The following is a 226,410-nucleotide window of genomic DNA, read 5'->3' as shown; positions in this document are numbered from 1 at the left end:
TTCCTTGCGGTAACGCTGATTCCGCTTGCACAGGTTTTTGCGCTGGAGTTCACCTCGCCGCTCTGGGTGCTGCTGCTGTCACCGTTGCTGCTGGGCGAGCGGCTGACGAAGCCCCGCGTATTGGCCGCCGCGCTAGGCTTTGTCGGCATTTTGATCGTGGCCCGCCCCAGCCCGGAGACGTTGAGCCTTGGCGTTTTTGCGGCAGCGGCCTCAGCCATCTTCTTTGCGCTAACCATCCTCTTCACCAAAAGGCTGACCCGGCACGAGCCCATCAGCTCCATCCTGCTCTGGCTCACGCTGCTGCAACTCGGCATGGGGCTGGTTATATCGGGGTGGGACGGGCAGATCACTCTCCCAAATGCCGCAACGGCACTTTGGCTGCTGATTATCGGCTGCGCCGGGCTTGCGGCGCATTTCTGCATGACCAAGGCGCTCTCCATTGCCCCGGCCACCGTTGTGGTGCCGATTGATTTCGCCCGACTACCCACCATCGCCGTGGCCGGAATGTTGATTTACGGTGAAGCGCTTAACCTCTGGGTACTGATCGGGGCTGCGGTGATTTTCTGCGCAAACTACATCAATATTCTGGATGCCGCCGGACGTTTCCGCGCGCCCCGCCGACACGGTCATTCTGCCTGATTTTCTTGCCGTTGATTGCCTTTGCGTCAACATTGACCGAAAAAAACCCCCTTGCTAGCTTTCCTCAATGTAAAACCAGGCGCCCAAGTCTGGACAGGGAGGAACAATGAAACGCTATCTTGCAACGTCAGCAGCGCTGGCGCTGGCTTCCGGCGCAGCTATGGCAGGCGGTCTTGACCGCACCGGCCAGCCCGTTGGGATCATCTTTGAAAAAGGGAACTACGCAGAGCTCTCGTTCTCGCACACCAACCCGGATGTAACCGGCACGGACGTGCGGACGCTCAACCCTGCCGGAACCCCGAGCGGCAATGTCGCACTGAGCTTCAACCAGATTTCCGGTGGCATCAAATACGACCTGAACGACCGCGTATCGTTCTCGATGATTTTTGACCAGCCGTGGGGGTCGGACGTCAGGTATCCGAGCGCAGATGCCAACCCGATCACACCCGGCTCTTTCCTGCTTGGCGGAACCACAGCGATTGCCGATTCAGAAGCAATCACCGGGATCGTTCGCTACAAGTTCAACGAGAATTTCAGCGTGCACGGTGGTATTCGTTACCAGCAGATCAAGGGCGACATCACCCTGAAAGGGCTTGCCTACAACAGCCCCTTGACACCCGGCAATGATCTCGACGGTTATAACGTCAGAGTAGCGCGTGATGGCGCGGTTGGCTGGCTGGTTGGTGGTGCCTATGAGCGTCCCGACATCGCCCTGCGCCTGGCTGTGACTTATCAATCTGAGATCGAGCATACCTTCGCCACCACCGAAAGTCTGCCGGATGTCCCGGGCACGACCTTCAACGGATCGACGACAACCAAGACTCCTCAGTCGCTTAACGTTGATTTCCAGACCGGTATTGCTAAGGACACGCTCCTGCTGGCCGGTATTCGCTGGGCCGAGCATAGTGTCGTCAAACTACGCCCCAGCACTGCCAATGTCGATCTGATCGACCTGTCTGACTCGGTGTCCTACACGCTGGGTGTCGCGCGCCGGTTCAACGAAAATCTAGTCGGCTCGATCAGCCTCGGCTATGAAGCCGAAGACAGCGACAATCTGGTGTCGCCGCTGGCCCCGACCAATGGCTACAAGAGCATCTCAGTCGGGCTGCAATACACCAAGGATCAGTTCAAGATCTCGGGCGGCGTGCGCTATACCGACCTTGGCGATGCCTTTGCTGAGACCGGAACGCCGGATGTCGCCCGCGCCTCCTTCAGCGGCAACAAGGCGGTCAGCGTTGGCGTGAAGTTCGGCTACTACTTCTGATCCTGGCGTAGACCTGCGTGCGCCACAGGCAGCGCTGGAACAAAGACAGGTACAGGACCAGTTCTCCCCCGCATCCTATGGTGCGGGGGTTTTGCGTGGTCCATCGCCAGCCGCCGCGCCCAGGTCCTCCAGCGCTGCCGATTGACCCGCAGGCCCGGGGCGATTAGCAAGGCAAGGAACCAGAAGGGACCGGATTTCACATGCTCTATTCGTCTGCCGAAGATTGGCGCAATGCGGCGCATAAGCGGGTTTTGTTCTTTGGCATGTCCGGACTGGGCAAAACCTATATCAGCAATATTCTGCGCGGCGCGGGCAGCTGGTTCCACTACTCGATCGATTATCGGATCGGCACCCGATACATGGGCGAATATATCGCCGACAACGCCAAGGCAGAGGCGATGAAAGTGCCGTTTCTACGCGATCTGCTGCTGTCGGATTCGATCTATATCGGCTCCAATATCAGCTTTGAAAACCTGACACCCGTTGCCTCCTATCTGGGCAAGCCCGGCAATCCGGCCAAGGGCGGGCTGGCAATGGCGGAATATACCCGCCGCCAGGACCAGTTTCGCACCGCGGAACTGAACGCGCTGCGCGATACCGGTTATTTCATCGACCGGGCCGAGCGGCTCTATGACTATCCGAATTTCATCTGCGACACCGGCGGCAGCATCTGCGAATGGGTCGATGCCAATGATCCAAGCGATCCGCTGCTGAGCGAGCTTGCTAAACACACGCTGATGGTCTGGATCAAGGGGGACGACGCCCATACCCAGGAGCTGATCCGCCGGTTTGATCGCGCCCCCAAGCCCATGGCCTATGAACCGGCTTTCCTCGCCCGCGTCTGGCAAGAGTATCTAAAGGAAAACCACCTATCTGAAAACGAGGTGGACCCTGACAGCTTCATCCGCTGGACCTATGCCCAGGCGCTGGCCCATCGCCAGCCCCGCTATGCCGCCATGGCTAAGAACTGGGGCGTGACGGTCACGGCGGATCAGATTTCGGGCATCCGCAACGAGGCCGATTTCACAGATGTGATTGCGGGCGCTCTTGAGGCGCGCGGCTAGGCCTTCTACATCACAGCGCCAAGACTCCGTCCAGAACGGGCGGAGCATAGACCAAAGGACACGACATGCCGATCAAGATCCCTTCTGACCTGCCCGCCTATGACGTTCTCACGAACGAAGGCGTGATGGTCATGTCGCCGGATCAGGCGGCCCGTCAGGATATCCGTCCGCTGCGCATCGGCCTGCTCAACCTGATGCCGAAGAAGATCCAGACCGAGAACCAGTTTGCCCGGCTTATCGGCGCCACACCTTTGCAGATCGAGCTGTCCCTGATCCGCATGACCGAACATCAGACCCGCAACACCGCCGCAGAGCATATGGCGGAGTTCTACCGGCCGTTCCAGGAGATCAAGGACGAGCGTTTTGACGGTCTGATCATCACCGGCGCGCCGATCGAACATCTCGAGTTCGAGGATGTCACCTATTGGGATGAGCTGTGTGAGGTCTTTGACTGGACCCAGACCAATGTGCATTCCACCTTTGGTGTCTGCTGGGGCGGCATGGCGATGATCAACTATTTCCATGGAGTGAAGAAACACCTCTTGGATCACAAGGTCTTTGGCTGTTTCCGGCATCAGAACCTTGATCCCGCATCCCCTTATCTGCGGGGGTTTTCCGATGACTGTGTCATTCCCGTGTCGCGCTGGACCGAAATCCGCCAATCCGAAATTGATGCCCGACCCGGCCTGCGCAGCCTGCTGGGCAGCCCCGATGCCGGCCCCTGCCTCATCGAGGATCCCAGCCACCGTGCGCTCTATATCTTCAACCATTTCGAATACGACAGCGATACGCTGAAGCAGGAATATGATCGCGATATCGCCAGCGGCACGCCGATCAATATTCCGATGAACTACTACCCGGACGACGATCCCAGCCGCAAACCGCAGAACCGCTGGCGCAGCCACGCGCATCTTCTTTATGGCAACTGGATCAATGACATCTACCAGTCCACCCCGTTTGATATGGCGCAGATTGGGCGTTAAGCGCGTGCTGACAGCCGGTCTGATTCTGGCGCTTGCGGCTGGCGGAACGCTGTGGCGGGCCAAGGCTCGCGAGGCGGACGCCATCGCCGACTATCCGCCGCTCGGCAGCTTTGTCACGGTTGATGGCCAGCAGCTGCACCTGCTTGATCTGGGGCAGCCGACACCCCGGCCCGACGGGCTGCCTGCGGATGCGGCAGCGCCGGATCTGGTGTTGATCCACGGCGCCAGCGGGCACATCCGCGATATGACCTTCCGGCTGGCCCCGGCCCTCAGCAGCCGCTTCCGGGTGATCATCGTGGATCGCCCCGGGCTGGGCTATAGCGATTCCACCGGTGGCGCGCAGGCGTCCCTCAGCAAGCAGGCCGCCATCATTCGCCAAGCGGTTGCCGCTCTGGGTGCGGAGCATCCCATCGTGCTGGGCCAGAGCTATGGCGGCGGTGTCGCCCTCGCCTGGGCGCTGGATGCGCCCGACAGCCTCTCGGCGCTGGTCACGGTCGGCGCGGTCTCCCATCCTTGGCGGACGCCGCTCAGCACCTTTTACAAGGTCACTTCCTCGCCGCTGGGCCAACGGCTGGCGGTGCCGCTGCTGACCGCCTATGTGCCCGAAAGCACCATTCGCGACACCCTGACCGAGGTCTTTGCGCCGCAGGCCGTGCCAGCGGGGTATTTCGAACATTTCGGCCCGGGGCTGACCCTGCGCCGCTCCGCGCTGCGGGCCAATGCGCGGCAGCGCGCTGACCTTCTGGCCGAAATCAGAGCGATGGCCCCCCGCTACGGCGATCTCAGCCTGCCCATTGAGGCGGTTCATGGCAGCGCCGACACCACGGTGGGGCTGGATCTGCACGCGCGCCAGCTGGAGCGCGATGTCCCCTCGCTGAACCTCACGGTGCTGGATGGCGTCGGCCATATGCCACATCAGGTGGCCACCGATGCAGTTGTGGCGGCAGTAGACCGGGCGGCGGCGCGGGCAGCTACGGCACGGAATTTGCGTTAAAACGATTCACATTTCGCCGCAAAGCCCCATATAAGGGACAGAAGACAGAAGGAATTTTCTATGCCCCTGCCCTTTGACGGCGCAATCAGCGCGTTCTACGAGACCAAGGCCCCAGAGGAAATCCGCGCCGCGATCAAAGCTTCGCAGAAGGATGACCTGCTGGATCCGGGCTTTCCCTATGACACGCGGATGAGCCGCAAGCGCTATGAGAAAGAGATGGCGCGGCTTCAGATCGAACTGGTCAAGATGCAGTCCTGGGTGCGTGAGACCGGGGCACGTGTCGCCATTCTCTTTGAAGGGCGCGACGCCGCTGGCAAGGGCGGCACCATCAAACGGTTTCGCGAAAACCTGAACCCGCGCGGAGCGCGGATCGTGGCGCTGTCAAAACCCAGCGAGCGGGAACAGACCCAGTGGTATTTCCAGCGCTATATCACCCATCTGCCCGCCGCAGGTGAGATCGTCTTCTTTGATCGCAGCTGGTACAATCGCGGCGTGGTCGAGCCGGTCTTCGGCTTTTGCACCGACGGTCAGCGCGAACGGTTCTTTGATCAGGTCAACGGCTTTGAGGAGGCGCTGGTCGAGGACGGGATTCAGCTGTTCAAGATCTGGCTCAACGTCGGACGCGCCGAACAGCTGCGGCGGTTCCTCTCGCGCGAGACCGATCCGCTGAAGCAGTGGAAACTCAGCCCGATCGACGTCAAAGGGCTGAGCCTCTGGCAGGAATACTCCACCGCCATTACGGATACGCTGACACGTAGTCACACCGAGCACGCCCCCTGGACCATCGTGCGCTCCGACGACAAGCGCCGGGCCCGGCTGGCCGCCATTCGCCGGGTGCTGCACGCCGTCGATTACACCAACAAGGACGCCAAAGCGCTTGGCGATCTGGATGATTCCATCAGTGGCGGACCGGATCTCTGGGATGCCTAAGCGGGGGTATCACCACGGCAACCTGCGCCAGGCGCTGGTCGAAGCCGCATTGAAGCTGATCGAGGCCAAGGGCCCCACCGGCTTTACCCTGTCGGAGGCGGCCAAACAGGCCGGCGTCACCCCGGCCGCGGTCTATCGTCACTTCAACGGGCGCGAGGATCTGATCGCCGAGGCAGGCCGTCAGGGCTATGTGATGTTTGCCGATCTGATGCAGCACGCCTATGACAAATATCAACCTTCGGCCCTGGCAGCGTTTGAAGCGACGGGCCGGGCCTATCTCGCCTTTGCGCGCAAACATCCAGGCCATTACATCGCGATGTTCGAAAGCGGGATCTCCGTCAACCGTACGCCTGAGCTGGCCGAGGCCGCCAACCGCGCCCGCGCCATTCTGGAACGCGCCGCCGCAGATCTGAGCAAACATATCCCGGCCGAAAAACGCCCGCCCGCCTCGATGTTCTCGGCGCATGTTCTGGCGATGAGCCATGGCGTGGTGGAGCTCTATGCCCGGAACTCTCCCGGTGCGGCCTCCCCCTTCCCGCCCGAGGATCTGCTGGAGAGCGGCATCGGCATCTACCTGCGCGGGCTGGGCCTGATCGAACCGGACAGCTAAGACTGACCGCCGCGCAGGCTCAGGCAGCATTCGGACAATCCACACAAAGAAAAGGCCGCAGATTGCTCTGCGGCCTTTTCCAAATCCATGTGATCCAGCGATTAACGCTTGGAGAACTGGAACGAACGACGCGCTTTGCGGCGGCCGAATTTCTTACGCTCGACAACACGGCTGTCGCGGGTCAGGAAGCCTGCGGCTTTCAACGCGCCACGCAGCGACGGATTGTACAGCTGCAGTGCTTTGGAGATGCCGTGCTTGACCGCGCCGGCCTGACCGGAGAGGCCACCGCCCTTGACGGTTGCGTAGACGTCGAATTCGCCTTCGACACCGGCAACCTGGAACGGCTGGCGCAGGATCATCTGCAGCACGGGGCGTGCAAAATATGCGTTCAGCTCTTTACCGTTGACGGAGACCTTGCCGGAACCCGGCTTGATCCAGACGCGGGCAACCGCGTCTTTCCGCTTACCGGTGGCATAGGCACGGCCCAGCTCGTCGCGAACGGGTTCGCGCACGATGGTTTCTTCGGCTACGGTTTCTACGCCTGCAACGGCGCCGAGCTCTTCGAGAGTGTTGATCTGATCAGCCATCGGTCTCAGCTCCGGGTGTTTTTCTTGTTCATGGATTTGACATCCAGAACCTCGGGGGACTGGGCTTCATGCGGGTGCTCGGCACTTGCATAGATGCGCAGGTTGGTCATCTGCTGACGCGACAGACGGTTGCCGGGCAGCATCCGCTTGACGGCCTGATAGACAACGCGCTCGGGGTGGGCACCGTCCAGGATTTCCTGTTTGGTGCGGGATTTGATACCACCGGGGTGGCCGGTGTGCCAGTAGAAGTGCTCTTCGCGCTTCTTGCCGGTCATCTGGATCTTGTCAGCGTTGATCACGATGACATTGTCGCCCATATCCATGTGAGGAGTGAAGGACGGCTTGTGCTTACCACGCAGGCGCATGGCGACGATCGAGGCAAGACGGCCCAGCACCACGCCTTCGGCGTCGATGATGATCCACTTCTTCTCGATGTCTGCCGGTGTAGCAGAGAAGGTTTTCATAGCAGGTCAATCCTGTTTGACGTGAAGGGCACCCCCAAAACGGCGCGCCCGAATTCGATGGACGGGGTTTACGGCAGGCCTGCGCATAGGTCAACACCCTGAAATCAGATTAAAATGTTTAAAAACAGCATCTTACAAAATAGGTATTATAATACCCCATATTTGAACACCCTCGGATACGCTCCTGCCCCGATCCAGACCGCATCTGTCGTCGCGGAACAGGTCGGGGCGCCTTTTCAGCCGGTGTTTCACACGCTAAAGCTGCACCGGAAAGACAAATTATAGGATCCTACTACATGTTTCGAAAACTTGCTCTGGTTGGCGCCCTGCCGCTGGCCCTTGGTGCCTGCATGCAAAACGCCGAAGTCACCGCTCCCCCGGTGACGGTCGCGCTCAAGAATCAAGGCTCAACAGCGCCGCGCGTTCAGGGCTACAAAGAGCTGACCTTCCGCACGCATGTCGTGCTGGACAAGGAAAAGATGAAGGCGACAGGCGGTCAGCCCAGCAGCGCCAACATGCGCGAAGTTGTAGGCGCCCGGTGCACCGTCGAAAGCGCCGAATTCAAGGCGACATTCATCACCCCGGCTCTCGTCAATGTTCCGGTGCTCAAACGCCGTCCGACCCCGGCCTATGTGCAATGCGACGCGGGCCAACAGTCCGGCCAGACCACGCTTAAACCTGAGCTGAACGGCACAGTGGTTGGCGGGGCCTCGGCAGCAGGTCTTCTGGCCGCTGCCATCACCGCTGGCATCGCTGCTGGTCGCGACAACTGGTCTTTTATCGGGAACCACACCTCGGGCGTGTCGATCCTGGTCGAATAAGCACCCCGGTCGATCACCGCTTACATATAAGGGGGGCCTGAGTGTTCAGGTCCCCTTTTCCTTTGCCAAACAGCCCGCCCCGAGCCGGGCAACGGTTCAGACGCTGATCTGCTCCGGTGGGTTGTCGAGCAGTGCGCGCAGCCGCAGCATTGCCTCCTCAAACCGTTTGGGCGTGACGTGGCCGTTCACCGCGATCCGCACCGCATTGGGCGCGCGGCCGTCGCGCAGGGCGAATTCATCGGCCGAGCGGATCTGAACCCCCTGCGCCTCTGCCGCGCGGGTGAACGCGGCCGAACGCCAGCCCGATGGCAGCCTTAACCACAGGAAGGACACGCTGTCCGACCAGACAAGTTCAAAACTGCCCAGAGCGTTGACGGCAATGCGGACGTATTTGGCCATCTCCTTGCGGACATCGCGCACCAGCTGCGGCGTGCGGGGGTCGGACAGCAGGATACGGGTCAGCTCCGCCAGTGGCTGTGCGATTCCGAAATAACTGTATTCCGCCGTACGCCGCAGATCGGCGCCACGCCCCTTGGGGGCGAGTGCAAACCCCACGCGCAGCGCCGGTGTTATCGTTTTGGAAAATGAGGTGACATGCCAACCCAGCTCAGGAGCAAGCACGCGGTAGCTTGGCGCACGCGCCTCCCCCATCCGGTAGCAGTCATCTTCTATGATCTGAACCTCGTGGCGCCGGGCGATCTCGACAATCTCCTTGCGACGCTCCAGCGGCGTATAAAGCCCGGTCGGATTATGCACCTCCGGACTGGTGCATAGAACGGTGGCGCCCGTCTTGCGAATGGCGAGTTCCAGTGAATCCGGCAGGATGCCCTTGTCATCCATCGCCACCCCCACAACCCGGGCGCGCGCCAGCTCTGCGGCGCGCCGAAACCCAGCATATGAGAGATCTTCGACCAGAATCGTCGGCTGCGGCCCCTCAAGCACGGTTTGCAGCACCGTCAGGATGCCGTTCTGCCCGCCGTGGGTCAGCACGACGTCATTCTGATGCACATTGCCCAGCAGCTCATCCGAGAGCCAATCGGCAACCACCTCGCGTACCGGTTCATAGGCATCGCGTGTGGGGTAGTTCAGGAATTGCAGCGGATCGCCCTGGGACACTTTCGCCATCGCCTCGCGCAATGCCGCAACCTGACCAACATCCGCGAGGCGGGGACTGAACAGGCTGACGTGGCCGGGATTACTGGCCTCCAGCAGATGCAGCTGGCGCGACCAGACATCATCCAGCACCTTGGTTTCCGGTTCCGCCACAAAAGTCCCGCGCCCGACCTCCGCCTGCAACAGCCCGTCATCGGTCAGGAGCGAATAGGCCCGCGCCACCGTGCCGGGGGTGATCTTCAGCTGATAGGCCAGCTCCCGCACCGGCGGCAGCTTTGTACCGATACAAAGTGTGCCATCTTCAACCGCCGCCCGGATGGTATCAGCCACCCGTTGATATTTCGGCCCGGATCGCCCGGAAAGATCAGCCGGCAGCTCGTTTGGCCAAATTGTACCCATTACAATCCTTTCTTGGACAAGATGTCGCGCAAATTGTACCCATTGATTGTGATATAAACACAGGATTGTATCAATACAATAGGAAACTGCCATGACACAGAACGCAACACCCTCTTCGCCCGACATGATCTATCTTTCCAGCCGCCCCACCCTGCCGGTGCTGGCTGAGATCGCGGTCTCCTTTGCGGTTCTGGTCACCAAATGGACCGTGCGTCAGCGCACGCGACAGGCATTGCGTCAACTGCCGCCGGAACTGCTCAAAGATGTTGGGCTGACCCGCGAGGACGCCGAGTATCAAGGGACTCTTCCGTTCTGGCGCCCATGATCCCCGGGCAACGGAACCACCTGATGACCGGGGCTTGCCCCGGTCTTTTTTATGGCACGATGGTGTTCATTTTACAAAAAACCCCTTGATCGAATCCCGCCCCCACAATAGATGCCCCCTCACTTTCGGTACCGATCCCAACCCCGGACTCTTATCCGGGGGGGCGCTAAGGGCCGGCTGGATTGTCATCTACTGGAACGAAGGGGAGTGTCATGACGGACGCCAACCTCTTCCAACTGGGGATCGGTCTGGAGACAGGCGCCCAAGAGGAAGATACCGCCCGCAGTGCAACCACTGCGATCGTAAACTCACTTGTGGATTCGGATCGCGAAGACCATTTCATCCGTCGGGATGGAAAGGTATTTGCCGGAACCCATCTCATTATCGAGGTCATGAACGGCAGCGGTCTGGATTGCGAAACCCGCATTCAGAACGCCTTCCGCAAGTGTGTCGAAGTCTGTGGCGCAACGCTGCTGCACATCCATACGCATAAATTCTCGCCGCAAGGCGTCTCCGGCGTGGCCGTTCTGGCCGAAAGCCATATCTCCGTCCACACCTGGCCCGAGATCGGCTATGGCGCCTTTGACGTCTTCATGTGCGGCGATGCCGAGCCCTGGAAAGCGGTTGATGTGCTGAAAGAAGCCTTCGACACACCGACGGTTGCGGTGCGCGAACTGCTGCGCGGCGAGGAGTTCCTGGCAAAGGGCATCCTGACCAAGGAAGTGGCGGCATGAGTGATCACACCTGGATCACCGAAGGCCTACACGCCCATTACGCCCAGCGTTTGCGCGTCGATGAGATGCTCTATGACAGCAATACCGAGCACCAGCGTCTGAAGGTGTTTCAGAACGGCCAGTTTGGCCGCATTCTGACGCTGGACGACGTGGTGCAGACCACCGAAGGCGACAATTTCATCTACCACGAAATGCTGACCCATGTGCCGATCCTGGCGCATGGCAATGCAAAGCGCGTGCTGATCATCGGCGGCGGCGACGGCGGTATGGCGCGCGAAGCGCTGCGCCACCCATCGGTCGAGCATGTCACCATGGTTGAAATCGACGGCGGTGTGGTGGAATTCTCCAAAGAATACCTGCCGATGCTGAGCGATGGCGCCTTTGATGATGCCCGCCTCAATCTGGTGATCAACGATGGTGCGCTCTTCATGAAAGAGAACACCGAGAAATTCGATGTGATCATCGTCGATTCCACCGATCCGATCGGCCCCGGCGAGGTACTGTTCACCGATACTTTCTATGGCCACGCAGCCCGTTCGCTGACTGAGGATGGCATCATCGTGACGCAGAATGGCGTGCCCTTCATGCAGGGCGATGAGCTGACCGGCACCCTGCGGGCGTTTCAGGCGCTGTTTGCCGATGCCTCCTGCTATCTGGCCACCGTGCCGACCTATGCGGGTGGCCCGATGGCGTTTGGCTGGGGCAGCCATTCGGACAAGGCGCGCAGCGTGAGCCTTGCGGATCTGGAGGCACGTTTTGCCGCCGCGGGGATCGACACCGGCTATTACAACCCGGAGGTTCACAAGGCCGCATTCGCCTTGCCGAACTATGTGAAAAAGCTGTTCCCGTAAGGGGCAGGCATCAGGGGGCTTCGGCCCCCTTTTTCGTTGCTCTCCTGGCAAAAAATCACGTCGCACGGACACCGGACCTTCGGGCCGTGGCGGCCTGCCCGTCGCCTTGCGCTCCAAATCCCCCTTGGCGTGACTGCCGCTTCTTGCTAGGCGCGGCGGGAGCGAAACAAAATCTGGCAGGCCCCATGCAGCGCGACCCTATCCTAGTTGTTGACCGCGACACCGGAGACACCTTTGAAGAGGTCGTTCTGGGTGAAAAATGGATCCGCTGGGCCTATCAGAACGCCAGCGCAAAACCGGTGGAAAAACTGTTGTTCCGCTCCGCCCTGATCAGCCGCCTGATGGGAGCATGGTTTGATTCGTCCCTCTCCAGAGGGAAGATCCAGACCGTGGTCGACGATCTTGCCATCGACATGAGCGAGGCAACGGAACCGACGGAAAACTATGCAACTTTCAACGCCTTCTTTGCCCGCCACCTGAGGCCGGAGGCACGTCCCTACAGCGACGATCCCAGCGAAATCGTCAGCCCCGCCGATGGTCGGGTGCTGGTCTTTCCCGAGCTGGCGGAGGATGTCTTTGTCCCCGTAAAGGGGCATCCGATGTCGGTGCGGACCATGCTGCCCGGTATTTCTGACCGCTTTGTTGGTGGCGCGTTGGCCATCGTGCGGCTCTGTCCTGCGGATTATCACCGCTACCACTTCCCGGCCGCCGGTCGCATCACCGCCGCGCAGGATATTCCGGGCGCGCTGCATTCGGTGAACCCCATCGCGCTTGGCGCAGGTCCGGATGTCTTTGGCGAGAACAAACGCAGCTGGACCCTGATCGACACAGACACCATTGGCAGCTACGCCTTTGTCGAGGTCGGCGCCTTTGGCGTTGGCTCCATCGTCAACACCCGCACCTCGGGCGCGGTGCAGAAGATGGACGAAAAGGGCTATTTCAAATTCGGAGGCTCCACCGTTGTGGTGGTGTTCGAACCGGGCCGCGTGCAGTTCAGTGACGATCTGGTCACCAATAGCGCCAGGGGCCGCGAAACCCTGGTGAAAGTTGGCCAGCCGCTGGCCACCGCGCTCTGACGCCTATCGCTCTGGCGGGATGGCATAGGTCATGGTGGAGCGGGCCACCGGACGCGGATCCCCTTCGGAGAATAACAGCACATCGCCGACCGCCAGCTGGCGTCCCAGTTTCAGCAGCTTGCCTTCGGCAATCAGGGGCGTGCCGCCTGCCGGTTTGCGCATGAAGTCGAACGAGGCATTGGTGGTCACCGCCAGCGCCTTGCGCCCCAGCCGCGACAGCACCAGCGCATAGATGGTGACATCGGCCAGACCAAACATCGACGGTCCTGAAACGGTCCCACCGGGGCGCAGGTGACGCTCATCCACCAGAAGCCGCATTGTGATCCCGTCCTCATCCAGCCGGTCAATCACAAAATCATTGGCCACCTCTGCAAACACCTCATGCAGATAAGCTCCCAACCCTGCGGCATCAAACGCCAAGCCCATGCTGTCTCTCTCCCTCACTGTTGCCGGTTCCCTGCGAGCCGATGTCGCATGGGGTGGCGGCGCAATACCGGTTCCCCCCTAAGTGCAACATGTTCTAACGTTGGCCTTAATCCGGGGAGGGACACAAGATGACAATTTTGGAACGTCACGACAGCAACGGCATCGCCACGCTCCATCTCAACGCGCCCGAGCGGCTGAATGCGCTGTCGGACGGGATGCTGGCCGCACTTCAGGGGCAGATCGACAGCCTGCGCGACGACGACGAAACCCGCGTCGTCATCCTCGCCGGACGGGGCAAGGCGTTTTGCGCGGGCCATGATCTGCGTGAAATGACAGCCGGGCGGCAGGCCGAGGATGGCGGACAGGCCTATTTCGCCGATCTCTTTGCCCGCTGCACCGAGGTGATGCTGGGCCTGCAACAGATCCCGCAGCCGGTAATCGCACAAGTCCACGGTATTGCCACCGCAGCCGGCTGCCAGCTGGTGGCCTCCTGCGATATGGCCGTCGCCGCCGAGGGCACACGCTTTGGCGTCAATGGCGTCAATATCGGCCTGTTCTGCTCCACTCCCATGGTGGCGCTGACCCGGAATATCTCGCGCAAACATGCCTTTGAAATGCTGACCACCGGCGATTTCATTGACGCCACCCGCGCCGAGGAACTGGGGCTGATCAACCGCATCGCCGCAGCTGAGGATCTGACCGAGACCACAAATGCCCTCGCCCAAACCGTGGCAAGCAAACTCGGCGCCGCCGTCAAGATCGGCAAACGCGCGTTTTACGACCAGCTTCAGCTGCCCACGGCCGATGCCTATGCCCACACCGGCGCCGTCATGGTCGAAAACCTGATGCTGCGGGATACCGTCGAAGGCATTGATGCCTTTCTGGAAAAACGCGACCCGGACTGGAAAAATCGCTGATCTGCTCAAAAAATCTAAAAGACATCGAAAATTTTAGCCTTTGTTTACGATTGGTGATTTATTGTTTCCATGTCAGGTCTTTCAAACAAGGCAAGATCATGGCAAAGATTGGGCAGGGTTGGTGAGACATGGTCACGAACCCCAGCACAATTAGGGTCGCTGATGCGGACCGTCCCTCCACCGGGTCTCTCCCCCGGCCAGACAGTTCCCCAGCGACCCCAATACCCCTCCCGCTCAGACCAGTCGACATTTCCACTGCTTGCGACAGGCTCGCTCGGCCCAAAAAGCACCAGTTTTTCGTGCCGATCTGCACAAGCCGCACCGCGCAATATTGCGTGACGGCCCCAGCTGCCCTATGTGGCGGGCATGACAAAAACATTGCATATCGTGGGCGGCGGCATGGCCGGCTCAGAGGCCGCATGGCAGGCCGCACATATGGGCGTAGAGGTGGTGATCCACGAAATGCGCCCAAAGGTGGAAACCTTTGCCCATCAGACCGGCAATCTGGGCGAGATGGTCTGCTCCAACTCTTTCCGCTCAGACGATGACGAGCAGAACGCCGTGGGCCTCCTGCATTGGGAGATGCGCGCAGCCAACGGGCTGATCATGTCCACCGCCGAACAACACCGCCTGCCCGCCGGTGGCGCATTGGCGGTGGACCGCGAGCCTTTTGCCGAAACCGTGACGGCCCGGCTGAAAGCGCTGCCGAATGTCGCCGTTTCTTATGAGGAAATCACCGAGCTGCCCGCCGATGGCCACTGGATCTTTGCCACCGGCCCGCTGACTTCGCCTGAACTCGGCAAGGCCATTCAACGTGAGACCGGCGCCGAGGCGCTGGCCTTCTTCGACGCCATCGCCCCGATCATCTACGCCGACAGCATCGACATGTCGCAGGCCTGGATGCAGTCGCGCTACGACAAGGGTGAGACCGAAGAAGAGCGCACCGCCTACCTCAACTGTCCGATGGACAAGGATCAGTATGAAGCGTTCATCGACGCGCTGCTGGCCGCCGACAAGACCGAATTCCACGAGGGTGAGACCGCAGGCTATTTCGATGGCTGCCTGCCGATCGAGGTGATGGCCGAACGCGGCCGTGAAACCCTGCGCCATGGCCCGATGAAACCGGTGGGGCTGACCAACCCGCACCAGCCGGAGGTCAAGGCGCACGCGGTGGTCCAGCTGCGGCGCGACAATGCGCTTGGAACGCTGTTCAACATCGTCGGCTTCCAGACCAAGATGAAATACGGCGCCCAGACAGAGGTGCTGCGGATGATTCCGGGGCTGGAAAACGCCAGCTTTGCCCGCCTCGGCGGCATCCATCGCAACACATTCCTGAACTCCCCCACCCTGCTCGACGCGCAGATGCGGCTGAAATCAAAACCGCATCTGCGGTTTGCCGGCCAGATCACCGGGGTCGAAGGCTATGTGGAAAGCGCCGCCATGGGCCTGCTGGCCGGCCGTATGGCCGCTGCCGAAATCCTTGGTCAGGGGCTACCAGATGTGCCGCAGGACAGCGCCATGGGCGCCCTGATCCATCACATCACCGGCGGCGCCGAGGCCAAGACCTTCCAGCCGATGAATGTGAACTTCGGCCTGTTCCGCCCGATCGATGGTCTCAAAGGCGGCCGCCGTGGCCGCAAGGACCGCTACAAGGCCTATACCGACCGGGCCAAAGCCGCGTGGCAGGACTGGCTTGGCAACTTTTCCTAGACGCTTCGGGCGGCGAAGGCATAAACTGTCGTCATGAGCAAAAAGTTCCTCGACAAATCCTATGACTTGGAAACACAGGAAGCGACCCTGGCGCATTACGACCAATGGGCCGCTTCCTACGATGCCGAAATCGCCGAGAACGGTTACGCGACGCCGGGACGGATTGCCCTGGCGCTGGCGAAATTCCAATCGGACATGAGCGAACCCGTTCTGGATTTTGGCTGCGGCACCGGCCTGTCAGGTCTGGCACTGCGCCTCCAGGGGTTTGAAACCGTCGACGGGATGGAGCCCTCCGCCCGGATGCTGGAGCAGGCCCGTGCCAAAGACGCCTACCGCCAACTGACGCAGATCGACGCCGCCGACCGCCAGCCGATCCCCAAGGGCGCCTATCGTCTGATCACCGGCTGCGGCGTTCTGGGCACCGGTGCCGCTCCGCCTGCGGTCTTCGACAGCATCCTGCACGCCCTGCCGCGCGGCGGCCTCTTTGCCTTTTCCTACAATGATCACGCACTGGAGGATCCCGCCTATACCGGCAAGCTCAACGAATGGCTGGATTGTTCGGCGGCACGGCTGCTGTTTCGGGAACACGGTGACCACCTGCCCGGAATCAACCTGAAGTCCACCGTTTATGTGATTGAGAAAGCGTGACATTCGCAACCCGATTTGCGCCATCCCCAACTGGACCGCTGCACCTCGGCCACGCCTATTCGGCGCTTCTGGCACATGATATGGCGCGGGCAGCGGAGGGCATTTTCCTGCTGCGCATCGAAGATATCGACCAATCCCGCTCCCGGCCCAGCTGGGAGGCGCAGATCTATGACGACCTGCATTGGCTCGGCCTCCGCTGGCCGCAACCGGTGATGCGCCAGTCCGAACGGCTGCCACGCTATCGCGCCGCGCTGGATCAGCTTGCGGCAATGGGGCTCACCTATCCCTGCCGCTGCAACCGCGCCGATATCGAGGCCGCCGCAGGCGCGCCGCAAGAAGGCGTACCGCAATTCGGCCCCGACGGGCGCATCTATCCGGGCAGCTGCCGCAGCCGCGCAATGGCCGACGCCGCACCGCAGGACGTGATACGGCTCAACATGGCAAAAGCGCTGGATGCGGCCAGCCTGCGCAGCTTCTCGGAAACCGGCCTATCCCATCAGGGCCGGCACCGGCTGAACCCCGATCAGCTGCTTACCGCGGTCGGCGATATTATCCTCGTCCGCCGCGGCATGGGCAGCGCCTACCACCTCTCCGTAGTGGTCGATGATGCCGATCAGCAGATCAACCATGTCGTGCGTGGAGAGGATCTGTTCGAGGCTACGCAGATCCACGTGCTGCTCCAGGCACTGCTCGGCCTGCCGACACCCATCTACCACCACCACGGGCTGATCCGCGACGATCAGGGCAAGCGACTTGCCAAGCGCGACGATGCCCGTGCCCTCGCCAAATACCGCGCCGAAGGCGTCAGCCCGTCGCAGATCCGCGCCATGGTCGGCTGCGCTGCGGTGCCCGAACAGACATCTTCTGGCTAGAAATATCCCCGCCGGAGGCACGGCCCGCACCGGGCCGTCCCCTCAGCCGGTTGCTGTCAGACCATCGGCGCCATCAGCTCGACCTCATCGCCATCGCGAAGGGCCGTATAAAAACAGCTGCGCCGGTTGGTGTGGCAGGCAGGCCCGGTCTGACGCACCACCGCCAGCAGGCAATCGCGATCGCAATCCACGCGCAGATCGACCAGTTCCTGCACATGTCCCGAGCTTTCGCCCTTGACCCAGAATGCCTGCCGCGACCGCGACCAATAGGTGACCCGGCCACTGTCCAGCGTCTGTCTCACCGCATCGGCATTCATCCAGGCCATCATCAGGACCTCGCCGCTGCCCTCCTGCTGCGCGATGCAGGGGATCAACCCGGCCTCATTGTACTTTAGGCTAAGAGGATCAAACGACATGGCAAAAACCTTTTGCATCTGGAGACTGGCTCCCTATGTATTGGGAACAGCACGTAAGGGAAAGCCCGAGGTATCCGATGTCCGGCGAGACTGATCTGATAAAACTCTACTCCGCACGGATCCTGGCCCTGGCCGCCGATATCCCGCATCTGGATCGTCTCGACGCCCCGGATGTTACGGTTAAAAAACGCTCGCCACTGTGCGGCTCGACCGTGACCGTCGATCTTCGGATCGAGGATGGCGCGATTGTCGGATTTGGTCAGGACGTCAAAGCCTGTGCGCTTGGCCAGGCCTCGGCGGCGGTTGTCGGCGAGGTCATCCTGGGTCGCACCCTGCCCGAGGTTGAGCGTGCCCGCCAGCAGCTGAAGGCCATGCTGACCGAAGATGGCCCGGTTCCGGACGCGCCGTTTGACGGGTTCGAAGTCCTGATCCCCGCCCGCGAGTTCAAGAACCGCCACGCCTCGATCATGCTGGCGCTCGATGCCACCTATGAGGCTATGCAGACCCATCAGGAACAGAGCTGCGCCTGATGGTCGCCTGCCGATCCAGCGTTACAAGTTCAACATGTTGGATCAGTCGCGCACGCCAACAAGGCAGATCCGCAGTCATGATCCAAGGCCGCCATCTCAGCCGCCGATTGATATGCCTGCCTCACCAGCGCCCGTGACGACAGCCAGAACAACCCTTCCAAACGGGCCACATGAAAAAACCGCCGCACACCTGACAGGTGGCGGCGGCAGTATGCTCTCTCATGCGGGACCCGAACGGGGCCTGTTGACCTGAGGCAGGTCGGCCAGACCGGCAGGCAAACCGGGCAGGCTTGGGACAGGCGGCCCCGTCCGGCATAAAGAGTGCGATCAGGAAATCTCAAAAACTCAAGGCTGGTCGCCCGGCGTCATCACAGCAGACCCGGCAGGTGCAACCCCGCGACCAGCATCACAACCAGTGCCGCCGCGCCAATGGCGTCTTGCAACAGTGTCGATTGGGCATTCTGAACAGTCGTCTTGATTTGGGTCATCATGGTGCATCCTCCTGTCTGTCTTGCGCTCGCTCTCTGGCGTGTTGTTGCCTATTTGTTCTCATATTCAAACGCGGCTGTAAAGAACTTTATGAGAACATTTGCGAACACATGAGAACACGGCGCAAAAACACAAAGCAGCGTCTCGATCATAAGGGCCGCCGCTGATGAAGGTTTCAGCTCAGGAAGACGTGCTAACCGACAGAAATCAAACGGATCGCCTGATCCTGTTTCATCAGCCACAGAAGAACCCGCGCCGCCTGTCCGCGCGGGCTGGACAGATCGGGATCGCTGGCCAGCAGGGCCCGCGCGTCGCTTTGTGCAACAGCCATCAACCCGGCCTGACGGTCCAGATCGGCGATGCGGAATCGCGGCAGCCCCGATTGTGCGGTGCCGATGACATCGCCCGCACCGCGCATCTCAAGATCGGTTTCGGCAATGCGAAAGCCATCCTCGGTCTCGCGCAGGATCTCCAACCGTTTCTGGCCGCCCTTGCTGAGCGGCGCCTGATAGAGCAGGAGACAGGTCGAAGCCGCATCCCCGCGCCCGACACGGCCGCGCAGCTGGTGCAGCTGTGCAAGGCCGAATATCTCGGCCCGCTCGATCACCATGATCGACGCATTGGGCACATTGACTCCGACCTCGATCACCGTTGTGGCCACCAGAACCTTGGTCTCTCCAGCCTGAAAGGCAGCCATCGCCGCGTCTTTCTCCGCCGGGGGCATCTGTCCGTGAACCAGCCCGACCACGCCCTCGCCCAGCGTCGCCCGCAGATGTTTGAACCGCTCCTCGGCGGCGGTCAGATCCATCACCTCGGATTCCTCAACCAGCGGACAGACCCAGTAGCATTGCCGCCCGGCTTCGATGGCGCCGCGCAGATGGCTGACCACCTCCTGCATCCGCTCGGTGCTGATAACCGCAGTCTTGACCGGTTTGCGACCGGGCGGTTTTTCATCCAGTACCGAAACTTCCATATCGCCATATTGCGTCAGCGCCAGCGACCGCGGAATCGGTGTTGCGGTCATCACCAGCACATCCGCGCCTTTGCCCTTTTCCGCCAGCTCCATGCGCTGACGCACGCCAAACCGATGCTGTTCGTCGACAATCGCCAGCCGCAGATCCCGAAACACCACATCCGGCTGAAACACCGCATGGGTGCCGACCAGAATATGAATGTCCCCCCGCGCCAGCGCCGCGCATTTTGCAGCCCGCTCCCGGCCCTTGTCGCGGCCTGTCAGGAGTTCCAGAACAACGCCTGCGGTTTCCGCCAGCGGGCGCAGCGCCTCCAGATGCTGACGGGCCAGAATTTCGGTCGGCGCCATCATGACACCCTGCCCGCCTGCTTCAACTGCGACCAGCAAAGCCATGAAAGCAACAAGAGTTTTGCCAGCGCCGACATCGCCCTGCAACAGACGGTTCATCCGCGCGCCAGCCGCCATATCGGCGGTGATCTCCGCAATTGCGCGGGCCTGCGCATTGGTCGGCCGATAGGGCAAGGCCGCAAGCACCCGCGATTGCAACGCCCCGCTGGCTAGGCTGCTGCGCCCCGGCAACGTCCGATCCCGCAGCCGCGCCAGCGCCAGTGTCAGCTGATGGGCAAACAGCTCATCATAGGCAAGACGTGTCCGACCGGGTGCCTCCGCCGCCAGCGCATCCGGCCCATCGGGGTTATGCGCAGCGCGCAGCGCCTGCTGCCAGCTTGGCCAGGATTCCTTGGTGATCTGCGAGGGATCTGCCCATTCGGCCAGCTCCGGCAAGCGCGATAGCGCGCTTTGCGCCGCCTTGAACATGGTTTTCTGCGACACACCATGGGTCAGGTGATAGACCGGCTCAAAATCGGGGATCTCGGCAGCCTCTGCCAGCGGCAGCATATGGTCAGGGTGCACCATCTGCGCCATGCCATCAAACAGTTCCAGTTTGCCCGACACCACCCGGCGCGCCCCCTCCGGCAGCTGGGCCTCCAGATAGCGGCTGCGACCGTGGAAAAATACCAGCTGGAATTCCTCCTCGGCGTCGCTCACCTGGATCCGGTAGGCGCCCCCCTTGTTCCGCGCCGGCCGATGCGCGCCGATGGTCACCGCAACCGTTGCAACCGTGGGAAAATCAAGCCCGCGAATACTGTCGCGCCGCCGTCGATCCACCACCGAATAAGGCAGCGAAAACAACATGTCACGCGGCGTTTCTATATCAATCTGCGCAAAATGCTGCGCCGTCTTCGGGCCGATACCCTGAAGCGTTTCCAACCCGGCAAACAGCGGGAAGAGGATCTCTGGTCTGCCGCTCATGCGCCCGCAATCAGTTCCAGCCAGCCGTCTTCGTCGAGGATCCGCACGCCAAGATCGCGAGCCTTCTGCTCCTTTGACCCCGCACCGGGACCTGCGACCAGAATATCCGTCTTTTTCGACACCGAGCCGGCCACCTTCGCCCCCAGGGCTTCGGCGCGTGCCTTAGCTTCGGCGCGGGTCATTTTCTCCAGCGTTCCGGTAAAGACCACCGTCAGGCCGGTGACCGGGCTGTCGTTCTTAGGGGCTTCGGGCGGAATGATCGTCAGATGGCCGCGCAAGGCGTCGAAGGCCGCCCGCTCATCGCTATTGGCAAAAGCATCGGAAAGCGACAGACCCAGCGTTGCGCCAATGCCGTCGATCCCGATCAGATCCTCCCATGCCGCGGCGGCCTCCGCAGGCACGTTCAGCGCCGCAATGGCCCGGTCTCGCGCTTCCTTGATGCGGGCGCGACGGCCCTGCTGGGCTGCTGCAACCCGCTCGGCCTCCTCGGCCCCATCCGCTGCGCGCTGCGCCAGGGCGGCCGGGCGGGCCAGATCAACAGCCGCCGCCATCGCGTCCCAATCCGCATAATGCAGCGCCAGATCGCGCGCGCCGACCTCGCCCACGTGGCGAATGCCAAGACCAAAGATCAGCCGGGCCAGCGCGATGTTGCGCTTCTCGTCAATCGCGGCGAAGAGGTTGGCGGCAGAGGTCTCGCCCCAGCCATCGCGGTTTTTCAACTTGGCCAGATTCTGCACATCCCGCGCCTGAAGGGTAAAGATATCGGCCGGCGTTTTGATCGCCAGACCCGCGTCACTGTAAAAGGCTTCGATCTGCTTGGCGCCCAGACCTTCGATATCGAAAGCCTTGCGCGAGACAAAATGCTTCAGCTTCTCAACCGCTTGTGCCGGACAGATCAAGCCGCCGGTACAGCGTCGCACCGCGTCGCCTTCCTCACGCACGGCCGGGCTGCCACATTCCGGGCAAACGGTCGGAAAGGCGAAGGCAACCGCGCTCTCGGGACGTTTGGACAGATCCACATCGGCAATCTTCGGGATCACATCCCCGGCGCGGTAGACCTGAACCCAGTCGGCGACCCGGATATCCTTGCCGTCGCGGATCTCTTCGCCCTTGGAATCCAGCCCGGCGATATAATCCTCATTGTGCAGCGTCGCATTGGAGACAACAACGCCGCCCACCGTCACCGGCTGCAACCGCGCCACCGGGCTGAGTGCGCCGGTCCGTCCAACCTGAATGTCGATGCCCTCCAGCCGCGTCCAGGCCAGTTCAGCCGGAAATTTATGCGCAATCGCCCATCGCGGGGTGGTTGAGCGGAAGCCGAGACGGTCCTGCAAGGCCAGCGCATCCACTTTGTAAACCACGCCGTCGATATCGTAGCCAAGCGTCGCCCGCTGTTCCTCGATCAGGCGATAATGCGCAATCAGCTCGGTTGTGCCCTTGCAATATTTGGTCAGCGGGTTGGTCTGAAAGCCCATGCCCTTCAGGCGTTCAAGCGCTGAAAACTGCGTATCGGCGAGCGGCTCCGACAGCTCGCCCCAGCTGTAGGCAAAAAAGCGCAGCGGCCGCGACCGGGTGATTTCAGCGTTCAGCTGCCGCAGGGATCCCGCCGCCGCATTGCGCGGATTGGCGAAGGTTTTGCCACCCTGTGCGGCGTGCCGATCATTCAGCGCCGTAAAATCCGCATGGCTCATGTAGACCTCGCCGCGCACCTCAAGCACAGCCGGAGCATCGTCGATCCGCTGCGGAATATCGGCAATGGTCAGGGCGTTTTCGGTGACATTCTCCCCCACCGCCCCGTCGCCACGGGTGGCCGCATGGATCAGCCTGCCCGCTTCATAGCGCAGCGACAGCGACAGCCCGTCGATCTTCGGCTCCGCCGTATAGGCCAGCGGGTCCTCGGCGCCGAGGCCGAGATATTTGCGCAGACCTTTGTCGAAATCGCGCACGTCCTCGTCGTCAAAGGCGTTGCCCAGCGACATCATCCGCTGTGCATGGGTGATCTTGCCAAAGCCGGAGGCTATTGGCGCACCAACCGTCTCCAGCTCGGTTGCGATCTCAGCCAGATCGGGAAATTGCTCCGCCAGCGCGCGGTAGCGGCGTTTCTTAGCGTCATATTCCGCATCGCTGATCTCGGGATCGTCGGCCTGATGATAGGCAAGATCGGCGGCGCGCAACTGCTCCTGCAACGCCATAAATTCGCGGCGCGCCTGATCCTTGGTCAAACCGTTCAAATCGCTGTTGCCTGACTGTGTCACGTCTGTCGCCTCGCTTTATCTTAGCTAGGTGATAGGACGGTGACGCCATCGCGTCCAGCCACAGCGCAGGTGGCAGACGTGAAAAATCCCGCCGTAGCGGGATCGTTCGGGAACCGGGTGAGATGAAGGTCGCCCCGGATCAGGCGCCAACAGCCATCCGGTGACCACCAGTCAGCTGATCGTCCTGCGGATCGCGCAGCACATAGCCGCGGCCCCAGACTGTTTCGATGTAGTTATCGCCACCTGTCGCCGTGCTCAACTTCTTGCGCAGCTTGCAGATAAAGACGTCGATAATCTTCAGCTCGGGCTCATCCATGCCGCCATAGAGATGGTTCAGGAACATCTCCTTGGTCAATGTGGTGCCCTTGCGCAGGCTCAGCAGCTCCAGCATCTGGTATTCCTTGCCGGTGAGATGCACGGCCTTGCCTGCAACTTCCACCGTCTTGGCATCCAGATTGACCGAAATCTTGCCGGTGTTGATAATCGACTGCGAATGCCCCTTGGAGCGGCGGATGATGGCGTGAATACGGGCCACCAGTTCCTCGCGATGGAAGGGTTTGGTCAGATAATCATCGGCGCCAAAGCCAAAGCCCTTGATCTTGTTTTCGGTGTCATCTGCACCGGACAGGATCAGAATGGGCGTCTCGATACGGGCCATGCGCAGCTGCCGCAGCACCTCGTGGCCGTTCATATCGGGTAGGTTAAGATCCAGCAGGATCAGATCGTAATCATAGAGTTTAGCAAGATCGATCCCCTCTTCGCCGAGATCGGTCGAATAAACGTTGAGGTTGGCATGAGTCAGCATCAACTCAATGCTCTTCGCCGTTGTTGGATCATCCTCAACAAGAAGAATGCGCATATTATTTTCTCCGCCTGTACACTGTTTCCCTCAGGTCGAATTAACCTTGGTGGAAAAAAGTTAATGGCCCGTTACCATGATGGTTAATTTGCGCGTTCACCTCAAGTCTGAATGATTTTTTTGCGTCAGGATTTACGATAGTCTTTGAGACGGGTGGCTTTCAGGGCGTCCTCGCCAAAGTCCGCAACAGCGGAAACCCAGCTGCGAAACTCCTCTTCGGAGAGGCTGTATCTGCGCAATGCCTCGCTTTGCGGGATCAAGCCGTAGAGGACTCCGCGCACAACCGCCGCCTTGCGTGAGGCCACCCAGCGCCGCGTGGTCTTTGGCGGCAGATCCGCGCGCGTCATCACCGTGCCATCCGGCAGGGTCACAGCGCGCGGGCCATCGACTTTCTTCAAGAACATCTTTTCTTCCTTCGTGTGGAGCATAGAAATTGGTCCGTCCCCACATTTCGCGCAAACGCCTTAAGGAGGGGTGAACCTGCCCCCTTGAGGATCATTAGGATTTTCCTATATTCTGCGGTGTCTTTCCCACATATCCGAGGAGTCGCCTGATGGCGCAGGATGCCAATCCCCAACTGAATTCGCTTGGCTTTGCCAAACCACCGTCGGAGACGCGGGTGGTTGTCGCCATGTCGGGTGGCGTCGACAGCTCTGTTGTTGCTGCACATTTGGCCGATGAAGGCTATGATGTTGTGGGCGTGACGCTACAGCTCTACGACCATGGTGCGGCGCTTGCAAAGAAAGGCGCCTGCTGTGCGGGGATCGATATCCATGATGCGCGCCGAGTCGCCGAAGAGCGCGGCTTTCCGCATTACGTGCTGGATTATGAGAACATTTTTAAGGATGCGGTGATCGATGAGTTCGCCGACAGCTATCTGGCTGGCGCAACCCCGGTACCCTGTATCCGCTGCAACGAACGGGTCAAGTTCAAGGATCTGCTGGAAACCGCCCGCGATCTGGAAGCCGACTGCATGGCCACCGGCCACTATATCCAGCGCAAGGATGGGCCAAACGGGCCCGAGCTGCATTCGGCCGAGGATGCCAACCGCGACCAGAGCTATTTCCTGTTCTCCACCACCCCCGAGCAGCTGGACTATCTGCGATTCCCGCTGGGACATCTGCCGTCAAAGGACGCCACCCGCGAGATGGCGGCACAATATGGTCTGGCGGTGGCCGATAAACCCGACAGCCAAGACATCTGCTTTGTTCCCAATGGTGATTATGCCAGCGTGATCGAGAAACTGCGCCCCGGCGCGGCGGAGCCGGGGGACATCGTTCATGCCGATGGCCGGGTGCTCGGCCGTCACAACGGTGTCATCCACTACACCATCGGCCAGCGTCGCGGCCTCGGCATCGGCGGGCTGAGCGAACCGCTTTATGTGGTGAAACTGGATGTGGACAAGAAACAGGTCGTCGTTGGGCCCAAGGACTTGCTGGCCACCCGCACCATCCCGGTGCGGGAAATCAACTGGCTCGGCGATGAGCCTTTCACCAGCCGCGACGAATGGCATCTGAAGGTCAAGGTCCGCTCGACCCGGCCCCCGCGCGATGCGGTGATCCGTCCGATCTCGGAGACCGAAGCCGAGGTCGAACTGCTGACCCCGGAAGAGGGTATTTCCCCCGGACAGGCCTGCGTGTTCTATGCTGAGGAGGGCAGCCGTATCTTTGGCGGCGGCTGGATCTGGCGCGGCTACTGACACGGCCAGTAACACGGTGCGTCTGTCAGGGAAGGCGCAGCCTCCGCGCGGGACCCGGCTTGTCCTTGACAGACCCTCCCCAAATCCAAAATCGAGATAGCGCCTGAGGGCAGACCTGCCCTTAGGCGCATCTCAGCATAACAAAATCCATCACCACACCACGCCCAACGGCACATGCTCAGTCACCCGCATTGCGGCGCGCACCGCGCGGGTGCATAGCGCCCGCGCTACGAGAGGCCACCTGCCGGAGGCTCTGCATCCGGCAGGCTTCAGGAGACGGCGGAGGTCTGCGCAGACAAACGATCCAACACTGCGCGGGCCGCGCGCAGACCGGGGTCTTCGCCCCCCTCGCCCAGCCGCTCCATCGTGATCGCCATGGCAGAGGATTGCGCGGTAGGCGCCGCCTTGACCTTGATCAGCGCCTTGGCGATAGCCTCCGGCGTACACTCAGGGCCGAGGCATTCCGGCACCACGCGTGTATCGCTGACCAGATTGACCAGCGTGACGGTGTCAATCAACGCCATGCGCCGCATGATATGCCAGGTGAGCCACTGGAATTTATAGGCAATCACCATTGGGGTGCGCGCCGCCGCCAGCTCCAGCGAGACCGTACCAGAAGCCGCAAGCGCCAGATCCGCCGCCGCAAAAGCCGCGCGTTTATGCGCCTTGGCCACTTCACCGTCCAGCGTATTGGGGTCGATCACCACCGCGGTATCCGACCATTCCGCAAGATGGCTGCGCACCAGATCGGCAACCGGAGCTGCGGCCGGCACCACGATCCGATACTCCGGGTGGCTGTCCTGAAACTGTTTCAGGGCTGCACCGAATACCGGCGCCAGACGTATCACCTCAGAGCGCCGCGATCCCGGCAGCGCCAGAATGCAGGGCGCCTCCTCCAGCTGGTACTGGCTGCGAAAGGCGGCAATCTCCTCCGCCGTGGCCTGTGGCTCCCCCACAACGGGGTGGCCAACGAAATCACACTCCATGCCAGCCGCTTCCATATAGGGCGGCTCAAACGGCAGCAGCGCCAGCACATGATCGATGACCTTGGCCATCTTCTCCGCCCGCTTGGGGCGCCAGGCCCAGACCGATGGCGCCACATAATGTACCGTGCGAATACTGCTGGCTTCTTTCACCAATGCGGCGACCCGTAGGGAGAAATCCGGGCTGTCGATGGTGATCATCACATCCGGCTTCATGTCCAGAACCGCCTCTGCGGTTTCGCGAATGCGGCGCTTCAGCTGGCGGTATTTCGGCAGCACCTCGGCCAGCCCCATGACCGACAGTTCCGACATATCGAAGCGCGACTTTAGGCCTTGTTCAGCCATCAGCGCGCCGCCAACCCCCTCAAAGATGATATCCGGGCAGAGCTGCCGCAGACCTGCCATCAGCGCACCGCCAAGGCGGTCCCCAGAAGGCTCGCCTGCGAGGATGAACACCCGTAGGCTCATGCGCTGCGCAGCCAGAGAAACAGCCCGAGCCGATTGCAGGTGGCCACCACCTCATCCTGATCGAGCACGATAACACCGCCTGCCTCCAGCACGATCCCCGACAGCCCAGCCTTGGCCGCCAGCTCAACCGTCTGCACGCCAATCGTGGGCAGATCCGCGCGGCGGTCCTGTCCGGGTTTGGGCGCCTTGAACAGCAGACCTCCGGTGCCGTCAGGCCGGTTCTGCAACGCCGTCAGCATCCAGTCGGTGCCAAAGAGGTTCTCGACCGCAATCGCCTGTCCGCGCCGCACCGCGCAGGACTGGCCGACATCGGCGCGGCACATGGCCTCGACAACCTCTGCGCCGCGTTCTGCATCGCGCCGGTCCAATTCGCCGGGCTGCACCTCGGTCGGGATGCCCTCGGCCATCACCAGATCCGGTGCTACCTCATGGGCGGCGCGCACGCACATGCCCGCCTGCTCAAAAAGGCCGATGATGGCGCGCAATGCCCCGTCGTCACCTGCGGCAATCGCCCCCTGCAGAATCGGAACCAGCGGCATGGTCTCGGCATCAATCTGCGATGGATCAATGGCCGGGCGGCGCACAGCGCCCGCCAGGCAGATCTCGCGCACGCCGCTGGCCGACAGGCGCGCGATAAAGCTGCCGAGCTGTTCCAGGCGAAAGGTCAGCTCCGGCTCAATGTGATCGGGCTCGGAGCCGCGCATGGCACAGACCAGCGGCCGGTCGGACAGGCGCGCGGCCAGTTCGGCAGGCAGTGCGCCCTGCCCTGCAATCAATGCCAGCATGGTCTCAGCCTCCCGGCGTCAGGAAAGAGCGGTCACTCTCGCCGGTAATGAAATCAACGATTTCCTGCACGTATTCGCTGTCGCTCTCTGCGCCAAGACGGCGCGCGCGCTCCTGAAACGTGCCCTCGCCCTGGGCCAGCATCTGAAAGGCCGCGCGCAGCGCGGTGATATCCGCACGCTGCACGCCCCGGCGTTTCAGGCCGACAAGGTTCAGCCCGTCCAGCTCACCGCGCGGCGCCTGCACCAGCCCGTAGGGAATCACATCATTGGTCACCATGGTGACCGCGCCGACAATGGCGCCGTGACCGATGCGCACCCATTGGTGAATGCCGGACAGGCCGCCGATGATGACGTCATCTTCCAGCACGCAGTGGCCCGCAACCGCAGCGGAATTCACCACGATCACACGATCTCCGATCTGCGCATCATGGGCGATGTGGCAACCGGCCATGAACAAGCCGTCATCACCGATCCGCGTGATCCCGCCGCCGCCTTCGGTGCCGGCATTCACCGTCACATGCTCTCGGATGCGGTTGCGCTTGCCGATCACGGTCTTGCAGCGCTCGCCCTTGAACTTCAGATCCTGCGGAATCTCGCCCAGCACGGCAAAGGAGAACACCGTGGTATCCTCTCCGATCTCGGTATCTCCGGTGACGACCACATGGGATTTCAGCTCAACCCGGTCGCCGAGCACGACCTCAGGGCCAATCAGGCAGAACGGTCCAATGACGCAATCGGCGCCAATCTTCGCCCCTTCTTCGACCACCGCGCTGGGATGGATCCGGGTCATCTGTGTCAATCCTTCTGCACGTCGATCATGGCCGAGAACTCGGCCTCCGCCGCAGTCTCACCATTGACGGTTGCAACACCCTTGAACTTGAAGATCTTGCCACCGGGCTTGCCCCTTGTGGTCTCCACCCGCATCTCCAGCACATCGCCGGGGATCACCTTGCGGCGGAATTTGCATTTGTCGATGTTCATGAAATAGATCAGCAGCTCGGTGTCGATCATATCCATGCCTACGCCCAGCATCACGCCCGCAGTCTGTGCCATCGCCTCGACGATGGTGACGCCCGGCATAATCGGCGTGCCCGGGAAATGGCCCTGGAAATGCGGTTCGTTCATGGTGACGTTCTTGATCCCGCAGGCCGAGGAATAGCCGTCGATCTCGACCACCTTGTCGACCAGCAGAAACGGGTAGCGATGCGGCAGGATCCGCTGGATCAGGTGAATGTCGGCGCTTTTCAGCTCGGTTGTCATTGCGGTTTCCCCGTTTTCTGAATGTTAGGTATGTCCTAGCAACTGCCCACAGCTTCGGCAAGCGGCAGACCCGGCGATGGCTGCACGGTCGGCGCCCTGCCTCCGCCTGAGGCAATCGCCAGCCGGGCGCGGTAAGCCTATTCGCCGGTGGCCTCGGGCAGGCTCTCACGCCCGTCGCCGAGCACTTCGTTCACCCGCGCGATCGCCAGATCGGTGACATCCGCGGCATCTGCGCTCAGAAACACGCTGGCGTGTTCCAGAATGGCTCCAGCCCCGGCTTCCAACATGATCTGTTGCAGCACAGGCAGCGAAGCGGTGAAGAAATCACGCCGTGCATCTTCGCCGATCTGATTGATATCGCGCAGTTTCTGATCCTGTTGACGACGGGTTTCCTGCACCTTTTTGTCAAAAGCATCGGCCAGCGCGCGAAACGCCGCAGGATCCATGCTGCTGCGACGCTCGGTCAGCTCAAGTTCCTCTGCACGCAGCTCCGCCTCGATCCGGCGGTTTTCGGCCGTCAGGACCGCACCCTCGGCATCCAGTTCCTGGGAAACACGCTGACCAAAGGCGCTCTCGGCATAGAGCCGCTCGGACTGGATGGTCAGCAGCCCGGTCTGCGGTGCGCCCAGCTGCAATGTCTCGCCAAAGGCAAAGCCCGCCCCCGGTAATGCCGTCTCCTGCGCCATCGCAGGCAGCACCAGCAGCGGCAGCATCGCAAGCCCGCGCACAAAAGGCGCCAGCATCTCAGCCAGCGCCCCCGTGTGCCGTGTGTCCACAGCTCGTGTCATTGCGATCAGAACCGCGCCTGCAACGTCAAATCAAAGCTCTGCTCTTGGTCGAAGTCTTCTTTCTTCAGCGCCTTGGAGAAATTGAACCGCAAAGGACCAAATCCGGTTGTCCACAACAGCGAGAAGCCGACCACATGACGGTACGACCCGCCGCGCCCGACAATATTGCCGCCCGCCGCGCCGGTATCGGCATTGTTCAGACCCCAGAGGTTGCCCACATCATAGAACAGACCGCCTCGCAGGCCGATCTCTTCCGGCAGGCCCAGCGGGAATTCCGCATCAAAGCGGGCCGCCGCGTAATAGTTGCCGCCGAGGAAGTCGTTATAGGTCCCGCCTGCGCCATTGGGCGACTGGTCCCGTGGACCGATACCACCCGGTTCAAAACCACGCAGGATATTGGGCGACAGGACAAACCGATCAATGGAGCGGCTGAAGCCATCCCCCTGCCAGGCAAAGGCGCCTGCCTCGATCGTTGCCCGCAATGTCACCTCTTCGTTGAAGACACGACGCTGGGCGATGATCTTTGCGGTGGTGCGCAGATATTCGGAATCCCCGCCAAGCCCGGCATAATCGGCCCCAACCTGGAACAGATAGCCCGAATTCGGATCCAGTCCGTTCAGGCGGCTGTCAACAGTATAGGTAAAGCCGATGGAACTGGCGTTGATCGCACCCTGGTTGATCTCGCTTCGAACCACAGGACCGGCCAGCGGGATCCCGGCGGAATCATCACCACGGGTGATCATCTCATCCTCATCCCAGGTGTACCGGATCTGAAGGCTGCTGTTTTCCGAGGTTTGGAAGGTCAGCGCGGGCGAGAAGAACGCACGTTTGGTGTCGTAAAGCGCAAAGCTGGAATCCGTCTCAGACAGACCCAGATCCAGATCAAGACGCAGGTCGCGCCCCAGAAGATAGGGCTCGGTGAAGCCAAGCGTGTATTCCTCGGCGTCCTGAGCGGTCGAGATGTTGAACGACAGGCGCTGCCCCCGACCAAGGAAGTTGTTCTCCGACAGGCCGATGCTGAGACCGAAGCCGTCGTTGACCGAGTAGGCACCACCAAGGCTCAGTGCACCCGTCGGCTTTTCCTCGACGTCCACATCGACAACCACCTCACCGGCGCTGCTGCCTTCGCGCACGTCCACCTCGGCGGTTTCAAAGAACCCCAGCGCACGGATGCGTTCAGCGCTTTCGCGGATTTCGCGCGGATTGAACGGGTCGCCCTCGACGGTGCGGAACTGCTGACGGATCACCCGGTCCAGCGTGGTTGTGTTGCCTTCGATGTCGATCCGCTCAACGAACACGCGCGGGCCACGGGTCAGCACAAAATCCACGTCCAGCGTCAGCTCGCGATCATTGCGGCTGATCCGCGGCTCGGCCCGCAGGAAATCAATCCCCTTGCGGATCGCATATGTTTCCAGGCGCCGGATGGCATTTTCCACCACGCTCGGCGAATAGGTTACCCCGGGGCGGACCCTCAGAACCTTGCGGAACTCATCGGCGTCAGCTTCCGACATCTCGCTGGTGACCGAGATTTCGCCAAACTCGAACTTCTGGCCCTCGCTGATATCCACCACCAGGAAGGCGGCGTCGCGTTCTTCGGTTACCTCGGCATTGGTGCTGTTGATACGCACGTCAACATAGCCGCGCGACAGGTAGAAATCGCGCAGCACCTGCTTGTCGAATTCCAGACGGTCCTCGATCAGCGTATCGGCGCGGATGAAGGTGCGCAGCAGACCGGCCTGTTTGGTCTCCAGCACGCGGCGCAGACGACGATCGGAATAGACGCGGTTGCCGATGAAGGACACGCGCTCGACCTCGATGGTGTCACCTTCGGAGATTTCGAACACCAGATCGACACGGTTGTCGCTGCGCCGGATGATGCGCGGTGTCACGGTTGTGGCCAGACGTCCCTGTGCACCATAGGCTTCGGCCAGATTGGAGGCATCACGCTCGGCGACCGTGGGGTTGAATACCCGGCGCGGCGCCGATTCGATCAGCTCGGCCATGGCATCGTCCTTGATGCGGCGATTGCCTTCAAAGCTGATCTTGTTGATGGTCGGAAATTCGGTGACCTTGATCACCAGCGTATTGCCCTGCGGAACAATCTCGACGCTTTCGAATACGCCGCTGTCCAGAATGCGCTGATAGGCATCGTTGAGCTGCCCGGCGCTCACCGATTTGCCCCGCTCAATGCCGGTATAGGCCACAATTGTTGAGGTCTGGATGCGTTGATTGCCCTCGACCTGAACGTTTGTGAAACTATAGCTCTGCGCCACCGCGAACTCTGGCGTCAGGACAAATCCCAAGGCAACAGCCAGCGCTACAGCAGATGCGTTTCTATACAAAATATGGGCACCTAATTTGCGCCCCCCACAGGATCTACCTGTGTGCTTCCCCCGAACCATCAGTCAAAACCCGATTTTTTTACAGCTTAATCCGTGCGTATCGGGTTTATCAGCGCTTGTCAAAAACAACAAAAAGGCGCGCGGGATGACCCCACGCGCCAGATTGCTTGCAACAGGTTGAAAACTCAGAGACTGCCGATCCAGGCCCCGGCCACCAGCGCTCCCAAAATCGTCGCCACAGACATGGCGCGGTCCCAGTTCAGGCGCATAAAAAGACCCAATCCCGTATTGGTAATATGCAGGCTGCTCATGGCGTCCACTCTCCCGTTTATCTAAAAAAAGATCCCACATCCGCCACAACCGCGCCGCGATCTGCGGCACCGCTGCCCACCGGCGGCTTACCAAAGGATTAACAGGGGAATGTGGCGACAGTTTGGCGCGCCCTGCTGCTGCGGGATCTGCCGACCAGCCGGATCGTGGCCGGTCGGCAAGAAAGCGCCTAGCAGAAGATATCGTTGAAAAGCGCAAACATCATCAGGCTGAGGATGGCGGAGATACCAACCGCCATCAGTACCCGCATCACCGCATCATTCGGCGGCTTACCGGTCACCGCCTCATAGGCGTAGAACATCAGATGCCCGCCATCCAGCGCCGGGATCGGGAACAGGTTCAGCAGGCCAACGGCAGTGGAGAGCACGGCGATAAACCGAATGAAGCTGGCCGCCCCCTGGCTTGCCATCGCACCAGAGGTCTCGGCAATGCCAATCGGACCCGACAGGTTGCAGGTGCTGATCGCACCGGTGATCATATGTTTCAGCCCGGAAAGCGACATTTCGACCACGCCCCAGACCTGCGCCGCGCCACCGCCAAGCGCCTCTCCAAGGCCCAGGCTCTCGGTCGCAGGCTCAAACGCCAGACCACCGACAATGCCCATACGCCAGCGGGTGGCAAAGCCGCCATCCGCCTGCGGCTCATCCACACGGCGGGGCGCCAGAGCCATCTCGAACTCTTCGCCAGCGCGCCAGACCTTCAGCAGCAACACCTTGCCCTCGGCGCTTTCAACCGCACGTTTCAGCTGGTCAAAGGCAAAGATCGGCGCGCCATCCACGGCGGTGATCACATCGCCCGGCTGCAGGTCGATGTCAGACGCGGCACTGCGCGGTGCCACGCCACGCACATGCGGCGGCCAGGGATACGGTCCTTCGACCTCGGTCTGCTGGCCGTCGCGCAGCACGGTATAGGTTAGCGGCTGCTGTTCCGGCACCGCATCGCGGAAGGCCGCAAAGGCAGTGTTATCCTCCAGCGAGGGAACATCGACACCGTTGATCTGCAACAGCGCGTCACCTTCGCGCAGGCCGGTTTGCAGCCCCGGCAGCGGCACCAGCCGCTCCACCGTCAGCGGATCGCGCATGGTGCCCTGCACCATGAAAACACCGGCAAAAATCAGCGCGGACATGATGAAGTTGAACACCGGCCCCGCCGCGACGGTGGCCGCCCGCGCCCAAAGCGGCGCGCCGTGCATCGTGCGCCGCAGCGCCACCGGATCAGCCGCCGCATCCGCCATTGCCGCGCTATCCTTGCCCGAGGCCGCATCCGCATCACCAAGGAACTTCACGTAGCCACCAAACGGCAGCAGCGCCACCTGCCAGCGGGTGCCGCGCTTGTCCACCCGCGAAAACAGCACCGGACCGAATCCCAGCGAGAAGACCTCGGCATGGATCCCGGACCAGCGCCCGACGATGTAATGGCCATATTCATGCACAGCCACGATCACCGACAGGGCCACCACAAAGCTGGCAATCACATAGAGATACCCGCCAAACTGCGGAAGAAAGGAGACGAGATCCAAGGGCTTACCTTACATATTTCAAAATTTCATTGTCGGCGTCCATACGGGCGAGATGGTCGGTCCGGCGCACCGTATCAAGTGTCATTGCCTCATCTAGCCCGCGATCTGCACTGTCAAATTGATCCAGCACCCGCGCCACCACTTCGGCCATGTCCAGAAAGCCGATGCGCCCGGCGATGAAATGATCCAGCGCCCGTTCCTTGGCGGCATTGAACACCGCCCCCATCAGCCCGCCCCGCGCCATCACATCATAGGCCAGCCGCAATGCCGGATAGCGCGCGGGATCAGGCGCCCGAAACGTCAGCTGCGCCAGCCGCGCCAGATCCAGCCGCTCCACAGGCAGCTCGCGCCGTTCGGGCCAATGCAGCGCATAACCAATGGCATGGCGCATATCCGGCGCGCCGAGATGCGCCATCAGCGCACCGTCGCGAAAACCGACCAGCGCGTGAACGATGGATTCAGGATGCACCACCACTTCGATCTGGTCTGGATCGACGCGAAAAAACTCACGGGTCTCAATGACTTCCAGCGCCTTGTTGAACATGGACGCACTGTCGATAGTGATCCGCTGGCCCATGTCCCAATTGGGATGCGAGGAGGCCTGTGCCACCGTGGCGGTCTTCAGCTGCTCCAGCGGCCAGTCGCGAAACGCCCCGCCAGAGGCGGTGATCACCACACGTTCCACCGCCGCGATGTCTTCACCGACCAGCCCCTGAAACACCGCCGAATGTTCGCTGTCCACGGGCAGGAGCCGCGCATTATGGCTGCGGGCGGTCTCCAGCAGCAGCGCTCCGGCGCAAACCAGCGATTCCTTATTCGCCAGCGACAGAGTCGCGCCCTGCTTCAGCGCCTCGAGCCCCGGAGCAAGGCCAGCCGCGCCGACAATCGCCGACATGACCCAATCCGCAGGTCGCGACGCCGCCTCGACCAGCGCCGCCTGCCCGGCGGCCGCCACGATGCCCGAACCGTCCAGGGCGGCCCGCAGCTCCGGCAGCTTGTCATCATAGGCGGTCACGGCGATATCGGCACGCAGCGCTCTGGCATCCTGTGCCAGCTGGGCAATATTGGCGCCACCGGTCAGCGCCACCACATTGTAGTCACCGGGGGCCCGCCGGATCAGGTCAATCGTATTCTGACCAATGGACCCGGTGGCCCCGAAAATCGAGATCTTGCGCATCAGATCGTCCCGCCGGGCAAACCCCACAGGCTGAGTACCAGCAGCACCATGGCCGCCGCGCCCAGCATACCGTCAAAGCGGTCGAACAGCCCGCCGTGGCCCGGGATCAGGCCGCTGGAATCCTTCACAGCCATCTTCCGTTTCAGCGCGCTTTCGGCAACGTCACCGGCCTGGCTGGCCATGGAGACTAGCACCGACAACAGCACGACGCCAAAGCCAAGCCCGCCCTGCACCGCAAAGACCGCACCAACAGCTGCGGCCGCGATCCAGCCCGCAGAGGTGCCGGACCAGGTTTTCTTCGGGCTCACACGCGGCCAGAATTTCGGCCCGCCAAAGGTCTTACCCGCGAAATAGCCCGCAATATCCGTGGCCACCACAACCGAGATCAGCCAGATCATCCAATCCAGCCCCAGCGCGCTGCGCATCCAGATGAACGCATAGGCCGCGAACAGCACCCAAAGCGCGAAACCGATGTAAATGCCCCGGCGGATGTCGATGGCCAGCGCGCCCAGCAGCGCCGGTATCAGCAGCAGGCCAAGCGCCCAGCCGCCGCCCATCAGCGCTGCGGCCAGCACCGCCCCCATCGACAGAACGCCGAGCGGCAGCGCCAGCCCCTGACGATCAGGCACCACCATGCGCAGCAATTCCCAGATCATGCCACCACAGGCCGCCGCGATCAGCAGGTCAAACACCACGCCCCCGCGCCACACGGCCCAGCCACCCACGACGATCATTACGATGGCGGAGATCACCCGCGGCATCAGATCGGCCCAACGTCCCGCGGCGCTCATGTCTTCACCGCGCCAAACCGGCGATCCCGCTGCCCGTAGCTGCGGCACAGCCGGTCCATCTCGTCGGCGGTGAAATCCGGCCACAGCGTGTCGATGAACTCATATTCCGCATAGGCCGACTGCCACAGCAGAAAGTTGGAGATCCGCGCTTCACCGCTGGTGCGGATGACCAGATCTGGATCGGGCAACACATGGGTATCGAGATAACGTGGCAGGGTTTCCTCATCCACATCCGCAGGGTTCAGGCGCCCCGCTGCCACATCCTCGGCCAGCCGTTTGGTGGCCCGCGCCACCTCGTCACGGCTGCCATAATTCAGCGCGATGGTCAGGTGGGTACCGTCATTGCAGGCGGTCTCCTGCTCCAGCTGGTCCATCAGCGCGACCAGCTTTTTGTCCAGCCGCACCCGGTCCCCGATGAAACGGACCCGGACATTGCGCTGCGACAGCGCTTTCATCTCCTTGGAGATATAGCGGCGGAACAGGCTCATGAGGCCTGCGACCTCCACCTGTGTGCGCTTCCAGTTCTCGGTCGAAAAGGCAAAGATGGTGAGGTATTTCACCCCCAGCGCGGGGCAGCATTCCACCACCTCGCGCACCCGTTTGGCGCCCGCGTGGTGACCGAACAGACGCGGACGGCCCCGCGCCTGTGCCCAGCGGCCATTGCCATCCATGATGATGGCAACATGTTTCGGGCCGCGTTCCGGTGCGAGGTCGCTCTCATCCGGCGCCAGGACGGTGTCTGTGCTCTGTGACATAAGCAGGTGTCAGACCTGCATAATTTCGGCTTGTTTGGTTTCCAGAGCCGCGTCGACAACCTTAATCATCTTGTCGGTCAGCTCCTGAACTTCGCCTTCCCAGAGCTTCTGGTCGTCCTCGGACATGCCGTCGGCCTTGGCTTTCTTGATCTGGTCCATCCCATCGCGGCGCACGTTGCGGATCGATACGCGGGCGTGTTCGGCGTACTGGCCGGCAACCTTGGTCAGCTCGCGGCGGCGCTCCTCGTTCAGCTCCGGGATCGGCAGCATGATGATGGTGCCGTTAAGCTGCGGGTTGATGCCCAGGCCGGATTCGCGGATCGCCTTCTCCACCTTGCCGACCAGCGCCTTGTCCCAGACGTTGATGGTGACCATGCGCGGCTCCGGCACGTTGACGGTGCCAACCTGGTTGATCGGCGTCATCGAGCCATAGGCGTCCACCATCACGGGCTCCAGCATCGAGGCGGAGGCACGACCGGTCCGCAGCGACGCGAATTCGGTTCTGAGATTGGCCATGGCACCATCCATGCGGCGCTGTAGATCATCGGTATCGAGAATAAAATCGTCAGACATTCTGCTCTCCCCTGACTTGAGGCGGTGTTTGCATTGCTCATAAGACATTGGTGCGGCGTTGTATAGCGATCTTGCCGCAGATTTGAAGCGGCCACAGGCAGGGTTCTGCCCTTCTCCAGGACGGCCCGGCACCGCAGCCGGTCAGCCGCCGCCGCACAAGACCCGCCGCCAGCGCCGCGCGCCACATGAAAAAACCGCGCGCCGGATCTCGATCCGGGCGCGCGGTTCATTGTGCATGTGGCAAGGGCAAGTGCGCCCCGCCCACCCCGACGCGGTTAGCCGTGAACCTTCGTGTAGGTCCCCTTGCCCGCCAGAATTCCCCGGAAGCCGCCCGGCTCATCCAGCGGGAACACCATCAGCGGCAGGTTGTTGTCGCGCGCCAGCGCAATGGCCGAGGCATCCATCACCTTCAACCGCTTGGCCAGAACCTCGTCGTAGCTGATGGTGTCATAACGCACCGCGTCGTCATGCTGCGCGGGATCCTTGTCATAGACACCATCGACGCCATTCTTACCCATAAAGATCGCCTCGCAGGCCATCTCATTGGCGCGCAGCGTGGCCGCGGTATCGGTGGTGAAATAGGGGTTGCCGGTGCCTGCGGCAAAAATGCAGACCCGTTTCTTTTCAAGGTGACGCACGGCGCGGCGGCGAATGTAGGGCTCGGCCACCTCATCCATGCGAATGGCCGAGATCACCCGGGTAAAGACACCCAGACCTTCCAGCGCCGACTGCATCGCCAGCGCATTCATCACCGTGGCCAGCATCCCCATATAGTCGGCCGTTGTCCGCTCCATCCCCTGGGCCGAGCCGGACAACCCGCGGAAGATATTGCCGCCGCCGATCACCATGCAGATCTCCACGCCCATGTCTCGCACGGATTTCACCTCCTGCGCGATGCGCTGGACGGTCGGCGGATGCAGGCCAAACCCCTGGTCCCCCATCAGCGCCTCGCCTGAGATTTTCAGCATCACACGTTTATAGGTTGCCGCCGGCGTGGCCTCCGGCTGATCGTTTGTAAGGGGCATGTTGCGCTCCGGAATATGACGGGGTTAATTTGCGCGCAAAATGAAGCAAATCGGCGGCAGGATCAATGCGGCCTGAGATGTTTTTCGGCGCCCCACCGCAGCAAAGCTCCGCGCGCCGCAGAACATCCAAAGAACAGGACGCCCGCATGACCACCGCAACCCAGCTGCCAGACATCCCGCCCCACCAGCCGGTGCTGATCGCCGGGCCAACCGCCTCCGGCAAATCGGCGCTGGCGCTTCAGATCGCCGAAGCTCAGGGCGGCGTGATCGTCAATGCCGATGCCAGTCAGGTCTATGACTGCTGGCGGGTGATCACCGCCCGCCCCTCCCCCGAGGAAGAGGCACAGGCCCCGCATCTGCTCTATGGCCACCAGCCTTATGACGCCGACTATTCCGTCGGGCATTGGCTGCGCGAGGTGCTGCCGCTGCTGGACCACGGCCCCCGTCCGATCATCGTCGGTGGCACCGGGCTTTATTTCAGCGCCCTCACGCAGGGCCTTGCGGAGATCCCTGCCACCCCGGCCGAGGTCCGGGCGCAGGCCGATCTGCTGTCGCTTGAGGATATGCGCGCGGCGCTGGATGCCGCGACGGCTGAGCGGATCGACCTTCTCAATCGCGCCCGGGTGCAGCGCGCCTATGAGGTGCTGACTGCGACCGGTCGTGGCCTGGCCGACTGGCAGGCCGAAACACCGCCGCCGCCGCTGCCACTGGATCGCTGCACCGCGATTGTTTTTGACACCGACAAGGACTGGCTCGAAGCGCGCATCCGCCGCCGCTTTGATGCGATGATGGAGGCCGGTGCGATGGAGGAGATTGCCGCCATGCAGGATCGCTATGATCCCGCGCTGCCCTCCTGCCGCGCAATTGGCGTGCCGGAGCTGATGGCGCATTACCTGGGCGCGATGACCGAGGCGGAGGCGCGGGAGCGGGCCTCGGTTGCGACCCGGCAGTTTGCCAAACGTCAGCGCACTTGGTTCCGCGCGCGAATGAAGCAGTGGACGCCCTACCGTCCGGCCTGAGGGCCGTCCGAACAGCCTCGAAAACACCGTCTGAACGCCGCCTTGGTACTGCCCGGCACCCCGGCTTGCGTCCGGTCGATAGCGCTTCCGCTGGCCAGAATGACATCGGCGGCACGGTGCGCGGAACAGATGTGGACAAAATGTCCAGATGACCGCGCGTCATACGCACATTGTTGCCCAAACCCCATGCAGAGACCTGCAATTCTATTAAATCCTTAAGCATTTTTCGGCAAAAACTTGCCAGAATCAATTTTTCATGTCCATTTGCGCCAACCGAAAATACGAGCATCACATATCAACCAGCCTATGCCTTTTGACCCCACCCATATCGGCGAGATCACAGTCGCACCGCTGTCGCAGCTGACTCCCGATGGGCCTTGGCAGGTCGAATTGGCACATGACCGCCCCGAAAATCTGCTGATCTGGATCACCCGTGGCCAGGGGCGGGTCTTTCTGAACGGGCAGCAGCGTGGCTTTGGCCCCAACAGCGCAATCTTTGTTCCGGCCGGGACCCTGTGGTCGCTGGAACTGGGGCGACAGTGCATCGGCCAGGTCATGAATGTGCCCACCTCGACCCCGATGGATTTCCCCGATGCCGCCGACACGCTGCGCATCCCCGATGCTCAGGATCAGGCGGTGATCAACAGCATGTTCCAGGCCATGCAGGCCGAACAGCAGGATCGCCCCGCGCTGTGGTATCGCGCGATGCAGGCCCATGGCACGCTGATCGCAATCCACATCCGCCGCCTGATGGCGGAACGCAGCAGCACCAGCGGCAAACCCACCGCTGCCCAGCGGCTGGCTCAGGGTTATTGCGGGCGCATTGTCGAATGCTATGCCCAACATGCCAGCATGGCCGATCATGCCGCCGCGCTGAATGTGACGCCAACACATCTGACCCGCGTCTGCAAATCCGAAACCGGCAAGACGGCGGGCGCTCTGCTGACCGAGCGCCAGCTGCACGCGGCGCGCAGCCTGCTGATCAACTCTGAATTGCCGATGCGCGATATCGCCTCGACCCTCGGTTTTGGCAGCGCCGCCTATTTCACCCGCTTCATCACCCAGCACACCGGTGAAACCCCAAGCCGTCTGCGCAAACAGGCGCGCGAAAAGCTGAAACGCGCCGCCTGAGATATCGGGCCGACACCAGATCTCCCCCGCACCGTGTCCACCGAGGGCGCAGCGACGCCGCGCCTGCGCGCCTGCCCCACCTCGCGCCGAATTCCCCAGCCCCTGGACCGCGCTAAACGTCCACGAGTCACCCCGGCCACAGACGCGCGGCCTACCGGCTAACTGTGCACATATGCCCAGTACTAAAACTTTCGGACTGGCCTCCCTTGGGGAAAAACACAAAACCGACACCAACAATGTCGCAAAAGTCATGTGAAACGTCGACTTCTTACATTGACCTCACCCGCGATCTGGGGCCGAATGATCAGACGGGGAAACAATCTTTGAACACAGCACCTCAAACGGCGCCAGCCAGCTCAGATGGCCCGCCGTTCCAAAAGCGAAAACTTGCGGTGCAACAGGGAGAGCCACATGACAAAAGACACCATCACCGGGACCGATATCCACCCGGCGGCAAAGATGTATGCGACAGAAACCCTTGCTGGGAAGATGGATCGACGCGAATTCATGGTCCGCGCCACCGCGCTTGGCGTCAGTTCGGCTGCGGCATACGGCCTCCTTGGGCTTGACGCCCCTGTTCAGGCCGCAGGTCATGAACAGACCGGCGGCACCCTGCGCATGCAGATGGAAGTGCGCGCCCTGAAGGATCCGCGCACCTATGACTGGGCGCAGATCGCAACCTTTACCTCCGGCTGGCTGGAATTCCTGGTTGAATACAACAGCGATGGCTCCTTTGAGCCGCTGCTGCTGGAAAGCTGGGACGTCAACGAAAACGCGACCGAGTTCACCCTGCATGTCCGCAAAGGGGTGAAGTGGAACAATGGCGACGATTTCACCGCAGAGGACGTGGCCCGCAACATCACCGGCTGGTGCGACAAGAGCGTCGAGGGCAACTCGATGGCAGGCCGTATGGCGTCGCTGATCGACGCGGAGACCGGCCAAGCCGCCGAAGGCGCCATCACCGTTGTCGACAGCCATACCGTGCTGCTGAAAACCAACACCCCGGACATCACCATCATTCCGGGGATGGCTGATTATCCCGCGCAGATCACCCATGCCAGCCATACCGGCGACACCATGCTGGAGAACCCCATCGGCACCGGCTACATGCTGCCTGAGTCGATGGAAGTCGGCGTGAAAGGCGTCCTCGTACGCAACGAAGACCACGAATGGTGGGGCACCGCAGCGGGCAAAGGCGGCTATCTGGACCGGATCGAATTCATTGATTACGGCACCGATCCGGCGTCGTTCCTGGCGGCCTATGAGGCCGAAGAAATTGATATGAACTGGGAATCCGTGGGGGAATACGTCGATATCTTTGACGGCATCGGCCTGAACCGCTCGGAAATCGCCTCCGGCTTCACCATCGTGATCCGCCCCAACCAGCTGGCCGAGGTCAACGGCACCAAGCCTTATGCCGACAAGCGCGTGCGCCAGGCGATTGCCATGGCGGTGGACAACACCGTCTGCCTTGAACTGGGCATGTCCGGCTATGGCATTCCGGCAGACAACTGCCATGTCGGCCCGATGCACCCCGAACATGACCCGACTGTGACGCGGCTGCCGTTTGACCCGGCCAAGGCCAAGGCGCTGATGGAAGAGGCAGGCATGCTCGATTATGAGCACGAGCTGCACTCCATCGACGACGACTGGCGCCGCAACACGACCGACGCGGTCGCAGCCCAGCTGCGTGACGCGGGCTTCAAGGTCAAACGGACCATTCTGCCCGGCTCGACCTTCTGGAACGACTGGGCGAAATACCCGTTCAGCTCCACCAACTGGAACCACCGCCCGCTCGGCACCCAGGTTCTGGGACTGGCTTACCGCTCCGGCGAAGCCTGGAACGAAGCCGGTTTTGCGAATGAAGAGTTCGACAGCCTGCTGGCCGAAGCCAACGCACTTGCAGATGTCGATAAACGGCGCGAAGTCATGGCCAAGCTACAGGCCATCATGATTGACGAAGGCGTTACCATCCAGCCCTTCTGGCGGACCGCCATCCGCCACCACACCGACAATGTGGTCGGCGTCGACAAGCACATCGCCGATCTGCCCCAGATCTACAAATGGGCTTTCAAGGCCTGATCTGACACAGCGGGCCGCGCCGCACGGCGCGGCCCAAAGCTTCTGGCCGCAAGAAAACGCTCAAAAGCCTGGCAGGCCGCCGACTGCGGCCTGACCATTGGCCTAACTCAAGGCGTACAGCCACCAACGGGAGCATTCCATGGGACTGTTCATCCTCAGGCGCGTCGGGATCATGATCCTGACCGCGCTCTGCCTGACCTTCATCGTCTTCACGCTGACCAATCTCTACCCGAACCTTGAAAAACTCGCCAAGACCCAAGGCAACTTCCGCATGTCGGACGAGGCGGTCGCCAGCTGGCTGGAAAAGGGAGGGTATCTGCAACCGATGCCGGTGAAATACGGCCAATGGCTGGGAGTGCTGCCGGGCTGGACCACGGTGACAGATGAGGGGACCACAGGGCGCTGCATCACCGGGGTTCAACCCGCCGAAGAGGCCGCAGCTGCCCCACGTTTCTGCGGCATTCTTCAGGGCGACTGGGGCCATTCGAGCGTTTTCAAGGATGATGTCAGTTCCATCATTGCAACGCGCCTTGGCAATACCGGTTTTCTGATGATGTGGGTGCTGATCCTGATGGTGCCCTCGGCGCTCTTGATCGGGATCCTGGCCGGGATGCGCGAAGGCTCCGTCACGGACCGCACACTGTCAACCGCCTCGATCCTGACCACGGCAACCCCGGAATATGTCTCCGGTGTGATCTTCATGGCGGTCTTCACCTCCTCTGCCGTTGGCTTGAAATGGTTCAAGGGCACCGCAAATTCGGCGATGGTCGACGCCAATTTCGAAAACTTCTTCCTGCCGGTACTGACCATCGCCCTTTATGGCATCGGCTACATCGCCCGGATGACCCGCGCCTCCATGACCGAGGTGATGACCGCACAGTATATCCGTACCGCCCGGCTCAAGGGCGTCAGTTTTCCAAAAATCGTCATGCGTCACGCGCTGCGGAATGCGCTGATCGCCCCCTTCACGGTGATCATGCTGCAGTTTCCCTGGCTGCTGAACGGCGTGGTGATTGTCGAGACCCTGTTCAACTACAAGGGCTTCGGCTGGGCGCTGGTCGAGGCGGCTGGCAATAATGACATCGAACTGCTCTTGGGGATTTCGGTGGTCTCTGTCGTTGTCGTGCTGCTCACGCAGCTGATTTCCGACATTGGCTATGTCTATCTCAATCCCCGTATCCGGATTTCCTGAAGGAGGAACGCAGCATGGACCCTCTCAGCTGGACCGGAAGTCTTGCCTTTCTGAACCCGGTGCTGATCCTTGCCCTGGTGGCACTGGCGCTCTGCATCATTGCCTGGCTGGTGCTCAGCATCGTCACGGTCAGCCCGACAACAATGATCAACGCCCATGGCAGCGCCGGTCTCGCGACCACACCCGATGTGCTGGCCGGCAGGGCGGTGCGCCTCAGCTTTCTTGCGGTGATCGGACTGATCCTGATCTATATCCTCTTCGGCGTGCTGTTTGGCGCCAGCGGCGGCATCGTCGGTGCCATGGCGCGGCTGCTGCTGCCGGTCTGGATCGCGCTGGTGGTGCTGTTTGCGGTGTCGATGACCTTCAAGCGGCGGCTCGGTCTTTATGGCAAGCTGTTCGACAGCCCAATCGGTATGATCGGCTTTGCGCTGGTGATGTTCTGGGTCTTTACCGGTGTGCTGGGCGCGATGGATCTGATCTCACCGCACGACCCGCTGACCCAGGTCAGTGGCCTCAAGAACAAGCTGCCCGGCACCCCCCTGCCCGGCGCCGAGGCCGACAGTGGCATTGCGGCCTGGTATCTGCTTGGCGGTGACAACCTGGCGCGCGACGTCTTCAGCCGCCTGATAGACGGCGCCTGGGTGGTGGTGCAGATCGCGCCGCTGGCCACGGTGTTTGCCTTTATGGTGGGGATCACGCTGGGGCTGCCTGCGGGCTATTACGGCGGCCTGTGGGACACGGTGCTGTCCTTCCTCGCCAACCTGATCCTGGCCTTCCCGGTGATCCTGCTGTTCTACCTGCTGGTCACCCCGGAGATCATCGCAACCGGGCTGCCGCAATATATCGCCGTGGTGCTCTTTGCCTTTCCGCTGATCTTTGTCGGGGTGCTGATCCACTCGCGCTTCCGCACCCGGCCGCAGCACAGCGCGCTCTGGCTGGCCGTCGTGCTGATCCCGGGCCTGCTGGGCTATCTGTCGCTGATCAATGAGGCGGGATCCAAGATTACCTTCTGGCCGCTCGATCTCTTTGACGTGCCGGGCGGTATTCTGGTGGTCTTTGTCTCGGTTGTCTTTGTCAATTCGCCCACCGTGTTCCGCATCGTGCGCGGGCTCACCATGGACATCAAGACCCGCGACTATGTCGCCGCCGCCCAGACCCGGGGGGAACGGCCCTGGTACATCATGCTGTGGGAAATCCTGCCCAATGCGCGCGGGCCGCTGATCGTCGATTTCTGCCTGCGCATCGGTTATACCACCATCCTCCTCGGCACGCTGGGCTTTTTCGGACTGGGCCTGCCACCGGAAAGCCCTGACTGGGGCAGCACCATCAACGACGGGCGCAAGCTGCTGTCGGTCTACCTGCACCCGCCGCTGCCGCCGGCCCTGGCGCTGCTGAGCCTGGTTCTGGGGCTGAACCTCCTGGCCGATGGCCTGCGCGAAGAAAGCCTGCGCGATTGATCCGAACCGGTCGGACCGGGGGCCAGCCCCCGGACCCCCGGGATATTTTGGGGCCAGAAGAAGGGCAGACCACCCTTCCAGCTCCAACAGGGAGATAAGACGATGAACAAACTGGCAGATTATGACGGCCCGATCCTCGAAATCGACAAGCTGTCGATCTCCTTTTTCACCCGGTTGCGCGAAATTCCGGCGGTGATGGATTTCTCCGTCACCGTGCAGCCCGGCGAGGCGGTGGGGCTGGTCGGGGAATCGGGCTGCGGCAAATCCACAGTGGCGCTTGGCGTGATGCAGGATCTGGGCAAGAACGGCCGCATCACCGGCGGCTCCATCAAGTTCAAGGGCCGCGATCTGAGCGAGATGAGCGCCGAAGAGCTGCGCGATGTGCGCGGCAATGAGATCGCGATGATCTATCAGGAGCCGATGGCCTCGCTCAATCCGGCGATGAAGATCGGCAAGCAGCTGATGGAAGTGCCGATGATCCACGAGGGCGTCAGCAAGGAAGAGGCCTATCGGCGCGCGCTGGAGGTGGTGAGCGATGTCCGCCTGCCCGACCCTGAGCGGATGCTGAATTCCTTTCCGCATCAGCTGTCGGGCGGCCAGCAGCAGCGTATCGTGATCGCCATGGCCTTGATGTCGAAACCGGCGCTGCTGATCCTTGATGAGCCGACCACCGCGCTCGACGTGACGGTGGAGGCCGCCGTGGTCGAGCTGGTAAAGGATCTGGGCAAGAAATACGGCACTTCAATGCTGTTCATCAGCCACAACCTCGGGCTGGTGCTGGAAACCTGCGACCGGCTCTGTGTGATGTATTCCGGCGAGGCGGTGGAGCGCGGCTCCATCCATGATGTGTTCGACGAGATGCAGCATCCCTATACCCAGGCGCTGTTCCGCTCGATCCCGCTGCCCGGCGCGGATAAGAATGCCCGCCCCCTGGTGGCGATCCCCGGCAATTTCCCGCTGCCCCACGAACGCCCGCCCGGCTGCAACTTCGGCCCGCGCTGCGACTATTTCGTGGCCGGGCGCTGTGATGCCCAGGATATTCCGATGGCAGCCGTCCATGGCAACGACCGCCACCATACCCGCTGTCTGCGCCATGATGAAATCGACTGGAACGCCCCGATTGCCGCCGCTGTGCAAAAGGAAAAACCCGAGGTCGGCAAGGTGGTCCTGAAAATCGACAATCTGCGCAAATATTACGAGGTCTCGGCCAATGCGCTGTTTGACAGCGGCGCGCGCAAGGTGGTGAAGGCCAACGAAACCCTGAGCTTCGAGGCCCGGGAGAGTGAGACCCTGGCCATCGTCGGCGAGAGCGGCTGCGGCAAATCCACCTTTGCCAAGGTGCTGATGGGGCTGGAGACCGCGACCGATGGCGCCATCGAACTGGATGGCAAGAATATCGAAGCCACCCCGATCGAACAGCGCGACACCCGCACGGTGTCCGATGTGCAGATGGTGTTTCAGAACCCGTTCGACACGCTGAACCCCTCGATGACCGTGGGCCGTCAGATCATGCGGGCGCTGGAAATCTTTGGCATCGGCGACAGCACGGCGGCGCGCCGGGAGCGGATGCTGGAGCTGCTGGATCTGGTCAAGCTGCCGCGGGCCTTTGCCGACCGGATGCCGCGCCAGCTGTCAGGCGGGCAGAAACAGCGCGTCGGCATTGCCCGCGCCTTTGCCGGTGGCGCCCGCATCGTGGTGGCGGATGAGCCGGTCTCGGCGCTGGATGTCTCGGTGCAGGCGGCGGTCACCGATCTTCTGATGGAAATCCAGCGCAAGGAGAAGACAACGCTCCTGTTCATCTCCCACGACCTCAGCATTGTGCGCTATCTCAGCGACCGGGTGATGGTGATGTATCTCGGCCATGTGGTGGAACTGGGCACCACCGATCAGGTCTTTGCCCCGCCCTATCACCCCTATACAGAGGCGCTGCTGAGCGCCGTGCCGATCGCCGATACCTCGGTTGAGAAACGCCATATCGTGCTGGAAGGCGATATTCCCTCGGCGATGAACCCGCCGCCCGGCTGCCCGTTTCAGACCCGCTGCCGCTGGAAGTCGAAGGTGGCCGATGGGCTCTGCGAACGCGAGGTTCCGCCGGTCCGAACCCTTGCGGGGGGCCATCAGGTGAAATGCCATCTCGACGATGCCGAACTGGCCCAGATGGAACCGGTGATCAAAATCGCCGCCGAGTGATCGGCGGTCAGGGCGCCTGCGAAACGATCAGCCCAGCAGCAGCATCACGATGATCAGCAGGTTCATCGAGGCAAACTGCATCAGTCGCGGCATATCGTGGCGGCGCAGCACCGCATAGGCGGCCAGCGCAATAGAGGCCGCCGCCCCGGCGAGAGAGGCGCCGCCGATCAGCAGCCCGATCTGGCCGGTATTGGGTCCCCAGGGCGCGCCGGGCGTATAGATCCCCTTGAGGCCGACACCGATCAGGATGCCCAGAATGGCGCCCGCCAGCGTGAACTCCACGCCACGGATCGCCAGCGGCGCGCGGTCGGCAATCACACTGTCAACGATCTGCGGCGACGGGCCGGACTGGGGCTGCCATTGCATCTGGTTCAGGCGTTCGTCGAAGCGTTTGAAAGACACCGGGATATTCCTCTTCTGAAGCTTCCGATTAGTTGCCAAGAGATTAAGGCAACTTTCTGGCAGCCAGACGGAGTTAACGCGGCATTAAGGAAGATTATCAGCGTATTAATGCCGATCCCCCGGACAATCGGCAAGCTGCTGCCGAAACTGCGTAGAATTTCAGATTTGAAGCTCAGATTTCAAACAGACAAAACACGCAGACCCCCGGTCAATTGCGCGCGCCCCCAGCGCGCAGGCTCGGCGTGGTCCGGCTGCTGCGCTACGGTCACTCTGGCGCAATCCCCTGCCGGAGAGGCTTAGCTGCCCCAGATCTTCTTCACGTAGTTCTGGGTCTCGCGGTAGGGCGGCACACCGCCATGTTTGCGCACCGCTTCGGGGCCTGCGTTATAGGCCGCCAGCGCCAGCCGCCAGGATCCGAACTTGCGGTATTGCCGGGCGAGATAGCGCGCGCCACCTTCCAGGTTCTGCCTGGGATCGGTGGCGTCCACCCCAAGCGCCTTGGCGGTGGCGGGCATCAGCTGTGCCAGCCCCAGCGCGCCCTTGTGGGATTTTGCCGTCGGGTTCCAGCCGCTTTCCTGCTGCACCAGTCGCAGAAACAGATCCTCCGGCACGCCGTGTTTCTGCGCCGCGGCCCGCGCAATGTTCAGATACTGGCCCCGATATTTGCCACTATACGGCAGGCTGCCGTGTTTGGAGGGCGTATGGATGGTGGGCGGTTGCAGGCGGATCGAATTCTTGTACTGCCCGGCAGCGCGCTCATCCAGAACCCGCGCGTGCGAGGCAAACAGCTTGCGCTGGCTCTTTGTGCTGAACATATCTGCCGTTGCCATCTGGCCCGATACAACACCGGCCAGCGTGACCCCCACCAACAGCCTACGCATAAAACGCCCTGCCCTGTCCCTGATTTTCCGTATCCTGGATTGCGCGAAACTATATCCGGATTGACTAAAAAGAAAAGAACCTTCGCGTTTCCTGCGGCTGCGGCCGGTGATGCGGGCGCCTCTCGCGCAAAATATGAGGATGACCTCAGATATCGCCGCCAGCCGACTTTCATGTGGCGACCCGGAGCGGTAGTGTGGCCGCCAACCCGGCGCGACCAGATTCGGACCGGACAGATTTCATACCCCGACGGGGCCCGCCGAAACCGCTGAGCTGGAGGGGTAGACCTCCCGGCTTTTGCTGATTTTCGCGACTCCGAACGACCAGACCAAGAGGACAGACCCATGGCAGGCTCAGTCAACAAAGTAATCCTGATCGGCAACCTCGGCCGTGATCCCGAAGTGCGCAGTTTCCAGAACGGCGGCAAGGTCTGCAACCTGCGGATCGCAACCTCCGAGACCTGGAAAGACCGCAACACCGGCGAGCGTCGCGAAAAAACCGAATGGCATTCGGTCGCGATCTTCTCCGAAGGTCTGGTGCGCGTGGCAGAACAATATCTGCGCAAAGGCTCCAAGGTCTATATCGAGGGCCAGCTGCAGACCCGCAAATGGCAGGACCAGAGCGGCCAGGACCGCTACTCGACAGAGGTGGTCTTGCAGGGCATCGGCGGCACGCTGACCATGCTTGATGGCCGCAACGAAGGCGGCCAGGGTGGTGGCAGCGGCTATGGTGGCGGTCAGGGCGGCGGCAGCTATGGCGGCGGCGGTGGCTACGACAGCGGCCCCAGCGGCGGCGGTCAGGGCGGCGGCTTCGGCGGCGGCAACCAGGGCGGCGCATCGCATAATATCGACGATGACGAGATCCCGTTCTAAGGGCGAATCACAGTCACGAACCGGCGCCAGAAGCCCGGTCGAATGGTGTTTTTCCTGCGCAGACCTCCATCGGTCTGCGCATTTTTTTTGCAAAACCCTTAGTTCCCATAGCGATAGCGGCGGCGATTGATCCCAGCCAATGACCAGCAAAACAAGGCGATTTTGAATTCATCTTTTATCTAAAATCTCTATCGGGCGATAAAATACATATTCTATTAGCACCTCGAACCTACGGTTTTGCGGACCGATAACGTTAAGCCGGAGCGTAGAGTATGATCAGCCGACTGTTGCAGCGTATGTCCATCCGGGCAAAGATTATGACCCTCATCGGGTTGCCTCTCCTTATTATTATCGGGATATCCGGCGCGGTGCTGTACACGCTGAACAAACGGGCGAGTTTCGACACCACTCTGACCCGGGACATCATGCTGACCGCGAGCGAGCTGGTTCATAATCTACAGCTGGAGCGCGGCATGTCTGCGGAGTTCCTCTCCACCGAGGCGACCGCGCTCCCTGCCCGGCTGGAAACCCAGCGCCAGACATCGCAGGAGTTGCGCGAGCATATGCTGGAGGTGATCGAAACCGCCGATCTGTCACAGTTGCACGACAACACGCGTGTCTTCGTCAGTCTCGCCCATGACGAGCTGGAAGCCCTGGATGACATGCGCCTCAAGATCGCGGATCGGGCCATCAGCGCGCCGGAAGCGGTCGAATTCTACAGCAAACTGAACCTCCACCTGCTGGAAACCGCCCTTGCCTTTGAGGTGCTGGTCCACGACACCGAACTGGCCGAGCGTGCGATGGCCTTTACCTATTTTCAGATGGCCAAAGACGCCTATGGCATCCAGCGTGCGGTCGGTGCCCAGGGCTTCGCCAATGGCTGGACCGAAAACCTGCAATCACGGATGCTCATTTCCTATATGCAGTCAAAAGAACGCATGCGCGTTTTCCATGAGCTGTCCGACAGCGAAAGCGTCGAGCTTTTTGACGGGCAGGCCGCAGGCGAAACCTATCAGACCTTTGCGAATATCCGGTCGGATGTGCTCGCCGGTCGCACCCCTCAGGACCTGACCGCCGAGGAGTGGTTCGAGATCGCCACCAATGCGATTGAGATTGTCAAAGAGGTCGAAACCGAGATCCGCGATCAGCTGATGGCCGATTTCGAGGCTTTCGACAGGTTCAACAACAATGCCTTCTACCAGACGCTGGCTGGCCTCTCCTTTGTGATCGTGGCGATAAGCCTTGGCGCGCTGGTGATGGCCCGCGATATCGCAGGCGGGGTGCGGATGGTAACCACCGCGCTGGAGCGCATCAGCTCCGGTGAGCTGGAGATCGACATCTCCGGCAAATCGCGCAAGGACGAGATCGGCAATATCGCGCGACAGGCCGAAATCCTGCGCGGTCACGCCCTCGAAAAACGCGCGGCCGATGATCATCTGGACCGCGCGATGGCCGAACAGAAACTGGTCTCCGACGCCATCGCCGAAGCGCTGAGCCAACTCAGCAACAAGGTTCTGGTCTACCGTCTGAAAGACCATTTCCCCGAAGATTTCAAAAGCCTGCGCATGGATTTCAACGAACTGGCCGCCTCGCTACAGGATGCCATGAGCACCGTCCGCAGCGCCGCCCTGTCGGTTGGCGACGACAGCCAGACCATTGCCGCCAATATGGATGATCTGTCCCGGCGCACCGAATCGCAGGCCGCCGCGCTCGAACGCTCCACCCATGCCATGAACGAGATCACCACCAGCGTTGGCGAATCCGCCAGCAACGCCAAGGAGGCCGAGACCATTGCCGGCACCACTCAGGACAAGGTCAACGATTGCGAAGAGATCGTTCAGAAAACGGTGACCGCGATGGAGGAGATCCGCGCCTCCTCCGACGAGATTTCCCAGATCACCAAGGTGATTGAGGATATCGCCTTCCAGACCAATCTGCTGGCGCTCAATGCCGGGGTCGAGGCGGCGCGCGCCGGTGAGGCCGGTCGCGGATTCGCGGTGGTCGCCAGCGAGGTGCAGCGGCTGGCACAGCGCTGCTCCGATGCGGTGTCGCAGATCGACGAAATCACCGCCCGCAGCTCGGCGCAGGTCAATACCGGATCCAGCCTCGTCGGCTCTGCCGGCAGCGCCATGTCCGAGGTCAGCACCCAGGTGAGCGCGATTTCCGAACTGATCGTCTCGATTGCAAAGGGGCTGGAGACCCAGTCGACCCAGCTGAGCGAGGTGAACCACGCCGTCGGCGAGATGGAACAGATGACGCAGACCAATGCCGCCATGACCGAGGAGACCACCGCCTCGGCCACGCAGCTGTTCCAGCAGGCACGCGAGCTGAACACGATGATCGGCGCCTTTCAGCTGGAAGGCACAGCAGCCCCCGCCTCAGCGCAGGAGGAGCACAGCGACGCAGAGATGGCGGCGCAGATGGCCGCCGCCGCCGAGCATGACGCCGCAGATATCGAAGCTGGCGTTGACGACGACGACGAATCCTGGGTCGCCTGATCCTCAGGCCAGCCAGGCCAGATCCTCATCCGGCATATGACACAGCCCCCGCCATGGCAGGGGCTGTCGTCAGTTGAACGGCGTGCCGAGCAGCGCGCCGTCACGTCGGGATCAGGTCTGGGCCAGCGCCGCCGCTCAGGCCGTCACCGCTGCGCCAGCGCCTCGCGCAGCACCTCCAGCACCGCCTCCGGCGGCACGTCCCCGGTGACAAAAGCATGGCCGATGCCGCGCGCCAGAATGAACCGCAGCTGGCCATCGACCACCTTCTTGTCCTGCCCCATCAGCGCCAGCAGCGCCTCGGCATCCGGCAGGTCGCCGGGGATATCGGCGAGGTCGGTCTTCATCCCCATCGCCTTCAGATGCGCCCGCACCCGGCTGGGGTCTTCCTGGCTGCACAGGCCCAACCGCGCCGACAGCTCAAACGCCAGCGCGCAGCCGATCGCCACCCCTTCGCCATGCAGCAGCCGGTCACCATATCCGGTGGCCGCCTCCAGCGCATGACAGAAGGTATGGCCAAGATTAAGCAGCGCGCGGTCGCCCTGTTCGGTCTCGTCACGCACCACGATATCGGCCTTCATCTGCACCGAGCGGGTCACCGCCTCCACCCGTGCCGCGCGCGCACCGGCCGCCAATGTCGGCCCCTGCGCCTCCAGCCAGTCGAAAAACGCCGCATCCCCCAGCAGCCCGTATTTGACCACCTCGCCATAGCCGGCCAGAAAATCGCGCGGCGTCAGCGTGCTCAGCAGCGCGGTATCCGCCAGCACCAGCGAGGGCTGATGAAAGGCCCCGATCAGGTTCTTGCCCTGCGGCGCATTGATGCCGGTCTTGCCGCCGACGGAGCTGTCGACCTGCGCCAGCAGCGACGTCGGGATCTGCACAAACCGCACCCCGCGGCGCAACACAGCCGCCGCAAACCCGGCCAGATCGCCGATGACGCCGCCGCCAAAGGCGATGACGATGTCATTGCGCTCGACCTTCTGCTCCAGCAGCCATTCCACAGCGCGGCTGAACTGCGGCCAGCCCTTGGTGCTTTCTCCGGGGGGCAGCGCCAGCGCCGCCATCTCGATGCCCGCTTCCGCTAGCCCGGCCTGCAAGGCCTCCAGATGATGCGCAGCCACCGTCTCATCGGTCAGCACCGCCACTTTCGGACGGCGCAGCAATGGTTTCAGCCGCGCGCCCACATCCGCAAGAAGATCCGGCCCGATCACCACGTCATAGGCCCGCTCGCCCAGGTCGACATGCACAACCCGTTCCAAGCTGAACTGCACCATCATATCCACTCCAGCACGTCCGGGCGGGCGCGCAGCGCCTCGATCACCCGGTTCACCATTTCATCTATCGACGCCTGCCCGTCCGACACCACGGTCAGATCCGCCTGCGCATAATAAGGCACCCGTTCATGATAGAGCGCCGACAGCGTCGCATGGGGATCCTTGGTGCGCAGCAGGGGCCGCGTGTCGCGGTGTTTGACCCGGTTCCACAGCACCTCAAGATCCGCATTCAGCCAGATCGCGACCCCGCGTTCGGAGATGATCCTGCGGTTTTCCTCGGCCAGGAACGCACCACCGCCGGTGGACAGCACGCCACGCTCCTCATCCAGAAGACGCCGGATGACCTGGCGCTCCTTCTGCCGAAAGAACGGCTCGCCATCGCGGGCAAAGATTTCGGGAATGGTGCGGTTGGCCGCGGCCTCGATTTCGTGATCGCTGTCCAGAAACGGGGCCTTCAGACGGGCAGCAAGGGCCCGGCCCACGGCCGTCTTCCCTGCCCCCATCATCCCCACCATGACGATGGTCTTCTTCAGCGCTCCGGGCACCCGGCGGTCACCCGCGCCACTGAGTGTTTGCTCTTTTTCGCTCATTCTTCAGTGAATGACGTGATATTGCTAAAAAGGCCATATATAACTTGCACAAAAGCCAAAGAAGCAGTCAGCGGGACACCCATGGGGCGATTGATCAAATACCTACTTTATTTAGTTATACTGGCAGCGATCGGATTGGTGATCTATGCCTATGTCGGGCCGTGGTTCGGGGCGGATTTCGACGCCCCCACCTCCGAGGTCCGCAAACCGGTGGTTCTGAATGCCGACTAGAAAACGGCGCGGTGAGTCGGCCCCTGTGCTCTCTCCCTCGGGCAGAGAATGCGAGGCCGCCCCCGCCCTGATCACCCAGCGACTGGCGCAGATCGCGTCCCTGACCCGCCCCCTGACGCTGAGCCTCGGGGTGGCGGTCGGCGTTGGCCTTGCCGCTTCGGCCCCGGCACAATCGCCCGCGACCACGCGCCCCCCCGCACCCGCTGCCACGCCCCCATCAACCACGCCCCCCGCGGCCAAGACGCCGCGACCGGGCAGCCGGGCCGCAAAACCGGATGATCCGCTCGCCGCCATCGACTGGCTGGCCACGCCGGCGCCGGATGCAGGGCTGCCCGGCACCGTTCTGCTGGAACCACCCGTCGCCGGGTCTGCCCGACGCCCCGAGGTCACCGTGACGCCGCTCGCCAGCCTTGTTGCGCCCGTCGGCCTTGTCAAACCCGCCTCCACCGGACTGCCTGTCGACCTGTGGCGCGGCAGCAGCGCCGAGGAGCTGGCCACCCTGCTGGCCGCCGTGCCTGTGCGCAACTCCCCGGCGATGCAGTCGCTGATGTTCACCCTGCTGCTGTCGGAAACCCGCCCGCCTGCCGAGGGCGGCGAGACGCTGCTGCTGGCGCGGCTGGACCGGCTGATGGATCTTGGCGCCCCGGACCCGGCGCAGGCCCTGGCCGAACAGGCAGGCCCCACCCGCAGCACCGCCCGGTTCAAGCGCTGGTTCGACGCCACCCTGCTGACCGGTGACGAGCAGACCGCCTGCCGTGCCCTGCAGGAACAGCCGCATCTGGCGCCCGATTACGCCGCCCGCATCTTCTGCGCCGCCCGGCTCGGCGACTGGCCGACCGCCGCGCTGCTGCTGGAGGCCGCCCATGCGCTTGAACTGGTCGACAGCCGCCAGCTCGACCTTCTGGACCGCTTCCTCAACCCCGATGTGTTCGAGGATGCCGCCCCCCTGCGAGCGCCCAAATCGCCGGATCCGCTGACCTTCCGCCTGTATGAAACCATCGGAGAACGCCGCCCGACCGCCAATCTGCCCCGCGCGTTTGCAGCGGCAGATCTGCGCGATATCGCCGGCTGGAAGGCGCAGCTGGAAGCGGCTGAACGGCTGACCCGCATCGGCGCGCTGAACCCCAATCATCTGCTGGGGCTCTATTCCGAACGCGCCCCCGCGGCGTCCGGCGGCATCTGGGACCGGGTTGCGGCGCTGCAACGCTTTGAAACCGCACTCGAAACCGGCAGCGCCGAGGCCGTCAGCAAGACCCTGCCAAAGGTCTGGCAGGCCATGCGCACCGCTGAGATCGAAACCGCCTTTGCCGATCTTTTTGCCGACCGGCTGGCGCGGATCCCGCTGGAGGGCAGCGCCGCACAGCTGGCCTGGCGCATCCGCCTGCTGGCCCCGACCTATGAAACCGCCTCCCACAGCCTGCCGGATCTGAAGGGCCACGCCGCATTTGTCGCGGCGGTGGCGCAGGGCGTGCCGACGGCCGAGCTGGCACATAGCGGTCTTGAGCAGGCGATCGCCGCCGCCTTTGCCCCCGAAAGTGCTGCCCCCCGCAAGCTTCAGCGCCTGCTGGACAATGGCCAGCTCGGCGAATCGATCCTGCGCGCGATGCAGCTCTTTGCCCAGGGCGCCGAGGGCAATCTCGGCGATCTCACCGATGCGCTGGCAACCTTCCGCGCCGTCGGACTCGAGGATACCGCCCGCCGCGCCGCCTTGCAGCTGCTGCTGCTGAACCGCCGCTAGGCCCGCCGCCATGGCCCCTCCCCGATGAGCAGCCCCGCCCATGCCCCGCAGGATGATCTGCAATGGATCTCCACCTTTCTGGATGCGCAGGCCGCCGATCTCGGTGCGGCGCGCAACACCTTGCTGGCCTATGGCCGCGATCTGAAGGATGTCGCCAGCTGGCTTGCCCATAAAAACCTCGGTTTTGGCAGGGCCTCCCGCGATGATATCGAAGCCTATCTGATCTCCTGCGACGCCGAAGGGCTGGCCCGCGCCACCCGCGCCCGCCGCCTCTCCGCGATCAAGCAGATCTACCGCTTTGCCTTTGACGAAGGCTGGCGCAGCGACAATCCCGCGATCCAGATCAAGGGGCCGGGACGCCAGAAGGCCCTGCCCAAGACCCTTGAGGTGATCGAGGTCGACCGGTTGCTCTATGCCGCCCGCCAGTCTGGCCGCAGCACCGCCGACCGGCTGCGCAACACCTGCCTGATGGAGCTGCTCTATGCCACCGGCATGCGGGTGAGCGAGCTGGTTGGCCTGCCGGTGGCGGCTGCGCGGGGCGATCCGCGCATGTTGCTGGTGCTGGGCAAGGGCGGCAAGGAACGCATGGTGCCGCTGTCGCCGCCGGCCCGCGATGCGCTGGCGGCCTGGCTTACCGCGCGCGACACCGCTGAGGAGGCCGCCGTTGCCAAAGGGGCCGCCCCCTCGCGTTTCCTGTTCCCGTCGCGTGGCAAATCCGGCCATCTGACCCGGCATCGGTTCTATCTGCTGATCAAGGAATTTGCCGTCGTCGGGGGCATCGCGCCCGAAGCGGTGTCGCCCCATACCCTCCGCCACGCCTTTGCCACGCATCTTCTGACCAATGGCGCCGATCTGCGGGCGATCCAGGCACTGCTTGGCCATGCCGATATTGCCACCACCGAGATCTACACCCATGTGCTGGACGCCCGGCTGAGCGAGCTGGTGCTGGACCATCACCCGCTGGCCCGCCCTGCCGGGGCTGCCGATCACCCCGCCCCACCGGGTAAAACCGACCTGTCGGGAACAGAATAGCTCCCGCACGGCGCGAGCGCGCCACCTCCCCCCTTGCGACAGAGCGGTCGGCACCCCATAACCATGGGGATCACAACATTTCTTTCGGGACTCTGATGGACAGCACCACGACCTTTGTCGATTCCACCTTCTGGACCACCGCCGGCGCAATTGTCTTTCTGCTGGTTCTGTCGGGGTTTTTCTCTGGCTCCGAGACCGCATTGACAGCCTCTTCGCGGGGCAAGCTGCGTTCGCAGGCCGACAAGGGCTCCAACGGCGCCAAACGTGCACTGGCGATCACCGAAGACAGCGAACGGCTGATCGGCTCGATCCTCTTGGGCAACAACCTGGTGAATATCCTCGCCACCTCGCTGGCCACCGCGCTGTTCACCCGCGCCTTGGGCGAAAGCGGTGTCGCGCTGGCCACCCTGGTCATGACCCTTCTGGTGCTGATCTTTGCCGAGGTCCTGCCCAAGACCTACGCCATCTCCAATGCCGAGAAAGCCGCCGCCGCCGTTGCCCCTCCGATTGGCATATTGGTCACGCTGCTGGCCCCCGTGGTGGGGGCCGTCCGCCTTCTGGTGCGCGGTGTGCTGCGCCTGTTTGGCGTACGCATCGACCCCAACAGCCACATCATGGCCGTCCGCGAGGAAATCGCCGGCGCCCTGCACCTTGGCCACTCCGAAGGCGTGGTCGAAAAGGAAGACCGCGACCGGATCCTTGGCGCCCTTGATCTCTCCGACCGGTTTGTCGAGGAAATCATGCTGCACCGCTCCAATATCGAGATGATCGACGCCAGCCTTGAGCCACAGAAGATCCTCGAACAATGTCTGACCTCGCCGCACACCCGCCTGCCGGTGTTCAAGGACGAGCCGGAGAACATCATAGGCGTGCTCCATGCCAAGGATCTTCTGCGGGAGATGTACGCCCAGATCGGCGGCCCCGACGGCGATGCCGCCTCGCTGCGCAACTTCAATATCACCAGCGTGACCAAACCGCCCTATTTCGTCCCGGAAACCACCACACTGGATGAACAGATGCGCCAGTTCCTGCGCGCACGCACCCATTTTGCGCTGGTGGTCGATGAATACGGCACCCTGCAGGGCCTGATCACCCTGGAAGACATCCTTGAGGAAATCGTCGGCGAGATCACCGATGAATTCGACCCGGATGAGGAAACCGTGGTGAAGAAAACCAGCGACGGCAACTATCTGGTCGATGGCGCCACCACCATTCGCGATCTCAACCGCGCAACCGATTGGTCGCTGCCCGATGACGAGGCCAACACCATCGCCGGTCTGGTCATTCACGAGGCGCAGACAATCCCCGTCGTGGGGCAGGTCTTTTCCTTCCATAATTTCCGCTTTGAGGTCACCGCCCGCGACGGCAACCGCGTGACGGAGCTGAAAATCCGCCCGCTGCAATAACGCAACCGCGCCCCCGCATCATCAGGCCGCCGCCCCACCGGGTGGCGGCTTTTTTTGATGCAGCGCCCCACGGCTGACGCCCGGTTCGTCCTTGCAGCGCTCAATCCCGACGGCTGATGTCGCGTTTTTGCTGGACTACTAAACACATCTGTCCAGAATAACCGCAAACAGCCAGTGGGGGATGCAAGATGAAGACGACAACACGGGTAGCGGTGATCGGTGGCGGCGTTGTGGGGTGCTCGGTGCTCTATCACCTGACCAAGCTCGGCTGGTCCGATGTCCTGCTGCTGGAACGCTCGGAGCTGACCTCAGGCTCCACCTGGCACGCGGCGGGCGGCTTCCATACGCTGAACGGCGACACCAACATGGCGGCGCTGCAGGGCTACACCATCAAGCTCTACAAGGAGCTGGAGGAGATCACCGGCATGTCCTGCGGGTTGCACCATGTCGGCGGCGTCACCCTCGCGGACAACCAGGAACGCTTCGACATGCTGAAGGCGGAGCGCGCCAAGCACCGGTTCATGGGGCTGGAAACCGAGATCATCTCTCCCGAGGAGATCAAGAAAATCGCCCCGGTCACCAATATCGACGGCATCATCGGCGGTTTGTATGACCCGCTCGATGGCCACCTCGACCCCTCCGGCACCACCCACGCCTATGCCCGCGCCGCGCGCATGGGCGGCGCCACGATTGAAACCCACTGCAAGGTGATCGAGACCAGCCAGCGCCCCGATGGCAGCTGGGATGTGGTCACAGACAAGGGCACAGTGCACGCCGAACATATCGTCAACGCCGGCGGCCTCTGGGCGCGCGAGGTGGGCGCCATGGCCGGCATCTACATGCCCCTGCACCCGATGGAGCATCAATATATCGTCACCGACGAGGTGCCGGAGATCGCCGAAATCATCAACGCAGGGGGCGAGCATCCGCATGTGATGGACCCGGCCGGCGAAAGCTACCTCCGTCAGGAAGGCCGCGGCCTCTGCATCGGCTTCTATGAACAGCCCTGCAAACCCTGGGCCGTCGATGGCACGCCATGGGACTTCGGCCACGAACTGCTGCCCGATGATTTCGACAAGATCGAGGACAGCATCGCCTTCGCCTACAAACGCTTCCCGGCGCTCGAACGCGCAGGCGTCAAATCGGTGATCCACGGCCCCTTCACCTTTGCCCCCGACGGTAACCCGCTGGTCGGCCCGGTGCCGGGGATGCGCAACTACTGGTCCGCCTGCGCCGTCATGGCCGGCTTTAGCCAGGGCGGCGGCGTCGGGTTGATGCTGGCGCAATGGATGGTTGAAGGCGAATGCGAGCGCGATACCTTTGCAATGGACTGCGCCCGCTTCGGCGGCTGGATCACTCCGGGCTATACTCGGCCCAAAGTTATTGAAAACTATCAGAAACGCTTCTCCATCGCCTACCCGAACGAGGAGCTGCCCGCGGCCCGCCCGTTCCGCAGCACCCCGATGTATGACATCTTCGATGGCATGGGCGCGGTCTGGGGCGCGCAATACGGGCTGGAGGTGCCGAACTACTTCGCCACAGGCGACGAGCCGCGCTATGAAACCCCCTCCTTCCGCCGCTCCAACGCGTTCGCGGCCACCGCACGCGAAGTCAAAGCGGTGCGCGAAAACCTCGGCATCAACGAGGTCCACAACTTCGGCAAATACCTGGTCAAAGGCGCCGGCGCCCGCGCCTGGCTCGACCGCATCATGGCCGGCCGGGTGCCACAGCCGGGCCGCCTGTCGCTGACCCCGATGCTGTCGCCCAAGGGTCGCCTGATCGGTGATTTCACCATCTCCTGCCTGTCCGAGGACGAGTTCCAGCTCACCGCCTCTTACGGCGCGCAGGCCTATCATATGCGCTGGTTCCTGCAGAACCTGGACGCGGGCGTTCAGCTGGAAAACATCTCCGACACCCGCACAGGCTTCCAGATCGCAGGCCCCCGCGCGCGCGCGGTCCTGCAAGCCTGCACAAGGCAAGACATCTCGGACATGCGCTTCATGGATGTGCGCCGCCTGAACTTGGGCATGGCCGACTGCATCGTGCAGCGGGTCAGCTATACCGGGGATCTGGGCTATGAAATCTACTGCGACCTGCCCAGCCAGCGCGCCCTGTGGGACGCGCTGTGGACTGCAGGCCAGCCCCACGGCATGAAGCCCTTCGGCATGCGGGCGATGATGTCGCTGCGCCTGGACAAGTTCTTCGGCTCCTGGCTGCGCGAATTCTCTCCCGATTACACGGCGGCGGAAACCGGCTTGGACCGCTTTATCTCCTTCAAGAAACCCGTTGATTTCATTGGCCGCGCCGCGGCTGAGGCCGGACGCGACACACCGCCAGCCCGCCGGCTCTGCGCCTTTGAGGTGGAGGCTGACGACGCAGATGTGACCGCCTATGAGCCGATCTGGCTGGACGGCGCAGTTGTGGGCTTCTGCACCTCCGGCGGCTACTCCCACCACGCGCAGAAATCCATCGCACTCGGCTTTGTCCCCACCGACCGCGCTGAAGAGGGTCTGGCGGTCGAGATCGAGATCCTGGGCAAGATGCACAAGGCCCGACTGATCACCAGGCCGCTGTTTGATGCCGACGGCGCCCGGATGCGCGGCTGACAGCAGCAGGCGGGTCAATATTTCTGACCCGTCTCCCCCACTGTTGCCATGTCGGCGCGCGCCGGGCCGCCGCTTTCGCGCAACAGATGGGTCCTGCCCCGGCCCCAATGTTTCGCACGCGAAACATTATGTCAGCCTCACTGACCTGCCCTGTCACTTTTTCTGGACCCCTCTCCTCTTCTGGCCCTAAATATCCCCGCCGGAGGCTTCCGACAGCGCGGCACCACGCCAGGGAGGCGACAGATATGACCGCCATCGCCATTCTGATCCTCGCTGCCGGCAGCGCCTCGCGGATGCGCGGGCGTGACAAACTGCTGGAGGAGATCGACGGAACACCGCTTCTGGCCCGGATCTGCGGGGCGGCCCTTGGCACCGGGCAGGACACCTATGTCACCTTGCCAGCCGCACCCCACCCAAGAGCCCAGCTGCTCAGCCGCGCCTGCCCCGCTGCAACAGCGCTCTTTGTGCCGGACGCGCAGGAGGGCATGGCCGCCTCCATTCGCTCAGGCATCGCAGGTCTGACCAAGAGCTACGAGACGGTGATGATCCTGCCTGCCGATATGCCGGAGTTGACGCAAGCCGATCTGGCTCAGGTCGCGGGCAGCGCTATGGCGCTGCCAGACCGGATCCTGCGCGCGACCGGGACAGCAACCGGTGCAGCCACAGGCCCAATCACCGGGGCGCAGGAGCGGTTTGGACATCCGGTGGTCTTTCCCCGCCGGTATTTCGCCGCGCTCGGCCAGCTCAGCGGCGATCAGGGCGCCCGCGCGGTTCTAAAGGCTGCACAGGATCAGGGAGAGACCATTCACCCGGTGCCGCTGCCCGAGGCCCATGCGCTCACCGATCTGGACACACCCGAGGCGTGGACGGCCTGGCGCCGCGCGCGCACGACATTCAAAAGCGATTAGGCCACAGGGCTACACAGGGCTAGTGGATGAACCACTGCGCCCCCGCCTTGCACCCCGGCCGTCGGCGCGACTGCTGCGCAGCGGGCGCACCGGGCACCGGCGGCCGTGTCTGCAACTCGGGAAACAGCATCAGCACCTCATCGCGCTGGGCGCGATCCAACCCGCGCTGGGACTGGTCGGCAGGCTGAAAACACTCGATCCACGCCCCGTCGGCACAGACCACCTGATGGTCCTCACAGACAAAATGCAGATAGTCGATGCTGGTGGTCTCTACCGCATCGACCCCGGACAATCCGGTCAGATGTTTGGCCGCGACCAGTATCTCGCGATTCTCGAAATAAAACGCAGTCTTGTCATTGCCGATCAGCACCCGATGGCTCGGGCTGAGCAGCAGATCCCGCTCCGGCATCCCGTTGCCAAGCGACCCTGCCGCGATCAGCACCGGTTGCAGATGTGCCGCCGCCTGCAGGGCGCTGCGATCCAGCCTCCGCCGCCCGATCCAGCGAATGGGCTGCAGACCATTGTCACGGGTCACCACACGGTCCCCGACGCTCAGATCCTCGACAGCGCAGCTCCCCTGAGGGGTCGCAACAGTTGTTCCGGGCGTAAAGCAAGGCACGTCATGATCTCCGTCCCAAAGCCCGACCACCCCGGTCGCACAGCCGTGCAACCGGTCCCTAGCCTGCCTTGGTATTGCAAAGGGGCGCCACACCTCGGGGTACAGCTTTGAAGAGAGCGCCACTCATCCTGTGGCAGCATGGGATTACCCTACGCGGGCAAATCTGCCTAAAAAAGAACAAAATCTTAATCAGCGTGCATCCGCCGGCCCGGCCGACCGATGATCCCCTCCCCAGAGGCCGGGGATTGTTTCCGGTCTGACCGCCGCCACCGCGCGATCCCGCAGGATCTGCCGTCACCGCCGCGAAACAACCGCCGTTTGTCGCCATCCTGCAAACAATGGCAGATCATCAGAGCGCACAGCCGCCCTCTGTCAGATCCATCACGCGAACCGCTGGGCGCAGGGGTTGTCCCACGGCGCGCAACAATGGGGAGAATTTTAGACAACTTGTCGCCACCACGGGCTGATTTACGATTCGCCCGGCCCGTGACGCCGCCTGAGGCGCCGACCAGCGCTCAGATCATGTCGCTGACCCGCTGGCGAAAGGTTGCATAGGCTGCGTCAAAACCATCGCGCAGGGCAGCATCGGGGGTGACCGTGCGCGCGATCTGCGGCGCGGTCAGAACCTCGGCGGGATCCTCACCTGTCACCGCCAGCCGGGCCAGTCGCGCCGCACCAAGCGCGGCGCCGAACTCACCCCCCTGCGGGAGATGCAGCGGCAGGTCCAGCACCGTGGCCAGCAGCTTGACCCAATAGGGTGATCTGCTGCCGCCGCCGATGACCAGACAGCTGTCCAGCTCAGCGCCGGTGCTGCGCAGCGCCGCCAGACAGTCGCGCAGCCCGTAGCAGACACCCTCCATCACCGCACGGGCCATATCCTCGGGCGTGGTCGCGACCGACAGCCCCTGAAACCCACCGCGCAGGCTTGCCGAGTTATGCGGCGTGCGCTCACCGGAGAGATAGGGAAGGAATGTCACCTCGCCGGGGGGGCGCAGCTGATCGCCAAGACCTGCTGTCAGATCCGCAGGGCTGCGTCCGGTGATCCGGCCCAGCCAGTTCAGGCAATCGGTGGCCGAGAGCATCACCCCCATCTGATACCAGCGCTCCGGGATCGCGTGACAGAAGGTATGCACCGCCGTTGCCGGATCCGGGTGGAACCCGTCTCGCGCGGTCAGCACCACACCGGAGGTGCCAAGCGAGACAAACCCCTGCCCCGGTGCCATCACCCCGGTGCCACAGGCCGCAGCGGCATTGTCGCCTGCGCCACCGGCCACGGTCACGTCTTTGCCAAATCCCCAGCGCGCGGCCAGTTCGGGACGCAGGGTACCACCAGGCTCGCAGCCCTCGACCAGATCCGGCATTTGATCGCGCCGCATGCGACCCGCGCGCAGCAGGGGCTCCGACCAGTCCCGCGCGCCCACATCCAGCCAGGAGGTGCCTGCGCTGTCGGACATGTCAGCCACATGGCGCCCGGTCAGATGCAGGTTCAGATAGGCCGCAGGCAGCAGGACCTTGGCCGTATTGGCAAAAATCTCCGGCTCGTGGCGCTGCACCCACAAAAGTTTCGGCGCGGTGAACCCCGGAAAGACGATATTGCCGCTCAGATCGCGGACCTGCGCCGTTGCGTCCAGCTCAGCCGCCTCAGCGGCGGAACGGGTGTCGTTCCACAGGATGCAGGGCCGCAGCACCTGATCTGCGCCGTCCAGCAGCACCGCACCGTGCATATGCCCTGCCACTGCAATGCCGCATATCTGACCATAGCCGGGGGTATCCCGCAGCTGGTCCATCGCGCGATCCAGCGCCGTGATCCAGTCGCCGGGATCCTGTTCCGACCAGCCGGGATGGGGGGTCTGCACGCAGTACTGCGCCTCAGCCGAGGCGACGGGCCTGCCCGCCGCATCGGTCATCAGCGCGCGTAGCCCCGATGTGCCAAGATCAATGCCAAGATACATATCTGTGCCCTCTCCCCATTACGCCGTGGTCCTGCCGCCTCAGACGAAGCGGTTGACCACCGCCTCCAGCTGTTCCTGACGGCCAGAGACCGGCTGCGGATCAAGCGCCCTGGCCTCGGCCTGATCGGCGATGGCCTCCAGCGTTGCGCCCTCGGCCAGATAGGCCTGCGCCTCGGCAGTGGTCCAACCGGCGTAACGGTCGCGGCGCTTGGCCTCGAGGCTATCACTTTCCAGCAAGGCAGCGGCGGCGCGTAGCCCCCGCGCGCAGACGTCCATGGCCCCCACATGGGCCGCGATCAGATCCTCGGCATCCAGCGACTGACGGCGCAGCTTGGCATCGAAATTGGTGCCGCCGCTGGTAAAGCCACCGCCGCGCAGAATTTCATAATAGGCCAGCGCCACCTCCGGCACGTTGTTGGGGAACTGATCGGTGTCCCAGCCGGACTGGTAGTCGTTGCGGTTCATGTCGATGGAGCCAAAGATCCCCAGCGCATTGGCCATGGCGATCTCATGTTCAAAGCTGTGACCGGCGAGGATGGCGTGACCCTGTTCAATGTTCACCTTCACCTCATCCTCAAGACCAAAGCGTTTGAGGAAGCCGTAAACGGTGGCCACGTCGTAGTCATATTGGTGTTTGGTCGGCTCCTGCGGCTTTGGCTCGATCAGGATCGCGCCTTTGAAGCCGATCTTGTGTTTGTAATCGACCACCATCGACAGGAAGCGGCCCATCTGCTCCAGCTCACGCGACAGATCGGTGTTGAGCAGGGTTTCATAGCCCTCGCGTCCGCCCCAAAGGACATAGTTCTCGCCGTTCAGACGATGGGTCAGATCCATGCAGGCGCGCACGGTGGAGGCGCAATAGGCAAAGACATCCGGGTCGGGATTGGTGCTGGCGCCGGCCATGTAGCGGCGGTTGGAGAACATATTGGCCGTCCCCCACAGAAGTTTCGGACCGCCATCTGCCATTTTCTGTTCCAGCACATCGCCCACCTGGTTCAGGCGTTTGTGGCTTTCGGCGAGGCTTGCGCCTTCTGGCCGGATATCGTGGTCGTGGAAACAGTAGTACGGCACGCCGAGGATGCGGAACATGTCAAAGGCGGCCTCCGCCTTCATGCGCGCCAGATCCATGGTATCGGCGGGGAACCACGGCCGATCAAAGGTCTGCCCGCCAAAGGGGTCGTTCCCCTCCCAAACAAAGTTGTGCCAGTAGCAGACGGCAAAGCGCAGGTGATCCTCCATCCGTTTGCCCATGATCATTTCATCGGGGTTGTAGTGGCGATAGGCCAGCCCGTCGCCATCTGGATTGTAGGTGATTGCTGCGATGTCGTCGAAATAGCCAGCCATGGTCAGGCCCTCTCTTCTGGCCCGACCGCAGGCTGCGGGGGCATGTTGTGTTTGAAATGGACGGCGGGAATGATCTGCGCGGTCAGCGGGTCGAACGGCAGCCCGTCGCTGAGCGCGACAAGGGCCGCTAGGGCGGCGGTGATTTCCTGCGCCGGTTTCTGGTCGATCACCGCATCAATAAGGCCCTGCGCCACGGCATCGCGGGTCGCGGCGCAGAGTTCGTGGCTGATCACCACCGGAGGGTGCGGCCGTGCCGTCGCCGACAGGGCCGCGACCAGCCCCGGAATGCCGGCACCCAGATTGTAGACCCCGGTAATGTCGGGGTTTGCATCAAGCGCGCGGCGCAGCGCCTGTTCCAGCACATCGGGGTCGTCGCCGGTCTCCAGCGGTGGCAGCACCGGCAGACCGGGCGAGACCACATCGCAGAACCCGGCGTAGCGGTCGGCATGATCGCGGGCGCTGAGACTGCCGGTGATGGGAAGGATCCGGCCCCGCCCTTCGGAGGCCGCTCCGCGATGGGCCAACACCATCAGGTCGCCTGCGGTGCGACCTGCAGTCCGGTTGTCGATCCCCACATAGGCATCCCGCGTGGTTTCCGGGCTGTCGGCGACCAGTGTGACCACGGCAACACCCCTGGCCCGCAGGCTGGTCAGCGCGGCCTCAACCTGCGGATCCTCCACCGCCACAAGGCAGAGACCGTCGTAATCCTCGGCGGCGCAGTTTTCGATCGCCCGCACCAGCGCCGCCGCATCGAAGGCAGGCACATGGGTGATGGTGATCTGCTGGCGCGCCTGCGCGCGGCGGGTCTGTTCGCTTTGGACATGCTCATGCAGCCGGGCAAAGAAGCCCTCGCCCGCCATCGGCAGCAGAAAGGCAAACCGGTAGCGGCGACGGCGTGACAGATTGGCGGCGGTGATATCGCGCTGATAGCCCAGCTCGGCAATGGCGGCGCGCACCCGGTCCTGCGATTTTTTCGCCACCCCGCCGCGATTGTTCAGCACCCGGTCCGCCGTGGCGTAGCTGACCCCGGCCGCAGCAGCGACATCATGTAGGGTTGGTTTTCCCATCCTTGCAGCCCATCTGTTTCCGGCAGTTTTGACAGACGTATATCATTTTCTGATAGACGTCTATCATTTTGTCGATCAAGCCGCGGTCGCCACGATCTGACAGGAGGCTGATGGATCACGGGGGGCAAGGTCTGAAACGCAAAAAGCCACCACATGCTGTGGCGGCTGTCATAAAACCATCTTGGTCTAGATGTTATGGCGGAGAGACAGGGATTCGAACCCTGGAGACGGTTCCCCGCCTACACACTTTCCAGGCGTGCGCCTTCGACCACTCGGCCACCTCTCCGTTGGGCGGACTATTGACGGATCACGGAAGCAATTGCAAGAGCGAAAACAGCAAAAAATTCACTCTTGCAGAAACTTATTTGCAGCCCGCGCTCAAGCCCCCAGATGCAGGTAGACACGGCGGTTCTGCTTGCCCTTTTTTTCAACCTTTCCAAGGCGGATAGGACCAATTTCAGCGGTGCTGCGCACATGGGTGCCGCCGCAGGGTTGCAGGTCGATCTGCTCCTGCGTCGTACCGATCCGCACCAGCCGAATGCGGCCATTGCCACGGGGCGGCGCCACCGACATGGTTTTCACCAGATCGGGGTTTGCATCCAGCTCCTCTTCGGTGATCCAGCGTTCGCTGACCTCCAGATCGCGGCTGATGAGGGCGTTAAGCGCATCCTCCAGCGCCTGTTTGTCCTCCGGCGCCTCGGGCATGTCAAAATCAAGCCGCCCCTTGTCGGCGCCGATGGAACCGCCGGAGACCGGCAGGGGAATCACCACCGAGAGGAGGTGCAGCGCGGTATGGATGCGCATATGGCCAAGGCGGCGGTCCCAGTCGAGGGTCTGCGTCACCTCCTGCCCGACGCTGGGCAGCGGCTGGTCAGGTTCCGGCAGCAGGACAATGGCGCCCGCCTCCCCCTTTACCGTATTGGTGATGGTCAGGCGGTGCGCCCCTGCCCCATCGGACCAGCTGAGATGACCGGTATCGCCCGGTTGCCCGCCCCCGGTTGCGTAAAAGACGGACTGGTTCAGCACCAGCCCGCCTTCGTTTGTGTGGTCAATGATCTGCGCCGGGGCCTGTTGTGCATAGGCATCCGTCAGGAACAATTGGTCGGTCATCGATCGCCGTCTCCGTCTTCATCGCCGCTGTCGGCTGCATCGTCCCGGTTGGAGAGGTCCTCCAGATCCGGGGTTTCGGGGCGTTTGCTGGCGGGCGCCGCTGCCGCAGCCGGTGATGGCCGGGCCGCGCTGTCCTGAACAGATCCGGGGCCAGAGTCGGGCGCAGCTTCAGGCGCCGCGGCCGCCGCCGCCGCCCCGGCCAGCGCCTCGGGGTTGCGGATCCAGATATCGCGCTGGGCGAAGGGGATCTCGATCCCGGCCTCGTCGAAGCGGCGGGCGATGTCGTAGTTCATGTCGGATTTCACCGACAGGACCCAGTTCACATCGCGCAGGATCGCGCGGATCTCAAAGTTGAGACTGTCCGCCCCAAAGCCCTGAAACACCACCGATGGCGGCGGGTTCATCAACACCATCGGATGTGCCTTGGCGACCTCGATCAGGATGGCCTCGACCTTGCGCGGGTCGGTGCCGTAGCTGACCCCGACAGGCACGATCACCCGGCCCACGGTATTGCCGCGGGTGTAATTGGTGACGGTGCCGGTGATCAGATCCGAGTTCGGAACAATCACATCGGTGCGGTCGAAGGTCTCGATCCGGGTGGAGCGCACGGAGATATCGCGCACATAGCCCATCAGGCCGCCAACCTCGATCCAGTCGCCCTTGGACACCGGGCGCTCGACCAGAAGGATGATGCCGGAGACAAAGTTCGACACGATGGTTTGCAGACCAAAGCCGATGCCCACAGAGAGCGCACCGGCGACAATGGCGAGCGAGGACAGATCCAGACCAGCCATCGAAATCGCCACCAGAGCGGCCAGGAAAATCCCGACATAGCCCATGCCGGAGACGATGGCATTCTGGCCGCCGACATCAATGCGGGTCTTGGGCAGCAGCGCGTTGCGCAGGCTGCCCTGCACCAGCCGGGTCAGACCGTAGCCGACGGCAAAGATGGTCACAAAGGTCAGAAAGGCGGTGGGCGAAATACGGGTGTCGCCAATCTGGAAGCCCTCGAGGAAGTTCGACCACAGCTCCGTCAGATCCGCAACCCGCGCGCCCCAGATCAGCGCCAGCATCGGCAGCGCCACCAGCGCCAGTGCAAAGCCGATCAGCGCCGTGAAGAGCGAGTCGCGGGCGGCGCTACCCTTGCCGGTGACAAAGCCGTAGAGATCGGCAAAGAACCGTTGCAGGACAAACAAGCCCGCCAGCATCGCCAGCGTCAGCATGGCCGGGTAGATCACCGCCTCGGCCGCGTTGAGATAGCCCACCGCAGCCAGCAGCGGCCCGGCAAAGCCGAGAAGGTAGATCGCCCGGCGCACCACCGCGATGATGCGATTGGCCCCGGCGGCGATGGCGCCTTCCTCGGGCTCCTCCTCGCTCTGTGCCTGACGCTGCTTGGCCCCGATGCGGTGCAGACGCAGCAGGATCAGCGCAGCACAGCTGATCAGCGGAAAGGCATAGACCGCGGAACTGCTGTCCGGGATGTTCTGGATCCGCTCGATGGTGGCAAAAACATCCTGCAGCACCAGGATCACCGCCATCATGTCGATCAGAAAGCGGGTCTCGGCCTGATTGCCCTCCTGTACGGGCAGCAGATCATTCTCGATCTGATTGGTATAGAGCTGCTCGCCCAGCCAGTGGAACGACAGCATGATAAAGGCCCAGGCCGGCACGGATTCGAGGAAGATGCTGCCGCGCACCCCAAGAATGCCCGAAAGATCGACCGCTGCGACCAGAAAGATGACACCGATCAGCGGCAGCAGCACCTGTAGCAGCGAGACGACAAAGGTCCAGACGCCGGTGCCCCGCGCGCCGTAGCGCCGCAGGTAATCACCCGCCAGATGCGCCCATGGGCGCCCGCGCAGGATCAGCAGCATACCGATCAGCACCAGCACAAGAATGCCCACCAGATCGCCGCTGATGCGTTCGCTGGTGGTGTCATTGCGCAGCTGCGACAGGGTTTCATTGCCCACGGCGCGGCTGGCGTGGACCAGATCCCGCAGCGCGCCGGGCCAATGTTCGGGGTTGAGCGGCGAGGTGCCGCGTTCAAACAGTCGTTTGGTCAGCCGTTCGCGGACGATCTTGTCGATCTCGTTGATCAGGCCGTCGGCGCGGCTGTAGGCCTCTTCGGCGACGATGCGCGGCACCCGCAGCTCATTGAGCTGCTGGGTCAGCGCGTCGCGCAGCTGGGCGATGTCTTCGGGCTCTTCCTCGCCCTCGCCCGGTGGGGCGCCAAGCGCGTCCAGCTGGCCCTGAAGGGTCTGGATACGCTCGCCGTTTTCCCCACGCTTGGTCTGGAAGGTCTGCCGGAATTCGGCCAGCTCGCTGCGCAGCTGTTCCAAGGCGATATTGGAGGCGCGGCTGGCATCAATGACGTTTTCGGCCCGGTTCGCGGTGCGCAGCCAATCCTCGTAATAGGATTTCGAACGCGCATCGAGCTGGGCCAGAGCGGGAAAGGCCAGGCTGATCAGAAGAACCAGCCCGGCCAGACATTTCACAAAACCACGCATGAGGGCGATCATACGTCCTCGAACACGCCGGGGATAGAGGCCGGGGTGTGAGTCATCCAATCCGGCACCGGCAGGTTCTTTTCACGCAGGAAGTCGGGGTTGAACAGTTTCGACTGGTAGCGCGTCCCATAGTCACAGAGCACGGTGACGATGGTCTTGCCCGGTCCCATGTCCTTGGCCATGCGCACGGCACCGGCGATATTGATCGCCGAGGAGCCGCCCAGCACCAGACCCTCTTCGTGCAGGAGGTCGAAGACATAGGGCAGCGCGTCGCGGTCCTCGATCTGGTAGCAGAAATCCGGTTTGAACCCTTCAAGGTTCTTGGTGATGCGCACCTGGCCGATGCCTTCTGCGATGGAGCCGCCTTCGGTCACGATTTCACCGGTGGTGTAGTAGGAATAAAGCGCCGCGCCCATCGGATCGGCAAGGCCGATTTTCACGCCCTTGGGCTGGAGCACATCGGCCACACCTGCCAGCGTGCCGCCAGAACCGACCGCGCAGACAAAGCCGTCCACCTTGCCGTCGGTCTGCTCCCAGATCTCGGGTGCGGTGGTTTCGATATGGGCCTGCCGGTTGGCGACATTGTCGAACTGATTGGCCCAGATCGCGCCATTGGGTTCGGTCTTGGCCAGTTCCTTGGCCAGACGTTCCGAATAGCGGACAAAGTTGTTGGGATTGCGATAAGGCGCTGCGGGGACCTGCACCAGCTGGGCGCCGGCCAGTCGCAACATGTCCTTTTTCTCTTCGGACTGGGTTTCGGGGATCACGATCACCGTTTTGAAGCCCATCGACGCGCCAACCAGCGCCAGGCCGATCCCGGTGTTACCGGCAGTGCCCTCAACGATGGTGCCGCCCGGCTTCAGATCACCGCGCGCGATGGCGTCCTTGATGATATAAAGTGCGGCGCGGTCCTTGACCGACTGGCCGGGGTTCATGAACTCGGCCTTTCCCAGAATCTCACATCCGGTTTCATCGCTGACGCGGTTCAGGCGGATCAGAGGCGTGTGGCCGATCGCGTCGGCCAGATCATGTGCAATGCGCATGGTATCCCTTTCGATCATTCCAGTTGAGGTGTAGCCAAGGCATTGGACAACCACAAGCCGAGATAGCGGCGCGCCGCGCGGTTGGCGGGGTCAGCCCTGCCGCAAGCGCTCACGATGGCGTGACAGCCAGAGGGCGGCGGTGACCAGTGGCATGTCCTGATAGGTCTGGTCATCTACGCCCTGTATCAGCGCCTCATAGGGCAGGATCTGGCTGCGGATATCTTCGCCCTCGCTCTCCAGTCCGCCGCCGCCGGCGATCTCATCAAAGTCGCAGAGACCCACAAAAATATGCAGAAATTCGCCTGAGGCGCCGCTGGAGGGGTAGACCTGGGCGACGGTTTCCAGCTGGTCGATGGTCAGCCCCGCCTCCTCCATCGCCTCGCGGCGGGCGGCCTGTTCGGGGGTTTCGCCGGGGTCGATCAGCCCGGCCACCGGCTCCCACATCCAGGGGCGCTGGTTGCCGGCGATATAGGTGGCGGCGCGGAACTGTTCGATCAGCAAAACCGCGTCGCGGCGGCGATCATAGGGCAGCACCACCGCCGCCTGCCCCACCAGCGCGACGCCCCGGTTGATCACCGGGCTGAGGCTGCCGTCATAGCGGCGGAATTGCAGGTCCATCTCCTCCATCGCGAAGAAGTTGAGATAGGCGCGTTTATGCTGGTGGACGACGACATCGCGGGTCAGATCGTGATCGGGATCGCCGGGGCGGTTCTGCGCCGCGAGCCAGGCGGCGGCGCGGATGCGGATCGGGCGGAATCGCTCGGCCACCTCGGCGGCGGTCAGGCGACCGCGATAGGCCATGACCTCCTCTGCCGCGCGCAGCGACAAGGCGCCCCATTTCTGCTGCCAGTCGCCCAGATCCCAGGCCGCCCCGGTCTGCCACAGGCCCGGCTCCGGGAAATAGACCTCCGCCGGGGCGCTACCGCCTGCGTCCAGCGCGACCGTGACAGGGCGCAGCGTATAGTCGAACCCGCCTTCGTAGAAATTCAGCGCCGCCATATCGTCCGGGGTCAGACCGCGCAGCAGCAGCCCAGGTGCGCGGTGGCCAACGCGGGCCTCTATCGCCGGGAAAGGCTGATCCACCACCGCAAAGGCACCGTGATCGGGCAGATGTGCAGGGGTGACATCCAGCGCGGCACCGGACCGCCCCAACACCAGTTCAAGCAGCGGCATATGGCGCAGCGTGCCATAGACAAAAAGATCAACCACGGTCTGTATCCTGTTGGAATTCTGTTATCTCAGCGCCAGCGTCTTGCGGCATTCTCGGTCACCAGACCGCTGAAGATGCCGCCGATCACCAGCGCCAGCAACACATGTGGCACCGCCATCACGAAAAAGAAATCCAAACCGATGACAAAAATCGCCGAAAGCGCCTCAAACGGGCCGTCGTAACGGTTGCGCATGGCGAGGCGAAACATTTCCCAGGCGCCTTGCAGGAACAGCCCCCAGAGCACCAGCAGCGCCACACCGGTAACGCCGTTGTTGATCGCATTGACCACGCCGCGGCCGACATGGCGGCCGACCCAGACCCAGCCGATCAGCGCGCCAAGCGCGGCGTTGAGCGGCACGAAATAGCCGAAATCGGTGCCCTCGGGCATCAGTGGCATGATCAGGAAAGAGGCGGCAATAGCGACAAGCGCCATGCTGACGGCGGCGATAAGGCGGGCGGCTGTGGGCATGATCCGGGCTTTCGTTCAGCGGTGAGCCAGCGTGATCTGGGTCACGTCGCAGGTTTCCGCCTTGAACGCGGCGGCGCAGGAGGTGAGATAGAAACTCCACATCTTTTTGAACCGATCATCAAATCCCATGGCCGCAATCTCGTCCCAGCGACTGTTAAAGGTGGTGTGCCAACGCCGCAGCGTCTGATCGTAGCTATCACCGAATTCGAGCGATTTCATGACCTTTAACCCGGCATTTTCAACCTGCTGGCGCAAGATCCCCGGCGCAGGGAGCATCCCGCCGGGAAAGATGTGTTTCTGGATGAAATCAACGCCGCGTTTGTAGACCGTCCAGCGCCGGTCGGCGACGGTGATGATCTGCAAGGTGGCCTGACCGCCGGGGCGCAGCCGGTCGTGGATCATCCTGAAATAGGCGGGCCAGTATTTTTCGCCCACCGCCTCGAACATCTCGATAGAGGCAATGCCATCGAAGGTGCCTTCGCAGTCGCGGTAATCCTGCATCCTGAGCTCGACCCGGTCGGAAAGCCCCGCCTTTTCAATGCGCTCGCGGGCGTATTTCAACTGTTCGGCACTGATGGTGAGGCCCGTGACCCGCAGGCCGCGTTCGCGGGCTGCATATTCGGCAAACCCGCCCCAGCCGCAGCCGACCTCCAGCACGTGATCGCCGGGCTGCACGCCCATCTGGTCGACCATGGAGGCATATTTGGCGGTCTGCGCTGCCTCCAAGCTTTCCTGCCCGGTTTTGAACAGGGCGCTGGAATAGGTCATCGTGTCATCAAGCCACAGCCCGTAGAAGGCGTTGCCGAGGTCATAGTGATAGGAGATATTCGCCTTGGCCTGCGCGCGGTGATTGCGTTGCAGCCAGAAGCGGAACTGCTCATAGGCGCGGATCAGCCCGCGTCCCGGAAAGCCATCATAGACGGTTTCAGACCCCAGATGTACCAGATCCATGAAGGCCTGAAGATCGGATGTGCTCCACCAGCCATCAAGATAGGCATCGGAGAACCCCAGATCCCCCTCGCGGATCAGCCGGGCGAAACAATCGGGGTTGTGAATGCGCAGATCGGCCACCGGACCGGGGCGGTCGCCAGTGACACGGAACACCCGGCCGTCCGGCAGATGGATGTCCAGCTGCCCCACCTCCAGCGCCTGCAACTGGTCAAAGATCGCCGCGAAATAGCGCGGCAGATTGGCCTGTCCTTCGGTCTGTGTGAGCGCCATTCTCTCCTCCCCTAGACGGGTCCGGTGGGTTCACGGCCCCTGTCCAGAGAAAAGGCTAGGCCAAATCAGGCGCTTCTGGCAAGGGATCTGTCAGTCCTCGGGCAGCTCGCGCTGGCCGTAGACCTCAAGCGCGCGGGCGCGACCCTCTTTAAGATCAACGAAGGGGCTGGCGCGTCTGTCCTGCGGCGACAGCTCCCAGGACAGGGGTGTCGCGCGGTAGAAATCCAGCGCCGTCTGCGTCGGGCTGTCCTGACCTTCGGCGATCCACGCGGATTGGTAGCTGCCCTTGGGGTCGAATTTCTCCAGCTGGCCGTCGGGGTTGAATATCCGAAAAAACGGCGAGGCATCGGGGCCGGAGCCGGCCACCCACTGCCAGCCCATGGCGTTGGAGGCCGGATCCCAGTCCACCAGACACTCCTCGAACCATTTCTGACCGATGCGCCAGTGGGTGAGCATATGTTTGGTCAGGAAACTGGCCACGATCATCCGGGCGCGATTGTGCATCTTGCCGGTCACATAGAGTTCGCGCATGGCGGCATCGACGAAATTGTAACCGGTCTGACCACGCCGCCAGGCCTCGACCCGGTCGTCGTCCTGCTCGGACCAGCGGAAGCTCTCCCATTCGGGGCGCCAGTTGCGGGTCAGGATATGCGGAGTGTGGAACATCAGGTGGTAGGCGAATTCGCGCCAGACGATTTCCTTGAGAAAATGCTCAGCGCCGGATTTGCCTGCGCGACGTGCCTCCAGCCCGTGATGCCACATGCGGCGCGGGCTGATTTCTCCCCAGGCGAGGTTTTCAGACAGGCCGGATGTGGCATCCACCGCGGGAAAGTCTCGGTCCTGTTTGTAGTCGGCCACGCGGGAGTCGAGGAATTCCGCCAGCCGCTCCTGCGCGGCATCTTCCCCGACCCGGCAATATTGCGCCACGATGTCAGCGCCGCGCCGCATATCAGCGGCGAGTTTCCAGCTGTCCAGATCATCAGAGGCGGGCCATTGCTCCGGCGCGGGTATTCGGGATGGGGCGGCGATCAGATCCGCGACATCGCGGTCGCGCACGGATTTCCAGTAGGGCGAATAGACCCGGTACATGCCGCCGGTCTTGGTCTCGACGGTCCAGGGTTCAAACAGCAGATGACCACCAAAAGACTGCGCCGCAACGCCCTGCCCATTCAGCTGTTCCTTGATGGTGGTGTCGCGGGCGATGGCGTCGGGATCATAGGCGCGGCTCCAGTGCACCGCCCCTGCCCCGGTCTCCGCGATCACCTGCGCCAGCACCTCGGCTGCCGGACCACGCCGCAGGATCAGGCGGCTGCCGCGCTGCTCCAGCACCTTGGCCAGATGGGCAAGCCCCAGCCCCAGCCGGAACTTTGGCGCAGCGCCCAGATGTTCATCCAGCGTGTCAAAGACAAAGAGCGGGATCACCGGGGTGCCCCGGGCGACGGCCGCCTCAAGGGCGGGGTTGTCGGCGAGCCGCAGGTCTCGGCGCAGCCACCAGATCACCGGCGCCTGTCGCGGGGTATGGTCAGTCATGAAAGATCAAGGTCCCTGTATCGCTGCGGTTTTCACAACACGCGATCTAGGGCCTCGATCAACTGTGTCATCTCTTTTTTCGAGGTGTAATGCGTAAAACTGAGCCGCAGCACGCCGTCACCGGTGGAGACACCCATCGCGTTCAGGGCACGCAGGGCGTAGAAATCACCGCCCCCCGCCATGATGCCATGTTCGGCCAGTTCACCGGCTACGGCTTCGGCGGGGCGATCCAGCGCCAGTGCCACAGTGGGCGCGCGTCTGTCGGCATCAGAGGGGCCGATCAGGCGCAGATCATTGCGGTCCTTCACCATATCGAGCAGCGGTTGCAGCAGCTCCACTTCATGGGCGCGCATCAGATCGTGGACAAAGGCCCCCTGTGCCGCGCCTTCGGTCAACGGGCCGCCGTGATGATGGGCCAGCGCGGCGATGTAGTCGGCCATGCCCGCGCAGGCGGCGACCTGAGCGTGGTCCGGCCCCGCCGGAGTGAAGCGTTTGTAGAGCGTGTCACCGTTGAAGAAATGTCCCTGATTGGGCAGCAGCTCCCCCAGGGCGCGGCGGATCACCATCAGCCCCTGATGCGGCCCGTAGGTCTTATAGGCGGAGAACAGATAGATATCCGGCCCCAGCTCGCCGACATTGGGCAGGCCATGGGGCGCGTAAGAGACACCATCGACGCAGACAAAGGCGCCAGCCGCATGGGCCAGAGCGGTGATTTCGGTGACCGGGTTCAGCTCCCCGACCACGTTGGAACAATGCGGAAAACAGACCAGCCGGACGTTTTCGTCCAGAAGATTTTCCAGATCTGCGGGGTTCAGATGGCCGGTTTGCGGGTCGATCTGCCATTCGCGCACCTCGATCCCGGCATCCGCAAGGCGCCGCCACGGGCCGCTGTTGGCCTCGTGATCCTGATTGGTGACGATGATCGCCTCCCCCGGAGACAGGAACTGGCGAAAGGCCTGCGCCAGCACATAGGTATTCTGGGTGGTCGAGGGGCCAAAGCTCAGCTCATCCCGTGCCACCCCGAGGATGCCGGAAAGCCGGTGCCGCGCCTCGTCCATCTCGTCGCCCGCCAGCGTCGAGGCCTCATAGGGGGCATAGGGCTGCACTTTGCGCTCGGTATAAAAGCGGGTGAGCCGGTTGATCACCTGCTGACAGGTATAAGAGCCACCGGCGTTCTCGAAAAAGGCCTGACCTTGCAGGTTGGGCGCTGCAAAGGCCGGAAACTGGCTGCGGACAAAGTCGATATCAAGGGCCATGGTCTCTCCTCTTTCTGTCTCAGAAGAAGTGACGGCGATGATGCGCAAGGTCAAGCGCGGAGAGACTGCGGCCACCGCTGACCTGATGTCATTTTCTGTCAACAGTGGCGGGTAGCTAGGGGATACATCAACACGAAAGGATGCAGATGATGGCCTATACGCCCAAGGATTTTCTGGTCTGGGGAGAGATCCCCGTCACCAACATGGACGGCGCGCGCAAGTTCTACGAGCATGTGACCGGCGCCGCGCTGGAACTGGTCAGCGATGGCCCCAACCCGATGCTGCTGTTTCGCCCCAAGGACCCGGCAACCGGGGTCGCGCTGAGCATCTATCCCGGCACCCCGGCCCCAGATGGTGTTGGCCCGACCCTGCATCTGGCCGCCGAAGGTGCGCTGGCCGATGTGATGACGCGGGTGACCGACGCCGGTGGGCAGGTGGTGTCAGAGGCGGTGCCGCTGCCCGACGGGCAGTTCTTCTACGCCAAAGACCCCGACGGCAATTCGGTCGGCTTCTATGAGGCCAAGAGCTGAACGGCAAACGCCCCGGAGTTCTCCGGGGCGTTTCTGGGCGTTGCTGGTCCGGGATCAGCGCGCCTCGGTTTGCAATCCGCGCAGGATCGCCCAGCACATCAGCAGCAGCACGATGGTGAACGGCAAGCCGGTGGAGATCACCATCGCCTGCAGGGCCACAAGACCACCGCCGAGCAGCAGCACGATCGCAACCGCACCTTCGAACACGCACCAGAAGACCCGTTGCGGCAGCGGCGCGTCGACCTTGCCGCCTGCGGTGATGGTGTCGATCACCAGCGAGCCGGAATCCGAAGAGGTGACGAAGAACACGATCACCAGAAGGATGCCGACAAAGGAGGTGATCGAGGCCAGCGGCAGCTGATCCAGCATCTTGAATAGCTTCAGCTCAAGTGCGGCATCCTGCGCGCCGGTATAGCCATCAGCCACCACCTGATGAATGGCGGTGCCGCCAAAGACGCTCATCCACAGGACGCAGACCAGGCTGGGGATCAGCAGAACGCAGATGATGAACTCGCGCACGGTGCGGCCCCGGCTGACGCGGGCGATGAACATGCCGACAAACGGAGACCAGCTGATCCACCACGCCCAGTAAAAGGCGGTCCAGCCCTGGCTGTAGTTGGCATCCTCGCGGCCGAAAGGCATGGAGAGCGCCGGCAGATACTGCACATAGGCCACCAGACTGTCGAAGAAGCCGGTGATGATCAGCAGCGTTGGCCCGACCAGAAGCACGAAGATCAACAGCAGGAAGGCCAGCCCCATGTTGATTTCGCTCAGCACTTTCACACCGCCATCAAGACCGCGCACAACCGAGATCAGCGCAACCGCGGTGATGGCGGAGATCAGCAGCACCTCGGTGGTTGAGCCAACCGGCACACCGAACAGCTCGTTCAGGCCCGCATTGGCCTGTGTCGCGCCAAAGCCCAGCGAGGTTGCAAGGCCAAAGAGCGTGGCGAAAACCGCCAGAATGTCGATGATATGGCCGGTCCAGCCCCAGACCCGCTCGCCGAAGATCGGGTAGAAGGCCGAGCGGATGGTGAGTGGCAGCCCCTTGTTGAAGGAGAACAGCGCCAGCGACAGGGCAACAATCGCGTAGATCGCCCAAGGGTGCAGGCCCCAGTGATAGATCGTCGCCGCCATGCCCAGACGCACGGCTTCGGTGCTGTCCCCGGCTGCGCCGCCCAGCGGCGCCCAGTCGGTGCGGGCGCCATTTTCACCCATGCTCACGCCACCAAAGGCGGTGGAGTAATGGCTCATCGGTTCGCTGACGCCGTAGAACATCAGGCCGATGCCCATGCCGGCCGCAAACAGCATCGCAAACCAGCCGATGTAGGTATAATCGGGTGCCGCGTCGGCCCCGCCAAGGCGCACCTTGCCCCAGGGCGAGACGATCAGGAAGAAACAGAACAGCACGAAGATATTGCCCGCGCTGAGGAAGAACCAGTCGAACGAGCTGGTCACGGCGGGGCGCAGCCAGCCAAAGAAGGTTGCCGCCTGTTCCGGCAGAACCAGCGCGTAGAACACAAACAGCATGATGCTGATGCCGGAGACCATGAAAACCGGGTTATGGATGTCAAATCCAATCGGTCCCACGGATCCTTCCAGATTGTCCTGTCCGATTTCATATTCGGTGTCGATGACGGCGGCCTCACCGTCGGGGGCGGGTATGCCCTGATTGGCCGTTTCGTCTGTCATGGGTGTCCCTGTTCTGTCTTATGTGAACGTCCAGTGTCTCAACCGTCGCGCGCTGCGCAGGTTCCCGCCGATCGCGAAAAAAATGCAGCCCCCGCACGGGTGCCTCTCCATGACCGGCGCCCGTTGAGCAGGCGGTCGGGCGCGATCATCACAGCGCTCATGCCGACAACGATCGCCGATAGATCCGCGTCAGCCCAGTCACGCGCTGCGGTCAGGCAGCGGCTGGCGTGGCCATGGACAGATCACCAGCCTAGCAGAAAACCATGCAAATGTCGCGTCTTGTGGGGCGATCTGCGTGACAGCGGTGCAATCGCTGCGCGACATGCGCCCGGTTGCCGTGTCTATGACGCGGGGATTGACCAGCTGGCCCCACGGACGCGCAAAGAACGCGCAGGCTGGCTGCGCGTTCTGACAGGTTTCCCTGTGATCATTGCCCGATCAAACTCTGATCTGTCGACCTTCAGGCGAGCGGCCCCGTCAGCAGAGGCCGTGTCAGCCGTTCACATCAACGACAACGCGGCCCTTCACCTGCCCTTTCAGGATATCGGCGCCCAGCTGTGGCAGGTCGGACAGGGTGGCCGGCTGCACCATCGCCTCCAGCTTATCCATCGGCAAGTCGGTGGCGATGCGCTGCCAGGCCCGCAGGCGGTTGTCATAAGGCTGCATCACGCTGTCGATGCCCAGAAGGTTGACGCCGCGCAACAGAAACGGGATCACCGTGGCGGGCAGACCGGCCCCGCCTGCAAGGCCAACCGCCGCCACCGAGGCCCCATATTTCATCTGGCCCAGAACCCGCGCCAGCATCGCACCACCGACCGCATCAATGCAGCCCGCCCAGTTCTCGCTTTCGAGCGGGCGCTTTACCGTCTCGTTCAGCTCTTCGCGCGGCACGATCTGGGTGGCGCCAAGGGCGGTGAGATAGTCGGATGTCTCAGGGCGCCCGGTCACCGCCGCAACCTCATAGCCGAGGTTGGAGAGGATCGCGGTTGCCACCGACCCCACGCCACCCGCAGCGCCGGTCACCAGCACCGGGCCGTGGCCGGGTGTCAGCCCGTGATCCTCAAGCGCCATGACGGCCAGCATTGCGGTAAAACCCGCTGTGCCAACAGCCATGGCCTGGCGCGTGTCGATCCCATCCGGCAAGGGCACCAGCCAATCGGCGCGCACGCGGGCCTTTTGCGCATAACCGCCCCAATGGGCTTCGCCGACGCGCCAGCCGGTCAGCACAACCTTGTCGCCGGGTTTGTAACGCTCATCGCTGGAGGTCTCGACCGTGCCTGCAAAATCAATGCCCGGCACATGCGGATATTTGCGCACCAGTCCGCCGCCCGGACCAAGGCAGAGGCCATCCTTGTAGTTCACGGTTGAGTAGTCCACTGCCACGGTCACCTCTGCATCCGGCAGCTGCTCGAGGCTGAGCGTTTGCACGGCGGCGGATGTCTCGCCGCTGTCTTCGTCCTTGATCACAACCAATGCGTTGAACATGATGGGTCCTCCTCTGAATTCAACCTGACGCGCCAGGAGCGCGGACCCGCCGTGCAGCCGAAACGGCGATGGCGGGCGACTCAACTCTTGCCAATCAAATGTCAGACTTTTAAATGTCTGACAAATGATTTCTGCCGAGACGCGCGCCACGCCACAGGTCATCACAGAGATCATCACACAGGCCAAGACACTGGCCATCACACAGGGCACCGACATGAAGCTGAACCCCCGTAGCGCCGCGGATCTGTCGGCGCAGATTGCCGAAGCCATCCGCGATGCGATCATCAGCGGCGCCCTGCCTGTGGACCAGCGCCTGCCCTCGGAGGCCGAACTGGCCGAGCAGTTTCAGGTGTCCCGGCCAACAGTCCGCGAAGCCCTGAAGCGGCTGGCCGCGCAGGCGCTGATCCGCACCCAGCGCGGCGCCACCGGCGGCGCCTTTGTCAACCGGCTGAGTTTTGAGGATGCCTACGCCCAGCAGGTGACCACATCGACGCTGCTGCTGAGCATGAATGCTGTCAGCTTCGACACTGCCTGCGAGGCGCGCTATGCGCTGGAACGGGCCTGCGCGCCGCTGGCGGCGGCACGGCGGACGGCGGATCAGCTGGCGACCATGCGCGCCGAGATCTTTCGTCAGGGCCAGCCCGGGCTGACGGATGAGGCGTTCTGCGCCTCGGATGTGGCCTTTCACCGGGCGCTGGTCGATGCGGCGGGCAATCCGGTGTTGTCCTACCAGCTGGCCGGAGCGGTCGAGGCGATGCAGCCGCTGATGAATATGATCACCTTTACCGCGCGCGACCGCGCCCGGATGGTGGCGCTGCATGGCGCCATTGCCGATGCGCTGGAGGGGCGCGACGAGGCCGCCGCCACTGCCGGGCTGACCGCATTGGAGGACGAGACCCGCACGCTGGCCGCTGCGGTCTTTGCCCGGCGGGCTGCCGAAGCGACCAGGGGCGACCATGGCTAAACCACCGCCCCGGCGTCGTGGTGCAGCCGCTCCCGCCGGGACGTATTTTATGTGTCATTTCCCCTTTAACTCCGTATCGGCACGGCCTATATTCAGGGTGTTCCTTCGGGAACTATGGACATAAACGCGCTCGTAATAAGCGGATCGGACCCGGGGGCGGTACCCGGCGACTCCACCAAACATCCTTCATTTGGGGATCATGGGGTCGAAACAGGATCGACGAACGTCTAAAGGGGTTAGCTTTGTCTCGGCTGTCTGCCACCGTTATCGGCGAAACTTGTACAATTGCAAATGACAATCGTGCTCCGGCAATGGCAGTAGCAGCGTAAGCTGTTAATGTCGCCGAAACTAAGTCCTTGCGCCTAGCCGCGTAAGGCGGGGTTCGCAGGTACCTGGCAACAGAAACCTGCACTTCCTCCTCGCCTACTCCAGACTTCGATCTTGGCCTCGGCCCTACCGCAATATCTGTTTCTCACAATGCAGGCATCTCGGTACCACAGGCGCCCCCTGACGCCACATCCGGGGCCACGCCGAAGGTCGATACACCAGCGCAGATGCGGGAGGCACCAGAGGCGATCAAACTCGACTGCGGGCAGCGCCAACCGGAGCGAATGCCCATTGAATTGTTGTTAACACTTGTGCTTCAGTCTCATGTCTGACGACGGTCCAGTCCCGCGTGAGGCGTTGTTTCGACCAATGCTGCAACCCTGAATAAGGCTGCCTGCGCAACCCCGATGCTTCAACCGGTGTCAGTTTCTGACCCTTAGGGAACAAATGAAAAACAGTGAACGGCTCTTTCGATGGTTTTACGATGTCTGGGTCGGTCTGGACCTCGACCAGATTGAGCCGATGTTTCATCCTGAGCTTGAGGTAAACGGCCCTCTGCATGGCGCAATCGCAATTGCCGCGGACTACCGCGAAATTGTCGGCACGCTGCACAATCTCATGGAGGATCTTGACCTGACCCTGACCCATGCGCTGGATGACGGCGACTATTGCGCGATCCGGGTCCACGTACGGTGCTATGGCCGCAGTTCGGATGACAAACTGGACTACTACGGCCAGCTGATTGTGCGGATGCAGGATGGTCAGATCCGGGAATTCCTGTCCAACTTCGACTATATGACCATGTTCGAGCAGCTCGGCCAGCTGCCACAGGACTGTCTGCCGATCTGCATGACCGGTGAGCGGCTGACCTGGATGGATGACACCTGACCAGGCAGCCGCAGGCGGCACTGTGAAGTTTCTGTAACCTCTCCGGTTTTCGGCCTCTCCACGGTCCGCGGCCACTGGCACTGGTCGCGCAGAATGCTACAAGGTCAGCGTCCAGCCAATGGTGCGCCTATGACCGACATGTCCGCAGACCCCGAGATCAGCCCAGCCCCCCCCCAGATCGCGATGGCGAATCTGATCCGGGTGTTTGGCCGCATTGGGCTGCTGTCCTTTGGCGGGCCTGCGGCGCAGATTGCATTGATGCACAAGGAGCTGGTCGAGGATCGCCCCTGGCTGAGCGAGGCCGGATTTCTGCGTGCGCTGTCGTTCTGCATGATGTTGCCGGGACCGGAAGCGATGCAGCTGGCCACCTACGCCGGCTGGCGGCTGCGTGGTGGCATCGGCGGGCTGATTGCAGGGCTGTTGTTTGTCCTGCCGGGCGCGCTGGTGATCGCCGCCCTTGTCTTTCTATACGTGAACTTTGGCACCCAACCTGTTGTTCAGGCGGCTTTCCTCGGCATCAAGGCAGCGGTGGTCGCGATTGTCCTTCAGGCGCTGCAACGGCTCGGAAAGAAGGCGCTGCATGGTGTCACCGATTATGGGCTGGCGGCTTTTGGCTTTGTTGCGCTGTTCCTGTTCGGGCTGCCGTTTCCGCTGGTGGTTCTGGCGGCTGCACTGATCGGCGCGCTGGGGGCCCGGCCCGCGCCCCCCTCTCCCGCCGGGCCGATCGGTCACGGGCCCGAGGCCGCAACGCCGTTCTGGTCGACACTGCTGATCTGGGGCGGGCTCTGGCTGCTGCCGCTGGCTGCATTGAGCCTGTTCGGCCCGCAGCTGCTGGCGGATATCGGCTGGTTTTTTGCCAAGCTGGCGGTTGTCACCTTTGGCGGAGCCTATGCGGTTCTGGCCTATATGTCGCAGACGGTGGTCGGACAGTACCAGTGGATCGATACCGGCCAGATGATTGATGCGCTGGGGCTGGCGGAAACCACACCGGGGCCGCTGATTCTGGTGACGCAATTTGTGGCGATGCTGGCCGGTGCGCTGGCCTCCGGGGCATGGATGGCGATTGCGGCCGGGCTGGTCGCGCTTTGGGCGACCTTTCTGCCCTGTTTTCTGTGGATCTTTCTCGCGGCTCCACATGTGGAGCGGATTGCCAGCCATCCCCGGCTGGGCGCTGCGCTGCGCGCAATCACCGCGGCCGTGGTCGGCGTCATCCTGAACCTGTCGGTCTGGTTTCTGCTGCATGTGCTGTTTCGCGAAATTGCGGTTCTGGAGCTTCCCGCGCTCACCCTGATGATGCCGGTCATGGCCAGCCTGAATGTCAGCGCTGCGCTTTTGGTGCTGGCCGCACCGGTGGTGGCGCTGGCCTGCGGTGGTCGGCTGGCGCTGATACTGCCGGTGATGGGCGGACTTGGCATCCTTCTGGCGCAGGTCATCTGAGCAACGCAATCCCAGCGCAAATGTCGGGCATTCCCCTGCTAGTGTCAGAAATTATTTACGAATCCCTAACAAGCGGGCCTTTAGTTTCCGGTAGAAATCCGTATTCTGAAACCAATAGAGACTTAAGGGTATCGGAATGTCCCGCGAAATTGACTATGGAAATCTGATGCATTCGGCCATGCGTGGTCTGATCCGATCTGTACTGGATGGGGTGGCTGAACACGGGCTGCCCGGAAATCATCATTTTTTCATCACCTTCGACACCTCGCACCCCGATGCGGAGCTGGCAGATTGGCTGTCGGATCGCTACCCTGGCGAGATGACCGTGGTCATGCAGCACTGGTTCGACAATCTGGAGGTCGGCGAGGACGGCTTTGCCATCACGCTGAATTTCGGCGATGCGCCGGAGCCGCTCTATATCCCCTATGACGCCATCAAGACCTTTGTCGATCCCTCGGTTGAGTTCGGCCTGCGGTTTGAGACGCCAGAGGATGACGACGACGTCGAAGAGATGATTGCCGAACTGGACGACGGCATCGAGATCGAGGTCGACGAAGACCCGGACGCGAAGAAGGCCGCCGACGTAGTATCGTTGGACAGTTTCCGCAAGTAACACGCGGTTCCACGCGCCCATTCATTCACATCTGACCGCTAAGGTTCGTGAACCGGTGCTTGCATCGGTGCGCTCCTGTGGAGCCACTGAATGGGCCTCGATAGACGGTGTCCCGTGCGGTGCAGCCCTGACACGCCCCGTAGCCGCGCCTGTTTGACGCCGCCCGTGACGCCTTAGCTTTGCGCCGCAAGAGACTGTTAATAAAATATTTCCCCGGATCTGTCGCGACGGTCAGTGACGTTCGAGGAAAGTTTTCAGCTCCTTGCGCGGCAACCCGTTGCGATGGGAGGAATAGACCAGATCCAGCCCGCCCTCTGCCAATGTCCGGTCATATTGCTGCATCTCGTAGTCGCCATTGGGGCCGATGAACATCGAGAAAACCGTCAGCGTATCGCCCACGATGCGGCCCCAGACATAGGGTTCGCCCTTCATCGGATCGAGCTGCACGGTATGGCCAAACACATTGCGTTTCATCGCGGCGGCAAAGATATCGTCCCGCTCGGTCGGCTGGAACTCGACACTATAGGACTTGGTCTTGCGCCGCCCATCCTTCTTCAGCGAGGTGGTTGTCCATTGTACATAGAAGCCTTCATCGCTTTTGGCGATCGGGCCGATCTGCACGGTGGCATCACGGTGTTCCTCGCTGCCGTCAGCGTTGGGCACCACCAGAGAGCCCTGATAGCGGCCAAAGAATGGCCGCACATCAGCGGCCAGCGCCTGCCCGGCAAAAATCACGATCAGCGCAAGTGTCAGAAACCCGGCCTGAAGACGCATCTGCAGCCGTGATACACACCGCGTCGCCGCCTCGGGCGTGCAGTGGCGCCTGCCCTGTGAGATGGCCAAAGATGGCTGCAATGGTCGGTGTCTGAGCACAGGCGGATCCTTCGGTTTGGGCTGACGTCGGATTGTCTGAGCCTAATCTAGCGGTCTTCTGCCCCGGTGCAATGGCTCATCCCGCATTGGCCTCTATACCTCGGGTGCGGAATGGCTATGCTGCGCGAAACTGCGCAATTGCCTCGTGGTCCGGCACGGGGTAGACGGCATACCAACGCATACATTTAGTCATCATCAGACGGAGAGAGACTTATGTCCGATACCCGCACCGAAACCGACAGCTTCGGTCCGCTTGAGGTCCCTGCAGACAAGTACTGGGGCGCTCAGACCCAGCGCTCGATCATGAACTTCCCTATTGGCTGGGAAAAACAGCCCGTCGCCATCGTGCGCGCGCTGGGGGTGATCAAACAGGCCTGCGCCATGGCCAACAAGGCATCGGGCGCGCTGGATGCGACGCTGGCGGATGCCATCATCCAGGCTGCGGGCGAAGTGATCGAGGGCAAGTTCGATGACAACTTCCCGCTGGTGGTCTGGCAGACCGGGTCCGGCACCCAGTCCAACATGAACTCCAACGAGGTGATCGCCAACCGCGCCATCGAGATCCTCGGCGGCACCATCGGCTCCAAGGATCCGGTGCATCCGAATGATCACTGCAACATGGGCCAGTCCTCAAACGACACCTTCCCCACCGCGATGCATATCGCCACCGCGATGATGGTGCGCGACGTGCTGGTGCCGGGGCTGACGAAACTGGCCGAAGGGCTGGAAGCCAAATCCGAGGCCTTCAAGGATATCATCAAGATTGGCCGCACCCATACGCAGGATGCCACCCCGCTGACGCTGGGCCAGGAATTCGGCGGCTACGCCCATCAGATCCGTCAGGGTCTGGCCCGGGTCGAGGCGGCGATGCCCGGCATCTACGAGCTGGCACAGGGCGGCACCGCCGTTGGCACCGGACTGAACACGCAAAAAGGCTGGGGCGAGACGGTCGCTGCCAACATGGCCGAGATCACCGGCCTGCCGTTTGTCACCGCGCCGAACAAGTTCGAGGCACTGGCCGCCCATGACGCCATGGTGTTCCTGTCCGGCGCGCTCGCGACCATTGCGGGCAGCTGCTACAAGATCGCCAACGACATCCGCTTCCTCGGCTCCGGCCCGCGCTCTGGTCTGGGCGAGCTGATCCTGCCGGAGAATGAGCCGGGATCGTCGATCATGCCGGGTAAGGTGAACCCGACCCAAGCAGAGGCGCTGACCCAAGTTGCCGCCCACGTGATGGGCAATGATGCCGCGATCAAATTCGCAGGCTCGCAGGGCCATTTCGAGCTGAACGTCTACAACCCGATGATGTCCTATAACCTCCTGCAGTCGATCCAGCTCCTGGGCGATGCGGCGGACAGCTTCACCGAGCGGATGCTGAACGGCATCGAGGCCAATGAGCCGCGCATCGACAAGCTGATGAAGGAATCGCTGATGCTGGTCACCGCGCTGGCGCCGACGATTGGCTATGACAATGCTACCAAGGTTGCCAAGACCGCGCATAAGAACGGCACCACGCTGAAGGAAGAGGCCATTGCGCTTGGCTTCGTGGATGAGGCGACATTTGACGCGGTGGTGCGGCCTGAGCAGATGATCGGTCCCAAGGGCTGATGGTGAAACCGGTCAATCTGAACCGGTATCGCAAAGACAAGGCGCGGGCCGAGAAAAAGGCCCGCGCTGACCGAAACGCCGTGACCTATGGCCGGACCAAAGCCGAGAAGGATCTCGACAAGGCGCGCAATGCGCAGGAGATCGACCGGCTGGACAAGCACCGGCGCGACGATGACTAACCGGCCCAGAAAACACTCTCTGACCCTGCGGGGCCACCGCACCTCGGTCTCGCTCGAAGATGAATTCTGGCAGGCCTTCCGCGAGATTGCAGCCGAAGACGGGCGCGCCATCAATGATCTGGCCGCCGAGATCGACGAAACGCGCGGCGTGGATTGCGGTCTGGCCTCGGCCATCCGCCTGCATGTCTTGCGACGCTTAAGGTCACGTTAATCAGGGCTTGGGATCGTATCGCCATACCGATGCCCGCCCCGCCTACCACCGACAGCTGACTGTTGCGGCTGTTCCAATCTCAGGCCACTGCCCGAGGTGGCGTGATCCGCCGCCAGAATCGCGACATCGAACGGCTGCTGGGTTGGGAGCGTTTTCGGCGCGAGCTGAAACGCAGGGGCGTTCATGCCGTTGGAAACGTAAGTCAGGTGATCCTCTTTTGCCATCAGGACGCATTGCGCATCACTCAGTGACGCAAATATCTTAGACGAAATGTGCCAATAAAATTCGAATTTTCTTGGCTAGCGCGGTGTCAGCTGCAGCCAGATCCCGTTCTTTGACCGAACCGTCAGATGGGCCACCGGGATCGGCTCTTTGCCTGATACCGGCGCCACCCGAAACCTTCGCAGGATCATCGACAGGATCAGCGGCCCCTCGACCATGGCAAACCCCGCGCCGGTACAGACGCGCGGTCCGGCCGAAAAGGGGATATAGGCCTCGCGCTGACAGGTCTTGCCATTCTCGGTCTGCCACCGCCCCGGATCAAACCCGTCCGGGTTCTCCCAGAGCCGCGTATGGCGGTGCAGGTGCCAGGGGCTGAGCACGACCTGAGCGCCCTTTGGCAGGGTGCGGCCACGAAATTGCTGCGGACAGGTCGTCTCGCGCACCATCATCGGCACCGGCGGGTAAAGCCGCAGCGCCTCGCGGAATACATCACGGCTGACCCTGAGCTTGCCCACTTCCGCGAAACTGTCGAGTGACAGATCCTGAGCCTCCGCCGCGATCCTGTCCTGCCAGTCGGGCGCAAGGGCCACCAGATAGAGTGCCCAGGCCAGGGCGGAGGCACTGGTTTCATGCCCGGCCAGAAAGAAAATCGCGACCTGATCGACCATCTCCTGGGTTGAGAACAGATCTCCGGTTTCGGGATCCGCCGTGGTCATGATCTTGGTGGCCAGATCATCCGGGGCGCCGCCTGCCGCGATGGTCGCCATCCGCTGTTGGGTGAGATCGGTGATCAGAGCCCGGATCCGCGCGGCGTTGCGGCGTGTGGCAAGGCGGTGAAACCGCGGCATCCAGCGCGGCAGCGGCACCAAGGCGGCAATATTGAGGATCGGCTGCGCCTGCTGATAGGCCCGAAAGCGATGAAAGACCTCCTGCGCCATATGATGCTCTATCGGGATCGAAAACAGCGTGCGAAAGATCACATCGGCCGCCGCGTGAGAGGTCACGGATTCGATTTCGACCGGGTGGCCGGGGGTTTCGCGCTGTTGATCGGCGAGCCGCGCCACTGCGGCCTCGGCGGCGTCATGGATAGCCGGATAGATCTGGCGCAGGCGGCCACCTTCAAAGGCCGGGTCAATGATCCGGCGCTGGCGCTTCCAGACCTCGCCATTGGTCAGAAACACCGAATTCCCGAGCAGCGGGCGCAGCCCCTCGCTGATGCGGCTGGATTTCGGGAAGCTCTCCGGGCGCTGTTTCAGCACCGTATCAACCAGATCCGGCTGATTGACCAGATAAGAGCGAAAGAAGGGTGTGCGAAACTCTGCCATCCAGGCGCGGTAGAGTTTGGCGGGCTGTGCCGATAGAAGATCGGCGCGAAACAGCCGCAGATAGCGCCAGAGCGAGACCTTGTCGGCGCGCGCGGGCGGCTTGGGCGGGGTTACCGTTGATCCTGCGGAACCGGGCGCCGAGCCGGGTGTGGCTGTGGTTGGATCTGACGTTTTGCCTTTGCCCGCCATCAGTCCCCCAACGAGGTATATTTGGACGCGGTGACATCAATCCGGGACCGCGAGGGGTTGCGGTTGCGATAGCGGCTTTCGAGCGTCCTTGGCCCTGCCGTGATCTGAAAATAATCGTAATCCCCCGGCTGGTCGAAGGCGCAGAGGTATTGAAAATGCAGCCGGAAAAACCGCCACCGCAGCGCGGCCCATCGTTCCGGGCTGAGGGTCTGGGTAAAGGCCGCCGAGATCACCAGCGGCCAACGTTTTGTCGCGGGAGCAACGCCGCTCACGGCAACGGGATCACAAAGCGCAAAGGCACAGCCATCTCCCGGCGCCGTGACATCCACCCAGCACAGATCCCCGCGCCCGGACAGGTCGTGCAGATCACGGCGCAGCCGATGTGCCTCGGGCAGGAAGGAGACCATCGGGACCACCTGGCCGAGGCTCAGAAAGCCGAGGGTGGCATGACGTCCGGCCAGCCCGCTGCGCTGCACATCGGCCAGTACGCTGACCCCGATATAGGCGCCGGAGGAATGACCGACGACCAGCACCTCGTCATAGCTGGGGTCACTCAGGGCGACGGCAACCTCCCCGGCGAATTGTGCAATACGCTGTCCCAGTTCGGGCGCATAGGCGCCGCGCAGCGCGGCGGAATGGGCGTAATCATGCATCAGGTAATAGGCAAACAGCCGACCGTCCTGACGCCGGAACCAGCGCATCAGCGCCGCCGCCGCAATCAGCCCCAGCGCCCAGAACACCACCGCTGCCGCCGCAGCAGCCCAGCCCGCGGAGAGACCAAGCCAGGCAACAGCGCCCTGCCCGAGCCGGGCGATGGTCACGGCAAGCAGACAGGCAAGCACCAGCTGAAGCAGCAGCATACCCACAGGATAAAGCGCCGCGATCACCGGGCCTTTGCGCAGCCACATGAGCCGCCGCAAGGTGCCGGTGGAGATATAGATCCAGGCGGTGCGCAGCATCTGCCAATAGGTCTGCGCAATCGACGGCGCCATGCTGCCCTGAACAATGTCCGACCAGATCAGCACATCAACATCGGTGTGGACCTTGCAGCCCTCGATCTGTGCGGTGACCTGCCAGCCGAACCCGGGTGTTGCGGCAGCTGCCTGCGGTCTCTCAGATCGGGGCGAGAGCGACAACTGGTAGCCGGAAATCTCCGCCTGCCGTGCGCCCTCCGTCCGGTAGAGCTCGCGGTAGCGGCGCGGTGGCATCGGATCATAGCCGGGGATGTAGAACAGCTTGCGGCGGCGCACGGGCGGATCTTGCCCGTCGCACGGGGAGGCGCCACTCTTTTGCGCACCGGGCTTGCCAACGGCGGATGTCTTGGTTGTTTGCTCTTGCACGGACTGCGCGACCCGATTTGCCTGTTTGTCGTCGCGCCAGCTTAGCGGTGCCTTGCAAAAAGAGTAAGCCCCGCCGGACCTCTGTCAGACGGGGCGATCTCGGGCGGGGATGCCGTGGCAACGGCGCAAAGGGACCGCCAGCCCGGACGGCAGGTCAGCCGAGGGTGGCCAGCGCCGGGAAGGTCTCAAGCAGCCAGAAAGAGAACTCAGAGAAAAGGCCGGTGACCAGCATGAACCCGACAACAATCAGCAGCAGGCCCATGAACTTCTCGATCACCCCCATGTAGGGTTTGATCCGGTTCATCAGGACCATCGACCGGGTCAGGAAGATCGCCGCCAGCAGGAACGGCACGCCAAGACCAAGCGCGTAGATCCCGAGCAGCAGCGTACCGCGCGCCACCGATGCCTCGGTCGCCGCCAGCGAAAGAATGGCACCGAGCTGCGGGCCGATACAGGGCGTCCAGCCAAAGGCAAAGGCGAGCCCGAGAATATAGGCCCCCACGGCCGAGCCACCGGATTGATCGGTTTCCATCCGCGCCTCGCGGTCAAGGATCGGAATGCGGAAAACCGACAGGAAATGCAGGCCGAAAATGATTACGACAACGCCTGAGATCTGCGCAAAGAGTTCCTGATTCTGCAGCACAAAGGCACCAAAAGCCGAGGCCGTGAACCCAAGCAGCAGAAACACCGTCGACAGCCCCATGACAAAGAACAGCGCCGCGACGATGGCCTTGCGCCGGGCTTGGGTCGTGCCCTGAATCTCGCCAATGGAAACGCCGCTCATATAGGCCAGATAGGGCGGCACGATGGGCAGCACACAGGGCGACAGAAAGCTGATCAATCCAGCCGTCAGCGCCACCAGCATGGCAGGGATCAGCCCTGCGTCGATGATTTCAATACCAAACATGCCCAATCCTTAGACCAGCCTCTTGCAAAGGTCACGGGGGGCGCCGGTCACAACCTTGTGGACAGGATGAAACAACCGGATTATCTGCAAGGTATGACCGACACCAAAGAGACTCTGGACGCAATCGGGCTGCTGTGCCCCCTGCCCGTACTGAAGGCACGCAAACGCCTGAAACCATTGGCCTCTGGCATGGTTCTGGAGGTTCATGCCGACGATCCGGCAGCGGTGGTGGATATCCCGCATTTCTGTCATGAGGCGGGCCATGAGCTGTTGGAAATCCGCGACAATCCGAAACATCAGACCTATCTGATCCGCAAAGGCGGCTGAGCCTATCAGCCCGTGAAACCCTCTGTTCGGGGTACGGACATGGACAGGCTGTGCGCCTGGGCGGGCTGGTGATCGCCAGCGCCTAGGGGAGCGGGTTTTCCGCCCCCTCTGGCAGGGCCTCGGTGTCCTGGCTGAAGATATTGATCCAGACCGCATCGACGCGCTGCCAGATTGAACTGACATACATTGTGGCGGCCTCTGCATCCCCGCCGGTCTGGTCCGGGCGGGCATAGGTGGCACGATAGGCGAGCAACGCGCAATCGGGTGCCAACGACATGACGCGCGCCTGCTCAAGTCTGAACCATGCCACTGTGGGTCCGTTGGCCAGTTGTTCGCAATGATCGTCGCGCCCGGCAAAGCCGCTGGGGTAGACGCCCAGAAACTGCGGATGCAGCGCGGCGCGGTCCGCGGCAACATCACCCCGCTGCAACGCCGTCCAGACGGCGGTTTCCGCCGCCAGCAGCTGATCCAATAACGGATCCATCACGGGGGGCTCGCTCTGCATGGAGGTGCTCCTGATGTCTTGAGGCCTGACATGAAAAAGGCGGGCTAAACGCCCGCCTTTCTTTGGTTTTGCTGATCAGCTGCCAACCGACCACCAGCCGCGCCGCTTGGGCTTGGGCGGGCTGACTGGCTCCGCCTCTGCGCCTGCCAGCGCAGGTTCGGCCTGGTCCTCAGGCGCCGCTTCGCTAGGCGCTTCGGCAGCGGTCTCCGTCGGCGCCTCGACGTGATCTGCGGCCACATCCTGCGCGGTCGCTTCATCGGTCTCGATCGGGTCGGCCGTTGCCGGTTCGGCTGGAACCTCCTGCGCGGCGGTCGGCTCAACCTCCGCAGCGTCTGGCTGTTCGGGTGTGGAGACGGTGTCTGCCGCTTGGGTTTCTTCCACCGGAGCCGCCCCGTTGAGAGCTACTGCTGGTGTGGGTGCCACCTCCTCCTCGGTCGGGGCCTCCACAGACGCCTCCTCTGCCGTCACCTGCTCATCCGAAGGCTCCGGGGCGGGATCCGCCTCCTCTGCGCCGGCTTCGTCCGGTGTCTCACCATCGGCTGCCACGGTCTCATCGGTCTTCTTCTTCCGGCTGCGCGAACGGGTGCGGGTGCGGGTGCGTTTCTTCACCTCGCCCTCACCCTCCTCGGGTGCGGCGTCCTTGCCTTCGGCGGCATCAGCTTTGTCGTCGCCGTCGTCTGCGTCGCCATCTGCCGAGTCTGCGGCCTTCTGGTCATCGGATTTCGCATCCGCCTGAGCGTCGCCGTTGGTCTCATCGCCCTCACCGCCGGAGGACTTCCGCCGCCGCCGGCGACGACGCTTGCGCTTGGGTTTGTTGTCCCCATCGCCCTCGTCGCCAGAGGCTTGGGTCTCTGCGACATCCGCGTCATTGGAATCGGTCTCGACCTCATCATCGGCCTCCTCGGCCGCCTCGTCGGCGTCGACCTGATCCATGATCGAGGTATCAACGGATACCACCGGCGTCGTGACAACAGGAACCACACGCGAGGCGGTCTTGAACTTCTCGAGCGAGAAATCCGGGCTGACCAGATGCGGGTCACCCTCGATCCGCACGGACAGGCCGTAACGGGTTTCGATCTGGGCGATATGCTCGCGTTTCTGGTTCATCAGATAGTTGGCAATGCTGACCGGGCAGCGCACCAGCACCTCGCGGGAACGACGGCGGGTGCCCTCTTCCTCGATCTGGCGCAGGATCGACAGCGCCAGCGAGTCATCCGACCGGATCAGACCGGTGCCGTGACAATGCGGACACGGCGCGGTGGTCGCCTCGATCATGCCGGGACGCAGACGCTGACGCGACATTTCCATCAGGCCAAAGCCGGAGATCCGGCCCACCTGAATACGGGCGCGGTCGGTCTTCAGCTTGTCCTTCATGCGCTTTTCGACGGCGGCGTTGTTCTTGCGCTCGTCCATGTCGATAAAGTCGATGACGATCAGACCGGCAAGGTCACGCAGACGCAACTGGCGCGCCACCTCTTCGGCGGCCTCCAGGTTGGTCTTGAGCGCGGTTTCCTCGATCGAGCCTTCCTTGGTGGCGCGACCGGAGTTCACGTCGATTGCCACCAGCGCCTCGGTCACGCCGATCACGATGTAACCGCCGGATTTCAGCTGAACGGTCGGATTGAACATCGCGCCGAGGTAGCTTTCGACCTGGAACCGGGCAAAGAGCGGCAGCTGATCCTGATAGTTTTTCACGTTCTTGGCGTGGGACGGCATGATCATTTTCATGAAGTCCTTGGCGATGCGGTAGCCGCGTTCGCCCTCAACCAGAACCTCGTCGATCTCGCGGCTGTAGAGGTCGCGGATCGAGCGTTTGATCAGATCGCCCTCTTCGTAGATCTTAGCCGGTGCGATGGATTTCAGCGTCAGTTCGCGGATCTGCTCCCACAGGCGCTGGAGGTATTCATAGTCACGCTTGATCTCGGATTTCGTGCGTTTGGCACCGGCGGTGCGCACGATCAGCCCCGCGCCGCTCGGCACGTCCAGTTCAACCGCGATATCTTTCAGCTTTTTGCGGTCGGCGGCATTGGTGATCTTGCGCGAGATACCACCACCGCGCGCGGTGTTGGGCATCAGCACGCAGTAGCGGCCAGCCAGCGACAGATAGGTGGTGAGTGCTGCGCCTTTGTTGCCGCGCTCTTCTTTCACGACCTGAACCAGCAGGACCTGACGGACCTTGATGACTTCCTGGATCTTGTAGCGACGCGGGCGCGGTTTGCGCACCGGACGAATGTCTTCGCTGTCGTCTTCCTCGGCAACGGATTCGATATTCTCATCCTTGGCCGTCGCATCGGCAGCGGTCTCGGCATCGTCGCCGTCGTCATCGGCAGCCGCATCAGAAGCGTCTTCTGCCTCTGCCGCAAGATCGTCAGCGGAGCTGTCGTCCTGTGCTTCCGGCTCTGGCGAAGCTTCCTTCACCGCTTCTTCGACAACCACCTCTGCGGCGGCGGTCTCATTGCCGTCTGAGGCCTCGGGCACATCCGCCAGCTTGGTGTCAGCTGCGGCCATTTCATCGGTCAGGTCGATGGTTTCCATACCCGCGATGTCGGCGCCGCCTTCGCTGGCCTCCGGGCTGACATCCTTCGTCTCGACGACATCGGCGGATTTCACCTCGGCAGCCCGTGTGCGACCACGACGCGACCGCGGCTGGCGCTTGGCAGGCCTTGCCTCTTCCTCGTCATCACGGGCGCGCTGTGCCTCGGCATAGGCGCGCTCTTCCTCCATCAGGGCCTCACGGTCGGCGACGGGGATCTGGTAATAGTCGGGATGAATTTCCGAAAAAGCAAGGAATCCATGGCGGTTGCCGCCATAGTCCACAAAAGCTGCCTGCAGCGAAGGTTCGACGCGGGTTACTTTTGCGAGGTAGATATTGCCAGCGAGCTGACGTTTGTTTTCGGATTCAAAGTCAAATTCCTCAACCTTGTTTCCATCGACCACCACAACGCGGGTCTCTTCCGCGTGGGTGGCATCAATAAGCATCTTCTTTGCCATGAGTCCTTGGTGCACCTGCCGCGCACGCGCGCATCTGGCCCGTTTCCGGGCGGACGTGAACGATTGGGGTGGTGTCTTGTCTGGGCGATGTCTTGAGGCGCGCGATTGGCCCATGCAGTACAGCGGTTAGCCCCGGAACATCTGTCCGGCCCTCCTGCCTGTCTGCTGTTCTCTCTCGCGCGCGTCATCGCGTTTCTTCTCCGACAGGTGGGAATATCCGCGCCCTGCCCTGATTATATCCCTGCTGGGAAACCCCAGTCAGGTGCTAAACTGCCCCGAAATACTGCGGGGCCAATCGGTCTGACTTTGCTTTCTCGGATCTTGCCGGACAAAAACAAAGGCAGCGAATCTCATCAAGAGGGGCAGGATCACTCTAGTCCCGTCCCCATTTAGGCAGCATAAGACCTGTGGATAGGTAATGACAATGGTCATTCGTCACACCTGCAATCTAAATGCTATCCTCTTGGTTCCTAGGCTGAAAATCATGAATATTCCGTTACCGGAACGACAAGGACCGCCCCCAGGAGGGAGGCGGCCCAATCTTGGTTAACGCGCGGTTTGGCGGTCAGGACAGATAGTCGGAGCGTTGCAGCCCGTATTTGGCCATCTTTTCGTTGAGCGTCCGGCGCGGCAGGCACAGCTCATCCATGACGCTGGCGATGGACCCTTTGTGGCGCCGCATGGTGTTGTCGATCAGCATCCGTTCGAAGGCTTCGACATATTCCTTCAGCGGCTTGCCTTCGGTGGTCATCACCGGTTGCATGTCCTCGTGGTCCGACATCAACAGCGATGCAATGGTCCCCGAGCCACGGCGCGACTGAAGCACCGCGCGTTCGGCGATATTGATCAGCTGGCGCACATTGCCCGGCCAGGGCGCCTGCAACAGCTGCGCGGCCTCCTGGGCGCTCACCTGAGGTGCGTCACAGCCGTATTCTTCGGAAAACTGTTCGGACAGGCGGGTGAACAGCGTCAGGATATCCTCGCCGCGCTGGCGCAGTGGCGGCACGGTGATCCGAAGCGCGGCAAGCCGGTAGAACAGATCCGGGCGCAGCGCGTCTTCGCAGGTCTTGCCGGCTTCCTGCAGGTTGGAGATCGCCACGATGCGCGTCTCCCCCGGAATGCCCTGCTCATTGATGACGCTAAGCAGCTTGGCCTGTAGCGTTTCGCTCAGGGCTTCGACATCTTCCAGCACCAGGGTGCCGCCACGGGCCTCCTCAATGGCGGGGAGCGAGCTGTCTTCGGGCTGCATCGGACCGAACAGGCGTTTGGACAGCGCCTCCTCTTCCAGCGCGGCGCAGGAGACCAGCACGAATTTCTTGCCCGCCCGGCTGCCGACCGCGTGCAGCGCGTGGGCCACCAGCGTCTTGCCGGTGCCGGTTTCGCCGTCGATCAGCACATGGCCATCCGCCTGCCCCAGATCCAGGATATCCTCGCGCAGGCGCTCCATCACCGGGCTGGAGCCGATGAGTTTCTTCATGATGGTGCTGCCGTCGGAGAGCTCGCGCCGCAGCACCCGGTTGTCGAGCGTCAGGCGGCGGGCCCCGGTGGCGCGCTTGGCCAGTTCCGACATGCGATCCGGGTTAAAGGGTTTTTCGAGAAAGTCGAATGCGCCAACCCGCATCGCCTCAACCGCCATTGGCACATCACCGTGACCGGTGATCATGATGACCGGCAAGGCAGAGTCGCTGCCCATCAGTTTCTTCAGGAACTGCATCCCGTCCATGCCCGGCATCTTGATATCCGAGATGACAATCCCGGGATAATCCGGCCCCAGCACCTTTAGCGCGTCCTCGGCGCTGGCAAAGGTCTCGGTGTCATAGCCAGACAGCGCCAGCCATTGGCTGATCGACTGTCGCATATCCTGTTCATCATCGACGATCGCGATTTTCATGGCCTGTGCCATTCGCGTGCCCTCCATCCAGTGATACCGCGCTATTCCGCGGCCTCGATACCGTCCACAAGGATCGGCAGTTGCATTTCAAATACGGCGCCACCGCTCTGCCCGTTGCGGGCGGTCAGCCGACCGCCTAGGTCGTTCACGATACCCGAGGAGATGGCAAGCCCCAACCCAACCCCGTCCCCCGGCTGCTTGGTGGTGTAGAAGGGTTCAAACAGGCTGCCGAAATCCTTGATCCCCATCCCGTTGTCGCGCACCGACAGAGTGGCTGTCTCGCCCGCCGCCAGCAGGATTTCGACCTCAGGGTCTTCGACTGACTTTGTAGCATCTAGTGCGTTTCGCAACAGGTTCACCATCACCTGCTCAATCCGCATCCGATCGCCCATCACATAGACCGGTTCCTCGGGCAGGATACGGGCGATCTTGACGTGCCGCTGACGCAGCTGCGGCTCCATCATCGACAGCGAGGAGGCAAGCGCATCGCCCATATTTACGGGGCTGAACGTATCACCGCCCTTGCGCGCGTAGGACTTCAGCTGGCGGGTGATCGCGCCCATCCGTTCAATCAGATCGTCGATCCTGCCAAAGGAGGCCAGCGCCTCCTCGGGGCGGTTGCGATTGAGCAGCAGCCGCGCCCCCGCCAGATAGGTTTTCATCGCCGCCAGCGGCTGGTTCAGCTCGTGGCTGACGGCCGCCGACATCTCACCCAGAGCGGCCAGTTTCGAGCTCTGCGCGAGGCTCTGTTCGGCGACTGCGAGGGTCTCCTGCATGCGTTCGCGTTCGGCAATTTCCCGCTGTAGCCGTGCGTTCAATACGCGAAGCTCTGCCGACTCGCGCTGGAACAGCGCCATGCGCAGCGCGGTGCGACGGCTCAGCGCATAGAAAGCCAGCGCCAGCAGAATGGCGAATCCCATGATCTCAAGCGCCAAAACCGTGTTCACCCGCTCGCGGATCGACGCGTAGGTGGTGAAAGAGGTCAGCCGCCAGCCCTGAAACGGGATCCGGGATTCCAGCCGCATCACCGCTTCGCCCTGGAGATAGGCATCGGCGGGCAGCGCGGTCCAATCCGTGGTGGCCCTGATCGCCCGCTGAATGGCCCCCTCAGGGGTCTGCAATTGCAGCGCATCCGCCTCCGACAGGCCGCGCCAGCGCGACTCCGTTGCCAGAATGATGGTGCCGGTGCTGTCGGACACCATCACAGCATCCGAAATCCCTGCCCATGCGCGCTCGAACTTCTGCAGATCGACCTCCACCACGATCACCCCGAGGATGCCGGAGGTGTCGACGATGCGGCGCGAATAGGTGAAACGATAGCTGCCGACCTCGCTGCGGATCGCCGAGAACACGGTGGTTTTGGAGCGCAGCGCGTCGACGAAATAACCCGCATTGCGGTGAGTTTGGCCCAACCGGTTACGATCGGTGGCGGCCACGGTGCGCCCGTCCTGCGCCATCAGCATGATGGAGGCGGCGCCGATTTCCTCGACAAAGGAGATCAGCCGCTGGGTCGAGAGCGAAAAATCATTCGATTGCAGCGCCGAGATCAGTGCCTGATCCCGCGCCAGCAGCTGCGGCACGATGGCGTGGCGCCCCAGCTCGCTCACCAGGTTGCCAGAGTAGAGCGCAAGACGCAGCTCAGCCCGGTTGCGGGTGCTTTCGGTGAAGCGATCGGTCAGCGCACGATTGGTGACCCAGACGGTCACCGCAGCGACGGCCATAAGCAAGAGCAAAGCAAGACGCACCCGCCACGAGGTCGTGCGGGAGCGCGGTTTTCCAGAGGATAGGGTTGCGTCACGCGCGGCAGTCATAGGCAAAACCTAACGCAAGCCGCCGCGCATTCACAAGTCACGCCGCAGTGACTAGCCCGGCCAATGCGCGGAACACTGCCGCCCCGTCGGTGCCCCCGTGGCCTGCATCCGCAGCCCGCTCCGGGTGAGGCATCATGCCCAGAACCCGGCGGTTTTCCGACAGGATACCGGCAATATCGGCAACCGAGCCATTGGGATTGTCGACATAGCGGAAGGCGACGCGGTCCTGATCCTGAAGCGCGGCGATGGTGTCGGCATCAGCATAGTAGTTGCCGTCGTGATGCGCGATCGGCACGCCGATCACATCACCTGCCGCATAGCCTTCGGTAAAGACGCTGTCGGCTGTCGCCACCTGCAAATCGACGGTGCGGCAGATGTATTTCAGACCGGCATTGCGCAACAGAGCGCCCGGCAGCACGCCGGTTTCGGTCAGAATTTGGAAGCCGTTGCACACGCCGATGGCATAGCCACCGCGATTGGCATGATCGACAACCGCTTGGCAGATCGGTGACTGGGCGGCAATGGCGCCGCAGCGCAGATAGTCGCCATAGGAAAACCCGCCCGGCACGCCAACGATGTCGACACCCTCGGGCAGCGCGCTGTCCTTGTGCCAGACCATGGAGACGTCACAGCCCGCCTGTTCAAACGCCACCGCCAGATCGCGGTCGCAGTTGGACCCGGGGAAGACAACAACAGCCGCCTTCATCCCTGCATCTCGATGCTGTAGGATTCGATCACGGTGTTGGCCAGCAGCTTTTCGCACATCGCGGTCACATCCGCCTCGGTGGCATCATCCGCCAGATCGAGGTCGATCACCTTGCCCTGACGCACGCCGCCCACCTTCTCAAAGCCCATGGCGCCAAGCGCGTGGCGCACGGCCTCGCCCTGCGGATCCAGAACCCCGTTTTTCAGCATTACATGCACGCGTGCCTTCATCGCATTTTCCCTCAGGTTTCGATGGCAAAGCCCGGATTAGGGGCCTCTAAGTTAGATAGTCAAAATCCCGCCCTTTGGTCAGGGCGGGATCCATGGATCAGGTCAGTTTACCAGCGTCGGCTTGCCGCTCGCCGGCGGGTTGTTCGGCATCACGCCCAGACGCCGGGCCACCTCGGTATAGGCGTCGGTCAGATTGCCAAGGTCGCGGCGGAACACATCCTTGTCCAGCTTCTGACCGGTTTTCATGTCCCACAGACGGCAGCTGTCGGGGCTGATTTCATCGGCGACGACCAGACGCTGGAAATCGCCGTCATAGATCCGGCCGATTTCGATCTTGAAATCCACCAGCTTGATCCCGACCGCCAGCATGACACCGGACAGGAAGTCGTTCACCCGTAGCGCGAGGCTGAGGATATCATCCATATCCTGCTGGCTGGCCCAGCCGAAGGCGGCGATATGCTCCTCGGTGACCAGAGGATCCCCCAGCGCGTCGTCCTTGTAGCAGTATTCCACAATCGGGCGCGGCAGCTGGGTGCCCTCGTCAATGCCCAGGCGTTTGGAGATCGACCCGGCCGCATAGTTGCGCACGATCACTTCCAGGGGAATGATCTCGCAGCTGCGCACCAGCTGTTCACGCATATTGAGCCGCTTCAGGAAATGGGTCGGCACGCCGATCTGCCCCAGACCTTGCATGAAGAACTCGCTCAACAGGTTGTTGAGCACGCCCTTGCCTTCGATGACATCCCGCTTTTCCGCGTTGAAAGCGGTGGCGTCGTCCTTGAAGTACTGAACGATGGTGCCCGGTTCGGGACCTTCATAAAGTGTCTTCGCCTTGCCTTCGTAGATCTTCTTGCGACGTGCCATGCGGAGCCTTTCGGGAAAAAAGCGGGAATCTCATGCCCGGGAACTGTCGCCCTCATACGGCAAGGGGGGCCGTGCCGCAAGCTTGGTCCCTGCCCGCCCGCAATCACGATTGGGGAGACGGGCTTTTCGTCCCTGCGGGCTTGCTGTGCTATGATGGCCCGGCGTGGTCGGGGAGCCACGCGGATTCTGGGATCAATTGCCCCGCCCGCCTCTTGTTGGCGCCGCGCGCCATCCACATATCACAATGATCTACGACACTTATCGCCCTGAGGGAGGATCCATGACCACTTTCGACGACCGCGAACACGCCTTTGAAGCGAAATACGCCCATGACGAGGAAATGCAGTTCAAGGCGCAGGCCCGCTGCAACAAGATGCTCGGGCTGTGGGCCGCTGGGCTGCTGGGCAAAACCGGCGCTGATGCCGAGGCCTATGCGCATGAGGTGATCAAATCCGATTTCGAGGAACCGGGGTTTGAAGATGTGCTGCGCAAGGTCAGTGCTGACCTGGAAGGTCGGGCCACCGCGGATGAGGTACGCCAGAAGCGGGCCGCCCTGCTGCCGGAGGCCAAGGACCAGGTCCTGAACGACAGCGCATGATTTTACGCGCATTTCACGCAGGACCGGCAGCGATGGGACTGGCATTAACCGGGTGACAATCCATCAGGTGTAGCGTGTCGGATGGCGACCTGCCATTTGACACAAGGATGCTGATGCCCAGCCTACTGTCCCCTGCCGCCCGCATCTTTGCGCGGACTGCCGCACGCGGTCTGCGCCTGATGCTGCCTGTCGCCGTGATGATCGGCTGTCTGGCATTGCTGCAGGCCCATGTGGCGCTGCCCGATCTGGCGGAACTGCGCGGGATATTGCGCTCTCTTGCGCCGTGGCAATGGGGCGCTGCGCTGATGGCCACCGCGGTAAGCTTCTGGGCTCTGGGCCGCTATGACAGCGTTGCGCACAGGCACCTCGGGACCGGGCTGGATGGCCCGCAGGCGCGGCGCGCCGGTATGATAGCCATCGCGGTGTCGCAAACCCTTGGGTTTGGTCTGGTCACCGGCGCCTTTGCCCGCTGGCGCATGCTGACGGGGCTGCGCCCGATCCGTGCAGCCCAGCTGACCGGAATGGTCGCCATCACCTTCCTGATTGCACTGGCGGGTATCTGTGGCGGTGCCCTGATCCTGAGCCCGCCCCCGGTGTCCAGCCCATGGCTGGGATCGGCTATTCTCCTTGCAACTTTCGCCATGACCGCTGCCATGGTGGCGGTGCCGGTGGTGCGGATCGGCCGGATGACCCTGCGCTGGCCCTCGCTGATGGCGATTTCCGCGCTTGGGTTCTGGGCCATGATCGACGTGGTGGCAGCTGGCACAGCGCTGTGGCTGCTGCTGCCTGCCTCTGTCGAGCTGTCTCTTGCTGCAATGTTGCCCGCCTATTTTCTGGCGCTTGGCGTTGCGATCCTTTCCTCGGCGCCCGGCGGCGCCGGCGCATTCGAACTGGCGCTTTGCGCGATGTTGCCCGCAGATATCACCCCCGAAGTTATCGCGGCTATCCTCGGGTTCCGTCTGGTCTACTACCTGCTGCCGGCGATCATTAGCGGGATCTGCCTCGGGTGGCCTGCGCTGGCCGAACTGCCACGACGATTGGCAAGCAATGCGCCCGACGCTGAGCTCTCTGGTCCCCAAGACATGCAGGCCCTCAGCGGCAGTCGGATGCGCCCAGCCGCACAGCTGCCGCAGATCCGTCCTGTCGCCGAAACCGCCGTGATCCAGCAGAATGGCGGACATCTGCATGCTTTTGGCTTCAATCAGGTGGCGCTGCTGGACAGCCCGCAGGCCTCAATTGCGCTCTTTGGTGCGGTGAGCGGTCATCTAAGCGAACTTCTTCCCGGCCTTCACCACCATGCCAAACACCGCAATGCCGTTGCCTGCCTCTATAAGTGCACGGCCCGCGAGGCGGTTGAGTGTCGCCGTGCCAGCTGGCGGGTGCTTCGGATTGCGCAGGAGGCGGTGCTTCACCCCGCGACCTTCACAGAAACAGGCTCAAGCCGGCGCCAGCTGCGACGCAAACTCCGGCAGGCCGAAAAGGCGGGCGTCTGCGCCCTGCCCGCAGCCGCCGAGCTGCCGATTGAACAGATGAAAGCCATAGATGCCGCCTGGCAGTCCACCCATGGACAAGCCAAGGGCACGACGATGGGACGGTTTCAGGCAGAATATCTGGCACAGCAGCAGGTGTTTATCGCCTGGCATGACAAGCGCATGGTCGGCTTTGTCAGCTTTCACGCCATCGCACATGAATGGTGCCTCGATCTGGTGCGCCTGCTGCCCGATGCCCCCGATGGCACCGGCCACGCGCTGATCCGCGCGGCGCTTGCTGCGGCGGCGGAGAGCGGCGTTTCGCGACTGTCACTCGCCGCGGTGCCCGATCATCGCTTTGCCAAGCGCCTGGATCCCGGCTTGCGCCGCTTCAAGACCAGCTTTGCCCCGACGTGGGAAGATCGCTATGTGGCCGCGCCCTCATACCTGCACATGCTCATCGCCCTTGGCGAACTGCTGCGGCTGGTCCATCATCCTGCGCCGCTGCCACATTGGCCCAGATCGACCGAAACCGATGGCAGCGACGACACCGCACCGCGCGATGGCGACCGTGGACCGGATGGCGAGCGGCTGAACGGCAGCGTTGCCGACACAAACGCCCGGACCGAAGAGAGCCTGTGGCGCAAATTCGAGCGCCGCGCAGCAGCTGCCCGCGCGGCCCGAAAACAGGCCTCGGGCAGATGGTCCAGCGCGGCAGATCGCGATGATCCGCCGCCCGATGGTGATCGTCTTCATAATGAAGATGAAGAAAATGAAATTGCCCTCACCCGCCGCGCATGACAGACCGGGCCATTGACACAAGCCGACCCCAGGTGCCGATAGCGGCGAGCCGCGGCCCAACCACCGACATCACCCCACAGGAACATCCCATGACAAATACTTTCACAACCCTGCTGGAAACCAAGGACGCCCTGCTTGCCGATGGGGCCACTGGTACCAATCTGTTCAATATGGGACTGCAATCCGGTGACGCGCCTGAACTGTGGAATGTGGACGAACCCAAGAAGATCACCGCGCTTTATCAGGGATCGGTCGATGCAGGCAGCGACCTGTTTCTGACCAACACCTTTGGCGGCACCGCAGCCCGGCTGAAGCTGCACGACGCGCAGCGCCGTGTGCGGGAGCTGAACATTGTCGGCGCAGAGCTGGGTCGCAATGTCGCCGATCGCTCCGAGCGCAAGATCGCGGTGGCCGGATCCGTTGGCCCGACCGGCGAAATCATGCAGCCGGTGGGCGAATTGAGCCACGCGCTGGCCGTCGAGATGTTCCATGAACAGGCCGAGGCCCTGAAGGAAGGCGGCGTTGATGTTCTGTGGCTGGAGACGATCTCCGCGCCCGAGGAATTTCGCGCTGCTGCGGAGGCGTTCAAACTCGCCGATATGCCCTGGTGCGGCACCATGAGCTTTGACACCGCAGGGCGCACCATGATGGGCGTGACCTCATCCGACATGGCGGAGCTGGTCGAGGAGTTTGATCCGGCACCGCTGGCGTTTGGCGCCAACTGCGGCACCGGTGCCTCGGATATTCTGCGCACCGTGCTTGGCTTTGCTGCGCAGGGCACCAGCCGCCCGATCATTTCCAAGGGCAACGCGGGCATTCCCAAATATGTCGATGGTCACATCCATTATGACGGCACGCCAGCCCTGATGGGCGAATATGCCGCCATGGCGCGCGATTGCGGCGCCAAGATCATTGGCGGCTGCTGTGGCACCATGCCCGATCATCTGCGCGCCATGCGCGAGGCGCTGGATACCCGCCCTCGCGGCGAGCAGCCGACGCTGGAGCAGATTGTCCAGATCCTCGGGCCGTTCAGCTCAGACAGCGATGGCACCGGCGAGGATAACGGACCCGAACGGCGCAGCCGTCGCGGCCGCCGGCGCGGGTAACACCCGCCCGACCGGCATTGCGTTTTCAGCCCGAAGCGGTCTCAGGATGGCTTCGGGCGATCACCTTCGCGGCCCTGCGACGACTTTTAGAATAGCGCCAGCTGATCCCCGGCCTGTGCCGGTTTTGCAAAGAGATCGCAGCGCAGCTGAGGCGCGCGCTGCGCAAGGCCCAGCCGTTTGCACGCGGCATTGAACCGGTTGGCGATCACCGCCGCATAAGGCCCCTCGCCACGCATACGATGCCCCCAGCGCGGGTCATAGTCCCGCCCTCCGTGCATTTCGCGCAGCCGTGCCATGACTTTTTCGGCGCGCAGCGGCACATGCTCCGCCAGCCATTCCTGCCAGAGCTCCGACACGTCACGCGGCAGCCGCAGCATGATCCAGCTTGCCGCATCGGCGCCGGCATCGGCCCCGGCGGCCAGCAGCGCCTCCAGCTCATGGTCGGTCAGCCCCGGCACGACGGGCGAGGTCATGATCCGCACCGGGACACCCGTCTCAGACAGGCGCCGGATGGTCGCGAGGCGACGGGCGGGCGTCGGCGCGCGCGGCTCCATGCGGCGCGACAGCTCCGCATCCAATGTGGTGACGGAGATGCCAACCCGCACAAGGCCACGCCCGGCCATGGCCGACAGAATATCAAGATCCCGCTCAATCAGGGTCCCCTTGGTGACGATGGCGACCGGATGGGAGAACTGATCCAGCACCTCCAGACAGGCGCGGGTCAGCCCGAGATCACGCTCACACGGCTGGTAGGGATCGGTATTGGTCCCGATGGCAATCGGCGCCACCTTGTAGCGCGGCTGTGACAGTTCGCGGCGCAACACCTCGGCGGCATTGGGTCGCGCGATCAGCCGGGTTTCGAAATCCAATCCCGGCGACAGCCCCAGATAGGCATGGCTGGGACGGGCAAAGCAATAGATGCAGCCATGTTCACAGCCGCGGTAGGTGTTGATCGAGCGATCAAACGGCAGATCGGGCGATTTATTATAGGAAATCAACGAGCGCGCCACCTCATGCCGGATATCGGTTTCGATCCTCGGCGCGCCGCTATCATCGCCGTCATCACGCGAATCCTGCAGCCCTCCCCAACCGTCATCAATGGCATCTCGCGCCAAATCAAACCGCCCTGCCGCATTGCTGAGGCTGGCGCGGGCTTTGCGACGTTGTGGCGGTGGTGGCAAGATCTCGGTCATTGGGGCATCTTGCCGCAAAATTGAGAACAAATAAAGAACAAACGCAAGAAACCGAAGATTTCCATGCGAAATCTTCATTATTATTCCGCCATTTTTGCGCCTATACGTCGGTTCGGACCAAGGCAACGTCGCAAACAATGCAGTCTCTTGGGGTCAATCTGGACCAATACGAGTTAAACGAGGCCAAACCGGGGTCACCCCGCCCAGTCAAGGAATACACCCATGTCGGAAGACGCAGATGACATCATCCTGGCAGATCTCAATGACGAGGAACTCGTCCAGCAGATGTTCGATGACCTCTATGACGGCCTCAAGGAAGAGATCGAAGAGAGTGTCAACATTCTGCTCGAGCGCGGTTGGGCACCCTACCGGATCCTGACCGAGGCGCTGGTAGGTGGCATGACCATCGTGGGCGCCGACTTCCGCGACGGCATCCTGTTTGTGCCCGAGGTGCTGCTGGCGGCCAACGCGATGAAGGGCGGCATGGCCATCCTGAAGCCGCTGCTGGCGGAAACCGGCGCGCCGCGCATGGGCTCCATGGTGATCGGCACCGTGAAGGGCGACATTCACGACATCGGCAAGAACCTCGTCTCCATGATGATGGAAGGTGCCGGTTTCGAGGTGGTGGACATCGGCATCAACAACCCGGTCGAGAACTATCTGGAAGCTCTGGAAGAGCACAAGCCGGACATCCTCGGCATGTCGGCCCTGCTGACCACCACGATGCCCTATATGAAGGTCGTGATCGACACGATGATCGAACAGGGCAAACGCGACGATTACATCGTTCTGGTTGGCGGCGCGCCGCTGAACGAAGAATTCGGCAAGGCAATTGGCGCAGATGGCTATTGCCGTGACGCGGCTGTGGCTGTGGAAATGGCGAAGGACTTCGTTGCGCGCAAGCACAACCAGATGAGCGCCTGATTTGGCACGCAAAGGACGCGCCGCCCGCCTGACTGAGCGGGCGGCGTTCCAACCGCCCACCGGGCGGTCGCTTGAGGAAACCTCCCTCACCGAGCGGGGTCTGGCCGCACCTTTGAGAAAAACGGGCCGTGTCCTGTTGATTGCCTGCGGTGCGCTGGCCCGGGAAATTCTGGCTATCAAAGACGCCAACGGGCTTGATCACATTGATCTCACCTGCCTGCCGGCCAAGCTGCACCTTTACCCTGAACAGATTGTTGATGCGGTGGACGGGGCCGTCGCCAAACATTCCCGCGTCTATGACAGCATCTATGTCGTCTATGCCGATTGCGGTACGGGCGGCGCGCTGGAGCGCAAATGCGCCGAGCTCGGTGTCGAGATGATTGCCGGCCCGCATTGCTATTCGTTCTTCGAAGGCAACGACCAATTTGCCGCCCATGGCGAGGCCGGAGAGATCACCGCCTTTTACCTGACGGATTTTCTGGTGAAGCAATTCGACGCCTTTGTCTGGCGGCCGATGGGATTGGATAAGCACCCGGAACTGCGGGACATGGTGTTCGGCAACTACACCAAGCTGGTTTACCAGTCGCAGATCGATGATCCGGCACTGCTTGAGAAAGCTGAACTTTGCGCCAAGCGCATGGGGCTGGCGTTTGAACATCGCCACACCGGTTATGGGGATCTGAAAACCGCGGTGCTGGCCTGGAGCGATAAGACGGCGCGCGATTAGACCGCGCGCCGCAGGTTTATCGGAATGGGTGGCTGCCCTGACCTGCTCAGGCGTCTTCCAGCGCGCTCAACTGCGCGGTTGTTTCGGCCTCGTAGGCCGCGATGGCCTGACCGTCCTGCGCGGCGCTGACCCGCTCCACCCAGGCCTTGATCACGGCGCTGTCGGGCATCAGATGCGGCGCCCACTGAAATGGCGACGCCAACAGGATATCGGCGAGGCAGAGCGTATCGCCCAGCAGGAAGTCACCTTCGGCCAGGGCTGTTTCCAGCGCCGTGCAGACTTCAGCCAAACCGCGATATGCCCCGTTGATGGCCGGATGATCCAAGCCTGAGAAGGCCGCCACCAGAACCGGATCCAGCACGCCGCCGGCGTAGGTCATCCAGCTGAGATAGCGGCCACGATCCGGCGCGCCGATCTTGGGGCTGAGCGGCTGGCCGTACAGCTCATCCAGATACATCATGATGGCAGCGCTCTCGCGGACCCCCTGCCCCTCATCGGTGACCAGATAGGGGACTTTCCCCTCGGGATGAGGATTGCGTGGATCACGGCGACCGGTACCATCAAAGCGTTCTACGCTGACGGGAACGACCTCAACCGCATCCAGTTTGCCGATGAGCATAAGCTGCGCAACGACACGAGAGGAGCGGCTGTTGGGGCAATGATAAAGCGTCGGCATTTCAATGACTTTCCATTTGTTATGTTGCTGATGGTAGTGATATGCGACTACCCTCCTGCCAAATTCTGTCAGGATGCTTGCGGATAGATGGACCCATGCCTAAAACAGATCGCCTTTTTCGTCTGCTGCATCTGATCCGGGGGTTGCGCCCGCCGGTCACGGCGGCCCGGCTTGCCGCCGCGATGGAGGTGTCGGAGCGTACGATCTACCGTGACATCGACAGCCTGCGCGCGGCAGGGGCGCGGATCGAGGGAGAGGCGGGGCTGGGTTATACGATGACCGAAGATCCGGCGCTGCCGCCGCAGACCTTTTCCCAGATCGAGCTGGAAGCGCTGACCCTTGGGCTGTCGGATGTGAATCAGCGCGGCGACCCCGATCTGGCGAAGGCAGCGACAGATGCGCTGGTCAAGATCCTCGCCACATTGCCCGAACGCCAGCAGCGGCAGGCCATGCATGCGGTCAATCTGGTCCATCGCTATTATGCACCGGCCAAACCCACCATTGACATGACCCTCCTGCGCGAAGCGATGTGGGCGGAGGAGGCGCTGGATATCGGTTATCGCGACCTGAAAGACGCCCGGACCACGCGGCGGATCTATCCGCTGGCGCTATCCTATCACGACCGCAGCGTGATGCTGCTGGCCTGGTGCTGCAAACGCGAGGATTTCCGCAGTTTCCATGTGACCCGGATTGATGGTTACAGCAAGACCGGAGAAAGCTTTCGCCCCCGGCGTGTCACCCTGCTGCGTGCGTTCATTGACCCCCTTCATTCGCGGGATCGCGGTGGCGAAGGCGCGGCCCGATGACGGGCGATGATCACCCGGGACCGGCCCGCTGGATCAGACGGCCGCCGCTGCCGTTTCGCGAATGCGCTGGACCATGGCAGTCAGCCCATTTGAACGCTGCGCCGACAGATGATCATTGAGACCCAGCCGCGCCAGTTCGGCCCGCGCGTCGACCGCCAGCACCTCCTCAAGGGAGAGGCCGTTATACAGCGCACGCAACACCGCGATCAGCCCGCGCACGATCATCGCGTCGCTTTCACCATCGAAGTGGAACACACCGTTTTCGATGGTGGGATGCAGCCAGACCTGACTGGCGCAGCCGTCAACCTTGGTTGCGGGCACCTTCAGCGCGTCTTCCAGCGGATCCATCGCCTTGCCCTGTTCGATGACATGGCGGTAGCGATCTTCCCAATCGTCGAGAAACTCGAAATCTTCGACAATCTCTTCAAAGGCGGCACTGGCCATGGGGGTGTTCCTCGTCTGGTTTTGCGGCCCGGTGTCCTGCGCTGATCGACGCAACCACCGGCACCGCTGGACCTAAGGCGCAAACAATGGCTTTTCAACTGCTTTTCAAGTGGCTTGCAATCGGGTAACCACATGCGAGGACATATCGAACGGGTGAACCATCATGCAACGATCTCTCGCACTCCTCCTGATTGGAGCCGTGGCGCTATCTGGCTGTGGGTTTCGCGATTCGCGGGTGAACCCGTTGAACTGGTTTGGCGGCTCCGATGAGGTCGAGGTGCAGGAGACCAGCGGTGAGCCGGTCAATCCGCTGATCCCGGTGAAGACCCGCGTCAGCGTCTTTGCCCGCCCCGATGCGGTGGACAACAGCGTGCTGGTGCAAAGCGTCAGCGAGATGCGGGTGGAACGCACGCCAACCGGCGCAATCGTCTATGCTACCGGCATTGCCGCGCGGCAGGGCGCCTATGGGGTCGAGCTGCGCCTGGACGAGGCCGATCGCGACGTGCGCACCCGTGACGACACGCTGGATTTCACATTCCGCGCCACCTACCCCGAGTATCGGACGGCTGTCGGCAGCGACCGCACCCGGACCTTGCGGGCTGCTTTCAGCCTCAGCAAGCAGGAGCTTGCCAGCGTACGCAGCATCCGGGTTGTCGCCGCACAGAACGCACGCGAAAGCCGCCGCTGAGGTTCACGCCCAACATAGGCTGAATATGCAAAAGGCGCCTGCAACGGGCGCCTTTATTGTTTTATGTCCCGGTGCCCCGGCGACGTGATCGGGCAGCGATCAGAGGGTTACAACCTTCACGTACTGCCCCTTTGCAGCCAGCGCGATCTCGCCGTTGCAGAGACGCAGCGCATCGGCGCCAAACACCTCGTGACGCCAGCCATTAAGCGCGGGAACATCGCGCTGACCGGCCGCGATGGCGTCCAGATCGGAGCTGGGGGCAATCAACTTGGCCGCAACACCGGAGGCCTCGGTCTTGGCCTTCAGGAGCACCCGCAGCAGATCGGCGAGCGCCGGATTCACCTGCATTTTCTCACGGCTGCGATCCGGTTGCGGCTGTGATCCCGCCGGGCAGTTCACACCCTTGGTAACCGCCTGAAGGATGCCTTCGGCGATTGCGCCCTTGCGGGCCTCGCGCAGCAGCAACCGCGAATTGCCGAGGTCTGAGCTGTTCTTCGGCTTGGTCGAGGCCAGCTCCACCAAGGCGTCATCCTTGAACACACGGTTGCGCGGGACATTGTTGGTCTTGGCGTAGCTCTCGCGAAAAGCCGCCAGCTCGCGCACGATTGCAAGGAATTTGCCGGAGTTGGTGCGGGTTTTCACGCGCCGCCACGCCTCTTGCGGGTCGACATCATAGGTCGCCGGATCGGTGAGCACCTGCAGCTCTTCAGCCACCCAATGGGCGCGTTCGGTGCGCTGCAGCTCGGCCGCGAGATGTTCGTAGATCTGGCGCAGATGGGTCACATCCGCCAGCGCATAGGTTTTCTGCGCCTCGCTCAGCGGGCGACGCGACCAGTCGGTAAACCGCGAGGTCTTGTCGACCCCCTGTTTGGCGATCTTGCGCACCAGTGTCTCATAGCCCACCTGCTCGCCAAAGCCGCAGACCATCGCCGCGACCTGCGTGTCAAACAGCGGCTTGGGAAAGACCTGCGCGTCAACCCAGAAGATTTCCAGATCCTGCCGCGCGGCATGGAACACCTTGACCACATTCTCGTTGCGAAACAACGCATAGAGCGGTTCCAGAGAAATCCCGTCAGCCAGCGGATCAACCAGAACGGCATCAGTCTCTCCGTCACCGGAGAAGGCCAGCTGAATCAGGCAGAGCTTGGAATAATATGTCCGTTCACGCAGAAACTCGGTATCCACCGTGACATATGCGTGCTGCGCTGCAGCTTCGCAGAAGGCCTGCAGTTCTTCGGTAGAGGTCAGAGTTTTCATCAATTACGGCTTTTTCTTTATCTGAATTATTGGGCCGTGATACGCGCTTGTCCCGGTCAATGCAAACATGTGCAGAGGGGGCCAGAGGATTTCAGCCCCGCCGTGATGTAGCAGGCGCACAGTCGCTGAAAATGTTCAATTTACGTGATGAAAGGGCAATTAAACATTCATTTTCGGAATACCTAACGGATGGCTAGGTTGGTCATATAGCCAAAAAGGAGCATGACCGATGACCGCCCTGACCCCCTGTGAAACCAGCCCCCTTGCCCTCGCCTGCCCCGGGTTGTCCGCCGCCAGCCTGGCAGCAGTGGCGCTTGTCCTGGTGCTTGGCCTGCCCGCCCTGATGGCCCGGTCACCACAGGGGGCGACGCCGGACTGGCATGGCAACAGCGCGACACTGCCTATGCCAGAACCGAGCAATTAGACCGGGAAGATAGTCGTCGGGGCAGATCGTCAGGGCAGATAGACTGGCGTGCGATCTCCGGCGGCATAGCGACGCAACACGGCCGGATAGAGCTGATGCTCCTGCACCAGAACTTTTGCGGCCAGGCTCTCCGGCGTGTCGTCAGCCGCGACATCGACCCGCGCCTGCCCCAGGATCGGCCCGTCGTCGAGCACGGCCGTCACCTCATGTACGGTGCAGCCATGCTGGCGGTCGCCCGCCGCGAGCGCCCGTGCATGGGTGTTGAGACCGGTGTATTTCGGCAGCAGCGAGGGGTGAATATTCAGCATCCGCCCCTGAAACTGCGATACAAAACCATCAGTCAGAACGCGCATGAACCCCGCCAGACAGACGATATCCGCGCCGGAGGCAAGGATCGGCTTGACCAGTTCCGCCTCAAATGCGGCGCGATCCTTGCCATAGGGTTTGTGGTCCACCACCGCAGTTGGAATGCCTGCGGCGGCAGCCTTCGTCAGGCCACCGGCACTGGCGATGTTGGACAAGACCAGACAGGGCCGCGCCGGATGATCGCCGGTCATGCTTTCGACCAGCGACACCATGTTGGAGCCGCCGCCCGAAATCAGGATCGCGACCTTCTTGTGGCTCACAGCAGCTTGCCCGAATAGCGCATACCGGCGCCTGCTGTGACGGTGCCCAGACGCGAGACGGTCTCGCCCTCGGTTTCCAGCACCTTCACCAGTTCATCCGCGCGGTCGACAGAGACAGACAGGATCATGCCAATGCCGCAGTTGAAGGTCTTCAGCATCTCTGCCTCGGCAATACCGCCAGTCTCGGCCATCCATTTGAACACGGGCGGCAAGTCCCAGGCATTCAGGTCGATGTCAGCGCCCAGATCCTCGGGCAGGACACGCGGCAGGTTTTCGGTCAGACCACCGCCGGTGATATGAGCCAGCGCATGAACGCCGCCCGCCCGCACGGCAGCCAGGCATTGTTTTACATAGAGACGGGTCGGCGTCAGCAGCGCCGCACCCAGCGTGCCCTCGCCGAAGGGGCAGTCCGCGTCCCAGCCGAGGCCGGAGACGTCAACCAGCTTGCGCACCAGCGAGTAACCGTTGGAGTGCACGCCGTCAGAGGCCAGCCCCAGGAGCACGTCGCCTTCTTTCACGTCGGCAGGCAGCGCACTGCCGCGTTCCATTGCGCCCACCGCAAAGCCCGCTAGGTCGAAATCCCCTGCGGGGTACATGCCCGGCATTTCGGCCGTCTCACCGCCGATCAGCGCACAGCCAGAGCGCACGCAGCCCTCGGCGATGCCTTCGATAATGCGGGCCGCCACGTCGGTTTCCAGCTTGCCGGTTGCGAAATAGTCGAGGAAGAACAGCGGCTCAGCACCCTGGCAGACCAGATCGTTGACGCACATCGCCACCAGGTCGATGCCAACGCCATCCACCACACCGGTGTCGATGGCAATCCGCAGTTTGGTGCCGACACCATCGGTGGCGCCAACCAGAATGGGGTCGCTGTAGCCTGCGTCCTTCAGATCGAACAGCGCGCCAAAGCCGCCAAGGCCGCTCATCACGCCAGAACGGTTGGTCCGTTTCGCGGCGGGCTTGATGCGGTCCACCAAAGCGTTGCCTGCATCAATATCCACCCCCGCGTCCGCGTAGGTCAAACCGTTCTTGCCGCTGGTCATCTCAGTGCTCCTTCAAAGACGTTGGGCAGCCTTTAGCGCAAGGCGCATCAGAAGGGAACTAGGGAATCCGCTGCGCCATCCCGGACGGCGCAGCAGGCTGTTGTTCAAGACGGGACAGCTGTCTCAGATGCCAAACTGCCAAGGCGCTGCCTGATAGGCAAAGGCGTCCCCCTGCCGCAGCACCCGGCCCAGCGCCGGGAAGTCGAGATGCGCGCCAGTGACCAGCAGGTTGTCCGCCGCCGCCCGGTCCATCATCCGCCGCCGTGTCTGAGCGGTCTGGGCCGGATCGGTGTCAAAGGCGATGGTCCACTCCGGCAGCGCGAACTGCAGCGCGGCGCTGTGGATCAGGTCACCCCAGAACAGCAACCCCTCGCCGCCCGCATCCAGCATGAAGCCGGTATGGCCCGGCGTATGGCCCGGCAGTTCCAGCGCGGTGAAGCCAGGCGCGGCCTCGCCCTCGCCCTGTAGGAGGCGCAGGCGGTCCGCATAGGGGGCAACCGTGCGGCGCGCCATTTCAAAGAAACCGCGGTTGCTTTGCGGTACGCCCGCCATGATGGCATCGTCATGCCAGAAATCCCATTCCCGCTGCGCCACGACCAGCTCAGCACTGGCAAAGGCCGCAGCACCGTCGGGCGTGATCAGCCCGCCGGAATGATCCGGGTGGATATGGGTCAAGAGTACAGTATCAATACTCTCCGGCGCGACGCCCGCTGCGGCCAGTCCGGCACCCAGCGCCCCCAGCCCCGGCCCCATCAGCTGCGCGGTGCCGGTGTCGATCAACAGCTTCTTCCCGCCCCGCTCCACCAGGTAGCCGTTGACAGGGATCTGCAACGCATCGTTCTGAAGACGGTGCAGGCCCTGTGCCAGGACGGTTTCGGCCTTGGCAGCATCGTAGCCGTTGAAGAGCTGCGTCCCCAGCGGCAAGTGGCCATCCAGCAATACCGTGATTCTGGCATCCCCAAGTGTGAATGCGTGGATAACCGGGCTCGCCGTTACAGCCCCTTCTGCCGCCCAAGCCCAGCTGCCGCCCGCGAACCCGGTTGCCATTGCCGCGGGGGCCGCTACCAGCCCGCCCAGAAATGCCCTGCGATTGATTGTCATAAGAAACTCCAATATCTGTTTCAGGAAATATTCCCGTGCACCGGACTTAAGGCCGTAATTTCACGGCTTGCAGCCCGGCAGCACCGATAACTGTTATTAGCAACTCTTATAGCCCCCCCATGGACAAACTGACGCTGCTGGAAACCTTCACCATCGCCCTGGACGAAGGCAGCCTGAACCGCACTGCCCAGCGCCGCGGCATTACCCAGTCTGCAGTTAGTCAGCAGATCAAGCAACTAGAGGCGCTGATGGGCCAGCAATTGCTGCACCGCACCGCCAAGGGCATTCACGCCACCCGCGCAGGCGATCTGGTGTTCAGCCATGCGCAGGCCCTGCTGTCCGGCTACAACCGCATGACAGCCGAAGTGGACGCCCTGGAAGGCAGCGTCTCCGGCACCTTCCGCATCAGCGTGAACTCCTTTCTGGGGCGCAGTGTGATCGGGCCGATGCTTTTGGATCTGAACCGCGAACACCCGGACCTGAATATCGTGATGCGGCTGGAGGACCGGCTGGTCCATGTGGTGCGCGAAGGCTACGACCTTGCGATCCGCACCGGGAGGCTAGGCGACACAGACGGTTTTGGACGCAAGATCTCCACTCTGGAAACAGTGCTGTTTGCCACCCCGGACTATCTGGACCGCGAAGGTCGCCCGCAAACGCCAGAGGAGCTGAAACGGCTCAAGTTCATTCAGCACCACGAGGATCAGACCCGCGGCTTCTTTCCGCTGCGCCGCGGCGGGCAGGAATACCCGGCACCGGTGCAGGTTGGCTTCACCGCCGACGACCCGGACCTGATCATGCGCGCCGTCAGCAGCGGCTCCGGCTATACCCGCGCGCCCCGTTTCATGGTGGAGGATCGGCTGGCCAGCGGGGAATACGAACAGGTTCTTCCCGGCTTTGAAGCCCCTTTGAAGGACGTGTTTGCCGTCTACCCGTCGCGCCGCACGCCAGACCGCCGCCGGGACCTGACAATCGAACACACCGTGGCACGGCTGGACGCCCTGCTGCGGCCCCAAGCGTCGGAAACACCGGCGCCCTCTGCAATCACCGCTTGACCTTGGCTGCCCCATTTCCTAACCAACCTGTGGCGGGCCTGTAGCTCAACGGTTAGAGCAGAGCGCTCATAACGCTTTGGTTGCAGGTTCGAATCCTGCCGGGCCTACCATTCCTCCGCTACAGATCAGGGTGATACTACTGCCGGAGCACCCGCAAGGAATTTGACGCGCGTCAACTTGCGTGACACAGTCCACATCCTGCGCGGCGCACTGCGGCGACGGGCGCTGGCATTCAGACCGCAAGGATGCCCCCGGACGCCCCCTCTCCGTACGCCCAAGGACGACAACAAGGACCGCGACTGATGAGTGATCCCAAGATCAAGAACATGGATGAATTCGCGGCCGTTAGCGGCATCTCCCGCCCGACGCTGTCGAAGTTCTTCAACGATCCGGCCAGCGTTCGCACCTCGACACGCAAGCGGATTGAAGATGCGCTGGAGAAATTCGACTACCGGCCCAATCTCTATGCGATGAACCAGAACCGGCGGCTGACCAAGACCATCGGCATCGTGGTTCCAAATCTCACCGATCCGTTCTTTGCCAAGATCGCCGGCCATATCGAAGATCATGTCATCGCCGCAGGCTATCGGCCGGTACTGCTGGGATCAAACGGCACGCCGTCACAGGAATTGGAGAACCTGACCAATCTGCGTATGCTCAAACCCGCCGGTGCGCTGCTGGCGCCCCTTGGGCGCGGGTCCGAGGTCCCGCAGATCCGGCAGTTCTGCGAAGAGGTGCCGACCGTCCTGTTTGATGCCAATCTGGAAGAGACCGGTGCCGCCTTCATCGGCTCGAACAATCAACAGAGTATCGGCACGATCGTGGAGTATCTGTGCCGTACTGGCGATGCGCCAGCCTTTTTCGAGATGAAGACGCCGACGAACCCCAATGCGGTGAAACGGCGCAACGCCTATATTTCCGCAATGCAACAGCTGGGTCACGAACCCGAGCTGATCCAGGTCGAAGGTGACGGCTGGGACTTTGAAGAGATCGGCTTTCGCGAGGGCACCCGGGTGCTGTCTGGTCAGCGACCGCAAACCGATACCATCCTGTGCAGCAATGACCGGCTAGCCATCGGGCTGTTGTCCGCTGCCTATCAGCAGGGGCTGCGCGTCGGCCTTGGGGATGGCTGCGCCCTGCGGATCGCAGGGCATGATGACCACCCGTTTTCCCGCTACACCTGCCCGACGCTGACAACCGTTTCGCAGGATTACACCGCAATCGCCCGCACCAGTGCCGAAACACTGGTGGCCCGAATCGAAGGCAGCGCGGCGGCGGCGCCCCGCCGGGAAATTCTGTTTGACGGACAGCTGGTCATGCGCGGATCCGCATAGGCACTCCCATTCATCCAGCTCTTTCAAAACTTTACGCGCGTTAAATTTAAATTGACGCGCGATGACCTGCTCCGGTATCCTCACGTGGCAACATCCAATCATGGGAGGATAAGGATGTACCTTAAGAGCGCATTGCATGCGGCAACGGCCTTGACCGTTTTTGCCAGCACCGCCGCCTTTGCCGATACGATCACAATCGCCACCGTGAACAACGGCGACATGATCCGAATGCAGGGGCTGACAGAGGATTTTACCGCCAAGACCGGCCATGAGGTGGAATGGGTCACGCTTGAGGAAAACGTGCTGCGGCAGCGTGTCACCACCGACATCTCGGCCAAGGGCGGTCAGTTCGACATCATGACCATCGGCATGTACGAAACCCCGATCTGGGGCAAGAACGGCTGGCTGGTCCCTCTGGATGATCTGCCTGCCGAGTATGACGTGGACGATATCCTGCCCGCCATGCGGGGTGGCCTGTCCCATGACGGCACGCTTTATGCGGCGCCGTTCTACGGCGAAAGTTCCATGATCATGTATCGCACCGACCTGATGGAAAAGGCCGGTCTTGAAATGCCCAGTGCACCGACCTGGGACTTTGTCGCCGATGCGGCACGTCAGATGACCGACAGGGACAATGAAATCTATGGCATCTGTCTGCGCGGCAAAGCCGGCTGGGGGGAGAATGCGGCCTTCCTTACAGCGATGTCCAACTCCTTTGGTGCACGCTGGTTCGATGAAAACTGGGTGCCTCAGTTCGACAGTGATGCCTGGTCGAACACGCTCAATTTCTACATCGACCTGATGAATGACGCAGGCCCTCCCGGGGCATCGGGCAACGGGTTCAACGAAAACCTTTCGCTGTTCCAGCAGGGCAAATGCGGCATGTGGATCGACGCCACCGTTGCGGCGTCTTTCGTGACCAATCCGAATGACTCCACCGTCGCGGACAAAGTCGGCTTTGCCCTCGCGCCGGATACCGGGCTCGGCAAACGCAGCAACTGGCTCTGGGCCTGGGCGCTGGCCATTCCGGCAGGAACACAGAAGGAGGCCGCCGCAAAGGAATTCATCCAATGGGCCACTTCGAAGGACTATATAGAGCTGGTCGCCGAGAAAGAAGGCTGGGCCAATGTCCCGCCGGGTGCGCGGACCTCGCTCTATGACAACCCGAACTACAAGGATATCCCCTTTGCCAAGATGACACTGGACAGCATCCTGTCGGCGGATCCGAACAATCCGACGGTTGATCCGGTGCCCTATGTTGGGATCCAGTTTGCGGCAATCCCCGAGTTCGCAGGAATTGCGACCGAGGTCGGTCAGGAGTTCTCGGCGGCCCTCGCCGGGCAACAGACCGCTGACGAGGCGCTGGCCAAGGCGCAGGCGCTGGCCGCAGACGAAATGGAAGCGGCAGGGTACTGACGCCTCCTCCCTCCCAGAGGGCGGCGCCACGATCTGGCCGCCCTCTGGCCCCCCGGAACTAACAAGCCAATATTGCTCACGACGGCCTCAGCCCCCGGCGAGAATGGAGATTTGCCATGGCGACCCAGCATTCCCGGTCGGCAGCACGCATCATGATGGCCCCCGCAGTGATCCTGCTTCTGGGCTGGATGCTGGTCCCGCTGACGATGACGCTCTACTTTTCCTTCAAGAAATATCTGCCCCTGCGTGGCGGCGATCTGGGCTGGGTGGGATTTGACAACTACGTCCGGTTCCTGTCCTCCAGCTCGTTCTGGCCAAGCGTTCAGGCGACGCTGATCATCGTTGGTGGAGTGCTCCTCATCACCGTGATCCTCGGCGTGTGCCTCGCGCTGCTGCTCAATCAGCCGATGTGGGGACAGGGCATTGTCCGCATTCTGGTGATCGCGCCGTTTTTCGTGATGCCCACGGTCTCTGCGCTGGTCTGGAAGAATATGTTCATGGATCCTGTGAACGGTCTCTTTGCTCACCTGTGGAAGGCCTTCGGAGCCGAGCCGGTGTCATGGCTGTCCGAGGCCTCGCTGCAATCCATCATCCTGATCGTCAGCTGGCAGTGGCTGCCCTTTGCCACGCTGATCCTGCTGACCGCGATCCAGTCGCTGGACAGCGAACAGCTGGAGGCTGCTGAAATGGATGGCGCCCCGCCGGTTGCACGCTTCGGCTATATCACCCTGCCCCATCTCAGCCGCGCGATTACCGTCGTGGTGCTGATCCAGACCATTTTCCTCCTGTCGATTTTCGCGGAGATCTTCGTCACCACCCAAGGCTCGTTCGGGACCAAGACGCTGACCTATCTGATCTATCAACGCGTTTTGGAAAGCCAGAACGTCGGATTGGGATCCGCCGGTGGTGTCTACGCCATCATCCTCGCCAATATCGTTGCCATCTTCCTGATGCGCATCGTTGGCAAGAACCTCGACGCATAGGAGGCCACCATGGCACGAGCCGTTACACCTAGACGCAAAGCCATCAATACTGCGCTGGCCTGGGCTGTTGGGTTGCTGATCTTCTTTCCAATCCTCTGGACCATCCTGACCAGCTTCAAGACCGAGGCACAGGCCATCAGCGATCCACCCGTCTTCCTGTTCTTTGACTGGACGCTTGAGAACTACAGCATCGTCCAGGAGCGCTCCGACTATATGCGCTTTCTGTGGAACTCGGTGATCATTGCCGGCGGCTCCACCATATTGGGGATAGTCATCGCCGTTCCCGCCGCCTGGTCGATGGCCTTCGTACCCTCGAAACGGACCAAGGATATCCTGCTGTGGATGCTCTCGACCAAGATGCTGCCAGCGGTCGGCGTGCTGTACCCGATCTATATCCTGTTCATCAAAATGGGTCTTCTGGACAACCGCTTTGGCCTGGTTGTGGTGCTGATGCTGATCAACCTGCCGATCATCGTCTGGATGCTTTACACCTACTTCAAGGAAATCCCCGGCGAGATCCTTGAGGCGGCGCGCATGGATGGCGCCACCCTGAAGGAGGAGATCCTCTATGTGCTGACGCCCATGGCCATTCCCGGCATCGCGTCCACGCTGCTGCTGAATATTATCCTGGCCTGGAACGAAGCCTTCTGGACGCTGAACCTGACGGCGGCGCAGGCTGCCCCCCTGACCGCCTTTATCGCCAGCTATTCCAGCCCGGAAGGCCTGTTCTACGCGAAACTGTCAGCCGCCTCGACCATGGCCATCGCGCCGATCCTCATCCTTGGCTGGTTCAGCCAGAAACAACTTGTCAGCGGCCTGACCTTCGGCGCCGTGAAATAAGGAAGATACCCCATGGGACAGATCAAACTTGAACGCGTGACCAAGCGCTTTGGCTCCGTTGAGGTTATCCCGCCGCTGGACCTGACCATTGAAGATGGCGAATTCACCGTCTTTGTCGGCCCCTCCGGTTGCGGCAAGTCCACGTTGCTGCGGCTGATTGCAGGGCTTGAGGATATTACCACCGGCACCATCCGCATCGACGGGCAGGATGCCACCGACATTCCCCCGGCCAAACGCGGGCTGGCGATGGTATTTCAGTCCTACGCGCTCTACCCGCATATGACAGTGCGCAAGAACATCGCCTTTCCGATGAAGATGGCGGGCATCCCGGCGGATGAGCAGAAGCGACGCATTGAAAATGCCGCAGCGGCGCTGAACCTCACCGATTATCTGGATCGCCGTCCGGGGCAGCTGTCCGGCGGTCAGCGCCAGCGGGTCGCCATCGGTCGCGCCATCGTGCGTGAGCCCGCAGCCTTTCTGTTCGACGAACCGCTGTCCAATCTGGATGCCGCCCTGCGCGTCGGGATGCGTCTTGAAATCTCCGAACTGCATAAGCGCCTTGCAACAACCATGGTCTATGTGACCCATGATCAGGTTGAGGCGATGACCATGGCCGACAAGATCGTGGTCCTGAATGCCGGGGTCATCGAACAGGTTGGCAGCCCGCTGGAGCTCTATCGCGCACCGCGCAATGTATTTGTGGCAGGCTTCATCGGCTCGCCCAGAATGAACCTGCTGACCGGACCGGCGGCAGCGGCGCAGGATGCCGCAACGATCGGCATTCGACCCGAGCACATCGCGATTTCCGAGACCAAAGGATCGTGGGAAGGAACTATCGGCGTTTCCGAGCATCTGGGCTCCGATACGTTTTTTCATGTTCAATGTGAGGCCTTTGACGATCCGCTCACTGTTCGTGCCGGGGGCGAACTCGATCTTCGCTATGGAGCGCGCGTTTTTCTGACGCCCGATATGGCGCATCTGCATCGGTTCGGCTCTGACGGGCTGCGGATCGGATGATGCGGCTGCTTGGAAAACGCGCCCTGATCACCGGGGCCGCGCGTGGCATCGGCGCGGCCTTTGCCGAAGCATATCTGCGCGAAGGTGCACGGGTGGTCATCGCCGATATCGATCATGCGCGCGCCGAGGCTACCGCTGCGCGTCTCGGCGACGCCGCCATTGCCATCGACCTTGATGTCACCGATCAGGCCAGCATTGACCATGCGCTTGCCCGCACGGTGGAGGCTCTGGGAGGCCTCGATATCCTGATCAACAATGCCGCCGTGTTCACCGCAGCGCCGCTGGTCGAGGTCACGCGGGAGGCCTATCAGCGCACCTTTGATATCAATGTCTCCGGCACGTTGTTCATGATGCAGGCCGCCGCGCGGCAGATGATCGCGCAGGGCAATGGCGGCAAGATCATCAACATGGCCAGCCAGGCCGGCCGCCGGGGAGAACCGCTGGTGTCGGTCTACTGCGCAACCAAGGCCGCGGTGATCAGCCTCACCCAATCTGCGGGACTGAACCTGATTTCGCATGGCATCAATGTGAACGCCATCGCACCCGGCGTGGTCGAGGGTGAGCATTGGGACGGTGTCGATGCTTTCTTCGCCAGATACGAAGGCAAGGCACCCGGCCAGAAAAAGGCCGAAGTGGCGCAGTCCGTTCCCTATGGCCGCATGGGCACCGCAACGGATCTGACCGGAATGGCAGTCTTTCTTGCCAGCGACGAAGCCAATTATATCGTCGCCCAGACCTACAATGTCGACGGCGGTCAATGGATGAGCTGATGCGGGAACACAAGCGGGAGGCAGCGGCCATGAAACTATCGAATGACACCCTGACACAATTGCCGCAAACAATCGCGCGCCCCGGCTACGACCGGGCACAGATCACGCCCGGCATCGTCCATATCGGGCTTGGGAATTTTCACCGGGCACATCAGGCCTGGTATCTCCACGCGCTGATGCAGCGCGGTCTTGCAATGGACTGGGGCATTATCGGAGCAGGTGTGCGCGCCGCCGACGCCAGAATGCGCGACCGGCTGCTTGCGCAGGACTGCCTGACAACTTTGATCGAACTCGACCCCACCGGGCGCTCGGCCGAAGTGATCGGCCCGATGATCGACTTTCTCCCCGTGGAGGCGGGCAACACAAGCCTGATCACGACGATGGCGAGCCCCGCGATCAGGATCGTATCGCTTACGGTGACGGAAGGCGGCTATTATCTGGACCCGCAGCGGGGTGGGCTTGACCTCATACACGAGGATATCCGTCACGACATCGCCCATCCGGGCCATCCTCGCAGCGTGTTCGGCGCCATCGTCGAAGCGCTGAGGCGGCGCAGAAGCCGCAGCCTGCCCGCCTTTACCGTGCAGAGCTGCGACAATCTGCAGGGCAATGGTCAGATCACCCGCACCGCCGTTGTCACCCTGGCACGACAAACCGATCCCGAGCTTGCGGCATGGATTGATCAGAACGCAGCCTTTCCGAACTCCATGGTCGATTGCATCGTTCCGGCCACCGGCCCGGCAGAGGTGGCACTGGCGCGCGGATACGGGCTTGAGGATAGCGCCCCGGTGACTCATGAGAATTATCGCCAATGGGTGATCGAGGATGATTTCTGCGCAGGCCGCCCCGATTGGGATCAAGTTGGTGCGATTATGACCGATGACGTGCACGGTTATGAAAGCATGAAGATCCGCGTGCTGAACGCAGGGCATCAGGTGCTGGCGAATGTCGGCGAGCTATTGTCGATCCCGACCATCGCCGATTGTATGGGTGACCCTTTGGTGGCGGCCTTCTTTCGCAAGGTCCAGCAGGAGGAAATCCTGCCCTATGTCGCGGCCGTCCCGGACATGGCGCCGAGCGATTACCTCAACCTGATTGAGGCGCGGTTTTCCAACCCGGAGATCCGCGACACGACGCGGCGGGTGGCCTATGATGGCTCGTCTCGCCATCCCGGTTTTGTGCTGCCCATCCTGCGCGATGCGGTGCAGCAGGCCGGAGCGATTGATGGCTTATGTCTTGTCGAGGCGCTATGGGCGCGGATGTGTACCGGCATTCGTGAAGATGGCAGTCTCATCCCGCCAAACGATCCGGACTGGGAGGTCCGTAATACCCACGCCGAACGTGCACAGCACACCCCGGAAGCCTGGCTACAGCAGAGCGCGATCTACGCGGATCTGTCGGTTGAGGTGCCTTTCGTTCAGCGGTTTTCCCACTGGATGCAGGTCATAACGGCGCAGGGCTGTCGTTCGGCACTTCGCACCTATCTCGGCCCGGCATGAACATGTCCTATTGCGGAATGCTGGACCGGTCAGCGATTAGGTCCCATCAACGGGCAGGCCGCTTGGAACGGATGCGGGTACTGATGACGTTTCGGCGCGGGCCTCTGCCCCGGTGAGTGCTGTGAGGAAAGCGATCAGCGCTGCGATGTCCTGATCGCTGAGGTCCCGGGGTAGATAGATATCCCGCGCGCGCGCCTGTCGCGCCATCTCGAACCGGTCCTGCTGTACCACAAAATCCGTGGCGGCCAGCCAGGGCACATCTGGCAATTGCAGATCGTCAGGCGTCCACGCCGAACGGCTTGCGACTGGATCGAGGTGATGCCGGATCATCCGGTCAAGCGTCGGAAAAGCGCCATTATGGCCATAAGGCGCGGTCAGTTCCACATTGCGCAGCATCGGCGTGCGAAAGCGGTAGGCATCTGACAGATCGTCGCTTTCTCCCATTCGACCGACATCCCGGGCGTAGGGGTCAAAGCGGCGCGCGCGACCGGGGCCAAAGGCCGGCAAACCAAGGGCGTAGAAGTTCTGATCCGAAAACAGCGGCCCAGCATGGCAGCCGCTGCATCCGGCGCTGCCAAAAAACAGATCGGCACCGGCTTTTTGCTGCGCGGTCAGCGCCGTCGCATCCCCGGCCAGATAGGCATCAAACGGGCTGTCGAACGAGGTGAAATCCTGCACCATGAACTGGGCCAGAGCCTCCGCGATATCGGTGATCTGCACATCCTCAGGCGCCATGATGTGATCAAAGGCGGCGACAAACCCCGCCGCATATGTCGGCAGGCCGCGGACGCGTTTGGCAATGATCGGCCAGGCCAGATCAATCCGGTCGCGGCTGGCACCGATGATTTCATTCTCGCCGACATTCCCGGCCATTTCCACGCTGGACGTCATCGGAAACAGCGCCTGCGCCGCCAGCAGGGATTGCAGCCCGTCAGGCAGCCATTCCTCTGCTGGGGTGTTGAAGCCATTGCCATAGACCGGATCCGCGCTGATCCGCCCGTCGTGCATCAGAACCCGGATGGATTTTGCCCCGAGGTTCCAGAGCGCGGGCGCATTGCGGGGGATGCGTTTTTGCACCCGGTTGCTGCCCCTGGTGGAAACCCGCGCCCGGCCCAGCCCCTCGCCGCCTTCTCCAAGGCCTAAGGATAGCCCGTCAGAGGTGCCATGGCGCGGATGATGGCAGGTTCCGCAGCTGATATTTCTGTTCCCGGACAGGATCTTGTCGTAAAATAGCAGCCGACCCAACTCGGCCTTTGCGGGGTCTACGGGTAGAAAATCGCTTACCCCCAGCGGCGGCGGAAACCGTGGATCAGTCGCAGCCGCCGACCCCGCAAAAAGGCCAAACGCCAGCACAACACAGGAGAGCACATGCGCAAGAGATGGAAACCGGTTCTGGCCGCGATGGCGCTGTCCACGAGCAGCCTGACGCTGCTGGTCCCGCTGCCCGCGCGGGCCGAAATCGAGCAGGCGCGCGACCTGATGGAGGCCGGCGAATTTGCGGCTGCGCGCGAGGCGCTCTGGCCAGCAGCGCGCTCCGGCAACGCAGACGCTGAAGAGCTGATCGGGGTGATGTATGCCATGGGGCTGGGTGTTGACCGTGACGACCAGCGGGCCTTTGAATGGTATCTGCGCAGCGCCATGAAGGGACACCCCGGCGCGCAATCGGGTATCGGTTGGTACTATGAAATCGGCCGTGGGCTGCCCGCCCCCGACTTGGTACGCGCCTATATGTGGTACACGCTGTCGGCCATTGGCGGTGATCCCGATGCGGCGATCAGCCTTGAAGAGGTGGTCAAGAAAATGACCCCTGCGGAGATCGAGAAAGCGCATGTTCTGGTCGCGGACTATAAGGTCTGGATGTATCCGTTTCGCTAGCCAACGGGGCAGCGGCGCGGCTAGATCCCGCACCGCCGGTTGGTGTTGCAGCCTACTGATCAGTTCAGATCGGCGGCACGTGCCGCGTTGACGTCGGCTTCGGCCTTGGCGACTGCATCGGTCAGCGCGGTAAAGATCTCATCGCCGCGCGTCACGTTGGATTTGAACCAGTCATAGACCGGCTCGGCTGCGGATTTGAACGCCGCCTTCTGTTCGGGCGTCGGAACATAGAGATCGCCGCCACCGGCAACAAAATCCTCATAGGCCTGGATCGACTTGCGCTTCGGCGAGGCAAATGTGGCCTGTTGCAGCGCGTAGAAGCCATCGACCACGACCTGCCGCATGTCTTCCGGCATACTGGTGAAGGTTTGGTTCGACATCCACCACAGCGCCCCCATATAGGCGTGTCCGTCCAGCGTCACATATTGCAGGCCAGCGTCGGGGAATTTCATGCCCATAATATCGGTGATGCCGTTCTTGGAGCCTTCGACCACGCCGGTCTGGAACGAGGTAAACAGCTCCGGCCAGGGAATCGGTGTCGGAGAGGCCCCGAGCGCCTTTACCAGCTCCTGCGGCAGGTCGGCGACGACCGTTCGGATTTTCAGACCTTCCATGTCGGCAGGTTCCGCGACCCGGCGTTTGGTATTGGCGAAGTTGCGCCAGCCGCCGGTGTTGCCAATGGTCATCAGGCGGATCGCATCGCCGGAATCCTCCAGTGCCATCCGGCGCATAGTGCGGGTGAAATCGCCCGACAGCACATGTTCGGCAATCCGGTCATCCGCCATCAGATAGGGCAGATCCAGCACCTGGACGTAAGGGAACAACCCCGACGCGCCACCGGAGGTGGAAATATAGATGTCGATTGAACCATCCGCGACGCCTTGCAGGCATTCTGCCCCGTTGGAGCAAAGCTGGGTGCCGATGAACAATTCAACCTCGATTGCGCCATTGGAGGCCGCTTCGACGTAGTTCTTGAACACGACCAGACCGTCGTAATCCTCGTCATTCTCGTTGGAATTGGCGGTCGCGCGGATCTTGTAGTCTGCGGCGTAGGCCGACAGCGCGGTGCCTGCCATCAGGGCCGACAGGGCCAGTGTCTTCACCATTTTGCTGAGCATTCGTGTCTCCTCCTGTTGCTCTTTTATTCTGGGTATCGGGTAGTCCTTAGTTCAGAAATCCGGTCAACCGCGGAATGGTCAGCGAAATGGCCGGCACAAAGGTGATCAGAAAGATCACCGCAATTTCAATCGCAAGAAAGGGCAGGATCGCCCGGGCAATTGTTGTGACCCGCTCTTGCGAAACGGCGGCTGCCACAAACAGCACCAGCCCCATCGGCGGTGTCGCCAGACCAACCGTCAGGTTCACACACATGATGATGGCAAAATGGACCGAGTCGACGCCAAGATCGGTGAACACCGGTCCGAGGATCGGGCCAAGGATGATGATCGCAGGGCCCGCATCCAGGAACATGCCCACGACAAACAGCAAGAGATTGATCAGGAACAGCAGGATCAGCGGATTTTCCGAGAGGGTGAGGATGAAATCCGCCAGCTGTTCCGGCGCGTGACTGAGGCTGACGACGGTCTTGAACGACATCGCGGCGCCCACCAGCAGCAGCACCACGGCGGAGGTGATCCCCGCCCTCGTGAACACCTGCGGCAGGTCCGCCAGCCGCATCGACCCCAGCACCAGAAAGCTGATCAGCAGCGCATAGGCCACCGCCACGGCAGCTGCCTCGGTCGGGGTGAATACGCCGGCAAGAATGCCACCAAGGATCAGGACAGGCGTCTGCAACGGCACCACCGCTCGTTTGCAAATGGTGCGAAACGCCGGGCTGACCATCCGGCGCAGCCCCAGCATCAGCCCATGGGCAAACAGAACCGCGCCAAGGAACACCAGCCATTTGATCTGCGCTCCGGCCCCCTCGCCCAGCGGGACAAACTGTGCCAGCAACAGGCCAAGGTTGAGCCGCACCAGCCCAAAGGAGAACCAGCGCTCCATCGCGCCGATCTCAACGCTGTCGAACACCACCCGCCGTGCGGCCGGCAGCTCATACCGGTCGGCCATGGCGCGGACCATGATCATCAGGCCGACGCCGACCAGAACACCCGGAACGATGCCTGCGAGGAACAGCGCGGCAACGCTTTCGCCCATGACATAAGCATAGATGATCATAATGCCGGATGGCGGAATGATTGGCCCGATCACCGAACTGGCGGCAGTGACGGCCGCGGCGAATTTGCGACTGTAGCCTTCGCGCTCCATCGCCGGGATCAACATGGACCCAAGGGCAGAGGTATCGGCCACGGCAGAGCCCGAGAGGCCGGCAAACAAGATCGACGACAGGATGTTCACCTGCGCCAGACCGCCGCGCAGATGACCCATCAGCGCCTGCGAGAATTCGACCAGCCGAACGGTGATACCACCGCGATTCATCAACTCGCCAGCCAGCATGAAAAACGGGATCGCCATCAGCGGAAAGCTGTCCATCCCGTTATAGAGATTGCGATACAACAGGGTGAGATCGCGTTCTTGGCCATTCAGCCACAGTAGGGCACCCGGGGCTGCCAGAAGACAGAAAAAGACCGGCAGACCGATCAGCAGAAGAAACAGGAACAGCGGTAGGAACCAGATCAGCATCACTCGGCCCCTCCGATGGTCATGCCTGGACGGTCCGGCAGGCGATCACCCTGACCGAACAGTCGCACGATGCGTTCCAGGATCAGCTCGATATTGACCAGGATCAGCAGGCCCAGGCCCACCACAAGCGACAGCATCATCCAGCTTCGGGGCACCCGGTGCCAGCTGTCAAACCCGAGAGAGGTCGGAACATAGAGCGAGGCAGTGGCAAACCGCCCGCCAAGACCGGTGACCTCCCTATATCCGATCTGAATACCAACGATCAGCACTGTCAGGCCAATCGCCAATAGCAGCAGCTGCAGCAGGTGGAACAGCCGCCCACGCAGCAGAGAGTCGATAACATCAATGGCCACAAAACCACCGTTGCGCAGTGCGGTCGGCGCCATCAGGCCGGTCATCCACAACATGCAGAACCGCGCGGCCTCATCCGGCCAGGGCAAGGCACTGCCCAGCACGTAGCGAAAGAAGACCTGAATCAGGATCGCCAGAACCATCAGGCCAATGGCAAAAACGCCCACCCATCGGCCGAGCGCAAGCAGGCCGGTGTTGAGCGGGCGCAGTATGTTCAGGACCGACAGAACTGCCATCATCGCGTCTCTCTCCTCCCCCAATGTGCCCGCACCAACCTCCCTTGGTGCAGGCAGCCGGTCGCTAGCGTGACACGGCGATCTGACCCATCTGGCCCTTGTAGAATGTCAATGCGTCCCCTTCTTCGCGCATGGTGGCGCGGTCAACGTGACCCAGAACGATGGCGTGGTCTCCCCCGTCATGGATGGCTGAACGGGTGCATTCAAACCGCGCCAGACAGTTTTCCAAGAGCGGCACCCCGTTTTCGTTGCGCTCCAGCTGCAAATGGTTCAGCCCAAAAGCATCTTTTGCGACCTGCCAACACAGATCATCCTGATCCGCCGCCAGAACGTGGATGGCGTAGTGGCGGGCTGTCTCGAAATAGGGAAAGCGCCGCGAGTTGCGGTCTGGCGACCACAGCACCAGCGGCGGAGTCAGCGAGACCGAGGAAAAACTGTTGGCGGTGATCGCCACAACCCCCTGATCGGAGGCTGCGGTCACGATGGTGACCCCAGTTGCGAACCGGCCAAAGGCGTCGCGCAGCAGCCGCGTGTTGTCCGGTGCCGGAACAAAGCTGTGTTTGCCCTGCCCTGCATGTGCCGACATCATGCGACCTCCCGGCCCAATGCCGCCTCGTACAGGGTGAACCAGGTCGGGCGGTCCAGCTCGACCTTCAGCGCGTCAGAGGCCTGTTTGATCCGCTCCAGATTATTGGTGCCCAGCACCGGCAGGATCTGAGCCGGGTGCCGCAGCAGGAAGGCTATGGCGACGGCGGCGCGGTCAACGCCTTGCGCGGCAGCAATCACATCCAGCCGATCGGCCAATTGGCCGCTCCCGGTCATCAGCCCCCCACCGCCAAGCGGTGACCACGCCATCAGCGGATGCCCCTGCCGCTGATGAAAGGCCAGATCGCCGTTGGTGAAAGGGCTGATCTCGGACAAAGAGAGTTCGATCTGATTGGTGGCCAGCGGCGTCTTCATCGCCGATTGCAGCAGCTCCCAATCCCAGGGACGGAAGTTCGACACGCCGACGGCGCGCAATTTGCCTGCGGCGACCAGCGCGTCCAGCGCGGCCCCTGTCTCGACATGATCCATCAGCGGATCCGGCCGATGGATCAGCAAGAGGTCGATATGGTCGATGCCCATCTCCATCAGCGACGTCTCAACCGAACGGGTGATATGGGCGGCGGAGGTATCGTAATGTTTGACCGCCGCGTCCGCATAGCGCCCGACCGGAGCCACGATATCGCATTTGGTGACGATCTCCATCTGCTCACGCAGGGCTGGATTCGCCTTCAGCGCCCGCCCCAGGATCCCTTCGGCTGTATAGCCGCCATAGATATCGGCCTGATCAAAGGTGGTGATCCCCTGCGCCAGACAGGCCTCGATCTTGGCCTCGACATGGGCGGTCGAGGTATCGCTGTCATCGCCAAGACGCCACATGCCATAGACCAGACGGCTGAACTCCAGCCCGACTGCGATCTTGATCCGTTCCATCAACGACGTTCTCCGTTCCCTAGGGGTGTCGCCGGGGTCGATTGCGGCACCCGGCCATATTCATGCGGCAGTGAGCAGGTTTTTAGATGTGGCATCACCCGCGCCCCGAAATGCCGCGCTTCCTCCAGATGCGGGTAGCCCGACAGCACAAAGGCGCGGATGCCCATCTTCTGGTAGGCTTCCAGCTTTGACATGACCTGATCGGTGGATCCGACCAGCGCCGCCCCGCAACCAGAGCGTGCCCGCCCTATCCCTGTCCAGAGGTTCGGTTCGATAAACCCAAATTCATCAGCAATATCGCGGTTCTTGGCCTGATGCGCCACGCCCAGCGAGGTGGCATCCAGCGCCCGCTCCCGAATGGCCTTGCCCTGCGCATCATCCAGTTTCGATACAAGGTGATCGGCGTATTCATAGGCTTCTGCCTCGGTGTCGCGGACAATCACATGCACCCGCAGACCATAATCAAGCGTACGCCCATAAGTTTCCGCGACGCTATGGACCGCCTGCATCCGACCGGCCAGATCTTCCATCTTTTCCGGCCACATCAGGTAGACATCGCAATGTTCACCGCAGAGCTCCAGCGCCGCCGGGGAATAGCCACCGAAATACAGCAGCGGCCCGCCAGTCTGATAGGGTCTCGCCGGATCGGTGGTCAGCCCTTCGAATTGGTAAACCTCGCCCTTGTGGTTGATCTCATCCCGGGTCCAGGCCTGTTTCAGGATCTCGACCACTTCGCGCGAGCGCTGATAGCGAAAGCCGCTGTCGGCGGTCTCCCCCGGAAAATCGGAGGAGATAATATTGACCGTCAGCCGCCCCTTCAGCATGTGATCCAAGGTGGCCAGGGTACGCGCCAGCATGATCGGCTGCATCTCGCCGCAGCGCACCGCTGCCAGCATGTTGATCCTGTCAGTGATCGGCGCACAGCCCGCCACAAAGCTGAGCGTATCCTGACCCACCTGATAGGACGACGGGCAAAGGATATTGCGAAACCCCTGCGCCTCTGCCTCTTTCACGATGTCGGAGCAATGCGCCCAGGACGACCGCAGGTCACCATCCGGTACACCAAGAAACTGGTAATCGTCCGAGCAGAGTGCCGCAAACCAGGACACTTCGACCGCATCAAGATCCGCGGATGTTACCGGAACAACGCTCATCGGTCTCTCCCTCGCAGTTGGCAACTTAACTCTTGCATAGCCTGCGCCTTGATGTAGATCAATGGTGTATCAATTTTTCTCACATGGTGACGATTGGCCCCATGCCCACCGCCCGCTCCACTGCCAGCGCGCTGCCGCTTTACCTTCAGATCAGCGAGTCCCTGACCCGTGAGATCGCGGCCGGGAGGTTGGCCGACGGGGAGCGACTGCCGCCCGAGCGTCAGCTGGCGCAGCAGTATGGAACCACCGTAAGAACCCTGCGCAAATCCCTGTCGGAGCTAGAAAAACAGGGGATGCTCGAACGGATTCAGGGATCGGGAAACTACATCCGCACCACCCAGTCAGTGCAAAGCGTCTATTCGATGTTTCGGCTGGAGCTGCCCGGCGGTGGTGGCTTGCCCACGGCAGATGTTCTGTCGGTGACCGCGCTCGCCAAGCCCGAAACACTGCCCGAATTTGGCAGGTCAGGCAGTGGCACCCGGATCAGGCGGTTGCGGTATCTCGATGATGTGGTGATTGCCGTTGAAGAGATCTGGCTGGATGGTGGCGCGGGACAGGTCGATGCCGGACAGCTGTCCGATTCCCTCTATAGATATTATCGGCTGCATCTGGGCTTCTGGATCAGCCGAGCCGAGGATCGGGTATCGCTTGGTCGGGTGCCCGACTGGGCGCCGACACGGTTTGGCAAGCCCCCGGGCGCGACGGTTGGGTATATCGAACGGCTAAGCTGGGCACAGGATGAGGCCGCCGTGGAGTTCTCACGCACTTGGTTTGACCCGGACAGGGCGCTTTATGTGCAGCGCCTGACGTAGGAGGAAACATGTCACACCCCACCACCTATGGAATCATCGGCTGCGGCATGATGGGCCAGGAACATCTGCGCAATATCGCCCTGCTGGACAACACGCGGGTCGGTGCGATCTATGAACCCAATGCGGCCATGCGCGAGACTGCCGCCACACTCGCCCCTGATGCAGCGTTCGTGGACAGTATCGAGGCCCTGCTGGCTGTAGCTGAGCTTGACTGCCTGTTGATCGCCAGTCCCAATTTCCGCCATCTGGAGCAGCTGGAGACCCTGTCCCGCCTGCGCCCGTTACCGGTGCTGGTCGAAAAACCGCTGTTCACCAGTCTTGCCGATCTGGCACGACTGGACGGTTTTGCAGCAGATTATCCGGCCCCCGTTTGGGTGGCGATGGAATATCGCTATATGCCCCCCATTGCGGCTTTCCTGAAGCAGGCCCAGACAGCGACCGGCGGCATCAAGATGCTGAGCATCCGCGAGCATCGGTTTCCATTTCTCGCAAAAGTCGATGACTGGAACCGGTTTGACGCCAAATCCGGAGGCACCTTTGTTGAGAAATGCTGTCACTTCTTCGATCTGATGCGGCTGACGCTCGGTTCTGAACCGCTACGGGTTATGGCCAGCGGCGGTCAGGATGTGAACCATCTCGATGAACGCTACAGCGATGGTGTGCCTGACATCCTCGACAATGGCTACGTGATCGTCGACTTCCGCTGCGGCGCGCGCGCCATGCTGGACCTGTGCATGTTTGCCGAAGGCGCTGAATATCAGGAAGAGGTCGCCGCCGTCGGCCCCACAGGCAAGATCGAAGCCTTTGTGCCCGGACCGGGGCGGTTCTGGCCCACCCATCTGGGCGCGCCGCCGCTGCCGAAGCTGGTGACCTCGCCACGCTCCCCCAGAGGCCCTGTAACACAAGAGATTCCTGTTGATCCCGAACTTCTTGAGGCGGGTGATCACAACGGATCCACCTTTTATCAGCACCAGAAGTTCCTCGAACTGGTCCGCGGCGAACGCGCAACACCTGAGGTGACCCTTCATGATGGGCGGATGGCAGTGCTCATGGGGATGGCGGCGCAGATCTCCATTGCCGAGCGGCGCAGCGTAGAGATCTCAGAGCTGATCTGAGCGCGCCCCGGTGACGGGGATATTACAAGCCGATCACGATATCGGCCTGTAGCCCACCCAGCTCGGCGCTGATGCCCAGCCGGAGCGTCCCACCATGCGCGCGCGCAATATCGGTGACAATCGCCAGCCCCAGACCAACCCCGCTGCCAAGATCCTGATTGCGGGCAGGATCAAGCCGGGTAAAGGGCCGGGTCGCCTCGGTCCGGTCCGCCTCTGCAATGCCAGGACCGTCATCCTCGACCCTTATGCGCAGGAATTTCTCGGTCATGGCAACGGACACCCGTGCGCGGGTGCCATAACGCACTGCGTTTGAGATCAGATTCTGCACGGCCCGACGCATCGCTGCGCCGCGCAGCATCACCTTGCCTTCGCCGCTCATCTCGCCGAGCATCACATCCTTGCCCTGCCGCCGCCAGCCATCGACCAGCAGCGTGATCATCACATGCGGATCCACTTCTTCCGGCTCGCTGGTGGAGACACCGCGCGAGAAGTCGAGAAAGGCATCCAGGAGCGCCTGCATCTCGTCGACATCCTGACGCAGCGGCTCGGCCTCCTCGTCATCCAGCATTGACAGGCCCAGTTTCATGCGCGTCAGCGGCGTGCGCAGATCGTGGCTGACACCGGAGAGCATCAGCGTGCGCTGCTCCATCTGACGTTCGATCCGCGCTCGCATGTCCAGAAAGGCGCTGCCGGCGGCGCGCACCTCATTGGCCCCGCGCGGCGAATAAGGCTCCGTTCGTCCCCGCCCAAAGGCCTGTGCCGCTTCCGCGAGCTGCTTGATCGGGCGCAGCTGGTTACGCATGTAGACGAATGCGATGACCGTCATCAGGAAACCAAAGACGATCATGGTGACAATCAGCTGATGCGGCGCCGCTGCCGTCAGTCGCCGCCTGTCAAACACCAGCGCCAGTGGCCCGTGTTCGCTATCCAGCACCAGCTGCACCCGGCGCGTGTTGGGGAACTGGGCAGAGATGAACCGTGGCGCCGTCGCCTGCAAGGTGTCCCGCACCACCCGGCCCGAAAACTCCAGTAGCCCCATCTGATCCAGCGGTACCGGCTCCTCCGGCTCGAGAAAGCGCAGCTGCATCTGGAGCGGTCGCAGCAGCGGATCGGCCAGTTGCAGGGCCTCCTCGCGACTGCCAGCCGGTGCCATCACCTGCTCCAGCAGGCGCAGCTCGCGCAGCATTGTGAGCGTCATCTGGACCGTCAGATCCTCGAGGTCACGCTTGATGAACACAACCGAAATCACCAGTTGCAGCGTTACGATCGGCACCAGCAGGATAAGCGCCGCCCGCCCGTAAAGGCTGCGCGGCATATAGTGTTTGAGCCATTGAAAGAACATGCGCTACACCTACCGCGCGACCCCGCCGCTGAAAAGCAAAACGCGCATCTTCCGCGCCCCGTTTATCACCAAGGATCAGAGCAGATGCAGGCACCCGACGATTTCAATCCCCCCGCAGGCATCGCGGAGAATGTCGAACCGGGTCTGCGCCGTATCCTCGCACCGAACCCCTCTGCGATGACATATCGCGGCACCAATACCTATCTGCTGGGCCACAGCGATATTGCCATCATCGACCCCGGCCCAATGAGTGACGCCCATCTGCGGGCGATCCTGGACGCCGTGGAACCGGATCAGCGCATCAGCCACATTCTGGTCAGCCACAGCCATCTGGACCATTCCCCCCTCGCCCGGCCGCTTGCCAAAGCCACCGGCGCGCCGGTCTACGCCTTCGGCGATGCAGCAACAGGGCGAAGCGCTGTGATGACGGAGCTGGCCGCGGCCGGCCTCGCCGGTGGCGGTGAGGGCATCGATGTGGATTTCACGCCAGACATCAGGCTGCGCGACGGTGATATCGTGGCCGGCCAGGACTGGCAGCTGGAAGTGATCCACACGCCCGGACATCTTGGCAATCATATTACTTTTGCCTGGAAAGACGCCTGTTTTACCGCCGATCACGTGATGGGCTGGGCCAGTTCGCTGGTGTCGCCTCCCGATGGCGATCTGACAGATTTCATGGCTTCCTGCCAGCGATTGGCCGCGCGCAACTGGCGCGTCTTCTACCCCGGGCACGGCGCACCGGTTTGCGACCCTGCGGCCCGGCTCGCCTGGCTGATCACCCACCGCAAAGGGCGTGAGGCTGCGATCATGGCGGAGCTTGCGAAAGGACCGGCCACCGTGGCAGAGCTGACCGCGCGCATCTACACCGAAACCCCGGCCGCGCTGCGCATCGCCGCCGAGCGCAATGTTTTTGCCCACCTCGTTGATCTTGCAGGGCAATCCCGCGTCACATGCGCAGATCCTCTGTCATTCGGCGCGCTGTTCGCTCAGCTCCCATAGACAACCGGATCACCGCAGATTTTTTCAAAAAATCGCAAAACGACTCTGGACCTCATCAGATCCGACCGCTATACGGCACAAACCGTTCCGGCGTAGCTCAGCGGTAGAGCAGTTGACTGTTAATCAATTGGTCGTAGGTTCGATCCCTACCGCCGGAGCCAAAGATTTCAAGGGCTTGGAGATTACATCTCCAGGCCCTTTTCTTTTGTGAAGGCCGTCAGCCGGTGTCATGAGCCCTGAGACGCAGTACCAGCGGCACCATCGCCACCACAAGCACAGCGGCGACCAGAAACGGGGCACCGGGCAAATACCAGCCGGTCTCGCCGACGAACCGTTCAAACACCCCGGTAAGCACCAGCGGAGCCGCGACAGCAGCAACCGACGACAGCGAAGCGATGACGCCCTGAACCACACCCTGCTGATCCTCGCCAACCCGGTTGGCGGCAAATGCGGTGATCAGCGGCGGAGCCATATCTGACAGGGCGGCGATCGGCAGAAACACAATGACGACCCAGATGGCACTGGCAACGCCAAACCCGATCATGGAAATCACCGCCGCCACCATCGCGATGATCAGTGTTCTGAAATCCCCCAGGCGTTTGGTGAGCTGCGGCAGGATGCCCGCCTGTACCACGGCGATCAGAACACCATAGGCTGAAAGGGTCAGCCCGATGGTGAACCCGTCCCAGCCAAACACCTCGCGGCCCCAGAAGGACCAGAGTGTCGGGTAGACCAGATTGGCAAACTCAAAGACAAAGATACAGATCAAGGGGATCGCCAGACCGGGGATGGCAAAGGCGCGGAGGAGGGTCGCGAAGGGGTTGATATCACGGCGGCCAAACGGGCGACGGTTCTCCGGCTTCAGGGATTCCGGCAGAATGATCAGCCCGAACAGCACGTTGACCGCCGAAAGGCCCGCAGCGATCCAGAAGGGCGCGCTGATGTGCAGCCCCGACGCCATGCCGCCGATTGCAGGCCCCAGCACAAAGCCGATACCAAAGGCGGCACCGATCATCCCAAAGGCAGCGCCACGCTCTGCCGGTTTGGCGATATCCGATATATAGGCGGTCGCAGTGATATAAGTCGCCCCCGCCATCCCGGCGATGACCCGACCAACCAGCAGCATCCAATAGGTCTGGGCCAGCGCCATGATGACATAGTCGATCGTCAGGGTGACAAGCGCGAGGATCAGGATCGGCCGACGCCCATAGGCGTCGGAGAGGCTGCCGACAATCGGGCCGAACAGAAACATGGCGGCGGCATAGGCCGACATCATGATGCCGCTCCACAACGCGCCTTCGGCGGTACTTTCGGCCCCCACTCTCAGCATCAGATCGGGCATGATCGGAAACACGATGCCAATGCCAATCGCATCAATCATCAATGTCGCAAGAATGAACAGAAAGGGGCCGGTCAACTTCATGGTGCTTGTCTTTTTTGATCTGAAACAGCGCCAACACGCGGCACAGCACTTAGTAGCTAAGGCGCGCGCGCAATGGGTAGCCCTATTTCCGCAGCTTCGCGGCTTTTTGGCGCAGCGGTACAAAATGGCATCCTCGACGGCAGGCGGGCGACGTCAGCCTTCGGGAAATCTCACCTCGACCCGCAGTCCGCGCTGATCTGGTCCCGACATCAACGCCAGCTCCGCTTCGTGCAGGTCTGCAATCGCTTTTACCATGGCCAGCCCAAGCCCTGCCCCGGCGGTGTTGCGGCTGCGATCGAGCCGGTAGAGCGGATCCAGCACGCGGCTGCGTTCAGCCTCGGGGATTCCCGGGCCAGTGTCAGTGACTGACAGCCTGCGACCGCTCAAGTCGATTGCAATGCTGGCCCCCTCGCCGGCGTGGCGGATTGCGTTCTCGATCAGATTTGCCAGAAGCTGCATGATCAGGCTGCGGTCCGCATTGATAGTATCGGCATCGCTGACGCGGCAGGACAGCTCTTGCCCGGCGTCCTGAGCCACCGCCTCGTATATTTCGTGCACCTGCTCCACGACTGCCGCCAGTTCGACGGGTGCAAAACCGTCCCGCCGCCGCTGGCTCTGCATCCGCGCAATCCGCTGGATGGCGCCAAAGATGGCAATGATATCATCCATCTGCGCAATCGCGGCCTCTCTATGGGCGGCCTGATCCTCGGCATCTTCGGCCTGATCGAGATGCAGCCGCAGACGTGTCAGTGGCGTGCGCAGATCATGCGCAATATTGGCGGAAAAATCAGACATCTGCCGCATCGAGGCCTGCAAACGTTCGGTGGCACCGTCAATCCGCGCAGCCAGTTCATCAATATCATCGCGGATCACCCGGGGCGCCAGCCGAAGATCAAGATTGCCATCGGCAATACGGTCAAATCCCGCGCCGATCCGGTTCAGACGTCGCTGTGCCCGGATCCCGAAGATCAATCCGATGACCAGCGCAGGCAGCGACAGGATGATGACGAAGATAAGGATGACGCCGGTAAGATCCGCGCCAAAGGCACTGACACCGGGCGCATAGACCAGAAGGCGACCATCCAGCACCGCACCGCTATAGATGCGCCAGCCGAGATCGGCGTCGCTGTCAAACTCCACATCGAAGCCCAGCTGGCGAGCGGTACCAGGGTTCTGCCCCGGCTGGTCAGAGGATATATCGTCCTCTTCGGCTTCATCCTCGATCAGCTCAAAGATCCGGTCCAGAGTTTCCAGTGCCTCAGGTTGAAACAGCTGTTCGCCCTCCAGAATATCAAACCCCGGCCGGTCAAAAGCTCCCCGCAGCACGGGGCCGAGAACCTTGCCATCTGCGCGCAGAACGGCATAGCCGACACCGCTGTCGGAAAACACTTCGGCAGTCACGATCTGATCGGGGAAGCGACCGGTGCGTGTCAGCCGATCGCTGATGCGCTGATATTCCTCCCGCAGCGCCGCTTCCGTCTCGGCGCGGAATTCTTCGGTGATGACATCGTCAAGCAGCAGCCCGCCAATGGTCAGCAGAACCAGAAACGCCAGCGACAGGGCAATCGCCTGACGCAGGGCGCTCATCCGCAACAGGCTCTTTATGAAGGATCTAATCAAGGAACATATACCCGGACCCGCGCACGGTTTTGATGAACTCCGTTCCGAAGGGTTTTTCAATCTTGTTCCGCAAGCGGCTCATATGGGTTTCGACAACGCTGGTGGCGGGATCGAAATTAATGTCCCAGACCCGTTCAAGCAGCATGGCGCGGGTCTGGATTCGCCCCTTGGAACGCATCAGAACCTCCAGCAGGCGAAACTCCTTGGGGTTCAGCAAGACGGTCTGGCCATTGCAGGTACAGGTCTGGCTCAAGAGATCCAGCTCAAGCCCGCGATGAAAGAGCCGGGTCGTCATTTCTGCGGCCTCAGCCCGTCCGCGACGGCCCAGGGCGGTGATACGGGCCAGCAGCTCAGACATGGCGAAGGGTTTGCTGAGATAGTCGTCAGCACCGGCTTCCAGCCCCTCGACACGGTCCTCAACCGCGCCGAGCGCGGTGAGCAGGATCAAGGGGGTGGCAATCCGTGCAGAGCGCAGGGTTTTCAGCGCCGAAAGCCCGTCAAGATCCGGCGTCATCCTGTCAAAGATCAGGACATCATAATCGCGGGTTGTTGCAGCCAGCAGCGCCTCGCGACCATTCTCGATCCAGTCGACCACATGGCCCGCTGCCATGAGGCCCTTGACCGTCCAGGTGCCAATTTCAGGATCATCTTCGAGCAGGAGAATTCGCATCAGGACTCCGCCGGTTTCAGCATCGCGCCCAAGTGACCAAGCCGGCCCCCTGGCGCTGCAATTGGGTGCAAGCTCGTTTCGGATGACCGGAGTTCAACGGATCACAATTAAGCTCCCCAAGGTTGAACCCGGCGCACCGGACGATCGGCCGTATCTGTCGACCGGCAAGTCGGCGACGGGGTCTGGGCAGGGTTTCACGCCAACACACGATGCCCGCGCCCCTGCATGCAGCGGATAAGAATGGTGCGGCGCTGTTTGTCGCGTTCATTCTGCCCGTCAAGCGCCCCGATACCACCGCCGAGTGCAGCTCCGATCCATGCGTCATCGGCGCGGTCTCCATCCTCACTGTCTACCGCTCCGATGATGCCACCGATCACCGCACCTTGAACAGTGCTGGATTTCAACGTTTTGTCTACGTGTTGTTCGGCCAACGAACGGCAGGCGCCCAAATCGGAGTGAAACCCGACTTGCTGCGGCCCATCTAACAGGAGCGGTTCTTCATAGCTGTCGCCACAGGCTCCAAGGGCGACTGCCGCGAGGCAGCCAAGATATAGCTTTTTCATGAATGGTCTCCGGCCAGCCGCCTGATCTGTCTTTCTCGCGGCGGCAAGGATAGTCTAGGGAATACTTCGATAAGGCCGGAGCCCACGCTCCGGCCCGTCATCAGATCCGGACGAGGTAATCAGCCTTTGTGATCGTCATCCTCATCGTCGTCATCGTCGCAATCGCACTCATCATCTTCGAGTTCATCAATCAGGCTTGCGAAGTCCAGCCCGTCCTCGAACTCATCGTCCAACAGCTGCTGCATCATTTCGGGTGAGGCCGCGGTTTGGGTCGCGGTGTTCAGGATCGAGCCATCGGTGGCTGACACCACGATCTCTGTCAGGCTGGTCGGACTGGCGACAACCGCAACAAACACAGGCGTGTCGTGAAGGTCATCAAGGCTGATTTCCACCAGTCGGCCTTCGGCGTTTTCCAATGCTGTGCGCATGACCTGATCAAAGGTGACAGGCACGGCGAGCATATCCGCATAGGTCAGCTCGGCCTCTGCCACCTCGACCGGGGCCACCTCTGGCGCCTGCTGCGCGCGCAGACTCTGTGCGGCAAAGCCACCTGCAATCAAGGTTGCGGTCATCACGATACGTGTCGTTGTCTTGGTGATCATCTTCCATTCCTCTCATCTATTGCGCCAGGGCGGTGGACGCCGCGTCTGGCTGATGAGACGAATATGCAGGTCCAGTCTTACAGGGTCTCTGCGCGGAGCTTACAATTCTGTAAGCTTGGGATTTTTTGGGCCACGGCAGAGGATCTGTCGTGGCCCGAAGCTGTATTCCTTATATCTGGCAGAACCTTAGGCGAGGCTAGGCAGCCAGAGGACGATAGAGGGGAAAGCAACCAGCAAAGCGATGGTAATACCATCGGCAATGAAGAACGGCGTCACGCCCTTGAACACATCCTGCACCGTCAGATCGTCCCGCACACCCGCAACGACAAAGCAGTTGAGACCGATCGGGGGTGTGATCAGGCAGAACTCGGCCATTTTCACCACCAGAATACCAAACCAGATCGCACACATCGGCCCGGACATGCCAAATGTGCTTTCCGCCGCTGAAACGTATTCACCACCGTTGAGCGCCATCACCGCCGGATAAACCACCGGAAGCGTGAGAAGCAGCATACCGATGGCATCCATGAACATGCCGAGCACCGCATAGGCCAGCAGGATGCAGATCAGGATCAGCATCGGCGACAGGGTGAGCGAGGTGATCCAGTCGGAAAACGCCGCCGGCAGTTCGGCAAAGCCAAGAAAGCGGACGTAGATCAGGACGCCCCAAATGATGGTAAAGATCATCACCGACAGTTTTGCGGTTTCCAGCAGCGCGTCCTTGAACTCCGCCCATCGCATCCCGCGATACAGCGCCATCAGAAACACCACAAAGGCCCCGATTGCGCCACCCTCTGTCGGGGTCCCCCAAGCATCGCCCCCAAAGGGGTTGTAGACAAACAAAATGATCGTCGCGACCACAAACAGGATCGGCAGCGCAGGCGGCAGCGAGACAAAGCGCTCGCGCCAGGTAAAGCCGGTGACAGCAGGGCCAAAGCCCTTGATCGTCATCGCCATGCCGATGATCAGCAAACCGTAAATCAGTGCCGAGAAGGCACCGGGGATAAAGCCTGCCAGCAGGAGCTTGCCCACGTCCTGTTCGACGATGATCGCGTAGATAACAAGGATCGCAGAGGGCGGGATCAGCGAGGCCAGCGTGCCGCCGGCCGCCACCACACCTGCGGCAAAGCGTTTGTCGTAACCGATTGCCAGCATCTCGGGGATCGCGATCCGGGCAAAGACAGCGGATGTCGCAACAGAGGCGCCAGAGACGGCGGCAAAGCCCGCCGTGGCAAATACGGTCGACACCGCCAGCCCGCCCGGCACCCAGGCCAACCAGCGTTTTGCGGCCTCAAACAGCGCTTTGGTGAGGCCTGCGTAATAAGCGAGATAGCCGATCAGGATGAAGGTCGGAATGAGGCTCAGCGCCTGGCTTGAGACCTTGGAATGGGGCACCTGCCCTGCGGTCTTCACCGCGATGGTCAGCGCCTTCGTGAACCGCGCCGGATCATAGCCAAACTTGGCCCAGAAGATCCAGACAAGGCCGACCAGCCCAGCGAGACCGGCGGCAAAGGCCACCCGCATCCCCAAGAACACAGTTACCAGAAGAAAGCCGCTGACCCAGAGGCCAATTTCGATAGGTTCCATAGTCTGCCCCTTTAGTCGCGGTCACTGGCGGTGGTCGACACCCCGCCCAGATGTTCAGCCTCGGCCGCTGCCTGCTCTGCGGCGCTCTGCACCAGCGGAACCGCAGCCGGGCTGTCCAGCCCCAGAACCAGCGCGCGGCCATAGCCCCAGACCTGCAGCAACAGGCGCAGGCACAGCACGCCAAATGCGACCGGCGCCAGCAGCTTGGCCGGCCAGATCGGCAGACCGATATCGATGGAGCTGTCGCGGCTCCACAGGGGGGCGGCAAAATCGAAGGAGCGCTGGAAATGCGACCAGCTGCCCCAGAGCAGCGCCAACATCAGGGCCAGGATCAATAACACCGAGAACAGCTCAAACAGCCAGAGTGCACGCCCCCGCAGCGACGAGATCACCAGATCCATGCGAATATGGCTGCCGTCGCGCTGAACAAAGGAAATGCCCATAAAGGCGATCAGCGGCATCACCTGTTCGATCCAGTCCACATAGCCAGGTAGCGGCGCGTTGAAACCATTGCGCCCGCCAACCGAGACCACCGCAAGTACCATCAGCGAAAACACCGCAAGACCACTGACCAGGGCCAATCCGCGTTCCAGCCGCAGCAGACGCCTGTCCAAACTGCTGATCAGGCTGTCATCTACCAGCACCGCCGCACTGCCTGCCATCGTCTGCCCCCGTCATAACTACTTTGCAATCACGTAAGAAAGGGCCGGCGCAGCTTTGCCCGGCCCTTTCATCATTTGGATGAAAATCAGCTTCCCGAACGCAGGTCGCTCAGGGTTTTCTGCACCAGGTCATAAAGCTCCTGCGCAGGCAGTCCCTGCGCGCTCATGTCGGCGATCCACTGCTCGCGGATCGGATCGGCGGCAACCTTGCGGAATTCAGCCAGCTGATCTTCGGAGATGGTGACCTTCTCGACGCCTTTTTCGGCCAGAACACTGTCCCATTTCTCAAGCAGCACGCCATAGTTCGCAAGGTAATGGGCAATTGCCTCATCAACCGAGCTGTCCAGGGCTTCACGCTCGGCATCGCTCAGCGCGTCATAGGCATCGGTGTTCACGACCACCGGGCAGTTCACGGTGCCGGGGTTGAGGTTTTCGGTCCACCAGTCGGCCTTGTTGATGGTGCCAAAGCTGAGATGCGCGTGCTGGGCAAAGGCAACGGTATCGACAACGCCGGATTCCATCGCGTTATAGGCTTCTGTTGCAGTCACGGATGTCGGCACCGCGCCCACGGCAGAAAATGCCTGACCGATACCGCCGGTAGCGCGCACCCGCATATCCTTGAACTCACCCAGCTCATCGCGCGCCTCGCCGGTGCCGACGATATTGTACTGCGGCATGGGTGAAGTCATCAGCAGCTTGGCATTCCAGCGCGCCAGATCCTTTTGTACGGCCGGATGTGCATAGACCGCATGGCTGACAGCGACTTCCTCTTCCAGCGTATTCACGCCAAGGAACGGCAGTTCCAGCACGGTGATCGACGGGTTCTTGTCGCGGTGGTAGCCCGCGCAGAACTGCGCCATCTCGAAGGCACCGATGGAAATCCCGTCAAGGTTTTCCTTGTTCTTCGACAAGCCACCATAGCTGATGTTCATGGTGAATTCGCCGCCGGTTTTCTCGGACACCAGCTCAGCCAGCTTTTCGACATGTTCGGTAAAGGCGCGGCGTTTGCCCCAGACAGAAACGTTCCATTCGGTGGCCGCAGCGCTGCCTGCAATGGACAGGCCGACAAGCGCCGCAGTTGCGGCGGTCAAATTGGTCTTCATGAGTACCTCCCAGTTTGTGCCCTTGTCCCTCTTGCGCCCCCCCTGCACCTTGGCGTCGCCGGGTGCCGGGCTTGCTGTGATCCTGCGATCACAGCCCTCAGGTCCGCAGAGTTGCGAGCATCTGGCACCACGCTAGCGCTAAGCCAGGGCGCTGCCAACCCCACAAGGCGCTGGTGCGCCATGGGCACAAAACCTGCCTGACAACCTGGCAGCGGTCCGCTGACGCGCCCGGCCCCATGGACCGACAGGCACCCGAGGGCGTCGTACCCTGGCACAGTTTGCCGCAGGCGATGGTGCCAGTCGGCGCCCGATGATAGCGCCAGCATCGCGCAGGCCGCTGATTTGCCAGCACGGGCGCTCCGGTCAATATTTACACCTAACATCATGATAAACAAAAGATTGATGTGCCAACGCCAGAATAAGTTTACTACCTCAGACCGACCTCGGAAATAGATTTACAGGTAAATCCTTATTCCTCGGACACTTATTTCCTTATTTTCAAGCTTGGGTATTATCGCTGTGGAGGACGGAAAAGGTTTGACACATCTCGCTGTGCGCTGTGGTGTGCCATTCCGAGAACAGACTGGAGGGAGGGACACAAGATGACCCAGGAGAGCGACAGCAAAGCCTATGCGCCGTCGGAGGAGACGGTTGCACGCGCCCATGTCAACGCTGCACAATACGACGAGATGTACGCCGCTTCGATGCGGGATCCCGAGGGGTTCTGGGGCGAACAGGGCAAGCGGATCGACTGGATCAAGCCCTTCAGCCAGGTGAAGGATGTGGATTTCACACTCGGCAATGTCTCGATCAACTGGTACGCGGACGGTACGTTGAACGTCTCCGCCAACTGTATTGATCGCCACCTGGACACCCGAGGCGATCAGACCGCGATCATCTGGGAACCGGATGATCCGGAAGAGCCTGCACAGCATATCTCTTACAAACAGCTGCATACCCGTACCTGCCGGATGGCAAACATCCTGGAGACCATGGGCGTGCGCAAGGGTGATCGGGTGGTGATCTACCTGCCAATGATCCCCGAAGCGGCCTATGCCATGCTGGCCTGCGCCCGCATTGGCGCCATTCATTCCATCGTCTTTGCAGGCTTCTCCCCCGATGCGCTGGCGGCCCGGATCAACGGCTGCGACGCCAAGGTGATCATCACCGCCGACGAGGCGCCGCGCGGCGGCCGCAAGACCCCGCTGAAATCAAACGCCGACGCAGCCCTCTTGCACACAAAAGACACGGTGAAATGTCTCGTGGTGAAGCGCACCGGCGGTCAGACCACCTGGGTCGACGGGCGCGACTACGACTACAACGAAATGGCGCTGGAAGCGGATGATTACTGCAAACCGGCCGAGATGAATGCCGAGGATCCGCTGTTCATCCTCTACACATCCGGCTCAACCGGCCAGCCCAAGGGCGTGGTGCATACCACCGGCGGCTATCTGACCTATGCCGCGATGACCCACGAAATCACCTTCGATTACCACGACGGCGACATCTACTGGTGCACCGCGGACGTGGGCTGGGTCACCGGCCATAGCTATATCGTCTATGGCCCGTTGGCCAATGGCGCCACCACGCTGATGTTTGAGGGCGTGCCGACCTACCCGGATGCCTCGCGCTTCTGGCAGGTCTGCGACAAGCACAAGGTGACGCAGTTCTACACCGCACCCACCGCCCTGCGCGCCCTGATGGGTCAGGGCAATGAATGGGTCCAGAAATGCGATCTTTCCTCGCTGCGCACCCTCGGCACCGTCGGCGAGCCGATCAATCCGGAAGCCTGGACCTGGTACAATGATGTGGTCGGCAAGGGGAAATGCCCCATTGTCGACACTTGGTGGCAGACTGAAACCGGTGGCCATCTGATGACCCCCCTGCCCGGCGCCCATGCGACCAAACCGGGTGCTGCGATGAAACCCTTCTTTGGTGTGGCCCCCGTTGTTCTGGACCCGCAGTCCGGCGAGGAAATCGATGGCAATGGCGTCGAGGGCGTGCTCTGCATCAAGGACAGCTGGCCCGGCCAGATGCGCACCGTCTGGGGTGATCATGAGCGGTTCGAGAAAACCTATTTCTCCGACTACAAGGGCTACTACTTCACCGGCGACGGCTGCCGCCGCGATGCCGACGGCGATTACTGGATCACCGGTCGCGTCGATGACGTGATCAATGTCTCCGGCCACCGCATGGGCACCGCTGAGGTCGAAAGCGCGCTGGTGGCCCACGCCGCCGTGGCCGAGGCCGCCGTGGTTGGCTACCCGCATGAGATCAAGGGCCAGGGCATCTATTGCTATGTCACCCTGATGAACGACCGCGAGCCCTCGGATGAGTTGATGAAGGAGCTGCGCACCTGGGTGCGGACCGAGATCGGGCCGATTGCCAGCCCGGATGTGATCCAATGGGCGCCGGGTCTGCCAAAGACACGGTCAGGCAAGATCATGCGGCGTATCCTGCGCAAGATCGCCGAGAACGATTTCGGCTCGCTTGGTGACACTTCGACCCTCGCCGACCCTTCCGTGGTCGACGACCTCATTGCAAACCGGGCCGACAAAGGATGATTGCTGACATGGAGACTGACGTTCTCACCCGCCCTGCGGTTCTGATCCTGCTTGGACCGCCCGGCGCCGGCAAAGGCACCCAGGCGCGTAAACTGGAACAGAGCTTTGGCCTTGTCCAGCTATCCACCGGCGATCTGCTGCGGGCTGCCGTCGCTGCGGGCACTCCGGCGGGCCTCGCGGCAAAAGCCGTAATGGAGGCAGGCGAGCTGGTCAGCGACGAGATCGTGATCAACATCCTGCGTGACCGGCTGGCGGAACCGGATTGTGCAAAGGGCGTCATCCTGGATGGCTTCCCCCGCACGACGGTCCAAGCGGAGGCACTGGACAAGTTGCTGGCGGAAACCGGTCAGCGGATCAACGCCGCTGTCAGCCTGGAGGTGGACGATGCCGCAATGGTGGCGCGGGTTGCCGGACGGTATACCTGCGCAGGCTGTGGCGAAGGTTATCACGACCAGTATAAACAGCCAGGCGTCGAGGGCACCTGTGACGCCTGTGGTGGCACCGAGATGACGCGTCGGGCGGACGACAATGCCGAAACCGTGGGCAGCCGTCTGGCCGCCTATCATGCTCAGACCGCGCCGCTCATCAGCTATTACGACGACAAAGATGTGTTGAACCGAATCGATGCAATGGGCGAGATCAACCAGATCGCGAACTCGCTGAGCAAAGTTGTACGTGCTGCAACCGCTTGACGAAGGTCAGCACGACGACGTTCAATCAAAGCGTGTTGTCGAAAAACATTAATTACCAGACAGGTCCGCAGAAATGTGGGCCTGTTTTCAATCCTCTCTGGCTTTTGAGGGGATGCGTGCCACATTGGAGCTGGTGGACATGGGCTTGTTCCCATGGCACCCAGCACAGAACTGAACCAAAGGCGCGCGAGATGTCCGAAACCAGCTTTATCCCCGGTCCCGACAGCCTGCGGGCCTACCGAGACGCCCTCGGGTGTTTCGGCACTGGCGTGACCGTGGTGACCACACGCACGGACCGTGGGCCGCTGGCAATCACAGCCAACAGCTTCACCTCGGTCTCGATGGATCCGCCACTGCTGCTCTGGTGTCCCGCCCGCGCGTCCAAACGCCACGATCCATTTGTTGCTGCCACCCATTTTTCGATTCATGTCATGGCCGAGGATCAATTGGACATGGCGATGCATTTTGCCCGCAACGGCGAAGATTTTTCCTGTATTCCAGCGCGAGACAATGACGAGGGAATACCCGTTCTGCCTGATGTCATTGCCCGATTTGATTGCCGCACCCATGCCTGCCACGACGGCGGCGATCATAGTATTCTTGTCGGCGCGGTGCTGCGTACTACCAGCCGCCCAGGAAAGGGTCTGATCTTCAAACGCGGCCAATACGGCGGGTTTATGGAGCAGAGCTAACTTCGGATCTCCGGATCTGTCGCCCCTCTGCACAGCCACGCCAAGGTCCTAGGACAGCGGATCTTCGCGCCGTTTTGCCATAAGTCCCGTCAAACGCGCCCAGTCAGGCCAATGCGCGCCCAGATCATTAAGCCGCAGCAGCGACGAACCCGTACCAGCCCCCCGGTCTGTCCTCTCCCGGACAGTATGCCCGGACCAGTCAGCGCCGCCACCGCCCATCCAATCATCGGGATCGTCATGATCATCATCGATCTCGGTCTTGCCCGATGCCGCTGCGTCAGTCGCCCGAGCAGCGCCCGGCGTATCGATGGTCGGCCCGGAACCGCAACTGGCCGTCTGCGGCGCCGTCTCCCCCGTTGCGGTTTCGGCCCCTCCGGACAGCCCATCCGACCAGAAGAAATCCGGCTGGGTCAGCGATACCGGCAGCCGGTCCCGCTTCAGCTCCAGCCGTGGCACCAATCTGATCGCATTCTGGCGGCACACCGATACGCATAGCCCGCATTGCATGCAGTCCGCCTCTATGAAGTCCAGCCCGCCTCCGTTCTCCGCTCCGATCAGCGCATTGGTGGGGCACATCCAGGTGCAGGCCTGACAGAGGGTGCAATCCCCAGTCAGCTCGATCCCGCCATAAGGGGCGTCCTGCGGCAACGCGATGACATCAGTGTCTTGCGACAGGGTCACACTGGCAAAGAGCTGCAGCGCCTCGCGCCGACGGCGCGGCTTGGCGTTGCTCTCGGTGTCGACACACCGGTGCTCCATCACCGGCAGCTGCGCAATACCTTCCGCCAGCAGCTGCTCCAGATGCGCCGCCGAATGGAACAGGACCACCCGCCCCTCAAGCCCCAGACAAGCGGCCAGCTCCATCTCCCGCAGTTGCGCCAGACGCGCGTTCTCTTCAATTGCGGATTCCAGCAGCACCCAGTCAAACCCGTCGGAAATCGCGTGTAACAGATCCGCGTGACCAGCGCGTTCCAGACCGCTGGTGGCCGCAGCTGTGACATCCATACCCGCTACCGGGGGATGGTTCTTCAACCAGGATAGCTGCTCCACTGCGCGGGCATCATACATCACCAGCACCTGATCGGAGCGCGGCGCCGACGCTCCCAACCGCGAATGCTGCTGACGCCGCCGCACCGCCGCCTCACAGAGATCTGCCAGCGGCCAGCGCACCTGGCTTTCGGGGTTATACCGTCGATAGGAGGCACCGGGATGCGAGACCCGGACCGCAGTCCGCAGATCAGCCATTTCGCGCACATTGGGTTGAGAGCGTAGGCAGAGTTGCACGTTTTCCCAGACAGTCATGGCCTCTCCCTTCAGATTGAGAACCAAACCACAGCCGAAAATCCCCATCGTTTGATGAGATGAGGCTAACATGGAATTTCGACCTGTAACGTGTAATCGAAAATAAGACTCAACTTTTAACTGTCATTTATTCTGAAAGATCCGGCCTATCCGATCGGCGGTCACGCCGTTTCTGTCGGCGTCAACAGCTGCTGAAGGAACAGGGAAATGGGCCACCTGCCCACAGACCGGGCGCTACTGGTGCAGAACCAGCCGCCCGACCGGGTGCGGCGCAACACTACGGCAGGGTCACAGACCTGTCTCCACCATCTGACGAATCTTTACTGCCTTTTCAAAATGGTCCAGCTGATGATGCTTGATCCACCATTCTGCCGCCTCCATCAGCGCCTCGGGATCGTCATTCCGATTGGCAAAAAACGCATAGAAGGAAAGGCCAACGCCATCCCCCTTTTTCGCGATCTTGTCGTTGCAGACGGCGATGATCTTTGCCCTCAAACTGTCTCTCATAAGATGCTTCCGCCCCCACCGCTGGCCTGCCGAGACAGGCGAGGATCACAGCGCCCCATAGCGCGCCTGTGCGCAATACAATAGAAAAGCCCCCGCCCGCAGAACAGCGGACAGGGGCCAGATCACTGCACTAAAGCTCAGTTCAGCGCGGCATCGGTGATGACATGGGTCCAGGCGCCTTCCGGCTCCTTGGTGATCACCGGGCTTGAGCCGCCATCCAGCAGCGTCTTCACCGTGCGCTGGTAATCAGCCTCGCTCAATGTGCCGTTGCTGCCAGCTGTCAGCTTGGCGACTTCCGACATCATCCGCTTCTGATGCTCTTCGGTCTGCGCGCCCGAGGCATCATTGTCCAGGACGATTTCTGCTGCGGCGTCCGGGTTCTCCTCAGCCCATTTCCAGCCCTTCATAGAGGCCCGGACAAAACGCTGCATCTTGTCGACAAAGGCCGGATCAGAAAGCTTGTCTTCGAGAACGTAAAGACCATCCTCAAGCGTTGCCACGCCCTGATCCTCATATTTGAAGGTAATCAACTCATCCGGCGACACGCCGGCATCAATCACCTGCCAATACTCATTGTAGGTCATGGTCGAAATGCAGTCGGCCTGACGCTGCAGCAGCGGATCGACATTGAAGCCCTGTTTCAGAACCTCGACGCCCTTCTCACCCTTGCCCTCGGTGGAAATCCCGAGCTGGCTCATCCAGCTCATGAAGGGGAATTCATTGCCAAAGAACCAGACGCCCAGCGTACGATTTGCCAGATCTTCAGGCGCTGCGATGCCAGTGTCCTTCCAACAGGTCAGCATCATGCCCGAGCTTTTGTAGGGTTGCGCGATATTGACCAGTGGCAAGCCCTTTTCACGCGCCGCAAGCGCGGCCGGCATCCACTCGACCGTGACATCCGCACCGCCGCCTGCAATCACCTGCGTCGGCGCAATATCGGGACCGCCGGGCAGAATGGTCACATCGAGATTCTCGGCCTCGTAGAACCCCTGATCCAGCGCGACATAATAGCCCGCGAACTGGGCCTGTGTGACCCATTTCAGTTGCAGCTTCACCTCATCGGCAGCCTGCGCAACCGATGCCGTTCCCAGCGCCAATGCGGCGGCGGTCAGCAGTGTTTTCATCTGTCTTCTCCCTGTTGTTATGTCTGTTGTTCTTTGCGAATTCTGCGCGAATTCCCCTGTGTCTCCAAAGGTTTTTTCCAGTTTTTACGGGGCCGGGCAACGACGGCCCGCCCCCGCCTATCCCCGTTGCGACGGGTGCCAGAAAGTAAGCGTTTTCTCAACCAAAGCCATCATGCCGTAGAATGCCGACCCCGCCAATGCAGCCACCAGGATTTCAGCCCAGACCATGTCCAGCGCCAGCTGTCCGACCGAGGTCGAGATCCGGAATCCCATCCCCACCGTCGGTGAACCAAAGAACTCCGCCACAATGGCCCCCACCAGGGCCAGCGTGGTTGAAATCTTCAGACCATTGAAGATGAAGGGCAGCGCCGCAGGCAGGCGCAGTTTGAAGAACCCCTGCCAGTAGCTCGCCGCATAAGTCTGCATGAGATCGCGTTGCATGGCCGAGGTTTCCCGCAGCCCGGCCACGGTGTTCACCAGAACCGGGAAAAACACCATCACCACCACAACGGCCGCTTTTGACTGCCAGTCAAAGCCGAACCACATCACCAGAATCGGTGCGGTGCCGACAATCGGCAGCGCGGCCACAAAATTGCCAACCGGGAGCAATCCCCGCCGGAGGAAGTCACTGCGGTCCACCGCAATGGCCATCAAAAGCGCCGCAACGCAGCCGATGATATACCCAGACAGCGCCCCTTTGAGAATGGTCTGCTGAAAATCCTGCCAGAGAATGGGCAGGCTGGTCGCAAACCGCTCCGCAATGACCGAAGGCGCAGGCAGGATCACCAGCGAAACCGCAAGCCCCCGCACCAGAAGCTCCCAAACGACAAGAAGCGTCACGCCAAAAATTGCCGGGACAAGCAGCTTCACACCACGGGTATGGGCGCGTGGACCATTGGCCAGACGGCTGTTCAGCCACCAGCCTCCACACCAGACCAGCAGCGCAATCGCAACCATCGTCATGATCTGATCCCCTTGTTCTTCTGGCCGAAAATATCCCGGGTGAGCCGCGCAGCGGCGAGGGCAGAGCCCTTGGCCCAAACATCAATCATACGGTCACCCCCATCCGTTTCAGCACCAGCCTTTCGATCAGTCCCAAGAATGCAACCAACGCGGCGGCCAAGATCGCAGCCGCAAAGAGCGCCGACCAGATCTGTACGGTCTGCCCATAGTAGCTCCCCGCCAGAAGCCGCGCGCCTAGGCCCGCAACGGCGCCCGTTGGCAACTCCCCGACGATGGCCCCGACCAGCGATGCGGCAATGCCGATCTTGAGGGAGGCAAAAAGATAGGGAATCGAGGCAGGCAACCGCAGCTTCCAGAACCCCTGCCCGACACTCGCATTGTAGGTCTTCAGCAGGTCAAGCTGCATCTGGTCCGGGCTACGCAAGCCTTTCACCATCCCCACAACAACCGGGAAAAAACTCAGATAGGCCGAGATCACCGCCTTTGGCAGGATTCCCTGTACCCCGATGGAATAAAGAACCACGATGATCATCGGTGCCAGTGCAATAATCGGGATGGTTTGGCTGACGATGGCCCATGGCATCACCGACATATCCATCACCCGGCTGTGTACGATTCCAACCGCCAGAAGAATGCCCAACCCGGTGCCGATCACAAAGCCGAGAAGCGTCGCCGACAGCGTCACCTGACCGTGATAAATCAGACTGCGCTTTGAGGTGATCCTCTTCTCAACCGTGGTCTCCCAAAGCTCCACCGCCACCTGATGAGGAGCCGGCAGTCGGGGCCGGTCCTGCGACCAGACCTGTGTCACCACAGCGGGGTTGCCAAAAACCAGCCCAAACGCCGCCATATCTCGCCGCTCACGCGCGGTGGCCGGTGTCACCTCGGCACCCGCGCGTTCAGCAGCGTCCAGAACTCCCTTGATGTTCATCGGCACACAGGCCGCGTACCAGATCGCGGTTATCGCAGCGAGAACACTTAATATAGCAAGTGCGGTTTTCATGATCCTGCCCCTCCGGACCCAGCGCTCCGCGACCCCCTGTTTCTTCCACGAAAATGTCCCGGAAAATTGGAATCTTCCGGTGCCCTGCCCCGCAAACAGACCACATCAGTCATCGGCATGCCCCGCTCGCAGACCGTCACGAACACGATGCGCAATCTCGATGAACTCCGGGCTGTCGCGAATATCCAGCGGTCGGTCCTTTGGCAGCGGGCTGTCAATCACGTCATGGATCCGTCCGGGTCGCGGCGACATGACCACAATCTTGGTCGACAGATAGACCGCCTCCGGGATCGAGTGGGTGACAAAGCCGATGGTCTTGTTGGTGCGCGCCCAAAGCTTCAAGAGCTGCTCATTCAGGTGGTCGCGCACAATCTCGTCCAGCGCCCCAAAGGGTTCATCCATCAGGAGGATATCCGCATCAAAGGCGAGCGCCCGCGCGATCGAGGCCCGCTGCTGCATACCGCCCGACAGCTGCCAGGGGTATTTGCCGCCAAACCCGGTGAGTTCCACGAGGTCCAGAACCCGTTCGACCCGCTTGTCCTGCTCCGCCCTTGAGTAGCCCATGATCTCCAGCGGCAGCTTGATGTTCTTGGCGATGGTTCGCCACGGATAGAGCCCGGCCGCCTGGAACACATAGCCATAGGCCCGCTTGCGCCGCGCTTCATCGGGGGTCATGCCATTGACGCTGAGACTGCCACCGGTGGGCTGTTCCAGCGCCGCGATGCAGCGCAGGAAAGTTGTCTTGCCGCAGCCGGACGGCCCGATAAAAGAGACAAAGTCGCCGCGATTGATCTCCAGGCTGACATTCTTCAGCGCGTGCACCGGCCCGTCATTGGTCTGAAACGTCAGATCGAGCGCCTTCGCCTCTATGACAGGGCCAAGCGGGTTGATGTCGGAAGCGGCGGCCTGGGAGTTGAGCGCCTGGGTGGTCGTTTCCATGTTCATTTCTTCGCCTTGATTACACACAGGAAAACGGGCCGCCATAGCTGGCAGCCCGTCCCTGGATTACACACCTGTTGCCGGAATTCCCGACCGCTCCACCGGGCGCGGCGCCGTCAGCTCCTTCCAGGTCGACAGCGCCTTGTTCACAGTGGCATTGGCCTCGCGGGCGACGAACTTGCCATGGCCCTCCTGACAGCGGATCTCGCCGTCATGCACTGCCACATGGCCACGGGTCAGGGTAAAGCGCGGCAATCCCTTCACCTCATGTCCCTCGAACACGTTATAGTCGATCGCCGACTGCTGGCTGGCCGCGGAAATCGTCTTGCGCTTCTCCGGATCCCAGACCACCAGGTCGGCATCGGCGCCGACCAGAACCGCGCCCTTTTTCGGATAGCAATTCAGGATCTTGGCAATATTGGTCGAGGTGACGGCCACAAATTCATTCGGGGTCAGTCGGCCGGTTTCGACGCCGTGGGTCCATAGCATCGGCATCCGGTCTTCCAACCCGCCGGTACCATTGGGAATCTTGGTGAAATCGCCAACGCCATAGCGTTTCTGCTCGGTGGTAAAGGCACAGTGGTCCGTCGCCACCACCGACAAGGAGCCAGACTGCAAGCCGTTCCAGAGCGAGTCCTGATGCTGCTTGTTGCGGAACGGCGGCGACATCACCCGGCGCGCGGCGTGGTCCCAGTCCGTATTGAAATACTCGCTCTCATCGAGCGTCAGATGCTGGATCAGCGGCTCGCCCCAGACGCGCTTGCCCTGCATGCGGGCCCGGCGAATGGCCTCGTGGCTGTCCTCGCAGGAGGTATGGACCACATAGAGCGGCACGCCAGCCATGTCGGCAATCATGATGGCGCGGTTGGTGGCCTCGCCCTCTACCTGCGGCGGGCGGGAATAGGCGTGCGCCTCTGGGCCGGTGTTGCCTTCTGCCAACAGCTTGGCCGACAGCTCCGCCACCACATCGCCGTTTTCAGCATGCACCATAGCTATGCCGCCAAGCTCAGCCAGCCGCTGGAAGGAGGCATAGAGCTCGTCATCATTCACCATCAGCGCGCCCTTATAGGCCATGAAGTGCTTGAACGTGTTGATGCCGCGCTCCTGGATCACGGTCTTGATGTCGTCAAAAACCTGCTCGCCCCACCAGGTCACCGCCATGTGGAAAGAGTAGTCGCAGTTGGCGCGGGTCGATTTATTGTCCCAGCGTTTCAGCGCGTCCAGCAGGCTCTCGCCTGGATTCGGCAGCGCAAAATCCACCACCATGGTGGTGCCCCCCGCCAGCCCGGCCCGGGTACCGCTTTCAAAATCATCCGAGGAATAGGTCCCCATGAAGGGCATTTCGAGATGCGTATGCGGGTCAATCCCCCCCGGCATCACATAACAGCCGGAGGCGTCCAGCTCCTCGTCGCCTTTCAGGTTCGGGCCAATCTCGGTGATTACCCCGTTCTCGATCAGCACATCCGCTTTATAGGTCAGATCGGCCGTCACGACGGTGCCGTTCTTGATGACTCTACTCATGGTAACAACTCCCTGGATTGGGGCGTGTTTCTACGCCTCCGCGTGTTCTTTCAGAACAGGTGCCCTGTTCCTCTGGTTGTTCTTCTGGCCGGAAATATCCCGGGGGAGCGGCCCGGCGGGCCGCGGGGGCAGCGCCCCCTTCACTGCACGCCGCAGACTGCCGCAACCCACACCCCAAACCTTTCCGGGGCGCATCTCACGAGACGATCTCTGCAGTTTCCAGCACCGCATGTAGCATGACATCGGTTCCGGCGGCCGCCCAGTCCTTGGAAATATCCTCGGCTTCATTGTGGCTCAGACCGTCCACACAGGGGCACATGATCATCGCCGTCGGCGCCAGATCATTGATCCAACAGGCATCATGTCCTGCACCTGACACGATATCCATATGGCTATAACCGAGCCGCTCGGCCGCCGAGCGCACCGCGCTGACGCAGCCCTCATCAAAGGTGACAGGATCAAAATGACCGACCGGTTCAATCTCCAGCCCAAGGCCCAGCTCGTCGGCGATCTCCTTCGCCTTTACCTCGTATTTCGACCGCATCGACGTCAGCTTTTCAAGATCGGGCGACCGGAAATCGACGGTGAAGACCACCTTTCCGGGGATCACATTGCGCGAGTTCGGGTAGACGTCACAATGTCCGACTGCCCCGACCGCATGGGGCTGGTGCGCCATGGCAATCTGATGCGCCGCCTCCGTCATGCGCGCCATGCCAAGGCCTGCATTGACACGCATGTTCATCGGGGTCGATCCGGTATGGGCGTCCTTGCCCGTGACCGTACATTGCAGCCACCACAGGCCCTGGCCATGGGTCACCACGCCGATATCCTTGTTTTCCGCCTCAAGGATCGGCCCCTGTTCGATGTGCAATTCGAACATCGCGTGCATCTTGCGCGCGCCAACCTCTTCATCGCCCACCCAGCCAATACGTTTCAGCTCGTCACCAAAGGTCTTTCCCTCGGAATCTTCCCGCGCATAGGCCCAGTCCTGCGTATGCTTGCCTGCAAAAACACCGGAGGCCAGCATCGCCGGAGCGAACCTCGTGCCTTCCTCATTGGTCCAATTGGTAACCACGATCGGATGTTTGGTCTTGATGCCTAGATCATTGAGTGTGCGGATGACTTCCAGCCCGCCCAGCACCCCAAGGACGCCGTCATATTTACCGCCAGTGGGCTGCGTATCCAGATGTGATCCCATATAGACCGGCAGCGCATCGGGGTCGGTTCCTTCGCGACGGGCGAACATATTGCCCATCGTGTCCAGCCCCATAGTGCAACCTGCCGCTTCGCACCATGTCTGAAACAGTGCGCGCCCCTCGGCATCTTCATCGGTGAGCGTCTGGCGGTTGTTGCCGCCCGCGACGCCGGGTCCGATTTTTGCCATCTCCATCAGACTGTCCCACAGCCTGTCACCATTGATCTTCAGATTCTGTCCAAGCGACGTCATCTCAGCTTCCTTCCCTGTTGCCCTGCTTTTTTGCAGGGTCCCGCGGCTTTGCGCCTTGTCGGTGGCTTTGAAACGCTGGTCATGATTTGACCAACTGGTCAAACTCAGGCTATCACGGGTGGACATTCAGTCAAGAAATTGCGTCTAACAAGACAAGAAAACTCCGGCGCGCAGAGCCGGTTGAGCGAAATTCAGGCGCGCAGCGGTGTTGCGGCCACCAGCGAGAGCCCAAACAGCCCCATGCCCAAGGATCGCAACCCCACCCGCATTCAGAAAAAGAATCGCGCCACCATTCTGGAGGCCGCATTGGAAGTATTCTCCAACAGCGGATTCCGCGGCGCCACTGTCGACCAGATTGCCCGTGCCGCCGGGTTAAGCAAGCCCAATCTTCTCTACTATTTCCCCTCGAAGGAGGCGATTTTCACGGAACTGCTGTCGGGGCTGCTTGACACCTGGCTGGATCCGCTGCGCGCCATCGACGCCGAGGGTGACCCGCTGGAGGAACTGCTGTCCTATGTACAGCGCAAGTTGCAGATGAGTCGGGATTACCCGCGCGAAAGCCGCTTGTTTGCAAATGAAATTGTCCAGGGCGCCCCACGAATGCTGGAAACCCTGTCCAAGGATCTAAAACCGCTGCTGGAAGAAAAAGCGGATCTGATCGAAGGCTGGATGACAAACGGCAAGCTGAACCCGACCCATCCGAAGCATCTTCTGTTTTCGATCTGGTCGCTGACCCAGCATTATGCGGATTTCGATGTGCAGGTCCGCACATTGATGGGGGATGAGGATCCGTTTGATGCGGCACCAGAGCATCTCGACCGGATGTTCCGCCGGATGCTGACACCTCCCGGTTCCTGCAGGTCCTGATCCTAGCCAAACCCCCGTTCAACAGTGTGATGCGATCAATAGCAAACGGCGCGCCGATCAGGACGCGCCGTTTCCAATTATGTCAGTCGGGCAGCGTGTTAGGCCGCCAGCCCCCCTATTCGGCCGCCGTCACCGACGGGTTGTTGGGATGGGTGGTCCAATTTGCATATTCATCGGACACCACTTTGCCCGTGCGTTCGTCGATCTGACCGGCGGGCACCTCCTCCATGGTGATGCAGCCTTCGACCGGGCAGACATTCACGCAAAGATTACAGGCGACGCATTCGTCATCCTTGACGGTAAAGACGCGGTCCTCGCTCATCGCGATGGCCTGATGCGAGGTGTCTTCGCAGGCGGCAAAGCAGCGACCACATTTGATGCAATCATCCTGATTGATCTTGGCCTTGGCGACGTAGTTCAGATCCAGATACTGCCAGTCGGTGACATTGGGCACGGCTTTACCAACAAAATCATCCAGACGGTTGTAGCCTTTGTCATCCATCCACTGGTTCAGGCCCGAGATCATCTCCTTCACCACGTTGAAACCATAGGTCATGGCAGCGGTGCAGACCTGCACGTTGCCTGCACCCATGGTCATGAACTCAGCCGCATCGCGCCAGGTGGTGACGCCGCCAATGGCCGAGATCGGCAGGCCATGAGTCTGCGGGCATCGGGCGATTTCGGCCACCATATTCAGCGCAATCGGCTTCACTGCCGGGCCGCAATAGCCGCCATGTGTGCCCTTGTCGCCGATGGTTGGCTCAGGCGCCATGGCATCAAGATCCACCGATACGATCGAATTGATCGTATTGATCAGGCTGACCGCGTCGGCACCGCCCGCTTTGGCTGCCCGCGCTGGGTGGCGAATGTCGGTAATATTCGGCGTCAGCTTCACAATCACCGGCTTGGAGTAGTATTTCTTACACCACTCCGTGACCATCTGGATGTATTCCGGCACCTGCCCCACGGCAGAGCCCATACCACGTTCGGCCATCCCATGCGGGCAGCCAAAGTTCAGCTCGATCCCGTCAGCACCGGTAGCTTCGACACGCGGCAGGATATCCTTCCAGGCTTGCTCCTCGCAGGGCACCATCAACGAAACGATGATGGCGCGATCTGGATAGTCCTTTTTCACGCGGGTGATTTCTTCCAGATTCACCTCAAGAGGGCGGTCGGTGATCAGCTCGATATTGTTGAGCCCCAGAAGGCGGCGGTCCGCCCCCCAGATCGCGCCATAGCGCGGACCGTTCACATTGACCACCGGCGGGCCTTCGGAGCCGAGGGTCTTCCAGACCACCCCACCCCAGCCAGCCTCAAAGGCGCGGCGGACATTGTATTCTTTATCCGTCGGCGGCGCAGAGGCGAGCCAGAACGGGTTCGGAGATTTGATCCCCAGAAAATCTGCTGTCAGATCAGCCATTTGTCTGTTCCTTAAACTGGCAACACAGGGCCGGGTCCGGCCCTGCTGCTGGCTTAGCCCATCAGGCTGGCGTGAATATCCATGGCCGCATCGCGACCTTCGGCGACGGCCGTCACTGTCAGATCCTCGCCGCCAGAGGCACAATCACCCCCGGCCCAGACCCCCGCGACCGATGTCCGGCCCTGCGCGTCCACCTTGATCTTGCGCCCATCAAGCGCCAGCGCGTCCGGCTGGCCCTCAAGCGTCTGCCCGATCGCCTTGTAGATCTGGTCGGCTGCGATCCGCACCGTCTCGCCGGTGCCGGTCAGCTGACCGCCTTCGCTGTTGGTATACTCCAGCTCGATTTCCGCACAGGCGCCATTCCCGTGCACAGCCACCGGCTGAACGTTGAACATCAGCTTTACACCCTTGGTGGCCGCAAGGTCCTGCTCGAACCGGCTCGCCCCCATGGCGTCACGGCCGCGGCGGTAGGCGATGGTGACATTCTCGGAACCAAGAAGCTTCGACTGCACAGCCGCGTCAACCGCAGTCATGCCGCCGCCGATCACCACGACATTGCGACCGACCGGCAGGTTTGCCAGATCATCGGCCTGACGCAGCTCGGCGATGAAATCGACTGCATCACGCACACCGTCCTTGTCCTCGCCCGCCGCCCGCAGGGCGTTCACACCGGCGAGGCCGATGGACAGAAACACTGCGTCATATTCGGCCTTCAGGGCATCGAGGCTCAGATCGCCACCAAGCTTCTTGCCGTATTCCATGGCAATTCCACCGATCTGCAGAAGCCAATCGACTTCTTTCGCCGCAAAATCATTGGTGGATTTATACGCGGCGATCCCGAATTCATTCAGGCCGCCCGCCTTGGACCTGGCGTCATAAACGACAACGTCATGGCCCAACATCGCAAGACGGTGCGCCGCAGAGAGACCCGCCGGACCGGCACCAACCACGGCCACTTTCTTGCCGGTTGTTTCGGCGCGGCTGAAAGGGTGCACGCCCTTTTCCATCAGCGTGTCGGTTGCATAGCGTTGCAGACGGCCAATCTCGACCGGCTTGCCTTCGGCCGCTTCACGAACGCAGGCTTGCTCGCAGAGGGTTTCGGTCGGGCAGACCCGCGCGCACATCCCGCCAAGGATGTTCTGTTCGAGAATAGTCTTCGCCGCCGTTTCCGGGTGGCCGGTCTGGATCTCGCGGATAAACTGCGGAATGTCGATGGAGGTTGGGCAAGCCGTAATACAGGGCGCATCATAGCAGAAATAGCAGCGATCCGCTGCCACCGCCGCCTCATGCGCCTCATATTGCGGATGCAGATCTCCAAAGTTGTCGGCAATTTCTGAGGCGGACAAACGCCCTGCCTGAACGCCGGATGCCTGATGGCTGGTCGCCATTGGGTGTCTCCCTGGATTTGTTTATTATGCAAACCAGAGTGCCACAGTTTGATTTTTTATCAACTGGTAAAATTTTTGAAATGACGTTTTTCTTAGCCTGCCCTGCCGATCCTCTACTCAAGGTGTTAAAAACAAAAACGAAAACCGCGCCGCCCAGAATATGGGCAGGCGCGACATCCCTCAATCCACCCGCGCGCTCGGGGCAGTATCGGTGTCAAAAAAGGTCAGGACAACTGATCTAAAACAGCGCCCGCAGCGCTGCCGACAGGACCATTCGCATAGAGAGATTCAGCGCGCGGCTAAGCCCCAGCCACCTCAGGCAAGCATGGCCGTCGCTTCGATCTCGATCTTGGCACGGTCTTCCACCAGGTCTGCAACAACGACCATTGTCATGGCTGGAAAATGATAACCCATCACCGCACGATAGGCGGCACCAACCTCCGCCTGATGGGCCAGATACTCCGCCTTGTCGGTGACATACCAGGTCAGCCGGGTGATATCGCTGGCCTGCCCGCCTGCCTGCTGCACCACGGTCAGGATATTCTGAAGCGCCTGGCTCATCTGGCCGATGAAGTCATCGGTTTCAAACACCTGATCCGCAGTCCAGCCAATCTGGCCACCGACAAACAACATCCGCCCCTCGCCGATCATGCCATTCGCATAGCCTTTTGCAGGTTTCCAGCCATCGGGGTGCACGTTGATTGTGGGCATTGGGGACTCCTGCATCGGCGGACGGGGGACAATTATCCACCAATATCGGTCACCTAAGATAATACTTCAAGCTTAAAATTTACAGACCTAAAGCATAACCGGGATCAAAGGCCCAGAAACAACAAAGCCCCCCGCATTGGCGGAGGGCCGATGTCGTCACCTTGCAGTCACGCGCGGTCTGAGGCCGCCGTTACATGCCAAGCGCTTCTTTATACATTTCAAGAACCGCTTCTTCCTCGGCGATATCGTCCTTGTCCCGCTTGCGCAGGGCGATCACCTTGCGGATCACCTTAGTGTCATAGCCGCGCGCTTTGGCTTCGGCCATGATCTCTTTCTGCTGCTCTGCGAGATCTTTTTTCTCGGCATCCAGACGCTCGAACCGTTCGATAAACTGGCGCAATTCACCAGCGGTCACACGGTAGCTGTCGCTTTTTTCGTCTTCGGTCATATCCATCGTGGGCTCCGTCGGCAAAGGGTAGACATTCGGATCAGCCCTCCAGATACAAGTGCGCACCTCAGTCCGCAAGCAGTGATAGGACAATCCCGCGCAGCGCCCGCCCCAATAGGCAAAATCTGCCACATACCATAACCCACCAGGCCCGCGCGGGTTGCCCCGGGCGCAGCAATCCGATAGGCGCTGCCCCTGAAAACGACCGGCGCATTGGCGCGCCGCCATCGGAGAGTGCGATGTACGAGATTCTGGTTTGGGCTGGTGCGGCTGTATCTGTGGCCGGTCTTTTGGGGCTGATGTGGAGCGTGCTGCGCGTGATGCAGGCCAAACGTCAGAAGCTGGACGACGACGCCCTGCGGGCCGTCATCCAAAAGGTCCTGCCCTATAATCTGGGCGCGCTATTCCTGTCGGTTATCGGCCTGATGCTGGTCATGCTGGGGCTCAGCCTGGGCTAAGCCCCGACTTGCGGTGGCGCCGTTTTTCCACCGTGTCGGTGACGCACTGCCCCCCCGGGCAGGCCGACCGTGACCATGACAGGCCAGCGGCTGACCGCCGGACACAGCGCCATCTTTCAAACCGGCATATTGTCGAACATATCCTCGGCGGATTCCTCGCTAAGGATCTGCTCCAGTCGCACCATGCGGGTCGGCACACGCCCACCCGCCACACGCAGACGTGCCAATGTCCGGTTAAAATCAGGATGCAGCGCAAGCCGATCCTGGCGATGTGCGGCCAATATCTTGCGTTCGAGCCCTTCGGCCCGCTGTATCAGACTGTCGATCCTGCTATTGTCGTTGGTCATCCCACACTCCTCCCTAGAGCCTGCGCGGCGGGCATCACCCGCGCCGCAACACGGGGGTATGAACCGGGACCGGGGGGGGGGCTCAACAACGCCCTTCTGCCCGCTCCCGACACCCCTTGTGTTCTGCACAAGTCATCGCGGTTCACCTCACCACAATCGCCACAGTAGCATAGTATCCGCAGCATGACTTTGAGCGAGATCAACCATAACGAGAAAATGAGCAGGTACAAACCAGGGCACCGACCCCGCGCCCTGATTTACGGTCGATTTTTCGCAGCCCCGGGTGAATGCCCACTTGAACATATTCATTATTTAATATATGTAAGTGCCACAGCAGGAGGGTCCCCATGAAGCCGATCGTCAAAGCCTTTTTTGATGAACAGACAAATACCGTATCCTATGTGGTGCGGGAGCCGGACGGCAGCGCCTGCGCGCTGATCGATTCCGTACTGGATTTTGATCATGCCGCAGGGCGCACCGATACCCGGTCCGCTGATGAGATGATTGCCTGGGTCAAGGCCGAAGGGCTGCGGGTGGAATGGATCCTCGAAAGCCACGTTCATGCCGACCACCTGTCGGCAGCGCCCTATCTTCAGGAACAGCTGGGCGGGAAGATAGGCATTGGTGCCAATATCACGCTGGTACAGGACACTTTCGGCAAGGTGTTCAACGAAGGCACCGAGTTTCAGCGCGACGGCAGCCAATTCGACGCATTGTTCAAACATGGCGATAGTTTTCACATCGGCCAGATGCGCGGCGACGTGCTGCACACACCGGGCCATACCCCGGCCTGCCTCACCTATGTGATTGGCGACGCAGCCTTTGTCGGTGATACGCTGTTCATGCCGGACTTCGGCACCGCCCGCTGCGATTTTCCGGGTGGATCCTCTGAGGATCTGTTTCAATCCATCCAGAAAATTCTCGCCCTGCCCGATAAGACCCGAATCTTTGTCGGTCACGATTACAAGGCGCCCGGCCGCGACGACTATGCCTGGGAAACCACCGTTGGAGAGCAGAAGGCGCTCAACATCCATATCGGTCAGGGCCGTCCCATCGAGGAATTCGTGGCCATGCGGGATGCCCGCGACGCCACTCTGGCCATGCCCCGGCTGATCCTGCCATCACTGCAGGTCAATATGCGGGCCGGCCGGATGCCAGAACCGGAGGACGACGGCCATGTCTACCTCAAGGTGCCGATCGACAAGCTTTGATCGGGCCTGACACACACTGCGCCGAACTGGGCACAAGCGGCCATAAACAAGGGATATCACGATGAATGCAGATTGGATCTGGGGACTGATTGGCGGTGCGCTGATCGGCTCAGGCGGGGCAGTTTATCTGCTTGGCAACGGCCGTATCATGGGCGCCAGCGGCATCCTTGGAGGGCTGATCGACGGCAGTGGGCGCAATACGTCGGGCGAGCGCATCGCGTTCATCGCCGGTGTCATTCTGGTGCCGCTGGTGATCTGGCTGACCGTGGCCGACTCCCCTGACACCCATCTGACCAGCAACACCGTGGTGATCATCGCAGCGGGCCTGCTGGTTGGTCTTGGCACCCGTATCGCCAATGGCTGCACATCCGGCCATGGCGTCTGCGGCATATCGCGGCTGTCACTGCGCGGGCTGGTGGCAACTCTCATCTACATTCTTGCAGGCGCCGTGACATTGGCCCTGTTTCGTCATCTCTGGGGGCTGATCTGATGCGGGTACTGCTGTCCTTCGTCACCGGCGGGCTTTTTGGTCTGGGACTGTTTCTGTCAGGGATGACCGACACGCAAAAGGTCCAGGGCTGGCTTGATATCTTTGGCAACTGGGACCCCACGCTGGCCTTCGTAATGGGCGGCGCGATCCTGCCAATGGCAGTGGCCTGGCAACTGACAGACGGACGCCGCCCACTGGTCGGTGGCTCCTTTCCCAGCCTGCCGCGCCAGGAACTGGACAGGCGCCTGGTGATCGGTTCGGTCCTCTTCGGGATGGGCTGGGGGCTTGCCGGTCTCTGCCCCGGACCAGCAATGGCCTCGCTCAGCTATGGTGGGTTTGGAGGCGTCATTTTCCTGGTCTCGATGGGCACCGGCATGATTGCGGCACCGCCCGTCGTACAGCGACTGGACCGAACCGCAGCAAGCACGTAAAAGACAGATCCATGGATGCACGCACATTGACCCCCCGCTATTCCGTCTCGCCGCAGATTGCGGTTGAGGACCTGCCACAGCTGGCCGAGGCCGGTTTCACCACGGTGATCTGCAATCGGCCCGATGCCGAGGTACCGCCAAGCCATCAGGCCGAGGCTATCCGCGCCGCCGCTGAGGCGCAGGGGCTTCGGTTTGAGGTGCTTCCCCTGACCCACCAGACCATGACGCCTGAGAATGTTGCGCAGCAACAGGCCTTTATTGAGGCTTCCGAAGGTCCGGTTCTGGCCTACTGTGCCTCGGGCACGCGCTGCTCGGTCATCTGGGCCCTTGGGCAAGCGCCAGTGATGCCGGTGGATGAAATCCTCGCCGCAACCGCGCAGGCGGGCTATCAGCTGGACGAGCTCCGGCCGACTCTGATCGCCGTCGCAACCCAATCCGCCCTTGCCGAAGGCGACAGCTGACGTCGTTGCCAAAGCCCGCAACGCCAGACAAGCTTCGCCATATAAACATATGAAAAATAAAGACAGTGCCGATCGTGCACTGTCTTTTTTGTTTCTGTCGATAGCGGGTGTTCCACTGAGCTTTCGAAAGGGTCGCATTGCCGCGCACCGTGCGGAGACTGGCAGGACAGCATCAGGCGCGATGGGATTGCGTTATCGGGGTCAGCCGGTACCGCTGTTCAGCCCTGCCAGATCAGAGATTTCCATCGCGGCGGCGTCGGCGTTGAACTCGCCCAGCCCATCTCCCAGCCCATCTCCCAGACCGTCCCCCATGGGCATCGCGCCAAGGTCCGGCAATTCGCCAAGATCCGGCAGATCACCAGACATCGCATCACCAAGACCGTCGCCAAGCCCATCACCGAGGCCATCGCCCATTGGCATTCCGCCGAAATCGCCGCCAAGGTCGCCCCCCAGATCGCCGCCAAAGTCGGCTCCAAGATCACCGCCGAAATCCCCAAGGTCGCCGCCCATATCGCCAAGCCCATCACCTAGCCCACCCATGCCGCCCATCGGGTCTTGCAACCCGTCGGCCGCGATGGAGAGATCCAGCGTCGGAGGTTCATGGTCGAGCGCAGCGGCATCGCCGCCCATATGAGTTGAGAATGAGCCCTGATCGGCTGCACTATCATTCACAAGTTTGGTCCGGGGATCTGTCAGCCGCACGGCGCGGGCACCATTCATCTGCCCCAGACGTCCCTGCGCAACGGCTTGGCCGCTGATCGAGATCATTTCCGTCTCATAGAGATAGGCCTGATCCAGCGGCAGAAGATCCCCCTCCTCGAGCGAGGAGAATTCATTTGCGGGGATCTTCATCTTGCAGAGGATCGCGCGCAGCTCTGCACGCATTGACCCCATGTTGCTGCCCAGTGACGGTCCCGTAGCATGGGCTGATTGCCCGGCCTGCCCCAGATCCTCCGGCGTGGGTTCCGGCAGGATCAATGTCAGCCCGCCCTGCATGGCACCGCAGGCCAGATCCAGCGTCAGCTCAATCACCCGGTAATCTTCAGCCTCAAGACCCAGAACGAGGCTGCGCACATCCTCTACCTGCGCGCCGAAACGGTAGCCGGAGAAGATCGCCTCATCCTTTTGCTGGGCCAGCATGGAGACCACCTTGGCAAAGGTGCGCTCAAGAAAATCGGCAACCATGGCCGCGTCTGTCGGGGTGTAATTACGTTCGCTCGGCGCCTTGCCTAGAACCTGCCCCATGGTCTGCTGCTGAATGAGGGCGGTCACGGTTGGCGCGTCCAGTGTCGCAGCACCGATACGCCCGTTCGGCCCATCCAATACCACCAGCAGATGCTTGTCCGACAGATGCGGTGGCAGATCTTCCGGAACACGGTTGGACTGGCGCGCGGCCAGCACAGCGACCGGCAGATCACACAGATCCGCCGCCGCCCGCGCAATCGAGCGGCGCAACGCCTTGAGGGTCAGGGAGCTGGTAAGCCCGCCTTTGCCTTCTTTGGTGGCGGCCAATTTGCGGGCCAATACGCCGCTGCCACCAGTCGCTGCCGATTCCGATTTCGTTTCAGACATAGGTTGTAAACCTGCCCCTCTCGCACCGCTTTGCCATAGGTCTACCCCAAGAGTGGTTACCAATAACTTTACGATAAACAGTTAAACCGGGTTTTCCCGACGAAGAGGTAAGGAAACCTGAAACGCGCCGCCGACCTCATCCGATAGGTAGGCCACATCACCGCCGAGTCGCTGCATGATCTCGCGACAGATCGCCAAACCAAGACCGGCGCCGCCTGCACGTTCTGGGCTAACTCTCGAGAATTTCTCGAAAATCATGGTCCGAAACTCCGCCGGGATTCCCTGCCCATTGTCGATGAAGTCAATGAACAACCAGTCACCGCTCTGCCGAGCCATGATACGCAGCTGCGGCTCTGCCGCGGTGCAGTATTTGTCGGCATTGGCGATCAGATTGATAAACACCTGTGCCAGCCGGTCCAGATCCGATGACAGCCGCATCTCATCCGTCGCGGCATCACGCTGAACCTTCAACCGCGCGGAACCATCCGCCAGCGCGGTTGCCTCCGCATGATCCAGTACATCGCCGAGCCGCCCGGCGCTGATGTTGAGGCTGACCTGACCGTTTTCCAACACGCTCAGATCCAGCAGATCGTTCAGCAGACGGGTCAGCCGCTGCGCCTCGTCATGGATGATACCAGCATAGCGGCTGTGATCACGGGGTTCGAGGTTCTCAGTGTCGCGCAGGATTTCGGAGAAGGCGCGAATAGAAGTCATCGGCGTGCGTAATTCATGGCTCACCTGGCTAAGAAACGCATCCTTCTGCTGCGATAGCTGGGTCAGCTTTTCGTTTGTTTCCTGAAGCTTGCGCGCGGTTCTTGACAGCTCTTCAGATTGCGCCTCAAGCCGGTTGGAATACTCGAGGATCTGCGCGGTCTCATCCGCCACAGCCAGCAGATCCTGCACCGACACCGACGATCCCCCCACAATCTGCCCCACCATGGCGTGGGCCGCCGCCGCCCCGATCGAGGCGCTGAGTTCGCGTTCCAGCCGCTCCAGAAACGCAGGCGTCGGCTCCGGCAACGGACCACGCCCTCCCTGCCGCGCCAATTCGCTCTGAAAGAACTGCTGAGCCTCGCCCGCGCCCAGAATACGCTGCGACATGATCATCAGATCCTCGCTTTGCGCAACCGAGCCGGTCCAGCCGCGCGGCCCCGACGAATGATCGAACACATGAACAAACTGCGCGCCCTGTAACCGCTCCAAAGGGCTCGGAAAGGTCAGCAATGATCCGATAAGAAACGCCGCCGTGTTCAAGGCCATCGACCAGAGCACCGCATGGACCGTCGGATCAAGGCCCTCGATCCCAAAGAGCGCATGTGGCCGCAGCCAGGATAGGCCCAGCAGCCCCTCGGCCAGCACCCGCGCGGGCAACAGCCCACCGCCAAGCTCCGGCAGCAGCATTGTATAAAGCCAGATCGCAAAGCCGACCGACAGGCCGGCCAGCGCACCGCTGCGCGTGGCGCCGCGCCAGAACAGGCCCCCGACAAGGCTCGGCAGCATCTGGGAGATACCGGTAAAGGAGATCAGACCGATGGCGGCCAGCGCCGCACCGCCGCCCGATAGCGTGTAATAGAAATACCCCAGCGCCATGATGCCTGCGATGGACAGACGTCGCGACAGCAGCACCACATGCCGCACATCCCCCGAGACCGAGGCGCCCACCTCCTGCCAGCGCAGCCAGATCGGCATCACGATATGGTTCGACACCATCGTCGACAGCGCCATTGCAGCAACAATGGCCATGGATGTTGCCGAGGAAAACCCGCCAAGGAAAGACAGCATCGCCAACCCTTGCTGTCCCTGCGCCAGCGGCAGGGTCAGCACGAACAGATCCGGGTTAGACCCGGCCGGCAGCAACTCCAGCCCGATGGCCGCAATCGGCACCACGAAGATCGAGATCAACAGCAGATAAAGTGGAAACGCCCAGGCCGCGACCCGCAGGTGGCGTTCATCCTCATTCTCGACCACCATGACCTGAAACATACGCGGCAAGCAGACAAAGGCGGCGGCCGATAGGAATGTAATTGTGGCCCAGCGACCGCCATCGACCTGCCACTGACCTATGCTGGAGGCGTCAATCCGCGCCATCGTCTCGCCCACACCACCCGCCACTCCCCAGACCACAAAAATGCCCACCGCCAGCAGGGAGATCAGTTTTACCACGGCCTCAAGCGCGACGGCGGTGACAACACCATGATGGCGTTCGTTGGCGTTGAGATTGCGCGTACCAAACAGAATGGCAAAGGCCGCAAGCCCCGCCGCCACCCAGAATACCGTCTGCGTTTCATTGACGCTGCGCAGCGGATCAGCCTCGGCAAAGATCGAGAAAGACAGTGTAATGGACTGCAATTGCAGCGAAATATAGGGTGTCGTACCAATCACCGCCAGAATCGTGACGCCAATCGCCAGAAGGTTCGACTTGCCATAGCGCGCAGACAAGAGGTCAGCGATAGAGGTGATCCGCTGGCTGCGGCCGACCCGTACCAGCTTGCGCAGCCCCCACCACCAGCCGACCATTACCAGCGTCGGGCCGAGGTATATGGTGATAAACTCCAGTCCCGAACGTGCCGCGTAGCCCACGGCGCCATAGAAGGTCCAGGCCGTGCAGTAGATCGACAGCGACAGCGTATAGATCAGCGGAGATCGCATCCAGCGGGCGGCGCGACCGTGGCTGGCATGGCGGTCCGCCGCAAAGGCCACGATGAACAGAAGGGCGACATATCCCAGACAGACCAGCGCCAGAACATTGAGTGACGCCATCAATCTGCGTCCCCGCCCCGGCGCGGCTCGCCACCCTCTGTCCAATGTTCCGCCCAGCGGCGCACCGCCAGTGCAAAGCCGAAGCTGGCCAGGATCAGCCCCGCCCAGACCACCAGGATATAAATCATCGCCCGCGACAGGGGCATACCCGACACCGTGTCGGGGGCTGGATAGGGATCACGGTCAGGCCACATCAGCGGAACCGCAAACAGCAGCGCACCGAGCACTGGCAAGAATCGTGCGACATCCATCAGGCGACGGCGGCGGTAGGTCTTGCGCTCGACAAACGGCGCCGCGGTTTCACCCTCGCCTTCGGCCCCGTCGCCACGGATCATCCCTGGCGGGCCTGTTCGGCCAGATCGGCCGCGGCGGCAGCCGCCGCATCAGACAGTTTGGCCCGGTTCTGGGCAGCCTGCGCGTGCAGATCCCGCACAGCGGTCAGCACCTCATTGTTGGAAAACGGTTTGGTCATGAACCGCGTAACTCCGGCCTGTTCGGCCATCTCCCGGTCGCGCAGCTGCCCCCTTGCGGTCAGCATCAGCACCGGCAACCCCGGCAATCGCGCGCTCTCGCGCAGCTCGCGGATGATCTCCAGGCCGCTTTTGCCCGGCAACATCAGATCCAGGATCACCAGATCCGGCTTGGCTGCACAGATCACCTCTACCGCATCACTGCCATCGGCATGGCTGTCCACCTGCCAGCCGTCGCGGGTCAGCAGAAACCGGATTGCTTCGGTGATATTCGGCTCGTCTTCGACCAGAACAACATGCCTGCCCATTGTGTGGATAGTCCTCCCCTACGCCCGAACCTTCGCGGGGTCATTGCCCCCAGGCGCCTCCGTCCCTGGCGCAACAGTAGCGCTGCGCTTGCGCCGCTGTCAAAACTCTTCCTTCAGGATCGACGGCTCGCGCCGCGCCACACAGTCGCGGCGCGAACAGATCCGGCAGCTCGCGCCGACCGGCTGAGCGGTCTCGGCCACGTCACGCTTGGGCAGGATCAGCATCACAGCATGATACAACGGATCGCTGTCGAAATCCGGTCGCTGATGCGGCCAGGAAACCGCCAGACAATCAAACCCGACTGCATTGCGCCCCTGTTGCACCACATCGCGGCGCACGGGTTCCTGCGGCCGCGACAGCGCCGTGTAAAGCGGCCAGAGCGGACAGGAGGCTCCAAAACGCGGCAGGGCGAACCCGGTCACAGGCTTGCGGAACAGGATCGACCCCGAGGCATCGCAGATCACCAGCCCTGCCTCCTGCCCCAGAACTTCAGGCGGCAAGGCCCCAAGCCGCCGCAGCACCGTCGGCAGGTCACAGTCGAACGCACGCGCCAGGGCGACGGGGGCCACGCCATCGCGGGCAAGCCGCTCGGCCAAATCTGTCAGCGGCATCGCCTCGGCATCGGCGCAATATTGCAGCAGCCCGGCGCGGGCAATGGCGGTTCCGGCGGCGCTGACCAGCTCATCGGCCTGCGACAGCAGCGCCTCGATCAGCCCGGGGCGGGCGGCCACATCCGCAACTTCCAGTTCCACGAAGTGGTGCTCATGAGCGGCAAAGAACTGCTCCGCCTCTTCCTGGGGCATCCCCCGCCGTTCGACCGATGTGTTGCTCTCATCAAGAAAATTAACCAGCGCGCGGCTGCTCTCGGCCAGACGCCGGGAATCCTCGTTGAGGTTCTTGTGGAACCGATCCCGCCATTCGGCCTCCAGCTCGCCGGTTTCGGCGAGGATCGAGGCAGTCGACCGGATGGCGGCAGCGGTAGACAGCACCTCATGTAGCGAAGCCGCCAGCTGAGGATCATGTGTCAGCCGGTCCGACAACGTCTGGACCGTCCGTTCCAAGCTGGCAATCCGCAGTCGGCCCTGGGCCAGAACCTCGGCCCAGCCGGGAAAGCGGCCCGCAAATTCGTCTACCCGGTCCAGTTCGGCCACAGGTCGGGTGAGATCAGCCGCCGCCTCCCGCAGGGTCGCCAGCAACGCCACCTCTGCCCCTTCGGTCAGCATGGAGGGTTCAACCGCCAGCACCCGTGCAAGATCCACCAGCAGCTTACCGCCGATTCTGCGGCGATTGTGTTCAATCAGGTTCAAATAGGAGGCCGAGATATCGACCAGCCGGGCCAGCTCCGCCTGACGCAGTCCCAACATCAAGCGCCTCTCCCGGATACGGCTTCCTGTCAGCGTGTCACGGCCCATGGCAATGCCCCCTCTCAAAAACACGGTGGATCAAGGGTTTTCTGCAACGCAACATAAGTTTCTTTACAAAAAATCCTTAACACCTGTTCATTTCTTTACAGAATAAACCTGCATTTCAAGGGTTTTATTGCGCAATTTTACAAGCCGCGCCCATACTGATTTTGCACGAAAACGTGCGGGCGCCAGCGGAAGTGAGGAGCTGTTGTCGTCATTACACAAATGGGAGGATTACATGTCCAAGACTGACGTATCACGTCGCGGAGTCCTGAAGACCGGCGCCCTGGCAGGTGCCGGCGTTGCGCTTCCGACAATCTTTACCGCATCGTCTGCTGCGGCGTTTACCAACGAACCGACCGGCAGCAGCGTGACGCTGGGCTTCAACGTTCCGCAAACAGGCCCCTATGCCGACGAAGGCGCGGACGAGCTGCGCGCCTACAAGCTGGCGGTCGAACATCTGAATGGCGGCGGCGACGGCGGCATGATGAACACCTTCTCGTCCAAGTCGCTACAGGGCAACGGTATCCTGGGCAAAGAAGTCAAATACGTCACCGGCGACACTCAGACGAAATCTGACGCCGCCCGTGCCTCCGCCAAGTCGATGATCGAAAAGGACGGTGCCGTAATGATCACCGGTGGCTCGTCCTCCGGTGTTGCGATTGCCGTGCAGGGTCTCTGCCAGGAGGCCGGCGTGATCTTCATGGCGGGTCTCACCCACTCCAACGACACCACTGGTAAAGACAAGAAAGCCAACGGCTTCCGTCACTTCTTCAACGGTTACATGTCCGGCGCTGCCCTGGCGCCGGTGCTGAAGAACCTCTACGGCACTGACCGGAACGCCTATCACCTGACGGCGGATTACACCTGGGGCTGGACCCAGGAAGAATCCATCGCCGCCGCCACCGAGGCCCTGGGCTGGAACACCGTGAACAAGGTGCGCACGCCGCTGGCTGCAACCGACTTCTCGTCCTACATCGCCCCGGTTCTGAACTCCGGCGCGGATGTGCTGGTGCTGAACCACTATGGCGGCAACATGGTGAACTCGCTGACCAACGCGGTTCAGTTCGGCCTGCGTGAAAAGGTTGTAAACGGCAAGAACTTCGAGATTGTCGTACCGCTCTATTCGCGTCTGATGGCGAAAGGTGCGGGCGAGAACGTGAAGGGCATCCACGGCTCCACCAACTGGCATTGGTCGCTGCAGGACGAAGGCTCGCAGGCATTCGTACGTTCCTTCGGGTCCAAGTATGGCTTCCCGCCCAGCCAGGCCGCGCATACCGTCTACTGTCAGACCCTGCTATATGCAGATGCGGTGGAACGCGCGGGTTCGTTCAACCCCTGTGCGGTTGTCGAAGCCCTCGAAGGGTTCGAATTCGACGGTCTGGGCAACGGCAAGACGCTCTATCGCGCCGAAGACCACCAGTGCTTCAAGGACGTTCTGGTTGTGCGCGGCAAGGAAAACCCGACCTCGGAGTTCGACCTGCTTGAAGTGGTCGAAGTGACCCCGGCAGCGCAGGTGACTTACCCGCCGGATCACCCGATGTTTGCAGGCGGTGCCCTTGGCACCTGCAACAGCGGCGCCTGATCGCGATAACCGGGGCGGGCACTCTCAACGGTGCCCGTCCCGTCACTCTCCCGGCTTGACCCTGCCCGACATGTCTAGACGACAGGACCAGCGCCAGCGGCGCTGAACAGCCGACTTATGCCAATTCCAGACGGACCAACCGAAGGTGGGGACAATGGACGCAATCCTATTGCAAATCTTGAACGGGCTCGACAAGGGCTCGGCCTATGCGCTGATCGCGCTGGGTCTGACACTCATCTTTGGCACGCTCGGCGTGGTGAACTTTGCCCATGGGGCGCTGTTCATGATCGGCGCGTTCTGTGCGGTCACCGTGCAACGCGTCCTGAGCCTCAGCTTTGAAACCGTGGATGAAACCCAGAAGGATTTTCTGGGCAATCCGCTCAAGGTGAAAACCCCCTATGTGGAGAGTTGGTTCGGCCCCGAGGTGGGCGGTGCCATCGTCGACTGGGCCGTGCCGTTGGCGATCCTATTTGCCATCCCGATCATGATTACGGTTGGCTATGTGATGGAACGCGGGCTGATCAAGCATTTCTACAAGCGCCCCCATGCGGATCAGATTCTGGTGACCTTTGGCCTCGCCATCGTGTTGCAAGAGGTGGTGAAATATTTCTACGGCGCCAACCCGATCCAGACGCCTGCGCCCGATGCGCTGAACGGCGTGATCAATCTGGGTGCGATCATCGGCCTCGACATCATCTATCCGGTCTGGCGCGTGGTCTATTTCGGCTTTGCCCTTGTGATCATCGGCGGCATCTTCTCCTTCCTGCAGTTTACCACATTCGGCATGGTGGTGCGCGCCGGTATGGCCGACCGCGAAACCGTCGGGCTGCTGGGGATCAATATCGACCGCCGCTTCACCATCATGTTCGGCATCGCGGCCGCCGTCGCGGGACTGGCCGGCGTTATGTACACACCGATCAACTCCCCCAACTACCACATGGGTATGGATTTCCTGGTGCTGAGCTTTGTGGTGGTGGTTGTCGGAGGTATGGGATCGCTGCCCGGCGCCGTGCTTGCAGGGTTCCTTCTTGGCGTGCTCGAAAGCTTCGCCTCGATGAATGAAATTAAATCCCTGATCCCCGGTATCGACCAGATCATCATCTATGTGGTCGCAATCATCATTCTGCTCACCCGCCCTCGAGGCCTGATGGGCCGCAAAGGTGTGATGGAGGACTAAGCACATGTTCGCACTCAACAAAAAAGACAAGACGCTGCTGCTGGTCGTTGCCATCCTGACCCTGTTTGCACCGTTCATCCTGAACCCCTTCCCGACTGGCAGCGCCCTGGCGCAGTTCAACGCGGGCTACCCGGACCTGATGCAGCGGTTTGTGATCTTCGGGATCTTTGCCATCGGCTTCAACATTCTCTTTGGCCTCACCGGCTACCTGTCCTTTGGTCATGCCGCCTTCCTTGGTGTGGGATCCTATTCAGCGGTCTGGATGTTCAAGCTGCTCAGCATGAACGTGGTTCCGGCCATCGCGCTGTCGGTGATCGTCGCGGGTCTGTTTGCACTGGTGATCGGCTATGTCAGCCTGCGCCGCTCCGGCATCTACTTCTCGATCCTGACGCTGGCATTCGCGCAGATGTCCTTCAATCTGGCCTATTCGGTGCTGACCCCAATCACCAATGGCGAGACCGGCCTGCAGCTGACGCTGGATGACCCGCGCATTCTGGGCGTGTCGGCGACCGCTGATGGCTCGATCCCGGTGACCAGCCTCTTTGGCCTGGAGATGCGCTCGACCTTCGAGATGGTCGTGGGTCCGTGGGCCTTCCAGTTCAACGCGGGCTACTACCTCTGCGCACTGATCCTGCTGGCCGCATTCTACCTGTCGATCCGTATCTTCCGCTCGCCCTTTGGTCTGATGCTGAAGGCGGTGAAATCGAACCAGCAGCGGATGAACTACACCGGCCTGAACACCCGACCCTACACGCTGGCTGCCTTTGTGATCTCGGGCATGTATGCCGGTCTCGCTGGCGGCCTGATGGCCTCAATGGACCCGCTGGCAGGCGCCGAACGGATGCAGTGGACCGCCTCTGGTGAAGTGGTTCTGATGACAATCCTCGGCGGAGCAGGCACCCTGATCGGGCCAGTTCTGGGCGCAGGGTTCATCAAATACTTCGAGAACATCTTCTCCAAGATCAACGACAACGTCCTGCACAGCTGGTTCAGCTTCATGCCCGACGGGATCGAGGATGCGATGGTCTTCATCGTCCACCCCTTCATCGGCAAGGGCTGGCACCTGACGCTGGGCATCCTGTTCATGCTGGTTGTGATCTTCCTGCCCGGTGGCCTGGTCGAAGGCGGACAGAAGCTGCGCGGCTGGATCCAGGGGCGCAAACACGAAAAAGACAGCCCCTCGGGCAAAACTGAACCTGCGGAATAAGGAGCAAGACCAATGGGTATCCTTGAAGTCAAAAACGTAGGCAAACGGTTCGGCGGCCTTCAGGCGCTGTCAGAGGTGAACCTCAGCGTGCGCGAAAACACGGTCCATGCCATCATCGGCCCCAATGGTGCAGGCAAATCGACCCTTCTGAACTGCCTGGTGGGCAAACTGATCCCGGATACAGGGTCGGTGATGTTTGACGGCAAATCCGTTCTGGGCCGCGCGCCCTATGAGATCAACCAGATGGGCATTTCCCGCGTCTTCCAGACGCCAGAGATCTTTGGCGACCTCTCGGTGCTGGAGAACATGATGATCCCCTGCTTTGCCAAACGCGACGGCGCCTTTGAGATGAATGCGATCAGCGCCGTCTCCAGCCAGCGCGACATTCTGGAAAAGGCAGAGCATATGCTGGAGGAGATGAACATGGCCGACAAACGGCACATGAACGCGGCCTCCATGTCACGCGGGGATAAGCGACGGCTTGAGATTGGCATGTGTCTGTCACAAGAACCGCGCCTCCTGTTGCTGGACGAACCCACAGCGGGCATGGCGCGGGCCGATACCAACAACACCATTGATCTGCTGAAACAGATCAAGTCCGAGCGCGACATCACCATCGCGATCATCGAACACGACATGCACGTCGTATTCTCGCTGGCGGACCGGATCACCGTGCTGGCGCAGGGTAAACCACTGGTGGAGGATGATCCGCAAAACATCAAAGGCAACCCGAAGGTGCGCGAAGCCTACCTCGGCGAGTCGGCGTAAGGAGATCACAGATGAACGTCAAACCCGACTTTTCCAAACACGCCAACCACGCCACCACGGCCCCGGCCTTTCTCTCGGTCTGGGACATGCACGCCTATTACGGCGAGAGCTACATCGTTCAGGGCATTTCCTTCAATGTGCATGAAGGTGAGATCCTGGCGCTTCTGGGTCGCAACGGCGCTGGCAAGACTTCGACCCTGCGTTCCATCGCGCGCACGGGTTCACCGATGGTGACCAAGGGTGAAATCTGGCTCGATCATCAGCCGCTGCACACGATGTCCTCGCATGAGGCTTCGGCGGCGGGCCTGGGTCTGGTGCCGGAAGATCGCCGCATCATCCCCGGCCTGACGGTTGAGGAAAACCTGCAGCTGGCCCAGATTGCCCCGCCCATCGGCTGGTCGATCGAACGTCTATATGAACTGTTCCCGCGTCTTGGCGAGCGGCGCAAGCAAGAGGGCGTGACCCTCTCCGGTGGGGAGCAGCAGATGCTGGCCATCGCCCGCGCGCTGGCCCGTGACATCAAGGTGCTGCTGCTCGACGAACCCTATGAAGGTCTGGCCCCCGTGATCGTCGATGAGATCGAAAAGACCCTCATCCACATCAAACAGCAGGGCATCACCACCGTCATCGTCGAACAGAACGCGGTGCGCGCCCTGGAACTGGCCGACCGCGCGGTGATCCTCGACACCGGCGGCATCGTCTTTGATGGCTCAGCGGCCGAGGTTCTGGAAAACGAGGAACTGCGCGCCGAATATCTGGCCATCTGATCCAAACACTCCCCGTCGGGTCGGTACGAATGGCCGACCTTGGCACCTTGGGGCTGATGCCAGTGCATCAGCCCTTTTTTTTGGTGCCGCATCCGCGCGGAATCCCGGACAATGAAGGCCTGCCACCACGAGACAGATCGGCACTGGCGCCTATCCGACGGAATTCGCTTTGCTTTGCACAATAACAGCGGTTATCTGCCCGCATGACCGATCTCGCCTTTGAATTTGCCCCGGTGGGGCTGGCTTTGCTTGACAAACGGGTGATCCAGCGCTGCAACCGGCAGTTCGCCGAAACCTTTGGCGGCGCCAGCGCCAGTTATGTCGGCCTGCCCATCGCCGAGCTTTACCCCAGTCAGGAAGACTTCCAGCGGATTGGAGATCGGCTGCAACAGGCGGATGCGCAATCCGGCCACTATAACGACGAACGGATCATGCGCCGTCGCAACGGCGATCTGTTCTGGTGCCGGGTGCGCGGGCGGTCGCTGACACCGGAGCAGCATTTTCGCAGCGGTGTCTGGAGCTTTGCCGATATTTCAGACGACCGACCGGTGGTCAGCCTCACCCCGCGCGAGCGGGATGTGGCGATCCTTACCTGTCGCGGGCTGTCGGCCAAGGAAATCGGTGCGGAACTGAACCTTTCGTATCGCACGATAGAAACCCATCGCGCCCATCTCCTGGTCAAATTCTCCGCCCGCAAGCTGCCGGAACTGGTGGCAAAACTGACCGGAATGCCGCTCTGAGCTCTGATCTGCGCGACAAGATTGCAAATCCTGCCAATGGCGCTCATGTTAGCGGCTATCTTGTCAGCGCTTTCCTTGTGGTAAAGCATACCCTATAAGCGCCTTCAATTCTTATGCCCGTAGGGATCTGCGGGCCTGTCGGAACCGGCTGAGGACAACAATGACAAATAAGACCCACGAAGCAGACGTATCCTTCATCAAAGCGCTGGCGGAACTGCTGCGCGACAATGATCTGACCGAATTGCAGGTCAAACGTGACTACGGCGAAGACGACAGCCTGAACGTGCGCGTATCCCGCCAGACCATGGCCGCGGCCCCTGTACAGGCTTATGCCGCACCGGCCCCGGTGGCCGCGGCAGCTGCCCCGGCGGCCGCCGCCCCTGCCGCAGCCCCCGCCGCCGCAGAGGATCCCGCCAGCCACCCCGGCGCCGTTCCCTCGCCGATGGTCGGGACCGTCTACACCCAGCCCGAACCGGGCGCGCCGACCTTTGTAAAAGTTGGCGATCAGGTGGCCGAGGGCGATACCCTCTTGATCGTCGAAGCCATGAAGACCATGAACCACATCCCGGCCCCGAAGGCCGGCACCATCAAGCGTATCCTCGTCGAAGACGGCGCAGCGGTCGAATTCGGAACGCCGCTGGTCATCATCGAGTAAGGGTCCAACATGTTTGATAAGATCCTGATTGCCAACCGAGGTGAGATCGCGCTGCGCGTGATCCGCGCCTGCCGGGAAATGGGCATCAAGTCGGTTGCCGTGCATTCCACCGCTGACGCGGATGCGATGCATGTTCGCATGGCCGACGAATCCGTCTGTATCGGACCGCCGTCCGGCACCCACAGCTACCTGTCGATCCCCGCCATCATCTCCGCCTGCGAGATCACCGGTGCTCAGGCGATCCATCCCGGCTATGGCTTCCTGTCGGAGAATGCCAATTTCGTTCAGATCGTCGAAGACCACGGGCTGACCTTTATCGGCCCCACCGCGGAACATATCCGCGTCATGGGCGACAAGATCACCGCAAAGGACACCATGAAGGATCTGGGCGTGCCCTGCGTGCCCGGCTCCGACGGTGGTGTACCGGATCTGGAAACTGCCAAGAAAATTGGCGAGGACATCGGCTATCCGGTGATCATCAAGGCCACCGCCGGCGGTGGCGGACGTGGCATGAAGGTGGCCAAGACCGCCGCCGACATGGAACAGGCCTTCATGACTGCCCGCGCCGAAGGCAAAGCCGCCTTTGGCAACGATGAGGTCTATATCGAGAAATACCTGACCACACCGCGCCACATCGAGATCCAGGTCTTTGGCGACGGCAAGGGCAATGCCGTGCATCTGGGCGAGCGCGACTGTTCGCTGCAGCGGCGCCACCAGAAGGTTTTCGAGGAGGCTCCCGGCCCCTGCATTACCCCGGAGGAACGCGCGCGGATCGGCAAGACCTGTGCGGATGCTGTTGCAAAGATCAATTACATTGGCGCTGGCACCATCGAGTTCCTCTATGAAAACGGTGAATTCTACTTCATCGAGATGAACACCCGCCTGCAGGTGGAACATCCGGTCACCGAGAGCATTTTCGGTGTCGATCTGGTGCGCGAGCAGATCCGGGTCGCCGAAGGCCTGCCGATGTCGTTCACACAGGACGATCTGGAGATCAACGGTCACTCGATCGAGGTGCGGATCAACGCCGAGAAACTGCCGAACTTCTCGCCCTGTCCGGGCAAGATCACCCAGTATCACGCCCCCGGCGGGCTGGGTGTGCGGATGGATTCGGCGCTTTACGACGGCTATTCGATCCCGCCCTACTACGACAGCCTGATTGGCAAGCTGATCGTGCATGGCCGCGACCGGCCAGAGGCCTTGGCGCGTCTCAGCCGTGCCCTGGGAGAGCTGATCGTGGATGGTGTCGACACCACCGTTCCGCTGTTCCACGCGCTGCTCGAAGAGAAGGATATCCACACCGGGCAGTACAATATTCATTGGCTGGAAAAATGGCTGGAAACCAATCTCGGTAACGCCTGATCATTTGGGGCGGCCTTGCGGGGCCGCCTTTTTTCTTTCCCGCTGCCCGATTTTTACCCCTGCCCTTTGCCTTGTATCATCGCGTTTTCCATTTCCCCGAACACACGATCCCGTTTTAGACTAGCCTTATGACCCTCACGCCAGAACTGCTGCTTCACGCCTATTCCGTCGGCGTTTTTCCCATGGCCGAGAGCCGGGACGACCCCGACGTTTTCTGGGTAGATCCGAAGCGGCGCGGCGTGTTCCCGATCGGTGGATTTCATCTGTCGCGCTCGCTGGCCAAAACCCTGCGAAAGGGGGGGCATGAAATTGCCGTGAACCGGGATTTTGCCGCAGTGCTTGACGGCTGTGCCGATCGCGCCGAGACATGGATCAACCCAGAAATCCGCGCCCGCTACATTGACCTGCACCAGCAGGGCAACGCCCATTCGCTTGAGGTTTATCAAGCAGGTGAGCTGACAGGTGGCGTCTATGGGGTTGTGCTGGGCGGTGCGTTCTTCGGTGAGAGCATGTTCTCCCGGCGCCGGGACGCGTCAAAGATCGCATTGGCCTATCTGATGGATCGGCTGCAACAGACGGGTTTCACCCTCTGTGATACGCAGTTCCTGACGCCGCATCTCGCCTCTCTCGGCGCGGTCGAGATCAGCCGGGCGCGCTATCGCCGCCAATTGCGGGAGGCGCTGGATATTGACGCGGATTTTACCGCCGCCCCCCTGCCCACGCCTCAGGCGTTGGTGCAGCGCATCACCCAGATATCATAGCGGCTGTGATCCAGCGCGTTCAAAGCCGGGCTTGACGCGATCATCCAGCCGTCAAAATAAACCGTGGCATCATTGGGATTGCGCACCGTCACATAGGCATAGGCATCGCCGGTTGGGTTGTCGGCAGGAAAGCGGCATTCCTGCAGGCTAACGATCACGCCAAATATCTCAGCGCTGCCGCCCACCGGAATTTCCAGATCCTGCGTCTGACCATTGACCTTGTCGAGGCCGCGCAAAACGGCGGAGGTGCCATTTTCAGCAGCCCCCTGCGCCCAAGCGACACCTGTGGCCATCGCAAGTGCAAAAAGCGCCGCAATCAGACGCATCAGCCTTCGTCTCCGCTGCCTGCAACAAATTTCACCAGAAGCGAGATCAGGCTGACCGCGCCCTGAGTGTCCTCCACCGCGTCCCCCGCCTCAAAGGCAAAGGGCGATCCACCGGGCATCACCTCAACGAAGTTGCCGCCAAGCAGGCCTTCGGAAGAAATCACCACCGCGCTGTCGTCGGGGATCTCGATCCCTTCCTTGACGGAGAACCGGGTATCGGCACGAAAGGTCTGCGGGTTCAGTTCAACACCGGTGACCGTGCCGATCTTGACACCGGCAAGACGGACATCGGTGCCGACGCTCACCCCTTCCAGAGACCGGAACGAGGCGTTCAGCTCATAAGCAGAGCCGGCGCGCGACAGACCGGCTGCCTGACCGGCATAGACGGCAAATCCGATGGCAGCGGCCAGAACCAGCCCACCTGCCAGAACCTCGGTAGTGTTATGCGACATGCTGTTTCAGCCCCTGCCTTTGGATGGGTCGACACCTGCGCCGACCGGCCAGCGCCGCTGGCGACGCTGTTGTCTCGATCAGATGTGACCGATGCTTATTCCGGCGACCATGCTTCATAGTCGCTGCGTTCCTTGGGAGCTCCGGCTGCGCGGATCGACCCGGCCGGCGCATAGGCCAGCATGGTGCCGGTCAGGTTTTCCTGATGCGGCTTTTCCCAGGGTTTATGCGCCAGAGGTTTTTCGGACGGCACTTCGTCAAACGTGCGGTGCAACCAGCCATGCCAATCTGCCCCGATGCGCGAGGCCTCAACCTCGCCGTTGAACATCACCCAGCGCTTGCTGTCGTCGGCATTGCGATAATACACGTTGCCCTGATCGTCCTCACCCACCTTGGTGCCCTTACGGGCGGTGAAGATACGCGTATTCAGGGTCGAGCCGTTCCACCAGGTCACAGCCCGCAAGAGAGAGTTCAGGATTCCCATCGGTTCCTCCGAAAATTTCGCTTCTGATATGGCGCAATTTACCGCCAAGGTCCAGACACGCTGCACCCGCCCATGGGGATTGTCGCAAAACTTCTCGGGCATTTGCACAATCGGGCCATAATTGCCGCCTAAGATGCGCGTGAATTCTTAACATCCGATAGCGAGGCCGCCCGTGCGCTTCATCCTTTCTCTGGTCGCAACCCTTATTGTCGCCGTTACTGTGCTGGACCTGATGCAGGTGACCAGCCTGATGATCCACGGCGACCGTGCCCAGCAGGGGCCAAAGACGATCCGCCTGACCGAACCGGATGAAGGAGATTGGCAGCAGATGACAATGAAAACGCTGGACGCGGCGAAATCCATGCTGGGCCTGGATGCAGACCCAGAGAAAAGCGAGTTGCAGAAGCTGATGGAGCGGCGCCGCAAGGAAACCGCCCCTATGCGTAGTTTCGAGTTCTAGCCCGCAGTCGGCCCAGGCCAGAGTTCCCCTTAGGCCGACGCCAGGGCCGTTACCTCGATCTCGATCCGAAACTTGGGATCAATCAGCCCGCATTCGATCATCGTGGCAGCTGGCGGGTTATCGCCAAAGGTCTGCGCCAACAGCGGCCAGCAGGGCTCGAACTCAGCGCGATCGGGCAGGTAGTAGTTCACCCGTACCACATCGGCAAAACTGCTGCCCGCCTGCTCAAGCGCGGCCCCAATGATATTAAGCGCTGACTGGCACTGCGCGACCACGTCGTCCCCCTGTCCCACGGTGCCTGCCACATGCACAAAGCCGCCCGCAACCACGGCGCGGCAATAGCCGATCTTGGCCTCAAATTCGCCTCCGGAGGAAATGCGTTTGATCATGTTCTCTGTCTCTTTCTTACCGAAAATCACATGGAAAAGCGGCGCAAGGTTACCCTCACGCCGCCTTTCAATCATCTCAGCTCAGCCATTGGCATCGCTCCAAAGCTTAACCAGCTGTCGCCGACTCTTTTTCGGCGTCGGCGTGGATCATCAGCGGTTGTGCGTCCGAGTTCACAGCCTCTTCGTTCACGACCACTTTCTCGACGCTGTCCATTCCCGGCAGCTCAAACATGGTGTCGAGCAGGATATCCTCCAGAATGGAGCGCAGACCACGGGCGCCGGTTTTGCGTTCGATCGCTTTCTTCGCTATCGCACTCAGCGCTTCCTCGGTAAAGTCCAGCTCGGTATCTTCCAGCTCGAACAGGCGCTGATACTGTTTGACCAGAGCATTCTTCGGCTTGGTCAGAATGGTGATCAGCGCGTCCTCATCCAGATCTTCCAGTGTTGCCAGAACCGGCAGACGGCCGACGAATTCCGGGATCAGGCCGAATTTTAGCAGGTCTTCAGGTTCAAGCTTCTTGAAGGTTTCACCGACACCCGCATCGCTGTCATCACGCACATCCGCGCCAAAGCCCATGGCCGAGCCCTTGCCGCGCTGTTTGATGATCTTGTCGAGACCGGCGAAGGCACCACCGCAGATGAACAGGATATTGGTGGTGTCCACCTGCAGGAATTCCTGCTGCGGATGCTTGCGCCCGCCCTGCGGCGGCACGCTGGCCACGGTACCTTCCATCAGCTTCAGCAGCGCCTGCTGCACCCCCTCGCCCGACACGTCGCGGGTGATCGAAGGGTTTTCCGACTTGCGGGTGATCTTGTCGACCTCGTCGATGTAGACGATGCCGCGCTGCGCACGTTCGACGTTGTATTCCGACGCCTGCAACAGCTTGAGAATGATATTCTCGACATCCTCGCCCACATAACCGGCTTCGGTCAGCGTGGTCGCATCCGCCATGGTGAAGGGCACATCCAGAATACGCGCCAGCGTCTGCGCCAGCAGCGTCTTGCCGCAGCCGGTTGGGCCGATCAGCAAAATGTTGGATTTTGACAATTCGATGTCCGAACCCGCCTTCTGAGCGTGATTCAGGCGCTTGTAGTGGTTGTGCACCGCAACAGACAGCACCCGCTTGGCCATTGCCTGACCGATCACATAATCGTCAAGGACCTCGCAGATGTCCTTCGGCGTCGGAACGCCGTCGGTGGACTTCAGCCCGGAGGCCTTTGTCTCTTCGCGGATGATGTCCATGCACAGTTCGACGCATTCGTCGCAGATGAACACGGTTGGGCCCGCAATAAGCTTGCGTACCTCATGCTGGCTCTTGCCGCAGAAGCTGCAATAAAGCGTGTTCTTACTGTCGCCGCTTGAGTTCGTTGCCATGGTCTACCTTTCCGTCCAGGGCGTGCATGCGCCTCCTGCGCCACCCGTAATATTGGCAGCTTATGCCACAGGCACAGCAGCCACAATCGCAAAGTGTGCCCCGATGACGACGGGGCACACCTGCCAGCTCACACCGCTGATCAGCTGTCCTCGTCGTCCAGCTTGCTGCGGTTTTCGACGATTTCGTCGATCAATCCGAATTCCTTCGCCTCTTCGGGAGACATGAAATTATCCCGCTCCAGCGCGTTCACGATCTTGTCGTATTCCTGGCCGGTGTGCTTGACGTAGATTTCGTTCAGGCGCTTCTTCAGCTTCAGGGTTTCCTCGGCGTGGATCATGATATCCGTCGCCTGCCCTTGGAAGCCACCGGAGGGCTGATGCACCATGACGCGGCTGTTGGGCAGCGAGAACCGCATCCCCGCCTCACCCGCCGTCAGCAGCAGCGAGCCCATGGAGGCCGCCTGGCCGATCACCAGTGTCGAAACCTTCGGCTTGATGTATTGCATGGTGTCATAGATCGACAGGCCCGAGGTCACAACGCCGCCGGGGCTGTTGATATACATCGAGATCTCTTTCGACGGGTTCTCCGCCTCAAGGTGCAGCAGCTGGGCCACGATCAGGGAACTCATGCCGTCGTGAACCGGACCGTTAAGGAAAATGATCCGCTCCTTCAGCAGGCGCGAAAAGATATCATAGGCGCGTTCACCGCGGCTGGTCTGTTCCACCACCATCGGCACCAGCGTGTTCATGTATGTTTCTCTTGGATCGACCATATTGACCTGCCTGCTTTGAATTGTATCGGCATCATAGCCGACTGAGTATTACCCGAGTCTTAGTGCCGCCACATTTGGGCTGCAAGGGGCGGCGATTGTTTTTGCGCTGGCCTGTGCCCTGCACCCGAATGCGGCTTCGGTGGCGCAAACAGTCAGGTCCGCGTCGAAAACCATCGCCCCGCCGTCGCAAAAGGTGGGATGCAGGCCGCAGATCGGGGTTAACTAGCAAAGATCACAGACCCAACCGAAACCGGTGTGTTACAGGTTCCCGAAATGATCGATGACTATTTTGTGCAAAAAGGGGCGTCGGCCAATCTGACGATCCCCTTTGACGGTGAGCCGCAGGATTTCTATTTCCTGCTGCTGCCGAAGGCGACGATGCTGCCCATCGCGGCCGCCGTCGAGCCGTTGCGCATTGCCAATCAGGTCACCAATACGCAGCTCTATCGCTGGTATGTGATGACACCGGATGGCGAACCGATCCGCTGTTCAAACGGGATGACCATCACGCCGGACCTGCCAATGGGTCCGCTCCCGGGGGATGCTCTGGCTTTTGTCTGCTCGGGCGTGGAACCGCAGAATGCCGCCAGTGAGACGGTGTTGAACTGGCTGCGGCGCGAACGCCGCTTTGGCCGCTCGATCGGCGGCATCTGCACCGGGGCCTTTGCTCTGGCGCAGGCTGGGCTGCTGGGCGAGCATCGGTTCACCCTGCACTGGGAGAACCAGCCCGGTTTTGTCGAGAGATATCCGGACCTGCTCCCATCGCCTCGGATCTTTGAAATCAGCGATACTCTGATGACATGCGGCGGCGGCAATGCAGCCACAGATATGATGCTGAACCTGATCGAGGAACGCCATGGCAAGCAGCTGGCGATCATTGTTGCCGACATGTGCCTGCATGTGCGTACCGGCGGGCAGAGCACACCGCAGAAGTCCAATTACGCGGTCGCAATCGGCAGCCGCAACCAACGGCTGCTGAACGCGCTTCAGCTGATGCAGGAATCAATTGAGGAGCCACTCTCAATCGGCGAGCTCTGTGATCGGCTGGATATCTCGCGCCGTCAGCTGGAGCGGCTGTTTGCGCGCTATCTCGACCAGAGCCCGATGCATGTCTATTTCGACATGCGGCTCAGCCATGCCTTTGCGCTGATGAACGAGACCTCGATGTCAGTGACCGAGATCGCGCTGGCGTCTGGCTTCAACAGCGCCACGCATTTCTCGCGCCAGTTCAAACGCAAGTTCGGCGCCAGCCCGCATTTTTTCCGCAAGGGGTGGAACTGAGCCGCAGCAGCCGCCGACAGCAGCAGCCCCCCGTTGCGGATGAGCAGGCGGTGTCCTCAGCCGTCGATCTTGCGCCCCATGATGGCCAGCGACTGCTGGTAGACGGTTGCCGCATTCCATTCCTTCAGCACGCGGTAATTCGGCTCCCCCTGTTGGTAGCCACGCCCGGGTTTCCAGCCTTTCTTGCGCAGGAAATGGGCGGTTGAGGCCAGCGCATCCCCCATGTTGTAGAAATCCACCCGCCCGTTGCCATCCCAGTCCACACCGTAGTTGAGCGCATTCCCCGGCAGGAACTGGGTGTGCCCCAGTTCGCCGTGTTTGGCGCCTTTGGTCGCGCCGGTAATGGCGCCCTGATCCACCAGTTTCAGCGCACCAATGGCATGGGGTTTGAAGAAATCGGAGCGGCGGCAGTCGTAGGTCAGCGTCACGATGGCCGAGACCACCTGACTGTCACCCATGTAATTGCCAAACGCAGTTTCCATACCGTGAATCGCAATCAGGATCCCGGCCGGAACCCCGAACTTGCGTTCCAAGGCGGCAAAGAACTCCGCATTGCGTGCCTTGCGCTTGCGGCCTTGGGCGATGATCGTATTGGCGCCGCGGATCTGCATGAATTTCTCAAGAGAATAGCGAAAGCTCTTCTGGTTGCGATCTGCGGCGATGGTGCGGCTGGCGTAGCTGGTATTGGCCAGCGCGTTCAGCCCGGCCTGGCGGACGCCGGCGCGTTGCGCCTCCTGGGCGAAATCGCGTTTCCAGGTCTCAAACCCGGCAGAGGTATTGCCGCAGGATGCCGCCATCGCGGCAAGGGGAAGGCCAGAGGCCAGCATCGCGGTGACGGCGATGGCTGACAGCCGACGGCTGAGCAGCAGCGGCGCTCGACGATGAGTGGTGGTGGCATCTGAGGTGAAGGGGCGAAACAACTGGAACATCTTAAAAAACCTGAATCCGAAGCTTATGGGCTGAACCTTCAGTCTAGCTGAAATCTGCGTCGAGACCAGCCATCAGATCACCCCGGCGCAAGCCTATGTCCGACGTCAGTTCGCGGCCTCAGGCAAACGCGCTGCCCGCAGCCAGCGCCAGACCATCGGCGACAGCTGTCATCGCGTTCTCTGAATATAGCTCAGCGCGCGGACAGAGCTGCTGCATCTGCGTCTGCACCGCCGCAAGCAGGGCCGAACCCCCGACCAGAACCACCCGCGTGACCTGATCACCGCGCAGATCCGCCCGACGAAGGGTCTCGCGGGCACAGGCGGTGATCTCGTCGATATCGCTCGCCAGGCTCTGCTCAAGCGTCTGCGTGTCCAGGGGCACCGACAGCCCCGGTTCCAGAACCTTCAGATCAATCACCGCGCGGCGGCGATCTGGGTGATTGACTGCGATTTTGCCCCGCTCAACGGCAAAGGCCAGATCGTGCCCCAGCTCATCTTCCAACACGGAGACAAGCCGTGCCAGTTTTTCAGGTTCTTCGGCATTGCGCGCCAGATCCTGCGCGGCGCGGCGACTGTCGGCAGCATAGAGGAAAGGGATCATCTGCCAGGTCGCCAGATCGTTGAACAGCCGGTTGGGTGCAGGCAGGCTGCCGCCGCCAAAACTGTTGCGAATGGCACTGCCGCGCCCCAACAGCGGCATCACGTGATCAATGCTCAGCTGCCGGTCGAAATCGGTCCCGCCAAGACGCACGCCATGCGAGGCCAGAATACGCGCGGTCCCATCCCGTGACTGCTCAAAGGCTGTGAAGTCCGAGGTGCCGCCGCCGATATCAACGATCAGGCCGATGCCGGGCTTGGGCTGTGCCGAGCGCAGGGCCGCTTCGGGTTCCAGCATGAAACGGACCTCCTCAAACCCTGCGGCCAGATAGCAGGCGCGCAGGTCCACTTCGGCCTGGGCATCGCGGGCTGCATCCTTGCTGTGAAACAGCACCGGTCGGCCTGACAGCGCATGGCTGAACGACTGGCCGGTTGCCGCCTCTGCCCGGGTCTTCAGCTCGGCCAGAAAACGGGCCACGATAGTGACAAAATCGACCAGCTCACCATTCAGACGACGTTTTTCATACATCAGCGGCGTGCCGAGCAGGCTTTTCAAGGCACGCATGAAGCGGCCTTCGTCCCCATTGATCAACGCGCGGGTGGCTGGCCGCCCGATAATCATCTTGCGACGATCAGGATCAAAGAACACGGCGGTTGGCAGCGTGGTTTCCCCCGGCTCGATCTCCACCAGCCAGGGTCGTCCGTTGACCGCAACACCGGCTGCCGAGTTGGAGGTGCCAAAGTCGATTCCAAGGGTGTTGGGAGTGGTCATGTCTGACACCTGTCGCTGAGAAAGAATCGGCGTGAGTATCTGAAGACGTTGGGCAAAACAAGTGTTCAGACAGCGGCGGAACGACACAACTCTGGCGGAACGCAAACCACCCCCGCGATAGCCATCGCGGAGGTGGTGGGAGGCAGGCATCGCCTGACGCCTGCATTGAGGAGTGCTGGCGGGGTCAGTCGGCGGTTGCGGCCTTCAGATAAGCGATCACCGCTTCGATATCGGCGTCTTTCTTCAACCCCGCAAAGGACATCTTGGTCCCTTTCATGTATTTCTTCGGATTTGCGAGAAAGGCTGCAAGCGCGGCCTCATCCCAGACCAGCCCATTTTCTGCCGCCGCTAGCAGCGCCTTGGAATAGCGAAACCCATCAACATGGGCGGCTGGCGCGCCGATGATTCCGTTCAGGATCGGACCGGTTTTCGATTTCGCGCCCGCGCCGATCTGGTGGCAGGATTTGCATTTGCGAAAGGTCTTCTCGCCCTTTGCGACCAGCTCAGGGTCTGGACCGATGTCTGGGGTAGCCTCTGGGGCGACGGCCTCTTTGACGGACGCGCTGTCTGCCTCTGCGGCGGGCACGGCCGGTTCGGCTGCCGTGTCCGCTTGTGTCTCAGCGGCATCGGTTTCGTCCGGCGTCACATCCAGCACCATGGCGCGCATGGTAATCTCGACGCTATCCTTGCAGCTCTCCATGCAGGGCGAAGCGGTCCAGAAGTGTTTTTCCGCTTCCAGCCGGTCATCCAGAATGAAGCCATCCGCATTGGGCAGCTGCACCCCGGCAAAGGTTTCGTCCGACAGCACAAACTCATCATCGACCAGGTCGTTGGAATAGAGGATATAGGCGACAATCGCATAGACCTCATCCGGGGTCAGAGATTGTGCGTCGCCAAAGGGCATGGAACGGTTCACGTAATCCCACGTGGTCGAGAGATACGGCCAGTAGCTGCCGACAGTTTTCAGCGGATCGTCATGGTCGAGCGTGCCCTGCCCGCCCGCGAGCTTGGGCCAATTGCCCACACCCTCGGCGAAATCGCCGTGGCAGACCGCGCATTTTTCGGCAAAGACCTCCTCGCCGGTGAAGACATCGCCCGAGCCTTCGGGCAGCCCGGTGCCATCGGGAGAGACATCGAGATCCCAGGCCGCGATTTCCTCCGGCAAGGCCGGGCGACCGAGGCCGAATTTTTCCGCTGCGGCTGGCGTCACGACCATCGTGGAAAAGACAGCCGCTGCAAGCAAAATCCGCCTCCCCTCGGTGGGCTTCATCACCACTTCAAGAAACCTCAACATTTTCCGCCTCCCCGTTTGCCTTGACCCACCAGGTCTGGATGGCGTTGTTGTGATAAATCGAATTCAGCCCCCGCACCTCGCGCAGCTGCGCCTTGGTTGGCTGCACATAGCCCGACGCGTCGCGAGCCCGGCTTTGCAGCAGCATCTCGGACCCGTCCCAGTTGATATCCAGATAGAACCGGGTCAGCGCCTTGTCCGTTCCCGGTGCCGCCAGCCGCGCCTCGGTCCAGGTCTTGCCGCCATCCAGGGACACATCCACGCCAGTGATTGCGCCGCGCCCGGACCAGGCCAGGCCAGTGATCACCAGCGGCCCGGCGCCATGGGTAATCGGTGCCTGAGGGCTTGGGCTGGTCACAACGGATTTTGCGTCCATCTCCCAGGTCCACTTGCGGCTGATGCCATTGGCCAGCGTGTCGGTGTATTTCGAGGTTTCCTCGCGGCTCTCGACCGGACCTGCCATGACCTCGATCCGGCGCAGCCATTTGACCCACATATTGCCTTCCCAGCCGGGCACCACGAGGCGCACCGGATAGCCGTGCTCCTTGCGCAGCGCCTCACCGTTGGCCTTGAAGGCGACCAGCACGTCGTCCATCGCCTTCTCCAGCGGGATTGAGCGCCCGTTGGAGGACGCATCCGCCCCCTCGACATAAACCCATTTGCCTGCGGGGTTTACGCCAGCTTCCTCAAGCAGGTTGCGCAGCGGGACACCGGAATATTCCATGTTGTGGATCATGCCATGGGTGAACTGCGCGCCATTGAGTTGCGCGCCGGCCCACTCCATGCCGGAATTCGCAGCACATTCGCAGAAATAGACGCGGTTTTCGCGCGGGAAGCGTTCCAGATCCGCATAGGTAAACACCAAAGGCGTGTCGACCAGGCCGTTGATCATCAGCCGATAGTCATCCTTGCGCAGCTCAATCGCGCCGGAGTGATGACGTTCAAAGGCGCAGCCTTGCGGGGTGATGGTTCCGTCCAGCGCGTGGATCGGCGTGAAGTTGATCGAGCTGATGGTGTCCGCCGTCAGCCACTCCACATTGCGCCGGACCACGTCGCTTTCGTATTTGATCGGCAGGCCGTAGGGGGTGGTATCCACGCCGTCGCCAAGACCGGATGCCCAGTCCTGCACCTCTATGATCAGCGGGTCGGGTGTCGCAGCGCCAGCAGAACGGCTCGCTACTGCCCCTGCCCCAACCGCCGCAGCACCGGCCAGAAACTGGCGACGCGACCGGCTGGTTTGCTTCGGTTTATCAGTCATCTCTGATTGCCTCCTTACATCGAAAAATTCACTTTCGTGAATTCATCAGCGCAAAAATTTTTGGCGGATGCCGGGCTTAGGCGCCCGACACCTGCACGGAATTGTTCGGGGAAAGGGTAACGGTGCCCATCTTGCGAATGTGGCTTTCGACCACATCCCAGATCTGCGGCCCCTCGGTCCCTTCATTCACGCTGGCCCAGCCGGCAACGATATAGGTCTTGGCCAGGTCAATCGCCTCGCCGGTCTTCAGCAGTGTCATATTGCTGATCCGTTCGCCCTGCGGCTTGGTGATGTCGATATGGTAGCCCATGCCACCGACGCGCACCATGTCGCCGCCCTGCTGGTAATAAGGGTCGGGATTGAAAATGTTGTCGGCCACGTCCTCCATCACCACCTTCAGGAATTCGCCTGTCATTTCATTGCGATAGGCTGCACCGTAGCTCATCGACGTGACATTCCAGATATCCTCGCGGGTGATGTCATCGCCGGGCAGCAAGGACGGCCCCCAACGCACGCCGGGCGACAGGGCGATATCGGCCTCACGCTCGCTCAGCAGCGCGTCACAGATGAGATCGTCCCAAGTGCCGTTGAAATTGCCGCGCCGATAGAGCAACTCATCAGTCTGGCCGATCACCTCGGCCAGCTCTGCCTCATAGGGCGCGCGCTGGTCGTTGATCAGCTGGCTGATCACCGGATCCGGCGCAATGACGTCCGAAAACACCGGGATCAGCTTGTGCCGCAGCCCCATCAGCTGGCTGTCACGCACGTCCAGATCCACGCGGGAGACAAATTTGCCATTGGACCCAGACGCAACAATGTGGGTCTGACCAACAAGAACCGGTTCCGGTAGCGCATCATGGGTGTGGCCGGACAGGATCACGTCGATGCCGCTGACCACACCGGCCATTTTCTTGTCAACGTCAAAACCGTTGTGCGACAGCACCACAACAACATCCGCACCAGCGGCGCGTACCTCGTCGACCATCTCCTGCATATGTTCATCGCGGATCCCAAAGGAGTATTCCGGGAACATCCAGCCGGGGTTTGCAATCGGCATATAGGGGAAGGCCTGACCGATCACGGCTACCTTGGCCCCGCCCCTTTCGAAAAATTTGTAAGGTTTGAACAGCTCAGCCGGTTCATCCCATTCCGCGTCAAAGATATTCTGGCCAAGTGCGGCAAAGGGCAGCCCCTCGACGATCTCATTCACCCGGTCCGATCCCAGCGTGAACTCCCAGTGGAAGGTCATCGCATCCGGCTTCAGCGCGTTCATCACATTGACCATGTCCTGGCCTTCGGTGTGATGACAGGTATAGGAGCCATGCCAGGTGTCGCCGCCATCCAGCAACAGCGCATCGGGGCGGTCGGCGCGGATGGCATTGATGATTGTTGCAACACGATCCAGCCCCCCGACCCGGCCATAGCCCTGCGCAAGCGACGCAAAATCATTGTAGGTCAATGCATAAGCTGAGGGGCTGCCATCGGCGATCCCATAGGCCTTGCGGAAATCCGCGCCGGTGATATGCGGAACATGGCCCTTGTTGTCACCAACCCCAAGATTGACCGAGGGCTCACGAAAATAGATCGGCTTCAGCTGAGCGTGAATGTCCGTGACATGGATCAGGCTGATGTTGCCATAGGTGTCAAACTGCAGGAGCTGATCCTGTGTCAGCTTCTGCTGCGCTGCCAGTCTGGCCCAGCTGCCAAAACCTGAGGCCCCGACAAGCGCTGACGCTGCCATGGAGACCTGCAAGAAATCACGCCGCGAGATCATGGGTTCATCTTCCTACTGAGACACACGATATATTCGCATGTTTGAATGATATTGAGGGAAACGCGCCCCGCATCATCTCTGACACGGGGCCACGCGGATCAGTTGCGGACAGACGGTGCCTCGACCGAGAGGCCGTTGCCACGCGATGCGACATAGAGCTCCAGCGCCACAAACTCAGCCGAACCCGGTTTGTAAGTCTCGGCGCGGGTGTCACGCACGCAGCCTTTGAACCGCGCATGGGCCGTGTTCAGCTTAGTGTTCTTCAAGCGGTAGACCGGGAAGCCATTGATCTGGCCCTGGCTCAGATGGTCGGCGCGGATCATGTTGCCATAGTTGTCTTCATGGCAATTGGCACAGGAGAGTTCTAGCTGACCGGTGCGGGTGTAGTAGAGCTCCTTGCCCTGTTCCCAGGTGGACTGGGCCGGGCCGTCAATGGCCACGTTGACCGGCATCCCGCGCGATTGCACCGAAATCAGCGCTTCCATGGCCGCCATCTTGCCGCTGGTGTATTTCCACTTCTCCGCGCCCATCTGGTTCTCGCGGCAGTCGTTGATCTGCATGACGAGGGTACGCATCTCGCCTGCATCCTCGTTCCACTTGGGGTAAACCGCGCGGACGCCGACCATGCTCTCTTCGACATCGTCGTGGCAGGAGGCGCAGGATTTCTCCGCGGTGCCTTCAACCTTGGACCATGTGTCCATTGCCTGATCGACAAAGACCATTGCAGGGTTGTCAAAATCATCCATCTGCAGCGCCTGCGTCTCATCCGAGCGGAAATGCCAGCCTGACATCACCTCGTCCAGCACATCAGCAACATGCGCGGGTGCGGCGGTCTTGGTGACTATTTCGATCTCGTCATTGACGACCAGCGTATCATCATCCGCCTCGGCAAAGGCGGTAACGGGCAAGGCCAGCGCCATGGCAATTGCGGTGATTGCCTTATTATTCATCTTGTTTCCTCCCTTGGGTGGTCGTCCCGCCCGGCGTTCCGGACAGGACGTTTGCCTATGGATCCGGAAGGGATCAGCCGATCGCGATCGGCTTTTGTTCCGTGTAGACAGAGCCGTCATCGTCGTACCAGGTGAAGACGAATTCACCCGCCTCGGGGACGGTGGCGTCGAACTGGAAGTAAGGGTTGGTGGAAATGGCGGGTTCCATGGCCACATCAACAACGGACTGACCGTTGAACTCGCAGGTAAAGCGATTGATGATCGACCGCGGAATGACGTTGCCTTCCTTGTCCTTGCGCTGACCGCTTTCCATGTTGTGGCTGATCAGCGTCTTGATGGTCACCGCTTCGCCTGCGGCTGCTTTCTTCGGGACTTTGACGCGGGGTTTTACACCGGATGCCATGTCGTTAACTCCTGATATCTATGGGGCGAACCTGACGGACAGGTCGCGCTTAGCCGCCGCAGCCGCCGATGGTCACTTTGACGGTCGCGCTTGCCTTGGCAAAGCTGCCGTCGGCCATTTTGGCAACTGCCACAATGTCTTGCGTGCCTGCGAGGCGAATCCGTGTGGCGGCTGACTGGCTGGCAGCCAACGGACCAAAGGTAAAGGTCGCGACGCCCGGGGTCGGGTTGCCGGTCGCCAGGATCATGATGGCCGAAGCACCGGGCGCATCGACCTCGATCGGTACGGTATTGCCGTTTTCGGCGATTTCGGGCGCGGTCAGTGTCAGGCCGGTGTCAGCCATATCAGCGCCACCCGTGAACTCTGCAATCCGATCCTCGGCTGCAGCAACGACACGCAGGGGCAGCATGGTCAGGGCAGCGGCCCCAAGGCCAAGGCCAAGTGTGTCGCGACGTGAGAACTCCATCGTATGTCTCCTTTGACGTTGATGGCGCAAAAGATCCCGGTCCTTTGCGTCAGTCTTCTTTCAGGGTCGCAAGGAATGCGACCACATCTTCGATTTCCTGGGCGGTCAGGATCGGCGGCAATGGCTCGGTCCCCGCCTCGCCCGTGTAGGCATCGCCCGGCCGGATGAAGCCATCGACCTTGTAAAAGGCGGGCATCATCGTGCCGTCGAATGTCATCTTGGCATTGGCCACCAGACCGCGCAGCTCCGCCTCGCTCCAGCGGCTGCCGGCACCATCCAGCGCAGGGCCGATTTCACCGTGAAACGGCACATCCGACAGCGCGGACACCTGATGGCAGGCCACGCAATTGCCCTTGGATTTGTCGCCAACCAGCAATGCGCCGCTGGCGGCATCCCCGGCAGCACCGCTGAGCGATACGGCAACAGCGCCGTCGTCGTCATAGGCGACCTCTTTCGGCGCGATCTCAGCGGCAAACGCAACTGTCCCGGCCAGACAGGCTGCCAGTGTCAGAGATATTTGCTTCATGTTTCCTCCCATTGGCTCCCACGCGCTTTGGCGTGCTTCGCTGGCGTTTACCCTAGGCGACCTCACCCGGCTAACGCAACATCAAATTCAGTAATTTGAATTTCATTATGTCGTTTCGACCGTTCAACCTATCCGGCCTCGTCTGCCCGACAGCACGCAGGCAAGGCCATCTTTGCTGCAAAGACGATCAAATCACCGGTATCAATCGGTGGAGCCGTTGTTCCGTTCCTGGATGCGGCGGGCATGGTAACGTTGAAAATCTTCTCCGTTATCAAGCAAATAGCGCTCTTCGTTCACCCAAGTGAACATATCGAGCGTAGTGCCGACCCCAAAGGCACCGGGCATGATCGCCACCGCGGCCTGCGGCGCCGGAATCTCGGGCACCTCCTGCGGCAGGAACATCATTGTCGGGGTAAACAGAACGCCCCATTTTCGGGCCATGTCCTTCTCCGACAGGGTTTCACCGTCAAAATCCGTCACTTCGACATCGCCATATAGATTGAGCTGCACCACAAAGAAATTGTCGCCGATGTAGGACCCGACCTCGGGTGTCGGGAACACCTCCTCGTGCATCTTGGTACAATAGACACAGCCCCTTTGTTCAAAGAACAGCACCAGCCGCTTGCCCTCGGCATTGGCCTCGTCCAGATCCTCGCGCAGATCCTTGAAGGTCTCGCGCATCCAGGGGGTCTTGTGCAGGCCATCATCGCCGAGCTCCACCGCCCCCGCAGAGCCGACACACAGCAGCCACAACAGTCCGATCATTAGTCGTTTCATCTCTTACCCTCCCAATACGGCCGCCATTCTGGGCCGCTCAGCCGATACTTGCAAAACCCGGGAACCACCGGATCATAGCCTCGGCAATATAACGCACGCTGCCCGTGGCGATCAGAACCGCAAAGATGATGAGCATGACGCCCATCCCCTTTTCCACCCAGGCAAAGGCAGACCGGTGGCGGGCCACAAACCTAAGAAAAGGCCCGGCAAACAGCGCCGCTACCACAAAGGGTGCGGTCATCGCCGCGCCGTAGACCAGCAACAGCAGCCCGCCGCGCCAGATATCGCCAAGGCCAGAGGCAATCATCAGGATCGAGGCCAGGGCCGGCCCCACGCAGGGTGTCCAGCCAAAGCCAAAGGCCAATCCCATCAAATAGGCGCCAGCCAAGGTCGCGGGCGGCGCGGTGCTTTCGATCCGAGCCTCGCGATAAAGCAGTGGAATCCGCAGGACCCCCAGAAAATGCAGCCCAAAGACCAGCAGCAATACCGCAGCGCCATAGGCCAGCACATCCATATATTGGCCAAACACCTGCCCCAGTGCGGTGGCTCCCATTCCCATCAGCACGAAGACAGTGGTCACCCCTGCGGCAAAGCAGATCGACGCCAGCACAAGGCGCCGCCGCGCGCCCAAAGCGATCTCGCCGTCGCTGCGCAGCTCCGCGATGGAAAGCCCCCCCATATAGGAGAGGTAAAACGGCACCATGGGCAGCACGCAGGGCGTGAAGAATGACAATAGCCCCGCAACAAGCGCTCCGAACAAAGAGATTTCCAGCATGTATCAAGGCCCCTTGCCATCTTCTGCGTTCGAACCAGACAAGACCACAGTTGCCGATCCACATCGCGCCGAGAGGAATCTTCTGTCGGCTGCTGGCGGTCGATCTCCGTGTGCAAGCCGCGATTGCCCAAATCAGGTACAGCACCAACAAGATGCGCGGACCGCCGGTCACCCCGGTAGAAACTTGTACTATTCACATATTCAAATTACGTAGTACATATAGACACCCTTCATGCCGACCCGTCAATCACCGGCCGTGGCTCAGACATCGTACTTCACGGCCCCCACACAGATCATCGAGACAAATCGCATCATGGCCTTTTCTTCGCTGACCTCCCTGCCCTATCGCAGCTGCCGCGCCGCTGCCTCGGCGCTGGCAAAGGTCGCTGTCATGGCGGCATTGCCGCTGATCGCATCGGCCAGCGATGCCGCAGAGCTGGTGATGGTCGAGCAGCCGGGCTGCGCCTGGTGCGAACGCTGGGACGCGGAGATTGCGCCGATCTATCCAAAGACCGCCGAAGGCACCTTTGCCCCGCTGCGCCGGGCAGATTTGCGCGACATGCCGAAAGATCTGACGCTGTCACGGCGGGTCACATTCACGCCAACCTTCTTGATCGTTGAGGGCGGCCATGAGATGGCGAGACTGGAAGGCTATCCGGGAGAGGATTTCTTCTGGCCGCTGATTTCCGGTCTGCTGCAGGCGCACGCAGGCTTTGTCCCGCCCGCTGCCGAGCAACCAGACGCGGGACACGCCCCCGACCAGCAGCCCGCCCCGATGGCCACCAATGGTTGAACCAGGAGAGAACACCGATATGGCCCTGCCACAGTTTTCCGCCGATATGGCCCCCGAAGATCTCGATACGATGGTGGACAATGCCACCCGCGCCTCGAATTTTCTGAAGGCGATCAGCCACGAGGGACGCCTGATGATCCTTTGCCATCTGGTGTCGGGTGAAAAATCGGTGACCGAGCTGGAAGAGCTGCTCTCCGCACGTCAGGCGGCGGTTTCCCAACAGCTGTCGCGCCTGCGTCTGGAAGGTCTGGTCATTCCACGCCGTGAGGGCAAGGCGATCTATTACCGGCTGGCAGATGATCGTCCACGCCGGATCCTGGAAGTGGTCTACGAGCTGTTCTGCAAAGAGGACTGACCGACGACCGGTCGGCCCGGCCACACTGGCAGCGGACCCTTCAGCCGCCAGCCCCGCAGCTCTTTCACCGGCGGAACCCGCACAAGATGCCCACCCCCCTGTCCGACCTCCTGAGCGATACGCAGCTGACCGCCCTGCTGGGGGTGTTTGGCGGCGTCCTGCTGGGATTGGCGGCGCGGCTGGGGCGGTTCTGCACGCTGGGCGCCATCGAGGATCTGCTCTATGGCGGCTCGTCCCTGCGTCTGCGGATGTGGGGCATGGCAATCGGCATGGCAATCCTGGGAAGTTTTGGCCTCATGGCTCTAGGCTGGCTGGATCCGGCGCAGTCGCAATATCTTGCCATTCGCTGGATGCCGCTGGCCTCTATCGGCGGCGGCCTGTTATTTGGCTATGGCATGGCCCTGAGCGGGATGTGCGGCTATGGCGCCATAGCCCGGCTCGGCGGCGGCGATCTGCGCAGCTTTGTCATCGTGCTGGTGATGGGCGTATCGACCTTTGTCGTGCTGACAGGCCCTCTCGCCCCGCTGCGCAACCTGTTTTTCCGGCAACAGAGCATCACCGATGATCTGCCCGCCGGCATCGCCCATCATCTGGCCAACTATCTTGGAGCGTCGGTCAGCGCTATCGGCCTTGCCATCGGCGGTGCGATCCTGCTGATATCCATCCTCGGGCGTGAGGTGCGCGAGTCTCCGGCCGCTATTGGCTGGGCTGCGCTGGTGGCGTTTGCCATCATCAGCGGCTGGGCAGGCAGCAGCCATATCGCGCGGACGGGGTTTGACGCGATACCTCTGGTCTCGCATTCCTTCTCCGCGCCGCTTGGCGAAACCATCATGTGGACAATGACCGGCAGCCTGCGGCCGATCAGCTTTGCCGTCGGCTCGGTCAGCGGCGTCTGGCTCGGTGCCTTTATCGGTTCGCTGATCAAGGGGCATTTCCGCTGGGAGGCCTGCGACGACCCGCGCGAGCTGCGCCGCCAGATCATCGGGGCCGCGATCATGGGGGGCGGCGCGGTCCTTGCAATGGGCTGCACGGTCGGCCAGGGGCTGAGCGCCTTTTCGCTGTTGTCGATTTCTGCCCCGGTGACCTTTCTGTCGATCTTTGCCGGGGCCGCTGTTGGGCTGCGCCAGCTGATCACCGGTTTTCGCCGCGCCGCCTGACTGTACCGCCTGACTGCACCACCTGACTGCCCTGCCGCGCCGCTCGCACCGGCTGCACGACAATGTGACTGCGGTGCAGCCGCCGAGGCATTAACCTCGTAAGCAACGACAGGAGATCACCGCCATGTTTCAAAACGTGATGGGCCCGATGGCCCCCCGCCGCAGCCATCTGTTCGCTGCGGCACTGGCCTTCGTGCTGCTTGCCGCAACAGGGTCACATACGATGGTTGCGACCGCCGCACCGCTGGCCAAGCGCCAGGGCTGGGCGGTTCACCAGACCCGCAAGCCCTACCCGCAGCTGGTCGAAGATGTGATTGCGGCGACGAAGGCGCAGGGTCTTGTCGTGGTGACGCAGGCCGGGCCGACCAAGGCCGCTGCGGCCCGTGGCATTACCATACCCGGCAACCGGGTGATCGGTGTTTTCAACAATGACTATGCGGTGCGGGTCCTCAGCCATTCCACCGCCGCAATGATTGAAGCCCCGATCCGCCTTTATGTGACCGAAGGCGAAGATGGCTTGGCGACGCTTTCTTATAAAACCGCAACCCATGTCTTTGCCCCCTATCTCGATGAAGGCGGGGCTGATCTCGCCGATATCGCGGCAGAGCTGGACCAACATCTTGATGCCATTGCGCAAAATGCGGCGCGCTCGGCGCCTTGACGCTCACACCCGCGTGAGGAGGCTTGCAACCTTGCCCGGTTCCGGCAATTTGGCGGCACTTGTTCACGAAGGGTGGATTTCATGACACAGACCGACACCGCGGCTGCGACGGCCACAGAACCATTGCGCGCGGCGGATGTGCTGGCCCGGCGACTATATGCCGCCGGATGCCGCCATGCCTTCGGCATGCCCGGTGGCGAAGTGCTGACGCTTGTCGATGCGCTGACCAAGGCGGGCATCCGCTTTCACCTTGCCAAACACGAGAACAGCGCCGGTTTCATGGGCGAAGGCGTGCACCACAGCGATGGCGCGCCGGTTATCCTGGTGGCCACGCTGGGCCCGGGGGCGCTCAATGGGGTGAACGTTGTTGCCAATGCGCATCAGGACCGGGTGCCGATGCTGGTGCTGACAGGATGTGTGGATGCGGCGGAAGCGGCCACCTATACCCATCAGGTACTGGACCATCAGGCGGTTTTTGCCCCGATCACCAAGGCCAGCTATCGCCTCGACGCCGAGGCTGCGGGTGTGATCGCCGACAAGGCGGTGCGGATCGCAACCGCGCCGCGCAATGGGCCGGTGCATATCGATGTGCCGATCTCCGTCGCCGATTCTCCTGCCGGCACCCACCGTCCTTGCCTCGCGCCTGCCAGAGCAACGCAACCGCAGCCCGCTGACCTGGCGCAGGCGCGCGCGTGGCTTACCGAGGCCGAGCGCCCGCTGGCGGTGATCGGTCTTGACGCTGTTGCCGAGGCCGCATCCGCGCCGCTTCTGGCCTTTCTCGAACACTACCAGATCCCTTTTGTAACCAGCTACAAGGCCAAGGGCATCGTGCCTGAGAAGCACCCGCTTTGCCTTGGCGGCGCCGGGCTGTCGCCGCTCGCCGATCGTCACCTGCTGCCGCTGGTGCGCGAGGCCGATCTGGTTCTTGCGCTGGGGTACGATCCAATCGAGATGCGCCCGGGCTGGCGCAACGCCTGGGATTGTTCCCGCCAGCGGGTGATTGATATCTGCGCCGAGGACAACACCCACTACATGCACGCGGCCACTCTGACGCTGGTTGCCGGTCTTGCGCCCAGTCTGCGCGCCCTGACGGTTGGGGCGCAGCTCGCCGACGACACGCAGCCGTCCCCTCGGCGCTGGCCCGAAGGTCAGCCTGAGGTGGCCCGGGCAGCCCTTCGCTCCGCCTTCACCCCGCAGGCGGACTGGGGACCCGATGCGATCGTTGCCGAATGTCAGGCCACCCTGCCCGGCGATACGCTGGCGACGGCAGACAGCGGCGCCCATCGGATCTTGCTCTCGCAGATGTGGAGCTGCCATGAGCCTCGCGCCCTGATCCAATCCTCGGGCCTCTGCACCATGGGCTGCGCGGTGCCGATGGCCATCGGCCGCAAACTGGCAGAGCCGCAGCGCACGGTTGTCAGCTTCTCCGGTGATGCGGGTTTCCTGATGGTGGCGGGCGAGTTGTCCACCGCCGCGGAGCTTGGCGTTGCGCCGATCTTTGTCGTGTTCGTCGATGCCAGCCTCGCATTGATCGATCTGAAGCAGCGACAGCGACGGCTGGATAACGCTGGCGTCGACTTCGGCCAGCACGACTTTGCCGCGATGGGCCGGGCCTTTGGCGGCCATGGCGTCAGGGTCCGCGACCGCGCAGGCCTGCGCGCTGCCTTGCAAGAGGCACAGCAGGCCGAGCGTTTCACCGTCATTGCCGCAGAATTCGAGCGGGAGGCCTATGATGGGCTCATCTGACCGGACATCCGAAGCCAAGCTGCCCCATGGCCCGCTGACCGGTATCAAGGTGCTGGACCTGTCCCGCATTCTGGCAGGGCCGACCTGCACCCAGATGCTGGGAGATCTGGGGGCCAGTGTGCTCAAGGTCGAAAACCCGCGAACCGGGGGCGATGACACCCGGCAGTGGGGGCCGCCCTATGTGGTGGATGGAGACGGTCACCAGTCGGATCTGTCGGCCTATTTCATGGCCGCAAACCGTAATAAGCGTTCGGTTGAGGTGGACATCGCCACGGCCGAGGGCCAGCAGGTCATACGTCGTCTCGCCGCCGAAGCCGATATTCTGCTGGAAAACTTCAAACCCGGCGGGCTTGCCAAATACAGCCTCGACTACGAGAGCCTGCACGCGGAGTTCCCGCATCTGGTCTATGGTTCGATCTCCGGCTACGGCCAGACTGGACCCAATGCCCATAAACCCGGCTATGACCTGATGGCACAGGGCTATGGCGGGATCATGTCGCTCACCGGTGAGCCTGAGGGCCGACCGATGAAGGTTGGCGTCGGCATCGCCGACGTAATGTGCGGCATGTATGCCTGTGTCGGCATCCTCGCGGCGCTGCGCCACAAGGAACAGACCGGCGAAGGCCAGCAGGTCGATATCGCGCTGGTGGATGCGCAGATCGCATGGCTGATCAACGAAGGTGTGGCAACACTCAACACTGGCAGCGCCCCCAAACGGCGCGGTAATGAGCATCCCAGCATCGTGCCATATGGGTTATATGAGACCTCAGATGGCCATGTGATCCTCGCGGTCGGCAATGACGCGCAATTTGGCCGCTTCCTATCTTTTCTCGGTCTGGACGGGCTGGCGCGGGACTCGCGCTTTGCAACCAACCCGGCCCGCTTGCAGCACCGCGACGCGCTCGCCGACATCCTGGTACCGGCGCTGCGCCAATACCGCACCGATGAGGTGATCGCCGCGATGGAGGCCCGCAAGGTGCCAGCAGGACCGGTGCAGACGCTCGATCAGGTTTTTGCCTCTGATCAGGTGGCGGCGCGGGATATGACAATTGAAATGTCCTCGGCGGCGGGGCCGGTGCGGTTGCTTGGCAATCCGCTCAAATTCTCCCGGACGCCGGTGACCTACCGCCATGCGCCTCCAATCTGCGGTGCAAACAGCGACCTCCTAGCCAGGACCGCGGACCCGTTTTCGGAAGACGACAACTAAGACAGCGGCGCGCCGCCACCGAGAACAGGCAGAAGCCCCATCACCCGGGGGCGACTGCCTGCTCAATATCTCTGCTATCCCCTTAAGACACCGCAGAAAACGCCTGTTTCTCGGGCTTGCAACCGGCAGGATCTGGCCGAGTGTTACAGAAACTGGCGGTCTTCGGCCAAAGTCGCGCTGCACGGGCTTGCCAGATTACAAAAAATGCGGGAAATCGCTGTCAATCAATATGGTTGGCCCATTAATCCGGCGAGATTGCACACGCCGCTTCACCAAACCGCGAGCGGGCATCGCGAGACGCGCGGCCGTGCTTTAGGCTCGACGACAAAGCACCTCTGCTTTCGTTTTTGACACGGATCGGACAAACGATGATGCAAGATATTTTTGGCCAGGACACCAGCCTGACAAACGCCGCGGCGCTCGAGAACTGGAACTGCGTTCAGATGGGGGTGTTGTCTCACGGCGCTGCCGCGCCGCAACATCTGGGCGCCCTGCTGGAGGCTGCACCGGAGTTTGCCATGGCCCAGGCGGCCAAGGGCATGTTTGTGCTGCTGCTGGGTCGGGCAGAACTGATGCAGGCCGCACGGGACGCCTATGCCGCGGCCAAGGCCGCCGAGGATGGTGCTTTGCCACGCGAACGCCACTATATCGCTGCGCTCGGTGCTTGGCTGGAGGGCCGTCCATCGCTGGCGATTGCAGAGATGGAGACCGTGCTGCGCAGCCACCCCGAGGACGCGCTGGCGATGAAGCTGAGCCACGCGATCCGCTTCATCCTGGGCGACAGCGCCGGTATGCGCCGGTCGATCGAGCGGGTCCTGCCCGCCTATGCGCCGGATCACGCCGGACGCGGTTACCTGCTTGGATGCCACGCCTTTTCGCTGGAGGAAACCGGCGCTTATGACCTGGCCGAAGCAACCGGGCGTCAGGCGCTCTGGATGGCACCGGATGATGCCTGGGGCCTGCATGCGGTGGCCCATGTCCATGATATGACGGGCAACTCCCGTGCCGGGCTTGACTGGCTGACCGGTCGCGAAGAGGCCTGGGCGCATTGCAACAACTTTCGCTACCACGTCTGGTGGCACAAGGCGCTGATGCATCTGGATCAGGGGCAGACCGAACAGGTGCTGGCGCTATACGATCACGAGATCCGCAAAGACAAAACCGATGATTACCGTGACATTTCCAACGCCACCTCACTGCTGATGCGGCTGGAGCTGGAGGGCGTTGCAATCGGTGACCGCTGGGAAGAACTCGCAGAACTCTGTGCCAACCGGACCGAAGACGGCTGCCTGATCTTTGCTGATCTTCACTATCTTCTTGCACTGGTGGGCGATGATCGCAAGGTTGAGGCTGGCCAGCTGGTGCAGCGGATCCACGCTGATGCGCGTCGCGGCGCCAGCGAGAGCGATGGCCGCATGGCAACGCCAGGCTGCGGCCTTGCGCTGGGGCTCGAGGCCTTTGGCGAAGGTAACTACAGCGAAGCCTTCGGCTATCTCGCCAGCGGACGCAGTTCCCTGCAACTGGCAGGGGGCAGCCATGCCCAGCGGGACGTTTTCGAACGCGTGACCATTGATGCGGGCATCCGCGCGGGGCGTCTGGACGCGGTGGAGGCCATCCTCAACGAACGGCGCGCCCAGCGGGGCGGCGCCGAGGACAGCTATGCACAGGCGCGCCGTGCACTGATCGCTGCCGGACGTGGCGCGCCCTGCGCGCAAAGTGTCCCGGCAGAATAACAAAAGTAAGGACACAACAGCCTATGGCGACCATCTCGCCCTTTCCCGGTGCCAAGGGCACCGAGACCACTCCAGTGGCCAATCGCCCGGTTGCCCCGCAATCGGACGCGCAGACCCGCGCGCTTCGCGATCCCCGGCTGGATTTCTACCGCGGCATTGCGATGTTCATCATCCTGTGCGCTCATATTCCCGGGAACCGCTGGACCGGCTGGATTCCGGCCCGGTTTGGCTTCTCTGACGCGACGGAGATCTTTGTCTTCTGTTCGGGCATGGCCTCGGCAATCGCCTTTGGCGGCACCTTTGCCCGCCGCGGCTGGCTGATTGGCAGCGCCCGCGTGGTGTTTCGCTGCTGGCAAGTCTACTGGGCCCATATCGGCCTGTTTGTCTTTCTCGCCACCACCATGGCGGCGCTGGATCTCTACGGGGCTTTTGACAAGAGCTATATTGCCTCGCTGAACCTGTTGCCGTTCTTTGAAAACCCGGTGCCGCAGCTGGTTGGGCTGATGACGCTCAGCTACGTGCCAAACTACTTTGACATTCTGCCGATGTATCTCGTCGTGTTGGGGCTGATGCCGCTGATGATGGGGCTGGAACGCGTCGGCGTCTGGGCTGTGGCGGCCACCTCGATCGCGATCTGGCTGCTGGCCAACCCGTATATGATCGGCCTCGGGCCGAATGGGCTGTCGCTCTCCGCCGAACCCTGGTCGAGCCGCGAATGGTTTTTCAACCCCTTTGGCTGGCAGCTGCTGTTCTTCACCGGCTTTGCCTTCATGAAAGGCTGGCTGCCCGCCCCGCCGGTCTCACGCGGACTGATGATCATAGCCACGGCCTATCTGCTCCTGCTGGCGCCCTTCGGCTCCTGGAAAGTCTTCCTCTGGGTTGAAGCCTGGAACACCAGTCTGGCGGAGCTGATCCGACCGACCTGGCAGCTGACAGCCGAATGGCGGGAAAAAACCGACTTTGGCCTTTTGCGCTATGGCCATTTCCTGTCGCTGGCCTACCTCGGCTGGGTGGTTGCGGGCGAAGGCGGTCGCCGTCTGATCGCCTACGGGCGATCCACGCCCGCCCGGATCTGGGCCGTGCTGCTGTCGCTGATCACCAAAGTCGGTCAGCAATCGCTTGCGGTCTTTGTGTTTTCCATGGCGCTGGCTCGGTTGCTGGGCTTTGCCATGGATCTCACTGACAGGTCGATCATGACCACTGCATTTTTTAACCTCACCGGGTTTGGCCTGATCATCGGCTGCGCCTATATCGCTGCCTGGTTCAAATCACATCCATGGAAAACCAAGAGATGAAAGAATTCTCGCGACGCACCTTTCTGGCAACCGCCATGGCCAGCACGGCCCCGCTTGCGCTTGGCGCGCTGACCTCGCCTGCGCGTGCGACCGGAGGCCCTGCATTCTCGCGCGAAACGGTTGTGGCGCTGGCGCGCGAGTTGGCGGCCGCCCCTTACGCGCCCCGGCCCAGCGTGCCGCAGGACTGGCAGGAGCAGACCTATGAGGAATACCAGACCCGCTGGTTCCGCAGCCGCGATGCGCTCTGGTCGAAGACCCCGCGCAGCTACAATGTCGATTTCTTTCTGCCCGGCCTTTATTTCCCGCGCCCGGTCGAGATCTACACCGTGGAAAACGGCCTCGCCCAGCCGGTGGCCTTTGACCTGTCGCTGTTTGACAAAACCGACAAAGCCCCCGACCTCAGCGTCGACGACAGCCTCGGCTACTCCGGTTTCCGGCTGCGGACCGATCTAAAGGAACCCGGCAAGAAAACGGAATTCTGCGTATTCCAGGGCGCGAGTTATTTCCGGGCCATCGGGGCTGCACACACCTATGGGTTGTCGGCGCGCGGCCTGGCGGTGAATACCGCTACCTCCAAGGGCGAAGAATTCCCTGAATTCACTGCCTTCTGGCTCGAAGCTCCAGTTCCCGGCCAAAAGAACATGATCGTCCATGCGCTGATGGATTCGCCGTCTGTCACCGGGGCCTACCGGTTTGACATACTGCCGGGGCAAGACACGGTGATGGATGTCGAGGCGCGCCTGTTTGCACGTGCGGAACTGGACAATATCGGGCTTGGACCACTCACCTCGATGTTCCTGTTTGATCAGACCAATCGCAACCGGTTTGACGATTTCCGCCCTGCGGTTCACGACAGCGACGGTCTGCTGGTGGTCAACGGCAACGGCGAGACCCTGTGGCGCCCACTGGCCAACCCCAAGACGCTGCAGCTGTCGTCCTTTGTCGATGAAAACCCGCGTGGCTTTGGCCTGATGCAGCGCCCGCGGCTGCTGTCTGATTATGAGGATCTGGAAGCGCATTATCACCAGCGCCCGGCGCTCTGGGTTGAGCCGAAGGGTGATTGGGGCAAAGGCGCCGTCACGCTGGTCGAAATCCCGGCGGACAAGGAAATCTACGACAATATCGTGGCCTATTGGCGCCCCCGCGACAGCTACGCCCCTGGCTCAGAGATTGCCATTGACTATCGGCTGACCTGGGGCAACGGCCCGGATCTGCCGGTGCCACAGGTGATCAACACCGCCGCGGGCGCGCGCATCTTTGGTGATCCGGGTCGGATCATCACCATCGATTTCGCCGCCCATCCGCTGTTTGCCGGTGGCGTTGATGATCTAAAGGCGCATATCACGTCACCTCATGTCACCCCAACCGAAGGCGTCTTGCAGCAAAACCCGGAAACTGGCGGGGTGCGGTTGGCCTTCGCCTTTGACCCGGGCGAACGCGACCACGTCGAATTGCGCGCTGAACTGCGCAAGGATGATCAGCCCGCCTCCGAAGTCTGGCTTTACCGGTGGACCAAATGACCAATTTCTCCCTGACCCCACCGGAACAACCGCTGGCTATGCCAGAGCAGAATTTCGGTGCCCATTTTCAGGATCACGCCTGCCCCTTACCCGGTGACAACGTGGCAACCGGCGGACAGCCCCGCGAGTCAAGCCAGCGTCAGGTGGCGCTATGGCGTGTTCTGGCCTTCTCTCCGGCGATGGCCGCTACGGGGCTGTTGACCTGGGGTATGAAGGACTGGTTCGCGGCAGACGGGTTTTCCATGCTGGAGGTCGCACTTCTGGTGTTGATCGCGTTCAATTTCTTCTGGATCTGCTTTTCGGTCTCTACCGTTCTTCTGGGTCTCTGGGGCCTGTCCCAGCGCCCCCGCGCGCTGGGACGAGGCCGCCCGCAGCGGATGAAGGTCGCGCTCCTGATGCCGATCTACAACGAGGTCCCCTGGTATGTACTTGGCAATGCCCAATCCATGCTGGAAGAGCTGCACGCCCGTGGCGGTGTCCATGACTATGCAATGTTCATCCTGTCCGACACCCGTGACGATGCCATCGCCGCAGAGGAACGTGCCAGTGTCGAGGCCCTGCGCAGTATGCTCCCCGCAGGGGCCCAGCTCTATTATCGGCGCCGCGATGACAATGCAGGACGCAAGGTCGGCAATATCGCCGACTGGGTGCGCCGGTGGGGCGCCGGCTGGGACGCCATGCTGGTGCTCGATGCCGACAGCCTGATGACCGGGCGCGCCATTGCCCATCTGGCCGACGCGCTGGCCCGTGATCCCGGCGCAGGTCTGATCCAGAGCTATCCGCAGCTGATCGGTGCGCATTCCGTCTTTGGCCGGATGCAGCAGTTTGCCAATGGCGTCTACGGCCTGGCTCTGGCCGAAGGTCTGGCCCGCTGGGCAGGGCATGAAGGCAACTACTGGGGGCATAATGCGATCATCCGTACCCGTGCCTTTGCCGCCTGTGCGGGGTTGCCGCCGCTGCGCTCTGTCTTTGGTGGTGAAAAGCTGATCATGAGCCATGATTTCGTGGAGGCCGGGCTGCTGCGTCGCGCCGGTTGGAGCGTTCAGTTCCTGCCCCGCATTCGTGGGTCTTACGAAGAAACTCCGCAGACGCTGATTGACCATGTGCTGCGGGATCGGCGCTGGTGTCAGGGCAATCTACAGCACCTGAACCTGCTCAACGCCAAGGGGTTTCGCGCCTTGTCACGCTTTCATCTGCTGCATGGGGCCATTGGCTACCTGATGGCGCCAGTCTGGTTCGCCCTGCTGGTGATCTGGGCGCTCATCGGACGTGGCGAGGAAGCCTCGGTCCTGACCTATTTCAGTGAAACTAATCCGCTGATGCCCTCCTGGCCGGACATGTCAGAGCCGCGCCATGTGCTGGTGATCCTGCTCATCTATGCCATGCTGCTCGCCCCAAAGCTTCTGGCCGTGGCGGCGCTGCCGATGACCGGGAGCCGCTTCTCCGACTATGGCGGCGCGGGCGCCTTTGCCCTGTCACTGTTGACGGAAATCCTGCTCGCGATCCTTTATGCGCCGATCCTGATGGTTCAGCAGATGATCGCGGTGCTGCGCACCGCCTTTGGCCTCCAAAAGGGATGGGCGCCGCAGGCACGCGACGGTGGCAGCTACTCCTGGCGCACGCTGTTCACCTGCCACGCGCTGGAAACCGTCAGCGGCATCGCGCTGTGGACGGGGATTCTTGCCGGCGTGGTATCCGTCTGGCTATTGCCAATCGCCGTATCGCTGATCCTTGCGGTGCCCCTGTCGGCCCTGTCGGGCGTACCGTTGCAGCGCTTTGCCAAAGCCCTTCTGGCCACCCGTGAGGTCCACAACGAGCCCCGCATCACCCGCATCGCCCGTGCCAGACGGGACAGGTTGCGCCTGGCATTGGAGCGATCCCCCGCCCATCCCACAGCCGCTGAGTAAAAAAGACAGTTCAGGCGAAAATATCCACAATTTGCATTAAATTGAAAACTTCGGCAGGAACCATCAGGTTTCGCCGGAATTTTTTATTGAGAATTCACAGCCGCCTCATCGACGCCATATGTTGCACTACTGCGACAGCGGGCGATCCTCGAACCAATCGGCAAGCCATGCGGCCCAGCCCTCCGGCACCCGGTGCCCGCCGTCGAAAAGCACCACGTCGATATCTGCGCCTGTACCGCAGGCCCATCGGCGCCGCAGGGTGCCACCTTCAGATCCGCTGTGGCTTGGCGCATGTGTCGTGCAGCCGTTGGTATCGCGCCACAGCTCAAGCCCGGCAAAGATATCTCCCTGCTGAAAACGACGATTGCCAAGGTATCGGCCTTCCAGCGGCACCACCTCATCGCGCCATCCGTGAGTGTGCATCAAACGCACCGGACCGGTGCAGCTCTCAGGCTGCGGCCGCCAGAAACTGCCCGCAATCGTTGCGTAAGCGGCAAATTGATCGGGGGTTGCACAGGCCAGATAGCTGACCATGAAGGCACCTGCGGAAAATCCTGATAAAACAACGGATTTCCGGTCGATATTAAACCTATGTTCAGCATCTGCCAGCACCGCCTCAAAAAACGCGGATTCGTCGCGACCACCGAAATCCGGCAAGAACGCCCAAGAGCGAGGGCCACCGGGATTGCGCGGCAGCGCCGTGGGGGCGATCACCGCGTAGCCCCGATCGTTCAACCCATCGACCATCGCGCGATTGCGCAGTGCAGCCTCACCCGACCCGCCGTAGCCGTGCAGGAACATCACCGCCGGCAGCGCTTTTTCATCGCCGGTATCCGGCAACACGATGTGATAGTCACCCCCGTCAATCTGGCAGGCATCGGCGAGGGGCCCGCATCCAGCCTGTAGCGCCGAGCCGAAAAGCAGGCTCGACAGAGCAACGCTTACGCCCGGCCAGAGGCGCCCCATACCTGCTATCACCCGTTTCATCAGCCCTGCCCCGTCCAGCGCGCGACCGGCAGATTGCTGCGCAGCCATCCCGGCCCGGCGGCGGAGCCGAGCATCCCCTCCGGCACGTCGATCACATTTGTATAACCGGCCGCGTCCAGCGCCAGCGTCACCCGGGCGGAGCGCACACCGCGCGCGCAGATCAGGGCCAGCGGCGCGCTGCGATCACCACCGGTGACGCGATCAAGCGCGGCCAGAAAATCCTCACGCCGCATGTCGATCTGATGGCTGCCCACTGGCACACCGCTGGCCCGCCACTCACGCGGTGTGCGGATATCTACCAGGATCAGCTCCCCCGCCTTGGCCCTGGCAAATGCGTCCTCAACCGACAGGCGGGGACGGTCATGGGCCGGGGGTTGCCTGCGCCACCATGTATATCCACCGCCCCCCGCAATGGCGACCCCCGCGAAGGCCACACCGGCCTGCAGCAATCGACGCCGCGAGATCAACGGATCACCCGCCTCCGCCTCAGCTGCCGGGTCACTGTCCGCGCCATCAGTCTGAGGGCCGGAGTTATCTGACCGTTTTGATTGAGAATGCGACATCTGGCCTCTCCCCGCGCTGCCGGCGCCGTCCTACATGACCCAAGACCTAGCAGGTTCCTGCAAAGTGTTCAGCCTGAGACATCCCGCATGGTGATCAAGTTGTTGTCAACCTGACACCGGGCCGCGCCAAATTGCTGCGGCGGGCAAAAAACTCACCGGATCGCTGCCTTTGCAGGGTTTGCAGGCGCGGTCGGGGCTGGCACAGTTGCGAAAAATTGCTTAGGCACCAAACGATCTGGCCTTGTGCATGGAGGAGAACCGCACGTGTCCCTGTTCCTGATTGCAGCCCTGCCCTTTCTCGGCGCGGTATTCCCCGCGCTATTGATCCGTGCCGGGCGCAATGCCTCGGCATCGGCGGCAGGCCTGACAACATTGCTCGCGTTTGTCGGACTGATGCTGCACGCCCCGGCGGTGATGCGCGGCGAAGTTATTCAGGCCCAATTCGACTGGCTGCCGGCGCTTGGGCTGAATGCCAATTTCTTCCTCGACGGCCTGGGCTTTCTCTTTGCCGGGCTGATCCTTGGAATTGGCCTGCTGATCATCCTCTATGCCCGGTTCTACCTGTCGCGCGAGGATCCGATGGGTAATTTCTACACCTATCTGCTGCTGTTTCAGGGCGCGATGGTGGGGATTGTCACCTCGGACAACATTCTGCTGCTGCTGATCTTCTGGGAGCTGACGTCGCTCAGTTCCTTCCTGCTGATCGGCTACTGGAAGCATCTGCCCGAAGGACGTCAGGGCGCGCGAATGGCGCTGACTGTTACCGGCGCCGGTGGCCTTGCCATGATCGGTGGCATGCTGATCCTCGGCAATATCGTCGGGTCTTATGATCTGACCGTGATACTGGGCGCAAAGGAGGTCATTCAGGCCTCGCCGCTCTATCTGCCGGCCCTGATCCTGATCCTGATTGGCGCCTTCACCAAATCGGCGCAGTTCCCGTTTCATTTCTGGCTGCCGCACGCCATGGCCGCACCGACGCCAGTGTCGGCCTATCTCCACTCCGCAACCATGGTGAAGGCAGGCCTGTTCCTAATGGCGCGGATGTGGCCTGTGTTGGCCGGTACGCCGGAATGGTTCTACATCGTCGCAACGACGGGTCTGATCACGATGGTGCTGGGGGCGATCATTGCCCTGTTCAAGGATGATCTGAAGGCGCTTCTGGCGTTTTCCACCGTCAGCCACCTGGGCCTGATCACCATGCTGCTGGGGTTCGGCACCAAATTTGCTGCCGTCGCCGCCGTTTTCCACATCATCAACCATGCCACCTTCAAGGCGGCTCTGTTTATGAGCGCGGGCATTGTCGACCACGAGGCCCACACCCGCGACATCAAACGGCTGGGCGGCCTGCGGCACCTGATGCCGATCACCTTTGCCATCGCCACAGTCGCGGCCCTGTCGATGGCTGGCATTCCGCCCTTCAACGGTTTCCTGTCGAAGGAGATGATGCTGGAGGAAGCCGTTCACACGGTCTGGGCGGGTTCACATTATCTGGTGCCGGGTCTAGCGCTATTGGGGGCCTTGTTCTCCGCCGCTTATTCGTTCCGCTTCATCGCCCATGTCTTCCTCGGGCCAAGGCGTGACGACTACCCTGCGACCCCGCATGATCCGGGCACCGGCATGTGGCTGGCTCCTGCGTTTCTGGTTGGTCTTGTCGTGCTGATCGGCCTGTTCTCGGCCAAGATCGTCGGGCCATTGGTGGCCACTGCGGCCTCTGCCGTGATTGGTGGCGAGAAACTGCCCTATTATTCGCTGAAACTCTGGCACGGATTTACTCCGGCGCTTTATATGTCGATGGCGGCGGTTGCCGGGGGTGTCGTCCTGCTGATGCTGCACAAACCGCTGATGCGTATGTGGGATGCCGCACCGCGCCCGGATGCGAAGGTGATTTTCGAGGCGCTGATCGGCGCGCTCACACGGCTTTCGCGTGCCATTACCGACGGGATGCACAATGGCTCGATGCCACGCTATGCCGGGATCATGATCACCTTTACCGCGGTACTGTCCTTCTATGCCTATCAATCCGGCACATTGGCGGCGCCGACCCGCAGCCTTCAGGATGTCGGGCTGATCCCGATCCTTGGCTGGGCCAGCCTGCTGATCGCAACCGGTTTTCTGGTTGCCATGCACCGCAACCGCCTGCTGGCGCTGGTGCTGATCGGCGTTGTTGGACTGGTGGTGTCGATGGGCTTTAACTACATGTCAGCGCCGGATCTCGCTCTGACGCAGATTTCGGTCGAAGTGGTCACCATCATTCTGATGCTGCTGGCGCTGAACTTCATGCCCAAGGAAACCCCGGTCGAAAGCTCTGGCGGCGCCCGCCTGCGTGACATCTCCATTGCCGGCATCTCAGGCCTTGGGGTTGCGGGGCTGATCTATGCACTGATGACCCGTGATTTCATCGGTGAGACGATTTCCGGCTTCCACCTTGAAAACTCCTACAAGGGCGGCGGCGGCACCAATGTCGTCAATGTGATCCTGGTGGATTTCCGAGGCTTCGACACCTTTGGCGAGATCATCGTTCTTGGCATTGCCGCGCTGGTGATCTTTGCGCTGACCGAGGCGGTGCTGGGCACCCGAGTGCGGGCCTATCTGCTGAACCGGAAGCCCGATCTGCCGCAGGCCGGTGACTCGCATCCGATGATGATGGTGGTGGCGACACGCGTGATGATGCCGCTGGCGCTGATGGTGGCGGCCTATATCTTCTTCCGGGGGCACAACCTGCCCGGTGGCGGCTTTATCGCCGGGCTGATCGCGGCGATTGCGGTCATCATGCAATATATGGCGTCGGGCTTTGCCTGGGCGACCGAGCGGCAACGCTACCCCTATCATGGCATCATCGGATCCGGTGTGCTGATCGCCGCCGCAACCGGCATGGGATCATGGTTCAGCGGCAAGCCCTTCCTGACCAGCGCCTTTGGGTACATCCACTGGGAACCGCTGGAAGAATTTGAATGGGCAACCGCTGCGCTGTTCGACCTTGGCGTGTTTCTGGCAGTTGTTGGCGCTGTGCTGCTGGCGCTGGAGAGCCTGTCACGCTTTGCCTGGCAGCCTGGCACCGACAGCACCCACGCGATGGATATCAACCCGGCCCGCGATGACGTGGCCATGACCGAGAACGAGGGCTGACTATGGAAATTCTAGTCGCTTCGGCCGTGGGCGTCCTGACCGCGGCCGGCATCTACCTGATCCTGCGCCGACGCAGCTTTCCCGTCATCCTCGGGCTGTCACTGATCTCCTATGCGGTGAACGTGTTCCTGTTTGCCACTGGCCGCTTGATGACCAACGCCCCTGCGATCCTCAATAAATACGAAGAGGTCCCCTATACCGACCCGCTGCCGCAGGCTCTGGTGCTGACGGCGATCGTAATCTCCTTTGGCATGACGGCCGTTGTGGTGATGATTGCGCTGGGGGCCTATCTGTCGTCGCAGGATGACCGGATCAATCTCAGCGATGATGATGCCAAAGTTGGAGATGACGCATGAACCACCTCGTGATTGCGCCGATTGTCCTGCCGGCAATCGTCGCGCCCTTTATTATCATGGTCCTGCGCTACCATCTGGACCTGCAACGGATCTTCTCGGTCGCCAGCAGCCTGCTGGTGCTCTGCCTGACCCTGGCGCTGGCAGCGCAGGCCGCCGACGGCACCGTGCAGGTCTATGAGCTGGGTGACTGGCCTGCGCCTTTTGGCATCGTGCTGGTGCTGGATCGCCTGTCGGCAATGATGATCGTCCTGACATCGGTTCTGGCGCTGGCTGTCGTGCTCTACGCGATTGGCACCGGCTGGGATTCTCGCGGCGCCAATTTCCACGCGCTGTTCCAGTTCCAGATCATGGGCATTCTCGGCGCCTTCATGACGGGCGATGCCTTCAACCTGTTCGTGTTCTTCGAAGTGCTGCTGATTGCCTCCTACGGGTTGATGATCCACGCAGGCGGCGCCAAGCGGTTTCAGGCCGGCGTGCAATATGTGGTCTACAACCTCCTGGGCTCGACCCTGTTCCTGTTTGCGCTCGGCACGATCTACGCCGTCACCGGCACGCTGAACATGGCCGATCTGGCGGTGCGCGTGGCCGAGATGTCGGGCGAGGAAACCGCCCTGCTGCGCGTTGGTGCGGTCATGCTGCTGCTGGTCTTCGCGATCAAGGCTGCGGTGCTGCCGCTGCATTTCTGGCTGCCCGCCTCCTACAGCCATGCCCCGCTGCCGGTGGCCGCGCTGTTTGCGATCATGACAAAGGTCGGCGCCTATGCAATCCTGCGAGTCTACACGCTGATCTTTGGCCCGGATGTTGCGATCACCGAAGGGCTGGTCGGCGATTGGCTGCTGCCTGCCGCCATGGTCACGCTGGTCGTCGGCGCCATCGGTGTCCTCGGCTCGCGCGAGATCGGGCGACTGGTCGCCTTTGGGGCGATCACCTCGATGGGGACACTGCTGATTTCCATTGCCCTGTTCACCCCTGCCGCAACCGGAGCCGCTCTCTACTACATCGTCCATTCGACGCTGGCGACGGCGCTGATGTTCCTGATTGCCGATCAGGTCATGGAACGTCAGGGCGGTGCTATTGCCGCCCTTCGTCTGATGCCGCAGAGCGGCTTGCTGTCGGTGATGTTCTTTATCGCCGCTATCGCGCTGGCCGGTATGCCACCAGTTTCCGGCTTCATCGGTAAGCTGCTGGTGATGGACGCCGCGCGCGATCATGACCTGGTCTGGTGGATCTGGGCGGTCATTCTGCTCGGCTCGCTTGTGACCATCGTTGGTCTGGCTCGTGCAGGCACGCTGATCTTCTGGAAAAGCCATGGCCTGCAGGCAACCGACGGCACGGTCGCATCCGATGCAGGTGACGAGGATCTTCTCGACGGCAACCCCACCGCAGCCCCAGCGGCGGCGCCGGTCCTGCCGCTAGTTGTCTGCTTTGGGCTGATGGGGGCGATTGTGCTGCTCACCCTCTTTGCCGGGCCGATGACCCGCTATGCCGACGCCACGGCGGCCCAGCTGTTCACCCCAACCGCCTACATCGAAACCGTCCTTGGGGGGCTTTGAAATGAAGCTGATGCGCCGCGTACTGCCACACCCGATCCTGACACTGGTGCTGACCGCAACCTGGCTGTTGCTGGTGAATGGCTGGTCGCTCAACTCGCTGGTGTTCGGGTTCATGCTCGGGGTTTTGATCCCCTTCCTGACACAGCCCTACTGGCCCCAACAGCTGAAGATGAAAGGCCCAGTGAAGATCGTCGGCTACATCCTCATCGTACTCTATGATATCGTGGTGGCCAATCTGGTGGTGGCCAAGATCGTCCTGTTCAAATCCAATGCCAGCCGCCACCCCAATTGGGTGACGATCCCGCTGGACCTGCGCACACCCGAAGCGATCACGGTGCTGGCAGCGACCATCACCATGACACCGGGGACCGTCTCTGCCGATCTCTCAGCCGAAGGTCATGCGCTGCTGGTCCACTGCCTTGACGCGCCGGACCCCGAAGCGGTGCGCGACGAGATCAAGGACCGCTACGAACGCCGCCTGAAGGAGATTTTCGAATGATCGAAACAGCTGCAATCTTTGCGTTTGTCTGCTTTGCGCTGTCGCTGCTGATGAACCTGTGGAAAGTTGTCTCCGCCGAGGATGTTGCCGACCGGATCCTGGCGCTGGATACGATGTTCATCAACGCCATCGCGCTGATGGTGCTCTATGGGCTGGCGCTGGGAACCGAGATCTTCTTTGAGGCGGCAATGATCATCGCCATGCTGGGCTTCGTGTCCACAGTGGCCTATGCGCGCTTCATCCTGCGCGGCAATATCATCGAGTGAGGAGATATCATGGACCTGTTCTTTGACATCGTGATCGCCGGATTTCTCGTGATCGGCGGCATCTTCGGTATCGTGGGATCATTTGGCCTGTTGAAGCTCAACGACCGCATGTCCCGGCTGCACGCGCCCACCAAGGCGACGACGCTGGGCGTTGGCGGTGTGCTGCTGGCCTCGATGACCCATGCCGCCGTCTACGAATACCACCTGTCGGTGCATGAGCTGATGATTACGCTATTTCTGTTCCTGACGGCGCCGATCACGGCAAATTTCATTGCCAAGGTTCACATCCACCGGCACGACACGCCAGACAGCCTGCCAGACGCAGGTAAAGATAAGATATGGGCGACGCATAAACTGCCCGAAAACGAAGTGATCGGCCCAGAGGTCTGATCTCCCAGCGCCCCCGCCCGTCCGGCGGGGGTCTTTCATCCGGGGCGGAGCCTGTCCGGGTGAGCCAGCCCAGCCCGGTGACACATAGATGATGCACGCAGCCCCCCTCCCCCTGACCAAAGACGTGGTATTGATCGGCGGCGGCCACACCCATGCGCTGGTGCTGCGCAAATGGGGTATGCGGCCCCTCGCCGGAGCGCGCCTGACCGTGATCAACCCCGGTCCGACCGCCCCCTACTCCGGCATGTTGCCGGGCTTTGTCGCCGGGCTTTACGCGCGCGAGGCGTTGGATATTGATCTGGTGAAGCTGGCACGCTTTGCCGGGGCGCGATTGGTGCTCGGGGCGGCTGATCACATCGACACCGATAGACGCGAGGTCCATGTCTCGGGCCGCCCCCCAATTGCCTATGACATTGCCGCAATCAACCTGGGCATCACCTCTGCCATGCCCGATATGCCGGGATTTGATGACCATGCGATCCCGGCAAAACCACTCGGCCGTTTTGCGGAGAGCTGGGCCGCGTATCTGCACGGCGACAGCGCCGCCCATGTTGCGGTGATCGGTGGCGGTGTGGCCGGAGTGGAGCTGATCCTCGCCATGGCCCATGCGCTGCGGGCCCGGGGCCGGACGGTGCAAGCCACGTTGATTGATCGCAGCGAAATCCTGACTGACACCGGCACCAAGTCCAGCGCCCGACTGCGCGCTGCGCTGCGCGGTCTTGACGTCACCGTGATAGAACACGCGAAGATTGCCCAGATCGAGGCCACTCATGTGTTGCTGGCGGACGGCCGCGCAATCCGGTCAGATTTCACAACCGGGGCTGCGGGTGCACGTCCCTACCCCTGGCTCAACGGAACCGGGCTGGACCTGCACGACGGGTTTCTCTCGGTTGATGCCTATTTGCAGACCAGTCGCAAAGGCGTCTTTGCTACCGGCGACTGTGCTCATTTCAGCCCCGACCCGCGTCCGAAGGCCGGGGTCTATGCGGTGCGTCAGGCGCCGATCCTCTATCATAATCTGCGCGCCAGCCTGACGCGGGATCCGCTGCGCCGCTACCGCCCGCAGAAAGACTATCTGAAACTGATCTCGATGGGCGGCAAAACCGCTGTTGGAGAACGCTTTGGACAGACCTTTTCGGGCGGTTGGATCTGGCGCTGGAAAGATCACATCGATCAGGGCTTCATGGCGCAGTTCCGAGATCTGCCGCAGATGGATCAGCCGGCGCTGCCCCCCGAACACACCCATGATCTGCCAGAGGCGCTTGGCCACAAACCGATGTGCGGAGGTTGCGGTGCCAAGGTTGGCGCGCACACGCTCAAGGCGACGCTCCGATCGCAGCCGAATACTCAGCGCACGGACATCGCCCCGCTTCCCGGTGATGACGCCGCGCTGCTGATAACGGGCGGGCAAAGGCAGGTGATCAGCACAGATCACCTGCGGGCCTTTACCGCCGACCCGGTGGTGATGGCCCGTATCGCGGCGGTCCATGCGCTTGGCGATATCTGGGCGATGGGCGCCAAGCCGCAGGCCGCGACCGCCAACTTGATCCTGCCCCGACTGTCGGCGGAACTTCAAGCCCGGACCCTTGATGAAATCATGTCTGCCGCCGGTGACATCCTGAGGAAAGCCGGTGCCGAGATCGTTGGTGGCCACACCTCCGTCGGAGACGAGCTGACCATAGGGTTTACCGTGACCGGACTATGCGACGCGGCGCCCATCACCCTGGCCGGGGCACAGCCGGGTGACGCCCTGATCCTGACAAAACCGCTGGGCACCGGGGTGATCATGGCGGCGGAAATGGTGGGAAAGGCCGAGGGCGCCTGGGTCGCCGCGGCATTGACGTCGATGAGCCAGTCGCAGGACAAGACCACCGAGCTGCTGCACGCCGCACACGCGATGACCGATGTGACCGGATTTGGCCTGCTAGGCCATCTGCTGGGGATCTGCGAAGCCTCCGCTGTTGGAGCTGAACTGGAGCTCGGGGCAATTCCTGCGCTGCCCGGTGCCGCTGCACTGACAGCACGCGGGGTCAGGTCCTCGCTCTTTGAAGAGAATGCCGCGCTTTTGCCGCAGATAACCACCGGCGGGCCACAGGACCTGCTGTTCGATCCGCAGACTGCCGGTGGCCTGCTGGCCGCACTGCCGCGCGATCAGGCCGAGGCGCTCTTACCCGTACTCCGCAGATACGCAGCTGAGGCCGCGATCATCGGCCATATCACCGGCTCTGCGGGCGCGATCACGCTGATCTGAAGTCGCGGCTATAGCCGGTCCAGCTCAAGACGCAGATCCGCGGCCAGCCGGTCCAGATCTGGCCCCCGCAGGTCGGTTGCCCCCAGCGTGGTTATCACATCGGCACCGATGGCACGGCGCGCAGTCTCATAGGCGGGGTCGTAATGCTGCGTGATGAGCGCCTCCGTCAGCGCCGGTTTGTCGCCTTCGGCAATCCTCTGCAACCAGCCATCGACCACCGCATTGGAGCGATGTGCCCGCAACCCATCGAGACGCACGCGCAGCATCTCCGTGTTTGACAGAATATCATCATAACCCGCCAGCAAGTATCGACAACGCGCCGCCACGGGTGCGTGGATCTCGATCCGCGGAGCCTGTTTCATGGCCGCCCAGAGCTGCGGTGGGATGATCCGTGCGCCGATCTTGCTCGACTCCGCCTCCACCAGCACCGGGCGTTTCGGGTTCATCCGTGCCAGTTGACCGGCCAATGCGGATTCAAACGCCTTCTGGCTGGGCTGCGGGGTTGGGTGATCGCCCAGCAGCGAGCCACGATGATGTGCCAGCCCCTCGAGGTCCAGCACCTGTGCGCCAAGCAGTCCAACACGCTGGAGGATATCGGTTTTTGCGGTGCCAGTGTAGCCATCCAGCGCTACGAAACGATGCGGCAACGCGGCTTTATAGAGATAATTATGGACCAGTCTGCGGTAACTTTGGTAGCCGCCCTCGACCACATCCGCCCGCCATCCAATCTGCTGCAACAGCCAGGTAAAACTGCCGGACCGTTGCCCGCCGCGCCAACAGTAGACCAGCGGGCGCCAGGATCCCGGATGATGGCTCAGCCGTTGCTCAATATGGTCGGCAGCATTGCGAAACACCTTCGCGGCACCGACCTTGCGTGCCAGAAACGGACTTTGCTGGACATATATCGTGCCGACTTCGGCGCGCTCTTCATTATCCAGAACCGGCAGGTTTATGGCCCCGGGCCAGTGATCCTCAGCAAATTCGGCGGGACTCCGCACGTCGATGACACAATCGTAGTCTTGATCGAGAATTTCGGATAGCGATGTAAAACGAAGGGCCATGTCTGATGATCTACCGCGCCGCGCGCGCAAGGAAAAGTCGCATTCCCTTTATACCTTAAACATTTTATTATGGATCAAAGATTCGTTTGAAATTCTATCTATAAACCGATCACAGCCGGTTCCCGGATGTGAACTGGATGCTTTTTCCAGCGGGAGGCAGGACATGGCAGAGCCACAGATAGATACCTTGCAGTTCCCCGGTCATCTGATCCGGCGGTTGCACCAGATCTCTGTTGCCCTGTTTGCGGATCATATGGCGCGCAATGACATCGACCTGACACCGGTACAGTTTGCCGCGATTGACGCCCTGGCCCACGAACCCGGTGTTGATCAGGCAACAATCGCGGCCCGCATTGCCTATGACCGCGCAACGCTTGGAAAAGTGATCGACCGGCTAGAGGCCAAGGGGCTGATCCGGCGTGATATTTCTCCAGAAGATAGACGTGCGCGCGTTGTCACCCTGACGGAGGCTGGCCAGTCGCTCCTGAACAAAGCGATGCCGATTGTCGAGGCGCTACAGTCCGAAATTCTGACCGGCCTCAGCCCGGCGGAGCAGGTTCAGATCACCACATTGTTGACCAAGGCGACCCAGATCGGCGACCGGCTGCGCCGCGCTCCGCACCGCGCGCAAACAGGCTCGCAGAAGGAATTCTGACCCCGCTATCGCCCGGAGACGGCCCGGCAGCCATATGGTGAGTAGCGGATAACAAGCTGCCGACGCAGGACCCGAACAGCACCGTCAACGCCCTAGCCAGATCGCGTGCAACGCTGGTTATCGACCATAGGCCTTGCGCGCGAGGTCGATGCGGGCTTCCAGCATTGTCATTTCTTTCATGATATCACGGCGTTTTGAACGGTCGCCGGTATCGGCAAGCTGTTGGCGCAGAACCGCAAGCGTGCGCGACAGCGTGACGAACTCCGGCACACCGCCGCTCTCCTTGATCAATCGGTTGACCAGCGCATTCTCCGGGTCGTCAACCGGTGGCAACGGTTTGCCCGCTCCTGACAGGTTGTCAAAAGCGCCATCGGCCTCCGCCTTCTGGATACGCGCGTTGATAAGGTCAATCAGGGGGTGATCCATAACGGTGTTATGCCGCAGCTGACAGGAAAAACAAAGACCGCGCCGAAGATACGGCGCGGTCCAGTCTGGATTGTTGAGGCAGCGCAATAGCTGCGCCCGGTCACTTCTGGCTGATGCGGCCGTCGGTGTAGGGTTTATAGGGGGAGTTCTCGACCAGATACTCTGCCATGACATCCGCCAGATCCGGGCCAAAGTCATAGGCGTTCTTGTCGTCGCCTGCGAAGACCTTGTAGCCATCACCGCCATTGCGGACGTAGTTGTTTGTCACGACAACATAGGTCTTGGCCGGATCAATCGGCACGAAGCTGTCGCCTTCGCTCACCATGACCTCCTGAATGCGGCCCTCATTGGGTGCAACCGACGGATCCCAGGTGAATTTCAGACCAGCGACCTGCGGGAAGCGGCCCTTGACCTCTTCAACCTGGCTCACCCCGTTTTCCAGGGCCGCGATGACGTCCTCGCCAGTGATTTCAAAGGTCGAGAGCGTGTTCTGGAACGGCAGGACCGTCAGGACCTCTCCCATCGTGACCTCGCCCGGCTCCAGGCTCGCACGGATACCGCCCGAGTTGGCAATCGCAATGCTGACACCCTGATCCTTCACTCGGTCCAGCATCGCATCGGCCACCAGGTTGCCCATCTGGCATTCCTGAACACGGCAATTGTCGCGGTCGCCATCAACAGCTTCTGCGCTCTCGGCCACAACCTTGTTGCGGATCTCGTCCAGCGGTTTGGCCAGCTCGGCGATGCGTGCGACGGTATCCGCGTCCTCGGTGACAGTGCCATCCATAATCAGAGGTTCGCCAACCGCTTCGACGACATTGCCTGCATCATCGAAGGTCACGTTCAGCTCACCCAGGAACTTGCCATAGGCATAGGCCTGCACGATGGCCACATCATTGACCATGGTCGGGTATGGCCCTGAAGCATCTTCCGAAGTGTTGGAAAGATAGGTGTTGCTATGCCCACCCACGATGACGTCCACACCCGTGGTGCCCGCCGCAACGCGCTGATCCACGGCATAGCCCGAATGGCTCAGCACGATGATCTTGTTGACGCCCTCGGCGGTCAGCCGGTCGACCTCCCCCTGCACGGCATCAACCGGGTTGGTGAAGGTGATGTTTTTGCCCGGGCTGGCCAGATCGGGCGTATCTTCGGGAGTGAGGCCGATCAGGCCGATCTTTTCACCGCCGCGTTCGATCACGGTGGATTTCTTCAGCACATCGGCCAAGGCAGGCTCAGCGCTGACATCGGCATTGGACATCAGAACCGGAAACTGAACCGAATCCATGAACCCGCGCAGGACCTCGGGGCCATCATCGAACTCGTGGTTGCCGACAGTCATGCCGTCATAGCCAAGCTTATTCATCATCTCGGCGGCAACTTTGCCCTTATAGTAGGTGTAGTAGAGCGAGCCCTGAAACTGGTCGCCACCATCAACAAGAATGCTGTTGTTGCTGCGCGCGCGCGCATCCGCCAGCGCAGTTACCAGACGTGCAGATCCGCCAAAGCACTTGCCCTCGGCATTGTCCCCTTCGCGGCAGCCGCTGTCATACTTGCTGATCGGCTCAAACCGCGAATGAAAGTCATTGGTGTGCAGGATGGTCAGCTTGTAGTCGGCTGCGGCTACGCCCGCCGTCAGGCCAAGCGCGGCAACAGACGTCAGAAAACGCGTCATCATGGAAACATACTCCCTTATTATTTTTCTATTGCCGGATGGTGAGGGGAAATGCGGGCGCAGTCAAAGGGGAAAAATTCATCGCCGTGCTGTCTTTGCGTCAAGACCGATCATATTCAGCCTTGATTCACCTCTGCGCGCAGGGCATCACCGCGCCATGCTCATCTATAAAATCTTCCGCACCGACGAATGGACCACCCTTCAGGCAGAGGGTGAGACCCTCGGCGCCCCCATCGATCTGAGCGATGGTTACATTCATTTCTCCACCGCCGACCAGTCCCAGGAGACCGCAGCCAAGCATTTTGCCGGAGTTGACGGGCTTTGGCTGATTGCGGTCGATGCCGAACGGCTGGGGCTAGACCTGCGCTGGGAAGTGTCGCGGGGCGGCGCCGAGTTTCCCCATCTCTACCGCAAGATGACCATGACTGATGTGGTCTGGGCGAGACCGCTGCCGCTGGTCGCCGACACCCATCAATTCCCGGAGGATATGGCGTGAGCCTCGTTGAACGTCTTGCCCTTGGTGCGCTGCATCGCTGCGACCCGGAGACCGCCCATGGCCTGTCGATCAAGGCGCTGAAACTGGGGCTGACGCCCGCCCCCGGCCCGGTCACCTCCCAGCGTCTTGCGACCGAGATCGCCGGTCTGTCCCTGCCAAATCCGGTTGGCTTGGCGGCGGGATTTGACAAGAACGCCGAAGCACTGCGCCCGCTCTCTCAGGCCGGGTTCGGCTTTATCGAGGTGGGGGCCGCGACGCCGCGCCCGCAACCCGGCAACCCCAAGCCGCGCCTGTTTCGTCTGACCGAAGATCAGGCGGCTATCAACAGGTTCGGCTTCAACAACGACGGCATGAGCGTGATCGGCCAGCGTCTTGCGGCCCGCCCGCGCGATGCTGTGATCGGCCTCAACCTTGGGGCCAACAAGGACAGCAGCGACCGCGCTGCCGATTTTGCCAAGGTGCTGGCCCATTGTGGGGCGCATCTGGATTTTGCGACGGTGAATGTCTCCTCGCCCAACACCGAGAAACTGCGCGATCTGCAGGGCAAGGCCGCCCTGTCAGCGCTGCTCAGCGGCGTGATTGAGACGCGGGACGGGCTGGACCAGCGGGTGCCGGTGTTCCTGAAAATCGCCCCCGACCTTGACCGCACCGGGATCGAGGATATTGCCGAGGTGGCGCTTGAAACCGGTATTGATGCGGTGATTGCCACCAATACAACGCTTGATCGCGACGGGCTGAACAGTGCGCATCGTGGCGAAACGGGCGGCCTGTCTGGCGCGCCGCTGTTTGAGAAATCCACCCGCGTCCTCGCGCAGCTTTCCGAGCTTCTGGACGGTCGGGTGCCTCTGATTGGCGTGGGCGGCATCTCCACAGCCGAACAGGCCTATGCCAAGATCTGCGCCGGCGCATCGGCGGTCCAGTTTTATACCGCCATGGTCTATACCGGGCTGTCACTGGCCGGAGAGATCGCGCGCGGGCTGGACCAGCTGCTGGCCCGCGACGGTTTTGACACTGTCGCAGATGCCGTCGGCAGCAAACGCGGGGACTGGCTATGATCACCTACTGGCACAATCCGCGCTGCTCAAAATCCCGTGCGGGCCTTGCCCTGCTTGAGGAGGCCGGAACAGCGGTCACCCTGCGCCTTTATCTGAAAGATGCGCCCTCGGAGGCAGAGCTGGCGGAGGTTCAGGCCAAACTGGGTGTCACTGCAATTGAGATGATGCGCAGCGGCGATGCCACCTTCAGGGAGCAGAACCTCAGCCCATCGGATGATGACGCAACGCTGATCGCGGCGATGGCCGCGCATCCGATCCTGATTGAGCGCCCCATCGCCATTTCGGAAACAGCAGCCGTCATAGGCCGTCCTACCGAAGCGCTGAAAAAACTGCTCTGACAGGAGCTGCCCGAAACAGTGGCCGCCTGAAACAGTGGCCGCCTGAAACAGTCGCCATCTGAAACACAGCTGCTCTCTTTCAGCCCATCCCCGATCTATGCGCCGACCTGCGCTTCGAGCCGTGGATAGCGCAGACCAAGCGTCGCACCTCGCGCTAGGTTCAACACCATCAATGCCGCCCAAAGCCCGTGATTGCCGAGGAGCGGCACCAGAACCAACAGGGCCACAACGTAGATCACCACCGATTGCAGCATCGCGATCCGCATGTCCCGCGTCCAGGTCGCCCCGATGTAGATCCCGTCGAACATATAGCTGGCCACACTGAGCAGCGGTAATATCGCAGCCCAGATCAGGTAATCCCGCCCGGCTGCCCGCACCTCAGGCGAAGTGGACATGACATCGATGAGCCAACCACCGCCCAGCCAGAACAGCAGCCCCAGTGCGATTGCGCCGCCCACGCCCCATTGGCTGGTCACCACCGCTGCGCGTCGCAGCTGCATCCGCGCCTTTGCACCGACCGCGCTGCCCACCAGCGCCTCGGCAGAAAAGGCAAAACCGTCGAGCGCAAAGGCCGTTATCTCAACGAATTGCAGCAACACCTGATTGGCTGCGAGCGTCACATCGCCCAGATCGGCGCCGATGAACAGAAAGGTCGTGAAGGATCCGGTCAGCAGCACCGAGCGGATCATGATATCGCCATTGACCTGCATCATGCGTTTCAGCCGTACGGGATCGAACACACGGGCCCAGTTGCGCCACTGGCTGCCCGCAAAGGCATCGCGGCACAGCCACAGCCCCAGCGCAAGACCGCTCCATTCCGCGATCAGGGTTGCGACCGCGACCCCTTCGACTCCCCAGCCCAGCCCCAGCACGAACCAGAGATCCAGCAGAATATTGAGACCGTTCATCCAGATTTGCAGGGCAAAAACACCGCGTGTGCGTTCAACCGCGATCAGCCAGCCTGTGACCGCATATAGCGCGATGGTCGCAGGGGCACCCCAGATGCGAATCTGAAGGTAATCCCGCGCC

218 protein-coding genes, 3 tRNA genes and 1 other RNA gene (2 of these 222 cut by a window edge) are annotated in these 226,410 nt (G+C 61.7%); 105 read left to right on the top strand and 117 right to left on the bottom strand.

Annotated elements, in window-relative coordinates; translation table 11 throughout:
• The 7 genes from WLQ66_RS06160 to WLQ66_RS06130 all read left to right on the top strand — a co-directional run.
• Positions 1–639 carry the 3' portion of a DMT family transporter gene (locus WLQ66_RS06160; protein WP_340545475.1) on the top strand. It extends 264 nt beyond the left edge of the window, so only the last 639 of its 903 coding nucleotides appear in the window; the start codon falls outside the window, past its left edge; its stop codon occupies positions 637–639.
• A 106-nt stretch (positions 640–745) separates the two neighbouring features.
• Complete coding sequence (locus WLQ66_RS06155; protein WP_340545474.1) at positions 746–1,903, top strand: OmpP1/FadL family transporter; 1,158 nt, start codon at positions 746–748, stop codon at positions 1,901–1,903.
• 200 nt (positions 1,904–2,103) lie between these two features.
• Entirely contained in the window at positions 2,104–2,967 is an 864-nt protein-coding gene (locus tag WLQ66_RS06150; RefSeq protein WP_340545473.1) for an ATPase, read from the top strand.
• A 65-nt stretch (positions 2,968–3,032) separates the two neighbouring features.
• Complete coding sequence (gene metA, locus WLQ66_RS06145) at positions 3,033–3,950, top strand: homoserine O-acetyltransferase MetA (RefSeq protein WP_340545472.1); 918 nt, start codon at positions 3,033–3,035, stop codon at positions 3,948–3,950.
• Positions 3,940–4,944 carry an alpha/beta fold hydrolase gene (locus tag WLQ66_RS06140; protein WP_340545471.1) on the top strand — a complete coding sequence of 335 codons (1,005 nt, stop codon included), beginning with the start codon at positions 3,940–3,942 and terminating at the stop codon, positions 4,942–4,944. The genes metA and WLQ66_RS06140 overlap by 11 nt, the downstream gene beginning before the upstream one ends.
• Before the next feature lie 60 nt (positions 4,945–5,004).
• Positions 5,005–5,874, top strand: coding sequence for a polyphosphate kinase 2 (ppk2, locus tag WLQ66_RS06135; protein WP_340545470.1), 870 nt, complete (start codon positions 5,005–5,007; stop codon positions 5,872–5,874).
• The gene (locus tag WLQ66_RS06130; protein ID WP_340545469.1) at positions 5,867–6,484 is read left to right on the top strand and encodes a TetR/AcrR family transcriptional regulator; all 618 of its coding nucleotides are present in this window, start codon (positions 5,867–5,869) and stop codon (positions 6,482–6,484) included. Before ppk2 ends, WLQ66_RS06130 begins: the two co-directional genes overlap by 8 nt.
• Positions 6,485–6,585: 101 nt before the next feature.
• Here the strand turns inward: WLQ66_RS06130 and rpsI are convergent, their stop codons facing one another.
• Both rpsI and rplM read right to left on the bottom strand, forming a co-directional pair.
• Positions 6,586–7,071 (bottom strand): 30S ribosomal protein S9, encoded by a 486-nt coding sequence (rpsI, locus tag WLQ66_RS06125; protein WP_024097369.1) that lies wholly within the window; start codon positions 7,069–7,071, stop codon positions 6,586–6,588.
• Positions 7,072–7,076: 5 nt separating this feature from the next.
• The gene (gene rplM / locus WLQ66_RS06120) at positions 7,077–7,535 is read right to left on the bottom strand and encodes a 50S ribosomal protein L13 (RefSeq protein WP_260101830.1); all 459 of its coding nucleotides are present in this window, start codon (positions 7,533–7,535) and stop codon (positions 7,077–7,079) included.
• Between the two features lie 296 nt (positions 7,536–7,831).
• Here rplM and WLQ66_RS06115 point away from each other — a divergent pair, with 296 nt between their 5' ends.
• Entirely contained in the window at positions 7,832–8,356 is a 525-nt protein-coding gene (locus WLQ66_RS06115; protein ID WP_340545468.1) for a hypothetical protein, read from the top strand.
• Between the two features lie 96 nt (positions 8,357–8,452).
• On the opposite strand, the gene WLQ66_RS06110 is transcribed toward WLQ66_RS06115, so the two are convergent.
• Positions 8,453–9,868, bottom strand: coding sequence for an aminotransferase-like domain-containing protein (locus WLQ66_RS06110; protein ID WP_340545467.1), 1,416 nt, complete (start codon positions 9,866–9,868; stop codon positions 8,453–8,455).
• 91 nt (positions 9,869–9,959) lie between these two features.
• Here WLQ66_RS06110 and WLQ66_RS06105 point away from each other — a divergent pair, with 91 nt between their 5' ends.
• The 4 genes from WLQ66_RS06105 (at position 9,960) to asd (ending at position 12,854) form a co-directional block, all read left to right on the top strand.
• Positions 9,960–10,193, top strand: a complete 234-nt coding sequence (locus WLQ66_RS06105; protein ID WP_340545466.1) for a DUF1127 domain-containing protein — start codon at positions 9,960–9,962, stop codon at positions 10,191–10,193.
• A 212-nt stretch (positions 10,194–10,405) separates the two neighbouring features.
• Entirely contained in the window at positions 10,406–10,927 is a 522-nt protein-coding gene (gene speD / locus WLQ66_RS06100; protein ID WP_340545465.1) for an adenosylmethionine decarboxylase, read from the top strand.
• Complete coding sequence (gene speE / locus WLQ66_RS06095) at positions 10,924–11,778, top strand: polyamine aminopropyltransferase (RefSeq protein WP_340545464.1); 855 nt, start codon at positions 10,924–10,926, stop codon at positions 11,776–11,778. Before speD ends, speE begins: the two co-directional genes overlap by 4 nt.
• A 185-nt stretch (positions 11,779–11,963) precedes the next feature.
• Entirely contained in the window at positions 11,964–12,854 is an 891-nt protein-coding gene (gene asd / locus WLQ66_RS06090) for an archaetidylserine decarboxylase (RefSeq protein WP_340545463.1), read from the top strand.
• Between the two features lie 3 nt (positions 12,855–12,857).
• Here the strand turns inward: asd and WLQ66_RS06085 are convergent, their stop codons facing one another.
• Positions 12,858–13,280 (bottom strand): PaaI family thioesterase, encoded by a 423-nt coding sequence (locus tag WLQ66_RS06085; protein WP_340545462.1) that lies wholly within the window; start codon positions 13,278–13,280, stop codon positions 12,858–12,860.
• A gap of 128 nt (positions 13,281–13,408) precedes the next feature.
• Here WLQ66_RS06085 and WLQ66_RS06080 point away from each other — a divergent pair, with 128 nt between their 5' ends.
• From WLQ66_RS06080 to gluQRS, 4 genes are all read left to right on the top strand, one after another.
• The gene (locus WLQ66_RS06080; RefSeq protein WP_340545461.1) at positions 13,409–14,197 is read left to right on the top strand and encodes an enoyl-CoA hydratase; all 789 of its coding nucleotides are present in this window, start codon (positions 13,409–13,411) and stop codon (positions 14,195–14,197) included.
• Positions 14,198–14,563: 366 nt separating this feature from the next.
• Positions 14,564–15,907, top strand: coding sequence for a methylenetetrahydrofolate--tRNA-(uracil(54)-C(5))-methyltransferase (FADH(2)-oxidizing) TrmFO (gene trmFO / locus WLQ66_RS06075; RefSeq protein WP_340545460.1), 1,344 nt, complete (start codon positions 14,564–14,566; stop codon positions 15,905–15,907).
• A gap of 33 nt (positions 15,908–15,940) precedes the next feature.
• Entirely contained in the window at positions 15,941–16,555 is a 615-nt protein-coding gene (locus WLQ66_RS06070) for a class I SAM-dependent DNA methyltransferase (protein WP_340545459.1), read from the top strand.
• A complete protein-coding gene (gene gluQRS, locus WLQ66_RS06065) occupies positions 16,552–17,427 on the top strand; it encodes a tRNA glutamyl-Q(34) synthetase GluQRS (protein ID WP_340545458.1) in 876 nt (291 codons plus the stop codon). Before WLQ66_RS06070 ends, gluQRS begins: the two co-directional genes overlap by 4 nt.
• 56 nt (positions 17,428–17,483) lie before the next feature.
• Here the strand turns inward: gluQRS and hisI are convergent, their stop codons facing one another.
• A complete protein-coding gene (hisI, locus tag WLQ66_RS06060) occupies positions 17,484–17,861 on the bottom strand; it encodes a phosphoribosyl-AMP cyclohydrolase (RefSeq protein ID WP_340545457.1) in 378 nt (125 codons plus the stop codon).
• Positions 17,862–17,920: 59 nt separating this feature from the next.
• Between hisI and WLQ66_RS06055 the strand changes: the two genes are divergently transcribed.
• The gene (locus WLQ66_RS06055; RefSeq protein WP_340545456.1) at positions 17,921–18,373 is read left to right on the top strand and encodes an iron-sulfur cluster assembly scaffold protein; all 453 of its coding nucleotides are present in this window, start codon (positions 17,921–17,923) and stop codon (positions 18,371–18,373) included.
• Between the two features lie 368 nt (positions 18,374–18,741).
• On the opposite strand, the gene WLQ66_RS06050 is transcribed toward WLQ66_RS06055, so the two are convergent.
• The 5 genes from WLQ66_RS06050 to sciP form a co-directional block, all read right to left on the bottom strand.
• Positions 18,742–18,864: a hypothetical protein gene (locus WLQ66_RS06050; protein ID WP_024097384.1), complete on the bottom strand. Its 123-nt coding sequence runs from the start codon at positions 18,862–18,864 to the stop codon at positions 18,742–18,744.
• 191 nt (positions 18,865–19,055) lie between these two features.
• A complete protein-coding gene (gene recG / locus WLQ66_RS06045; RefSeq protein WP_340545455.1) occupies positions 19,056–21,146 on the bottom strand; it encodes an ATP-dependent DNA helicase RecG in 2,091 nt (696 codons plus the stop codon).
• Positions 21,143–23,338: an NAD-dependent DNA ligase LigA gene (gene ligA / locus WLQ66_RS06040; protein WP_340546315.1), complete on the bottom strand. Its 2,196-nt coding sequence runs from the start codon at positions 23,336–23,338 to the stop codon at positions 21,143–21,145. The genes recG and ligA overlap by 4 nt, the downstream gene beginning before the upstream one ends.
• 202 nt (positions 23,339–23,540) lie before the next feature.
• Positions 23,541–24,260, bottom strand: a complete 720-nt coding sequence (gene ctrA, locus WLQ66_RS06035; protein WP_340545454.1) for a response regulator transcription factor CtrA — start codon at positions 24,258–24,260, stop codon at positions 23,541–23,543.
• Between the two features lie 125 nt (positions 24,261–24,385).
• Entirely contained in the window at positions 24,386–24,664 is a 279-nt protein-coding gene (sciP, locus tag WLQ66_RS06030) for a CtrA inhibitor SciP (protein WP_040104126.1), read from the bottom strand.
• Positions 24,665–24,813: 149 nt separating this feature from the next.
• Between sciP and mnmA the strand changes: the two genes are divergently transcribed.
• Positions 24,814–25,959: a tRNA 2-thiouridine(34) synthase MnmA gene (gene mnmA / locus WLQ66_RS06025; RefSeq protein ID WP_340545453.1), complete on the top strand. Its 1,146-nt coding sequence runs from the start codon at positions 24,814–24,816 to the stop codon at positions 25,957–25,959.
• Between the two features lie 269 nt (positions 25,960–26,228).
• On the opposite strand, the gene lpxB is transcribed toward mnmA, so the two are convergent.
• The 13 genes from lpxB to pyrH all read right to left on the bottom strand — a co-directional run bounded on the left by lpxB (position 26,229) and on the right by pyrH (position 38,755).
• Positions 26,229–27,410: a lipid-A-disaccharide synthase gene (gene lpxB, locus WLQ66_RS06020; protein ID WP_340545452.1), complete on the bottom strand. Its 1,182-nt coding sequence runs from the start codon at positions 27,408–27,410 to the stop codon at positions 26,229–26,231.
• Entirely contained in the window at positions 27,407–28,195 is a 789-nt protein-coding gene (locus tag WLQ66_RS06015; RefSeq protein ID WP_340545451.1) for an LpxI family protein, read from the bottom strand. The genes lpxB and WLQ66_RS06015 overlap by 4 nt, the downstream gene beginning before the upstream one ends.
• 4 nt (positions 28,196–28,199) lie before the next feature.
• Positions 28,200–28,985, bottom strand: coding sequence for an acyl-ACP--UDP-N-acetylglucosamine O-acyltransferase (gene lpxA, locus WLQ66_RS06010; protein WP_340545450.1), 786 nt, complete (start codon positions 28,983–28,985; stop codon positions 28,200–28,202).
• A gap of 5 nt (positions 28,986–28,990) precedes the next feature.
• On the bottom strand, positions 28,991–29,455 hold the full coding sequence (fabZ, locus tag WLQ66_RS06005) for a 3-hydroxyacyl-ACP dehydratase FabZ (protein ID WP_340545449.1): 465 nt from the start codon (positions 29,453–29,455) through the stop codon (positions 28,991–28,993).
• A gap of 137 nt (positions 29,456–29,592) precedes the next feature.
• Entirely contained in the window at positions 29,593–30,243 is a 651-nt protein-coding gene (locus tag WLQ66_RS06000; RefSeq protein ID WP_340545448.1) for an OmpH/Skp family outer membrane protein, read from the bottom strand.
• A gap of 5 nt (positions 30,244–30,248) precedes the next feature.
• Positions 30,249–32,645 (bottom strand): outer membrane protein assembly factor BamA, encoded by a 2,397-nt coding sequence (bamA, locus tag WLQ66_RS05995; RefSeq protein ID WP_340545447.1) that lies wholly within the window; start codon positions 32,643–32,645, stop codon positions 30,249–30,251.
• Positions 32,646–32,770: 125 nt separating this feature from the next.
• Positions 32,771–32,896 (bottom strand): hypothetical protein, encoded by a 126-nt coding sequence (locus WLQ66_RS05990; RefSeq protein WP_340545446.1) that lies wholly within the window; start codon positions 32,894–32,896, stop codon positions 32,771–32,773.
• 188 nt (positions 32,897–33,084) lie between these two features.
• Positions 33,085–34,434 carry an RIP metalloprotease RseP gene (gene rseP, locus WLQ66_RS05985; protein ID WP_340545445.1) on the bottom strand — a complete coding sequence of 450 codons (1,350 nt, stop codon included), beginning with the start codon at positions 34,432–34,434 and terminating at the stop codon, positions 33,085–33,087.
• 4 nt (positions 34,435–34,438) lie between these two features.
• Positions 34,439–35,611: a 1-deoxy-D-xylulose-5-phosphate reductoisomerase gene (gene dxr / locus WLQ66_RS05980; RefSeq protein ID WP_340545444.1), complete on the bottom strand. Its 1,173-nt coding sequence runs from the start codon at positions 35,609–35,611 to the stop codon at positions 34,439–34,441.
• A complete protein-coding gene (locus WLQ66_RS05975) occupies positions 35,611–36,402 on the bottom strand; it encodes a phosphatidate cytidylyltransferase (RefSeq protein ID WP_340545443.1) in 792 nt (263 codons plus the stop codon). Before WLQ66_RS05975 ends, dxr begins: the two co-directional genes overlap by 1 nt.
• Entirely contained in the window at positions 36,399–37,157 is a 759-nt protein-coding gene (uppS, locus tag WLQ66_RS05970; protein ID WP_340545442.1) for an undecaprenyl pyrophosphate synthase, read from the bottom strand. The genes WLQ66_RS05975 and uppS overlap by 4 nt, the downstream gene beginning before the upstream one ends.
• A 9-nt stretch (positions 37,158–37,166) precedes the next feature.
• On the bottom strand, positions 37,167–37,730 hold the full coding sequence (frr, locus tag WLQ66_RS05965; RefSeq protein ID WP_340545441.1) for a ribosome recycling factor: 564 nt from the start codon (positions 37,728–37,730) through the stop codon (positions 37,167–37,169).
• A gap of 275 nt (positions 37,731–38,005) precedes the next feature.
• Positions 38,006–38,755 (bottom strand): UMP kinase, encoded by a 750-nt coding sequence (gene pyrH, locus WLQ66_RS05960; RefSeq protein WP_340545440.1) that lies wholly within the window; start codon positions 38,753–38,755, stop codon positions 38,006–38,008.
• 146 nt (positions 38,756–38,901) lie between these two features.
• Between pyrH and miaA the strand changes: the two genes are divergently transcribed.
• From miaA to WLQ66_RS05930, 6 genes are all read left to right on the top strand, one after another.
• Positions 38,902–39,774, top strand: coding sequence for a tRNA (adenosine(37)-N6)-dimethylallyltransferase MiaA (gene miaA / locus WLQ66_RS05955; RefSeq protein WP_340545439.1), 873 nt, complete (start codon positions 38,902–38,904; stop codon positions 39,772–39,774).
• A gap of 306 nt (positions 39,775–40,080) precedes the next feature.
• Positions 40,081–40,905: an AraC family transcriptional regulator gene (locus WLQ66_RS05950; protein ID WP_340545438.1), complete on the top strand. Its 825-nt coding sequence runs from the start codon at positions 40,081–40,083 to the stop codon at positions 40,903–40,905.
• A gap of 411 nt (positions 40,906–41,316) precedes the next feature.
• Positions 41,317–42,987, top strand: a complete 1,671-nt coding sequence (locus WLQ66_RS05945; protein WP_340545437.1) for an ABC transporter substrate-binding protein — start codon at positions 41,317–41,319, stop codon at positions 42,985–42,987.
• Between the two features lie 139 nt (positions 42,988–43,126).
• On the top strand, positions 43,127–44,179 hold the full coding sequence (locus WLQ66_RS05940; RefSeq protein ID WP_340545436.1) for an ABC transporter permease: 1,053 nt from the start codon (positions 43,127–43,129) through the stop codon (positions 44,177–44,179).
• A gap of 14 nt (positions 44,180–44,193) precedes the next feature.
• Positions 44,194–45,636 carry an ABC transporter permease gene (locus WLQ66_RS05935; protein ID WP_340545435.1) on the top strand — a complete coding sequence of 481 codons (1,443 nt, stop codon included), beginning with the start codon at positions 44,194–44,196 and terminating at the stop codon, positions 45,634–45,636.
• Between the two features lie 102 nt (positions 45,637–45,738).
• The gene (locus WLQ66_RS05930; RefSeq protein WP_340545434.1) at positions 45,739–47,826 is read left to right on the top strand and encodes a dipeptide ABC transporter ATP-binding protein; all 2,088 of its coding nucleotides are present in this window, start codon (positions 45,739–45,741) and stop codon (positions 47,824–47,826) included.
• A 27-nt stretch (positions 47,827–47,853) separates the two neighbouring features.
• On the opposite strand, the gene WLQ66_RS05925 is transcribed toward WLQ66_RS05930, so the two are convergent.
• The gene (locus tag WLQ66_RS05925; RefSeq protein ID WP_340545433.1) at positions 47,854–48,228 is read right to left on the bottom strand and encodes a hypothetical protein; all 375 of its coding nucleotides are present in this window, start codon (positions 48,226–48,228) and stop codon (positions 47,854–47,856) included.
• Positions 48,229–48,524: 296 nt separating this feature from the next.
• The gene (locus tag WLQ66_RS05920; protein WP_340545432.1) at positions 48,525–49,109 is read right to left on the bottom strand and encodes a lytic transglycosylase domain-containing protein; all 585 of its coding nucleotides are present in this window, start codon (positions 49,107–49,109) and stop codon (positions 48,525–48,527) included.
• A 342-nt stretch (positions 49,110–49,451) separates the two neighbouring features.
• On the opposite strand from WLQ66_RS05920, the gene ssb reads away from it, so the two are divergent.
• On the top strand, positions 49,452–49,979 hold the full coding sequence (ssb, locus tag WLQ66_RS05915; protein WP_340545431.1) for a single-stranded DNA-binding protein: 528 nt from the start codon (positions 49,452–49,454) through the stop codon (positions 49,977–49,979).
• A gap of 272 nt (positions 49,980–50,251) precedes the next feature.
• Positions 50,252–52,477, top strand: a complete 2,226-nt coding sequence (locus WLQ66_RS05910; protein ID WP_340545430.1) for a methyl-accepting chemotaxis protein — start codon at positions 50,252–50,254, stop codon at positions 52,475–52,477.
• A 143-nt stretch (positions 52,478–52,620) separates the two neighbouring features.
• Here WLQ66_RS05910 and aroB read toward each other — a convergent pair whose 3' ends face one another.
• Both aroB and WLQ66_RS05900 read right to left on the bottom strand, forming a co-directional pair.
• Entirely contained in the window at positions 52,621–53,748 is a 1,128-nt protein-coding gene (gene aroB / locus WLQ66_RS05905) for a 3-dehydroquinate synthase (protein ID WP_374015288.1), read from the bottom strand.
• On the bottom strand, positions 53,748–54,338 hold the full coding sequence (locus WLQ66_RS05900) for a shikimate kinase (RefSeq protein WP_340545429.1): 591 nt from the start codon (positions 54,336–54,338) through the stop codon (positions 53,748–53,750). The genes aroB and WLQ66_RS05900 overlap by 1 nt, the downstream gene beginning before the upstream one ends.
• Before the next feature lie 81 nt (positions 54,339–54,419).
• On the opposite strand from WLQ66_RS05900, the gene WLQ66_RS05895 reads away from it, so the two are divergent.
• From WLQ66_RS05895 to WLQ66_RS05870, 6 genes are all read left to right on the top strand, one after another.
• Positions 54,420–54,569 carry a hypothetical protein gene (locus WLQ66_RS05895; RefSeq protein ID WP_340545428.1) on the top strand — a complete coding sequence of 50 codons (150 nt, stop codon included), beginning with the start codon at positions 54,420–54,422 and terminating at the stop codon, positions 54,567–54,569.
• Positions 54,559–56,307, top strand: a complete 1,749-nt coding sequence (locus tag WLQ66_RS05890; protein ID WP_340545427.1) for a hypothetical protein — start codon at positions 54,559–54,561, stop codon at positions 56,305–56,307. Before WLQ66_RS05895 ends, WLQ66_RS05890 begins: the two co-directional genes overlap by 11 nt.
• A 24-nt stretch (positions 56,308–56,331) precedes the next feature.
• A complete protein-coding gene (locus WLQ66_RS05885; protein WP_340545426.1) occupies positions 56,332–57,339 on the top strand; it encodes a site-specific tyrosine recombinase XerD in 1,008 nt (335 codons plus the stop codon).
• 95 nt (positions 57,340–57,434) lie between these two features.
• Positions 57,435–58,745 (top strand): HlyC/CorC family transporter, encoded by a 1,311-nt coding sequence (locus WLQ66_RS05880; protein ID WP_340545425.1) that lies wholly within the window; start codon positions 57,435–57,437, stop codon positions 58,743–58,745.
• 188 nt (positions 58,746–58,933) lie between these two features.
• Positions 58,934–61,351, top strand: a complete 2,418-nt coding sequence (locus WLQ66_RS05875; protein WP_340545424.1) for a GcvT family protein — start codon at positions 58,934–58,936, stop codon at positions 61,349–61,351.
• 245 nt (positions 61,352–61,596) lie between these two features.
• Positions 61,597–62,259, top strand: a complete 663-nt coding sequence (locus tag WLQ66_RS05870; protein ID WP_340545423.1) for a nucleotidyltransferase family protein — start codon at positions 61,597–61,599, stop codon at positions 62,257–62,259.
• Between the two features lie 19 nt (positions 62,260–62,278).
• Here WLQ66_RS05870 and WLQ66_RS05865 read toward each other — a convergent pair whose 3' ends face one another.
• From WLQ66_RS05865 to WLQ66_RS05805, 13 genes are all read right to left on the bottom strand, one after another.
• The gene (locus WLQ66_RS05865; RefSeq protein WP_340545422.1) at positions 62,279–62,878 is read right to left on the bottom strand and encodes a Hint domain-containing protein; all 600 of its coding nucleotides are present in this window, start codon (positions 62,876–62,878) and stop codon (positions 62,279–62,281) included.
• 515 nt (positions 62,879–63,393) lie between these two features.
• Positions 63,394–64,830 carry a xylulokinase gene (gene xylB / locus WLQ66_RS05860; protein WP_340545421.1) on the bottom strand — a complete coding sequence of 479 codons (1,437 nt, stop codon included), beginning with the start codon at positions 64,828–64,830 and terminating at the stop codon, positions 63,394–63,396.
• Positions 64,831–64,869: 39 nt separating this feature from the next.
• Complete coding sequence (xylA, locus tag WLQ66_RS05855) at positions 64,870–66,174, bottom strand: xylose isomerase (RefSeq protein WP_340545420.1); 1,305 nt, start codon at positions 66,172–66,174, stop codon at positions 64,870–64,872.
• A 2-nt stretch (positions 66,175–66,176) separates the two neighbouring features.
• Entirely contained in the window at positions 66,177–67,241 is a 1,065-nt protein-coding gene (locus tag WLQ66_RS05850) for a LacI family DNA-binding transcriptional regulator (RefSeq protein WP_340545419.1), read from the bottom strand.
• A 196-nt stretch (positions 67,242–67,437) separates the two neighbouring features.
• Positions 67,438–67,527, bottom strand: a tRNA-Ser gene (locus WLQ66_RS05845).
• A gap of 92 nt (positions 67,528–67,619) precedes the next feature.
• Complete coding sequence (locus WLQ66_RS05840; protein ID WP_340545418.1) at positions 67,620–68,351, bottom strand: alanyl-tRNA editing protein; 732 nt, start codon at positions 68,349–68,351, stop codon at positions 67,620–67,622.
• Positions 68,348–70,870, bottom strand: coding sequence for a DUF3772 domain-containing protein (locus tag WLQ66_RS05835; RefSeq protein ID WP_340545417.1), 2,523 nt, complete (start codon positions 70,868–70,870; stop codon positions 68,348–68,350). The genes WLQ66_RS05840 and WLQ66_RS05835 overlap by 4 nt, the downstream gene beginning before the upstream one ends.
• Positions 70,867–71,901 carry a cysteine synthase A gene (locus WLQ66_RS05830; RefSeq protein WP_340545416.1) on the bottom strand — a complete coding sequence of 345 codons (1,035 nt, stop codon included), beginning with the start codon at positions 71,899–71,901 and terminating at the stop codon, positions 70,867–70,869. The genes WLQ66_RS05835 and WLQ66_RS05830 overlap by 4 nt, the downstream gene beginning before the upstream one ends.
• 90 nt (positions 71,902–71,991) lie before the next feature.
• Positions 71,992–73,110 carry an NUDIX domain-containing protein gene (locus WLQ66_RS05825; protein ID WP_340545415.1) on the bottom strand — a complete coding sequence of 373 codons (1,119 nt, stop codon included), beginning with the start codon at positions 73,108–73,110 and terminating at the stop codon, positions 71,992–71,994.
• 29 nt (positions 73,111–73,139) lie between these two features.
• The gene (locus tag WLQ66_RS05820; RefSeq protein ID WP_340545414.1) at positions 73,140–73,580 is read right to left on the bottom strand and encodes a TrgA family protein; all 441 of its coding nucleotides are present in this window, start codon (positions 73,578–73,580) and stop codon (positions 73,140–73,142) included.
• Positions 73,581–73,595: 15 nt separating this feature from the next.
• Positions 73,596–74,801: a class I SAM-dependent methyltransferase gene (locus WLQ66_RS05815; RefSeq protein ID WP_340545413.1), complete on the bottom strand. Its 1,206-nt coding sequence runs from the start codon at positions 74,799–74,801 to the stop codon at positions 73,596–73,598.
• 90 nt (positions 74,802–74,891) lie between these two features.
• The gene (locus tag WLQ66_RS05810; protein WP_340545412.1) at positions 74,892–76,331 is read right to left on the bottom strand and encodes a cryptochrome/photolyase family protein; all 1,440 of its coding nucleotides are present in this window, start codon (positions 76,329–76,331) and stop codon (positions 74,892–74,894) included.
• 32 nt (positions 76,332–76,363) lie between these two features.
• Positions 76,364–77,587, bottom strand: a complete 1,224-nt coding sequence (locus WLQ66_RS05805) for an aminotransferase class V-fold PLP-dependent enzyme (RefSeq protein WP_340545411.1) — start codon at positions 77,585–77,587, stop codon at positions 76,364–76,366.
• Positions 77,588–77,736: 149 nt separating this feature from the next.
• Here WLQ66_RS05805 and WLQ66_RS05800 point away from each other — a divergent pair, with 149 nt between their 5' ends.
• Positions 77,737–78,117 (top strand): VOC family protein, encoded by a 381-nt coding sequence (locus WLQ66_RS05800; protein WP_340545410.1) that lies wholly within the window; start codon positions 77,737–77,739, stop codon positions 78,115–78,117.
• Positions 78,118–78,171: 54 nt separating this feature from the next.
• On the opposite strand, the gene WLQ66_RS05795 is transcribed toward WLQ66_RS05800, so the two are convergent.
• Together WLQ66_RS05795 and acuI are read right to left on the bottom strand one after the other, a co-directional pair.
• Positions 78,172–79,809: a BCCT family transporter gene (locus tag WLQ66_RS05795; RefSeq protein WP_340545409.1), complete on the bottom strand. Its 1,638-nt coding sequence runs from the start codon at positions 79,807–79,809 to the stop codon at positions 78,172–78,174.
• Positions 79,810–80,301: 492 nt separating this feature from the next.
• Positions 80,302–81,294, bottom strand: a complete 993-nt coding sequence (acuI, locus tag WLQ66_RS05790) for an acryloyl-CoA reductase (protein WP_340545408.1) — start codon at positions 81,292–81,294, stop codon at positions 80,302–80,304.
• Positions 81,295–81,508: 214 nt separating this feature from the next.
• Here acuI and WLQ66_RS05785 point away from each other — a divergent pair, with 214 nt between their 5' ends.
• From WLQ66_RS05785 to WLQ66_RS05765, 5 genes are all read left to right on the top strand, one after another.
• Complete coding sequence (locus WLQ66_RS05785; protein WP_340546313.1) at positions 81,509–82,258, top strand: FadR/GntR family transcriptional regulator; 750 nt, start codon at positions 81,509–81,511, stop codon at positions 82,256–82,258.
• A gap of 60 nt (positions 82,259–82,318) precedes the next feature.
• Positions 82,319–82,671, top strand: a transfer-messenger RNA (tmRNA) gene (gene ssrA / locus WLQ66_RS05780).
• Positions 82,672–83,032: 361 nt separating this feature from the next.
• Complete coding sequence (locus WLQ66_RS05775; protein ID WP_340545407.1) at positions 83,033–83,473, top strand: nuclear transport factor 2 family protein; 441 nt, start codon at positions 83,033–83,035, stop codon at positions 83,471–83,473.
• A gap of 129 nt (positions 83,474–83,602) precedes the next feature.
• Positions 83,603–84,910 carry a chromate efflux transporter gene (gene chrA / locus WLQ66_RS05770; RefSeq protein WP_340545406.1) on the top strand — a complete coding sequence of 436 codons (1,308 nt, stop codon included), beginning with the start codon at positions 83,603–83,605 and terminating at the stop codon, positions 84,908–84,910.
• Positions 84,911–85,046: 136 nt separating this feature from the next.
• Positions 85,047–85,523 (top strand): SspB family protein, encoded by a 477-nt coding sequence (locus WLQ66_RS05765; RefSeq protein WP_340545405.1) that lies wholly within the window; start codon positions 85,047–85,049, stop codon positions 85,521–85,523.
• A gap of 231 nt (positions 85,524–85,754) precedes the next feature.
• On the opposite strand, the gene WLQ66_RS05760 is transcribed toward WLQ66_RS05765, so the two are convergent.
• Positions 85,755–86,297 carry a hypothetical protein gene (locus WLQ66_RS05760; protein WP_340545404.1) on the bottom strand — a complete coding sequence of 181 codons (543 nt, stop codon included), beginning with the start codon at positions 86,295–86,297 and terminating at the stop codon, positions 85,755–85,757.
• 312 nt (positions 86,298–86,609) lie between these two features.
• On the opposite strand from WLQ66_RS05760, the gene fumC reads away from it, so the two are divergent.
• The 3 genes from fumC to WLQ66_RS05745 are packed head-to-tail and all read left to right on the top strand — an operon-like array spanning position 86,610 to position 88,394.
• Complete coding sequence (gene fumC, locus WLQ66_RS05755; protein ID WP_340545403.1) at positions 86,610–88,004, top strand: class II fumarate hydratase; 1,395 nt, start codon at positions 86,610–86,612, stop codon at positions 88,002–88,004.
• A complete protein-coding gene (locus WLQ66_RS05750) occupies positions 88,004–88,183 on the top strand; it encodes a DUF4169 family protein (RefSeq protein WP_340545402.1) in 180 nt (59 codons plus the stop codon). Before fumC ends, WLQ66_RS05750 begins: the two co-directional genes overlap by 1 nt.
• Positions 88,176–88,394, top strand: a complete 219-nt coding sequence (locus WLQ66_RS05745; RefSeq protein WP_029601902.1) for a ribbon-helix-helix domain-containing protein — start codon at positions 88,176–88,178, stop codon at positions 88,392–88,394. The genes WLQ66_RS05750 and WLQ66_RS05745 overlap by 8 nt, the downstream gene beginning before the upstream one ends.
• 299 nt (positions 88,395–88,693) lie before the next feature.
• Here the strand turns inward: WLQ66_RS05745 and WLQ66_RS05740 are convergent, their stop codons facing one another.
• The 3 genes from WLQ66_RS05740 to WLQ66_RS05730 all read right to left on the bottom strand — a co-directional run bounded on the left by WLQ66_RS05740 (position 88,694) and on the right by WLQ66_RS05730 (position 92,377).
• Entirely contained in the window at positions 88,694–90,130 is a 1,437-nt protein-coding gene (locus WLQ66_RS05740; protein ID WP_340545401.1) for a cytochrome P450, read from the bottom strand.
• Positions 90,130–91,380 carry a hypothetical protein gene (locus tag WLQ66_RS05735; RefSeq protein WP_340545400.1) on the bottom strand — a complete coding sequence of 417 codons (1,251 nt, stop codon included), beginning with the start codon at positions 91,378–91,380 and terminating at the stop codon, positions 90,130–90,132. Before WLQ66_RS05735 ends, WLQ66_RS05740 begins: the two co-directional genes overlap by 1 nt.
• A gap of 244 nt (positions 91,381–91,624) precedes the next feature.
• Positions 91,625–92,377 carry a cytochrome c biogenesis CcdA family protein gene (locus WLQ66_RS05730; RefSeq protein ID WP_340545399.1) on the bottom strand — a complete coding sequence of 251 codons (753 nt, stop codon included), beginning with the start codon at positions 92,375–92,377 and terminating at the stop codon, positions 91,625–91,627.
• Between the two features lie 93 nt (positions 92,378–92,470).
• Between WLQ66_RS05730 and WLQ66_RS05725 the strand changes: the two genes are divergently transcribed.
• Complete coding sequence (locus WLQ66_RS05725) at positions 92,471–92,704, top strand: sulfurtransferase TusA family protein (RefSeq protein ID WP_340545398.1); 234 nt, start codon at positions 92,471–92,473, stop codon at positions 92,702–92,704.
• Between the two features lie 82 nt (positions 92,705–92,786).
• Here WLQ66_RS05725 and WLQ66_RS05720 read toward each other — a convergent pair whose 3' ends face one another.
• From WLQ66_RS05720 to purC, 7 genes are all read right to left on the bottom strand, one after another.
• Complete coding sequence (locus WLQ66_RS05720) at positions 92,787–93,209, bottom strand: DUF4440 domain-containing protein (RefSeq protein ID WP_340545397.1); 423 nt, start codon at positions 93,207–93,209, stop codon at positions 92,787–92,789.
• 75 nt (positions 93,210–93,284) lie between these two features.
• Positions 93,285–96,200, bottom strand: coding sequence for a ribonuclease E/G (locus tag WLQ66_RS05715; protein ID WP_340545396.1), 2,916 nt, complete (start codon positions 96,198–96,200; stop codon positions 93,285–93,287).
• A gap of 565 nt (positions 96,201–96,765) precedes the next feature.
• The gene (locus WLQ66_RS05710; RefSeq protein WP_340545395.1) at positions 96,766–98,103 is read right to left on the bottom strand and encodes a sigma-54-dependent transcriptional regulator; all 1,338 of its coding nucleotides are present in this window, start codon (positions 98,101–98,103) and stop codon (positions 96,766–96,768) included.
• Between the two features lie 29 nt (positions 98,104–98,132).
• Entirely contained in the window at positions 98,133–99,902 is a 1,770-nt protein-coding gene (locus WLQ66_RS05705; RefSeq protein ID WP_340545394.1) for an ATP-binding protein, read from the bottom strand.
• Positions 99,903–99,939: 37 nt separating this feature from the next.
• The gene (gene purQ / locus WLQ66_RS05700; RefSeq protein WP_340545393.1) at positions 99,940–100,608 is read right to left on the bottom strand and encodes a phosphoribosylformylglycinamidine synthase subunit PurQ; all 669 of its coding nucleotides are present in this window, start codon (positions 100,606–100,608) and stop codon (positions 99,940–99,942) included.
• Complete coding sequence (gene purS, locus WLQ66_RS05695) at positions 100,605–100,838, bottom strand: phosphoribosylformylglycinamidine synthase subunit PurS (protein WP_340545392.1); 234 nt, start codon at positions 100,836–100,838, stop codon at positions 100,605–100,607. The genes purQ and purS overlap by 4 nt, the downstream gene beginning before the upstream one ends.
• 102 nt (positions 100,839–100,940) lie before the next feature.
• On the bottom strand, positions 100,941–101,702 hold the full coding sequence (purC, locus tag WLQ66_RS05690) for a phosphoribosylaminoimidazolesuccinocarboxamide synthase (RefSeq protein ID WP_340545391.1): 762 nt from the start codon (positions 101,700–101,702) through the stop codon (positions 100,941–100,943).
• A gap of 280 nt (positions 101,703–101,982) precedes the next feature.
• Here purC and WLQ66_RS05685 point away from each other — a divergent pair, with 280 nt between their 5' ends.
• The 3 genes from WLQ66_RS05685 (at position 101,983) to bmt (ending at position 105,676) form a co-directional block, all read left to right on the top strand.
• Positions 101,983–102,300 carry a DUF1476 domain-containing protein gene (locus WLQ66_RS05685; RefSeq protein ID WP_340545390.1) on the top strand — a complete coding sequence of 106 codons (318 nt, stop codon included), beginning with the start codon at positions 101,983–101,985 and terminating at the stop codon, positions 102,298–102,300.
• 113 nt (positions 102,301–102,413) lie between these two features.
• Positions 102,414–104,570, top strand: a complete 2,157-nt coding sequence (locus tag WLQ66_RS05680; RefSeq protein ID WP_340545389.1) for a phosphatidylglycerol lysyltransferase domain-containing protein — start codon at positions 102,414–102,416, stop codon at positions 104,568–104,570.
• A gap of 89 nt (positions 104,571–104,659) precedes the next feature.
• The gene (gene bmt / locus WLQ66_RS05675) at positions 104,660–105,676 is read left to right on the top strand and encodes a betaine--homocysteine S-methyltransferase (RefSeq protein WP_340545388.1); all 1,017 of its coding nucleotides are present in this window, start codon (positions 104,660–104,662) and stop codon (positions 105,674–105,676) included.
• A gap of 86 nt (positions 105,677–105,762) precedes the next feature.
• On the opposite strand, the gene WLQ66_RS05670 is transcribed toward bmt, so the two are convergent.
• Complete coding sequence (locus tag WLQ66_RS05670; protein WP_340545387.1) at positions 105,763–106,869, bottom strand: PA0069 family radical SAM protein; 1,107 nt, start codon at positions 106,867–106,869, stop codon at positions 105,763–105,765.
• A gap of 222 nt (positions 106,870–107,091) precedes the next feature.
• On the opposite strand from WLQ66_RS05670, the gene WLQ66_RS05665 reads away from it, so the two are divergent.
• Complete coding sequence (locus WLQ66_RS05665; RefSeq protein ID WP_340545386.1) at positions 107,092–107,793, top strand: cobalamin B12-binding domain-containing protein; 702 nt, start codon at positions 107,092–107,094, stop codon at positions 107,791–107,793.
• Position 107,794: 1 nt separating this feature from the next.
• A complete protein-coding gene (locus tag WLQ66_RS05660) occupies positions 107,795–108,520 on the top strand; it encodes a DUF1638 domain-containing protein (RefSeq protein WP_340545385.1) in 726 nt (241 codons plus the stop codon).
• 46 nt (positions 108,521–108,566) lie between these two features.
• Here the strand turns inward: WLQ66_RS05660 and WLQ66_RS05655 are convergent, their stop codons facing one another.
• Positions 108,567–109,196: a glutathione S-transferase family protein gene (locus WLQ66_RS05655; protein ID WP_340545384.1), complete on the bottom strand. Its 630-nt coding sequence runs from the start codon at positions 109,194–109,196 to the stop codon at positions 108,567–108,569.
• A 95-nt stretch (positions 109,197–109,291) separates the two neighbouring features.
• On the opposite strand from WLQ66_RS05655, the gene WLQ66_RS05650 reads away from it, so the two are divergent.
• Positions 109,292–110,002: a helix-turn-helix transcriptional regulator gene (locus tag WLQ66_RS05650; RefSeq protein WP_340545383.1), complete on the top strand. Its 711-nt coding sequence runs from the start codon at positions 109,292–109,294 to the stop codon at positions 110,000–110,002.
• A gap of 33 nt (positions 110,003–110,035) precedes the next feature.
• Here the strand turns inward: WLQ66_RS05650 and WLQ66_RS05645 are convergent, their stop codons facing one another.
• A complete protein-coding gene (locus WLQ66_RS05645) occupies positions 110,036–110,446 on the bottom strand; it encodes a SufE family protein (RefSeq protein ID WP_340545382.1) in 411 nt (136 codons plus the stop codon).
• 163 nt (positions 110,447–110,609) lie between these two features.
• On the opposite strand from WLQ66_RS05645, the gene WLQ66_RS05640 reads away from it, so the two are divergent.
• Positions 110,610–111,134, top strand: a complete 525-nt coding sequence (locus WLQ66_RS05640) for a hypothetical protein (RefSeq protein ID WP_340545381.1) — start codon at positions 110,610–110,612, stop codon at positions 111,132–111,134.
• Between the two features lie 99 nt (positions 111,135–111,233).
• Here WLQ66_RS05640 and rnd read toward each other — a convergent pair whose 3' ends face one another.
• Positions 111,234–112,391: a ribonuclease D gene (rnd, locus tag WLQ66_RS05635; protein WP_340545380.1), complete on the bottom strand. Its 1,158-nt coding sequence runs from the start codon at positions 112,389–112,391 to the stop codon at positions 111,234–111,236.
• A gap of 229 nt (positions 112,392–112,620) precedes the next feature.
• On the opposite strand from rnd, the gene WLQ66_RS05630 reads away from it, so the two are divergent.
• On the top strand, positions 112,621–112,815 hold the full coding sequence (locus tag WLQ66_RS05630) for a hypothetical protein (protein WP_340545379.1): 195 nt from the start codon (positions 112,621–112,623) through the stop codon (positions 112,813–112,815).
• Positions 112,816–112,844: 29 nt separating this feature from the next.
• Here the strand turns inward: WLQ66_RS05630 and purN are convergent, their stop codons facing one another.
• The 3 genes from purN to WLQ66_RS05615 all read right to left on the bottom strand — a co-directional run bounded on the left by purN (position 112,845) and on the right by WLQ66_RS05615 (position 115,585).
• A complete protein-coding gene (gene purN, locus WLQ66_RS05625) occupies positions 112,845–113,441 on the bottom strand; it encodes a phosphoribosylglycinamide formyltransferase (RefSeq protein ID WP_340545378.1) in 597 nt (198 codons plus the stop codon).
• Positions 113,438–114,484 carry a phosphoribosylformylglycinamidine cyclo-ligase gene (purM, locus tag WLQ66_RS05620; RefSeq protein WP_340545377.1) on the bottom strand — a complete coding sequence of 349 codons (1,047 nt, stop codon included), beginning with the start codon at positions 114,482–114,484 and terminating at the stop codon, positions 113,438–113,440. Before purM ends, purN begins: the two co-directional genes overlap by 4 nt.
• Positions 114,485–114,607: 123 nt before the next feature.
• Positions 114,608–115,585, bottom strand: a complete 978-nt coding sequence (locus WLQ66_RS05615; protein ID WP_340545376.1) for an MBL fold metallo-hydrolase — start codon at positions 115,583–115,585, stop codon at positions 114,608–114,610.
• Positions 115,586–115,704: 119 nt separating this feature from the next.
• Here WLQ66_RS05615 and WLQ66_RS05610 point away from each other — a divergent pair, with 119 nt between their 5' ends.
• From WLQ66_RS05610 to WLQ66_RS05570, 9 genes are all read left to right on the top strand, one after another.
• Positions 115,705–116,640 carry a LysR family transcriptional regulator gene (locus WLQ66_RS05610; RefSeq protein WP_340545375.1) on the top strand — a complete coding sequence of 312 codons (936 nt, stop codon included), beginning with the start codon at positions 115,705–115,707 and terminating at the stop codon, positions 116,638–116,640.
• A 34-nt stretch (positions 116,641–116,674) separates the two neighbouring features.
• Positions 116,675–116,750, top strand: a tRNA-Ile gene (locus tag WLQ66_RS05605).
• A gap of 192 nt (positions 116,751–116,942) precedes the next feature.
• Complete coding sequence (locus WLQ66_RS05600) at positions 116,943–117,974, top strand: LacI family DNA-binding transcriptional regulator (protein ID WP_340545374.1); 1,032 nt, start codon at positions 116,943–116,945, stop codon at positions 117,972–117,974.
• A gap of 114 nt (positions 117,975–118,088) precedes the next feature.
• Positions 118,089–119,390: an ABC transporter substrate-binding protein gene (locus WLQ66_RS05595; RefSeq protein ID WP_340545373.1), complete on the top strand. Its 1,302-nt coding sequence runs from the start codon at positions 118,089–118,091 to the stop codon at positions 119,388–119,390.
• Between the two features lie 116 nt (positions 119,391–119,506).
• Positions 119,507–120,373, top strand: coding sequence for a carbohydrate ABC transporter permease (locus WLQ66_RS05590; RefSeq protein ID WP_340545372.1), 867 nt, complete (start codon positions 119,507–119,509; stop codon positions 120,371–120,373).
• Positions 120,374–120,382: 9 nt separating this feature from the next.
• Entirely contained in the window at positions 120,383–121,213 is an 831-nt protein-coding gene (locus tag WLQ66_RS05585; RefSeq protein WP_340545371.1) for a carbohydrate ABC transporter permease, read from the top strand.
• Between the two features lie 12 nt (positions 121,214–121,225).
• A complete protein-coding gene (locus WLQ66_RS05580; RefSeq protein ID WP_340545370.1) occupies positions 121,226–122,230 on the top strand; it encodes an ABC transporter ATP-binding protein in 1,005 nt (334 codons plus the stop codon).
• Complete coding sequence (locus WLQ66_RS05575) at positions 122,227–123,000, top strand: L-iditol 2-dehydrogenase (protein ID WP_340545369.1); 774 nt, start codon at positions 122,227–122,229, stop codon at positions 122,998–123,000. Before WLQ66_RS05580 ends, WLQ66_RS05575 begins: the two co-directional genes overlap by 4 nt.
• Before the next feature lie 29 nt (positions 123,001–123,029).
• The gene (locus WLQ66_RS05570; RefSeq protein WP_340545368.1) at positions 123,030–124,499 is read left to right on the top strand and encodes a mannitol dehydrogenase family protein; all 1,470 of its coding nucleotides are present in this window, start codon (positions 123,030–123,032) and stop codon (positions 124,497–124,499) included.
• A 36-nt stretch (positions 124,500–124,535) separates the two neighbouring features.
• On the opposite strand, the gene WLQ66_RS05565 is transcribed toward WLQ66_RS05570, so the two are convergent.
• The gene (locus WLQ66_RS05565; protein ID WP_340546312.1) at positions 124,536–125,852 is read right to left on the bottom strand and encodes a cytochrome-c peroxidase; all 1,317 of its coding nucleotides are present in this window, start codon (positions 125,850–125,852) and stop codon (positions 124,536–124,538) included.
• Positions 125,853–125,900: 48 nt separating this feature from the next.
• On the opposite strand from WLQ66_RS05565, the gene WLQ66_RS05560 reads away from it, so the two are divergent.
• Positions 125,901–126,374, top strand: a complete 474-nt coding sequence (locus tag WLQ66_RS05560) for a tetratricopeptide repeat protein (protein ID WP_340546311.1) — start codon at positions 125,901–125,903, stop codon at positions 126,372–126,374.
• A 59-nt stretch (positions 126,375–126,433) separates the two neighbouring features.
• On the opposite strand, the gene WLQ66_RS05555 is transcribed toward WLQ66_RS05560, so the two are convergent.
• The 6 genes from WLQ66_RS05555 to WLQ66_RS05530 form a co-directional block, all read right to left on the bottom strand.
• Positions 126,434–127,492, bottom strand: a complete 1,059-nt coding sequence (locus WLQ66_RS05555) for a TRAP transporter substrate-binding protein (protein WP_340545367.1) — start codon at positions 127,490–127,492, stop codon at positions 126,434–126,436.
• A 46-nt stretch (positions 127,493–127,538) separates the two neighbouring features.
• Positions 127,539–129,014: a TRAP transporter large permease gene (locus WLQ66_RS05550; RefSeq protein WP_340545366.1), complete on the bottom strand. Its 1,476-nt coding sequence runs from the start codon at positions 129,012–129,014 to the stop codon at positions 127,539–127,541.
• Positions 129,014–129,604, bottom strand: a complete 591-nt coding sequence (locus tag WLQ66_RS05545) for a TRAP transporter small permease (protein WP_340545365.1) — start codon at positions 129,602–129,604, stop codon at positions 129,014–129,016. The genes WLQ66_RS05550 and WLQ66_RS05545 overlap by 1 nt, the downstream gene beginning before the upstream one ends.
• A gap of 61 nt (positions 129,605–129,665) precedes the next feature.
• Positions 129,666–130,187: a flavin reductase family protein gene (locus WLQ66_RS05540; RefSeq protein WP_340546310.1), complete on the bottom strand. Its 522-nt coding sequence runs from the start codon at positions 130,185–130,187 to the stop codon at positions 129,666–129,668.
• Positions 130,187–131,077, bottom strand: coding sequence for an aldo/keto reductase (locus WLQ66_RS05535; RefSeq protein ID WP_340545364.1), 891 nt, complete (start codon positions 131,075–131,077; stop codon positions 130,187–130,189). Before WLQ66_RS05535 ends, WLQ66_RS05540 begins: the two co-directional genes overlap by 1 nt.
• Entirely contained in the window at positions 131,077–132,231 is a 1,155-nt protein-coding gene (locus WLQ66_RS05530; RefSeq protein ID WP_340545363.1) for an LLM class flavin-dependent oxidoreductase, read from the bottom strand. The genes WLQ66_RS05535 and WLQ66_RS05530 overlap by 1 nt, the downstream gene beginning before the upstream one ends.
• 101 nt (positions 132,232–132,332) lie before the next feature.
• Here WLQ66_RS05530 and WLQ66_RS05525 point away from each other — a divergent pair, with 101 nt between their 5' ends.
• Together WLQ66_RS05525 and WLQ66_RS05520 are read left to right on the top strand one after the other, a co-directional pair.
• On the top strand, positions 132,333–133,043 hold the full coding sequence (locus WLQ66_RS05525; protein WP_340545362.1) for a GntR family transcriptional regulator: 711 nt from the start codon (positions 132,333–132,335) through the stop codon (positions 133,041–133,043).
• Positions 133,044–133,051: 8 nt separating this feature from the next.
• Positions 133,052–134,158: a Gfo/Idh/MocA family protein gene (locus tag WLQ66_RS05520; RefSeq protein ID WP_340545361.1), complete on the top strand. Its 1,107-nt coding sequence runs from the start codon at positions 133,052–133,054 to the stop codon at positions 134,156–134,158.
• A gap of 22 nt (positions 134,159–134,180) precedes the next feature.
• Here the strand turns inward: WLQ66_RS05520 and WLQ66_RS05515 are convergent, their stop codons facing one another.
• The gene (locus WLQ66_RS05515) at positions 134,181–135,500 is read right to left on the bottom strand and encodes an ATP-binding protein (RefSeq protein WP_340545360.1); all 1,320 of its coding nucleotides are present in this window, start codon (positions 135,498–135,500) and stop codon (positions 134,181–134,183) included.
• Positions 135,501–135,584: 84 nt separating this feature from the next.
• Between WLQ66_RS05515 and WLQ66_RS05510 the strand changes: the two genes are divergently transcribed.
• Together WLQ66_RS05510 and WLQ66_RS05505 are read left to right on the top strand one after the other, a co-directional pair.
• On the top strand, positions 135,585–136,499 hold the full coding sequence (locus WLQ66_RS05510; protein WP_340545359.1) for an MBL fold metallo-hydrolase: 915 nt from the start codon (positions 135,585–135,587) through the stop codon (positions 136,497–136,499).
• Positions 136,500–136,585: 86 nt separating this feature from the next.
• Positions 136,586–136,660, top strand: a tRNA-Asn gene (locus WLQ66_RS05505).
• Positions 136,661–136,716: 56 nt separating this feature from the next.
• On the opposite strand, the gene WLQ66_RS05500 is transcribed toward WLQ66_RS05505, so the two are convergent.
• The 8 genes from WLQ66_RS05500 to WLQ66_RS05465 all read right to left on the bottom strand — a co-directional run bounded on the left by WLQ66_RS05500 (position 136,717) and on the right by WLQ66_RS05465 (position 144,729).
• The gene (locus WLQ66_RS05500) at positions 136,717–137,922 is read right to left on the bottom strand and encodes an MFS transporter (RefSeq protein WP_340545358.1); all 1,206 of its coding nucleotides are present in this window, start codon (positions 137,920–137,922) and stop codon (positions 136,717–136,719) included.
• A gap of 153 nt (positions 137,923–138,075) precedes the next feature.
• Positions 138,076–139,509 carry a sensor histidine kinase gene (locus WLQ66_RS05495; protein ID WP_340545357.1) on the bottom strand — a complete coding sequence of 478 codons (1,434 nt, stop codon included), beginning with the start codon at positions 139,507–139,509 and terminating at the stop codon, positions 138,076–138,078.
• A gap of 25 nt (positions 139,510–139,534) precedes the next feature.
• Entirely contained in the window at positions 139,535–140,212 is a 678-nt protein-coding gene (locus tag WLQ66_RS05490; protein WP_340545356.1) for a response regulator transcription factor, read from the bottom strand.
• Between the two features lie 194 nt (positions 140,213–140,406).
• Positions 140,407–140,775, bottom strand: coding sequence for a YMGG-like glycine zipper-containing protein (locus tag WLQ66_RS05485; RefSeq protein WP_340545355.1), 369 nt, complete (start codon positions 140,773–140,775; stop codon positions 140,407–140,409).
• Positions 140,776–140,894: 119 nt separating this feature from the next.
• Positions 140,895–141,377, bottom strand: a complete 483-nt coding sequence (locus WLQ66_RS05480; RefSeq protein ID WP_340545354.1) for a hypothetical protein — start codon at positions 141,375–141,377, stop codon at positions 140,895–140,897.
• A 186-nt stretch (positions 141,378–141,563) separates the two neighbouring features.
• Positions 141,564–142,964 (bottom strand): TRAP transporter large permease, encoded by a 1,401-nt coding sequence (locus WLQ66_RS05475; RefSeq protein WP_340545353.1) that lies wholly within the window; start codon positions 142,962–142,964, stop codon positions 141,564–141,566.
• An 11-nt stretch (positions 142,965–142,975) separates the two neighbouring features.
• Positions 142,976–143,626: a TRAP transporter small permease subunit gene (locus tag WLQ66_RS05470; RefSeq protein ID WP_340545352.1), complete on the bottom strand. Its 651-nt coding sequence runs from the start codon at positions 143,624–143,626 to the stop codon at positions 142,976–142,978.
• An 86-nt stretch (positions 143,627–143,712) separates the two neighbouring features.
• Positions 143,713–144,729, bottom strand: a complete 1,017-nt coding sequence (locus tag WLQ66_RS05465) for a C4-dicarboxylate TRAP transporter substrate-binding protein (RefSeq protein ID WP_340545351.1) — start codon at positions 144,727–144,729, stop codon at positions 143,713–143,715.
• A gap of 602 nt (positions 144,730–145,331) precedes the next feature.
• Here WLQ66_RS05465 and acs point away from each other — a divergent pair.
• From acs to WLQ66_RS05450, 3 genes are all read left to right on the top strand, one after another.
• Complete coding sequence (acs, locus tag WLQ66_RS05460) at positions 145,332–147,293, top strand: acetate--CoA ligase (RefSeq protein ID WP_340545350.1); 1,962 nt, start codon at positions 145,332–145,334, stop codon at positions 147,291–147,293.
• 8 nt (positions 147,294–147,301) lie between these two features.
• Positions 147,302–147,985, top strand: coding sequence for an adenylate kinase (locus WLQ66_RS05455; RefSeq protein WP_340545349.1), 684 nt, complete (start codon positions 147,302–147,304; stop codon positions 147,983–147,985).
• A gap of 191 nt (positions 147,986–148,176) precedes the next feature.
• The gene (locus WLQ66_RS05450) at positions 148,177–148,677 is read left to right on the top strand and encodes a flavin reductase family protein (protein WP_340545348.1); all 501 of its coding nucleotides are present in this window, start codon (positions 148,177–148,179) and stop codon (positions 148,675–148,677) included.
• Between the two features lie 48 nt (positions 148,678–148,725).
• Here WLQ66_RS05450 and WLQ66_RS05445 read toward each other — a convergent pair whose 3' ends face one another.
• The 8 genes from WLQ66_RS05445 to WLQ66_RS05410 all read right to left on the bottom strand — a co-directional run bounded on the left by WLQ66_RS05445 (position 148,726) and on the right by WLQ66_RS05410 (position 157,483).
• A complete protein-coding gene (locus WLQ66_RS05445) occupies positions 148,726–149,979 on the bottom strand; it encodes a 4Fe-4S binding protein (RefSeq protein ID WP_340545347.1) in 1,254 nt (417 codons plus the stop codon).
• Positions 149,980–150,267: 288 nt separating this feature from the next.
• Entirely contained in the window at positions 150,268–150,486 is a 219-nt protein-coding gene (locus WLQ66_RS05440; protein WP_340545346.1) for a DUF6500 family protein, read from the bottom strand.
• A 137-nt stretch (positions 150,487–150,623) separates the two neighbouring features.
• Positions 150,624–151,610 (bottom strand): ABC transporter substrate-binding protein, encoded by a 987-nt coding sequence (locus WLQ66_RS05435; protein ID WP_340545345.1) that lies wholly within the window; start codon positions 151,608–151,610, stop codon positions 150,624–150,626.
• A gap of 117 nt (positions 151,611–151,727) precedes the next feature.
• Complete coding sequence (locus tag WLQ66_RS05430; RefSeq protein ID WP_340545344.1) at positions 151,728–152,573, bottom strand: ABC transporter permease; 846 nt, start codon at positions 152,571–152,573, stop codon at positions 151,728–151,730.
• 85 nt (positions 152,574–152,658) lie between these two features.
• Positions 152,659–153,576, bottom strand: coding sequence for an ABC transporter permease (locus WLQ66_RS05425; protein WP_340545343.1), 918 nt, complete (start codon positions 153,574–153,576; stop codon positions 152,659–152,661).
• 105 nt (positions 153,577–153,681) lie between these two features.
• Positions 153,682–154,521 (bottom strand): ABC transporter ATP-binding protein, encoded by an 840-nt coding sequence (locus tag WLQ66_RS05420; protein ID WP_340545342.1) that lies wholly within the window; start codon positions 154,519–154,521, stop codon positions 153,682–153,684.
• A gap of 60 nt (positions 154,522–154,581) precedes the next feature.
• Positions 154,582–156,036: a dihydropyrimidinase gene (hydA, locus tag WLQ66_RS05415; protein WP_340545341.1), complete on the bottom strand. Its 1,455-nt coding sequence runs from the start codon at positions 156,034–156,036 to the stop codon at positions 154,582–154,584.
• 196 nt (positions 156,037–156,232) lie between these two features.
• A complete protein-coding gene (locus WLQ66_RS05410; RefSeq protein WP_340545340.1) occupies positions 156,233–157,483 on the bottom strand; it encodes a Zn-dependent hydrolase in 1,251 nt (416 codons plus the stop codon).
• Between the two features lie 240 nt (positions 157,484–157,723).
• On the opposite strand from WLQ66_RS05410, the gene WLQ66_RS05405 reads away from it, so the two are divergent.
• Positions 157,724–158,350 carry a TetR family transcriptional regulator C-terminal domain-containing protein gene (locus WLQ66_RS05405; RefSeq protein WP_340546309.1) on the top strand — a complete coding sequence of 209 codons (627 nt, stop codon included), beginning with the start codon at positions 157,724–157,726 and terminating at the stop codon, positions 158,348–158,350.
• A gap of 115 nt (positions 158,351–158,465) precedes the next feature.
• Here the strand turns inward: WLQ66_RS05405 and preA are convergent, their stop codons facing one another.
• The 4 genes from preA to WLQ66_RS05385 form a co-directional block, all read right to left on the bottom strand.
• Positions 158,466–159,770 carry an NAD-dependent dihydropyrimidine dehydrogenase subunit PreA gene (gene preA, locus WLQ66_RS05400; protein WP_340545339.1) on the bottom strand — a complete coding sequence of 435 codons (1,305 nt, stop codon included), beginning with the start codon at positions 159,768–159,770 and terminating at the stop codon, positions 158,466–158,468.
• A 53-nt stretch (positions 159,771–159,823) separates the two neighbouring features.
• Positions 159,824–161,158, bottom strand: a complete 1,335-nt coding sequence (locus WLQ66_RS05395) for an NAD(P)-dependent oxidoreductase (RefSeq protein WP_340545338.1) — start codon at positions 161,156–161,158, stop codon at positions 159,824–159,826.
• Positions 161,159–161,473: 315 nt separating this feature from the next.
• A complete protein-coding gene (locus WLQ66_RS05390; RefSeq protein ID WP_340545337.1) occupies positions 161,474–161,869 on the bottom strand; it encodes a RidA family protein in 396 nt (131 codons plus the stop codon).
• Between the two features lie 190 nt (positions 161,870–162,059).
• The gene (locus WLQ66_RS05385) at positions 162,060–162,323 is read right to left on the bottom strand and encodes a DUF2312 domain-containing protein (protein ID WP_014874404.1); all 264 of its coding nucleotides are present in this window, start codon (positions 162,321–162,323) and stop codon (positions 162,060–162,062) included.
• Between the two features lie 233 nt (positions 162,324–162,556).
• Here WLQ66_RS05385 and WLQ66_RS05380 point away from each other — a divergent pair, with 233 nt between their 5' ends.
• Entirely contained in the window at positions 162,557–162,775 is a 219-nt protein-coding gene (locus WLQ66_RS05380) for a hypothetical protein (RefSeq protein ID WP_340545336.1), read from the top strand.
• A gap of 116 nt (positions 162,776–162,891) precedes the next feature.
• Here WLQ66_RS05380 and WLQ66_RS05375 read toward each other — a convergent pair whose 3' ends face one another.
• Complete coding sequence (locus tag WLQ66_RS05375) at positions 162,892–163,122, bottom strand: hypothetical protein (protein ID WP_340545335.1); 231 nt, start codon at positions 163,120–163,122, stop codon at positions 162,892–162,894.
• A 347-nt stretch (positions 163,123–163,469) separates the two neighbouring features.
• Here WLQ66_RS05375 and WLQ66_RS05370 point away from each other — a divergent pair, with 347 nt between their 5' ends.
• The 4 genes from WLQ66_RS05370 (at position 163,470) to WLQ66_RS05355 (ending at position 165,715) form a co-directional block, all read left to right on the top strand.
• Entirely contained in the window at positions 163,470–164,333 is an 864-nt protein-coding gene (locus WLQ66_RS05370) for an MBL fold metallo-hydrolase (RefSeq protein WP_340545334.1), read from the top strand.
• 61 nt (positions 164,334–164,394) lie between these two features.
• The gene (locus WLQ66_RS05365) at positions 164,395–164,823 is read left to right on the top strand and encodes a YeeE/YedE family protein (protein WP_340545333.1); all 429 of its coding nucleotides are present in this window, start codon (positions 164,395–164,397) and stop codon (positions 164,821–164,823) included.
• Positions 164,823–165,254, top strand: a complete 432-nt coding sequence (locus tag WLQ66_RS05360; protein WP_340545332.1) for a DUF6691 family protein — start codon at positions 164,823–164,825, stop codon at positions 165,252–165,254. The genes WLQ66_RS05365 and WLQ66_RS05360 overlap by 1 nt, the downstream gene beginning before the upstream one ends.
• 11 nt (positions 165,255–165,265) lie before the next feature.
• A complete protein-coding gene (locus tag WLQ66_RS05355) occupies positions 165,266–165,715 on the top strand; it encodes a protein tyrosine phosphatase family protein (RefSeq protein WP_340545331.1) in 450 nt (149 codons plus the stop codon).
• Positions 165,716–165,916: 201 nt separating this feature from the next.
• Here WLQ66_RS05355 and WLQ66_RS05350 read toward each other — a convergent pair whose 3' ends face one another.
• From WLQ66_RS05350 to WLQ66_RS05330, 5 genes are all read right to left on the bottom strand, one after another.
• Positions 165,917–167,287 (bottom strand): FliM/FliN family flagellar motor switch protein, encoded by a 1,371-nt coding sequence (locus WLQ66_RS05350; protein WP_340545330.1) that lies wholly within the window; start codon positions 167,285–167,287, stop codon positions 165,917–165,919.
• A gap of 81 nt (positions 167,288–167,368) precedes the next feature.
• A complete protein-coding gene (locus tag WLQ66_RS05345; RefSeq protein ID WP_340545329.1) occupies positions 167,369–170,047 on the bottom strand; it encodes an ATP-binding protein in 2,679 nt (892 codons plus the stop codon).
• Positions 170,047–170,382 carry a hypothetical protein gene (locus tag WLQ66_RS05340; RefSeq protein WP_340545328.1) on the bottom strand — a complete coding sequence of 112 codons (336 nt, stop codon included), beginning with the start codon at positions 170,380–170,382 and terminating at the stop codon, positions 170,047–170,049. The genes WLQ66_RS05345 and WLQ66_RS05340 overlap by 1 nt, the downstream gene beginning before the upstream one ends.
• On the bottom strand, positions 170,379–170,825 hold the full coding sequence (locus tag WLQ66_RS05335; RefSeq protein ID WP_340545327.1) for a response regulator transcription factor: 447 nt from the start codon (positions 170,823–170,825) through the stop codon (positions 170,379–170,381). The genes WLQ66_RS05340 and WLQ66_RS05335 overlap by 4 nt, the downstream gene beginning before the upstream one ends.
• Positions 170,826–170,924: 99 nt before the next feature.
• Positions 170,925–172,238, bottom strand: a complete 1,314-nt coding sequence (locus WLQ66_RS05330) for a short-chain fatty acyl-CoA regulator family protein (RefSeq protein WP_340545326.1) — start codon at positions 172,236–172,238, stop codon at positions 170,925–170,927.
• A 232-nt stretch (positions 172,239–172,470) separates the two neighbouring features.
• On the opposite strand from WLQ66_RS05330, the gene WLQ66_RS05325 reads away from it, so the two are divergent.
• From WLQ66_RS05325 to aat, 9 genes are all read left to right on the top strand, one after another.
• Positions 172,471–173,817 (top strand): substrate-binding protein, encoded by a 1,347-nt coding sequence (locus WLQ66_RS05325; RefSeq protein ID WP_340545325.1) that lies wholly within the window; start codon positions 172,471–172,473, stop codon positions 173,815–173,817.
• A 154-nt stretch (positions 173,818–173,971) separates the two neighbouring features.
• Positions 173,972–174,994: a branched-chain amino acid ABC transporter permease gene (locus WLQ66_RS05320; protein ID WP_340545324.1), complete on the top strand. Its 1,023-nt coding sequence runs from the start codon at positions 173,972–173,974 to the stop codon at positions 174,992–174,994.
• A 4-nt stretch (positions 174,995–174,998) separates the two neighbouring features.
• On the top strand, positions 174,999–176,201 hold the full coding sequence (locus WLQ66_RS05315; protein WP_340545323.1) for a branched-chain amino acid ABC transporter permease: 1,203 nt from the start codon (positions 174,999–175,001) through the stop codon (positions 176,199–176,201).
• Positions 176,202–176,213: 12 nt separating this feature from the next.
• Positions 176,214–176,969, top strand: a complete 756-nt coding sequence (locus tag WLQ66_RS05310; RefSeq protein ID WP_340545322.1) for an ABC transporter ATP-binding protein — start codon at positions 176,214–176,216, stop codon at positions 176,967–176,969.
• 11 nt (positions 176,970–176,980) lie between these two features.
• A complete protein-coding gene (locus WLQ66_RS05305; protein ID WP_340545321.1) occupies positions 176,981–177,736 on the top strand; it encodes an ABC transporter ATP-binding protein in 756 nt (251 codons plus the stop codon).
• Between the two features lie 203 nt (positions 177,737–177,939).
• Entirely contained in the window at positions 177,940–178,476 is a 537-nt protein-coding gene (locus WLQ66_RS05300) for a LuxR C-terminal-related transcriptional regulator (RefSeq protein WP_340545320.1), read from the top strand.
• Positions 178,477–178,636: 160 nt separating this feature from the next.
• Positions 178,637–179,131: an acetyl-CoA carboxylase biotin carboxyl carrier protein gene (accB, locus tag WLQ66_RS05295; RefSeq protein WP_340545319.1), complete on the top strand. Its 495-nt coding sequence runs from the start codon at positions 178,637–178,639 to the stop codon at positions 179,129–179,131.
• Positions 179,132–179,140: 9 nt separating this feature from the next.
• The gene (accC, locus tag WLQ66_RS05290) at positions 179,141–180,493 is read left to right on the top strand and encodes an acetyl-CoA carboxylase biotin carboxylase subunit (protein ID WP_340545318.1); all 1,353 of its coding nucleotides are present in this window, start codon (positions 179,141–179,143) and stop codon (positions 180,491–180,493) included.
• 128 nt (positions 180,494–180,621) lie between these two features.
• Positions 180,622–181,254: a leucyl/phenylalanyl-tRNA--protein transferase gene (gene aat, locus WLQ66_RS05285; RefSeq protein WP_340545317.1), complete on the top strand. Its 633-nt coding sequence runs from the start codon at positions 180,622–180,624 to the stop codon at positions 181,252–181,254.
• On the opposite strand, the gene WLQ66_RS05280 is transcribed toward aat, so the two are convergent.
• The 3 genes from WLQ66_RS05280 to WLQ66_RS05270 form a co-directional block, all read right to left on the bottom strand.
• Positions 181,218–181,580 carry a DUF2155 domain-containing protein gene (locus WLQ66_RS05280; protein WP_340545316.1) on the bottom strand — a complete coding sequence of 121 codons (363 nt, stop codon included), beginning with the start codon at positions 181,578–181,580 and terminating at the stop codon, positions 181,218–181,220. The two genes, aat and WLQ66_RS05280, sit on opposite strands and share 37 nt — an antisense overlap.
• Positions 181,580–182,032, bottom strand: a complete 453-nt coding sequence (gene mlaD, locus WLQ66_RS05275; RefSeq protein WP_340545315.1) for an outer membrane lipid asymmetry maintenance protein MlaD — start codon at positions 182,030–182,032, stop codon at positions 181,580–181,582. The genes WLQ66_RS05280 and mlaD overlap by 1 nt, the downstream gene beginning before the upstream one ends.
• Before the next feature lie 95 nt (positions 182,033–182,127).
• Positions 182,128–182,514, bottom strand: coding sequence for an NADH:ubiquinone oxidoreductase subunit NDUFA12 (locus WLQ66_RS05270; RefSeq protein ID WP_340545314.1), 387 nt, complete (start codon positions 182,512–182,514; stop codon positions 182,128–182,130).
• A gap of 172 nt (positions 182,515–182,686) precedes the next feature.
• Between WLQ66_RS05270 and WLQ66_RS05265 the strand changes: the two genes are divergently transcribed.
• A complete protein-coding gene (locus WLQ66_RS05265; protein WP_340545313.1) occupies positions 182,687–182,974 on the top strand; it encodes a hypothetical protein in 288 nt (95 codons plus the stop codon).
• Between the two features lie 29 nt (positions 182,975–183,003).
• Here WLQ66_RS05265 and WLQ66_RS05260 read toward each other — a convergent pair whose 3' ends face one another.
• From WLQ66_RS05260 to WLQ66_RS05250, 3 genes are all read right to left on the bottom strand, one after another.
• Positions 183,004–183,363, bottom strand: a complete 360-nt coding sequence (locus WLQ66_RS05260) for a RidA family protein (protein WP_340545312.1) — start codon at positions 183,361–183,363, stop codon at positions 183,004–183,006.
• Positions 183,364–183,469: 106 nt separating this feature from the next.
• Positions 183,470–184,738 (bottom strand): ATP-dependent Clp protease ATP-binding subunit ClpX, encoded by a 1,269-nt coding sequence (clpX, locus tag WLQ66_RS05255; RefSeq protein WP_340545311.1) that lies wholly within the window; start codon positions 184,736–184,738, stop codon positions 183,470–183,472.
• A gap of 140 nt (positions 184,739–184,878) precedes the next feature.
• The gene (locus WLQ66_RS05250; RefSeq protein ID WP_340545310.1) at positions 184,879–185,511 is read right to left on the bottom strand and encodes an ATP-dependent Clp protease proteolytic subunit; all 633 of its coding nucleotides are present in this window, start codon (positions 185,509–185,511) and stop codon (positions 184,879–184,881) included.
• Between the two features lie 273 nt (positions 185,512–185,784).
• Here WLQ66_RS05250 and WLQ66_RS05245 point away from each other — a divergent pair, with 273 nt between their 5' ends.
• Positions 185,785–186,792: a GlxA family transcriptional regulator gene (locus WLQ66_RS05245; RefSeq protein WP_340545309.1), complete on the top strand. Its 1,008-nt coding sequence runs from the start codon at positions 185,785–185,787 to the stop codon at positions 186,790–186,792.
• A 56-nt stretch (positions 186,793–186,848) separates the two neighbouring features.
• Here the strand turns inward: WLQ66_RS05245 and WLQ66_RS05240 are convergent, their stop codons facing one another.
• The 11 genes from WLQ66_RS05240 to WLQ66_RS05190 form a co-directional block, all read right to left on the bottom strand.
• Positions 186,849–187,619, bottom strand: coding sequence for a lytic murein transglycosylase (locus WLQ66_RS05240; protein ID WP_340546308.1), 771 nt, complete (start codon positions 187,617–187,619; stop codon positions 186,849–186,851).
• 220 nt (positions 187,620–187,839) lie between these two features.
• Positions 187,840–189,090 carry an Hsp70 family protein gene (locus tag WLQ66_RS05235; protein WP_340545308.1) on the bottom strand — a complete coding sequence of 417 codons (1,251 nt, stop codon included), beginning with the start codon at positions 189,088–189,090 and terminating at the stop codon, positions 187,840–187,842.
• Between the two features lie 184 nt (positions 189,091–189,274).
• Positions 189,275–190,306: a c-type cytochrome gene (locus WLQ66_RS05230; protein ID WP_340546307.1), complete on the bottom strand. Its 1,032-nt coding sequence runs from the start codon at positions 190,304–190,306 to the stop codon at positions 189,275–189,277.
• 61 nt (positions 190,307–190,367) lie between these two features.
• On the bottom strand, positions 190,368–191,639 hold the full coding sequence (soxC, locus tag WLQ66_RS05225) for a sulfite dehydrogenase (protein ID WP_340545307.1): 1,272 nt from the start codon (positions 191,637–191,639) through the stop codon (positions 190,368–190,370).
• 76 nt (positions 191,640–191,715) lie between these two features.
• Positions 191,716–193,413: a thiosulfohydrolase SoxB gene (gene soxB / locus WLQ66_RS05220; protein WP_340545306.1), complete on the bottom strand. Its 1,698-nt coding sequence runs from the start codon at positions 193,411–193,413 to the stop codon at positions 191,716–191,718.
• A 98-nt stretch (positions 193,414–193,511) separates the two neighbouring features.
• On the bottom strand, positions 193,512–194,363 hold the full coding sequence (soxA, locus tag WLQ66_RS05215) for a sulfur oxidation c-type cytochrome SoxA (protein WP_340545305.1): 852 nt from the start codon (positions 194,361–194,363) through the stop codon (positions 193,512–193,514).
• 73 nt (positions 194,364–194,436) lie between these two features.
• Entirely contained in the window at positions 194,437–194,766 is a 330-nt protein-coding gene (soxZ, locus tag WLQ66_RS05210; protein WP_340545304.1) for a thiosulfate oxidation carrier complex protein SoxZ, read from the bottom strand.
• A gap of 49 nt (positions 194,767–194,815) precedes the next feature.
• Entirely contained in the window at positions 194,816–195,232 is a 417-nt protein-coding gene (gene soxY, locus WLQ66_RS05205) for a thiosulfate oxidation carrier protein SoxY (RefSeq protein ID WP_340545303.1), read from the bottom strand.
• 49 nt (positions 195,233–195,281) lie between these two features.
• A complete protein-coding gene (gene soxX, locus WLQ66_RS05200) occupies positions 195,282–195,758 on the bottom strand; it encodes a sulfur oxidation c-type cytochrome SoxX (protein ID WP_340545302.1) in 477 nt (158 codons plus the stop codon).
• A gap of 201 nt (positions 195,759–195,959) precedes the next feature.
• Positions 195,960–196,535 (bottom strand): thioredoxin family protein, encoded by a 576-nt coding sequence (locus WLQ66_RS05195; protein ID WP_340545301.1) that lies wholly within the window; start codon positions 196,533–196,535, stop codon positions 195,960–195,962.
• A 37-nt stretch (positions 196,536–196,572) separates the two neighbouring features.
• Positions 196,573–197,310, bottom strand: a complete 738-nt coding sequence (locus WLQ66_RS05190; RefSeq protein WP_340545300.1) for a cytochrome c biogenesis CcdA family protein — start codon at positions 197,308–197,310, stop codon at positions 196,573–196,575.
• 313 nt (positions 197,311–197,623) lie between these two features.
• Here WLQ66_RS05190 and WLQ66_RS05185 point away from each other — a divergent pair, with 313 nt between their 5' ends.
• From WLQ66_RS05185 to mdoH, 10 genes are all read left to right on the top strand, one after another.
• A complete protein-coding gene (locus WLQ66_RS05185) occupies positions 197,624–198,103 on the top strand; it encodes a thioredoxin domain-containing protein (protein ID WP_340546306.1) in 480 nt (159 codons plus the stop codon).
• Positions 198,104–198,122: 19 nt separating this feature from the next.
• Positions 198,123–198,458, top strand: a complete 336-nt coding sequence (locus WLQ66_RS05180; protein ID WP_340546305.1) for an ArsR/SmtB family transcription factor — start codon at positions 198,123–198,125, stop codon at positions 198,456–198,458.
• Positions 198,459–198,544: 86 nt separating this feature from the next.
• Positions 198,545–199,615 (top strand): YeeE/YedE family protein, encoded by a 1,071-nt coding sequence (locus WLQ66_RS05175; RefSeq protein ID WP_340545299.1) that lies wholly within the window; start codon positions 198,545–198,547, stop codon positions 199,613–199,615.
• Positions 199,616–199,838: 223 nt separating this feature from the next.
• On the top strand, positions 199,839–200,276 hold the full coding sequence (locus tag WLQ66_RS05170) for a DUF302 domain-containing protein (RefSeq protein ID WP_340546304.1): 438 nt from the start codon (positions 199,839–199,841) through the stop codon (positions 200,274–200,276).
• Positions 200,277–200,357: 81 nt separating this feature from the next.
• Positions 200,358–202,022, top strand: a complete 1,665-nt coding sequence (locus tag WLQ66_RS05165; protein WP_340545298.1) for a thiamine pyrophosphate-binding protein — start codon at positions 200,358–200,360, stop codon at positions 202,020–202,022.
• On the top strand, positions 202,009–203,229 hold the full coding sequence (locus tag WLQ66_RS05160; RefSeq protein WP_340545297.1) for a CaiB/BaiF CoA transferase family protein: 1,221 nt from the start codon (positions 202,009–202,011) through the stop codon (positions 203,227–203,229). The genes WLQ66_RS05165 and WLQ66_RS05160 overlap by 14 nt, the downstream gene beginning before the upstream one ends.
• 368 nt (positions 203,230–203,597) lie before the next feature.
• Positions 203,598–204,962, top strand: a complete 1,365-nt coding sequence (locus WLQ66_RS05155; protein ID WP_340545296.1) for a tetratricopeptide repeat protein — start codon at positions 203,598–203,600, stop codon at positions 204,960–204,962.
• 23 nt (positions 204,963–204,985) lie between these two features.
• Complete coding sequence (locus WLQ66_RS05150; RefSeq protein WP_340545295.1) at positions 204,986–206,257, top strand: OpgC family protein; 1,272 nt, start codon at positions 204,986–204,988, stop codon at positions 206,255–206,257.
• Positions 206,254–207,777, top strand: coding sequence for an OpgD/OpgG family glucan biosynthesis protein (locus WLQ66_RS05145; protein WP_340545294.1), 1,524 nt, complete (start codon positions 206,254–206,256; stop codon positions 207,775–207,777). The genes WLQ66_RS05150 and WLQ66_RS05145 overlap by 4 nt, the downstream gene beginning before the upstream one ends.
• Positions 207,774–209,684, top strand: a complete 1,911-nt coding sequence (mdoH, locus tag WLQ66_RS05140) for a glucans biosynthesis glucosyltransferase MdoH (RefSeq protein WP_340545293.1) — start codon at positions 207,774–207,776, stop codon at positions 209,682–209,684. Before WLQ66_RS05145 ends, mdoH begins: the two co-directional genes overlap by 4 nt.
• A 126-nt stretch (positions 209,685–209,810) precedes the next feature.
• Here mdoH and WLQ66_RS05135 read toward each other — a convergent pair whose 3' ends face one another.
• Both WLQ66_RS05135 and WLQ66_RS05130 read right to left on the bottom strand, forming a co-directional pair.
• Positions 209,811–210,671: a CE1 family esterase gene (locus WLQ66_RS05135; protein ID WP_340545292.1), complete on the bottom strand. Its 861-nt coding sequence runs from the start codon at positions 210,669–210,671 to the stop codon at positions 209,811–209,813.
• On the bottom strand, positions 210,671–211,234 hold the full coding sequence (locus tag WLQ66_RS05130) for a rhodanese-like domain-containing protein (RefSeq protein WP_340545291.1): 564 nt from the start codon (positions 211,232–211,234) through the stop codon (positions 210,671–210,673). Before WLQ66_RS05130 ends, WLQ66_RS05135 begins: the two co-directional genes overlap by 1 nt.
• A 264-nt stretch (positions 211,235–211,498) precedes the next feature.
• On the opposite strand from WLQ66_RS05130, the gene WLQ66_RS05125 reads away from it, so the two are divergent.
• The 7 genes from WLQ66_RS05125 (at position 211,499) to WLQ66_RS05095 (ending at position 219,675) form a co-directional block, all read left to right on the top strand.
• Positions 211,499–214,360 carry a monovalent cation/H+ antiporter subunit A gene (locus WLQ66_RS05125; protein ID WP_340545290.1) on the top strand — a complete coding sequence of 954 codons (2,862 nt, stop codon included), beginning with the start codon at positions 211,499–211,501 and terminating at the stop codon, positions 214,358–214,360.
• Positions 214,361–214,362: 2 nt separating this feature from the next.
• Positions 214,363–214,716: a Na+/H+ antiporter subunit C gene (locus tag WLQ66_RS05120; protein ID WP_340545289.1), complete on the top strand. Its 354-nt coding sequence runs from the start codon at positions 214,363–214,365 to the stop codon at positions 214,714–214,716.
• Positions 214,713–216,269: a monovalent cation/H+ antiporter subunit D gene (locus WLQ66_RS05115; protein WP_340545288.1), complete on the top strand. Its 1,557-nt coding sequence runs from the start codon at positions 214,713–214,715 to the stop codon at positions 216,267–216,269. Before WLQ66_RS05120 ends, WLQ66_RS05115 begins: the two co-directional genes overlap by 4 nt.
• Position 216,270: 1 nt before the next feature.
• Positions 216,271–216,768 carry a Na+/H+ antiporter subunit E gene (locus tag WLQ66_RS05110; protein ID WP_340545287.1) on the top strand — a complete coding sequence of 166 codons (498 nt, stop codon included), beginning with the start codon at positions 216,271–216,273 and terminating at the stop codon, positions 216,766–216,768.
• Positions 216,765–217,034 carry a K+/H+ antiporter subunit F gene (locus tag WLQ66_RS05105; RefSeq protein ID WP_014874349.1) on the top strand — a complete coding sequence of 90 codons (270 nt, stop codon included), beginning with the start codon at positions 216,765–216,767 and terminating at the stop codon, positions 217,032–217,034. The genes WLQ66_RS05110 and WLQ66_RS05105 overlap by 4 nt, the downstream gene beginning before the upstream one ends.
• A 9-nt stretch (positions 217,035–217,043) precedes the next feature.
• Positions 217,044–217,424, top strand: a complete 381-nt coding sequence (locus WLQ66_RS05100) for a Na+/H+ antiporter subunit G (protein ID WP_340545286.1) — start codon at positions 217,044–217,046, stop codon at positions 217,422–217,424.
• A gap of 91 nt (positions 217,425–217,515) precedes the next feature.
• The gene (locus tag WLQ66_RS05095) at positions 217,516–219,675 is read left to right on the top strand and encodes a selenide, water dikinase SelD (protein ID WP_340546303.1); all 2,160 of its coding nucleotides are present in this window, start codon (positions 217,516–217,518) and stop codon (positions 219,673–219,675) included.
• Between the two features lie 8 nt (positions 219,676–219,683).
• Here WLQ66_RS05095 and mnmH read toward each other — a convergent pair whose 3' ends face one another.
• A complete protein-coding gene (gene mnmH, locus WLQ66_RS05090) occupies positions 219,684–220,736 on the bottom strand; it encodes a tRNA 2-selenouridine(34) synthase MnmH (protein ID WP_340545285.1) in 1,053 nt (350 codons plus the stop codon).
• A 163-nt stretch (positions 220,737–220,899) separates the two neighbouring features.
• On the opposite strand from mnmH, the gene WLQ66_RS05085 reads away from it, so the two are divergent.
• Positions 220,900–221,391, top strand: coding sequence for a MarR family winged helix-turn-helix transcriptional regulator (locus WLQ66_RS05085; protein ID WP_340545284.1), 492 nt, complete (start codon positions 220,900–220,902; stop codon positions 221,389–221,391).
• A 117-nt stretch (positions 221,392–221,508) separates the two neighbouring features.
• Here WLQ66_RS05085 and WLQ66_RS05080 read toward each other — a convergent pair whose 3' ends face one another.
• Both WLQ66_RS05080 and WLQ66_RS05075 read right to left on the bottom strand, forming a co-directional pair.
• Positions 221,509–221,817 (bottom strand): DnaJ family domain-containing protein, encoded by a 309-nt coding sequence (locus tag WLQ66_RS05080; protein WP_340545283.1) that lies wholly within the window; start codon positions 221,815–221,817, stop codon positions 221,509–221,511.
• Positions 221,818–221,917: 100 nt separating this feature from the next.
• Positions 221,918–223,495: a bifunctional metallophosphatase/5'-nucleotidase gene (locus WLQ66_RS05075; protein WP_340545282.1), complete on the bottom strand. Its 1,578-nt coding sequence runs from the start codon at positions 223,493–223,495 to the stop codon at positions 221,918–221,920.
• 154 nt (positions 223,496–223,649) lie between these two features.
• Here WLQ66_RS05075 and WLQ66_RS05070 point away from each other — a divergent pair, with 154 nt between their 5' ends.
• Genes WLQ66_RS05070 through arsC form a run of 3 tightly spaced genes read left to right on the top strand, consistent with a single transcriptional unit; the run spans position 223,650 to position 225,381 of the window.
• Positions 223,650–223,988 carry a DUF952 domain-containing protein gene (locus WLQ66_RS05070; RefSeq protein WP_340545281.1) on the top strand — a complete coding sequence of 113 codons (339 nt, stop codon included), beginning with the start codon at positions 223,650–223,652 and terminating at the stop codon, positions 223,986–223,988.
• Positions 223,985–225,043 carry a quinone-dependent dihydroorotate dehydrogenase gene (locus WLQ66_RS05065; protein ID WP_340545280.1) on the top strand — a complete coding sequence of 353 codons (1,059 nt, stop codon included), beginning with the start codon at positions 223,985–223,987 and terminating at the stop codon, positions 225,041–225,043. The genes WLQ66_RS05070 and WLQ66_RS05065 overlap by 4 nt, the downstream gene beginning before the upstream one ends.
• Positions 225,040–225,381 (top strand): arsenate reductase (glutaredoxin), encoded by a 342-nt coding sequence (gene arsC, locus WLQ66_RS05060; RefSeq protein WP_340545279.1) that lies wholly within the window; start codon positions 225,040–225,042, stop codon positions 225,379–225,381. The genes WLQ66_RS05065 and arsC overlap by 4 nt, the downstream gene beginning before the upstream one ends.
• A gap of 95 nt (positions 225,382–225,476) precedes the next feature.
• On the opposite strand, the gene WLQ66_RS05055 is transcribed toward arsC, so the two are convergent.
• Positions 225,477–226,410, bottom strand: partial view of an MATE family efflux transporter gene (locus WLQ66_RS05055; RefSeq protein ID WP_340545278.1) — the 3' portion only. 398 nt of this gene lie beyond the right edge of the window; only the last 934 of its 1,332 coding nucleotides appear in the window; its start codon lies off the right edge, out of view — the gene reads right to left on this strand; the stop codon is at positions 225,477–225,479.

The sequence above is a fragment of the Phaeobacter sp. A36a-5a genome, from assembly GCF_037911135.1.
GTDB lineage: Bacteria > Pseudomonadota > Alphaproteobacteria > Rhodobacterales > Rhodobacteraceae > Phaeobacter > Phaeobacter bryozoorum.
This window is presented reverse-complemented; position numbering and strand designations above follow the sequence as displayed.

Coding starts and splice junctions, on each gene's coding strand:
- WLQ66_RS05110 (WP_340545287.1), top strand. CDS start 216,271: ATGAAGCTGATGCGCCGCGTACTGCCACACCCGATCCTGACACTGGTG.
- WLQ66_RS05835 (WP_340545417.1), bottom strand. CDS start 70,870: ATGATCGCCCTCATGCGTGGTTTTGTGAAATGTCTGGCCGGGCTGGTT.
- WLQ66_RS06150 (WP_340545473.1), top strand. CDS start 2,104: ATGCTCTATTCGTCTGCCGAAGATTGGCGCAATGCGGCGCATAAGCGG.
- WLQ66_RS06080 (WP_340545461.1), top strand. CDS start 13,409: ATGACAATTTTGGAACGTCACGACAGCAACGGCATCGCCACGCTCCAT.
- WLQ66_RS05070 (WP_340545281.1), top strand. CDS start 223,650: ATGCTCATCTATAAAATCTTCCGCACCGACGAATGGACCACCCTTCAG.
- hisI (WP_340545457.1), bottom strand. CDS start 17,861: ATGCAAAAGGTTTTTGCCATGTCGTTTGATCCTCTTAGCCTAAAGTAC.
- WLQ66_RS05765 (WP_340545405.1), top strand. CDS start 85,047: ATGTCCCGCGAAATTGACTATGGAAATCTGATGCATTCGGCCATGCGT.
- WLQ66_RS05945 (WP_340545437.1), top strand. CDS start 41,317: ATGACAAAAGACACCATCACCGGGACCGATATCCACCCGGCGGCAAAG.
- WLQ66_RS05355 (WP_340545331.1), top strand. CDS start 165,266: ATGGATGCACGCACATTGACCCCCCGCTATTCCGTCTCGCCGCAGATT.
- speE (WP_340545464.1), top strand. CDS start 10,924: ATGAGTGATCACACCTGGATCACCGAAGGCCTACACGCCCATTACGCC.
- xylA (WP_340545420.1), bottom strand. CDS start 66,174: ATGGCTGGCTATTTCGACGACATCGCAGCAATCACCTACAATCCAGAT.
- WLQ66_RS05795 (WP_340545409.1), bottom strand. CDS start 79,809: ATGACAGACGAAACGGCCAATCAGGGCATACCCGCCCCCGACGGTGAG.
- WLQ66_RS05485 (WP_340545355.1), bottom strand. CDS start 140,775: ATGAAAAAGCTATATCTTGGCTGCCTCGCGGCAGTCGCCCTTGGAGCC.
- WLQ66_RS05870 (WP_340545423.1), top strand. CDS start 61,597: ATGACCGCCATCGCCATTCTGATCCTCGCTGCCGGCAGCGCCTCGCGG.
- acuI (WP_340545408.1), bottom strand. CDS start 81,294: ATGTTCAACGCATTGGTTGTGATCAAGGACGAAGACAGCGGCGAGACA.
- WLQ66_RS05195 (WP_340545301.1), bottom strand. CDS start 196,535: ATGAAACGACTAATGATCGGACTGTTGTGGCTGCTGTGTGTCGGCTCT.
- WLQ66_RS05360 (WP_340545332.1), top strand. CDS start 164,823: ATGCGGGTACTGCTGTCCTTCGTCACCGGCGGGCTTTTTGGTCTGGGA.
- WLQ66_RS05685 (WP_340545390.1), top strand. CDS start 101,983: ATGACCACTTTCGACGACCGCGAACACGCCTTTGAAGCGAAATACGCC.
- speD (WP_340545465.1), top strand. CDS start 10,406: ATGACGGACGCCAACCTCTTCCAACTGGGGATCGGTCTGGAGACAGGC.
- mnmA (WP_340545453.1), top strand. CDS start 24,814: ATGGCGCAGGATGCCAATCCCCAACTGAATTCGCTTGGCTTTGCCAAA.
- WLQ66_RS05935 (WP_340545435.1), top strand. CDS start 44,194: ATGGACCCTCTCAGCTGGACCGGAAGTCTTGCCTTTCTGAACCCGGTG.
- soxA (WP_340545305.1), bottom strand. CDS start 194,363: ATGAATAATAAGGCAATCACCGCAATTGCCATGGCGCTGGCCTTGCCC.
- WLQ66_RS05545 (WP_340545365.1), bottom strand. CDS start 129,604: ATGATGGCAGTTCTGTCGGTCCTGAACATACTGCGCCCGCTCAACACC.
- WLQ66_RS05185 (WP_340546306.1), top strand. CDS start 197,624: ATGGCCTTTTCTTCGCTGACCTCCCTGCCCTATCGCAGCTGCCGCGCC.
- WLQ66_RS05105 (WP_014874349.1), top strand. CDS start 216,765: ATGATCGAAACAGCTGCAATCTTTGCGTTTGTCTGCTTTGCGCTGTCG.
- WLQ66_RS05115 (WP_340545288.1), top strand. CDS start 214,713: ATGAACCACCTCGTGATTGCGCCGATTGTCCTGCCGGCAATCGTCGCG.
- WLQ66_RS05480 (WP_340545354.1), bottom strand. CDS start 141,377: ATGATCACCAAGACAACGACACGTATCGTGATGACCGCAACCTTGATT.
- WLQ66_RS05760 (WP_340545404.1), bottom strand. CDS start 86,297: ATGCGTCTTCAGGCCGGGTTTCTGACACTTGCGCTGATCGTGATTTTT.
- rnd (WP_340545380.1), bottom strand. CDS start 112,391: ATGAAAACTCTGACCTCTACCGAAGAACTGCAGGCCTTCTGCGAAGCT.
- WLQ66_RS05365 (WP_340545333.1), top strand. CDS start 164,395: ATGAATGCAGATTGGATCTGGGGACTGATTGGCGGTGCGCTGATCGGC.
- WLQ66_RS05180 (WP_340546305.1), top strand. CDS start 198,123: ATGGCCCTGCCACAGTTTTCCGCCGATATGGCCCCCGAAGATCTCGAT.
- WLQ66_RS05850 (WP_340545419.1), bottom strand. CDS start 67,241: ATGGGAAAACCAACCCTACATGATGTCGCTGCTGCGGCCGGGGTCAGC.
- WLQ66_RS05100 (WP_340545286.1), top strand. CDS start 217,044: ATGGACCTGTTCTTTGACATCGTGATCGCCGGATTTCTCGTGATCGGC.
- WLQ66_RS05525 (WP_340545362.1), top strand. CDS start 132,333: ATGCCCACCGCCCGCTCCACTGCCAGCGCGCTGCCGCTTTACCTTCAG.
- WLQ66_RS06000 (WP_340545448.1), bottom strand. CDS start 30,243: ATGACACGAGCTGTGGACACACGGCACACGGGGGCGCTGGCTGAGATG.
- WLQ66_RS05175 (WP_340545299.1), top strand. CDS start 198,545: ATGCCCACCCCCCTGTCCGACCTCCTGAGCGATACGCAGCTGACCGCC.
- WLQ66_RS05370 (WP_340545334.1), top strand. CDS start 163,470: ATGAAGCCGATCGTCAAAGCCTTTTTTGATGAACAGACAAATACCGTA.
- sciP (WP_040104126.1), bottom strand. CDS start 24,664: ATGTTCTTGAAGAAAGTCGATGGCCCGCGCGCTGTGACCCTGCCGGAT.
- WLQ66_RS05435 (WP_340545345.1), bottom strand. CDS start 151,610: ATGAAAACACTGCTGACCGCCGCCGCATTGGCGCTGGGAACGGCATCG.
- soxB (WP_340545306.1), bottom strand. CDS start 193,413: ATGATCTCGCGGCGTGATTTCTTGCAGGTCTCCATGGCAGCGTCAGCG.
- WLQ66_RS05585 (WP_340545371.1), top strand. CDS start 120,383: ATGGCACGAGCCGTTACACCTAGACGCAAAGCCATCAATACTGCGCTG.
- WLQ66_RS05475 (WP_340545353.1), bottom strand. CDS start 142,964: ATGGAACCTATCGAAATTGGCCTCTGGGTCAGCGGCTTTCTTCTGGTA.
- lpxA (WP_340545450.1), bottom strand. CDS start 28,985: ATGACCCGGATCCATCCCAGCGCGGTGGTCGAAGAAGGGGCGAAGATT.
- WLQ66_RS06155 (WP_340545474.1), top strand. CDS start 746: ATGAAACGCTATCTTGCAACGTCAGCAGCGCTGGCGCTGGCTTCCGGC.
- WLQ66_RS05335 (WP_340545327.1), bottom strand. CDS start 170,825: ATGGGCAGGCATGTTGTTCTGGTCGAAGACGAGCCGAATATCACCGAA.
- WLQ66_RS05600 (WP_340545374.1), top strand. CDS start 116,943: ATGAGTGATCCCAAGATCAAGAACATGGATGAATTCGCGGCCGTTAGC.
- WLQ66_RS05235 (WP_340545308.1), bottom strand. CDS start 189,090: ATGACCACTCCCAACACCCTTGGAATCGACTTTGGCACCTCCAACTCG.
- WLQ66_RS05550 (WP_340545366.1), bottom strand. CDS start 129,014: ATGCTGATCTGGTTCCTACCGCTGTTCCTGTTTCTTCTGCTGATCGGT.
- WLQ66_RS05655 (WP_340545384.1), bottom strand. CDS start 109,196: ATGCCGACGCTTTATCATTGCCCCAACAGCCGCTCCTCTCGTGTCGTT.
- purS (WP_340545392.1), bottom strand. CDS start 100,838: ATGAAGGCACGCGTGCATGTAATGCTGAAAAACGGGGTTCTGGATCCG.
- WLQ66_RS06110 (WP_340545467.1), bottom strand. CDS start 9,868: ATGGGTACAATTTGGCCAAACGAGCTGCCGGCTGATCTTTCCGGGCGA.
- miaA (WP_340545439.1), top strand. CDS start 38,902: ATGACCACCGCAACCCAGCTGCCAGACATCCCGCCCCACCAGCCGGTG.
- WLQ66_RS05670 (WP_340545387.1), bottom strand. CDS start 106,869: ATGACCGAGATCTTGCCACCACCGCCACAACGTCGCAAAGCCCGCGCC.
- acs (WP_340545350.1), top strand. CDS start 145,332: ATGACCCAGGAGAGCGACAGCAAAGCCTATGCGCCGTCGGAGGAGACG.
- pyrH (WP_340545440.1), bottom strand. CDS start 38,755: ATGCCCCTTACAAACGATCAGCCGGAGGCCACGCCGGCGGCAACCTAT.
- preA (WP_340545339.1), bottom strand. CDS start 159,770: ATGGCTGATCTGACAGCAGATTTTCTGGGGATCAAATCTCCGAACCCG.
- WLQ66_RS05730 (WP_340545399.1), bottom strand. CDS start 92,377: ATGTTTGGTATTGAAATCATCGACGCAGGGCTGATCCCTGCCATGCTG.
- accB (WP_340545319.1), top strand. CDS start 178,637: ATGACAAATAAGACCCACGAAGCAGACGTATCCTTCATCAAAGCGCTG.
- WLQ66_RS05840 (WP_340545418.1), bottom strand. CDS start 68,351: ATGACCGACCAATTGTTCCTGACGGATGCCTATGCACAACAGGCCCCG.
- WLQ66_RS05085 (WP_340545284.1), top strand. CDS start 220,900: ATGGCAGAGCCACAGATAGATACCTTGCAGTTCCCCGGTCATCTGATC.
- WLQ66_RS05785 (WP_340546313.1), top strand. CDS start 81,509: ATGAAGCTGAACCCCCGTAGCGCCGCGGATCTGTCGGCGCAGATTGCC.
- WLQ66_RS05310 (WP_340545322.1), top strand. CDS start 176,214: ATGGGTATCCTTGAAGTCAAAAACGTAGGCAAACGGTTCGGCGGCCTT.
- WLQ66_RS05440 (WP_340545346.1), bottom strand. CDS start 150,486: ATGAGAGACAGTTTGAGGGCAAAGATCATCGCCGTCTGCAACGACAAG.
- WLQ66_RS06115 (WP_340545468.1), top strand. CDS start 7,832: ATGTTTCGAAAACTTGCTCTGGTTGGCGCCCTGCCGCTGGCCCTTGGT.
- WLQ66_RS05710 (WP_340545395.1), bottom strand. CDS start 98,103: ATGGCACAGGCCATGAAAATCGCGATCGTCGATGATGAACAGGATATG.
- WLQ66_RS05160 (WP_340545297.1), top strand. CDS start 202,009: ATGGGCTCATCTGACCGGACATCCGAAGCCAAGCTGCCCCATGGCCCG.
- WLQ66_RS05445 (WP_340545347.1), bottom strand. CDS start 149,979: ATGACTGTCTGGGAAAACGTGCAACTCTGCCTACGCTCTCAACCCAAT.
- WLQ66_RS05555 (WP_340545367.1), bottom strand. CDS start 127,492: ATGCTCAGCAAAATGGTGAAGACACTGGCCCTGTCGGCCCTGATGGCA.
- soxX (WP_340545302.1), bottom strand. CDS start 195,758: ATGAAGCAAATATCTCTGACACTGGCAGCCTGTCTGGCCGGGACAGTT.
- WLQ66_RS05470 (WP_340545352.1), bottom strand. CDS start 143,626: ATGGCAGGCAGTGCGGCGGTGCTGGTAGATGACAGCCTGATCAGCAGT.
- trmFO (WP_340545460.1), top strand. CDS start 14,564: ATGACAAAAACATTGCATATCGTGGGCGGCGGCATGGCCGGCTCAGAG.
- recG (WP_340545455.1), bottom strand. CDS start 21,146: ATGAGCGGCAGACCAGAGATCCTCTTCCCGCTGTTTGCCGGGTTGGAA.
- WLQ66_RS05535 (WP_340545364.1), bottom strand. CDS start 131,077: ATGGAACGGATCAAGATCGCAGTCGGGCTGGAGTTCAGCCGTCTGGTC.
- WLQ66_RS05455 (WP_340545349.1), top strand. CDS start 147,302: ATGGAGACTGACGTTCTCACCCGCCCTGCGGTTCTGATCCTGCTTGGA.
- WLQ66_RS05375 (WP_340545335.1), bottom strand. CDS start 163,122: ATGACCAACGACAATAGCAGGATCGACAGTCTGATACAGCGGGCCGAA.
- WLQ66_RS05270 (WP_340545314.1), bottom strand. CDS start 182,514: ATGGGAATCCTGAACTCTCTCTTGCGGGCTGTGACCTGGTGGAACGGC.
- WLQ66_RS05800 (WP_340545410.1), top strand. CDS start 77,737: ATGGCCTATACGCCCAAGGATTTTCTGGTCTGGGGAGAGATCCCCGTC.
- WLQ66_RS05885 (WP_340545426.1), top strand. CDS start 56,332: ATGAGCAGCCCCGCCCATGCCCCGCAGGATGATCTGCAATGGATCTCC.
- WLQ66_RS05320 (WP_340545324.1), top strand. CDS start 173,972: ATGGACGCAATCCTATTGCAAATCTTGAACGGGCTCGACAAGGGCTCG.
- WLQ66_RS05805 (WP_340545411.1), bottom strand. CDS start 77,587: ATGGCCCTTGATATCGACTTTGTCCGCAGCCAGTTTCCGGCCTTTGCA.
- WLQ66_RS05650 (WP_340545383.1), top strand. CDS start 109,292: ATGCCTAAAACAGATCGCCTTTTTCGTCTGCTGCATCTGATCCGGGGG.
- mnmH (WP_340545285.1), bottom strand. CDS start 220,736: ATGGCCCTTCGTTTTACATCGCTATCCGAAATTCTCGATCAAGACTAC.
- aroB (WP_374015288.1), bottom strand. CDS start 53,748: ATGGTGCAGTTCAGCTTGGAACGGGTTGTGCATGTCGACCTGGGCGAG.
- WLQ66_RS05380 (WP_340545336.1), top strand. CDS start 162,557: ATGTACGAGATTCTGGTTTGGGCTGGTGCGGCTGTATCTGTGGCCGGT.
- WLQ66_RS05520 (WP_340545361.1), top strand. CDS start 133,052: ATGTCACACCCCACCACCTATGGAATCATCGGCTGCGGCATGATGGGC.
- WLQ66_RS05975 (WP_340545443.1), bottom strand. CDS start 36,402: ATGAGCGCCGCGGGACGTTGGGCCGATCTGATGCCGCGGGTGATCTCC.
- WLQ66_RS05260 (WP_340545312.1), bottom strand. CDS start 183,363: ATGATCAAACGCATTTCCTCCGGAGGCGAATTTGAGGCCAAGATCGGC.
- WLQ66_RS05315 (WP_340545323.1), top strand. CDS start 174,999: ATGTTCGCACTCAACAAAAAAGACAAGACGCTGCTGCTGGTCGTTGCC.
- WLQ66_RS05145 (WP_340545294.1), top strand. CDS start 206,254: ATGAAAGAATTCTCGCGACGCACCTTTCTGGCAACCGCCATGGCCAGC.
- bmt (WP_340545388.1), top strand. CDS start 104,660: ATGACAAATACTTTCACAACCCTGCTGGAAACCAAGGACGCCCTGCTT.
- WLQ66_RS05725 (WP_340545398.1), top strand. CDS start 92,471: ATGACCGACACCAAAGAGACTCTGGACGCAATCGGGCTGCTGTGCCCC.
- WLQ66_RS05715 (WP_340545396.1), bottom strand. CDS start 96,200: ATGGCAAAGAAGATGCTTATTGATGCCACCCACGCGGAAGAGACCCGC.
- asd (WP_340545463.1), top strand. CDS start 11,964: ATGCAGCGCGACCCTATCCTAGTTGTTGACCGCGACACCGGAGACACC.
- purM (WP_340545377.1), bottom strand. CDS start 114,484: ATGACCAGCGGCAAGAACGGTTTGACCTACGCGGACGCGGGGGTGGAT.
- WLQ66_RS05590 (WP_340545372.1), top strand. CDS start 119,507: ATGGCGACCCAGCATTCCCGGTCGGCAGCACGCATCATGATGGCCCCC.
- WLQ66_RS05345 (WP_340545329.1), bottom strand. CDS start 170,047: ATGGCGTCACTCAATGTTCTGGCGCTGGTCTGTCTGGGATATGTCGCC.
- WLQ66_RS05420 (WP_340545342.1), bottom strand. CDS start 154,521: ATGAACATGGAAACGACCACCCAGGCGCTCAACTCCCAGGCCGCCGCT.
- WLQ66_RS05950 (WP_340545438.1), top strand. CDS start 40,081: ATGCCTTTTGACCCCACCCATATCGGCGAGATCACAGTCGCACCGCTG.
- WLQ66_RS05910 (WP_340545430.1), top strand. CDS start 50,252: ATGATCAGCCGACTGTTGCAGCGTATGTCCATCCGGGCAAAGATTATG.
- WLQ66_RS05750 (WP_340545402.1), top strand. CDS start 88,004: ATGGTGAAACCGGTCAATCTGAACCGGTATCGCAAAGACAAGGCGCGG.
- WLQ66_RS05745 (WP_029601902.1), top strand. CDS start 88,176: ATGACTAACCGGCCCAGAAAACACTCTCTGACCCTGCGGGGCCACCGC.
- WLQ66_RS06050 (WP_024097384.1), bottom strand. CDS start 18,864: ATGATGACCCAAATCAAGACGACTGTTCAGAATGCCCAATCGACACTG.
- WLQ66_RS06105 (WP_340545466.1), top strand. CDS start 9,960: ATGACACAGAACGCAACACCCTCTTCGCCCGACATGATCTATCTTTCC.
- WLQ66_RS05560 (WP_340546311.1), top strand. CDS start 125,901: ATGGCGCTGTCCACGAGCAGCCTGACGCTGCTGGTCCCGCTGCCCGCG.
- WLQ66_RS05515 (WP_340545360.1), bottom strand. CDS start 135,500: ATGTTCTTTCAATGGCTCAAACACTATATGCCGCGCAGCCTTTACGGG.
- WLQ66_RS05530 (WP_340545363.1), bottom strand. CDS start 132,231: ATGAGCGTTGTTCCGGTAACATCCGCGGATCTTGATGCGGTCGAAGTG.
- WLQ66_RS05245 (WP_340545309.1), top strand. CDS start 185,785: ATGATCGATGACTATTTTGTGCAAAAAGGGGCGTCGGCCAATCTGACG.
- WLQ66_RS05450 (WP_340545348.1), top strand. CDS start 148,177: ATGTCCGAAACCAGCTTTATCCCCGGTCCCGACAGCCTGCGGGCCTAC.
- WLQ66_RS05820 (WP_340545414.1), bottom strand. CDS start 73,580: ATGCCCACAGCCGCCCGCCTTATCGCCGCCGTCAGCATGGCGCTTGTC.
- rpsI (WP_024097369.1), bottom strand. CDS start 7,071: ATGGCTGATCAGATCAACACTCTCGAAGAGCTCGGCGCCGTTGCAGGC.
- WLQ66_RS05350 (WP_340545330.1), bottom strand. CDS start 167,287: ATGTCTGAAACGAAATCGGAATCGGCAGCGACTGGTGGCAGCGGCGTA.
- WLQ66_RS05150 (WP_340545295.1), top strand. CDS start 204,986: ATGGCGACCATCTCGCCCTTTCCCGGTGCCAAGGGCACCGAGACCACT.
- dxr (WP_340545444.1), bottom strand. CDS start 35,611: ATGCGCAAGATCTCGATTTTCGGGGCCACCGGGTCCATTGGTCAGAAT.
- ssb (WP_340545431.1), top strand. CDS start 49,452: ATGGCAGGCTCAGTCAACAAAGTAATCCTGATCGGCAACCTCGGCCGT.
- WLQ66_RS05465 (WP_340545351.1), bottom strand. CDS start 144,729: ATGAAGACCAATTTGACCGCCGCAACTGCGGCGCTTGTCGGCCTGTCC.
- WLQ66_RS05815 (WP_340545413.1), bottom strand. CDS start 74,801: ATGGCGCTCACACAGACCGAAGGACAGGCCAATCTGCCGCGCTATTTC.
- hydA (WP_340545341.1), bottom strand. CDS start 156,036: ATGAGTAGAGTCATCAAGAACGGCACCGTCGTGACGGCCGATCTGACC.
- WLQ66_RS05630 (WP_340545379.1), top strand. CDS start 112,621: ATGACCGCCCTGACCCCCTGTGAAACCAGCCCCCTTGCCCTCGCCTGC.
- soxZ (WP_340545304.1), bottom strand. CDS start 194,766: ATGGCATCCGGTGTAAAACCCCGCGTCAAAGTCCCGAAGAAAGCAGCC.
- rplM (WP_260101830.1), bottom strand. CDS start 7,535: ATGAAAACCTTCTCTGCTACACCGGCAGACATCGAGAAGAAGTGGATC.
- WLQ66_RS05645 (WP_340545382.1), bottom strand. CDS start 110,446: ATGGCCAGTGCCGCCTTTGAAGAGATTGTCGAAGATTTCGAGTTTCTC.
- frr (WP_340545441.1), bottom strand. CDS start 37,730: ATGTCTGACGATTTTATTCTCGATACCGATGATCTACAGCGCCGCATG.
- WLQ66_RS05425 (WP_340545343.1), bottom strand. CDS start 153,576: ATGAAAACCGCACTTGCTATATTAAGTGTTCTCGCTGCGATAACCGCG.
- WLQ66_RS05385 (WP_014874404.1), bottom strand. CDS start 162,323: ATGGATATGACCGAAGACGAAAAAAGCGACAGCTACCGTGTGACCGCT.
- WLQ66_RS05395 (WP_340545338.1), bottom strand. CDS start 161,158: ATGGCGACCAGCCATCAGGCATCCGGCGTTCAGGCAGGGCGTTTGTCC.
- WLQ66_RS05155 (WP_340545296.1), top strand. CDS start 203,598: ATGATGCAAGATATTTTTGGCCAGGACACCAGCCTGACAAACGCCGCG.
- WLQ66_RS05080 (WP_340545283.1), bottom strand. CDS start 221,817: ATGGATCACCCCCTGATTGACCTTATCAACGCGCGTATCCAGAAGGCG.
- WLQ66_RS05405 (WP_340546309.1), top strand. CDS start 157,724: ATGCCCAAGGATCGCAACCCCACCCGCATTCAGAAAAAGAATCGCGCC.
- WLQ66_RS05120 (WP_340545289.1), top strand. CDS start 214,363: ATGGAAATTCTAGTCGCTTCGGCCGTGGGCGTCCTGACCGCGGCCGGC.
- WLQ66_RS05240 (WP_340546308.1), bottom strand. CDS start 187,619: ATGCTGGCCTCTGGCCTTCCCCTTGCCGCGATGGCGGCATCCTGCGGC.
- WLQ66_RS05170 (WP_340546304.1), top strand. CDS start 199,839: ATGGTTGCGACCGCCGCACCGCTGGCCAAGCGCCAGGGCTGGGCGGTT.
- mlaD (WP_340545315.1), bottom strand. CDS start 182,032: ATGTCGCATAACACTACCGAGGTTCTGGCAGGTGGGCTGGTTCTGGCC.
- WLQ66_RS05540 (WP_340546310.1), bottom strand. CDS start 130,187: ATGTCGGCACATGCAGGGCAGGGCAAACACAGCTTTGTTCCGGCACCG.
- WLQ66_RS05615 (WP_340545376.1), bottom strand. CDS start 115,585: ATGACAATCAATCGCAGGGCATTTCTGGGCGGGCTGGTAGCGGCCCCC.
- WLQ66_RS05665 (WP_340545386.1), top strand. CDS start 107,092: ATGTCGGAAGACGCAGATGACATCATCCTGGCAGATCTCAATGACGAG.
- WLQ66_RS05895 (WP_340545428.1), top strand. CDS start 54,420: ATGGGGCGATTGATCAAATACCTACTTTATTTAGTTATACTGGCAGCG.
- WLQ66_RS05810 (WP_340545412.1), bottom strand. CDS start 76,331: ATGACTGACCATACCCCGCGACAGGCGCCGGTGATCTGGTGGCTGCGC.
- WLQ66_RS05900 (WP_340545429.1), bottom strand. CDS start 54,338: ATGAGCGAAAAAGAGCAAACACTCAGTGGCGCGGGTGACCGCCGGGTG.
- WLQ66_RS05920 (WP_340545432.1), bottom strand. CDS start 49,109: ATGCGTAGGCTGTTGGTGGGGGTCACGCTGGCCGGTGTTGTATCGGGC.
- WLQ66_RS05580 (WP_340545370.1), top strand. CDS start 121,226: ATGGGACAGATCAAACTTGAACGCGTGACCAAGCGCTTTGGCTCCGTT.
- WLQ66_RS05330 (WP_340545326.1), bottom strand. CDS start 172,238: ATGGGCCGTGACACGCTGACAGGAAGCCGTATCCGGGAGAGGCGCTTG.
- WLQ66_RS05640 (WP_340545381.1), top strand. CDS start 110,610: ATGCAACGATCTCTCGCACTCCTCCTGATTGGAGCCGTGGCGCTATCT.
- WLQ66_RS05500 (WP_340545358.1), bottom strand. CDS start 137,922: ATGAAGTTGACCGGCCCCTTTCTGTTCATTCTTGCGACATTGATGATT.
- ctrA (WP_340545454.1), bottom strand. CDS start 24,260: ATGCGCATTCTTCTTGTTGAGGATGATCCAACAACGGCGAAGAGCATT.
- WLQ66_RS05340 (WP_340545328.1), bottom strand. CDS start 170,382: ATGATCCGTGGCGACGGGGCCGAAGGCGAGGGTGAAACCGCGGCGCCG.
- mdoH (WP_340545293.1), top strand. CDS start 207,774: ATGACCAATTTCTCCCTGACCCCACCGGAACAACCGCTGGCTATGCCA.
- WLQ66_RS05305 (WP_340545321.1), top strand. CDS start 176,981: ATGAACGTCAAACCCGACTTTTCCAAACACGCCAACCACGCCACCACG.
- WLQ66_RS05510 (WP_340545359.1), top strand. CDS start 135,585: ATGCAGGCACCCGACGATTTCAATCCCCCCGCAGGCATCGCGGAGAAT.
- lpxB (WP_340545452.1), bottom strand. CDS start 27,410: ATGAGCCTACGGGTGTTCATCCTCGCAGGCGAGCCTTCTGGGGACCGC.
- clpX (WP_340545311.1), bottom strand. CDS start 184,738: ATGGCAACGAACTCAAGCGGCGACAGTAAGAACACGCTTTATTGCAGC.
- WLQ66_RS05410 (WP_340545340.1), bottom strand. CDS start 157,483: ATGACGTCGCTTGGACAGAATCTGAAGATCAATGGTGACAGGCTGTGG.
- WLQ66_RS06130 (WP_340545469.1), top strand. CDS start 5,867: ATGCCTAAGCGGGGGTATCACCACGGCAACCTGCGCCAGGCGCTGGTC.
- WLQ66_RS05190 (WP_340545300.1), bottom strand. CDS start 197,310: ATGCTGGAAATCTCTTTGTTCGGAGCGCTTGTTGCGGGGCTATTGTCA.
- WLQ66_RS05490 (WP_340545356.1), bottom strand. CDS start 140,212: ATGCGAATTCTCCTGCTCGAAGATGATCCTGAAATTGGCACCTGGACG.
- fumC (WP_340545403.1), top strand. CDS start 86,610: ATGTCCGATACCCGCACCGAAACCGACAGCTTCGGTCCGCTTGAGGTC.
- WLQ66_RS05595 (WP_340545373.1), top strand. CDS start 118,089: ATGTACCTTAAGAGCGCATTGCATGCGGCAACGGCCTTGACCGTTTTT.
- WLQ66_RS06055 (WP_340545456.1), top strand. CDS start 17,921: ATGTCCGGCGAGACTGATCTGATAAAACTCTACTCCGCACGGATCCTG.
- WLQ66_RS05740 (WP_340545401.1), bottom strand. CDS start 90,130: ATGGCGGGCAAAGGCAAAACGTCAGATCCAACCACAGCCACACCCGGC.
- WLQ66_RS05875 (WP_340545424.1), top strand. CDS start 58,934: ATGAAGACGACAACACGGGTAGCGGTGATCGGTGGCGGCGTTGTGGGG.
- WLQ66_RS05830 (WP_340545416.1), bottom strand. CDS start 71,901: ATGCGCATTGCACATGATCTGGCCGACGCGATCGGCCACACGCCTCTG.
- WLQ66_RS05430 (WP_340545344.1), bottom strand. CDS start 152,573: ATGACGATGGTTGCGATTGCGCTGCTGGTCTGGTGTGGAGGCTGGTGG.
- WLQ66_RS05495 (WP_340545357.1), bottom strand. CDS start 139,509: ATGAGCGCCCTGCGTCAGGCGATTGCCCTGTCGCTGGCGTTTCTGGTT.
- aat (WP_340545317.1), top strand. CDS start 180,622: ATGACCCTCACGCCAGAACTGCTGCTTCACGCCTATTCCGTCGGCGTT.
- ligA (WP_340546315.1), bottom strand. CDS start 23,338: ATGGCGTTGCAGGAGCAGTTGCGCGCCGCCGATCTTGCCTATCATCAG.
- WLQ66_RS05890 (WP_340545427.1), top strand. CDS start 54,559: ATGCCGACTAGAAAACGGCGCGGTGAGTCGGCCCCTGTGCTCTCTCCC.
- WLQ66_RS05775 (WP_340545407.1), top strand. CDS start 83,033: ATGAAAAACAGTGAACGGCTCTTTCGATGGTTTTACGATGTCTGGGTC.
- arsC (WP_340545279.1), top strand. CDS start 225,040: ATGATCACCTACTGGCACAATCCGCGCTGCTCAAAATCCCGTGCGGGC.
- soxC (WP_340545307.1), bottom strand. CDS start 191,639: ATGACTGATAAACCGAAGCAAACCAGCCGGTCGCGTCGCCAGTTTCTG.
- ppk2 (WP_340545470.1), top strand. CDS start 5,005: ATGCCCCTGCCCTTTGACGGCGCAATCAGCGCGTTCTACGAGACCAAG.
- WLQ66_RS05230 (WP_340546307.1), bottom strand. CDS start 190,306: ATGGTCGTGACGCCAGCCGCAGCGGAAAAATTCGGCCTCGGTCGCCCG.
- purQ (WP_340545393.1), bottom strand. CDS start 100,608: ATGAAGGCGGCTGTTGTTGTCTTCCCCGGGTCCAACTGCGACCGCGAT.
- fabZ (WP_340545449.1), bottom strand. CDS start 29,455: ATGACAACCGAGCTGAAAAGCGCCGACATTCACCTGATCCAGCGGATC.
- metA (WP_340545472.1), top strand. CDS start 3,033: ATGCCGATCAAGATCCCTTCTGACCTGCCCGCCTATGACGTTCTCACG.
- accC (WP_340545318.1), top strand. CDS start 179,141: ATGTTTGATAAGATCCTGATTGCCAACCGAGGTGAGATCGCGCTGCGC.
- WLQ66_RS05095 (WP_340546303.1), top strand. CDS start 217,516: ATGCACGCAGCCCCCCTCCCCCTGACCAAAGACGTGGTATTGATCGGC.
- WLQ66_RS05280 (WP_340545316.1), bottom strand. CDS start 181,580: ATGCGTCTGATTGCGGCGCTTTTTGCACTTGCGATGGCCACAGGTGTC.
- WLQ66_RS05720 (WP_340545397.1), bottom strand. CDS start 93,209: ATGCAGAGCGAGCCCCCCGTGATGGATCCGTTATTGGATCAGCTGCTG.
- WLQ66_RS05165 (WP_340545298.1), top strand. CDS start 200,358: ATGACACAGACCGACACCGCGGCTGCGACGGCCACAGAACCATTGCGC.
- chrA (WP_340545406.1), top strand. CDS start 83,603: ATGACCGACATGTCCGCAGACCCCGAGATCAGCCCAGCCCCCCCCCAG.
- WLQ66_RS05130 (WP_340545291.1), bottom strand. CDS start 211,234: ATGTCGCATTCTCAATCAAAACGGTCAGATAACTCCGGCCCTCAGACT.
- WLQ66_RS05570 (WP_340545368.1), top strand. CDS start 123,030: ATGAAACTATCGAATGACACCCTGACACAATTGCCGCAAACAATCGCG.
- WLQ66_RS05575 (WP_340545369.1), top strand. CDS start 122,227: ATGATGCGGCTGCTTGGAAAACGCGCCCTGATCACCGGGGCCGCGCGT.
- WLQ66_RS05300 (WP_340545320.1), top strand. CDS start 177,940: ATGACCGATCTCGCCTTTGAATTTGCCCCGGTGGGGCTGGCTTTGCTT.
- WLQ66_RS05940 (WP_340545436.1), top strand. CDS start 43,127: ATGGGACTGTTCATCCTCAGGCGCGTCGGGATCATGATCCTGACCGCG.
- WLQ66_RS05610 (WP_340545375.1), top strand. CDS start 115,705: ATGGACAAACTGACGCTGCTGGAAACCTTCACCATCGCCCTGGACGAA.
- bamA (WP_340545447.1), bottom strand. CDS start 32,645: ATGGTTCGGGGGAAGCACACAGGTAGATCCTGTGGGGGGCGCAAATTA.
- uppS (WP_340545442.1), bottom strand. CDS start 37,157: ATGTCACAGAGCACAGACACCGTCCTGGCGCCGGATGAGAGCGACCTC.
- WLQ66_RS05990 (WP_340545446.1), bottom strand. CDS start 32,896: ATGAGCAGCCTGCATATTACCAATACGGGATTGGGTCTTTTTATGCGC.
- WLQ66_RS05880 (WP_340545425.1), top strand. CDS start 57,435: ATGGACAGCACCACGACCTTTGTCGATTCCACCTTCTGGACCACCGCC.
- soxY (WP_340545303.1), bottom strand. CDS start 195,232: ATGGAGTTCTCACGTCGCGACACACTTGGCCTTGGCCTTGGGGCCGCT.
- WLQ66_RS05325 (WP_340545325.1), top strand. CDS start 172,471: ATGTCCAAGACTGACGTATCACGTCGCGGAGTCCTGAAGACCGGCGCC.
- xylB (WP_340545421.1), bottom strand. CDS start 64,830: ATGTATCTTGGCATTGATCTTGGCACATCGGGGCTACGCGCGCTGATG.
- WLQ66_RS05075 (WP_340545282.1), bottom strand. CDS start 223,495: ATGATGACGCGTTTTCTGACGTCTGTTGCCGCGCTTGGCCTGACGGCG.
- WLQ66_RS06015 (WP_340545451.1), bottom strand. CDS start 28,195: ATGCTGGCATTGATTGCAGGGCAGGGCGCACTGCCTGCCGAACTGGCC.
- WLQ66_RS05135 (WP_340545292.1), bottom strand. CDS start 210,671: ATGAAACGGGTGATAGCAGGTATGGGGCGCCTCTGGCCGGGCGTAAGC.
- WLQ66_RS05930 (WP_340545434.1), top strand. CDS start 45,739: ATGAACAAACTGGCAGATTATGACGGCCCGATCCTCGAAATCGACAAG.
- WLQ66_RS05390 (WP_340545337.1), bottom strand. CDS start 161,869: ATGCCCACAATCAACGTGCACCCCGATGGCTGGAAACCTGCAAAAGGC.
- purC (WP_340545391.1), bottom strand. CDS start 101,702: ATGGCACGTCGCAAGAAGATCTACGAAGGCAAGGCGAAGACACTTTAT.
- WLQ66_RS05680 (WP_340545389.1), top strand. CDS start 102,414: ATGCCCAGCCTACTGTCCCCTGCCGCCCGCATCTTTGCGCGGACTGCC.
- WLQ66_RS05705 (WP_340545394.1), bottom strand. CDS start 99,902: ATGACTGCCGCGCGTGACGCAACCCTATCCTCTGGAAAACCGCGCTCC.
- WLQ66_RS06085 (WP_340545462.1), bottom strand. CDS start 13,280: ATGGGCTTGGCGTTTGATGCCGCAGGGTTGGGAGCTTATCTGCATGAG.
- WLQ66_RS05250 (WP_340545310.1), bottom strand. CDS start 185,511: ATGGTCGATCCAAGAGAAACATACATGAACACGCTGGTGCCGATGGTG.
- WLQ66_RS06070 (WP_340545459.1), top strand. CDS start 15,941: ATGAGCAAAAAGTTCCTCGACAAATCCTATGACTTGGAAACACAGGAA.